The 224,960-nt window shown below is 65.2% G+C and carries 211 protein-coding genes and 2 pseudogenes (2 of these 213 cut by a window edge); 104 read left to right on the top strand and 109 right to left on the bottom strand.

Translation table 11 applies throughout. The annotated features are described in order from the left end of the window. The 7 genes from U8330_RS08480 to U8330_RS08450 all read left to right on the top strand — a co-directional run. Positions 1-671, top strand: partial view of a hypothetical protein gene (locus U8330_RS08480; protein ID WP_323104765.1) — the final stretch only. The gene continues 1,078 nt to the left of window position 1, outside the view; 671 of the gene's 1,749 nt are visible here — the last part of the coding sequence; the start codon falls outside the window, past its left edge; the stop codon is at positions 669-671. Positions 672-831: 160 nt separating this feature from the next. Next, a complete protein-coding gene (locus U8330_RS08475; protein ID WP_323107234.1) occupies positions 832-2,727 on the top strand; it encodes a SurA N-terminal domain-containing protein in 1,896 nt (631 codons plus the stop codon). An 8-nt stretch (positions 2,728-2,735) separates the two neighbouring features. Then, positions 2,736-3,764, top strand: a complete 1,029-nt coding sequence (trpD, locus tag U8330_RS08470) for an anthranilate phosphoribosyltransferase (protein WP_323104764.1) — start codon at positions 2,736-2,738, stop codon at positions 3,762-3,764. Then, the gene (gene trpC, locus U8330_RS08465; protein WP_323104762.1) at positions 3,761-4,579 is read left to right on the top strand and encodes an indole-3-glycerol phosphate synthase TrpC; all 819 of its coding nucleotides are present in this window, start codon (positions 3,761-3,763) and stop codon (positions 4,577-4,579) included. The genes trpD and trpC overlap by 4 nt, the downstream gene beginning before the upstream one ends. Continuing rightward, complete coding sequence (gene moaC / locus U8330_RS08460; RefSeq protein ID WP_323104761.1) at positions 4,576-5,076, top strand: cyclic pyranopterin monophosphate synthase MoaC; 501 nt, start codon at positions 4,576-4,578, stop codon at positions 5,074-5,076. The genes trpC and moaC overlap by 4 nt, the downstream gene beginning before the upstream one ends. Next, complete coding sequence (glp, locus tag U8330_RS08455; protein ID WP_323104760.1) at positions 5,073-6,293, top strand: gephyrin-like molybdotransferase Glp; 1,221 nt, start codon at positions 5,073-5,075, stop codon at positions 6,291-6,293. The genes moaC and glp overlap by 4 nt, the downstream gene beginning before the upstream one ends. Positions 6,294-6,374: 81 nt before the next feature. Continuing rightward, positions 6,375-6,521, top strand: coding sequence for a hypothetical protein (locus tag U8330_RS08450; RefSeq protein ID WP_323104758.1), 147 nt, complete (start codon positions 6,375-6,377; stop codon positions 6,519-6,521). 153 nt (positions 6,522-6,674) lie between these two features. Here the strand turns inward: U8330_RS08450 and lpxB are convergent, their stop codons facing one another. From lpxB to U8330_RS08380, 14 genes are all read right to left on the bottom strand, one after another. Then, complete coding sequence (gene lpxB / locus U8330_RS08445) at positions 6,675-7,853, bottom strand: lipid-A-disaccharide synthase (RefSeq protein WP_323104757.1); 1,179 nt, start codon at positions 7,851-7,853, stop codon at positions 6,675-6,677. Then, positions 7,850-8,737: an LpxI family protein gene (locus U8330_RS08440; protein WP_323104756.1), complete on the bottom strand. Its 888-nt coding sequence runs from the start codon at positions 8,735-8,737 to the stop codon at positions 7,850-7,852. The genes lpxB and U8330_RS08440 overlap by 4 nt, the downstream gene beginning before the upstream one ends. A gap of 5 nt (positions 8,738-8,742) precedes the next feature. Then, positions 8,743-9,555 carry an acyl-ACP--UDP-N-acetylglucosamine O-acyltransferase gene (gene lpxA, locus U8330_RS08435; RefSeq protein ID WP_323104755.1) on the bottom strand — a complete coding sequence of 271 codons (813 nt, stop codon included), beginning with the start codon at positions 9,553-9,555 and terminating at the stop codon, positions 8,743-8,745. A 2-nt stretch (positions 9,556-9,557) separates the two neighbouring features. Then, positions 9,558-10,028 (bottom strand): 3-hydroxyacyl-ACP dehydratase FabZ, encoded by a 471-nt coding sequence (gene fabZ / locus U8330_RS08430; RefSeq protein WP_323104754.1) that lies wholly within the window; start codon positions 10,026-10,028, stop codon positions 9,558-9,560. Then, the gene (gene lpxD, locus U8330_RS08425; RefSeq protein WP_323104753.1) at positions 10,021-11,088 is read right to left on the bottom strand and encodes a UDP-3-O-(3-hydroxymyristoyl)glucosamine N-acyltransferase; all 1,068 of its coding nucleotides are present in this window, start codon (positions 11,086-11,088) and stop codon (positions 10,021-10,023) included. The genes fabZ and lpxD overlap by 8 nt, the downstream gene beginning before the upstream one ends. Before the next feature lie 47 nt (positions 11,089-11,135). Next, positions 11,136-13,478: an outer membrane protein assembly factor BamA gene (gene bamA / locus U8330_RS08420; RefSeq protein ID WP_323104752.1), complete on the bottom strand. Its 2,343-nt coding sequence runs from the start codon at positions 13,476-13,478 to the stop codon at positions 11,136-11,138. A gap of 220 nt (positions 13,479-13,698) precedes the next feature. Further along, positions 13,699-14,832: an RIP metalloprotease RseP gene (rseP, locus tag U8330_RS08415; protein WP_323104751.1), complete on the bottom strand. Its 1,134-nt coding sequence runs from the start codon at positions 14,830-14,832 to the stop codon at positions 13,699-13,701. A gap of 142 nt (positions 14,833-14,974) precedes the next feature. Continuing rightward, positions 14,975-15,805 (bottom strand): phosphatidate cytidylyltransferase, encoded by an 831-nt coding sequence (locus U8330_RS08410; RefSeq protein ID WP_323104749.1) that lies wholly within the window; start codon positions 15,803-15,805, stop codon positions 14,975-14,977. Positions 15,806-15,812: 7 nt separating this feature from the next. Beyond that, complete coding sequence (locus tag U8330_RS08405) at positions 15,813-16,562, bottom strand: isoprenyl transferase (RefSeq protein ID WP_323104748.1); 750 nt, start codon at positions 16,560-16,562, stop codon at positions 15,813-15,815. 37 nt (positions 16,563-16,599) lie between these two features. Beyond that, the gene (gene frr / locus U8330_RS08400) at positions 16,600-17,160 is read right to left on the bottom strand and encodes a ribosome recycling factor (protein WP_323104747.1); all 561 of its coding nucleotides are present in this window, start codon (positions 17,158-17,160) and stop codon (positions 16,600-16,602) included. Between the two features lie 55 nt (positions 17,161-17,215). Next, positions 17,216-17,938 carry a UMP kinase gene (gene pyrH, locus U8330_RS08395; RefSeq protein ID WP_323104746.1) on the bottom strand — a complete coding sequence of 241 codons (723 nt, stop codon included), beginning with the start codon at positions 17,936-17,938 and terminating at the stop codon, positions 17,216-17,218. Between the two features lie 257 nt (positions 17,939-18,195). Further along, positions 18,196-19,122, bottom strand: a complete 927-nt coding sequence (tsf, locus tag U8330_RS08390) for a translation elongation factor Ts (RefSeq protein ID WP_323104744.1) — start codon at positions 19,120-19,122, stop codon at positions 18,196-18,198. Positions 19,123-19,390: 268 nt separating this feature from the next. After that, positions 19,391-20,161 (bottom strand): 30S ribosomal protein S2, encoded by a 771-nt coding sequence (rpsB, locus tag U8330_RS08385; protein WP_323104743.1) that lies wholly within the window; start codon positions 20,159-20,161, stop codon positions 19,391-19,393. 196 nt (positions 20,162-20,357) lie between these two features. Further along, the gene (locus tag U8330_RS08380; protein ID WP_416236833.1) at positions 20,358-21,215 is read right to left on the bottom strand and encodes a cell envelope integrity EipB family protein; all 858 of its coding nucleotides are present in this window, start codon (positions 21,213-21,215) and stop codon (positions 20,358-20,360) included. Between the two features lie 128 nt (positions 21,216-21,343). Here U8330_RS08380 and U8330_RS08375 point away from each other — a divergent pair, with 128 nt between their 5' ends. The 4 genes and pseudogenes from U8330_RS08375 (at position 21,344) to U8330_RS08360 (ending at position 24,294) form a co-directional block, all read left to right on the top strand. Continuing rightward, positions 21,344-21,811 (top strand): RidA family protein, encoded by a 468-nt coding sequence (locus U8330_RS08375; protein ID WP_323104742.1) that lies wholly within the window; start codon positions 21,344-21,346, stop codon positions 21,809-21,811. Between the two features lie 13 nt (positions 21,812-21,824). Further along, positions 21,825-22,550 (top strand): glycerophosphodiester phosphodiesterase, encoded by a 726-nt coding sequence (locus U8330_RS08370; protein WP_323104741.1) that lies wholly within the window; start codon positions 21,825-21,827, stop codon positions 22,548-22,550. Positions 22,551-22,582: 32 nt separating this feature from the next. After that, positions 22,583-23,791 (top strand): annotated as a pseudogene (locus U8330_RS08365) (GNAT family N-acetyltransferase); the annotation flags it as partial. A gap of 65 nt (positions 23,792-23,856) precedes the next feature. Then, the gene (locus U8330_RS08360) at positions 23,857-24,294 is read left to right on the top strand and encodes an HIT family protein (protein WP_323104740.1); all 438 of its coding nucleotides are present in this window, start codon (positions 23,857-23,859) and stop codon (positions 24,292-24,294) included. On the opposite strand, the gene U8330_RS08355 is transcribed toward U8330_RS08360, so the two are convergent. The 9 genes from U8330_RS08355 to U8330_RS08315 form a co-directional block, all read right to left on the bottom strand. After that, positions 24,295-25,221: a hypothetical protein gene (locus U8330_RS08355; protein WP_323104739.1), complete on the bottom strand. Its 927-nt coding sequence runs from the start codon at positions 25,219-25,221 to the stop codon at positions 24,295-24,297. 121 nt (positions 25,222-25,342) lie between these two features. Then, positions 25,343-25,687, bottom strand: coding sequence for an AzlD domain-containing protein (locus U8330_RS08350; RefSeq protein ID WP_323104738.1), 345 nt, complete (start codon positions 25,685-25,687; stop codon positions 25,343-25,345). Beyond that, a complete protein-coding gene (locus U8330_RS08345; protein WP_323107232.1) occupies positions 25,684-26,406 on the bottom strand; it encodes an AzlC family ABC transporter permease in 723 nt (240 codons plus the stop codon). Before U8330_RS08345 ends, U8330_RS08350 begins: the two co-directional genes overlap by 4 nt. Before the next feature lie 290 nt (positions 26,407-26,696). Then, positions 26,697-29,192: an ATP-dependent Clp protease ATP-binding subunit ClpA gene (gene clpA, locus U8330_RS08340; protein ID WP_323104737.1), complete on the bottom strand. Its 2,496-nt coding sequence runs from the start codon at positions 29,190-29,192 to the stop codon at positions 26,697-26,699. A gap of 9 nt (positions 29,193-29,201) precedes the next feature. Next, the gene (gene clpS / locus U8330_RS08335) at positions 29,202-29,552 is read right to left on the bottom strand and encodes an ATP-dependent Clp protease adapter ClpS (RefSeq protein ID WP_323104736.1); all 351 of its coding nucleotides are present in this window, start codon (positions 29,550-29,552) and stop codon (positions 29,202-29,204) included. A 336-nt stretch (positions 29,553-29,888) separates the two neighbouring features. Next, the gene (locus U8330_RS08330; RefSeq protein ID WP_323104735.1) at positions 29,889-30,248 is read right to left on the bottom strand and encodes a phasin family protein; all 360 of its coding nucleotides are present in this window, start codon (positions 30,246-30,248) and stop codon (positions 29,889-29,891) included. Positions 30,249-30,424: 176 nt separating this feature from the next. Further along, positions 30,425-30,628, bottom strand: a complete 204-nt coding sequence (locus tag U8330_RS08325; protein ID WP_323104734.1) for a DUF3126 family protein — start codon at positions 30,626-30,628, stop codon at positions 30,425-30,427. A 143-nt stretch (positions 30,629-30,771) separates the two neighbouring features. Further along, positions 30,772-31,611, bottom strand: coding sequence for a serine O-acetyltransferase (cysE, locus tag U8330_RS08320; protein WP_323104733.1), 840 nt, complete (start codon positions 31,609-31,611; stop codon positions 30,772-30,774). A gap of 107 nt (positions 31,612-31,718) precedes the next feature. Next, entirely contained in the window at positions 31,719-32,504 is a 786-nt protein-coding gene (locus U8330_RS08315) for an alpha/beta hydrolase (RefSeq protein ID WP_323104732.1), read from the bottom strand. 188 nt (positions 32,505-32,692) lie between these two features. Between U8330_RS08315 and U8330_RS08310 the strand changes: the two genes are divergently transcribed. Beyond that, positions 32,693-32,938 carry a zinc-finger domain-containing protein gene (locus tag U8330_RS08310; RefSeq protein WP_323104731.1) on the top strand — a complete coding sequence of 82 codons (246 nt, stop codon included), beginning with the start codon at positions 32,693-32,695 and terminating at the stop codon, positions 32,936-32,938. A gap of 7 nt (positions 32,939-32,945) precedes the next feature. After that, positions 32,946-34,061 carry an FAD-dependent monooxygenase gene (locus U8330_RS08305; protein ID WP_323104730.1) on the top strand — a complete coding sequence of 372 codons (1,116 nt, stop codon included), beginning with the start codon at positions 32,946-32,948 and terminating at the stop codon, positions 34,059-34,061. 19 nt (positions 34,062-34,080) lie between these two features. Here the strand turns inward: U8330_RS08305 and U8330_RS08300 are convergent, their stop codons facing one another. Next, positions 34,081-35,292 (bottom strand): cystathionine beta-lyase, encoded by a 1,212-nt coding sequence (locus tag U8330_RS08300; protein WP_323104729.1) that lies wholly within the window; start codon positions 35,290-35,292, stop codon positions 34,081-34,083. A gap of 331 nt (positions 35,293-35,623) precedes the next feature. Between U8330_RS08300 and U8330_RS08295 the strand changes: the two genes are divergently transcribed. From U8330_RS08295 to U8330_RS08275, 5 genes are all read left to right on the top strand, one after another. After that, on the top strand, positions 35,624-36,649 hold the full coding sequence (locus U8330_RS08295; protein WP_323104728.1) for an amino acid ABC transporter substrate-binding protein: 1,026 nt from the start codon (positions 35,624-35,626) through the stop codon (positions 36,647-36,649). A gap of 97 nt (positions 36,650-36,746) precedes the next feature. Continuing rightward, positions 36,747-37,958 carry an amino acid ABC transporter permease gene (locus U8330_RS08290; RefSeq protein WP_323104726.1) on the top strand — a complete coding sequence of 404 codons (1,212 nt, stop codon included), beginning with the start codon at positions 36,747-36,749 and terminating at the stop codon, positions 37,956-37,958. Between the two features lies 1 nt (position 37,959). Further along, positions 37,960-39,123, top strand: a complete 1,164-nt coding sequence (locus U8330_RS08285) for an amino acid ABC transporter permease (RefSeq protein ID WP_323104725.1) — start codon at positions 37,960-37,962, stop codon at positions 39,121-39,123. 30 nt (positions 39,124-39,153) lie between these two features. Continuing rightward, complete coding sequence (locus tag U8330_RS08280; protein ID WP_323104724.1) at positions 39,154-39,924, top strand: amino acid ABC transporter ATP-binding protein; 771 nt, start codon at positions 39,154-39,156, stop codon at positions 39,922-39,924. Positions 39,925-40,107: 183 nt separating this feature from the next. Continuing rightward, complete coding sequence (locus U8330_RS08275; protein WP_323104722.1) at positions 40,108-41,826, top strand: M10 family metallopeptidase; 1,719 nt, start codon at positions 40,108-40,110, stop codon at positions 41,824-41,826. A gap of 135 nt (positions 41,827-41,961) precedes the next feature. Here the strand turns inward: U8330_RS08275 and U8330_RS08270 are convergent, their stop codons facing one another. The 5 genes from U8330_RS08270 to cysG all read right to left on the bottom strand — a co-directional run bounded on the left by U8330_RS08270 (position 41,962) and on the right by cysG (position 46,900). After that, entirely contained in the window at positions 41,962-42,774 is an 813-nt protein-coding gene (locus tag U8330_RS08270; protein ID WP_323104720.1) for a ferredoxin--NADP reductase, read from the bottom strand. Positions 42,775-42,941: 167 nt separating this feature from the next. After that, the gene (locus tag U8330_RS08265; RefSeq protein ID WP_323104719.1) at positions 42,942-43,442 is read right to left on the bottom strand and encodes a DUF934 domain-containing protein; all 501 of its coding nucleotides are present in this window, start codon (positions 43,440-43,442) and stop codon (positions 42,942-42,944) included. A 1-nt stretch (position 43,443) separates the two neighbouring features. Further along, positions 43,444-45,117 carry a nitrite/sulfite reductase gene (locus U8330_RS08260; RefSeq protein ID WP_323104718.1) on the bottom strand — a complete coding sequence of 558 codons (1,674 nt, stop codon included), beginning with the start codon at positions 45,115-45,117 and terminating at the stop codon, positions 43,444-43,446. Positions 45,118-45,132: 15 nt separating this feature from the next. Further along, positions 45,133-45,447, bottom strand: coding sequence for a DUF2849 domain-containing protein (locus tag U8330_RS08255; protein WP_323104717.1), 315 nt, complete (start codon positions 45,445-45,447; stop codon positions 45,133-45,135). A 13-nt stretch (positions 45,448-45,460) separates the two neighbouring features. Beyond that, positions 45,461-46,900 (bottom strand): siroheme synthase CysG, encoded by a 1,440-nt coding sequence (gene cysG / locus U8330_RS08250; RefSeq protein WP_323104716.1) that lies wholly within the window; start codon positions 46,898-46,900, stop codon positions 45,461-45,463. A gap of 209 nt (positions 46,901-47,109) precedes the next feature. Between cysG and U8330_RS08245 the strand changes: the two genes are divergently transcribed. The 3 genes from U8330_RS08245 (at position 47,110) to U8330_RS08235 (ending at position 49,178) form a co-directional block, all read left to right on the top strand. Continuing rightward, positions 47,110-47,697: a nucleoside deaminase gene (locus U8330_RS08245; protein ID WP_323104714.1), complete on the top strand. Its 588-nt coding sequence runs from the start codon at positions 47,110-47,112 to the stop codon at positions 47,695-47,697. 25 nt (positions 47,698-47,722) lie between these two features. Beyond that, complete coding sequence (mazG, locus tag U8330_RS08240; RefSeq protein ID WP_323104712.1) at positions 47,723-48,556, top strand: nucleoside triphosphate pyrophosphohydrolase; 834 nt, start codon at positions 47,723-47,725, stop codon at positions 48,554-48,556. A 226-nt stretch (positions 48,557-48,782) separates the two neighbouring features. After that, positions 48,783-49,178, top strand: a complete 396-nt coding sequence (locus U8330_RS08235; RefSeq protein WP_323104711.1) for a DUF1236 domain-containing protein — start codon at positions 48,783-48,785, stop codon at positions 49,176-49,178. Positions 49,179-49,266: 88 nt separating this feature from the next. Here U8330_RS08235 and U8330_RS08230 read toward each other — a convergent pair whose 3' ends face one another. After that, entirely contained in the window at positions 49,267-51,168 is a 1,902-nt protein-coding gene (locus U8330_RS08230; RefSeq protein WP_323104709.1) for a methyl-accepting chemotaxis protein, read from the bottom strand. 319 nt (positions 51,169-51,487) lie between these two features. Here U8330_RS08230 and U8330_RS08225 point away from each other — a divergent pair, with 319 nt between their 5' ends. Then, positions 51,488-52,030 carry a DUF1003 domain-containing protein gene (locus tag U8330_RS08225; RefSeq protein ID WP_323104708.1) on the top strand — a complete coding sequence of 181 codons (543 nt, stop codon included), beginning with the start codon at positions 51,488-51,490 and terminating at the stop codon, positions 52,028-52,030. A 4-nt stretch (positions 52,031-52,034) separates the two neighbouring features. Here the strand turns inward: U8330_RS08225 and U8330_RS08220 are convergent, their stop codons facing one another. After that, positions 52,035-52,709 (bottom strand): HAD family hydrolase, encoded by a 675-nt coding sequence (locus tag U8330_RS08220; RefSeq protein WP_323107231.1) that lies wholly within the window; start codon positions 52,707-52,709, stop codon positions 52,035-52,037. 263 nt (positions 52,710-52,972) lie between these two features. Between U8330_RS08220 and rpiA the strand changes: the two genes are divergently transcribed. The 6 genes from rpiA (at position 52,973) to U8330_RS08190 (ending at position 58,842) form a co-directional block, all read left to right on the top strand. After that, positions 52,973-53,674, top strand: a complete 702-nt coding sequence (gene rpiA / locus U8330_RS08215; RefSeq protein ID WP_323107230.1) for a ribose-5-phosphate isomerase RpiA — start codon at positions 52,973-52,975, stop codon at positions 53,672-53,674. A gap of 88 nt (positions 53,675-53,762) precedes the next feature. Beyond that, on the top strand, positions 53,763-54,308 hold the full coding sequence (locus U8330_RS08210) for a DUF2059 domain-containing protein (RefSeq protein WP_323104707.1): 546 nt from the start codon (positions 53,763-53,765) through the stop codon (positions 54,306-54,308). A gap of 163 nt (positions 54,309-54,471) precedes the next feature. Beyond that, complete coding sequence (gor, locus tag U8330_RS08205) at positions 54,472-55,860, top strand: glutathione-disulfide reductase (RefSeq protein WP_323104706.1); 1,389 nt, start codon at positions 54,472-54,474, stop codon at positions 55,858-55,860. 185 nt (positions 55,861-56,045) lie between these two features. Further along, positions 56,046-57,419: a class II 3-deoxy-7-phosphoheptulonate synthase gene (locus U8330_RS08200; protein WP_323104705.1), complete on the top strand. Its 1,374-nt coding sequence runs from the start codon at positions 56,046-56,048 to the stop codon at positions 57,417-57,419. A gap of 96 nt (positions 57,420-57,515) precedes the next feature. Further along, the gene (locus U8330_RS08195) at positions 57,516-57,914 is read left to right on the top strand and encodes a GFA family protein (protein ID WP_323104704.1); all 399 of its coding nucleotides are present in this window, start codon (positions 57,516-57,518) and stop codon (positions 57,912-57,914) included. Positions 57,915-58,020: 106 nt separating this feature from the next. Then, the gene (locus U8330_RS08190; protein ID WP_323104703.1) at positions 58,021-58,842 is read left to right on the top strand and encodes an NYN domain-containing protein; all 822 of its coding nucleotides are present in this window, start codon (positions 58,021-58,023) and stop codon (positions 58,840-58,842) included. A gap of 84 nt (positions 58,843-58,926) precedes the next feature. On the opposite strand, the gene U8330_RS08185 is transcribed toward U8330_RS08190, so the two are convergent. Next, complete coding sequence (locus U8330_RS08185; protein ID WP_323104702.1) at positions 58,927-60,810, bottom strand: L,D-transpeptidase family protein; 1,884 nt, start codon at positions 60,808-60,810, stop codon at positions 58,927-58,929. 465 nt (positions 60,811-61,275) lie between these two features. Between U8330_RS08185 and fumC the strand changes: the two genes are divergently transcribed. Then, positions 61,276-62,667 carry a class II fumarate hydratase gene (gene fumC, locus U8330_RS08180; protein WP_323104700.1) on the top strand — a complete coding sequence of 464 codons (1,392 nt, stop codon included), beginning with the start codon at positions 61,276-61,278 and terminating at the stop codon, positions 62,665-62,667. Between the two features lie 181 nt (positions 62,668-62,848). Beyond that, the gene (locus U8330_RS08175; RefSeq protein ID WP_416236832.1) at positions 62,849-63,919 is read left to right on the top strand and encodes a GGDEF domain-containing protein; all 1,071 of its coding nucleotides are present in this window, start codon (positions 62,849-62,851) and stop codon (positions 63,917-63,919) included. A gap of 36 nt (positions 63,920-63,955) precedes the next feature. Here the strand turns inward: U8330_RS08175 and U8330_RS08170 are convergent, their stop codons facing one another. Further along, positions 63,956-65,218, bottom strand: a complete 1,263-nt coding sequence (locus tag U8330_RS08170) for a low temperature requirement protein A (RefSeq protein ID WP_323104698.1) — start codon at positions 65,216-65,218, stop codon at positions 63,956-63,958. Beyond that, positions 65,215-65,589 (bottom strand): DUF971 domain-containing protein, encoded by a 375-nt coding sequence (locus tag U8330_RS08165; protein ID WP_323104697.1) that lies wholly within the window; start codon positions 65,587-65,589, stop codon positions 65,215-65,217. Before U8330_RS08165 ends, U8330_RS08170 begins: the two co-directional genes overlap by 4 nt. A 304-nt stretch (positions 65,590-65,893) precedes the next feature. Between U8330_RS08165 and moaA the strand changes: the two genes are divergently transcribed. From moaA to mobB, 3 genes are read left to right on the top strand one after another with little or no spacing between them, the layout of a single operon-like run. Beyond that, positions 65,894-66,880, top strand: a complete 987-nt coding sequence (moaA, locus tag U8330_RS08160; protein WP_323107228.1) for a GTP 3',8-cyclase MoaA — start codon at positions 65,894-65,896, stop codon at positions 66,878-66,880. A 58-nt stretch (positions 66,881-66,938) separates the two neighbouring features. After that, on the top strand, positions 66,939-67,541 hold the full coding sequence (mobA, locus tag U8330_RS08155; RefSeq protein WP_323104696.1) for a molybdenum cofactor guanylyltransferase MobA: 603 nt from the start codon (positions 66,939-66,941) through the stop codon (positions 67,539-67,541). Further along, complete coding sequence (gene mobB / locus U8330_RS08150) at positions 67,538-68,059, top strand: molybdopterin-guanine dinucleotide biosynthesis protein B (protein WP_323104695.1); 522 nt, start codon at positions 67,538-67,540, stop codon at positions 68,057-68,059. The genes mobA and mobB overlap by 4 nt, the downstream gene beginning before the upstream one ends. Before the next feature lie 104 nt (positions 68,060-68,163). Here the strand turns inward: mobB and U8330_RS08145 are convergent, their stop codons facing one another. Beyond that, positions 68,164-70,350: an OmpA family protein gene (locus U8330_RS08145; RefSeq protein ID WP_323104694.1), complete on the bottom strand. Its 2,187-nt coding sequence runs from the start codon at positions 70,348-70,350 to the stop codon at positions 68,164-68,166. A gap of 355 nt (positions 70,351-70,705) precedes the next feature. On the opposite strand from U8330_RS08145, the gene U8330_RS08140 reads away from it, so the two are divergent. From U8330_RS08140 to U8330_RS08125, 4 genes are all read left to right on the top strand, one after another. Then, entirely contained in the window at positions 70,706-71,488 is a 783-nt protein-coding gene (locus tag U8330_RS08140) for an ABC transporter substrate-binding protein (RefSeq protein ID WP_323104692.1), read from the top strand. 240 nt (positions 71,489-71,728) lie between these two features. Continuing rightward, on the top strand, positions 71,729-72,532 hold the full coding sequence (locus U8330_RS08135) for an ABC transporter permease (protein WP_323104691.1): 804 nt from the start codon (positions 71,729-71,731) through the stop codon (positions 72,530-72,532). Then, on the top strand, positions 72,529-73,389 hold the full coding sequence (locus U8330_RS08130) for an ABC transporter permease (protein ID WP_323104689.1): 861 nt from the start codon (positions 72,529-72,531) through the stop codon (positions 73,387-73,389). Before U8330_RS08135 ends, U8330_RS08130 begins: the two co-directional genes overlap by 4 nt. Before the next feature lie 157 nt (positions 73,390-73,546). Beyond that, complete coding sequence (locus U8330_RS08125) at positions 73,547-73,813, top strand: aspartate-semialdehyde dehydrogenase (protein ID WP_323104687.1); 267 nt, start codon at positions 73,547-73,549, stop codon at positions 73,811-73,813. Positions 73,814-73,834: 21 nt separating this feature from the next. Here the strand turns inward: U8330_RS08125 and U8330_RS08120 are convergent, their stop codons facing one another. Further along, a complete protein-coding gene (locus U8330_RS08120) occupies positions 73,835-74,548 on the bottom strand; it encodes an SDR family oxidoreductase (RefSeq protein ID WP_323104686.1) in 714 nt (237 codons plus the stop codon). Positions 74,549-74,689: 141 nt separating this feature from the next. Here U8330_RS08120 and U8330_RS08115 point away from each other — a divergent pair, with 141 nt between their 5' ends. Both U8330_RS08115 and U8330_RS08110 read left to right on the top strand, forming a co-directional pair. Then, positions 74,690-75,508 (top strand): methyltransferase, encoded by an 819-nt coding sequence (locus U8330_RS08115; RefSeq protein WP_323104684.1) that lies wholly within the window; start codon positions 74,690-74,692, stop codon positions 75,506-75,508. A gap of 99 nt (positions 75,509-75,607) precedes the next feature. Further along, on the top strand, positions 75,608-76,495 hold the full coding sequence (locus tag U8330_RS08110; protein ID WP_323104683.1) for an NAD(P)-dependent oxidoreductase: 888 nt from the start codon (positions 75,608-75,610) through the stop codon (positions 76,493-76,495). Between the two features lie 43 nt (positions 76,496-76,538). On the opposite strand, the gene U8330_RS08105 is transcribed toward U8330_RS08110, so the two are convergent. The 3 genes from U8330_RS08105 to U8330_RS08095 form a co-directional block, all read right to left on the bottom strand. Continuing rightward, positions 76,539-77,027 (bottom strand): Lrp/AsnC family transcriptional regulator, encoded by a 489-nt coding sequence (locus U8330_RS08105; protein ID WP_323104682.1) that lies wholly within the window; start codon positions 77,025-77,027, stop codon positions 76,539-76,541. 77 nt (positions 77,028-77,104) lie between these two features. Further along, positions 77,105-77,791 (bottom strand): uracil-DNA glycosylase family protein, encoded by a 687-nt coding sequence (locus U8330_RS08100; RefSeq protein ID WP_323104681.1) that lies wholly within the window; start codon positions 77,789-77,791, stop codon positions 77,105-77,107. 59 nt (positions 77,792-77,850) lie between these two features. After that, positions 77,851-78,441, bottom strand: a complete 591-nt coding sequence (locus U8330_RS08095; protein ID WP_323104679.1) for a thermonuclease family protein — start codon at positions 78,439-78,441, stop codon at positions 77,851-77,853. Positions 78,442-78,541: 100 nt separating this feature from the next. Between U8330_RS08095 and U8330_RS08090 the strand changes: the two genes are divergently transcribed. Then, positions 78,542-80,077, top strand: coding sequence for a HAMP domain-containing sensor histidine kinase (locus U8330_RS08090; RefSeq protein WP_323104678.1), 1,536 nt, complete (start codon positions 78,542-78,544; stop codon positions 80,075-80,077). Between the two features lie 95 nt (positions 80,078-80,172). On the opposite strand, the gene U8330_RS08085 is transcribed toward U8330_RS08090, so the two are convergent. From U8330_RS08085 to cobT, 6 genes are all read right to left on the bottom strand, one after another. Further along, positions 80,173-81,219 carry an ABC transporter ATP-binding protein gene (locus U8330_RS08085; protein WP_323104677.1) on the bottom strand — a complete coding sequence of 349 codons (1,047 nt, stop codon included), beginning with the start codon at positions 81,217-81,219 and terminating at the stop codon, positions 80,173-80,175. Then, positions 81,216-82,745 carry an iron ABC transporter permease gene (locus U8330_RS08080; protein WP_323107227.1) on the bottom strand — a complete coding sequence of 510 codons (1,530 nt, stop codon included), beginning with the start codon at positions 82,743-82,745 and terminating at the stop codon, positions 81,216-81,218. Before U8330_RS08080 ends, U8330_RS08085 begins: the two co-directional genes overlap by 4 nt. 223 nt (positions 82,746-82,968) lie before the next feature. Continuing rightward, positions 82,969-83,979, bottom strand: coding sequence for an iron ABC transporter substrate-binding protein (locus U8330_RS08075; RefSeq protein WP_323104676.1), 1,011 nt, complete (start codon positions 83,977-83,979; stop codon positions 82,969-82,971). 97 nt (positions 83,980-84,076) lie between these two features. Continuing rightward, positions 84,077-84,517: a diacylglycerol kinase gene (locus U8330_RS08070; RefSeq protein ID WP_323107226.1), complete on the bottom strand. Its 441-nt coding sequence runs from the start codon at positions 84,515-84,517 to the stop codon at positions 84,077-84,079. A gap of 47 nt (positions 84,518-84,564) precedes the next feature. Next, a complete protein-coding gene (locus tag U8330_RS08065) occupies positions 84,565-86,190 on the bottom strand; it encodes a phosphoethanolamine transferase (RefSeq protein ID WP_416236912.1) in 1,626 nt (541 codons plus the stop codon). 122 nt (positions 86,191-86,312) lie between these two features. After that, a complete protein-coding gene (cobT, locus tag U8330_RS08060) occupies positions 86,313-87,332 on the bottom strand; it encodes a nicotinate-nucleotide--dimethylbenzimidazole phosphoribosyltransferase (protein WP_323104674.1) in 1,020 nt (339 codons plus the stop codon). A 194-nt stretch (positions 87,333-87,526) separates the two neighbouring features. On the opposite strand from cobT, the gene cobS reads away from it, so the two are divergent. The 4 genes from cobS to U8330_RS08040 all read left to right on the top strand — a co-directional run bounded on the left by cobS (position 87,527) and on the right by U8330_RS08040 (position 90,579). After that, positions 87,527-88,312 (top strand): adenosylcobinamide-GDP ribazoletransferase, encoded by a 786-nt coding sequence (gene cobS / locus U8330_RS08055; protein WP_323104673.1) that lies wholly within the window; start codon positions 87,527-87,529, stop codon positions 88,310-88,312. Positions 88,313-88,351: 39 nt separating this feature from the next. Then, positions 88,352-88,573 carry a DUF1289 domain-containing protein gene (locus tag U8330_RS08050; RefSeq protein ID WP_323104672.1) on the top strand — a complete coding sequence of 74 codons (222 nt, stop codon included), beginning with the start codon at positions 88,352-88,354 and terminating at the stop codon, positions 88,571-88,573. Continuing rightward, positions 88,570-89,271 (top strand): TIGR02281 family clan AA aspartic protease, encoded by a 702-nt coding sequence (locus tag U8330_RS08045; RefSeq protein ID WP_323104671.1) that lies wholly within the window; start codon positions 88,570-88,572, stop codon positions 89,269-89,271. Before U8330_RS08050 ends, U8330_RS08045 begins: the two co-directional genes overlap by 4 nt. Before the next feature lie 174 nt (positions 89,272-89,445). Continuing rightward, positions 89,446-90,579, top strand: coding sequence for a glycosyltransferase (locus U8330_RS08040; RefSeq protein ID WP_323104669.1), 1,134 nt, complete (start codon positions 89,446-89,448; stop codon positions 90,577-90,579). Positions 90,580-90,778: 199 nt separating this feature from the next. Here the strand turns inward: U8330_RS08040 and U8330_RS08035 are convergent, their stop codons facing one another. The 3 genes from U8330_RS08035 to U8330_RS08025 form a co-directional block, all read right to left on the bottom strand. Further along, positions 90,779-91,540, bottom strand: a complete 762-nt coding sequence (locus U8330_RS08035) for an ABC transporter permease (protein WP_323104667.1) — start codon at positions 91,538-91,540, stop codon at positions 90,779-90,781. Next, positions 91,537-92,463, bottom strand: coding sequence for an ABC transporter ATP-binding protein (locus U8330_RS08030; RefSeq protein WP_323104666.1), 927 nt, complete (start codon positions 92,461-92,463; stop codon positions 91,537-91,539). The genes U8330_RS08035 and U8330_RS08030 overlap by 4 nt, the downstream gene beginning before the upstream one ends. Positions 92,464-92,740: 277 nt before the next feature. Beyond that, on the bottom strand, positions 92,741-93,910 hold the full coding sequence (locus U8330_RS08025; protein ID WP_323104665.1) for an extensin family protein: 1,170 nt from the start codon (positions 93,908-93,910) through the stop codon (positions 92,741-92,743). Positions 93,911-94,208: 298 nt separating this feature from the next. Between U8330_RS08025 and U8330_RS08020 the strand changes: the two genes are divergently transcribed. Together U8330_RS08020 and U8330_RS08015 are read left to right on the top strand one after the other, a co-directional pair. Further along, complete coding sequence (locus tag U8330_RS08020; protein WP_323104664.1) at positions 94,209-94,412, top strand: hypothetical protein; 204 nt, start codon at positions 94,209-94,211, stop codon at positions 94,410-94,412. Between the two features lie 157 nt (positions 94,413-94,569). After that, positions 94,570-94,953 carry an acyl-CoA thioesterase gene (locus U8330_RS08015; RefSeq protein ID WP_323104663.1) on the top strand — a complete coding sequence of 128 codons (384 nt, stop codon included), beginning with the start codon at positions 94,570-94,572 and terminating at the stop codon, positions 94,951-94,953. A gap of 61 nt (positions 94,954-95,014) precedes the next feature. Here the strand turns inward: U8330_RS08015 and U8330_RS08010 are convergent, their stop codons facing one another. From U8330_RS08010 to U8330_RS08000, 3 genes are all read right to left on the bottom strand, one after another. Further along, positions 95,015-96,820: a methyl-accepting chemotaxis protein gene (locus U8330_RS08010; protein ID WP_323104661.1), complete on the bottom strand. Its 1,806-nt coding sequence runs from the start codon at positions 96,818-96,820 to the stop codon at positions 95,015-95,017. A 163-nt stretch (positions 96,821-96,983) separates the two neighbouring features. Further along, positions 96,984-98,153, bottom strand: a complete 1,170-nt coding sequence (locus U8330_RS08005; protein WP_323104659.1) for a DUF1501 domain-containing protein — start codon at positions 98,151-98,153, stop codon at positions 96,984-96,986. A gap of 82 nt (positions 98,154-98,235) precedes the next feature. Beyond that, positions 98,236-99,870: a DUF1800 domain-containing protein gene (locus tag U8330_RS08000; protein WP_323104658.1), complete on the bottom strand. Its 1,635-nt coding sequence runs from the start codon at positions 99,868-99,870 to the stop codon at positions 98,236-98,238. 152 nt (positions 99,871-100,022) lie between these two features. Here U8330_RS08000 and uvrB point away from each other — a divergent pair, with 152 nt between their 5' ends. Continuing rightward, positions 100,023-102,989: an excinuclease ABC subunit UvrB gene (uvrB, locus tag U8330_RS07995; protein ID WP_323104656.1), complete on the top strand. Its 2,967-nt coding sequence runs from the start codon at positions 100,023-100,025 to the stop codon at positions 102,987-102,989. Positions 102,990-103,346: 357 nt separating this feature from the next. After that, positions 103,347-103,760: a hypothetical protein gene (locus U8330_RS07990; protein WP_323104654.1), complete on the top strand. Its 414-nt coding sequence runs from the start codon at positions 103,347-103,349 to the stop codon at positions 103,758-103,760. 78 nt (positions 103,761-103,838) lie between these two features. On the opposite strand, the gene U8330_RS07985 is transcribed toward U8330_RS07990, so the two are convergent. After that, entirely contained in the window at positions 103,839-104,684 is an 846-nt protein-coding gene (locus tag U8330_RS07985) for a calcium-binding protein (RefSeq protein ID WP_323104652.1), read from the bottom strand. 208 nt (positions 104,685-104,892) lie between these two features. On the opposite strand from U8330_RS07985, the gene U8330_RS07980 reads away from it, so the two are divergent. Continuing rightward, on the top strand, positions 104,893-105,441 hold the full coding sequence (locus U8330_RS07980) for a nuclear transport factor 2 family protein (protein ID WP_323104650.1): 549 nt from the start codon (positions 104,893-104,895) through the stop codon (positions 105,439-105,441). A gap of 171 nt (positions 105,442-105,612) precedes the next feature. Here U8330_RS07980 and U8330_RS07975 read toward each other — a convergent pair whose 3' ends face one another. Continuing rightward, entirely contained in the window at positions 105,613-106,299 is a 687-nt protein-coding gene (locus U8330_RS07975) for a J domain-containing protein (protein WP_416236911.1), read from the bottom strand. Between the two features lie 607 nt (positions 106,300-106,906). Here U8330_RS07975 and U8330_RS07970 point away from each other — a divergent pair. Next, on the top strand, positions 106,907-107,119 hold the full coding sequence (locus tag U8330_RS07970; protein WP_323104649.1) for a cold-shock protein: 213 nt from the start codon (positions 106,907-106,909) through the stop codon (positions 107,117-107,119). A gap of 169 nt (positions 107,120-107,288) precedes the next feature. Here the strand turns inward: U8330_RS07970 and dusA are convergent, their stop codons facing one another. Then, the gene (dusA, locus tag U8330_RS07965; RefSeq protein ID WP_416236910.1) at positions 107,289-108,389 is read right to left on the bottom strand and encodes a tRNA dihydrouridine(20/20a) synthase DusA; all 1,101 of its coding nucleotides are present in this window, start codon (positions 108,387-108,389) and stop codon (positions 107,289-107,291) included. 378 nt (positions 108,390-108,767) lie between these two features. Here dusA and U8330_RS07960 point away from each other — a divergent pair, with 378 nt between their 5' ends. Continuing rightward, positions 108,768-109,733: an acyltransferase gene (locus U8330_RS07960; protein ID WP_323104646.1), complete on the top strand. Its 966-nt coding sequence runs from the start codon at positions 108,768-108,770 to the stop codon at positions 109,731-109,733. A 217-nt stretch (positions 109,734-109,950) separates the two neighbouring features. Next, a complete protein-coding gene (locus tag U8330_RS07955; protein WP_323104645.1) occupies positions 109,951-110,784 on the top strand; it encodes a hypothetical protein in 834 nt (277 codons plus the stop codon). Positions 110,785-110,889: 105 nt separating this feature from the next. Here the strand turns inward: U8330_RS07955 and U8330_RS07950 are convergent, their stop codons facing one another. Further along, positions 110,890-111,843, bottom strand: a complete 954-nt coding sequence (locus U8330_RS07950) for a dienelactone hydrolase (RefSeq protein WP_323104643.1) — start codon at positions 111,841-111,843, stop codon at positions 110,890-110,892. Positions 111,844-111,935: 92 nt separating this feature from the next. Between U8330_RS07950 and U8330_RS07945 the strand changes: the two genes are divergently transcribed. Next, the gene (locus U8330_RS07945; protein ID WP_323104642.1) at positions 111,936-112,829 is read left to right on the top strand and encodes an AraC family transcriptional regulator; all 894 of its coding nucleotides are present in this window, start codon (positions 111,936-111,938) and stop codon (positions 112,827-112,829) included. Between the two features lie 60 nt (positions 112,830-112,889). Here the strand turns inward: U8330_RS07945 and U8330_RS07940 are convergent, their stop codons facing one another. Then, positions 112,890-113,132 (bottom strand): DUF982 domain-containing protein, encoded by a 243-nt coding sequence (locus U8330_RS07940; protein ID WP_323104641.1) that lies wholly within the window; start codon positions 113,130-113,132, stop codon positions 112,890-112,892. Positions 113,133-114,013: 881 nt separating this feature from the next. On the opposite strand from U8330_RS07940, the gene U8330_RS07935 reads away from it, so the two are divergent. From U8330_RS07935 to U8330_RS07925, 3 genes are all read left to right on the top strand, one after another. Next, positions 114,014-114,217: a hypothetical protein gene (locus U8330_RS07935; RefSeq protein ID WP_323104640.1), complete on the top strand. Its 204-nt coding sequence runs from the start codon at positions 114,014-114,016 to the stop codon at positions 114,215-114,217. A gap of 215 nt (positions 114,218-114,432) precedes the next feature. Beyond that, positions 114,433-115,119 carry a fumarylacetoacetate hydrolase family protein gene (locus tag U8330_RS07930; protein WP_323104639.1) on the top strand — a complete coding sequence of 229 codons (687 nt, stop codon included), beginning with the start codon at positions 114,433-114,435 and terminating at the stop codon, positions 115,117-115,119. 14 nt (positions 115,120-115,133) lie between these two features. Beyond that, on the top strand, positions 115,134-115,664 hold the full coding sequence (locus tag U8330_RS07925) for a gamma carbonic anhydrase family protein (RefSeq protein WP_323104637.1): 531 nt from the start codon (positions 115,134-115,136) through the stop codon (positions 115,662-115,664). A gap of 23 nt (positions 115,665-115,687) precedes the next feature. Here U8330_RS07925 and U8330_RS07920 read toward each other — a convergent pair whose 3' ends face one another. From U8330_RS07920 to U8330_RS07910, 3 genes are read right to left on the bottom strand one after another with little or no spacing between them, the layout of a single operon-like run. Further along, the gene (locus U8330_RS07920) at positions 115,688-116,086 is read right to left on the bottom strand and encodes a Fur family transcriptional regulator (RefSeq protein ID WP_323104636.1); all 399 of its coding nucleotides are present in this window, start codon (positions 116,084-116,086) and stop codon (positions 115,688-115,690) included. Continuing rightward, complete coding sequence (znuB, locus tag U8330_RS07915; protein WP_323104635.1) at positions 116,086-116,916, bottom strand: zinc ABC transporter permease subunit ZnuB; 831 nt, start codon at positions 116,914-116,916, stop codon at positions 116,086-116,088. The genes U8330_RS07920 and znuB overlap by 1 nt, the downstream gene beginning before the upstream one ends. Beyond that, positions 116,909-117,826 (bottom strand): ATP-binding cassette domain-containing protein, encoded by a 918-nt coding sequence (locus U8330_RS07910; RefSeq protein WP_323104634.1) that lies wholly within the window; start codon positions 117,824-117,826, stop codon positions 116,909-116,911. The genes znuB and U8330_RS07910 overlap by 8 nt, the downstream gene beginning before the upstream one ends. Positions 117,827-117,953: 127 nt before the next feature. Between U8330_RS07910 and znuA the strand changes: the two genes are divergently transcribed. Further along, positions 117,954-118,919: a zinc ABC transporter substrate-binding protein ZnuA gene (znuA, locus tag U8330_RS07905; RefSeq protein WP_416236831.1), complete on the top strand. Its 966-nt coding sequence runs from the start codon at positions 117,954-117,956 to the stop codon at positions 118,917-118,919. Between the two features lie 70 nt (positions 118,920-118,989). Beyond that, the gene (locus tag U8330_RS07900) at positions 118,990-120,897 is read left to right on the top strand and encodes a hypothetical protein (RefSeq protein WP_323104631.1); all 1,908 of its coding nucleotides are present in this window, start codon (positions 118,990-118,992) and stop codon (positions 120,895-120,897) included. A gap of 61 nt (positions 120,898-120,958) precedes the next feature. Here the strand turns inward: U8330_RS07900 and U8330_RS07895 are convergent, their stop codons facing one another. Continuing rightward, a complete protein-coding gene (locus U8330_RS07895) occupies positions 120,959-122,056 on the bottom strand; it encodes a TRAP transporter substrate-binding protein (RefSeq protein ID WP_323104630.1) in 1,098 nt (365 codons plus the stop codon). 321 nt (positions 122,057-122,377) lie between these two features. Between U8330_RS07895 and U8330_RS07890 the strand changes: the two genes are divergently transcribed. The 4 genes from U8330_RS07890 (at position 122,378) to U8330_RS07875 (ending at position 126,180) form a co-directional block, all read left to right on the top strand. Then, positions 122,378-123,361, top strand: coding sequence for a sulfate ABC transporter substrate-binding protein (locus U8330_RS07890; protein WP_323104629.1), 984 nt, complete (start codon positions 122,378-122,380; stop codon positions 123,359-123,361). An 88-nt stretch (positions 123,362-123,449) separates the two neighbouring features. Next, positions 123,450-124,271 (top strand): sulfate ABC transporter permease subunit CysT, encoded by an 822-nt coding sequence (gene cysT, locus U8330_RS07885; protein ID WP_323104628.1) that lies wholly within the window; start codon positions 123,450-123,452, stop codon positions 124,269-124,271. Positions 124,272-124,273: 2 nt separating this feature from the next. Further along, a complete protein-coding gene (gene cysW / locus U8330_RS07880; RefSeq protein WP_323104627.1) occupies positions 124,274-125,161 on the top strand; it encodes a sulfate ABC transporter permease subunit CysW in 888 nt (295 codons plus the stop codon). Next, positions 125,158-126,180, top strand: coding sequence for a sulfate/molybdate ABC transporter ATP-binding protein (locus U8330_RS07875; protein WP_323104626.1), 1,023 nt, complete (start codon positions 125,158-125,160; stop codon positions 126,178-126,180). Before cysW (U8330_RS07880) ends, U8330_RS07875 begins: the two co-directional genes overlap by 4 nt. Positions 126,181-126,192: 12 nt before the next feature. Here U8330_RS07875 and mgrA read toward each other — a convergent pair whose 3' ends face one another. The 8 genes from mgrA to U8330_RS07835 form a co-directional block, all read right to left on the bottom strand. Beyond that, positions 126,193-127,224, bottom strand: a complete 1,032-nt coding sequence (gene mgrA, locus U8330_RS07870) for an L-glyceraldehyde 3-phosphate reductase (RefSeq protein ID WP_323104625.1) — start codon at positions 127,222-127,224, stop codon at positions 126,193-126,195. Positions 127,225-127,412: 188 nt separating this feature from the next. Further along, on the bottom strand, positions 127,413-128,546 hold the full coding sequence (locus U8330_RS07865) for a Gfo/Idh/MocA family oxidoreductase (RefSeq protein WP_323104624.1): 1,134 nt from the start codon (positions 128,544-128,546) through the stop codon (positions 127,413-127,415). A 14-nt stretch (positions 128,547-128,560) separates the two neighbouring features. Then, on the bottom strand, positions 128,561-129,322 hold the full coding sequence (locus U8330_RS07860; protein ID WP_323104623.1) for a sugar phosphate isomerase/epimerase: 762 nt from the start codon (positions 129,320-129,322) through the stop codon (positions 128,561-128,563). Positions 129,323-129,386: 64 nt separating this feature from the next. After that, positions 129,387-131,849 (bottom strand): glycoside hydrolase family 2 protein, encoded by a 2,463-nt coding sequence (locus U8330_RS07855; RefSeq protein ID WP_323104622.1) that lies wholly within the window; start codon positions 131,847-131,849, stop codon positions 129,387-129,389. A gap of 104 nt (positions 131,850-131,953) precedes the next feature. Next, complete coding sequence (locus tag U8330_RS07850) at positions 131,954-133,036, bottom strand: ABC transporter ATP-binding protein (RefSeq protein WP_323104620.1); 1,083 nt, start codon at positions 133,034-133,036, stop codon at positions 131,954-131,956. Between the two features lie 6 nt (positions 133,037-133,042). Continuing rightward, the gene (locus U8330_RS07845) at positions 133,043-133,963 is read right to left on the bottom strand and encodes a carbohydrate ABC transporter permease (protein ID WP_416236909.1); all 921 of its coding nucleotides are present in this window, start codon (positions 133,961-133,963) and stop codon (positions 133,043-133,045) included. 16 nt (positions 133,964-133,979) lie between these two features. Continuing rightward, positions 133,980-134,927 (bottom strand): sugar ABC transporter permease, encoded by a 948-nt coding sequence (locus U8330_RS07840; protein WP_323104618.1) that lies wholly within the window; start codon positions 134,925-134,927, stop codon positions 133,980-133,982. Between the two features lie 139 nt (positions 134,928-135,066). Further along, a complete protein-coding gene (locus U8330_RS07835) occupies positions 135,067-136,299 on the bottom strand; it encodes an ABC transporter substrate-binding protein (RefSeq protein ID WP_323104617.1) in 1,233 nt (410 codons plus the stop codon). A 440-nt stretch (positions 136,300-136,739) separates the two neighbouring features. Here U8330_RS07835 and U8330_RS07830 point away from each other — a divergent pair, with 440 nt between their 5' ends. Further along, the gene (locus U8330_RS07830; protein WP_323104616.1) at positions 136,740-137,774 is read left to right on the top strand and encodes a LacI family transcriptional regulator; all 1,035 of its coding nucleotides are present in this window, start codon (positions 136,740-136,742) and stop codon (positions 137,772-137,774) included. Between the two features lie 83 nt (positions 137,775-137,857). Here the strand turns inward: U8330_RS07830 and gndA are convergent, their stop codons facing one another. Further along, positions 137,858-139,297 (bottom strand): NADP-dependent phosphogluconate dehydrogenase, encoded by a 1,440-nt coding sequence (gene gndA, locus U8330_RS07825; protein WP_323104614.1) that lies wholly within the window; start codon positions 139,295-139,297, stop codon positions 137,858-137,860. Positions 139,298-139,571: 274 nt separating this feature from the next. On the opposite strand from gndA, the gene U8330_RS07820 reads away from it, so the two are divergent. Then, complete coding sequence (locus U8330_RS07820) at positions 139,572-139,976, top strand: SRPBCC family protein (protein WP_323104613.1); 405 nt, start codon at positions 139,572-139,574, stop codon at positions 139,974-139,976. 133 nt (positions 139,977-140,109) lie between these two features. Here U8330_RS07820 and U8330_RS07815 read toward each other — a convergent pair whose 3' ends face one another. The 13 genes and pseudogenes from U8330_RS07815 to U8330_RS07755 form a co-directional block, all read right to left on the bottom strand. Next, the gene (locus U8330_RS07815; RefSeq protein ID WP_323104612.1) at positions 140,110-140,820 is read right to left on the bottom strand and encodes a PAS domain-containing protein; all 711 of its coding nucleotides are present in this window, start codon (positions 140,818-140,820) and stop codon (positions 140,110-140,112) included. Between the two features lie 254 nt (positions 140,821-141,074). Next, positions 141,075-142,022 carry a lipid A biosynthesis lauroyl acyltransferase gene (locus U8330_RS07810; RefSeq protein WP_323104611.1) on the bottom strand — a complete coding sequence of 316 codons (948 nt, stop codon included), beginning with the start codon at positions 142,020-142,022 and terminating at the stop codon, positions 141,075-141,077. A gap of 4 nt (positions 142,023-142,026) precedes the next feature. After that, positions 142,027-143,055: a zinc-binding dehydrogenase gene (locus U8330_RS07805; protein WP_323104610.1), complete on the bottom strand. Its 1,029-nt coding sequence runs from the start codon at positions 143,053-143,055 to the stop codon at positions 142,027-142,029. Positions 143,056-143,146: 91 nt separating this feature from the next. Next, entirely contained in the window at positions 143,147-144,430 is a 1,284-nt protein-coding gene (locus U8330_RS07800; RefSeq protein ID WP_323104609.1) for a beta-ketoacyl-ACP synthase, read from the bottom strand. Then, entirely contained in the window at positions 144,427-145,632 is a 1,206-nt protein-coding gene (locus U8330_RS07795; protein ID WP_323104608.1) for a beta-ketoacyl-ACP synthase, read from the bottom strand. The genes U8330_RS07800 and U8330_RS07795 overlap by 4 nt, the downstream gene beginning before the upstream one ends. Beyond that, positions 145,629-146,120 (bottom strand): 3-hydroxyacyl-ACP dehydratase FabZ family protein, encoded by a 492-nt coding sequence (locus U8330_RS07790; RefSeq protein WP_323104607.1) that lies wholly within the window; start codon positions 146,118-146,120, stop codon positions 145,629-145,631. Before U8330_RS07790 ends, U8330_RS07795 begins: the two co-directional genes overlap by 4 nt. A gap of 196 nt (positions 146,121-146,316) precedes the next feature. After that, positions 146,317-146,595, bottom strand: a complete 279-nt coding sequence (locus U8330_RS07785) for an acyl carrier protein (RefSeq protein WP_323104606.1) — start codon at positions 146,593-146,595, stop codon at positions 146,317-146,319. Positions 146,596-146,703: 108 nt separating this feature from the next. Continuing rightward, on the bottom strand, positions 146,704-147,132 hold the full coding sequence (locus U8330_RS07780) for a L,D-transpeptidase (RefSeq protein WP_323104605.1): 429 nt from the start codon (positions 147,130-147,132) through the stop codon (positions 146,704-146,706). Positions 147,133-147,246: 114 nt separating this feature from the next. Next, positions 147,247-148,218, bottom strand: a complete 972-nt coding sequence (cbiB, locus tag U8330_RS07775; RefSeq protein WP_323104604.1) for an adenosylcobinamide-phosphate synthase CbiB — start codon at positions 148,216-148,218, stop codon at positions 147,247-147,249. Between the two features lie 2 nt (positions 148,219-148,220). After that, positions 148,221-149,234 carry a threonine-phosphate decarboxylase CobD gene (gene cobD, locus U8330_RS07770; RefSeq protein ID WP_323104603.1) on the bottom strand — a complete coding sequence of 338 codons (1,014 nt, stop codon included), beginning with the start codon at positions 149,232-149,234 and terminating at the stop codon, positions 148,221-148,223. Positions 149,235-149,236: 2 nt separating this feature from the next. Further along, positions 149,237-150,541, bottom strand: coding sequence for a cobyrinate a,c-diamide synthase (locus U8330_RS07765; protein ID WP_323104602.1), 1,305 nt, complete (start codon positions 150,539-150,541; stop codon positions 149,237-149,239). Beyond that, complete coding sequence (cobA, locus tag U8330_RS07760) at positions 150,538-151,377, bottom strand: uroporphyrinogen-III C-methyltransferase (RefSeq protein ID WP_323104601.1); 840 nt, start codon at positions 151,375-151,377, stop codon at positions 150,538-150,540. Before cobA ends, U8330_RS07765 begins: the two co-directional genes overlap by 4 nt. Before the next feature lie 347 nt (positions 151,378-151,724). Next, positions 151,725-152,105: pseudogene (locus U8330_RS07755) on the bottom strand (cobalamin biosynthesis protein); the annotation flags it as partial. 311 nt (positions 152,106-152,416) lie between these two features. Between U8330_RS07755 and U8330_RS07750 the strand changes: the two are divergent. Further along, positions 152,417-153,202 (top strand): TSUP family transporter, encoded by a 786-nt coding sequence (locus tag U8330_RS07750; protein ID WP_323104600.1) that lies wholly within the window; start codon positions 152,417-152,419, stop codon positions 153,200-153,202. 106 nt (positions 153,203-153,308) lie between these two features. On the opposite strand, the gene cobO is transcribed toward U8330_RS07750, so the two are convergent. The 4 genes from cobO to cobU form a co-directional block, all read right to left on the bottom strand. Continuing rightward, the gene (gene cobO, locus U8330_RS07745) at positions 153,309-153,992 is read right to left on the bottom strand and encodes a cob(I)yrinic acid a,c-diamide adenosyltransferase (protein ID WP_323104599.1); all 684 of its coding nucleotides are present in this window, start codon (positions 153,990-153,992) and stop codon (positions 153,309-153,311) included. Positions 153,993-154,026: 34 nt separating this feature from the next. Next, positions 154,027-157,785 (bottom strand): cobaltochelatase subunit CobN, encoded by a 3,759-nt coding sequence (cobN, locus tag U8330_RS07740; RefSeq protein ID WP_323104598.1) that lies wholly within the window; start codon positions 157,783-157,785, stop codon positions 154,027-154,029. 353 nt (positions 157,786-158,138) lie between these two features. Beyond that, positions 158,139-159,218, bottom strand: coding sequence for a cobalamin biosynthesis protein CobW (gene cobW / locus U8330_RS07735; protein WP_323104597.1), 1,080 nt, complete (start codon positions 159,216-159,218; stop codon positions 158,139-158,141). A 3-nt stretch (positions 159,219-159,221) separates the two neighbouring features. Next, on the bottom strand, positions 159,222-159,746 hold the full coding sequence (gene cobU / locus U8330_RS07730) for a bifunctional adenosylcobinamide kinase/adenosylcobinamide-phosphate guanylyltransferase (protein ID WP_323104596.1): 525 nt from the start codon (positions 159,744-159,746) through the stop codon (positions 159,222-159,224). Positions 159,747-160,420: 674 nt separating this feature from the next. Between cobU and U8330_RS07725 the strand changes: the two genes are divergently transcribed. After that, positions 160,421-162,241: a chloride channel protein gene (locus U8330_RS07725; protein ID WP_323104595.1), complete on the top strand. Its 1,821-nt coding sequence runs from the start codon at positions 160,421-160,423 to the stop codon at positions 162,239-162,241. Positions 162,242-162,257: 16 nt separating this feature from the next. Here the strand turns inward: U8330_RS07725 and U8330_RS07720 are convergent, their stop codons facing one another. Continuing rightward, positions 162,258-163,712 carry a cobyric acid synthase gene (locus U8330_RS07720; RefSeq protein WP_323104594.1) on the bottom strand — a complete coding sequence of 485 codons (1,455 nt, stop codon included), beginning with the start codon at positions 163,710-163,712 and terminating at the stop codon, positions 162,258-162,260. A 378-nt stretch (positions 163,713-164,090) separates the two neighbouring features. On the opposite strand from U8330_RS07720, the gene U8330_RS07715 reads away from it, so the two are divergent. The 4 genes from U8330_RS07715 (at position 164,091) to U8330_RS07700 (ending at position 168,127) form a co-directional block, all read left to right on the top strand. Beyond that, entirely contained in the window at positions 164,091-165,092 is a 1,002-nt protein-coding gene (locus U8330_RS07715) for a glycine betaine ABC transporter substrate-binding protein (protein WP_323107225.1), read from the top strand. Positions 165,093-165,183: 91 nt separating this feature from the next. After that, positions 165,184-166,530: an O-antigen ligase gene (locus U8330_RS07710; protein ID WP_323104593.1), complete on the top strand. Its 1,347-nt coding sequence runs from the start codon at positions 165,184-165,186 to the stop codon at positions 166,528-166,530. Between the two features lie 81 nt (positions 166,531-166,611). After that, complete coding sequence (gene bmt, locus U8330_RS07705) at positions 166,612-167,628, top strand: betaine--homocysteine S-methyltransferase (RefSeq protein ID WP_323104592.1); 1,017 nt, start codon at positions 166,612-166,614, stop codon at positions 167,626-167,628. Positions 167,629-167,779: 151 nt separating this feature from the next. Further along, on the top strand, positions 167,780-168,127 hold the full coding sequence (locus U8330_RS07700; RefSeq protein ID WP_323104591.1) for a hypothetical protein: 348 nt from the start codon (positions 167,780-167,782) through the stop codon (positions 168,125-168,127). A 12-nt stretch (positions 168,128-168,139) separates the two neighbouring features. Here U8330_RS07700 and U8330_RS07695 read toward each other — a convergent pair whose 3' ends face one another. The 5 genes from U8330_RS07695 to U8330_RS07675 form a co-directional block, all read right to left on the bottom strand. Then, the gene (locus tag U8330_RS07695; protein WP_416236830.1) at positions 168,140-168,937 is read right to left on the bottom strand and encodes a phosphodiester glycosidase family protein; all 798 of its coding nucleotides are present in this window, start codon (positions 168,935-168,937) and stop codon (positions 168,140-168,142) included. Between the two features lie 26 nt (positions 168,938-168,963). After that, positions 168,964-169,293 (bottom strand): type II toxin-antitoxin system HicB family antitoxin, encoded by a 330-nt coding sequence (locus tag U8330_RS07690; RefSeq protein ID WP_323104590.1) that lies wholly within the window; start codon positions 169,291-169,293, stop codon positions 168,964-168,966. Next, positions 169,290-169,541 (bottom strand): type II toxin-antitoxin system HicA family toxin, encoded by a 252-nt coding sequence (locus U8330_RS07685; protein ID WP_323104589.1) that lies wholly within the window; start codon positions 169,539-169,541, stop codon positions 169,290-169,292. Before U8330_RS07685 ends, U8330_RS07690 begins: the two co-directional genes overlap by 4 nt. Before the next feature lie 75 nt (positions 169,542-169,616). Continuing rightward, a complete protein-coding gene (locus tag U8330_RS07680; RefSeq protein ID WP_323104588.1) occupies positions 169,617-170,294 on the bottom strand; it encodes a ferredoxin in 678 nt (225 codons plus the stop codon). A 107-nt stretch (positions 170,295-170,401) separates the two neighbouring features. Beyond that, positions 170,402-171,973 carry a trimethylamine methyltransferase family protein gene (locus tag U8330_RS07675; protein ID WP_323104587.1) on the bottom strand — a complete coding sequence of 524 codons (1,572 nt, stop codon included), beginning with the start codon at positions 171,971-171,973 and terminating at the stop codon, positions 170,402-170,404. A gap of 291 nt (positions 171,974-172,264) precedes the next feature. Between U8330_RS07675 and U8330_RS07670 the strand changes: the two genes are divergently transcribed. Beyond that, a complete protein-coding gene (locus tag U8330_RS07670; RefSeq protein ID WP_323104586.1) occupies positions 172,265-172,960 on the top strand; it encodes a B12-binding domain-containing protein in 696 nt (231 codons plus the stop codon). Positions 172,961-173,060: 100 nt separating this feature from the next. Here the strand turns inward: U8330_RS07670 and U8330_RS07665 are convergent, their stop codons facing one another. Next, complete coding sequence (locus U8330_RS07665; protein WP_323104585.1) at positions 173,061-173,219, bottom strand: entericidin; 159 nt, start codon at positions 173,217-173,219, stop codon at positions 173,061-173,063. A 49-nt stretch (positions 173,220-173,268) separates the two neighbouring features. On the opposite strand from U8330_RS07665, the gene U8330_RS07660 reads away from it, so the two are divergent. From U8330_RS07660 to U8330_RS07615, 10 genes are all read left to right on the top strand, one after another. Next, a complete protein-coding gene (locus U8330_RS07660; protein ID WP_323104584.1) occupies positions 173,269-173,895 on the top strand; it encodes a DUF1638 domain-containing protein in 627 nt (208 codons plus the stop codon). 53 nt (positions 173,896-173,948) lie between these two features. Continuing rightward, positions 173,949-174,725 carry a formyl transferase gene (locus tag U8330_RS07655; protein WP_323104583.1) on the top strand — a complete coding sequence of 259 codons (777 nt, stop codon included), beginning with the start codon at positions 173,949-173,951 and terminating at the stop codon, positions 174,723-174,725. Positions 174,726-174,829: 104 nt separating this feature from the next. Then, positions 174,830-175,132, top strand: a complete 303-nt coding sequence (locus U8330_RS07650) for a virulence factor (RefSeq protein WP_323104582.1) — start codon at positions 174,830-174,832, stop codon at positions 175,130-175,132. Beyond that, positions 175,125-175,766: a methylenetetrahydrofolate reductase C-terminal domain-containing protein gene (locus U8330_RS07645; RefSeq protein WP_323104581.1), complete on the top strand. Its 642-nt coding sequence runs from the start codon at positions 175,125-175,127 to the stop codon at positions 175,764-175,766. The genes U8330_RS07650 and U8330_RS07645 overlap by 8 nt, the downstream gene beginning before the upstream one ends. Beyond that, positions 175,759-176,871, top strand: a complete 1,113-nt coding sequence (locus tag U8330_RS07640; RefSeq protein ID WP_323104580.1) for a methylenetetrahydrofolate reductase — start codon at positions 175,759-175,761, stop codon at positions 176,869-176,871. Before U8330_RS07645 ends, U8330_RS07640 begins: the two co-directional genes overlap by 8 nt. Before the next feature lie 90 nt (positions 176,872-176,961). Then, entirely contained in the window at positions 176,962-177,927 is a 966-nt protein-coding gene (locus U8330_RS07635; protein WP_323104579.1) for a methyltetrahydrofolate cobalamin methyltransferase, read from the top strand. Positions 177,928-178,024: 97 nt separating this feature from the next. Next, the gene (locus tag U8330_RS07630) at positions 178,025-178,318 is read left to right on the top strand and encodes a type II toxin-antitoxin system ParD family antitoxin (protein WP_323104578.1); all 294 of its coding nucleotides are present in this window, start codon (positions 178,025-178,027) and stop codon (positions 178,316-178,318) included. 4 nt (positions 178,319-178,322) lie between these two features. Beyond that, complete coding sequence (locus U8330_RS07625; RefSeq protein WP_323104577.1) at positions 178,323-178,715, top strand: type II toxin-antitoxin system RelE/ParE family toxin; 393 nt, start codon at positions 178,323-178,325, stop codon at positions 178,713-178,715. After that, positions 178,712-180,736: an ASKHA domain-containing protein gene (locus U8330_RS07620; RefSeq protein WP_323104575.1), complete on the top strand. Its 2,025-nt coding sequence runs from the start codon at positions 178,712-178,714 to the stop codon at positions 180,734-180,736. Before U8330_RS07625 ends, U8330_RS07620 begins: the two co-directional genes overlap by 4 nt. Before the next feature lie 125 nt (positions 180,737-180,861). Then, complete coding sequence (locus tag U8330_RS07615) at positions 180,862-181,893, top strand: DNA topoisomerase IB (protein ID WP_323104574.1); 1,032 nt, start codon at positions 180,862-180,864, stop codon at positions 181,891-181,893. Between the two features lie 9 nt (positions 181,894-181,902). On the opposite strand, the gene U8330_RS07610 is transcribed toward U8330_RS07615, so the two are convergent. Beyond that, complete coding sequence (locus U8330_RS07610) at positions 181,903-182,787, bottom strand: LysR family transcriptional regulator (RefSeq protein WP_323104573.1); 885 nt, start codon at positions 182,785-182,787, stop codon at positions 181,903-181,905. Between the two features lie 397 nt (positions 182,788-183,184). Between U8330_RS07610 and U8330_RS07605 the strand changes: the two genes are divergently transcribed. The 3 genes from U8330_RS07605 to U8330_RS07595 all read left to right on the top strand — a co-directional run bounded on the left by U8330_RS07605 (position 183,185) and on the right by U8330_RS07595 (position 186,758). After that, positions 183,185-183,364: a hypothetical protein gene (locus U8330_RS07605; RefSeq protein WP_323104571.1), complete on the top strand. Its 180-nt coding sequence runs from the start codon at positions 183,185-183,187 to the stop codon at positions 183,362-183,364. Positions 183,365-183,467: 103 nt separating this feature from the next. After that, the gene (locus U8330_RS07600; protein ID WP_323104570.1) at positions 183,468-185,369 is read left to right on the top strand and encodes a methyl-accepting chemotaxis protein; all 1,902 of its coding nucleotides are present in this window, start codon (positions 183,468-183,470) and stop codon (positions 185,367-185,369) included. Between the two features lie 384 nt (positions 185,370-185,753). Then, positions 185,754-186,758, top strand: coding sequence for a GlxA family transcriptional regulator (locus tag U8330_RS07595; RefSeq protein WP_323104568.1), 1,005 nt, complete (start codon positions 185,754-185,756; stop codon positions 186,756-186,758). A gap of 6 nt (positions 186,759-186,764) precedes the next feature. On the opposite strand, the gene U8330_RS07590 is transcribed toward U8330_RS07595, so the two are convergent. The 5 genes from U8330_RS07590 to U8330_RS07570 form a co-directional block, all read right to left on the bottom strand. Beyond that, positions 186,765-188,090 (bottom strand): diguanylate cyclase, encoded by a 1,326-nt coding sequence (locus tag U8330_RS07590; RefSeq protein WP_323104567.1) that lies wholly within the window; start codon positions 188,088-188,090, stop codon positions 186,765-186,767. A 144-nt stretch (positions 188,091-188,234) separates the two neighbouring features. Further along, positions 188,235-189,068, bottom strand: a complete 834-nt coding sequence (locus U8330_RS07585; protein ID WP_323104565.1) for a response regulator — start codon at positions 189,066-189,068, stop codon at positions 188,235-188,237. Between the two features lie 145 nt (positions 189,069-189,213). Continuing rightward, positions 189,214-191,727, bottom strand: coding sequence for an FAD-dependent oxidoreductase (locus tag U8330_RS07580; RefSeq protein ID WP_323104564.1), 2,514 nt, complete (start codon positions 191,725-191,727; stop codon positions 189,214-189,216). 165 nt (positions 191,728-191,892) lie between these two features. Further along, positions 191,893-194,589: a mechanosensitive ion channel family protein gene (locus U8330_RS07575; RefSeq protein ID WP_323104563.1), complete on the bottom strand. Its 2,697-nt coding sequence runs from the start codon at positions 194,587-194,589 to the stop codon at positions 191,893-191,895. Between the two features lie 115 nt (positions 194,590-194,704). Beyond that, positions 194,705-195,262, bottom strand: coding sequence for a DUF924 family protein (locus U8330_RS07570; RefSeq protein WP_323104562.1), 558 nt, complete (start codon positions 195,260-195,262; stop codon positions 194,705-194,707). 157 nt (positions 195,263-195,419) lie between these two features. Between U8330_RS07570 and U8330_RS07565 the strand changes: the two genes are divergently transcribed. From U8330_RS07565 to U8330_RS07545, 5 genes are all read left to right on the top strand, one after another. Then, positions 195,420-196,445 carry a sulfate ABC transporter substrate-binding protein gene (locus U8330_RS07565; RefSeq protein WP_323104561.1) on the top strand — a complete coding sequence of 342 codons (1,026 nt, stop codon included), beginning with the start codon at positions 195,420-195,422 and terminating at the stop codon, positions 196,443-196,445. Positions 196,446-196,451: 6 nt separating this feature from the next. Continuing rightward, positions 196,452-197,309, top strand: coding sequence for a sulfate ABC transporter permease subunit CysT (cysT, locus tag U8330_RS07560; RefSeq protein WP_323104560.1), 858 nt, complete (start codon positions 196,452-196,454; stop codon positions 197,307-197,309). Further along, positions 197,299-198,204, top strand: coding sequence for a sulfate ABC transporter permease subunit CysW (cysW, locus tag U8330_RS07555; RefSeq protein WP_416236829.1), 906 nt, complete (start codon positions 197,299-197,301; stop codon positions 198,202-198,204). The genes cysT (U8330_RS07560) and cysW (U8330_RS07555) overlap by 11 nt, the downstream gene beginning before the upstream one ends. Before the next feature lie 14 nt (positions 198,205-198,218). After that, entirely contained in the window at positions 198,219-199,256 is a 1,038-nt protein-coding gene (locus U8330_RS07550; protein WP_323104559.1) for a sulfate/molybdate ABC transporter ATP-binding protein, read from the top strand. 132 nt (positions 199,257-199,388) lie between these two features. Next, complete coding sequence (locus tag U8330_RS07545) at positions 199,389-201,446, top strand: acyltransferase family protein (protein WP_323104558.1); 2,058 nt, start codon at positions 199,389-199,391, stop codon at positions 201,444-201,446. Here U8330_RS07545 and U8330_RS07540 read toward each other — a convergent pair. Next, positions 201,424-201,660 carry a DUF6894 family protein gene (locus U8330_RS07540; protein WP_323104557.1) on the bottom strand — a complete coding sequence of 79 codons (237 nt, stop codon included), beginning with the start codon at positions 201,658-201,660 and terminating at the stop codon, positions 201,424-201,426. The genes U8330_RS07545 and U8330_RS07540 overlap by 23 nt on opposite strands. 138 nt (positions 201,661-201,798) lie before the next feature. Next, a complete protein-coding gene (locus tag U8330_RS07535) occupies positions 201,799-201,963 on the bottom strand; it encodes a hypothetical protein (protein ID WP_323104556.1) in 165 nt (54 codons plus the stop codon). A gap of 750 nt (positions 201,964-202,713) precedes the next feature. Here U8330_RS07535 and U8330_RS07530 point away from each other — a divergent pair. From U8330_RS07530 to U8330_RS07520, 3 genes are all read left to right on the top strand, one after another. Further along, positions 202,714-202,878, top strand: a complete 165-nt coding sequence (locus tag U8330_RS07530; protein ID WP_323104555.1) for a hypothetical protein — start codon at positions 202,714-202,716, stop codon at positions 202,876-202,878. Positions 202,879-202,960: 82 nt separating this feature from the next. Further along, a complete protein-coding gene (locus tag U8330_RS07525; RefSeq protein WP_323104554.1) occupies positions 202,961-203,143 on the top strand; it encodes a hypothetical protein in 183 nt (60 codons plus the stop codon). A gap of 340 nt (positions 203,144-203,483) precedes the next feature. Then, positions 203,484-204,131, top strand: a complete 648-nt coding sequence (locus U8330_RS07520; RefSeq protein WP_323104553.1) for a TerC family protein — start codon at positions 203,484-203,486, stop codon at positions 204,129-204,131. A 328-nt stretch (positions 204,132-204,459) separates the two neighbouring features. Here U8330_RS07520 and U8330_RS07515 read toward each other — a convergent pair whose 3' ends face one another. Then, on the bottom strand, positions 204,460-205,500 hold the full coding sequence (locus U8330_RS07515) for a glutamine synthetase beta-grasp domain-containing protein (RefSeq protein WP_323104552.1): 1,041 nt from the start codon (positions 205,498-205,500) through the stop codon (positions 204,460-204,462). 396 nt (positions 205,501-205,896) lie between these two features. Here U8330_RS07515 and U8330_RS07510 point away from each other — a divergent pair, with 396 nt between their 5' ends. Further along, complete coding sequence (locus U8330_RS07510) at positions 205,897-206,082, top strand: DUF2735 domain-containing protein (protein ID WP_323104551.1); 186 nt, start codon at positions 205,897-205,899, stop codon at positions 206,080-206,082. Between the two features lie 55 nt (positions 206,083-206,137). On the opposite strand, the gene U8330_RS07505 is transcribed toward U8330_RS07510, so the two are convergent. The 3 genes from U8330_RS07505 to U8330_RS07495 form a co-directional block, all read right to left on the bottom strand. Beyond that, the gene (locus U8330_RS07505; RefSeq protein WP_323104550.1) at positions 206,138-206,494 is read right to left on the bottom strand and encodes a nuclear transport factor 2 family protein; all 357 of its coding nucleotides are present in this window, start codon (positions 206,492-206,494) and stop codon (positions 206,138-206,140) included. A gap of 42 nt (positions 206,495-206,536) precedes the next feature. Then, entirely contained in the window at positions 206,537-207,532 is a 996-nt protein-coding gene (locus tag U8330_RS07500; RefSeq protein WP_323104548.1) for a YihY/virulence factor BrkB family protein, read from the bottom strand. Positions 207,533-207,594: 62 nt separating this feature from the next. Continuing rightward, positions 207,595-207,930 carry a hypothetical protein gene (locus tag U8330_RS07495; protein WP_323104547.1) on the bottom strand — a complete coding sequence of 112 codons (336 nt, stop codon included), beginning with the start codon at positions 207,928-207,930 and terminating at the stop codon, positions 207,595-207,597. Positions 207,931-208,025: 95 nt separating this feature from the next. Here U8330_RS07495 and U8330_RS07490 point away from each other — a divergent pair, with 95 nt between their 5' ends. Together U8330_RS07490 and U8330_RS07485 are read left to right on the top strand one after the other, a co-directional pair. Continuing rightward, positions 208,026-208,619 carry a DNA-3-methyladenine glycosylase gene (locus U8330_RS07490; protein WP_323107222.1) on the top strand — a complete coding sequence of 198 codons (594 nt, stop codon included), beginning with the start codon at positions 208,026-208,028 and terminating at the stop codon, positions 208,617-208,619. 69 nt (positions 208,620-208,688) lie between these two features. Next, a complete protein-coding gene (locus tag U8330_RS07485; protein WP_323104545.1) occupies positions 208,689-208,847 on the top strand; it encodes an entericidin in 159 nt (52 codons plus the stop codon). A 42-nt stretch (positions 208,848-208,889) separates the two neighbouring features. On the opposite strand, the gene U8330_RS07480 is transcribed toward U8330_RS07485, so the two are convergent. From U8330_RS07480 to U8330_RS07465, 4 genes are all read right to left on the bottom strand, one after another. Then, the gene (locus tag U8330_RS07480; RefSeq protein ID WP_323104544.1) at positions 208,890-209,825 is read right to left on the bottom strand and encodes a sugar-binding transcriptional regulator; all 936 of its coding nucleotides are present in this window, start codon (positions 209,823-209,825) and stop codon (positions 208,890-208,892) included. Between the two features lie 459 nt (positions 209,826-210,284). Continuing rightward, entirely contained in the window at positions 210,285-211,217 is a 933-nt protein-coding gene (locus U8330_RS07475) for a sugar phosphate isomerase/epimerase family protein (protein ID WP_323104543.1), read from the bottom strand. A gap of 27 nt (positions 211,218-211,244) precedes the next feature. Continuing rightward, positions 211,245-212,756, bottom strand: coding sequence for a glycerol-3-phosphate dehydrogenase (locus U8330_RS07470; protein ID WP_323104542.1), 1,512 nt, complete (start codon positions 212,754-212,756; stop codon positions 211,245-211,247). Then, positions 212,753-214,378: an FGGY-family carbohydrate kinase gene (locus U8330_RS07465; RefSeq protein ID WP_323104541.1), complete on the bottom strand. Its 1,626-nt coding sequence runs from the start codon at positions 214,376-214,378 to the stop codon at positions 212,753-212,755. Before U8330_RS07465 ends, U8330_RS07470 begins: the two co-directional genes overlap by 4 nt. A 773-nt stretch (positions 214,379-215,151) precedes the next feature. Between U8330_RS07465 and U8330_RS07460 the strand changes: the two genes are divergently transcribed. The 9 genes from U8330_RS07460 to U8330_RS07420 form a co-directional block, all read left to right on the top strand. Beyond that, positions 215,152-215,808, top strand: a complete 657-nt coding sequence (locus U8330_RS07460; protein WP_323104540.1) for a DUF2291 family protein — start codon at positions 215,152-215,154, stop codon at positions 215,806-215,808. Further along, on the top strand, positions 215,805-217,343 hold the full coding sequence (locus U8330_RS07455) for a sugar ABC transporter ATP-binding protein (protein ID WP_323104539.1): 1,539 nt from the start codon (positions 215,805-215,807) through the stop codon (positions 217,341-217,343). Before U8330_RS07460 ends, U8330_RS07455 begins: the two co-directional genes overlap by 4 nt. Before the next feature lie 24 nt (positions 217,344-217,367). After that, the gene (locus U8330_RS07450; RefSeq protein ID WP_323104538.1) at positions 217,368-218,432 is read left to right on the top strand and encodes an ABC transporter permease; all 1,065 of its coding nucleotides are present in this window, start codon (positions 217,368-217,370) and stop codon (positions 218,430-218,432) included. Between the two features lie 96 nt (positions 218,433-218,528). Continuing rightward, the gene (locus tag U8330_RS07445; protein WP_323104537.1) at positions 218,529-219,476 is read left to right on the top strand and encodes a D-ribose ABC transporter substrate-binding protein; all 948 of its coding nucleotides are present in this window, start codon (positions 218,529-218,531) and stop codon (positions 219,474-219,476) included. 258 nt (positions 219,477-219,734) lie between these two features. Next, positions 219,735-220,553: a DeoR/GlpR family DNA-binding transcription regulator gene (locus tag U8330_RS07440; RefSeq protein ID WP_323107221.1), complete on the top strand. Its 819-nt coding sequence runs from the start codon at positions 219,735-219,737 to the stop codon at positions 220,551-220,553. A gap of 74 nt (positions 220,554-220,627) precedes the next feature. Then, positions 220,628-222,154 carry an FGGY-family carbohydrate kinase gene (locus U8330_RS07435; protein WP_323104536.1) on the top strand — a complete coding sequence of 509 codons (1,527 nt, stop codon included), beginning with the start codon at positions 220,628-220,630 and terminating at the stop codon, positions 222,152-222,154. After that, the gene (locus tag U8330_RS07430) at positions 222,151-222,921 is read left to right on the top strand and encodes a DeoR/GlpR family DNA-binding transcription regulator (protein WP_323104535.1); all 771 of its coding nucleotides are present in this window, start codon (positions 222,151-222,153) and stop codon (positions 222,919-222,921) included. The genes U8330_RS07435 and U8330_RS07430 overlap by 4 nt, the downstream gene beginning before the upstream one ends. Further along, positions 222,918-224,654, top strand: a complete 1,737-nt coding sequence (locus U8330_RS07425; RefSeq protein WP_323104534.1) for a glycerol-3-phosphate dehydrogenase/oxidase — start codon at positions 222,918-222,920, stop codon at positions 224,652-224,654. Before U8330_RS07430 ends, U8330_RS07425 begins: the two co-directional genes overlap by 4 nt. A gap of 132 nt (positions 224,655-224,786) precedes the next feature. Further along, positions 224,787-224,960: the 5' portion of a sensor histidine kinase gene (locus U8330_RS07420; RefSeq protein WP_323107220.1), read on the top strand. Its footprint extends 1,590 nt past the window's final position; 174 of the gene's 1,764 nt are visible here — the first part of the coding sequence; it begins with the start codon at positions 224,787-224,789; the stop codon falls past the right edge of the window.

Raw genomic sequence — 224,960 nt, 5'->3', positions numbered from 1 at the left:
AGGGGCCGTCGCCAAGTAGGGGTCAGGCCACCGTTGCGGTTCTGGCACTGGCGCTCGTTCTGCCGCAGGTCTCAACCCTCGTGCAGAAGGCCGGGCGCGCCTGGATCGGTACGGTCGGCAATGTCCGGCTGGAGAGCGCGCATTTGAAAACCATGGGCGCCGTCAACCTTCGCCCCTTCATGGCGCTGCGCGCCGAGCGGATGGACCGGATCTATGTCGACCAGCGCGCCGCCTATCGGGAGATCGCCGCTGCCGGCGAACATGGCTCCTTCCTGCTCTTCAGCGACTATGACTTCCAGGCCGGCTGGCTAAGGCAGGTGGACCGGACGGTCGGGGCGCTCAAGGCGTACGAGGCCGACCATGGCGTGCACTTCGAAACGCTGTTCAACATCGACTTCACCAACCCCTACCCCTATCTGATGGATCGCCATGCCCCGAAGGCCGTGGCGATCGGGGCGGATCCGTTCCGTGCCGTGCCCCCGGTCGACCAGGCCGTGACGGCGGCGCTGTCTGCGGTCGATGTAGCGATCCTGCCCACCTGCCCCGTCACGACGACGCGCGAAGCGCTGCGCGCGCTCTACGAGCCGAGCCTGGCCGGTACCCATCAGCGCATCGCGCTGACCCCCTGCAGCGAAGCCTTCATCCGCAACGATCTCGTGAAGGCGCGCTGAGAGTTCGGCCCCTTCTCATCATCGGGAGTTTGTTCTAAGGAACGACACCGGCCCACCGTTCGGGGGGCCGGTGCATGCGCTTGCGCATGTATCGGAGATCGAGGCAGCAGGCTTGAAAAAAGCCCTGCCTTCGGATGGCATGGCGAGGACGATAGAGACGATGCTCGAAGCTTTGAGGCGCGGTGCGCAGACCTGGGTGGTCAAGGGACTTTTGTTGGTTCTGGTCGCCTCCTTCGCCGTCTGGGGTGTGCAGAGCTCGATCCATGCCGGCGCATCCAATTCGGTCGTCACCGTCGGCGACGTCACCGTCGGCCCGGCCGATTTCCGGCTGGCCTATGAGCGCCAGCTCGCCCAGCTTTCCCGTCAGTTCGGCACGAGGCTGACGCGCGACCAGGCCCGCGCCTTCGGCGTCGAGCAGCAGGTCTATTCCCAGCTCGTCGCCGGTGCGACGCTGGATCAGCTGTCGCGCGATCTGAAGCTCGGCCTGTCGCAGGATCGGCTGGCGACGCTGATCAGCCAGGACCCGGCTTTCCGCGGCGTCAACGGCCAGTTCAACCGCGAAATCTTCTCAAGCGTGCTGCGCAATGCCGGCCTGCGCGAGGCGGATTACATCACCAACCGCAGCCAGGTCGCCGTGCGCTCGCAGGTCGTCGAGGCCGTGTCCGACGGGTTCACGCCGCCAGCGGTTCTCGTGGACGCGCTGAAGACCTATCGCAACGAGACGCGCACCATCGATTATCTCCTCCTGTCGAACGCCAATGTCGACCCGATCAAGGCCCCTTCCGACGAGGTGCTGCAGCCTTGGTTCGAGGAACACAAGGCCGATTACCGTGCGCCGGAATTCCGCAAGTTCAGCTATGTGAAGCTCGAGCCGGCCGATATCGCCAATCCCTCGGCCGTGACCGAGGAGGAGCTGCGCGCCGACTATGAGAAGCGCAAGGCCAGCTATTCGACGCCGGAGACCCGCACGATCGAGCAGCTCGCCTTTCCGACCAAGGCTGACGCCGATGCGGCCGCCGCCAAGCTCGCCGCAGGCACCAGCTTCGACGCGCTGGTGACCGAACAGGGCAAGACCGCCGGCGACGTGCTGCTCGGCGACCTGACCCGCGGCCGCATCCCCGATGCCAAGATCGCCGAAGCCGCCTTCGCGATCCCCGCCGCTGGCGGCACCTCGCCCGTGGTCGAGGGCCCCTTCGGCCCGGTCATCCTGCGGGCCACCAATATCCGCCCCGCCGCAACCCGCCCCTTCGAGGAGGTTCGGGACGAGCTGCGCCAGGAACTGGCGCTCGCCAACGCCGCCTCCGAGATCATGGCGATCCATGACAAGTTCGAAGACAGCCGCAACACCGGTGCGACGCTGAAGGAAGCGGCCGACCAGGCCAATCTGAAGCTTGTCGAGATCGCGGCCATCGACCAGCGCGGCAATGACGAGCAGGGCGAAAAGGTGCAAGGCCTGCCGCAGGAGCAGGAGCTGCTGACGGAAGTGTTCCGCACGACGCCGGGCGACCAGACGCTGCCGGTCAATCTCGGCCGCGAAGGCTATGTCTGGTTCGACGTCGAGGACATTACCGCCGCGCGCGACCGGACGCTGGACGAAGCGCGCGAGCGCGCCGTCGCCGACTGGACGGCCGAGCAGCAGCGTGCCGAACTGGCCAAGAAGGCCGAGGAACTGAAGGCCCGCGTCGCCAAGGGCGAGACGCTGCAGACCATTGCCGGCGAGCTCGGACTTGCCGTCGAGACCAAGACAGGCCTGCGCCGCAACACGCAGCAGGACCCCGCGCTCTCCGCGGCCGCCATCGCAGCCGCCTTTGCCGGGCCGAACGGCCTTGTCACCAACGCCGCCGGCCAGGATGGCGAAGGCCAGATCCTGATCAAGGTCACCGCGGTCGAAACCGGCGGCGGCGATGCGCTCGACCAGGACGACCGGCAGATCACGGCGATTGCCCAGGCGAGCGGCGACGACATCCTCGACCAGATGGTGAGCGAGCTGCAGACCCGCTACGGCGTGACGATCAACCAGCAGGTGGCCGACGCGGCGCTTGCCCAGGCACGCTGAGGCCGGCGATGGCGGATCTCAAACCCTTCATCGCCGCCGCCGCCCTGGGCCGACCGCTGGACCGCGAGGAAGCGCGCGCCGCCTTCGAGATCATCATGTCGGGGGCGGCGACGCCCTCCCAGATCGGCGGCTTCCTGATGGCGCTGCGCGTGCGCGGCGAAACGGTGGACGAGATCGTCGGCGCCGTCGGCGCCATGCGGGCGCGGATGCTGACGGTCGACGCACCGGCCGAGGCGATCGACATCGTCGGCACGGGCGGCGATGGCGCAGGGACATACAACATCTCGACCCTCGCCGCCCTCATCGTGGCCGGCGCCGGCGTTCCCGTCGCCAAGCACGGCAACCGGGCGCTCAGTTCGAAGTCCGGCACGGCGGATGCGCTGTCGCAACTCGGCGTGAAGCTCGATATCGGGCCGGACCAGATCAGCCGCTGCATCCGCGAGGCGGGCGTCGGCTTCATGTTCGCCCAGCAGCATCATTCGGCCATGCGCCATGTCGGCCCGACGCGGGTGGAGCTCGGCACCCGCACGATCTTCAACCTGCTCGGCCCCCTGTCCAACCCGGCGGGCGTCCGCCGCCAGCTGGTCGGCGTCTACGCGCCGCAATGGGTGCTGCCGGTGGCCGAAGTGCTGCGCGATCTCGGCTCCGAAAGCGTCTGGGTCGTTCACGGCGAAGGGCTCGACGAGATCACCACGACCGGCACGACCGAGGTTGCTGCCGTCGAGAACGGCGCGATCCGCCAGTTCACTCTCACCCCGCGCGATTTCGGGTTGCCGACCGTTTCCCTTAAGGCCTTGCGCGGTGGCGACGGTGCGCAGAATGCCCTGGCGCTGACCGGCGTGCTGAACGGCGACGAGAACGCCTATCGCGACATCGCGCTCGCCAATGCCAGTGCCTCGCTCCTTATCGCCGGCCGCGCCGCAAGCCTGACCGAGGGCATGCAGCTCGCGCGCCAATCGCTTACGAGCGGCGCGACGGCCAAGGCGCTCGAACGGCTCGTCGCCGTGTCCAACCAGCCGGCCGAGGTGTCCGCATGAGCACGATTCTCGATCGTATCGAAGCTTACAAGCGCGAGGAGATTGCGGCCGCGAAAGCGCGGGTGCCGCTTGCCGATCTCAAGGCGATGGCCGCCGAGCAGGAGCCGCCCCGTGGTTTTGCCAAGGCGCTGTCGGCACGCAAGTCTGCCGGCCAGTTCGGCCTGATCGCGGAAATCAAGAAGGCAAGCCCGTCCAAGGGCCTGATCCGCGCCGACTTCGACCCGCCTGCCCTGGCAAGGGCCTATGAAGCGGGCGGTGCGGCCTGCCTTTCCGTGCTCACCGATCGCCCGAGCTTTGAGGGCGCGCCGGAGTTTCTGACGGCGGCCCGCAAGGCCTGCGGCCTGCCGGCTTTGCGCAAGGACTTCATGTTCGACACCTATCAGGTGGACGAAGCCCGTGCCTGGGGTGCCGATTGCATTCTGCTGATCATGGCCTCGCTCGACATCGACGCGGCGAAGCGCCTGCAGGACGCGGCTTTCGCGCATGGCATGGACGTGCTCGTCGAAGTGCATGACGAGGCGGAGATGGAGCAGGCCCTTCGGCTCTCGTCCCCCTTGATCGGCATCAACAACCGCAATCTCAAGACCTTCGAGGTCGACATCGCGCTTTCGGAGAAATTGGCGCCGATGGTGCCGGAGGACCGGCTGCTGGTGGGCGAAAGCGGCATCTTCACCCATGCCGATTGCCTGCGCCTGCGCGACAACGCCTCGATCAGCACCTTCCTCGTCGGCGAAAGCCTGATGCGCCAGAGCGACGTCGCTGCCGCCACCCGCCAGCTGCTGACCGGCTCCGCCGCCGCGCAGGCCGCGGAATGAGCGGGCCGCGTCTGACCCATCTCGATGCAGCCGGCGAGGCTGCAATGGTCGATGTGGGCGACAAGACCGAGACGGTTCGGATCGCCGAAGCGGAAGGTCATGTCCGCATGGCGGCCGAAACGCTGCAGCTGATTCTCGACGGCAATGCCAAGAAGGGCGATGTGATCGGCGTGGCGCGGCTTGCCGGCATCATGGCCGCCAAGCAGACCGCATCGTTGATTCCGCTCTGCCATCCGCTGATGCTCACCAAGGTGGCCGTCGACATTACGCCCGATCCCGACCTGCCCGGCCTGCGCGTTGCCGCCATGGCCAAGCTCACGGGGCGCACGGGTGTGGAGATGGAGGCGCTGACGGCCGTCAGCGTTGCCTGCCTGACGATCTACGACATGGCAAAGGCGGCCGACCGCGAGATGGAGATCGGCGGCATCCGGCTGCTGGCGAAATCCGGCGGACGCTCCGGCGATTATCGCCGCGACCCATCGGCAGATCCGGCATGAGCCTGCTGCCGGTCGAAGAGGCGCTCGAACGCCTGCTTTCAAGCGCCGTCCCGATGACGGACAAGGAAGAGGTTGCGTTGGACGACGCGCTCGGCCGGGTGCTTGCCGCGGATGTCGCCGCGCGGCTCACCCATCCGCCCTTCGACAATTCCGCCATGGACGGCTATGCGGTGCGCGACGCAGACGTTCGCGTGTTGGGCGCCGAGCTTTCCGTCATCGGCCAGGCGGCGGCGGGCCATGGGTTTGCGGGCGTCGTCGGCGTCGGCGAAGCGGTCCGCATCTTCACCGGCGCGCCGGTGCCTGAGGGTGCCGATTGCATCCTCATCCAGGAAGATGCGGAGGTGATGGGCGACGGGCGCATCCGCAGCCGCTTTCATCCCGGACCCGGCCGCCACATCCGCCCGCGCGGCCAGGATTTTCAAGACGGTCAGCGCGTGCTTGAGGCCGGGCAGAGCCTCGACATGGCGCGGCTGACCGTTGCCGCGGCCATGAGCCATGCGCGGCTTCCGGTCTATCGCCGTGTTCGCGTGGCGGTTCTTTCGACCGGCGACGAACTGGTCGCGCCCGGAACCCTGCCCGGCCCTCACCAGATCGTCGCCTCGAATGGAACCGGCATCGGCGCGCTGGCGCGGGAAAACGGTGCTTCGGTGATCGACCTCGGCCTCGTGCCGGATGATCGCGACGCGCTGGCGGATGCCGTGGCTCGGGCGCAGGAGGCCGGCGCCGATGTGCTGGTGACGCTGGGCGGCGCCTCTGTGGGCGATCATGATCTCGTCCGCTCGACTCTGCTTTCGCTCGGCATGGCGCTCGACTTCTGGAAGATCGCCATGCGCCCGGGCAAACCGTTGATGGTCGGCCGGCTGGCAGGCATGCATGTGCTGGGCCTTCCCGGGAACCCGGCCTCGAGCCTCGTCTGTGGCCTCCTCTTCCTGGAGCCGCTTCTGCGCCGGCTCGGCCACCTGCCGACCGCCGAACGCGCGCGAGAGGCGATCAGCGGTCGCGCACTGCCGGCCAATGACAGGCGCCAGGACTATGTGCGGGCGCGCTTGATCCGCAGGGCGGACGGCACGCTGGAAGCGACCGCCTTCGACAGGCAGGATTCCTCGATGATGTCGGTATTTTCCGCAGCCGGCGCCCTGATCGTGCGTCGGCCCCAGGCGCCTGCGCTGAACGCCGGGGATCCCTGCCGGATCCTCATGCTCCGCGCGCCGGAATAGAGCGGCTTTCCCCCTTTCCCGTCCGTGTCTGCGCCCTATCTTCAACAGCCTCTCCGCATTGAAGACAAAGGGGCGTTTTGCGTGAACAGGAATATGATCTATGCCGTCTTGGGCGGCCTTGTCGTTCTCGTCGTGGTGATGGGGGTCTATATTTACGACAAGGAATCCAAGCCCGATGGCGTCGAGCTGCGGATCGGCGAGAACGGGGTGTCGGTTCAGGAAAACTGACATTTGCGGCCGCGCGTCACACCGCTGACACGTTAAGGCTTTAGCAAGGATGCAGCGAGATAATCCAGACAGTCGAGCCGACCACGGATGAACTGGCGGCTTCTCACTGGATTGACGAAAGGTCGGGTTTTCACCCGGCCTTTTTGTTTGTCCCTATGCCGGCTGCCCGCCTTTGCGGGCGCAGCAGCCGAGAACGATCTCGGCGGCTTTCTCTCCCGGCGCGATGTCGGTCGACATGATCTCCCAGACGCGCTGATAGCCCTCAAGCATGGTGCGGCGCTCGGCTGTGTCGGCGGACAGGCGCTCCAGCCAGCGCGCCAGGGCGCCGGGCCGCACCGATTCGTTGAAATATTCGGGCACGACCGGGTAATCGGCGATCAGGCTCGGCAGGTTTGCACTCCAGATGCGGATGCGCTTGTGCATCATGCGGATCAGGAAATCGGCCTTGTAGGTGGAGACCACGGGAATGCCGCAGAGCGCCAGCTCGAGAATGACCGTGCCGGAAGCCGCGATGGCCGCATCCGCCTCGGCGAAGGCTGCCCATTTGGCTGTCGCGCCTACTGTCACTTCCGGTTTGACCCGCCAGTCCGCGATTGCGGCTTTGACGCGCTCTGCCTGGCGCGGAACGGTGGGCAGCAGAAACCGCGTTCCCGGCTGCCGCTGCGCCAGCTCCTCGACCGCTTCGCGAAAGGGCGGCAGAAGACGCGAGGTCTCGCTGCTGCGCGAACCGGGAAGGACCAGACAGGTGGCAGGCCGGCCGAGACCCGAGGCCGCGCGGGCGGCTTGTGCGGCGCGGACAGCGCGCACATTCGGATCCACCACGAGGCGATGGCCGACATAGGTCGTGGACGGCCCGCCAAGGCGCGCCATCACCTCCGGCTCGAAGGGCAGGACGGCCAGCACGTGATCCACATAGGGCCGCATGCGCTGCGCGCGCTCCGGCTTCCAGGCCCAGACGCTGGGGCAGACATAATCGACGATCGGTAGATCCGGCAGGCCGGCGCGCACCTTGCGCGCGACACGATGGGTGAAATCCGGACTGTCGATGATGACCAGCACGTCGGGCCTCGCCGCGATGATCGCATTGGCGGTCTGGCTGATACGGCGAACGAGATTCGGTAGCCGGGCAAGGACCTGGGACAGGCCCATGATCGACAGTTCGGAATAATCGAAGAGCGATACGAGACCCTGCGCCTCCATCTCCTCGCCGCCGACGCCCACGAGCTCGACCGCGCCATGCCGCTGCCTGAGCGCGCGAACGAGATCGGCGCCTAAGAGATCGCCGGACACCTCGCCGGCCACCAGCGCAAGCTTCAAGGGACGATCGGTCATGGCTTCACCTCTTCCTTGCCGGCAGGGGACCCGCGATCGAGCCCGGTGATGAAAATGCCGGCCTGCTCAGCCGCCGCCATGGTTTCTCCCCGCTCCAGCACCAGCGCCCGGCCGGCTTCGACGGCAATGCCTGCGAGCCCGGCAGCGACAGCCCCTTTGACCGTCGACGGCCCGATCGACGGCAGATCGGCCCGCAGATCCTGCTGCGGCTTGCAGAGCTTGACGAGGACGCCGCGCCGGCGCGGCGAGATTCGGCCCTGGCGGCGCAGCTCCGCCACCCGCGCCAGCATGGAATCCGTGCCCTCCGGCCCTTCGAGGGCCACCACGCGCCCGCCGACCGCAACCGCGCCCTGCCCCACATCGAGCGCACCCAGAGCGTTAGCAGCTGCCGTGGCGGCACGCATATCGGCCTCATCCGCCGCCCCCGGCAAAACTGAACCCAGCGGACCGACTTCGGCTAGAAGATCGGGGAGGATCTCCTGGACGCCGATTACCCGTGCCCCGCTCGCCTCGATGAGCTCGATCGCCATTTTGAGAACCGCATCGTCGCCACCGGAGAGAAGCGTGCGGAGAACGGCGGGAACGCGCGACAGCGTGCGCAGCGTGGGGCGAATGTCCCGCCATTCCGGCCGGCGTCGAACGCCCCCGGACAGAACGACGCGATCAATCCTCTTTTCGCGGAATGTCGCGCTGATCTCGCGAAAATTGCCGATCCCGAGCGTCCTGCGCTCATAGTCCGACCAAGCGTCGCCCGCCTCGCCGGCGAGCGCGATGATGAAAGGGTCCTCGCCGTGCTGCCGCGCGGCTTCGGCCACGTGATGGGGAAGCGCGCCGCCGCCGGCGATGATGGCAAGCCTGCCCTTCGGACGCGGCGCGCCATCCATCGGCCTCAGCCTTTCTTGCCCCGCGAGGGCGAAGACAGGGCGCGGTCGCTGTCGGACGCGATGAAATCGAGAATCTCGATCACCGGTGCGCAGTCGGCATAGTCCGCGCGAATGGCGGCGGCATTGACGCGGATCGCGTCCGGCCCCTCGAAGATCTGCTTGTAGGCACGACGGACCTGATGGATCGTCGCCTTTTCGAATCCCGCGCGGCTCATGCCGACGACGTTCAGGCCCGACAGAACGCCCGGATTGCCGTTCAGCATGCCATAGGGAATGACGTCGTAGCTGACGGCCGACAGGCCGCCGATGAAGGCTTGGCGCCCGATGCGGGTAAACTGGTGAACGGCCGAACCGCCGCCGAGAATGGCGCGATCTTCCACCACCACATGGCCGGCCAGCATCACATTGTTGGACAGGATGATGTTGTTGCCGAGCATGCAGTCATGCGCGACATGGGCGTAGGCGAGAAAAAGATTGTTGTTGCCGACCGAGGTGACGCCGCCATGCTCCACCGTGCCGGTGTTCATGGTCACGCCCTCACGGATCGTGCACATCTCGCCGATGATGAGCCGGGTATCGACCGCGCTGTGGTGGACACTCTGGGAATCGCCGCCGATCACCGCGCCGGGGAAAATCTTCGTTCCGCGGCCGACACTGGTGCGCCCGGTGACCACCACATGGCTGAGCAGAGACACCTCGTCCGCCAGCACCACCTTGGCACCGACATGGCAGAACGGGCCGATGACGACATTCTCGCCCACGACCGCGCCCTCTTCGACGACGGCCATGGGGTGAATGCGGGCGGTGGTGGCGATCATGATTACACGTCTTTCCGGCTGGCGATCATCGCGCCGATATCAGCTTCCGCGACGAGCTGCCCGTCAACTTTTGCGTCGCAGTGAAATTTCCAGATGTTCCCGCGCTGCTTCTGCTTGACGACATGGAACTCGACCCGGTCGCCGGGAACGACAGGCTTGCGAAACCGGGCGGCATCAATGGTCATGAAGTAGACCAGATTGTCGCTGGACGCGGTCTTGCGGGCGCAGATGGCGCCGGCGGTCTGTGCCATGCCTTCGATCAACAAAACGCCGGGCATGATCGGATGTTCGGGAAAATGGCCCGTAAAATGCGGCTCGTTGGCCGTGACGTTCTTGATGCCGATCGCCGAATTGTCGCCGTCGATCTCGATGATGCGATCGACCAGGAGAAACGGATAGCGATGCGGCAGCAGCTTCAGGATTTCACGGATATCGGCCGTTCCGAGCACCGTGCTCGGCGCAGTCTCAGTCATGGGTCTCTCCCGTCTTGCGCTTTCTGCCTTCGACGCGGGCGGCGATCTGGGCGGCCTCGCGCAGGAAATCATGGATCGGCCGCGCCGGAATGCCGGCATAGCGCTCGCCGGCCGGCACATCCTGCGCCACGCCGCTCATGGCCGCGATCTGCGCCCGGTCGCCGATTGCGATATGGCCGTTGATGCCGCTGGCACCGCCGATCAGCACGCCATCGCCGATCCGCGTGCTGCCGGCAATCCCTGCCAGTGCCGCAATGCCGCAGAAGCGGCCGATCTGCACGTTGTGGCCGATCTGGACCAGATTGTCGATCTTGGTGCCTTCGCCGATCACCGTATCGTCCATCGCGCCACGGTCGATCGTCGCATTGGCGCCGATTTCCACATGATCCTGCAGGATCACGCGGCCGATCTGCACGATCTTGATCATGCCGCCCCTCGGGCCCGGCGCATTGCCAAAGCCATCCTGGCCGATGCGCGCACCGGGATGGACGATCACCGAATTGCCGACATGCGCGTAGAGCACCGTCGCACCCTGCGCGATCGTGCAGTCCCTGCCGATCGTGACACCGGCGCCGATGATGGCGCCCGCCAGGATCCGCGTGCCGCTTCCGATCTCGACATTGGCGCCGATGACCGCTCCGGGCTCGACCATCACGCCTGGCTCCAGCCGAGCCGTCGGATCGACGACCGCGCCGGGCGCGACGCCATCCATGCCACCCAGCGTCGGTGCCGGACGCAGCGCCTGCGGATGCAGAAGCGCGCCGGCCAAGGCGAAGGCCGTGTGCGGCGCACGTGTCAGGAGCACAGGGATATGGGGTGGAACGAAGCCGACCAGTGCCTTGTCGCAAATGACGGCGGCGGCCTTCGATGTTTCGAATTCGGCACGATTGCGCCGATGCAGCATATAGCAGACCTGATCCGGCTCCGCCCGATAGGTCGGCGCAACGCCGCGGACGATCCGGTCGGCGACCGAAGCATCCTGCAGCTCCGCGCCGATCCGCTCCGCCAGATCGCTCAGGCGGAGCCCGTCATGCGGCGGGAAAAAATGGGTACGATCCATGGCCAAGCTCCAGACCGGTTTGGCGAACGGTTCTGGACGCTCTGCGATCAGAACTGCGACGAGATGCCGAACTTGATGTTCTGCGTGCGGTCGTAGTCTTCCTTGGCGATCGGAACCGCATAGTCAACCCGCAGCGGCCCGAAGGGCGAAGCCCAGAGCAGACCGACGCCGACCGACGCGCGCAGCGAGGCATCCGTTCCACGCACCCGATCGTCGGCACGCACCGTCACGTCGTTGCCATAGAGCGTTCCGGCATCGACGAAGACTGCACCACGGAAACCGGAGTCGCGCGGCAGACCCGGAAGCGGGAAGGTCGCTTCGGCGGAGGCGGTGAAATAGGTCGTGCCGCCGATGGCGTCGTCATACTTGCCGCTGCGCGGGCCGACGCCCATGCGCTCGAAGCCGCGAATTTCGTTGCTGCCCAGCTGGAACTGGTCGAACACTTCCATCTCGCCGCCCGTCTTAAAGACATGGCCGGCCCCAGCCGAGAGCGAAGCGATGATGTCGGCATCGTCGTTGACCGTGTAGAACCACTTGGCCTTGCCGGTCAGCTTGTAATAGTCGGACGTACCGCCGAGGCCGGCGAATTCCTGCGTGGCCGAGGCGAGAATGCCTTCGCGCGGCAGCTGTGCATCGTCCAGCGTGTTGAGCGTCAGGGTCTGCGAAATCGCAGAGCGCGTCCACGGCGAGAAGTTCACGACGCGGCGATAGGGCGACGCCAGATCGGCGAGCTCCGAGTCGCTCGCATGGTAGTCGAGCTTCGTGTAGCTGTACTTGAAGGTCGTCGACAGGCGTTCGGTGATCGGCGCGGTCACGCGCAGCGCGAAGCCCTGATCCTCGTAGCTGTAGTCGTCGTCGCTGAAGTCGTTCTCGTTCTTGAACACGTCGAAGCCGGCGGCCAGACGGTAACCGAGGAAATAGGGCTCGGTGAAGGAGAAGTTGTAGGTGCGCGAGTCCTCGCCGCGACCGGCGGCAAGGCGGATATACTGGCCACGGCCGAGGAAGTTCTTCTCCTCGATCGAGGCTTCGAGCAGGAAGCCGCCGCCGCTGCCGGCTGCATAGCCGGCGCCGATCCCGAAGGAGCCGGTTGACTGATCCTGTACATCGACGACCACAACGACGCGGTCGGAGGCCGTGCCCGGCTGCGTGGTGATGTTGACGCTCGAGAAATAGCCGAGCGCCTCGAGACGGCGCTTGGCGGTCGCCAGCATTTCCTGGTTGAAGGCATCGCCTTCGCTCATGTCGAATTCGCGGCGGATCACATAGTCGCGCGTGCGGGTGTTGCCGCGGATTTCGATACGCTCGATATAGGCGCGCTCGCCCTGGTCGACGAGGTAATCGACAGCGATGGTGCGGCCGCCGAAGTCGCGGTTGCCGCGCGGGGTAACGCGGGCGAAGGGATAGCCCTGGGCAGCGACGCGACGCGAGATCGCCGCCATCGTGTCCTGCACATCCTTGGCCTTGTAGACCGAGCCCTGCTGGCTGACGACCAGACCACGCAGCTCATCGGCATCCACGCCATCGACCGTCGATTCGACGTTGACCGGACCGAAGTCGTAGCGCTGGCCTTCATCGACCGTGATGGTGATCGTGTATTCATTGGTGCTCTCGTCGAGCACGGCGTCGGAAGAGACGACGCGGAAGTCCGCATAGCCGCGATTGTAGTAGAACTGGCGCAGCTGCTCTTCGTCCGCCCGCAGCTTGTCGGGGTTGTAGACGTCCTTGCGGTTCAGGAAGGACAGGATGCCGGACTTCTTGGTGGCCAGAACGGCAGACAGGCGGCCGTCGCTATAGGCATTGTTGCCGACGAAGTTGATCGAACGGATCTTCGTGCGCTCGCCTTCGTTGATGACGAAGGCCACGTTGACGCGCCCTTCGGCGATCGGCGCCGTCTGGACTGTGACGGACACGTCGTTGCGGCCGATGCCAGCATAGGCGTCGCGGATGGCCTGGATATCGATCTGAGCCGTCGCTTCGCTGTAGGCACCGAGCGAACGCGTCTTGACGAGTGTCGCCAGCTTGTCATCGGTGATCTTGCGGTTGCCGTTGAACACCACCTGGTTGATCAGGTTGTTCTCGCTGACCGTGATGACCAGCGTGTTGCCGGAAACGTTCATGCTGACGTTGGAGAAGTAGCCGGTCGCATAGAGCCGCTTCACCGAGGCGTCGATATCGGCATTGGTGAAGCTGCGGCCCGGCACGATGGTGACATTGGAGCGAACCGTGTCGCCGCTGACGCGGGTTGCGCCGCGCACCACGATCTGGCTGACCGTTGCGGCCTGCGCCACCGAAACGCTTGCAAGCGTCAGAACACCGGTTCCCGTCGCAACCATTCCCGCAGACAGCGCGAACGCCGAAACCGCGTTCAAAAACCTTGAGCCAGCCTTCATGTTACGATCTTACCTTCTTCCAATGTCCAGCGGCATACTCGTGCCGACTCCGGTCACAATTGCCGTTTTACCCGCTTTTGCCCTACAAGCAAGGTCGCGCGTTAATTTCCGTTTACTTCGATTAGAACCGTGTCCGAATGGCCACTACGAGGTGAAAATAGGGTAAACAAATCCTTTCAAATCAACCCGTTGCAGCCTAGCGACGCGCGCCCTTCCCCTATCAGCCCACAAGGCTCGAAATGTCGTTCCACGTCGCGAAGACCATCAGCATCAGGACCATGGCGAAGCCGATCCGGAAGGCGATGTCCTGCGCTGTCGGACCGACCGGCCGGCCGCGGATCGCCTCGACCGCATAGAACATCAGATGCCCGCCATCAAGCACGGGAACGGGCATGAGGTTAAGCAATCCAATAGAAACAGACAGCACGGCGGCGAGCTGCAGCAGCGCGACGAAGCCGAGCGTCGCCATCTGGCCCGAAGCCTGCGCCACACGGATCGGCCCGCCTAGCTGATCGGCCTTCATGCGGCCGGTGACGAGATTGGAGAGATAGTCGAAGGTGCCGGTGACGATGTGCCAGCTCTCGACGGCGCCCTGCCCCACTGCCTGGATCGGCGAGAAGGTCTGCAGGCGGAAATTGCCCCGCTCCTGATTGGTGACGATGCCGATGATTCCGAGTTCCATCTTGTTGCCGAACTGGTCGGTGATCTCGGTGCGCTTCGGCACCATCGGCAGCTCCAGCGTCTCGCCATTGCGCTTGATGCCGACCGTGATCGGCATGTCCGGGCGGACGCCGACATAGCGGCGGACATCGTCGAAGGTGACGACCGGCGAGCCATCGATGCTGACGAGCAGGTCGCCCGGCTGGATGCCGGCCTCGGCGGCCGCGCTGTCCGGCCGCACTTCGGCCACGACCGGGTCGGCTACCGGCTTGCCATAGAGCGAGAAGATGACGGCGTAGATGACGATGGCGAGGATGAAGTTGGCGATCGGCCCGGCCGCGACGGTGGCTGCGCGTTTCCAGAGTTTTGCGCCAAGGAAGGTCCGGCCGCGCTCGGATTCGGGAATCGTCTGCAGTCGCTCGTAGTCGGGAACGCTGGCGGCATCCTCGTCGCCGAAAAACTTCACATAGCCGCCGAGCGGAATGGCCGAGAGCTTCCAGCGGGTGCCGTGCCGGTCGGTAAAGCCGGCAATCTCCGGCCCGAAGCCGACCGAGAATGCCACGACGCGAATCCCGCACCAGCGCCCGACGAGGTAGTGGCCCATCTCATGCACGAAGACGAGCAGGCCGAGGACGACCAGGAAGGGCAGGATGTAACCGACGATGAAATTCGCGAATTCGGCCAGATAAGCCATGAGCGTCCTCTGTGATGGACCTGCCGTAAGGACACCCGACGGCATCCGGCAGATCCGGAGCAAACCTCGAGATCCCGGCCAGTCTTAGCGCCGGGCGGAGCGGATGACAAATCGCATTGGCGTTGCGTCCGACTGCAACCGACTAGAGGCCGAGCAGCACAGCGCCGATCTCGCCGCCATTGGCCCCCGCCAGCGCCTCGCCAAGCGCGATGAAGAGGGCAACGAAGCTCGCCGCCACCAGCCCGTCGACCCGGTCCCAGACGCCGCCGTGGCCGGGAATGATCCGGCCCGAATCCTTGACGCCCGAACGCCGCTTCACATAGGATTCAAAGAGATCGCCTGCCTGGCTTGCAACCGACAGGACGAGGGCGATCAGGGGAATACGCAGGTCGTCGACGGAGAAGAAGGCGGCGAAGACCAGTGTTCCCGCCGCAACGCCGGACACGGCGCCGCCGATGGCGCCCGACCAGGTCTTGCCCGGCGAGATCGCCGGCGCCAGCTTCGGCCCGCCGATGGCGCGGCCGATGAAATAGGCGAGAATGTCCGTCGCCCAGACGACGGCGAAGACATAGAGCATGGCGACGAAGCCGACATCGCTGTCGCCGCGAATCGCCGCGAGCGAAATCGTCGTGGCGCCTGCGTAGAGAACGCCGCCCGGCAGCCACCAGCCTCGACCATGGAAGCGCGACCAGAAGGCCGCCACCAGTGTCGCGATGACGAGCAACGGCAGCGCATAGGCATCGCCCCCGAGGATGATCAGTGCGGCGACGCCAAGCTGCACGGCCCAGCCGAGCAGATACACAGCCCGGTCGGCCACGGCGACACGGGTCATCGTCGCCCATTCGTACCAGACGGCAAGGCCGATGACGGCGGAAAGCACGGCGAAGGCCGGCCCGCCGATCCAGGTATCGGCCAAGGCTACGGCGCCCAGCACGAGGCCGGACACGATACGCAATTTCAATTCGCGGGTCATTCGCGGCTCATGCGCCTCCAACGGCGCGGCTGGCCGGTGCGGCAACGCCGCCGAACCGACGCTCGCGGCGCGCATAGATGTCCAGCGCCCGCTGAAAGACGGCGCTATCGAAATCGGGCCAGAACTCCGGCACGAAGATGAGCTCTGCATAGGCGGCCTGCCACAGCAGGAAATTGGAGAGCCGCTCCTCGCCCGAGGTGCGCAGCACCAGGTCGGGATCGGGGATATCGGCGGTGTCGAGCCGGCGGGAGATCGCGGCGGGCGTGATGTCGTCCGGCGTCACCCGTCCGTCGGCCACATCCTGTGCGAGCGCCCGAACCGCGCGGGTGATTTCGTCGCGTGCCCCGTAATTGAAGGCGATGCACAGCGTCGTGCCGGTGTTGGCCGCCGTCGTTTCCTCCGCTTCGAGCAGCAGCGGGAGGATGTCGCCGCGCAGATTGACGCGGTCGCCGATGACCCGGATCCGCACATTCGACCGGTGCAGCTCGGCAAGATCGCGGCGGATGAAGACCTTGAGAAGGCCCATCAGGTCGGAGACCTCGTCCTGCGGCCGGCTCCAGTTTTCCGAGGAGAAGGCGTAGAGCGTCAGATAGGGGATGCCGAGATCGCCCGCCGTGCGCACCGCCTCGCGCACGGCTTCCACGCCCTTGCGGTGCCCCATGGTCCGGGGAAGCCCACGCATGGCCGCCCAACGGCCGTTGCCATCCATGATGATGGCAACATGCGTCGGGACGGTGCTGACGAGCGGCTTGGACATCGGCGGCCTGGTCTTGGAGGGATCGGATCAGCGCAGGTTAGACCTGCATGATTTCCTTTTCCTTATCGGCGAGCAAGCGGTCGATATCGGAAATCATCTCGTCGGTCATCTTCTGCACGCGCTCGGACTGCGTGCGGCTGATATCCTGGCCGATATCGCCGTCCTTCTCCGCCTTCTTGAGCGCGTCCATGCCGTCGCGGCGCACATGGCGGATCGCCACGCGGCTCTTCTCGGCATAGTCATGCGCGACCTTGACGAGCGACTTGCGGCGTTCCTCGTTCAGTTCCGGCAGCGGAATGCGCAGCGTCTGCCCGTCCATGATCGGGTTGAGGCCGAGGTTCGATTCGCGGATCGCGCGATCGACGGCGCCGACCATCTGCTTGTCCCAGATCGACACGCCGATCATGCGCGGCTCGGGCACGGTGATGTTGGCCACCTGGTTCAGCGGCACGCGCGACCCATAGGCCTCGACCATGACCGGGTCGAGCACATTGGCCGAGGCGCGGCCCGTGCGCAGCGAGGCGATATCGCTCTTGAAGGCGTTGATCGCGCCATCCATCCGGCGCTTGAGATCCTTGAGGTCGATCCCTTCACTCATGGGTCAGTCTCCCTGTCAGCTGCGAGGCGGTACGGCCAAGGCCGCACCAGCCCTTTCAATGGTCCTTGACGATCGTCGAACGGCCGCCACCGGTCAGAATGTCGGTGAAGCCGCCCTTCTCGTGAATGGAAAACACGATGATCGGAATATGGTTCTCCCGCGCCAGCGCAACAGCGGCGACATCCATGACCGCGAGGCCGCGTTCGAGAACTTCCGAATGGGTCAGCGTTTCGAAGCGGGTGGCGGTCGGATCCTTCTTCGGGTCGGCGGAATAGATGCCGTCCACCTGGGTGCCCTTGAAAAGCGCCTCGGCCCCCATTTCGGCGGCGCGCAGCGCGGCGGCGCTGTCGGTGGTGAAGAACGGGTTGCCGGTGCCGCCGGCGAAGATCACGACGCGGCCTATGGAAAGATGCTGCAGCGTGGCACGCTGGGAGAAGCTTTCGCAAAGCTCGGGCATGGCGATGGCGGAGAGGACGACGGTATCGATATCGAGCTTGCGCAGCGAGGTCGCCAGCGCCAGGGCGTTGATGACGGTCGCCAGCATGCCCATATGGTCGCCGGTCACCCGGTCGCCGCCCTTCGAGGCCACGGCCACGCCTCGGAAAATATTGCCGCCGCCGACCACGACGCCCACTTCCACGCCCATGGCGCGCGCAGCGGCGATATCGGAGGCAATGCGGTCGGCGACCGCCACATCAATCCCGAAGCCCTGATTGCCCATCAGAGCTTCGCCGGAGCACTTCAACAACACACGTTTGTAGAGCGGTTCGGCCGGCATCGTCTCTCCTGTCAAAAGAAGGCACAGCGCGGACGCTGCGCACGAAGGGGGTGGGACACTGTCCGGCGGGGTCCGGACAGTCGGTGCGCCAGCGGCAGAAGCCGGCCGTCGCAACCTTGCTGTTTGCGAGAGGGCAGGCCTGATCATGCCGCCTGCGCAGATGCCCGATACACGAAGGGCGCCGCGTTGTCCACGCGGCGCCCCTCTCCATTCAGGACTTTGCACCGGGCCGATCGGACCGGAGCGCTCCAAGTCGATCAGCCCTTGGCGACAGCCGCAACTTCGGCAGCGAAATCGCTCTCTTCCTTCTCGACACCTTCGCCGAGCAGGAGGCGGGCCATGCCGGTGACTTCGATCGGCGCGCCAACGGTCTTTTCCGCTTCCTTGATGGCAGCCTCGACCGTCAGGTCGGGGTTCATGACGAAGGACTGCGAGAGAAGGGCGACTTCCTCGAAGAACTTGCGCATGCGGCCATCGACCATCTTCTCGATGATGTTGTCCGGCTTGCCGGAGGCGCGCGACTGCTCGATGAACACGTTGCGCTCGCGCTCGGCAACCGCCGGGTCGACTTCGCTCGAACGGATGGCAAGCGGGTTGGTGGCGGCGATGTGCATGGCGACCTGACGGCCGATGGCGTTCAGCGCATCCTTGTCGCCGGTGGACTTCAGGGCGACGAGAACGCCAAGCTTGCCGAGACCGTCGGCCACGCCATTGTGGATGTAGGTCGAGACGACGCCGTCTTCGACGGAGAGCAGAGCGGCGCGGCGCAGCGTCATGTTCTCGCCGATCGTGGCGATCGCGTCCTTGATGCTCTCGGTGACCGACTTGCCGGTGGCTGGATAGGTGGCGGCGCCGATCGCGTCGACCGAGCCATCGGTCTCGACGGCAACGGCGGCGATGCCGCGAACGAGATCCTGGAACGCGTCGTTGCGGGCGACGAAGTCGGTTTCCGAGTTCACTTCGATGACGACGGCCTTGGTGCCGGCGGCATTGATGCCGATCAGACCTTCAGCGGCGGTGCGGCCGGACTTCTTGTCGGCCTTGGCGATGCCCTTGGCGCGCAGCCAGTCGATCGCGGCTTCCAGATCGCCATTGGTCTCGGCCAAAGCCTTCTTGCAATCCATCATGCCTGCGCCGGACTTCTCGCGCAGTTCCTTCACCATCTGTGCTGTTACGGTCGTCATGGTTCTTGCCTCTTCCTTGTTCGATCGCCGGCGCATCCCGAGAGTGTCAAAATACGGCCGGAAAAACTCTAGCGAGGGATGCCCCTCGGATGTAACGCCGTGATGAACCCGTCATCCGGCGGCGGCGCGGCGCCATTTCGGACCCGTTGAGACGGGGCGGCGCGCACTGGATAAGGAAACGGGGCCGTCCACTTCGCTCGAGCGTGGAAGCCGGCCCCGTTCCGGTTCTGGCAGGTCAGGCACGGCGGAGTCCGCCGCGCCAGACGCCTCAGGCTTCTGCGGTCTCTTCGAGAGCAGGCTCGGCCATCTGCAGCTCGGAAGCCGCACCGAGGTCGCGGCCGGACGAGCTCTGCTGACGCGCGATGCCGTCCAGTGCCGCGCGGGCAACCAGGTCGCAGTAGAGCGCGATGGCGCGCGAGGCGTCGTCATTGCCGGGGATCGCATAGTCGATCTGGTCGGGATCGCAGTTCGAATCGATGATGGCGACGACCGGAATGCCGAGACGCTTGGCTTCCTCGATCGCGATCGATTCCTTGTTGGTGTCGATGATGAACATCAGGTCCGGAACGCCGCCCATGTCGCGGATACCGCCGAGAGCGCGGTTGAGCTTTTCACGCTCGCGCTCGAGGTTCAGGCGTTCCTTCTTGGTGAAGCCGGAGGCGTCGGAAGCGAGGATCTCGTCGAGCTTGCGCAGGCGCTGGATCGAGTTCGAGATCGTCTTCCAGTTGGTCATCATGCCGCCGAGCCAGCGGGCATTGACGTAGTACTGGGCCGAACGCTTGGCGGAATCGGCGATGATTTCCGAAGCCTGGCGCTTGGTGCCGACGAAGAGAACGCGGCCGCCGCGGGCAACCGTGTCACTGACGGCCTGAAGGGCGCGCGACAGCATCGGAACGGTCTGGGCGAGGTCGATGATGTGAACGTTGGACCGTTCGCCAAAGATGTAGGGCTTCATCTTCGGGTTCCAGCGGTGGGTCTGGTGGCCGAAGTGGACGCCTGCTTCGAGAAGCTGGCGCATGCTGAAATCGGGCAATGCCATGCCTGTTTATCCTTTCCGGTTGAACCTCCGTGGCGCAAACAGCGCGATCGGATGATCGCGCCACCGGCGGAACGGGCCGGATTTCTCCCGGACCATCCCAAACCCCACGTGTGGAATGCGGCCGGCCATACAGGCTCGACCGTCACAAATCAAGCAAAAAGCGCGGGTTTCGACCCTGCCCGCACTGCTTCGCCGATCACTTGCCCTTGCAGTCGGCCGGCTCCGCCTCGGGCTTCTGCTTGAAGAGTTCGAGTTCGGCCAGGCGCCCGGCGAGAACGAAGTCGCCGTAATCCATGGTGAGATCGCGCGTGACGCCGTTTTCGTAGAGCTTGAACGCCATGCGATAGATCGGCAGCGCGTCGGCCGTGTTGTCATCGTCAAAATAGGAAATGGTAACCGGCCAATAGGGCTCCTTGGCAACCGCGCCCGCCTTGGCGACATCGCCATCCCCGTCGCCCGGCTTCGGAACCTTCGATGCGCCGAGCAGCGTCGAGGTGATCAGGGTCTTGTCGCCGGAATCCGAGCCGTCGAAGATGCGCGATTCGAAAATGCGCTCTCCCTTCTTCGCCCGGTCGATCACCTCCATCATGTGTTCGGTTGGAAAGAGGCTGCTGGCCAGCTCCACTTCCCGCTTCTGCGGCTGGGTGAGGTCGACCTTCACGCCCTTCGCCTTCTCCTCGGCCGCGCCGCGCACCTCCTTGTCCAGCTTTTCATCGGTGAAGGAGCGGGTGAGAAAGCGGAACTTGCCCGTCTTCACGTCCTCGAAGGTGGTCGTCTGCTGGTCCGTCAGCCGCGACTCCTCGCCGCTGTCGACCTTGGTGACAAACCGGAAGGAGACCGTGTAGCCTTCGCAGGCCGTGCCGTTGAATTCGTAGACCATGCGCCCGACCATGCCGGAAATGCCGGAGCGCTCGTTGGCGTCCTTCAGTTCCAGATCGTAGACGGCGCGGTGGGGCACCAGCGGCGCAGCCAAGGCATGAACGCTGCCCGCAGCCACCATCGCAACAACACAGGCGGAGGCGCGCAAGACGCGGGCCGGGCCGGAACGAAACATCCAGAAGCTCCTGTTGGATCACAATTGCGATGCTATATGAAGAGTTGCGTCGAAAGCGAGGCATTCCTGTCGGGTGGCCGGCTGAATGCCGGATTTCGGCGGGAAAGACAACCTGCCTGGGAGGCACCATGTCCGACACGATCGAAGCCCGTCTCACTGCCCGCGGCATCACTTTGCCCGTTGCCGCGGCGCCCGCCGCAAACTATGTGCCCTATGTCATCAGCGGCGCGCTTCTGACCATTTCCGGCCAGTTGCCGATGGAAAACGGCGCAGTGGCCGTGACAGGCCATCTGGGCGATACGGTCGATGTGGCGAGCGGCCAGCGCGCGGCGGAACTCTGCGCGATCAACATTCTCGCCCAGGCCAAGGCCGCGCTCGGCGGCGATCTGTCGCGCATCCGCCGGGTCATCAAGCTGAACGGCTTCGTCGCGAGCAAGCCGAGCTTTACCGAACAACATCTGGTCATCAACGGCGCCTCCAACCTGATTGCCGAAATCCTTGGCGATGCCGGCAAGCATGCGCGCGCCGCGGTCGGCATGGCCGCCCTTCCCTTCAACGCCGCGGTCGAGATCGACGCGGTGATCGAGATCGCCTGAGGCCCTCGCGCAGATGACCGACCTGTCCTGGCTCACAGCCCAGCCGATCGCCCATCGCGGCTATCACGACATGAACAAGACGGTCTGGGAGAACACCCTCTCGGCCTTCGAGCGCGCCATCTCCGCAGGCTACGCCATCGAATGCGACCTGCAATACACGGCCGACAGCGTGCCGGTTGTCTTCCATGACGGCGACATGCACCGGCTCTGCGGGGTCGAGGGCGACGTGCGGGCGAAGACGGCCGGCGAACTCGGCCTCTTCTCGATCGGCGGCACCAGCGACCGCGTGCCGACGCTGTCGCAGCTTCTGCGCCTGGTCAAGGGACGCGTGCCGCTGGTAATCGAACTGAAGGGCCGGCAGGGCGACGACGAGGGCTTTGCCGAAGCGGTCCTGGACGGTCTCGAAGGCTATGCCGGTCCTGTGGCGCTGATGAGCTTCGATCATTGGCTCTTGAAAGACCTGAAGGCGCTGGAGACGACGTTGCCCATCGGGCTGACCGCCGAAGGCGCACGTCCGGAGGATCTCGCTCTTCATGCTGACGCCATGTCGCTGGGTCTCGATTTCATCTCCTATTACTACGGCCATTTGCCGAACCCCTTCATCACGGCCCAGCGGGCGAAGGGGTGCGCGATCCTCACCTGGACGGTCCGGGATGCGGAGGCGGAGGCCCATAGCTATGCGGAGGCCGACCAGATCACCTTCGAGGGGTTCGTGCCGGCGGGCCGGGCCATTGCCTGACAGGGTCCGGCGGAACAGATGAGGGCACGAGCATGACGCGCAGCGACAGGGACCGAGCCGCCGATAGGGTGGAGATCCGCATCGAGACCTCGTTCAGCGCCATCGACAAGGCGGCCTGGAGCCGGCTGACCGGCGCCGCGCGCGACCAGGCGGAGGGGACCTACAACCCGTTCGTTTCGCATGCCTATCTTTCCTCGCTCGAGGAGTCCGGTTCGGCGACGGCCAAAACCGGCTGGCTCGGCCAGCATCTTCTTCTGCATGGCAGCGACGGCCAGCTTGCCGGCGCGCTGATCTGCTATCTGAAGAACCACAGCCAGGGCGAATATGTCTTCGACCACGGTTGGGCCAATGCGCTGGAGCGGGCCGGCGGCCATTATTACCCGAAATTGCAATGCTCCGTCCCCTTTACACCCGCCACCGGCCCCCGCCTAATGACCGCCGATGGCTCGCTGTCGCGCGACGCTGTGCAGGCTGCGCTCGCCGAAGGGCTGCGAACGCTGGCCGAGCGGCACGGCGTTTCCTCCGCCCACGTCACCTTCGTGCCGGAAGACGAAGTGACGGTCTTCACGGCAGCCGATTATCTGCACCGCACCGACCAGCAGTTCCACTTCACCAATGACGGCTATGGGTCGCATGACGATTTCCTGGCGACCCTCGCCTCCCGCAAGCGCAAGGCGCTGAAGAAGGAGCGGCGGGCAGCCACGGAAAACGGCATCACCATCGACTGGCTGACCGGCAGCGATCTGACGGAAGAGATCTGGGACCAGTTCTTCCGCTTCTACATGGACACCGGCAGCCGCAAATGGGGCCGCCCCTACCTCACCCGCACATTCTATTCGCTGATCGGCGAGCGGATGGCCGGGGACATCCTCCTGGTCATGGCCAAGCGTGACGGGCGCTACATTGCCGGCGCGATCAATTTCATCGGTGGCGATACGCTCTACGGCCGGCACTGGGGCGCGATCGAAGACCACCCCTTCCTGCATTTCGAGGTCTGCTACCACCAGGCGATCGATTTCGCGATCGCCAAGGGCTTGCGTCGGGTCGAGGCGGGCGCACAGGGCGAACACAAGCTCGCCCGCGGCTATCTGCCGAGCACTACCCACTCCGTTCATGCCTTCACCCATCCGGGCCTGAAGCGGGCGGTGGCCGATTATCTGGAGCAGGAACGGCGCGAGGTGGAGGCCATGGGCGACCTGCTCACCGAAATGAGCCCCTTCCGCAAGGGCGAGCGCACCGATGCAGAGGCGCTCGACAGCGACCATCAGAGCCGGCCGCGCCGGCCGCAGACCGAGGACGACGACGCATGACCGACGCCTATGACGACAGCAATATTCTCGCCAAGATCCTGCGTGGCGAGATCCCCTGCCACAAGGTCTACGAGGACGAGGCCGTGATCGCCTTCATGGACATCATGCCCCAGGCCGACGGGCATACGCTGGTGGTGCCGAAGGCGGCCTCGCGCAATCTGCTCGATGCCGATCCGGCCACCCTGCCCGCCCTCTTTTCCGCCGTGCAGACGATCGCCATTGCCGCCAAGCAGGCCTTCGAGGCCGATGGCGTGGTCGTCACCCAGTTCAACGAGGCGCCGGCCGGTCAGTCGATCTTCCACCTGCATGTCCATGTCATTCCCCGCAAGGAGGGGGCGGGCCTGCGTCCTCACGCAGGCGGCATGGCCGATGCTGAGGTTCTGGCGGCGCATGCGGCCAAGCTCCGGGCGGCATTGGGCAGCACCGCCGCATGATCAGCGCAGCGCCGCGCGAAGGAGAATGAGCGCGGCGGCCAGGATCATGACCGGCAGGACCAGGATCCGGATCAGATAGGACACGGCGATGGCGATGGAGGCGGAGAAGAGCTCTCCGGAGATCGCCACGCCATCCGAGACGATTCGCGCCCGCGAGATCATTCCTTCCGCCAGCATGTCGACCACGTCGGAGGCCGCGGTGACCGTGCCGGTCAGCGCCTGCCCCGAACTGGTCAGGGCCGAGCCGATCCGCCCGAAGACGCTCTGTTCCTCGTCCACTGGTGCGGGCTCGGCGGGTGCCGCCGGCATCGCCGACCTCCCCGGTGCGATCTCGGCGGCCCAGGCGGCGTCGTCATAGGTGCCGCGGAGGCGGTCGAAGACGGCGGTCGCGCTGCTCCAGGCCTGATCCGTCATCCGGTCGCCGGCCGCAAAGGCGAGCGCATAGGCGCCCGGCAGCAGCACCGCGCCGAACAGGCAGAGGATCATCGCCGCCCGCCCCAGTTGCTGCGCGCGCGGCGGAAGGCTGCGTCCGGCGAGCGCCAGCCCGGTTCCAACGACCGCGCCGACGACCAACCCCGCCGAGGCCACCTGCGCCACCGGCAGGAACAGGGCCGCCAGCACGCCGGAGAGGATCGCCAGCCAGAACAGAAGCTCGGCCATGCGGTCGATCGTGTTGGTGACCGGCTGGAGAAGCTGGCCGGGGCTGGCCGTGACCGAGGCAACGCCCACCCCGCCGGTCACATCGGCATCCTTGGCAACGCTCATCACCGAATTCATCACCCGCAGGGTCCCATAGAGAGCCGTGCTGCCGACGGTCACCTCGCGGTTGAAACCGGCCGCCGATTCCGCGAGCGGGTTCGACCAGACGAGCAAGAGCGCGGCGAAGAGCAGGAGGACCCAGCCGAAGCTGCGGCGGAGGATCGGCATGGTCGGTCTCCAGGTGAATGGACAGTCGGCCCGGACTATAGCTGCTTCGTGTCCATTGTCCGACACACAACCGGCGGACGACGCGAGCCATGCGGGAAGACCGCGCGAAACGAAAACGCCGTCAGAAACCGAGCCACCAGAGACCGCTCGCGAGGAAGGCAATCGCGGCGGCGATGCCGGCGGCCGGTGTCTGGCGGGTTGCAAAGAACACCAGTGCCCCGAACAGGATCGACCCGACCCGCAGCCAGAGAGGCGAATGTTCGAGGACGCCGGTCGGAAAGACGATGAGCTTGGACACGACCGCCGCGACCAGCGCCGTTGCCACGCCGCGCACCCATTGCAGCATCTCCGAATCGTCGCGCAGACGCCGGCCGGCGAGCACGCCGAGCCAGCGCCAGAGGTCCGTGGCGAGGAAGCCGGCAAGCGCGATGAAGAGATAGCCCCAGAGATCCGGCGTCCAGGTCATGGTCCCTCCTCGCCTGCGACCGCCGCTTCCGTCTCCGACACCGATCCCCGGTGTCGGCGGTAGGCATAGTCCAGCGCCCAGGCCAGCGTGCCGCCGCCGATCCCGGCAATCAGCAGGTCGAACTCCGGCGCCAGCAGCGTGCAGAGTGGCCCCAGGAGCAGGCCGGTGACGAGCGCGACGTGAATGACGCGCTGCTTGCCGGAGCTCCAGATCGAGGCCAGGAAATAGACAGGCGTCAGGAAAAACAGGCTGCCCGCGACGAGCGGGGGGAACTCGGCCACCGAATCATAGAGCAGGCCGACGATGAGCATGCAGCTGCCGGTCAGCGCCACGCCGAGCCCGGCGAAATAGATCACGCGGCGTTCGCGCGGCACATGCGGCACCCGTTCCATCGCCATGACCCAGGCGGTCACCGCAACCAGATGGGAGACGAGGAGCAGCGGCAGGGTACGGGTTCGCGGACCCTTCAGTTCCGGCACCAGAGCCGCAACCATCGGCATCATGCGGATCGAGGACAGCGTCACCGCCAGGAAGGCGGTGAGCAGGCTGGCACCGGTCGAGATGGAATTGACGAGGATGAGCTTGGCCGGCAGCGCCCAGACGATACCCGTCATGAACACCGCCTGATCGACCGGGATGCCCGATTGCTGCGCGAAGGCTGTGAAGCCGACGAAGGAAATGCAGAGGATCAGCGCCGGCAGACTGGCCAGACCGGCCATGCCCTTGAGGAACCAGCGCCTCTTCGAGCCCGGATCCGCTGCTTGCCCGCTTGTATCCTGCACCTTTGCCTGCCCCGACCGTTCCGCCTGCACCGGCCCTTGTCGAGGCCCATCTTCCGGCACATGCCGCGCGCGCCTGTCGGGGTCAAGTCGGGCAATCGTGCTTTCTCGGCATCACTCCATGCAATCGCGCGCCGCCGCACCCGCGCACGCTCTCGCCGCTCTTGACCAAAACGCAGAATGCCGGGCTTTCGCCCGGCATTCTCATCCGTCTTCGGAGCACAGGCCCGTTACTTGCGCGGCACCTTCGGCACCGTGCGGCCCTTGCGCGGCGCAGTCTCGTCGGCGGCCGGCTCTTCGGCCTTTGCCTTCTTGCCGCGACCACGGCCGCCCTCGTCCGCACCGACCACTTCCATGTCCTCGGCCTTGGCCTTGGCGGACTTGCGCGGCGGGCGGACAACCTCGGCCTTGGGCTTGATCCGCTCGGTTTCCGGAACCGAGTCGAGGATCAGGCCCTTCTTGCCATCGGCCTTCACGCCGACGGTGACCTTGACCACGCCACCCTTCTTCAGCTTGCCGAACAGGATCTCTTCGGCGAGCGGCTTCTTGATGTGCTCCTGAATGACCCTGCCCAGCGGACGGGCGCCCATCTTTTCATCATAGCCCTTCTCGGACAGCCAGGCGATCGCGTCCGGATGCAGGTCGAAGGTGACGTTGCGCTCCGAAAGCTGGGTTTCCAGCTGCATGACGAACTTCTGCACGACCTGATGGATGACCGGCGTCGGCAGCGAGCCGAAGGGGATCACCGCATCGAGGCGGTTGCGGAATTCCGGCGTGAACAGGCGGTTCAGCGCCTCCACATCCTCGCCCTCGCGCTTGGACGAGCCGAAGCCGATGGCAGCCTTGGCCATGTCGGACGCACCCGCATTGGTCGTCATGATCAGGATGACGTTGCGGAAGTCGATCTTCTTGCCGTTGTGGTCGGTCAGCTGGCCATGATCCATGACCTGCAGCAGGATGTTGAACAGGTCCGGATGCGCCTTCTCGATCTCGTCGAGCAGCAGCACGCAATGCGGATGCTGATCGACGCCATCGGTCAAGAGGCCGCCCTGGTCGAAGCCGACATAGCCGGGAGGAGCGCCGAGCAGCCGCGACACGGTATGCCGCTCCATGTATTCCGACATGTCGAACCGCAGAAGCTCCACGCCGAGCGAGGCTGCCAGCTGCTTGGCCACTTCCGTCTTGCCGACGCCGGTCGGGCCGGAGAAGACATAGGAGCCGATCGGCTTGTTCGGCTCGCGCAGGCCGGCACGGGCCAGCTTGATGGCCGAGGACAGGGCCTCGATGGCGAGATCCTGGCCGTAGACGACCGAGCGAAGCTCACGCTCGAGATTGGCCAGCACGGTCTCGTCGTCCTTCGACACGGTCTTCGGCGGAATCCGGGCCATGGTGGCGATCGTCGCTTCGATCTCCTTCTCGGTGATCAGCTTGCGGCGCTTGGCCAGCGGCAGCAGCATCTGGGCCGCACCGGTCTCGTCGATCACATCGATCGCCTTGTCCGGCAGCTTGCGGTCATTGATGTAGCGGGCCGAGAGCTCCACGGCGGACTTGATCGCCTCGTTGGAGTATTTCAGCTTGTGGTAGTCCTCGAAGTAAGGCTTGAGCCCCTTCATGATCTCGATCGCATCGTCGATGGTCGGCTCGTTGACGTCGATCTTCTGGAAGCGGCGGACCAGCGCCCGATCCTTCTCGAAGAACTGGCGATATTCCTTGTAGGTGGTCGAACCGATGCAGCGGATCGCGCCGGAGGAAAGCGCCGGCTTCAACAGGTTCGAGGCGTCCATGGCCCCACCCGAGGTGGCCCCGGCGCCGATCACCGTGTGGATCTCGTCGATGAACAAGACGGCGCCCGGATACTCTTCCAGCTCCTTGACGACCTGCTTCAGCCGCTCTTCGAAGTCACCGCGATAGCGCGTGCCGGCGAGCAGCGTCCCCATGTCGAGCGAGAAGATCGTCGCGTCCTGCAGAGCTTCCGGCACCTTCTTCTCGACGATGCGCTTGGCGAGACCTTCGGCGATCGCCGTCTTGCCGACGCCCGGATCCCCCACATAGAGCGGGTTGTTCTTGGACCGGCGGCACAGGACCTGGATCGTGCGGTTGACCTCGGAATGGCGGCCGATCAGCGGATCGATCTTGCCGACCTTGGCCTTCTCGTTGAGGTTGACGCAATAGGCGGTCAGGGCGTCCTGCGCCTTCTTGGCGCCGTCGTCCTGGTCGCCGCGCGCGGCCTTCGGCTCGGCATCGGTTTCCTCGACGCCGCGCGGCGTGCGGGTTTCGGACGAGCCGGGGCGCTTGCCGATGCCGTGCGAGATGAAGTTGACCGCATCGTAGCGCGTCATTTCCTGTTCCTGCAGGAAATAGGCGGCATGGCTTTCGCGTTCGGCGAAAATGGCAACGAGCACATTGGCGCCGGTGACCTCTTCACGGCCGGACGACTGGACATGGATGACCGCGCGCTGGATGACGCGCTGGAAGCCGGCGGTCGGCTTGGAATCCTCGTCATAGCCGGTGACCAGATTGCCGAGCTCGTTGTCGACATAATCGGACACGGTCTTGCGCAGGCTGTCGAGATTGACGTTGCAGGCGCCCATGACCGCGGCTGCATCCTGATCGTCGATCAGCGCGAGCAGCAGATGCTCCAGCGTCGCATATTCGTGGTGGCGCTCATTGGCGAGAGTGAGAGCCTGGTGCAGTGCCTTTTCGAGGCTCGTTGAGAATGTTGGCACGTCAGTTCCTCATTTCTTTTCCATGACGCATTGCAGCGGGTGCTGGTGCTGGCGGGCGAAGTCCATCACCTGCGTCACTTTGGTTTCGGCGACTTCGAAGGTGAAGACACCGCATTCCCCGACGCCATGATTGTGCACATGCAGCATGATCATGGTCGCCGCCTCGATATCCTTCTGGAAGAACCGCTCCAGGATATGGATGACGAACTCCATCGGTGTGTAGTCGTCGTTCAGCAGCAAAACGCGATAGAGGCTGGGTTTTTTCGTTTGAGCTTTTGTGCGGGTAATCACGGAGGTGCCGCGGCCGGTTCCCCCGTTCCCGTCGCCCGTCTTTTGCATCCGGATCGGCAGAGCGATCATTCGTCTTCATTCCTTTATCGGATCGCAAACGATGCGAGCCGTTTGCGACCATTCCGTGACGAATATCTAGTGTCCTGTTTGCCCGATTTTAAGCCCGTTCGTCGTCACTGCAATCATATTCGCAGGGCTGGATGAAAGTTTGATCCTTCAAGCTTATGCCAGACAGGTGGCCAGCCCCGCTGAAAAACGAAGCAATTCTCGTGCCGCATCGCGCCGAGCCGCGGGCCTACCCGCGGCGTGCCGGTCCCGCCGCCTTCCCGGTCGCCCGACACGAAAAAGCCGGCCGCGTGGACACGCGACCGGCTCGAAAGGCTGGCGAAAAGGCCGGAAGGTCGATCAGGCGGCCTGGGCAGCCACGGTCGGAACGGCGGTTGTCGCGCGCAGGATCGGCGCCTCGAACGGCTTGTAGCTATCCTTGGCGAGCTCGACATACATTTCCGACAGCTTGGTCGCCTCGGCGACATAGCCCTCATAGGAGCTCTTCAGGAATGCCGTCTGCGCTTCGACCACCTGCTCGACGCTGCGCAGACCGACGAGAGACTGCATATGGGCGATGCTCTCTTCGAAGGATTTCTTCGAATAGTCTGCAGCCTCGACGGCGATGGCCTGGAAGCCCTTGGTGATGGTGGCGTAGTTCTTCATCATCAGGTCGAGCGCTTCCTTGTTCTTGGCGCTCACATCAGCAAAATTAAACATGACATCCCTCCATGTTTGCACTGCGATGATGATTATATGCACTGCACAAAATGTCAAGCACCGGTTGCGTATCGGAGGCATCGACTCCGGCTGATTCCGACGACCTGCGTCAATTTGACACAAAAAACCCGGCGGGAATGCCGCCGGGCCACGCCTTTTGCGAAGGAGTCGCTTGCTTAGAGGTCGATGTCGAGGATGGCCATCGAGAAGTTGTAGGAGAGTTCGCCGTCTTCCTCGTCGCGGAACACGACGCCCAGGAATTCGTCGCCCAGATAGACCTCGGCGGACTCGTCCTTCTTCGGACGCGCCTTCACGACGATCTGCTGGTTGAAGGTGCGCTTGAAGTAGGCTTCGAGCTTCTTGATTTCGTCAGGCTTCAAGACGTGTCTCCCTGAGATCTGTTCTTGTTGTCATCACCTCAGCTCTGCGTCGGTGCGACGCAGACGGGCGGGGGGATGGCGGCTTCTCTCACAGCGTCGGAGCGCTTGTAAAGACGGGAAACGCCGGCATGGCCGGGCAAGCCTTACATTTCGAAAGACTTCAACACCTGATCCATCGAGCGCGAGGGCTCCGAGCAGCCGGCTTCGCCGACCACCTTGGCCGGCACGCCGGCGACGGTCACCTTGGGCGGAACCGGCTTGAGCACCACCGAGCCGGCCGCCACGCGCGAGCAATGGCCGACATGGATATTGCCGAGAATCTTGGCACCGGCGCCGATCAGCACGCCATTGCCGATCTTGGGATGCCGATCGCTGCCTTCCTTGCCGGTGCCGCCGAGCGTGACGCCGTGCAAAATCGAGACATTGTCGCCGATCGTCGCCGTCTCGCCGACGACAAGGCCGGTCGCATGGTCGAGGAAGATCCCCTTCCCGATGCGCGCCGAGGGATTGATGTCGGTCTGGAAGACGGAGGAGGACCGGCTCTGCAGGTAGAGCGCAAGATCGCGCCGGCCGCGCTCGATCAGCCAATGGGCCAGGCGATGCGTCTGGATCGCGTGGAAGCCCTTGAAATAAAGCACGACATCGAGAAAGCGGTGGCAGGCGGGGTCGCGGTCATAGACGGCCTGAATATCGACGCGCAGGATCGCGCTCCACTCCGGCCAGTCCGCCACCATCTCCTGAAAGCTCTGGCGCAGCAGCGCGGCGTTGAGGTCGGCATGGTCGAGCCGTTCGCAGATCCGGTGGATCACCGCATCTTCCAGCGAGCGCTGGTTTATGACGGTGGCATGCAGGAAGGCGGTCAGGACCGGTTCCTGCACGGCGGCATAGCGCGCCTCCTCCTGGAGGCTGTTCCAGATCGGATCCATCGGCTGCACCGTCTCGTCGAGACGGGCCTCGCTGCGGATTTCGGTTCTTGCGACCATGGGGCGCTCCTCGAAGACAGTCTCGTCCCGCGGCAGCGATCCCGCCGCGCCGCGCTCGTCATGGCTGACGATATAGGGCAATCCCTGACAAATAGAAATGGCAGGCCCTAGGCTTCGTCCGCCGCCGACAGAAATTCGAGCGCCGCCTTCTTGAACACCCGGTCGCCGACCGCGAGCATATGGTCGCGATTGGGGATGTCGAGCGCCGTGGCATGCGGCATCAGCGCCGCCAGCGCCTGGGGCGATCCGGCAATGTCGTCGCGCGTGCCGACGGCGATCAGGGTCGGCGCCTCAATTCGTCCCATCTCGGCCGGCGTCAAAAGGGCGCGGGAGGTGGCGATGCAGGCGGCGAGCGCCACACGATCGCTCTTCGTCTGGTCCGCGAAGGCCCGGAACATGCGGCCGCGCTCATGGGTGACGAGGTCGAGCGAGGGCGCCAGCAGCGCCTCGGCGATCGGGTCCCAGTCCCCTACCCCTTCGACCATGCCGATCCCGAGCCCGCCGAGGATCAGCGACCGGACCCTGTCCGGCTGGCGCAGCGCCAGGAAGGCGGAGACCCGGGCGCCCATGGAATAGCCCATCACATGAGCGGACGGAATGCCGAGATGGGCAAGCAGGGCCGCCGCATCGCCCGCCATCGCATCCGGCGTGTAGAGCGCCGGGTCGCCCGGCTTGGCGCTCGCGCCATGTCCGCGGTTGTCGAGCGCGATCACCCGGTAGCCCGCCTCGCCGAGCGTCTTCAGCCAGCCCGGAAAGACCCAGTTGACATTGGCCGACGACGCGAAGCCGTGAATGAGCAGGATCGGCTCGCCCGCGGCATCTCCGGCATCGAAAAAGGCGAGCTCGAGCCCCTCATGGGAAAAGCGGTCGAAGGGCGGGGGCGTCAGGTCCATCGGAGCGGTCCTCTCGGTCGGCATCGTGCCCCCCGCTCTACCCGCCATCCGCTCCGGCGAAAAGATCGGCAGTCGCAAAAATTGGCTGCTGATCCCTTGTCCCCCTCCCCATCCCGCCGGAAACATCATAGAAGGAGCCTTCTTCGGATGCGCGCATCCCTCCTCTCTTTGATCCAACGGAGCAGCACATGGCCGGGCACGGTATTCCCCATTTCCAGAACGACGGTGGCCACCGGGTAATCGAAGTCGGCGTCAAGGAATTCATGTGCACCGGCGCCTCGGTTCCTTTCGATCATCCGCACATCTATCTCGACATGGGCGACGACAACGAGAAGGTCTGCTCCTACTGCTCGACGCTCTATCGCTACAATCCGTCGCTGAAGAGCGATGAGACCGTGCCTGCCGGCTGTCTCTACCAGACCCGCGCGGCCTGAGGCCGGGATGACGCCCGCGCCGGTCGCGATCATCGGGGCCGGCATTGCAGGGCTGACCGCAGCGCTCGGCCTGGCACGGCACGGTATCGCCAGCGTCATCCTCGAGCGGGCGGCGGCACTGGAGGAGGTCGGGGCCGGCCTGCAGCTTTCCCCCAACGCCACCCGACGCCTAGAGACACTAGGCCTGACGCCGGCGCTTCGGCCGCACTGGCTGGAACCCGAGGCGATCCGGCTTGTCGATGGACGCAGCGGCCGACGGCTCGCGGAGGTGCCGGCCGGCGCTTTCGCCGCCCGCCGCTGGGGCGCACCCTATGCCGTCCTCCATCGCGCCGCGCTGCAATCGGTTCTGATCGATGCCGTGCGAAGCAGCCCGCTCTGCCGCCTGCGCCTGGACACGCCTGTCGAAACCCTCTCGTCGCTCACCACCCTGCTTGATGAAGAGCCGCAACTGATCATCGGCGCGGATGGCGTGCATTCCGTGGCAAGGGCGCAGGTTTCCGGGGCCGGTGCAAAACGCTTCTCCGGCAGCCTCGCCTGGCGCTGGACCCTTCACGATGATCGCGCGTCCGCCTTTGATCCGACAGCGGTCACCGCTTACCTTTCGCCCGGCGCCCATCTCGTCGCCTATCCGCTCGGACAGGGACGCGGCGTCAATCTCGTCGCCATCGCGCAAGGCTCGGCCCGCACGGCACCGGACAGCACGCCACCCGAAGCAAGGTTCAAAGACTGGCAGCCGGCGCTCCGTGCCGCCCTGCCGAGACCGGGCGAAGCGCGGCTCTGGCCGCTTCATGAGGTAGAGGATGGCGCCTGGCTCGATGGACGCGTGCTTCTGATCGGCGATGCCGCCCATGCCATGACGCCCTTCGCCGCCCAGGGGGCCGCCATGGCGATCGAGGATGGCGTGGACCTGGCAGACGCGTTTGCATCCGGCGGGCTTGCCGGCCTGCCCGCCGTCCTCGCCGCACGGCGGGAGCGGGTGGCCCGGGTCAAGGCGCGCGGCGCCTTCAACCGGTTTGCCTATCATGCGGGCGGCCCGTTCCGGCTCGGGCGCGACATCGTCCTGTCCCTGCGGCCGCCGGAGCGCCTGGCGGCCGATCTCGACTGGCTCTACGGCGAAGGCTAAATGCCGTCGCCCCTTTGCCTCAGGCGGCGGCTGCCGCCTGGAAGGCCTGCTCCAGGTCGGCGCGCAGGTCGGCCACATCTTCCAGCCCGATCTGCAGGCGGATCACCGGACCTTCGGTCGGGCCGCGGGCGACGGTGCGATCGCCGAGATGCACATGCACGGCAAGGCTTTCATAGCCGCCCCAGGACCAGCCGAGACCGAAGAGACGCAAGGCATCGAGGAAGGCATGCGCCTTGCGTCGGTGGGCTTCCGCACCGCCTTCGGCGGGCAGGACGATCGAGAAGATGCCGCTCGCGCCCTTGAAATCGCGCCGCCAGATCGCGTGACCGGGGAAGCTTTCGAGCGCGGGGTGCAGCACGCGGGCGACATCGGGTCGCTGCTCCAGCCAGCGGGCGAGGTTCAAGGCGCTTTCCTGGTGATGGGCGAGCCGCACGCCCATGGTGCGCAGGCCCCTAAGAACCTGGTAGCTGTCATCCGGCGCGCCGCAGATGCCCATGGTGATCTGCCCCTCCCGCACCCGCTCCCAGAGCGCCGCATTGGCGGACACGGTGCCGAGCAGGATGTCCGAATGACCAGCCGGATATTTGGTGGCGGCGTGGATCGAGATATCGACGCCATGGTCGAGCGGCTTGAAATAGAGCGGCGTCGCCCAGGTATTGTCCATCGAGACGACCGCCCCGCCGGCATGGGCCGCCGCGGAAATCGCCGAGATATCCTGCATCTCGAACGTGTTCGAGCCGGGCGACTCCGTATGCACCAGCTTTGTGTTCGGCTTCATCAGCCTCGCGATGTCGCCGCCGATGGCGGGGTCGTAGTAATCGACGCTGATGCCGAGGCGCTTCAGCATGTCGTTACAGAAATGCCGGGTCGGTCCATAGACGGAATCGACGATCAGCGCATGGTCGCCGGCCGACAGCACGCTGAGGAAGGGAACCGACACGGCGGCCAATCCGCTCGGCACGATGATGGTGCCGGCAGACCCTTCCAGCGCGTCGATCGCCTCGCACAGCGCATCCGTCGTCGGCGTTCCGCGCGTTCCATAGGTGTATTTCTGCGCCCGCGTTTCCATGGCGCGCGCATTGGGGAAGAGCACGGTGGAGGCATGGACGACAGGGGGATTGACGAAGCCGTGGTAATCGGACGGCGAATAGCCGAGATGGGCGAGCTTGGTGTTGTCCCCAGCGCCTGCCAGGCGGGTCTTCGGTTCGCTCTCTTTGTCAGTCTCGTGCATCGCACCACTCCTGTTGCCGACGCTGTCTTCTGAAACACATGGCGGGAGGTCAAGCGAAAAGCACTGTGGGTCAGACTTGGCGGGAGAACTGCATCCACCTGGCGCGGATGAAGGCAAAACCTGCCTCATACAGAGCCTTCTTGCTCCTCAGCGGGCAAAAACAGAGAGTTTACTGGGTAAGCTTCAAAAATCGGCATCGCGACTTGACCGGCCGCCGATTTACGAATGAGATAGACGACACTCGCGCCAAAAGGAGGCGGGCTCGCTCGACCGGTACCGCCGAACGGGTGCCGGGGGACCAGGCGAAAGACAACAGAAAAAGGGTCTAAAAATGGCAAAAATTCTTCCTGCAGTGATTGGTGCCGCCGTGGTGGGGCTGGCGGCCCATGCTGCATCCGCCGGCACGCTGGACGACGTGAAGGCCAAGGGGTTCGTGCAGTGCGGGGTCAATGGTGCAAACCTGGCCGGCTTCGGCGCGCAGGATTCCTCCGGCAACTGGACCGGTCTCGATGCCGACCTCTGCAAGGGCATTGCAGCTGCCGTTTTCGGCGATGCGACCAAGGTGAAGTTCACCCCCCTCTCGGCCAAGGACCGTTTCCCGGCCCTGCAGTCCGGCGAGATCGACGTTCTGGCGCGCAACACGACCTGGTCGGCCAGCCGCGACAGCCAGCTCGGCTTCGATTTTCGCGCCATCAACTATTATGATGGCCAGGGCTTCATGGTGAAGAAGGAACTCGGCGTGAAGTCGGCGCTCGAGCTGAACGGCGCGTCCGTCTGCGTCCAGTCCGGCACCACCACCGAACTCAACCTTGCCGACTACTTCCGCTCCAACAACATGGAAGCCAAGCCGGTCGTCTTCGAAAAGCAGGAAGAAGCCGATGCGGCCTATGCCGCGGGTCGCTGCGACGTCTACACGACCGATGCTTCGGGCCTCTATTCGATCCGCCTGAAGATGAGCAATCCGGACGACCATATGGTTCTGCCGGAAATCATCTCCAAGGAGCCGCTCGGCCCGGCCGTTCGCCAGAACGACTCCAAGTGGTTCGACGTGGTCTCCTTCACGCACTACGCCATGGTGACCGCTGAAGAATTCGGCATCACCCAGGCCAATGTCGAGGAAATGAAGAAGTCGGCCAACCCGGACATCAAGCGCTTCCTCGGCGAAGAAGCCGATTCCACCATCGGTGCCGACCTCGGCCTGCCGAAGGATTGGGCCGTGCAGGTCATCAAGGCCGTCGGCAACTATGGCGAAGCCTTCGACCGCAATGTCGGCGCCGGCTCGCCGCTGAAGATCGAGCGCGGCCTGAACGCACTGTGGAACAAGGGCGGCCTGCAATACGCCCCGCCGATCCGCTAAGCTGCGATTTCGACATCGAAGGGCGGCTCAAGCCGCCCTTCCCCGTACGACCCGGAAAAACAAGAACACCCTGAAGGGTGAAGACAGGGGACATGGCATGGCAGTGACCGACGCCCGAAGCGGCGGCGGCGAGGACCGTTCGACGGTCTCGCTCCTCTATAATCCAGCGTTGCGCAATCTCGTCTACCAGGTGGTCACGCTGGTGGTCATCCTCGGCCTGATCTATTTCGCCTGGACCAATGTCGTGCAGAACCTTGCACGCGCCAACATGACCTCCGGCTTCGGCTTTCTCAACAGCCGTGCCGGCTTCGACATCGCCCAGTCCCTGATCGCCTATTCGAGCGACTCGACCTATTTCGAGGCGCTGAAAGTCGGGCTGATCAACACGCTGGTCGTCGCGCTCTGCGGCATCGTCACCGCCACCATCGTCGGCCTGCTGGTCGGCATCGGGCGGCTGTCGAACAACTGGCTGATCGCCCGGCTCTGCACCGCCTATGTGGAGATCTTCCGCAACCTGCCGCCGCTGCTCGTCATCTTCTTCTGGTATCTCGGCGTCCTCGCCCTGCTGCCCTCGATCCGCAGCATCTTCCAGAAGGTCAAGGACAATCCCGACGCCTTCTTCTTCATCAGCAACCGCGGCATCTATTTCCCCGCGCCTGTTCCGGGCGAAGGCTTCTCCGCGACGCTGATCGCCTTTGCCGTCGGCGTGGTCGCCGCGGTCGTGTTCTCGCGCTACGCCAAGGCACGGCAGTTGAAGACCGGCCAGCGGCCGCCTGTCCTCCTCGTCAATCTCGCCCTTCTCATCGGCCTGCCGCTCGTCGTCTTCGTGCTGACCGGCATGCCGCTGTCCTTCGACTATCCCAAGCCCGGCTCGTTCAACATGAGCGGCGGCATGGTGGTGGGGCCTGAGTTCCTGGCACTTTACCTCGCCCTGTCGCTCTACACGGCCTCCTTCATCGCCGAGATCGTGCGCGGCGGCATTCGCGGCGTGGCGAAGGGCCAGACGGAGGCGGCCTATGCGCTCGGACTGCGCAGCGGCCTGGCAACCCGCCTCGTCGTGCTGCCGCAGGCGATGCGGATCATCATTCCGCCGCTGACTTCGCAATATCTCAACCTGATCAAGAACTCCTCGCTCGCGGTCGCCGTCGGCTATGCCGATCTCGTCGCCGTCGGCGGCACGATCCTCAACCAGTCCGGCCGCTCGGTCGAAATCATCGCCATCTGGATGCTGATCTATGTCTCGATCAGCCTGGTGACCTCGCTGTTCATGAACTGGTTCAACGCCAAGATGGCATTGGTGGAGCGCTAAGATGGCCGAGAACCCGACCTCGATCGCCTATGTCCGCAACAGCTTCGTTGCGCCCGAGCCGCCACCCGAGAGCCAGTCGAACGCGCTCGGCTGGGTACGTGCCAATCTCTTTGCGACGCCGAAGGACGCGGTGCTGACGATCATCGCCGTGCTGGCGCTTGTCTATTACTTGCCCCAGGCGATCGACTTCCTGTTCCTCTCGGCCGTGTGGACCGGCGCGGACCGGTCGGTCTGCACCACGGCCGTCCAGGGCGGTATCCAGCCGGATGGATGGAGCGGGGCCTGCTGGGCCTATGTCGGCGACCGGTTCGTGCAGTTCATGTTCGGCTCCTATCCGCGCGACCAGCTGTGGCGGCCGCTGGCGGTCCTCGTGGTAGCGGTTGCCCTGCTCATCCCGTTCATGATGCCGAAGGCGCCGCGCAAGGGGCTGAACGCCCTCCTGCTGCTCGTTGCCATGCCGATCCTCGCCTATATCCTGCTGCTCGGCGGCTGGTTCGGCCTGCCCTATGTGGAGACCGCGCGCTGGGGCGGGTTGATGGTCACCCTCATCTTGTCCTTTATCGGCATCACCGTCTCGCTGCCGCTCGGCATCCTGCTGGCGCTCGGCCGCCGCTCGGAGCTGCCGGTGGTCAAGACCGCCTGCATCGTCTTCATCGAGCTGATCCGCGGCGTGCCGCTGATCACGGTTCTGTTCATGGCCAGCGTGCTGCTGCCGCTCTTCCTGCCGCCGGGCACGAATTTCGACAAGTTCCTGCGCGCGCTGGTCGGCGTCTCCATCTTCGCCTCCGCCTATATGGCGGAAGTCATTCGCGGCGGTCTTCAGGCCATTCCGAAGGGCCAGTACGAGGCGGCGGATGCGCTGGGCCTGAGCTATGGACACAAGATCACCTTCATCATCCTGCCGCAGGCGATCCGTCTCGTCATTCCGGGCATCGTCAACACCTTCATCGGTCTGTTCAAGGACACCTCGCTCGTCACCATCATCTCGATGTATGATCTGCTCGGCATCGTGAAGGCGAGTTTCGGGGACAGCAGCTGGAGCACGCCGGTCACGCCCTTGACCGGCCTGATCTTCGCTGGCTTCGTGTTCTGGATCTTCTGCTTCGGCATGTCGCGCTACTCGTTCTTCATCGAACGCCACCTCGACACCGGCTACAAACGATAGACAGTCATCGCACTGACAAGGGGAACAACCATGGCTGAGGCCGCCCAGAAACTCGCCGTTTCGACGACGGATGTCGCGATCGAAATCACCAACATGAACAAGTGGTACGGCGACTTCCACGTGCTGCGCGACATCAATCTCAAGGTGATGCGCGGCGAGCGCATCGTCGTCGCAGGCCCGTCCGGGTCCGGCAAGTCGACGATGATCCGCTGCATCAACCGGCTGGAGGAACACCAGAAGGGCACGATCGTCGTGGACGGCATCGAGCTGACCAACGATCTGAAGAAGATCGACGAAGTGCGCCGCGAGGTCGGCATGGTGTTCCAGCACTTCAACCTGTTCCCGCACCTGACCATCCTCGAAAACTGCACGCTCGCCCCGATCTGGGTGCGCAAGATGCCGAAGAAGGAAGCCGAAGAGATCGCGATGCACTTCCTCAAGCGCGTCAAGATCCCCGAGCAGGCCCATAAATATCCGGGCCAGCTTTCCGGCGGCCAGCAGCAGCGCGTTGCCATTGCCCGCTCGCTCTGCATGAAGCCGAAGATCCTGCTCTTCGACGAGCCGACCTCGGCACTCGACCCGGAAATGGTCAAGGAGGTGCTCGACACCATGGTGAGCCTAGCCCAGGAAGGCATGACCATGATCTGCGTGACCCACGAAATGGGCTTTGCCCGCCAGGTGGCCAACCGCGTCATCTTCATGGACCAGGGCCAGATCGTCGAGCAGAACGCGCCGAACGAGTTCTTCGACAACCCGCAGCATGAGCGGACCAAGCTGTTCCTGAGCCAGATCCTGCACTGACGGCTCCAAAAGGGGCGCCTGCATCGAGACGCGGCGACCCCGCAGATCGGCGGGGCGGAGCTTGCGTCAGGCAGGCGCGTCGGGCGATTCCGTCCGTGATCGGCGGGCAAGATCGGTCCTGCCGATTGATTCTGTCCGGCTCAGCCGACACTCTCGAGGCCTGATTCGCAGACAGGTGACACAATGAGCGGCACGACATCCACCACCATCCGGATTACCAAGACGGGCAATCCGCTCATCGATGGCGTGCTGGGTGCGGAAGCCTGGGCAGGGCCGAGCATTACCTATGCGATCCCCACCTCCGGCTCCGCCTATGGCTATGCGGGCGAGCCGCAGACATTCCGCGCCATTTCGGCCAGCCAGAAAGCGGAAGTGCGTTTCGTGCTGACGACCGCCAACGGCAATAGCGTTGACGACGGCTTCTCCGTCGAAGGCTTCACGACGCTTTCCATCCGGCAGGGGGCCGCGTCAACGGCAACGATCCGGTACGGCGCGAGCGACGCGCCGGAAACAGCCTATGCCTACTACCCCGGCGCCTATGACAGTGCCGGCGATGTCTGGTTCGGCAAGGATTATGATGGCTCGGTCTACGATCTGCGGCGCGCGATCCCCGGCAACTATGCCTGGCACACGCTGATCCACGAAACAGGCCATGCGCTCGGTCTGCCGCACGGACACGAGACCGAGTTCTTCGGCGCCCTGCCCCGCGCCTATGATTCCATCGAATTTTCGGTGATGACCTATACCGGCTATGTCGGGGACGCCGGAAAAGGCTATGCCTATGAAGCCTTCGGCGGGCCGCAAACCTTCATGATGGCCGATATCGCCGCCCTGCAGCGCATGTATGGCGCGGACTTCACCACCATGGACGGCGACACCACCTATCGCTGGACGCCCGGCAGCGGCAAGACGGTGATGGACGGCAAGGTCGCGATCGATCCCGGCGCCAACCGGATCTTTGCGACGATCTGGGATGGCGGCGGCCGGGACCGTTTCGACCTCTCTGCCTACAAGACCAAGCTGTCGATCGATCTCCGGCCGGGCGAATTCTCCCTGTTCAGCCACGCGCAGACGGCCGATCTCGGCGGCGGACCGAATGGCGGTCACGCCCGCGGCAATATCTTCAACGCCCTCCTCTATCAGGGCGATCTTCGCTCGCTGATCGAGGACGCGATCGGCGGGTCGGCCGGCGATCGGATGGTCGGCAATCAGGTCGGCAATGTTCTGTCCGGGCGCGGCGGCGCCGATACGCTGTTGGGCCTGAGCGGCAATGACGTGCTGATCGGCGGGGCCGGCGGCGACCGCTTGGATGGCGGCCTCGGCCTCGACACCGCCTCCTATCTCGGCAGCGGCGCGGTGACCGCCAGCCTCGCCCGCCCCGGTCTCAACACCGGCGATGCCAAGGGCGACAGCTATAGCTCGATCGAGTACCTGACGGGCAGTGCCTATGCGGACCACCTGATCGGCAACGGCGGCTCCAATCTCATCAAGGGCGGCAAGGGCGACGACCGGATCGAGGGCGGCGGCGGGGCGGACAAGCTGGTGGGCGGCGCAGGCGCGGACACGCTGACGGGCGGCGCGGGGGCGGACTGGTTCATCTACGAAAGCTGGACGGAGAGCCGCGTCAGCCCCTCGACCCGCGACCTGATCCTCGACTTCAGCGGCAGCCAAGGCGACCGCATCAACCTCTCCGCCATCGACGCCGACCTGAGCACCAAGGGCGTCCAGCATTTCGACTTCATCGGCACCAGGTCCTTTACCGGCAGCGCCGGCGAACTGATGGTCGTGAAGGAAAGCCGGGAAACGCTGGTCTATGCCGACCTGAACGGCGATGGAAAGGCCGAGTTCTCCATCGCCTTCGAAAGCGCGATCAGCTTCAAGTCCGGCTTCTTCATCGTCTGAGCCTGTTCAGCCGGAGCCTGATCGCTTCGGCGCAGGACGTCACAGCAGAACCACAGCGTTGAGCGCGCAAACGAGAAAGGGCCGGAGCGTGCTGCGCTCCGGCCCTTTCTCCGTGTCTTGACGACTGCCGATCGATCAGCCGACGAAGGCGCGCTCGATCACGAACTCGCCCGGCTTGTTGTTGGCGCCCTCGTTCAGCCCCGCCTCTTCCAGCAGCGTTTTGGTGTCCTTCAGCATCTCGGTCGAGCCGCAGATCATGCCGCGGTCGATGGCGGGATCGAAGGCCGGCACACCAAGATCGGCAAAGAGCTTGCCGTTGCGGATGAGATCGGTGATGCGACCGCGGAAGGGGAAGTCCTCACGCGTGACCGTCGCATAGTGACGCAGCTTGTCCCCGACGATCTCCGGCAGGAATTCATGCGCCTTGATCTCCTCGACGAGATCGAAACCATATTTCAGCTCCGCGACGTCGCGGGTCGTATGGGTCAGGATGACCTCGTCGAACTTCTCGTAGGTCTCGGGATCGCGGATGAGAGACGCGAAGGGCGCGATGCCGGTGCCGGTCGAGAACATATAGAGCCGCTTGCCGGGGGTCAGCGCATCCAGCACCAGCGTGCCGGTCGGCTTCTTGCGCATCAGCACCTGGTCGCCCGGCTTGATGCGCTGCAGATGCGAGGTCAGCGGGCCGTCCGGCACCTTGATCGAGAAGAATTCGAGCTCTTCGTCCCAGGCGGGACTGGCGATCGAATAGGCGCGGTAGATCGGCTTGCCTTCGACCATCAGGCCGATCATGGCGAACTCACCCGAGCGGAAGCGAAAGCCATCCGGCCGGCTCATGCGGAAGCGGAACAGCCGATCGGTATAATGGGTGACACTCGTCACGGTCTCGACGAACACGCCCGCGGGTGCGGTGGTGGCAAAATCCTCGGTCTTGGCCGGAGCATTCATCAGAAGTCTGGTCCTTCAGCTCACATCTTCGGGCGGCGCAGCGGCAGCGCCGCTTGCGGGTCATCCATGCGGTTATTCCAAACCGGCGCGGCTTGGAAGCAATGGGCTTCCAAATAAGCGATCGGGCGCGAAAAGTCGCCCCCGGGACGCCTGCTCATGAACGGGTCTCAGGAGACCCGGCGCCAGCTATAGGTTGCGCCTTGCGCGGCGGGGCGTACGGTCGGCTGATAATGATTGGCAATGCCGGGAAGCCGGCCCTCTTCCAACCGTGCAAGCGCGGTGGCGTTGGTTACGGCAAAACTCGTGATGCCACAGCGCAGCATATGCGGCACCTGGTCGATCAGCACATCGCCCACCGCCCGCACCTCGCCACCGAAGCCGAGCCGCGCGCGCAGCAGCGAGGCATGGCTGAAGGCCCGGCCGTCATTGAAGGCAGGGAAGGACAAGGCGACGAGCGCAATCCGGTCGAGATAGGGCTGCAGGGCCAGCACGTCATCCGCCGGCGCGATCAGCACGCCGAGCGACTGTTCGCCCGCCTCGGCCTTTTCAAGAAAGGCGGAGAGGCCGAGGATCGGCTTCTCGTTCTGTCCGGCCTGACGCTCCTCCGTCTCGATCACCCAGGGGTCGTCGCCGACGAAACCGGCTTCGGTCCAAATCCGTGCAGTCATCTCAGGCGGCTTCCTGTTCCTTGGCGCCATACAGCGCGTCCTTGAAGGGCTGCGGGCCAACCCGGCGATAGGCGTCCAGGAAGGTCTCTTCCCGGGACAGGCGCAGGCCGAGATAGGTGTCGACGATGGTCTCGACGGCGTCTGTCACCTTCTCCGGCTCAAAGCCCCGGCCGATGATCTCGCCGATCGACGTGTTCTCGTCGCCCGAACCGCCGAGCGTGATCTGGTAGAGCTCGGCGCCCTTCTTCTCGACACCCAGAAGACCGATGTGACCCACATGGTGGTGCCCGCAGGCGTTGATGCAGCCGGAAATCTTGATCTTCAGCTCGCCGATGTCCGCCTGGCGCTCCGCATTGCCGAAGCGCGTCGAGATCTCCTGCGCCAGCGGAATGGAGCGGGCATTGGCGAGCGCGCAATAGTCCAGCCCCGGACAGGCGATAATGTCGGTGATCAGCCCGGCATTGGCCGTTGCGAGCCCGCAGGCGACAAGACCGCGATAGACAGCCTCCAGATCGGCCAGCGCCACATGCGGCAGGATCAGGTTCTGCTCATGGCTGACGCGGATCTCGTCGAAGGCGTACTCCTTGGCGATATCGGCGACGGCGTCCATCTGCGCATCCGTGGCATCGCCCGGAATTCCGCCGATCGGCTTTAGCGAGATCGTCACCATGCCGTAATCGGGGTGCTTGTGGGGGGCGACGTTCTGCTGAACCCAGCGGGCAAACTCGGCATCGGCCTTCTTCCAGGAGGCAAGGTTCGCCCAGCCTTCCGGACGCGCGTCCAGCGCCGGCGGCGCGAAATAGCGCTCGATGGCGCGGATATCGGCGTCGGGCAGCTTCAGTTCGGTGTTCTTCAGCTGCAGGAACTCCTGCTCCACCTGACCGGCCAGCACGTCGGCGCCCGTTTCGTGGACCAGGATCTTGATGCGCGCCTTGTACTTGTTGTCGCGCCGGCCATGCAGATTGTACACGCGCATGATCGCGGTCGTGTAGGAGAGCAGGTCTTCTTCCGGCAGGAAATCGCGGATCTTCTTGGCGATCATCGGCGTCCGCCCCTGCCCGCCGCCCACATAGACGGCAAAGCCTAGGCGACCGGTCTCGTCCTTCTTCAGATGCAGGCCGATGTCGTGGACCTGGATTGCCGCGCGGTCACGCTCGGCGCCCGTCACTGCAATCTTGAACTTGCGCGGCAGGAAGGAGAATTCCGGATGGACCGAGGACCATTGCCGGAGGATTTCCGCATAGGGCCGCGGATCGGCCACCTCGTCGGCGGCGGCACCGGCGAAGTGGTCGGCCGTCACGTTGCGGATGCAGTTGCCCGACGTCTGGATGGCGTGCATTTCCACCGAAGCGAGATCGGAGAGAATATCCGGCGTATCGGCCAGCGCCGGCCAATTGTACTGGATGTTCTGCCGGGTGGTGAAATGCCCGTAGCCGCGGTCGTATTTGCGGGCGATCTCCGCCAGCATGCGCAGCTGCCGGCTATTCAGCGTGCCGTAGGGGATGGCGACGCGCAGCATATAGGCGTGAAGCTGCAGATAGACGCCGTTCATCAACCGCAGCGGCTTGAAGGCGTCTTCGGCCAGCGCGCCGGACAAACGCCGCTCGACCTGATCGCGAAACTGCGCAACCCGGTCGGCAACGAAGGCATGATCGAATTCATCGTAACGGTACATCGTCTCGTCTTTTCCTTAAGCCGCCTGGACCGGGCCGCGCAGGCCCTTGTAGCCGGGTGCATAATCGATCGTCGGACCTTCGGCACGGATTTTCTCGCGCAGACGAAGCGGACGGAGAATGCCGTCCTCCTCGACGATGTCGATCACATTCACATCGACGACCTTGTTGTCCGCAAAGGCCGTCTTGCCGGCCGCTTCCAGCGCTGTCACCGCTTCGGCATGGCGCGCCACGAAGGCATCCTGCAGCGATTCGACCCACTGGCCGCTGGCATCGAGCCAGACCGAGATGCCATCGGACAGGCGGTTGGCGGTCAGCACCTTCTCACTCATCGTCGTCCTCCTTTCAGATTTGCACCGCGGCAGCCATGTGTCGGGGCGTCGCAGCCCGCACCCGCGACAGCGGTTCCGAGCGCTCGAAATTGGCACCGGCGACGGCATCGCCGATGATCACCATGACCGGACCGCCGAGATCCTCGCGCATCTCGAGCCCAGGGAGTTCCTCGAGCGTCCCATGCAGAAGCCGGCGGTCGCCGCGCGAGGCATTCTCGATGACGGCCACGGTCGTGTCCCGGCCAAGGCCGGCCTGCATCAGCCGCATGGCGACGGAGGCGGCCACCGTGCGGCCCATATAGACGGCGATCGTCGCACCCGACACGGCCAGGCGCGCCCAGTCCGGCAGAACGTCGCCGGCAAGATCATGGCCGGTGGTAAAGATCAGCGAGCTCGCCACCCCGCGCAGCGTCAGCGGCAGCTCGAAATCGGCGGCAGCCGCGAAGGCGGAGGTGATGCCGGGCACGATCTCGTAGCCGACGCCCGCCTCCCGCAGCGCCGCCATCTCCTCGCCCGCCCGGCCATAGACGAGCGGATCGCCCGACTTCAGCCGCACGACGCGCTTGCCGGCGCGCCCGAGCGCGACGAGCAGCGCGTTGATCTCGCTCTGCGATTTCGAATGGCAGCCCTTGCGCTTGCCGACCGACAGGCGCTCGGCGTCCCGACGCCCCATATCGACAATCGCCTGCGGTACCAGCGCATCGAAGACGATGACGTCGGCTTCCATCAGCACGCGCTGGGCCCGCAGCGTCAGCAGATCTTCCGCGCCCGGACCGGCACCGACCAGATAGACCCGTCCTTCGACGTCGCTGCCGGCCTTCAACATGCGCGTCGCGGTCCGCCGCGCCTCGGAAATCTCGCCGGCCGCGACCTTGGCCGCGACGTCACCGGTAAAGAAGCGCTTCCAGTAGAGCCGCCGCGATGCGCCTTTGGGCAGGAGGTGCTCGACCGCCACCCGGTAGGACTGGGCAAGGCTGGCCAGGGCGCCGAGCGAAGGCGCCAGAAGCTGGTCGATCTGCGCACGGATCTGCTGGGCAAGAACCGGCCCCGCGCCTTCCGTGCCGATCGCCACGGCGACCGGTGCGCGGTTGACAAGCGCCGGCGTCAGGAAATCGCACCAGTCGGGCTGGTCCACCGCATTGGCCGGCACGCGTGCCGCGCGCGCGGCCGCAACAATCTGCCGGTCGAGCGCGACATCGCCGGTTGCGGCAAAAACCAACGTCGCGCCGGTCACCTGCTCGGGCGAAAAGCCGGCTGCAACATGGCGGATGCCGCGCGCCGTCAAAAAGGCGGCATAGTCCGGCTCCGGCGCATCGGAATAGGCGACGATCGCGGCCTGCGTGTTCAGCAGCAGCCGAACCTTGGCATAGGCCTCATCCCCATTGCCGAACACCGCCACGCATTTCTGCGCAACGCGGAAGAAGGCCGGGAAGACGGTCAGCTGGTCGGTCATGGGCGACGTGGGATTGTCCTGTTCAAGGTTGCGGGAGAATGCGCCAGGCGGCCACGGAATTGAAGAAACAGAAATCCGCAAGTGCCTTGCCGGATAAGTTCTTTTCCTCATCCTGCCCCCAATCGGAGCAAATGTCACCGCCTGCGCATTGCACCGCGGGGCAAAAGACCGGTAGAACGGGGCTTCCCCCGCGTCGGAGACCGCCCGAGATGTCCAACAGCGACCTTGCCGCCCGCCTGCTGTCCGTGATCGAGGACGACATTCTACCCCTGACGGAACGCGGGGTGGCGGACGGCAACAAGGTGTTCGGCGCCGCCATTCTGCGCAAGTCGGATCTCTCGCTCGTGCTGGCTGAAACGAACAATGAAACGGAAAACCCGCTCTGGCACGGCGAGGTGCATACGCTGAAGCGCTTTTACGAGCGCTTCGCCGAAACCAACACGAAGGAACTCGTTTTCCTGTCGACGCACGAACCCTGCTCCATGTGCCTTTCGGCCATTACCTGGGCCGGGTTCGACAATTTCTACTATTTCTTTACCCATGAAGACTCGCGCGATGCTTTCGCGATTCCGCACGACTTGAAGATCTTGAAGGACGTCTTCCGGCTCGAGCCAGGCGGCTACGCGCGGCAAAATGCCTTCTGGAAGAGCGCCTCCATCCGAGACCTGATCGACAGCGGCGATCCAGCCGCAGCGGCGGCGCTGAACGAGCAGGATGGGCGCATCCGCCTGCGCTACCAGTCATTGTCCGACGACTACCAGTCCGGCAAGTCCGGCAATGCGATCCCGCTCGCCTGAGCGCCTTACCAGAAGACGAGATGCCATGCAGCCTTCCCGCGAGATCGACCAGCTCCTTACCATCATGGCGGCCTTGCGGGATCCGGTAACGGGCTGCCCCTGGGACGTCGTCCAGACCTTCGAGACGATCAAGCCCTATACGCTGGAGGAGGCCTATGAGGTGGCCGACGCCATCGAGCGCGACGACATGGACGATCTGTGCGAGGAGCTTGGCGACCTTCTGTTGCAGGTGGTGTTTCATGCGCGCATGGCCGAGGAGGCCGGTGCCTTTGCCTTCGGCGATGTCGTCCACGCCGTCACCGCCAAGATGATCCGCCGCCACCCGCATGTCTTCGCCCGCTCCGAAGCCGATACGCCGGACGCCGTCAAGGCGCAGTGGGACAGGATCAAGGCCGAGGAAAAGGCGGACCGGCGGGAACGGCGCGCGCGGCGCGGCCTGCCGGACACTGCAAAGGGGTTCCTGGACGGCGTGACGAGGGCCCAGCCCGCCTTGATGGAGGCCCTGAAGCTGCAGCAGCAGGCGGCCAAGGTCGGTTTCGACTGGTCGGAGCCTGCTCCAATCCTCGACAAGATCGAGGAGGAAGTGGCGGAACTGCGTGCCGCGCTCGCCGAAGGGCGCCAGGAGGCCGTCGCCGAGGAACTCGGCGATCTCATCTTCGCCCTCGTCAATATCGGGCGGCATGTCGGCGCCGAGCCGGAAATGGCGCTCCGGGGTACGAATGCCAAGTTCCGGCGTCGTTTCCGGCATATCGAGACAGAACTGTCGGCTGCGGGCGAAACATTGGAGCAGGCAACGCTGGAACGGATGGAAGCGCTCTGGCAGGACGCCAAGGCGATCGAGCGCAGCCTGATCTCTTGATCGCCCACAGTGGCGGCTCAGCGCGCGGATCATTCTGACGAAGGTCCACGAAGTCACTAGCGAGAGTTGCATTTCATCTCCGAGCGCCAAAAGTTGCACGCTGCGTGTGCAGCGGCCGGCCTTTAGCAAAAAAATTGACGCCCTTTTAGGCATCCTCCTCTGTACGTTTGGAACATTCCGGCGGGACCGCGCATTGGTTGGCCATTACTAACCAAGGACCCGAACCATGAAAAAGCTTATCCCTGCCCTTACCATTGCCACCCTCGCCTTCGCACCGGCCGCCTTCGCTGACGGCGGTACGACCACCGGACTCGTTGGTGGCGCAGCCACGGGTGCCGTCGTTGGCGGACCGGTCGGCGCCGTCGTGGGTGGTGCCATCGGCGCCGTTGCCGGCACCGCCATCGATCCGCCGTCGCAGCGCGTCGTCACCTATGTCCAGCAGGCCCCGGCCCCGGCCCAGACCGTCGTCGTGGACCGCAGCATTGCCGTCGGCGAGCCGCTGCCGGAAACCGTCGTCCTGCAGCCGATCCCGGAAGAGCCGAACTACGCCTACACCGTCGTCGGCAACCAGCGCGTGATCGTCGAGCCGTCCTCGCGCAAGGTCGTGCAGATCATCCAGTAAGCTGTTCCCCCTCGGAACGTGGAAAGGCCTCCCTCGCGGGAGGCCTTTTCGTTTGTCGGTGGTCACGCGGCTTAGCGGCGGACGAACGTCACGCGGCGCGACGGTGCTGCCGGTCGATCCGCTCGTCCAGGCGGAAGCGGGCGAGAAGATCCTGAAGCTGCCGGCTCTGATCGGCAAGCGTCTCGCTGGCCGCCGTCGTTTCCTCCACCATCGCCGCATTCTTCTGTGTCATCTGGTCCATGTGGTTGACGGAGGTGTTGATCTCACCGAGTGCCATCGCCTGCTCCCGCGCTGCCTCGGCAATGCTTTCGACATGGGCGTTCACCCGGTTGACCAGATCCTCGATCTCGACCAGCGCATCCCCCGTGGAGCGCACCAGCGAGACGCCGCCTTCGACTTCCGCGGCCGAGGCCGAGATCAGCGTCTTGATTTCCTTGGCGGCATTGGCCGAGCGCTGGGCGAGCTCGCGCACCTCCTGCGCCACCACCGCAAACCCCCGACCCGCCTCGCCGGCTCTGGCTGCCTCGACGCCGGCATTGAGCGCCAGAAGGTTGGTCTGGAAAGCGATCTCGTCGATGACCCCGATGATCTGGCCGATGCGGCTGGAGGAGGTCTCGATGCGGCCCATGGCATCGACCGCGCTGCGCACGATCTGGCCGGACCGGGCGGCGCTGTCCTTGGTTTCCCGCACCATGCTGCGCGCCTCGTTGGCGCGGGTGGAGGAGGTGCGCACGGTCGCGGTGATTTCGTCGAGTGCGGCAGCCGTCTCCTCCAGCGCCGCCGCCTGCTGTTCGGTGCGCTTCGACAGATCGTTGGCAGCGGCGCTCAATTCGGACGAACTGTCCGAAATGGTGGTTCCAGCGCCGCGCACGCTGTCCATGGTCGAACGCAGCGTGACCATGGTGGCGTTCATATTGGACTGCAGTTCGGCGAAGGCGCCCTGGAAATGACCGTTCATGCTCTGCGTCAGATCAGCGTCCGAGAGGGCGCCAATGACGCGGCGGAGCTCCGTCGTCGCATTCTCGACACTGGACACCAGCTCGTTGACGCTGGCAGCGAAACGATTGAGGTCGGCGGAGCCGTAGTCGCGGGTGATGCGACCGGAAAAATCGCCGGCCACGGCGGCGGCGACGACGTCGGCGATGCTCGACTGCAGCGCGCCGCTTGCGGCCTGCAGCGCCGCCTCCTGCGCCTTCATATCCCGCATCGCCCTTGCATTGCGGCGGAAGACATCGAGGGCGCGGGCCATTTCGCCGATCTCGTCCTTCCGCGCCGTATCGGTCGTGCCATCCTCGTCGAGACGGCCTTCGGCGAGCGCGCTCATCACCCCGGTCAGATCGCGGACCGGCCCGACGATCCCCCGCCGTGCCACGACCAGGCTGACGGCGGCCCCCAGCAGCAAGGCTCCGCCCGCGGCCAGAAGCTGGACCAGCATCGCCAGGCGCGATTTGTCCAGCGCGCTGGTGCGCGCCTCTGCGAGCGCCTCGCCGGAATAGGTGGAATACTCCTTCACAGCGGCGGTGACCGCCTTCTGCCCGTCAAGCGCGGTGCCGAGCGCGGCGCCGACCGCCGCCGCGTCGTTCCCCTTTGCGGCCGCGACATCGACGAGCGCCCGGATCGCGCCAAAGTAGCTTTCGAGCTTCGAGCGAATGGTCGCCAGCATGGCCTGCTCCTGCGCATCGGCCACCGCTTCGATTTTCGGCAGGCGGGCCAGCATCTCGCCGCTGCGCTTCTCCGCCTCCGCGCGGAAGTCTTCGGCCTTGGCCGGCGCGGCGGCGAGCTGGTAGGTCATGCGGCTGATGGCGATGATGTCGACCCGCAGATCCATCGCTTCGCGCGCCACCTCTTCGCGGGCGCCAACATCCACCATGCTCTGTTCGAGCGACGCCATGCCGCGCGCGCCGACGGCAGCGATCGTCGCCGAGGAGGCGCCCATAACCAGGACCACGAGGCCGATCTTCTTCAGGATGGAGAGATTGCGAAAGGACATGGCGGAGCTCCGGCGATGAGCACGGTCATCGCAACGCGTGAACGGAAGAGAGCGGAGAGGACCTGATGTCCCGTCATGGCACAGTTGCCGACCGGTTCGGCACATCGTGCAATTTCCTTCTAGGCGGCACGCACTGAATAAGTCGTAAATTACGCAACGCCGACGTGTGAATGCCGGCCAGAACGGCCGGTCCCGCCCGGAGGAAGCGGCTTGGCGGCAATCCTGCAAGGGACTAAGGAACAGCGGCCGCAGGACCGGCAGAGCGCACCCCGATCCGCAGCGACCTTGCCACCGAACCGGGCGCTCCGGACCTGCCGCCATGACCCAGATCGACGAGATTTCCCGCCGCCTGTTCAACAAGCCGCTCGCCGCGCTTGGCGCCGTGGAGCGCCGGGTTCTGAGCAATGCGCATCTCAAGCAAACCGTTTCGGAGGATACGAACGCCACCTTCGTCGCCACGCAGGGCTTCGGCGACCGGCTGGCCGATCAGATTGCCAGAGTGGGCGGCTCGTGGAGCTTCATCCTCTCATTCCTCGCCTTTCTCGTCGTCTGGGCGGTGCTCAACACGCTGATGCTCGGGCGAGAGGCCTTCGACCCCTACCCCTTCATCTTCCTCAATCTCGTGCTGTCGATGATCGCCGCCATCCAGGCCCCGATCATCATGATGTCGCAGAACCGGCAGGCCGAGAAGGATCGACTGGATGCCGCAAAGGATTACGAGGTCAACCTGAAGTCCGAGGTGGAGCTGATCTCGCTTCACCACAAGATCGACACCGTGCTCTTGCGCGAGATCGCCAGCCTGCAGGAGGAAATCGCCCGCCTGCACAGCCGTCTGGACGCCGCAGAGGCGAGACGAGACTGAGCGACTAGCGCGCCAGCAGCTCGTCGATTAGCGCAACCGTCAGCTCGGAGAAATGGGTGATGACGACATCGGGGTTGAGCGTCTCGACGCCGACATTCGAATAGCCGAAGGGAACGGCGATCACCGGCACATGCGCATTGCGCGCGGCCAGCACGTCGTTGAGGCTGTCGCCCACCATGATTGCCCGCTCCGGCACGCCGCCGGCGAGACGAATGGTGGCCAGCAGATGCTCGGCATGCGGCTTGCGAACATCGAACGTATCGCCACCGGTGATCGCTGCAAAACGGCCGTCGAGGTCGAGGCGCTCCAGCAAGGTGCGCGCCAGACCCTCCAGCTTGTTGGTGCAGACCGCGAGCCGGAAACCGGCCGCCTGCAGCCGGTCCATGGCATCGAGAATGCCCGGATAGGGATGCGAATTGCCTGGCATCGTCTCATGGTAATGCGCGATGAAGGTCTTGAGCTGCCAGTCGAGGCTGTCCTCGTCGAGCGGCTTGCCGCGCAGCTTGAAGGTGCGCTCGATCATGGCGCGGGCGCCATGGCCGACAATATGGGTCAGGTCATCGTAATCGACCGGCTCGAGGCCGGCCTGGGTCACGGCATGGTTGAGGCTCGCCACGAGATCGGGCGCCGTATCGACGAGTGTTCCATCGAGATCGAAGACCACGGTGACCGGGGAGATGCCGCCCGTCGTTTCAATATGGGAAGTGGGGATCAAGCGGGGCGCTCCTTGCTCGGGCACGGACCGCTGCGGATCCGCGTCACTGATTGCTGCGGGTTACGGGATGACCTTCGAAAAAGCAATCATCTCCTGCACCCCGTGCTAGAGCCTCAGCGGACGGAAGGCGGCCTGCGGGGGCTTTCGCTCCTGCACCGTGCCGTGTAAACGTCGTCGCCACCGGGCCATGACCCGAGAGACAGGATATCGTGGGAGCACGCGGCGCGATGGATGCCCGCCAGATGAAGATCAAGGCCGCCGAGGCGGCGCTTTCGCATGTGGAGGACGGCATGCGCCTCGGCATCGGCACCGGCTCGACGGCGGAGGAGTTCATTCGCCTGCTCGCCGAACGCGTCGAGGGCGGCCTGCGCGTCGAAGGCGTGCCCACTTCGGAGCGGACCGCCCGGCTCTGCCTCGACCTCGGCATCACGCTCCGCTCGCTCGACGAGCTGCCGGAACTGGACCTCACGATCGATGGCGCCGACGAGGTCGATCCCGACCTTAACCTGATCAAGGGTGGCGGCGGCGCGCTGCTGCGCGAAAAGATCGTGGCGACCGCCTCCTCGCGGATGATCGTCATTGCGGACGAGAGCAAGGTCGTCGATACGCTCGGCGCCTTCAAGCTGCCGATCGAGGTCAACGCCTTCGGGCTGAATGCGACCCGTATCGCCATCGAGAAGACCGCCAGCCGGCTCGGCCTCAGCGGTGCGATCGCGCTGCGCGGCGGGGCGGAGGAACCCTTTCAAACCGATGGCGGCCATCTGATTCTCGATGCATCTTTTGGCCGTATTCCTGATGCAGATGCGCTCGCGCGGGCGCTCAACGCCATCCCAGGCGTGGTCGAGCACGGGCTATTCATCGGCGTCGCGACGCTTGCCATCATCGCCGGACCGACGGGTGCGAGGAGCATGTCGGCACGCGAGCGGTAGGCGCGCACCACGCAGAGTGATTTTGGATCGAGGAGGAGAGGCGCCGAACCGCGCCATCCGTCCGGACAACGAACAGGAGCTTCTTTTAATGATCAAGTTTGCAGGCCGCACCTTTGCCGCCGCCGTTCTCCTCGCCGCTGCGCTGGCCCCTGCCGCAAAGGCCCAGGAGGTGACCGAGGACCAGCTGAAGGCTGCCCGCGCCGCCATCACCGCGATCGGCGCGACGAACAATTTCGACAACATCCTGCCGAACCTTGCCGAACGGCTGAAGGGCAGCCTGATCCAGTCCTCGCCCAACTATCAGGACCTGATCAGCACCACGGTCGATTCCAAGGCGCTCGAACTCGCCGCCCGCCGCGCCGATCTGGAGCGCGAAGCGGCGACCATCTACGCCAAGACCTTTACCGTCGAGCAGCTGAACGCGATCACCGCCTTCTACTCCTCCGACGCCGGCAAGAAGCTCCTGAACGACGGGCCGATCGCCTCGCGCGAAATGCTCAAGGCCGCCGACATCTGGGCCGCCGGTGTCTCGCGCGACCTGACCTCGGCCACCACCAAGGCTCTCGAAACGACCCTGGCGCCCCCGGCCGGCGAAGCCGGTCAGGCCCCGGCCACCACGCCGCCGGCGCAGTAAGAGCCGAGCCGGTCATCGACGACATGCAAGCCCTCCGCGACAGCCGTTGCGGGGGGCTTTCCATTTGCGGGCAAGGAACCCTATATCTCTGGCCGGACCCGCACGTCCGCACCCCCGCAGGTCTGCGGGGTCTTCCTCCCTCATCCTGCCTCCGGAGCCCGCCATGCCCAGCTTTGACTATGATCTCTTCGTCATTGGCGGCGGCTCCGGCGGGGTGCGCAGCGCCCGCGTGGCGGCGTCGCTCGGCAAGAAGGTCGCGATCGCCGAGGAATTTCGCTACGGCGGCACCTGCGTCATCCGCGGCTGCGTGCCGAAGAAGCTCTATGTCTATGCCTCGGAATTCTCGACCGACTTCAGGGACGCGGCCGGCTTTGGCTGGAGCGTGGGCGAGACCCGATTCGACTGGCACAAGCTGGTTGCGGCCAAGGAAGCCGAAATCACGCGCCTCGAAGGCCTCTATCAGAAGGGCCTTTCCAATGCCGGTGCGGACATTCTCAACACCCGGGCCGAACTCGTGGGCGCCAACCAGATCAAACTGGTTTCGACCGGGCAGATCGTCACGGCCGAGCGAATCGTCATCGCGGTCGGCGGCCGGCCAGCCCCGCATGATGCCCTGCCCGGCCATGCGCTGACGATCACCTCCAACGAGGTCTTTGACCTGCCCGAGCTGCCGGCTTCGATCCTGATCGCCGGCGGCGGCTATATCGCCGTCGAGTTCGCCAATATTCTGCACGGCCTCGGCGTCGAGGTGACGCTGATCTATCGCGGCAAGGAGATTCTCTCCCGCTTCGACCGCGATCTCCGCGAAGGCCTGCACAAGGCCATGGTCGAGAAGGGTATCCGCATTCTCTGCGAGGACATCATCCATGCGGTCTCGGAGCTGCCGGACGGCCGCCGCCGCGTCGAGACGCTGAAGGGCGAGACGCTGGAGGTGGATCAGGTGATGCTGGCGCTCGGCCGGACGCCAAACACCGAGAATCTCGGCTTGGAGGCCGCCGGAATCCGCACCGACCACCAGGGCGCGATCATCGTCGACGCCTTCTCCCGCACCAGCGCGCCCGGCATCTACGCGATCGGCGACGTGACCAACCGCGTGCAGCTGACGCCGGTCGCCATCCACGAAGCCATGTGCTTCATCGAGACCGAATACAAGAACAACCCGACCTCCCCCGACCACGACCTGATCCCGACCGCCGTCTTCTCCCAGCCCGAGATCGGCACCGTCGGCATGACGGAGGAGGAAGCTGCCGCGAAGATCGACGAGCTGGAGATCTATCGCGCCGAGTTCCGTCCGATGCGGGCGACACTCTCCGGCCGCACGGAAAAGACGATCATGAAGCTCGTCGTCAATGCCGCCGACCGCAAGGTTCTGGGCGCGCATGTGTTCGGTCCGAGCGCGGGCGAGATGGCGCAGCTCCTGGGCGTCGCGCTCAAGGCCGGGGCCACCAAGGACAGTTTCGACCGCACCATGGCCGTCCATCCGACCGCGGCGGAAGAACTCGTCACCATGTACACGCCCTCCTACCGGATCAAGAACGGCGAGCGGGTCTAGGACGTCGACCCCGGCCCGGCGCGGCCCCGCCCGACTGCCGTGGGCCGGCGCGGCGAGGCCGAGACACCCGAAGGCTCGGGCTTTGCAAGCGGGCCGTGAAGGTTTATAAGCCCGCATCCTAAATGGCGCCCCGGACGGCGCCGTGTTGAGACCGGCGGGAGTAAGCCGGGCGAAAGGCGATTGACATGGCACAGAACTGGACACCAGCAAGCTGGCGGCAGAAGCCCATTCAACAGGTGCCGGACTATCCGGATCAGGCGGCACTCGAGGCGACCGAAGGCCAGCTGGCCACCTATCCGCCGCTGGTCTTTGCCGGCGAGGCACGCAACCTGAAAAAGGCGTTGGCCAACGTCTCCGAGGGCCGCGGCTTCCTGCTGCAGGGCGGCGATTGCGCCGAGAGCTTCGCCGAACATGGCGCGGACACGATCCGCGACTTCTTCCGCGCCTTCCTGCAGATGGCGGTCGTGCTGACCTTCGGCGCTCAGCAGCCGGTCGTCAAAGTCGGCCGCATCGCCGGCCAGTTCGCCAAGCCCCGCTCGTCGAACATCGAGCGTCAGGGCGAGATCGAGCTGCCGAGCTATCGCGGCGACATTATCAACGGCATCGAGTTCACCGAGAAGGCGCGGATCCCCGATCCGGAACGCCAGATCAACGCCTATCGCCAGTCGGCCGCGACGCTGAACCTGTTGCGTGCCTTCGCCATGGGCGGCTATGCCAATCTGGATAATGTGCACCAATGGATGCTGGGCTTCGTCAAGGACTCACCTCAGGCCGAGCGGTATCGCAAGCTTGCCGACCGGATCTCCGAGACGATGGACTTCATGAAGGCGATCGGTATCACGCCGGAGACGAACCCGTCGCTGCGCGAAACCGATTTCTTCACCAGCCACGAAGCGCTGCTGCTCGGCTACGAGCAGGCGCTGACGCGCATCGATTCGACCTCCGGCGACTGGTACGCCACCTCCGGCCACATGATCTGGATCGGCGACCGCACACGCCAGCCGGACCATGCCCATGTCGAATATTGCCGCGGCATCAAGAACCCGATCGGGCTGAAATGCGGCCCGTCCATGACCGCCGACGGCCTGATCGAGCTGATCGACATCCTGAACCCGGCCAACGAGGCGGGGCGCCTGACGCTGATCTGCCGCTTCGGCCATGACAAGGTGGCCGAGCACCTGCCGCGCCTGATCCGCGCCGTGCAGCGCGAAGGCAAGAAGGTCGTCTGGTCCTGCGACCCGATGCATGGCAACACGATCACGCTGAACAGCTACAAGACCCGCCCCTTCGAGCGGATCCTGTCGGAGGTCGAGAGCTTCTTCCAGATCCACCGCTCGGAAGGCAGCCACCCGGGCGGCATCCATATCGAGATGACCGGCAAGGACGTGACCGAGTGCACCGGCGGCGCCCGCGCGCTTTCCGGCGCCGATCTCGGGGATCGCTACCACACCCATTGCGATCCGCGGCTGAATGCCGACCAGGCACTGGAACTGGCCTTCCTGCTCGCCGAGCGGATGAAGGGCGGACGCGACGAGAAACGCCTGGCAGCCGCCGGCTGAGCCATCAGCCCGGCTGATCCTTGCGCTCAGCATCCTGCGTTTGACAGACACGGGCCGGGGATCGATCCTCGGCCCGTTATCATGTCGGGAGGACGCATGCCGGACCATCACCATCAGGGCCAGTGCCTGTGCGGCGCTGTGCGCATCGTCGTCAAAGGGCCTTTGCGGGACGTGACCGCCTGCCATTGCTCGCAATGCCGACGCCAGACGGGTCTCTACTACGCGGCGACCAATGCAGCGCAGGCGGATCTCGTCATCGACGGCGACGCAGCGATCCGCTGGTACCGCTCGAGCCCGACGGCCCGGCGCGCCTTCTGCCAGACCTGCGGCTCGGCCCTCTTCTGGCAGGCCGATGGCCGAAGCGACATCTCGATCATGGCCGGCCTCTTCGACACCCCCTCAGGCCTCACCATCGCCAAACACATCTTTTGCGCCGACAAGGGCGATTTCTACCTCATCCCGCCAGACGCGCCACAGTTCCCTGCAGACGGTTAAGCAAGAAGCCAAGCAAGTCGGAAAGGCGAAAGGTTTCCCTCGCCAAAGCCGAGGTCGATGATACTCTGCGTGAACGAGAGAAATAGCTCGCGCGGAGAAAGATCGGATGATGCAGCCGGAGAGGTTGGCTCTGTTAATTGACGGTGACAATACATCACCCAGATACATTGCCGATCTTCTTGACGCGGTGCGCCGCTACGGCACGCCGACGGTCAAGCGCATTTATGGGGACTGGACGAAGCCGGATCTCGGAGGCTGGAAAGACTGTCTGCTTGAACATTCGATCCAACCGATCCAGCAATTCGCCTACACGACGGGCAAGAACGCCACCGATGGCGCCATGATCATCGATGCGATGGATCTGCTCAGCAGCAACCGCTTCTCCGGCTTCTGTCTTGTCTCCAGCGACAGCGATTTCGTACGGCTCGCTGTGCGGATTCGTGAACAAGGTCTTCCCGTTTACGGGTTCGGCGGCTGCAAGACCCCGCGCCCCTTCGTGACCGCCTGCGACCGGTTCATCTACCTCGAGACACTGCGCGTCGACACCCTCGCCGGCTCTGCTCCTCTCTCGTTGGGAGCCAACCTCGTTGGCGACATGCAGGCGAAGTCCACGTCTGCCACGAAGCCCGGCCAAACAAAAAAAGCCGGATCAGGCACGCTCGCAAAGCGAAAGCTGACCAAAGCCGCCCTCGCTACGCTCCGCCGCGTCGTGCAGGCATCGGCCGACGAACATGGGTGTGCACCATTGTCCCAAGTCGGCATGCTGCTCGCCAAGCAGCATCCGGAATTCGACTGCCGCACCTTCGGCCACTCGCAGCTGAGCGAGTTGGCCGAGGCCTGTGGTATTCTGGATGTCGAGCGGTCCGAAGCCAATCCGATGATCGTCATCGTCAGGCTGAAGGGACCGACCGCAACGACCGCAGCCTGAAACAGGACAGAAGGGCAAGCCAAGCAATAGGCCGCGCTCTTCTCAAGAGCGCGGCCTGTGCGTGGAGTACCGTGTCGATCGGGGTTAGCCCTCGGTGCGGCGGGCCTTGTCGGTGGCGGCCATGGCCTTCAGCATGTAGCTGTCGCGGTCATAGACGTCGTCGAAATAGCGCACGGTGCCGGTCTTGTCCGGCCAGGCGGTGAAGTAGGAGACGTAGATCGGGATGCGCTGCGGAACGGTGACACCCTTGTTGCGGCCGCCGGCGATCTGCTTGGCGACATCCTCGACCGACGTGCCGAGCACGGCAGCCGCCATGCGGCGCGGATCGGAAAGACGCACGCAACCATGGCTGAGCGCGCGCATGTCACGCTTGAAGAAGCTCTTCGACGGCGTGTCATGCATGTAGATCGCATGCGCGTTCGGGAAGAGGATTTTCAGCTCGCCGAGCGCATTGTCATCCGACGGCGGCTGGCGGACGGAGACGCCCTTGGTGGAGCCGTACCAGTCGACATCATAGGACGAGACGGCTCTGCCGCCGACCTCGACCTGATAGCCGAGACGGTCGAGATAGCCAGGGTCGCTGCGCAGCTTCGGCAGCATCTCGTTGATGATGATCGACTGCGGCACGCCCCAATAGGGGTTGAACTCCACGGTCTGGATTTCGTCCTCGAAGAAATAGGTCTGGTTCGACTTGGAGCCGACCACGACGCCCATCTGAAACTGCTCGATGCCCTTGTCGTGATAGGACACGGTGTAGGCCGGCTGGTTGATGAAGACGTAGCGCTGGCCGAGATCGGCCGGCAGCCAGCGGGCCTGCTCCATGGCGATCCGCAACTTCTCGATCTTGGCGTCCGCGCTGTCGCCACCCGTCAGGATACGGATCGACGCCTTGCCGACGACGCCGTCCGGCTTGAGACCATTTTCCTTCTGGAACCCTTCGACGAGGGCGACGAGATCCGGCGTATAAACCGGCGTGCCCTGATAGGTCGCCAGAGTTGCCGCATGCGCGGCCTTGAGTTCATCCGACCCCTTCTGGCGAATGCCGGCAACGACATTGGCGAGCTCCGGATCGGACATGCCGGGCTTCAGGAGCGTGCCGGGGGCAATCGTGATCCTGGTGCTTTCGCCTTCGCGTTCGGACAGGCGCTTCAGCTCGGCGCGCAGCGCGGTAAACTCCGGCCCGGACGGGGTCTGGGTGGAGAGATAGGCGGCGATGTCGTTGCTGGCCGCGATGACGCGGAGCTTGCCGGCCAGATTGACCGGCTTGCGCGCGAAATCGTGATAGCCGGAGATCCGGTTCGGATCGATCCGGCCGCGCACGGTGTCCTGGACATAGGACAGGACGGCCGCCGTCAGCCGGATCTCGAAGGAGACGAGGGCGGTCTCGCGCGTCGCGGCATCCGCTGTCGGATCGATGGCCGGCAGGTCGACGCGGTAATCCGCCGAATTCAGCCCGATCTCATCCGCCTTCGACAGAAGGTCGAGGGCGGCGCGTGCCTTGGCGTTCGGCCCCTGCCCGTCCACCCAGATCAGCGTATCGACACGGCCATAATAGTCTTCGATGACCTTGGCGATCTCGGCCGGCGCATAGGCATTGACGGCGCCCATCAGCGGCCGCGCGGTGGCATCGGAGCCAGTGGAAACGGTCGTCACCCCGCCTGCCTGCAAGGAACCGGTGACCAAGGGGTCGACCAGCTTGTCGGTCTCGATGCGACGGAGCGCTTCGGCTTTGTAGGTATAGTATTGCGGACCGGTGACCCGCGGTGCCGGCGCTGCGGCAGCGCGCTCGCGGGGGGCGGCAGCCGGTGCCTGCGGCTCGAGCCCCGGCAGAACCTGCATCTCTTCGACCGGCTTCTTGCGGCGGAAGAGATCCATCAAGGTCATTGCGTCGGCGGTGCCGACCCCCAGTGTCGGGAGTGTGCATCCGGTCATCAGGGCGACGAGCGCCGCCTTTGTCTTGAAGGTCATTGGTCGAAACTTCCCGTGTCGCAGTGCCGCCTCATGGCAGATCGCGCCCGATGCCCCATCATGTCATCAAGCTCCCTGCTTATAGAAAAGGTTGGTGAATGAAAAGGAAACGCCAGCCGCTACTCCTGGCCGCAGGGCTCCGGTCTGCCAAGGCTCCTTGGAGAAGAACCCTAGAAAAATCAGAAGGGTAGGTGGCTCTGTTGACTCGGTGTTTCAGCGGATCTTTGTCGTCTCCGCCATGGCAGCGTGCAACTCCGGTCACGTCTGTGGTGCAAAAGGCACAAGCGCTGTCGAGCCCCACAAAAGTCTGATCGATTCGCGCGGGAGCCACAGGCCCGCCCCTCTTTACAAGCGGCGCGCAACCGGGGCACAGAGGAGCCCTGTCGGGGCGTCGGCTTCTGTCGCCCCAGCCGCCCGCCGGCAGGCGCCGCGGGCGATCATCTGGACGAGCCAGGGGGAAAGACGATGACGGCAACGCGCACGGAAACAGATACATTCGGCGGGATCGAGGTCGAAAGCGACCGCTACTGGGGCGCACAGGCCCAGCGCTCGCTCGGCAATTTCAAGATCGGCTGGGAAAAGCAGCCGGTGGCCATCGTTCGTGCGCTCGGCATCGTCAAGCAGGCGGCGGCACGCACCAATGTCGCGCTCGGCCGCCTAGACCCTGCGATCGGCGACGCGATCGAAAAGGCTGCGCAGGAGGTGATCGACGGCAAGCTCAACGACCACTTCCCGCTGGTCGTCTGGCAGACCGGCTCCGGCACGCAATCGAACATGAATGCCAACGAGGTCATCTCCAACCGCGCGATCGAGCTGCTGGGCGGCACCATGGGCTCCAAGAAGCCGGTTCATCCGAACGACCACGTCAATATGAGCCAGTCGTCCAACGACACCTATCCGACCGCCATGCACATCGCCTGCGCCGAGCGGGTCGTGCACGATCTGCTGCCGGCGCTCAAGCACCTGCATGCGGCGCTCGAGGTTAAGGTGAAGGCCTTCGATCACATCATCAAGATCGGCCGCACCCACACGCAGGATGCGACGCCGCTGACGCTCGGACAGGAGTTCTCCGGCTATGCCGCGCAGGTGGCCTCCTCGATTAAGCGGATCGAGATGACGCTGCCCGGCCTGCAGGAACTCGCCCAAGGCGGCACGGCGGTCGGCACCGGCCTCAATGCCCCGGTCGGCTTTGCGGAGAAGGTGGCCGAAGAGATCGCCGCGATCACCGGCATCGCCTTCACCACGGCGCCGAACAAGTTCGAGGCGCTGGCTGCGCATGATTCCATGGTTTTCAGCCATGGCGCCATCAATTCCACCGCCGCCGCTCTGTTCAAAATCGCCAACGATATCCGCCTGCTCGGCTCCGGTCCGCGCTCGGGCCTCGGCGAGCTGTCGCTGCCGGAAAACGAGCCGGGCTCGTCGATCATGCCGGGCAAGGTCAACCCGACACAGTGCGAAGCGCTGACCCAGGTCTGCGTGCAGGTGTTCGGCAACCATGCGGCGCTGACCTTCGCCGGCAGCCAGGGCCATTTCGAGCTCAACGTCTACAACCCGCTGATGGCCTACAACTTCCTGCAGTCGGTCCAGCTGCTTGCCGACGCAGCCGTCTCGTTCACCGACCATTGCGTCGTCGGCATCGAAGCGCGCGAAGACAATATCAAGGCGGCGCTCGACCGCTCGCTGATGCTGGTCACGGCGCTCGCGCCGAAGATCGGCTATGACAACGCAGCCAAGATTGCCAAGACCGCGCACAAGAACGGCACGACGCTGCGCGAGGAGGCCGTGGGCGGCGGCTATGTGACGGATGAGGAATTCGACGCCGTCGTCCGCCCGGAAACCATGATCAGCCCAGCCTGATCTGTTCGAGCCTTACGTCACGCTGGCACGGCCTCCGTCATCACCGCATGACGGAGGCCGTGGCGTTTCAGCGCGTGCGAAGATGTTTGCAATGCGATCGATAATATTCGCGTCACGTTAAGCATTGGAAAAGCATTCACAATGTAGGCTCCCGGGCACATTCAGAACGCGGGAACCTCCAGTGCAGCCGCCGATTGTCAACAAGCCTCAGGCCCCCGACATTGCCACGCAGGTGACATTCGCCATGCGCATCATGGGCATTTCGCCCATCCCGCGGAATTACGAGCTCTATTACGAGGCCTATATCGGCTCCAACCCGAAGCTGACCAAGGAGCTGGCGGCGCTGGGCAGCAAGGCGACGCAGGACGAGCTGGACGAGATCGCATCGCGCTATTTCGCCCATATCCACCATGCGGCCGGCGTCGAACGGGCGCACAACAAGCTCGTCAAGCAGCTGACCGATCTCTTGACGATGATGCGCGAAGAGCAGTTCGCGCTCGAGAACTACAACAAGGTACTGGGCGAAGCCTACCAGAACATCACCAGCAAGAGCGCCTCCGGCGTCGAGATCCTGCGCAATGCCGTGGCGCTGATCAGCGAGGCGACCGCCGACACGATGAAGGAAGGGCGCGAGCGCGCCGAGACGGTGGAGATGAAATCGGTCGAGATGGAGGTCATCCGCCAGGAGCTCGACGAGTACAAGCGCATCGCCAACACTGATTCCCTGACCCGGCTCGCAAACCGCCGCGCCTTCGACGAAAGGCTGGCCAGCCTTTACAATGCCGAGCACGCCCGCCCCTTCACCACGCTGCTGGTTGCCGATATCGACCACTTCAAGAAGGTCAACGACACCTACGGTCATCCGGTCGGCGACAAGATCCTGGCGACCGTCGCCACGGTCATCCGCTCCAACCTCCGCCGCGACGCCTTCGTTGCGCGCACGGGCGGCGAGGAATTCGCGATCATCCTCACCGACAGCACGGTGGAAGAGAGCATGGCGATCGCCGAGCGCGTTCGCCTGGCGCTCGCCAACACACCGTTCAAAAATTCCAAGACCGGCGTCAACTACGGCCCGATCACGCTCTCGTTGGGGGTCTGCCAGGCGTCCGTCGCCGACGACCCGGTCGATCTCTACCAGAAGGCCGATATCGCGCTCTACTGCGCCAAGAATTCCGGCCGCAACCGCTGGACGGTTTATGAGGACGGGATGAAGAAGGACACCGGCAAGAGCTGGCTGCTCTACCGCCGTTAGTCGCAGGCGTCCCCGCCGGAGCTTCGATCCGCCTGCCTATTCCGAATGGTTCTCGCCCTCGCCGGTCGCTGCCAGGGCCTTCAATGAGATATATTCCCAGACGGCGACGATCACGAGCACGCCGAGGCTCGCTAGAAACAGCTGGTAAGGCTCGGCGAAGAAAGCGAACGGCGCGATGACCGCAAGCAGCGCCAGACCGCCCAGGTGGGACGGCGGCAGGCGCGGCGCGACGGCGCCCTTGATCCAGAGATTGCCGAGAAGAAAGACCGCCGGTCCGCCGAGCACCGCACTTGCCGTCTTGAAATCGGTTTCCCCGGTCGGATGTTTGAGCACGAGCTCATCGCCCACCGCGCAGAGAATGATGCCGGCAACGATCGGGATGTGGGCATAGGTGAAGATGGTGCGGGCGACATCGCCGGGCGTCGCGTCCTTCTCGATCCGCTCCGCCGCCCTCTCCTGCCCGAAGCGGAAGTAGATCCACCACATCGACACGGTGATGGCGAAGGACGCGGCAAACAGGGCGAAGATCGCCGGCGTCAGTTCCAGGCTGACCAACGTTCGGCCGGACGCCAGAACCGTCTCGCCGAGGCAGATGATGACGAACAGCGCGCAGCGTTCGGCCATATGGGCGCCGAGGATATCCCAATCCTCGATACCCGAGCGACCGAGGCCCGGAACCCGGAAATTGAGGACCGGCGCCAGATATTCGATCGTCAGCGCCGCGATCCAGAGGAAAAGCTGCGCCTCGCCGCCTATGAGCGCACCGGCAATCCAGAACGGCGCCGACAGGAGAAGCCAGCAGGTGGTGCGCAGCAGGTTGTCGAATTCGTCCGGACTGTGCCCGTAGAGCGCATAGAGCGCAAACAGCGACCGCCCGACCTGCATCGCCACATAGGCGCCGGCAAAGATGAGCGCCTTTTCTTCGAAGGCTTCGCCGATCGAGGTGGACAGAAGCAGCCCGGCAAACATCAGCACGAAGAGCATCGCCCGAACCGGCGGCTTGTCCGGATCCAGCCAGTTCGTCACCCAGGTGGTGAAGATCCAGACCCACCAGACGGCGAGGATGAGCACGATCGCCTGCACGAAGCCGGTCAGCGAATAGTGACCGGCGAGGCGATGGCTGAGCTCGATGGCGGTAAAGACGAAGACCAGGTCGAAGAACAGTTCGGGGAAGGCGACCTTGTCCTCCTCGTCCTCCCGCCGCTCGCGCTTCCAGCCGGCGCGGTCGAAAAGGCCGGCTGCGCGGCGCGGAGGTGCCGGTGATGGGATGGTCTCCTGGGATCTGTCCGCGCCGGTCATCGAGCGTAACCCGGACGGTCGCGGCTCAAACCCTTTTCCGCCAGTTCCGCTTCGTAAGCGGCAAACAGGCTATCGCCCTCTTCCACCAGCTGCCGCAGGTAGGCCCAGGTGAAGATGCCCGTATCGTGTCCATCGTCGAAAGCGATGCGCACCGCGTAATTGCCGGTGGGCTGCACGGCGCGAATTGTCACCTCCCGCTTGCCGGGCACCGTCACCTTCTGCCCGGGCCCGTGGCCCTGCACCTCGGCGGAGGGCGAAAGGACGCGCATGGCCTCGGCAGGGACTGCGCCGCGCAGCCCGTCGGTGAAGACAATCGTCAGCGTGCGCCGGTCCTTCGACACGGTCAGTTCGCTCGGCCAGATCTCGCTCATCCGTTCACCCTCTCGTCACTGCCACTTGATTTGCCGGGTCCGAGGGGCACATTCGCCACAATGGACATTGTCATCCCGCCGCCCCCTTCCCTCTCTTAACCCGATTCCGGCCAGAGACGCAGCCGACGGCGGGTTGAAGCGTTGCCGGCCATTGCGCGGAGCCGGCAATGCCATGATATAGTCCTTGCGAACGACGGAGACAGGCGTGACCAGCATCATCATCGACCGGCGCAAGACCTTTGCAGAGCCTGCCGCCGCACCGGCGCTCACGCAGCCCGCGCCCGGCAGCACCAGCGCGTCGCAGATGATCGATCCCTTCGGCCGCGCCGTCAGCTATCTCCGCGTGTCCGTGACCGATCGCTGCGACTTCCGCTGCACGTATTGCATGGCGGAGGACATGACCTTCCTGCCGAAGAAGGACCTGCTGACGCTCGAGGAGCTGGACCGGATCTGTTCGGCCTTCATCGCCAAGGGCGTGCGCAAGCTGCGGCTGACAGGTGGCGAACCGCTGGTGCGCCGGAACCTGATGAGCCTGGTTCGCAGTCTCGGCCGTCACCTGGAAAGCGGCGCACTCGAGGAGCTGACGCTGACCACCAATGGCTCGCAACTGGCCCGCTATGCCGGCGAGCTCGCCGCGGCCGGCGTGCGGCGCATCAATGTGTCGCTCGACACGCTCGATGCCGACCGCTTCCGCGCGCTGACCCGGCGCGGCGATCTGGCCGTGGTGCTCAACGGCATCGATGCGGCGCAGAAGGCGGGCATCGAGGTCAAGATCAACGCGGTGGCGCTGAAGGGCGTCAACGAGACCGAGATCCCGGCGATGATCCGCTGGGCGCATGGCCGCGGCATGGACATGACGCTGATCGAAACCATGCCGATGGGCGAGATCGACGAAGACCGCACCGATTTCTATCTGCCGCTTTCCAAGCTGCGCCAGTCGCTCGGCAGTGCCTTCACGCTGCGCGACAACGCCTATGCCACTGGCGGACCGGCCCGCTATGTGACGGTGGAGGAGACGGGCGGACGGCTCGGCTTCATCACGCCCATGACGCACAATTTCTGCGAAAGCTGCAACCGCGTGCGCCTGACCTGTACCGGCACGCTCTATATGTGCCTCGGCCAGGACGATGCGGCCGATCTGCGGGCCGCCGTTCGCGAGAGCGAAGGCGACGCGCTGCTGGAAGCCCGCATCGACGCGGCGATCGCCCGCAAGCCGAAGGGCCATGATTTCATCATCGATCGCAACAACCGCCCGGCCGTCTCGCGCCATATGAGCGTGACCGGCGGATGAGGTCACCTCGGCAACCGGACCGCGTTGCCGCGCCGGGATCGTGCGAGGTCGGCGCTCGATGACGCTCGGCCTTGTCCTGGCGGGAGGCGAATCGCGGCGCATGGGTCGTGACAAGGCCGAAGCTCTGCTCGGCGGTCGCCCTCTGGCCGTTCACGCGCTGGCGCGCCTCCGCCCGCAGGTCTCTTGGCTGGCGCTCAACAGCCGCAGCGCACCGCAGGACATGGCTGCCGACGTGACCCTCGTTCCCGACAGCGACGCGGTCCGTCTCGGCCCGCTCGCCGGTGTCCTCGCCGGACTGCGGCATGCGCAGGCGATCGGCCAGGACTTCGTCGCCACCGTGCCGGTCGACGCACCCTTCTTTCCGCAGATGCTCGTCACGCGGCTGAGGGAGGCCATCAGCGACGCTTATCCGATCGCCGTCGCCGCATCAGGCGAAACGCTGCATCCGGTCTTCGCGCTCTGGCCGGCGAGGCTTGCCGATGATCTCGAGACGTTCCTGCGCACCGACCCAAAACGCCGGGTCCGAAGCTTCCAGGAACGCCATAGGGCCGCCACCGTCATTTTTCCGGCGTCGGACCCCAGCCCTTTCCTCAACCTCAACACGCCCGAAGACCTGGCCGAGGCCGAACGACTACTCGCCATGCGGAGAGACGACGAATGACGCAGCCCAAGGTTTTCGGCATTGCCGGCTGGAAGAATTCCGGCAAGACCGGCCTCGCCGTCCGCCTGGTGACGGAACTGACGGCGCGCGGCTACCGGGTCTCGACCATCAAGCACGCGCATCATGATTTCGACATCGACAAGGAGGGCGCCGACAGCTTTCGCCACCGCGAAGCCGGGGCGCAGGAGGTGACGATCGTCTCCGGCACGCGATTTGCGATCATGCATGAGCTGCGCGGCGCAGCCGAGCCGAGCTTCGAAGAGATTTTGGCGCGCCTGGCGCCCTGCGATCTCGTGCTCGTGGAAGGCTACAAGCGCGAGCCGATCCCGAAGATCGAGGCGAGACGGCTGGAGGCGAAGAACACGACGCCGCTCGCCCCCACCGACCCGCATATCCGCGCCATCGCCGCCGACCACCCGGTCGAGGCCCCCGGCCTCGCCGTCTTCGACCTCAACGACACAGCCGCCCTTGCCGACTTTGTCGAAGCTCTCTGCGCGCTGACGCGGCCTGCAACCTGAAACGGCGAACTGCCGTCTTTCATCGGCAGCGCATGCTGCCAGCAACGACAAAACGGCCCGGCAGGGGGACTGCCGGGCCGCTTTCTTTGTTGAACGCCTGATGCTTACTTTTCGGCCACCGGGCGCACCAGCGGGGTGACGCGGCGGATGGTGACGCGGCGGTTTTCCTGCTCGGGACCGTCCGTGCGCACCTTGAGGAAGCGCTCGCCATAGCCCTGGGTGACCAGGTTTTCCGGCGGGATCTCGTAGATATCGGTCAGCAGCGAGGCCACCGATTCCGCGCGCTCATCCGACAGGATCAGGTTGGACTGATCGGAGCCGACGGCGTCCGTATGCCCTTCGATCAGGAACGTCTCGCCCGGATCCTTGTCGATCACCTCGAGCATCGCGTCGGCAACACGGCGCAACGTTTCCGTCTGGGACTGCGGCACCTCGGCGCTGCCGGTGGCGAAGGTCAGCGTATCGAGGTCGACACGGCGCACCTTGTCACGCAGGCGGGCGGAGTTGCGGACTTCGTCGATCGAGTAGGTCCGCTCGACGCGCTCGACCGGCGGCTCGGAAAGGAAGGCGTAATAGTCGCGATCCGGCTCCGTGGAGGTGTCGATGATGTAGTCTTCGACCGGCACCGTCAGGCGCATGGGCGGCAGGTCCTCGCCGACGTCGTAGACCGGCGGGCGATCGCCCCCGTCCACGTCGGGCGCGTAGACCATCAGCACTTCGCGGCCATCGGGGTTGATGCGCGAGCGCTGGACGATGTCGCCATAGCGGTTGTAGATCGTGACGACGCGGACGCCATTGGCCCGTTCGATGACTTCGCGCGTGCGGCCACCGCCCAGCTCTTCATAATAGCTGTCGCGGGCGTCGCGGCGCAGGCGCGGACGGTCGTCGCCACGCACCACCACTTCGTCGCCGAAATCGAGAACGATTCGGTTGTTGCGCCCTTCCTCGATGCGCGGACGACGGCGGTCGCCAAAGCCTTCGATGAAGTCCTGCGCATCATATTCCGGCACGCGGTCGATACGCGTTCCGCGTTCCTCGATGGCGGCGCGCAGTTCGTCACGCGACGGACGGCGCTCTCGCAGCTCGGACTGGGCTTCGGCGTCGCTCGTCGGTGCAGCCTGGCGGCGCTCTTCGCGGGCCTTGATGCGTTCCGCACGACGACGTTCGCGCGCGTCCTGGCCACCGCGATTGTCGGCATCCTTGTCGCTGTCGAGAACGGCGGCGCCATTTTCCACCGGAAGGACGACCGTGTCGTCGCTCTTCGACGGATCACGGGCGAGCTGTTCCTTTTCTTCCCGCGTGCGCTTGTCGGCGATCGGCTTGCGGTCGCGCCGACGGTCCTGCGCGCTGTCGTCGGCCGGCGCGGAATCGAAGCCGACGCCGTCCTGCTGCTGCTGGCGACGACGCTCTTCGCGCGCCTTGATGCGCTCTTCGCGGGCCTTCAGGCGTTCTTCGCGGCTCTGGCCTTCGGCCGGTGCCGCTGCGTCTGCCGGCGCCGCCTTATCGGCAGTCCCTGCACCAACGCCGCCCTGACCAGACTGCTCCTGCTGACGACGCCGCTCTTCGCGGGCCTTGATCCGCTCTTCGCGGCTCTTGGCCGCATCGTCAGCGCCTTCGCCGACGCCGTCCTGGCCGGCGTTCTGCTGCTGCTGGCGGCGGCGCTCTTCGCGCGCCTTGATCCGCTCTTCGCGGCTCTGTTGTGCGGCGCCGTCATCGGCGGCGGCCGGTTTCTGGTCATTGCCGCCCTGGTCGGCATTCTGCTCCTGCTGGCGGCGGCGCTCTTCGCGCGCCTTGATCCGCTCTTCGCGGCTCGGCTTGGCAGCGCCGTCATCGGCAGCGGCCGGCTTCTGGTCGTTGCCGCCCTGGTCGGCATTCTGCTCCTGCTGGCGGCGGCGCTCTTCACGCGCCTTGATCCGCTCTTCGCGGCTCGGCTTGGCGGCATCGTCGCCGGCAGGCTTCTGGTCGTTGCCGCCCTGGTCGGCATTCTGCTCCTGCTGACGACGGCGCTCTTCGCGCGCCTTGATCCGCTCTTCGCGGCTCGGCTTGGCGGCATCGTCGCCCGACTGCTCCTGCTCACCCTGCTGTTCGCGCTGGGCGCGGCGTTCGGCGCGGCGCTTCTTCAAGAGCTCTTCTTCGCTGGCGCCACCGCCATCGGCGGCACCTGGATCAACTTCGGCCTGGGCAATCTGAAATGGCTGGTACTGGACTTCCGCCAGCGCCGGCTGCAGGCCGATCGTGGCCGAAAGCACGGGCAGCGCGACTGTCGCGAAAAGTTTTGAACGAATGGTCATGGGTCATCTCCTCCTGGAGAGGCTTATTTCGTTATCGTCCCCGGCCGAGACCGGATCCTTTGAGAACGTCGCAGTCGGCACCGTCGCGATCGGTGCCTTAAGCCTTACTGAGCTAGCAGCGCCGACCTGAATCGGCGATGAATGCCGCGTTCATGCGCGACAGATAGGCGCAGCGGGCGGTTCGGAAAGGTGAGCATCGTCTTTTGGTAAAGCAGCGCTTTTCCTGTTGCATTTGCGACGGACAGTCGGATTAATCCTGGCAAGCCGGCACTGGCCGCCGGCCCAAGGACGGAGCGATTGATCGAAACTGCCGAAGCAATGGCAGGCCGCCCGTCCGCCAACAGAGAGGATCTCCATGTTCACCCGGAAACATTTCATGACCGCCGCGGCCGCCGCCGTCTTCTCGCTGGCCGCCGGTGCGGCGCTGGCAGATGGTGAAAAGGTCGTCATCGGTACGGAAGGCGCCTACCCGCCCTTCAACGTGCTGGAACAGGACGGCTCGCTGACCGGCTTCGACATCGACATCGCCAAGGCGCTCTGCGTCGAGATGAAGGCGGAGTGCAGCTTCGTCACCCAGGATTGGGACGGCATCATCCCGGCGCTCGAGGCCAAGAAGTTCGACGCAATCATCGCCTCCATGTCGATCACGGCCGAGCGCAAGGAGAAGGTCGACTTCACCAACAAATACTACAACACCCCGCCGGCCATCGCCGTGCCGAAGGACAGCGACATCACGGCCGCAACGCCGGAAGCGCTGGAGGGCAAGACGCTCGGCGCGCAGGGCTCCACCACCCATTCCAACTATGCCGAGGCCCATATGAAGGGCGCCGAGGTCAAGCTCTATCCGACCGCCGACGAATACAAGCTCGACATCGTCAACGGCCGCATCGACGCGGTGATCGACGATGTCGTCGTTCTCTCGGAATGGCTGAAGACCGCCGACGGCGCCTGCTGCAAGCTGCTCGGCACGCTGCCGATCGACCCGAAGATCAACGGCGAAGGCGCCGGCATCGCGCTGCGCAAGGGCGACGACGCGCTGCGCGAGAAGTTCAACGCCGCGATCAAGGCGATCCGCGACAACGGCGAATACAAGAAGATCCAGGACAAGTACTTCACCTTCGACGTCTACGGCGGCTAAGGCGTAAATTGCCAGGCGGCTCACCGGTCGCCTGGCATTTTCCTGCGGCCTGACGTCAGCTCAACGCCGGAGACTTAGGGCAACGAAGGGCCTCTCGCTGGCATGCTGCTCAGGGTGCAGATGCCTCATCTGTGTGCAGTGTAAACAGAGCCTTGCCCTCGGCCGGCTTTTGTCCCAAAACTTGAAGCCATCGAGAAGGGGCGTCCGTTTGAGAAACGCCTCGAGGGGACCGTGCATCTCATGAGCGGATTATTCGCCGCGCTTTCCTCCGCCGTTTCCACGGTGGGGGCCATCATCGATCCATGGTGCGGACCTGTCGGTCTGTTCCGGCTGTTTGCGGGGCAAAGCCTGCTGGCCTGCGGCGACGCGGGCTGGGGCGACGAAGTGGGCTACGGCTTTCTGGTCACCGCCTCGCTGGCGATCGCCACCCTGCCGGTCGGCCTGTTCTTCGGCTTCATGCTGGCGCTGGCCCGTCAGTCGGAGGAACCCTCGCTGAGGCTGGCAGCCAATATCTACTCGACCATCTTCCGCGGCCTGCCGGAACTCCTGACGCTGTTCATCGTCTATTACGGCCTGCAGATCCTGGCACAAAGGGTGCTGGCGCTGGTCGGCTATGGCGGCCCGGTGGAAATCAATGCCTTCTTTGCCGGCATGATCGCGCTCGGCGTCGTCTTTTCGGCCTATTGCGCCGAAGTGCTCGAATCCGCCTTCAAGGCGATTCCGCGCGGCCAGTATGAGGCCGGCGATGCGCTGGGTCTGCGACGCCGCAAGACCATGCGGCTCGTCATCCTGCCCCAGTTGATCCGCATCGCCCTGCCCGGCCTCGGCAATCTGTGGATGGCGCTGTTGAAGGATACCGCGCTCGTCTCGGTCATCGGCCTGCCAGACATTCTGCGCCAGACCGGCATCGCCGCCCGCGTCAGCAAACAGGCCTTCGAATTCTTCGGGCTCGCCTGCCTGCTGTTCCTCGTTCTGGCGCTTGCCTCCTCCTTCGTGATCAAGCTGGTCGAGCGCTGGGCGCGCCGTTCGGAGGTGGCCCGATGAGCCTCGAAACCACCGCTCCGCCACCGGCGATCGGCGCCGATGGACTGATCCCGCCGCAGGCCCCGCCGCCGGCTGCCGCCAAGCCCTATACGCTGGCGCGGCTTGCAGGGCGCATTGTGCTCGGCATCTGGCTTGCCGCCGGCATCGGCATGGTTCTCATGGTGGTCGAGGGCTGGGACCCGGCCAAATTCGCCACCTATGGCCCACGCCTCCTCTCCGGCCTCGGCGTGACACTCGGCCTCGTCGCCGCCTCGATCTCGATCGGCGCCCTCCTCTCGCTGCCGATCGCCGCCGGCCGGATGGCGAAGAACAGGCTCGCCGCAGGGGCGGCCTATCTCTATGTCTACGCCTTCCGCGGCACGCCGCTGATCATGCAGCTGTTCCTGATCTATTACGGCCTCGGCAGCTTCCGCCCGCAGCTGCAGGATCTGGGGCTCTGGTGGTTCTTCCGCGATGCCTGGAATTGCGCGCTGTTCGCCTTTACGCTCAACACGGCCGCCTACCAGGCCGAGATCCTGCGCGGCGCGATCGAAAGCGTGCCGCGCGGCCAGCGAGAAGGGGCCGCCGCCCTCGGCCTGCCGCAGCGAATCGCCTTCTTCAAGGTCATCCTGCCGCAGGCGATGATCGTGGCGCTGCGCCCCTATGGCAACGAGATCATCCTGATGATCAAGGGGTCTGCCATCGTCGCGATCGTCACGGTCTTCGATCTGATGGGCGAAACCCGCCGTGCCTTCTCCCGCACCTTCGACTACCAGATGTATCTCTGGGCCGCGGTGCTCTATCTGATGATGGTGGAACTGCTGCGCAATGTCTGGGCCTGGCTGGAACTGCGGCTGACGCGGCATCTGAAGCGGTAGCGCCGATCCGGCGCCGCTTGGCAGCACTCCCATGAAGCTGCTGCCAAGCATCTGTTATCGCACAATATTTTTCGTCATACCCCTGTCATTAACGCTTGATTCACCAGATCGGCGCTTCAATCATACGGACCATCATTCAGCAACGATGAGGTCTCGCATGGCACAGGACATGGAACTGCAGCTGAAGGGTTACGGGCTGACGACGGCGGAAATCCTCTACCGCCTGCCCGACCGGCCGACGATCCTCCAGACCTACATCTGGCAGCATTACGATCTCGCTCCCCACTTCCCCGAGATGAAGAGCTTCCTCAAATTCTGGCAGGAGACGCTCGACGGTCCGCTGCATTCGGTTCGCTATGTCCACCGGAAGCTGATCTCGGCGAGCGACTGGCAGGCGCTGCGGGGCGAGTTCATCATCAACTGACCCCGCTGCTCAAGCGAGGCATCAGACCGAGCGGGTGATGCCGCCGTCCACGCGGATGTTCTGCCCGGTGATATAGCCGCCGCGCGGACCGGCGAGCAGCACAATCAGCTCGGCCACCTCCTTCGCCGTGCCGTAGCGCTGCATGGGAATGCGGGCACGGCGCTCCTCGGTTTCCGGCAGACTGTCGATGAAGCCCGGCAGAACATTGTTCATGCGCACATTGTCGGCGGCGTATCGGTCGGCGAAGAGCTTGGTGAAGGCCGCAAGGCCGGAGCGGAAGACGCCGGAGGTGGGGAAGAGCGGATCGGGCTCGAAGGTGGCATAGGTCGAGATATTGACGATGCTGCCGCCGCCCTGTGCGACCATCAGCGGCGTGACCAGCCGGGTCGGGCGGACGACGTTGAGGAAATAGACCTCCATGCCCTTGTGCCAGTCCTCGTCGGAGAGCTCCAGCACCGGCGCGCGCGGCCCGTGGCCGGCGGAGTTGATGAGCGCATCCACGCGTCCCCAGGCTTCATGCGCCGCGTCGACGAGACGCTTCAGATCGTCGTTCGACTGGTTGGACCCCGTCACGCCGAGGCCGCCCAGTTCCTTTGCCAGCGCCTCGCCCTTGCCGCTCGAGGAAAGGATGGCGACCTTGTAGCCTTCTCCCGCCAACCTGCGCGCGGCCGCCGCGCCCATGCCGGATCCGCCGGCCGTGATGATGGCGACCTTGTCGCCCGTCGTCTGCGTCATGATGCTCTCCCGCTTCGTCTGACGATCCCTCATAGTCAGGCCGCGACCCGCCGCGCAAATGCGTTTTTCTGATTGGTCCATGCCGTGTGCTGAGGCTGCCGCAGCCGTTGCCAAGCGCGGCCGAGGGTCCTACAAGGCGGCATGACCCAGAAGATCGATGAAGAGGCCCTCGCGGAGGCCTATAACCGCGCTCTCGCGCTCGAAAAAGCCGGCAAGGTGGACGAGGCCGTCAAGGCCTATGAAGAGGTGCTGGCCCTCGACCCGGACGATCATGGCGGCGCCGCCGTCCGCATTGCCTCGATGGGCCGCGGCGAGACGCCCGACCGCGCGCCGGAGGCCTATGTCACCACCCTTTTCGACCAGCAGGCCGATGCCTTCGAAGAGATCCTCGTCGAGCAGCTCGAATATTCGGTGCCGATGCTGGTGCGCCAGCGCCTGCAGGCGCTCTCGCTCGGCCCCTTCGGCAACTTCCTCGACCTCGGCTGCGGCACGGGGCTGACCGGCGGCGCGCTCAGCGACATGACCGAGACCCGGACCGGGGTCGATCTTTCGGAAAACATGGTCGAGATCGCCCATGAGAAGGAGATCTACGACAGCCTCTACGTGGCGGAGGCGGTCGATTATCTCGAGGACAATGACGACGGCCCGTTCGATCTGGTGACCGCGACCGATGTGCTGCCCTATCTGGGCGCGCTCGAGCCTTTGTTCTTCGCGGCGGCCGAGACGATGAGCCCGGGCGGCCTGTTCGTCTTCTCCAGCGAGACCCTGACCGACGCCGCCTTTGCCGGCCGACCCTTCATGGTCGGCCCGCATCAGCGCTTCGCCCATTCGGAGGCCTATGTGCGGGCTCGTCTGGATGCGACGGGCTTCGACCTCGTCGACCTCACCGAGATCACCGTCCGCCTCGAAGAAGGCCAGCCCATTCCCGGCCATCTGGTCATCGCGAAGCTGCGCGGCTGAGTTTGCCTATCCTGGCTCCGCACATCTGCGGGGCAGAACCCGGTTTTCCAGCGCGCGCGGTCGCGCCAGTGAGCAGCGACGGAAGAAGAGGAGCCAAGCATGGCACGTGTCGCATTCATCGGTCTCGGTGTCATGGGCTATCCCATGGCGCGCCATCTGAAGGTCAAGGGCGGCCATGAACTGACCGTCTTCAACCGCACCGCCGCCAAGGCCGAGGCCTGGGTGGCCGAGCATGGCGGCCGAAGGGCGGCAACCCCGGCCGAGGCCGCGCGCGATGCCGATTTCGTCTTCGCCTGCGTCGGCAATGACGACGACCTGCGCTCGGTGACGACCGGTCTCGACGGCGCCTTCGAGACGCTCTCCGCCGATGCGATCTTCATCGACAACACCACCGCCTCGGCCGAAGTGGCGCGCGAGCTCGACGCGGCCGCCCGGGCCCGCGGCGCGCATTTCATCGATGCGCCGGTTTCCGGTGGCCAGGCGGGCGCGGAAAACGGCGTGCTGACCGTGATGTGCGGCGGCGAGGAGGCGGCCTATGAGCGGGCCAAGCCGGTCATCGAGGCCTATGCGCGCATGGTCGGGCTGATGGGCCCGGCCGGCAGCGGCCAGCTGACCAAGATGGTCAACCAGATCTGCATTGCCGGTCTCGTCCAGGGCCTGTCCGAAGCCATGCATTTCGGCAAGCGCGCCGGGCTCGACATGGAAGCGGTGGTGGGCGTCATCTCCAAGGGGGCAGCCGGCTCCTGGCAGATGGAAAACCGGCACAAGACGATGATCGAGGGGCGCTACGACTTCGGCTTCGCGGTCGACTGGATGCGCAAGGACCTCGACATCGTGCTTTCGGAAGCGCGGCGCAACGGCGCCCGCCTGCCGGTTACCGCGCTGGTCGACCAGTTTTATGGAGAGGTGCAGGCCCTGGGCGGCCAGCGCTGGGACACGTCCTCGCTCCTCGCCCGGCTGGAAGCCGCTGACAAGGCCAAGAGCTGAGCGTTCGGAACCGGCGCTGCCCCGCTGCAGCGCCGCCCTGCCCTCAGTCTTCCTGCGACTTTGCCTGTTCGAGCAGCATGTAGTCGAGCGGCATCTGCGTCGTGTACTTGATCTGCTCCATTGCAAAGGCCGAGGAGACGTCGCGGATCTCGATCTTGGCGATCAGCCGCTTGTAGAAGGCGTCATAGGCCGCGATGTCCGGCACGACGACGCGCAGCAGATAATCGACATCGCCGCTCATGCGGTAGAACTCGACCACTTCCGGAAACTCGGCCACCACCTCGGAGAAGCGGCGCAGCCATTCGATCGAATGCGCATTGGTGCGGATCGAGACGAACACCGTGACCTTGGTGTTGATCTTCGCCGGATCGAGCAGCGCCACCCGGCCGCGGATCACGCCGTCTTCCTCCATCTTCTGGATGCGCCGCCAGCAGGGCGTGGTCGACAGACCGACCTTCTTGGCGAGGTCGGCCACGGCCAGCGTGCTGTCTTCCTGCAGAAGACGCAGGATCTTGCGGTCGAGACGGTCCATGGAGGTGAAATCCCTTGAGAGAGCGGAGAACGAATTTTTATTTCTTCTACAGCGCGCTTCGACCTCAAGGAAAGAATTTATTTGCGTGAAATACGGCTATCAACCGCCTTTCGCAGCACCGGCAACAGGTCCTCCTCGAACCAGGGGTTCTTTTTCAGCCAGGAGGTGTTGCGCCAGCTCGGGTGGGGAAGCGGCAGCAGGATGCGTTCGGCGCGCGGGTTGAAAATCTCCCGCCAGTTGGCGACGGTTTCCGTCATCGAGCGTCGCGCAGGACGTGCGTCCTGCGCGTCATGGGCGGCGTGCCAGGCCTGCGCGTGGCTACCGATTAGCAGCGTCAGCGTGACGGCGGGAAGCGCCGCCAGGGCCTCCTGCCGCCAGGCGGGCGCGCATTCGCGGCGCGGCGGCAGGTCGCCGCCATGCCGGTCATAGCCCGGAAAACAGAAGCCCATTGGCACGATGGCAAAATTGTCCGGGTCATAGAAGGTCGGCCGGTCTACCCCCAGCCAGTCGCGCAGGCGGTTACCAGACGGGTCGTTGAAGGGAACGCCGCTTTCATGCGCGCGGAGCCCCGGTGCCTGGCTGGCGATGACGATCCGGGCCCGCGGCGACAGGACGAAGATCGGCCGTGGCTCGTGCGGCAACGCCGGCAGGCGGGCGGGTGCATCCCGGCAGATACGGCAGGACGCCATACGACCCGACAGGTCGCGAACAGCCACGTCCTCCAAAGGCAGCCCGCCGGGAACCCGGTCGGCCGCGGCGCCCACGCCGCCCGCCTCTTCATCCGCCTTCGCCCTGGCATCCGCGTTCGCTCTGGCTGTAGTGCCTATTGCTCTTCTCCTGCCCACCACCGTCGGATCCGATCGAGGAGGTCGTCGATCGACGTGAGAGACATATGGGATGGCTCCGCCATTTCGCCATGTCGGGCGCGCCAGTCGCGCGGGCGTTCGAAAGGCCCGGACCAGAGGCCGCGCTTCTCCGTTCGCGCCGCGCGCTCCTCCTCCAGATAAGCGCCGGAGGTGACGGCCAAGCCCTCGCGCACCATGGCGGCATTCAGGTTCCGGCCCTCGACCCTGCATTCGGCGAGCCATCGACGGTAGCGGTCCCGCCCTTCGGCACGGCAGACGACGGCGTTTCTCCCGATCAGCGTGGTCAGCCGCGCCCGCGCCTGCATGCCGCACGGCCAGCCGGGCGAATCACCGCAGGTCTGCGCCCGCTCCGGCGCATCGATGCCGAGGAGACGGAGGCGCGCCTTGCCGATCGCCAGCGTGTCGCCGTCGATGATGCGGGCGTGACCGGTGAGGGTCTCCGCTCCCTCATCCTGCCGCAGCTTGGCAACGACAGATGCGAGAAGCGCAAGGAAAACAAGGGTGACGCACAGGTCCAGCGTCAGGCGGCGGAAGGATCGTCGGGACATGGACATCGGCGGATGGGCAGCGGCAAGGCGCGTGCGCAGCAACTTCTTAACAATTCGTGCCTAGACTCACCCAGGTCTTTCGAAGGTCCTTCTGCAGCATATGATGAACGGTGTCAGCACTTCTCCCGACAAGAACATTGTCGACAAATCGCGGGGCTATCGCAACAAGCCCGTGTCGAAGACGGTGCGCGCCAATCGCGAACGGCTGCAGCTCGGCCCCACCAACGCGGCCGGCTTCGACAAGGAGATGCTGGCGCTGCACATTGCGCAGGTGCTGCAGGGCGCGGCCGCCATGCCGGTGCTTCTCATCCTGATTGCCGGCGGCGGCATCTATCTTACGGGAAATCTTCAGTTTATCGGCTGGCTGCTCGGCTCGCTGCTCATCCATGCGGCGATCCTGCTCGTGACCCGCCGCGCGCGGCTGCGCGACATGACGAGCGAGCGCGTCGGCTATTGGCGCTTTCGTTTCCTCGTGCTTCAGGGCCTCTTCGGCCTCAGCTGGGCCGGCCTTCTGCTGCAGGAATGCGTCACCTGCAGCCCGGGCGATCTCGGTTTCTATCGCGGCGCGGCGCTGCTCGTGGCGCTGGCGGCAACCGCCATGGGCACATTCCTGTTGCGCCATGCCTTGCTGATCACCTTCGTCCCCGCCGTGCTGGTGCTGGCCGCACAGGCCGCCCTTTCGAAGAGTCCAGATGCGATGGCGCTGGCAGCCGTCATCCTCACGGCCCTTGTCTTCCTCGTCTTCATGACGAGCCGCATGCACCGCGCCAACCTGCACATCCTTTCCGTGCAATCGGAAAAGGACGATCTGATCGCCGAACTCGAGGTGGCCAAGTCCATGTCGGACGAGGCGCGACGGCGCGCGGAAGAGGCGAACCTGGCGAAGTCGCGCTTCCTTGCCTCCATGTCGCACGAGCTGCGCACGCCCCTCAACGCCATCCTCGGCTTCTCGGAGGTCATGTCGACCGAAGTGCTCGGCCCGCTCGATAACCCGACCTACAAGGAATATACCGGCGATATCCATCGCTCGGGCCAGCATCTTCTCGATCTCATCAATGAAATTCTTGACCTCTCGCGCATCGAGGCCGGCAAATACGATCTGAACGAAGAGGTCGTGCATCTGGTGGAGATCACCGAGGATTGCATCGGCATGGTGCAGCTGCGCGCCCGCACCAAGAGCATCACCATCTCCCAGCAGTTCGAAACGACGATGCCGGCGGTCTGGGTCGATGAGAAGGCCATGCGGCAGGTGACGCTGAACCTGCTCTCCAACGCCGTGAAATTCACCCCTCAAGGCGGCGAGATCTCGGTCAAGGTCGGCTGGACGGCAGGGGGCGGGCAGTACATCTCGATCAAGGACAATGGACCCGGTATCCCCGAGGACGAAATCCCGATCGTCCTTTCCGCCTTCGGCCAGGGTTCAATCGCCATCAAGAGCGCCGAACAGGGCACAGGTCTGGGCCTGCCGATCGTCCAGGCGATCCTCGCCAAGCACGATGGCGAGTTCATCCTGCGCTCGCGCATGCGGGAAGGCACCGAGGCCATCGCGATCCTGCCGGCCAAGCGCGTGCTGCAGAGCGTGCCGGCGGTGGAAGACACCGCACCGGTGAAGCGCCGCCGCAAGAGCTTCGCCTGACGCCGCGACTGGTCTCGCGACTTAACTTAGTCCGTCCGTGAGGCTCGGAGCGGCTTTACCCGAAGAGACATCCGCAAGTGCGCGGCGGCTGATGGTCAGGCCTCCAGGAGATGGCCCCGGCCGATCACCTCGATGGCCACCGTCTCGCCGATCGCCGCAACCTCGAAGCCAGAGACGCGGAGGTCGAGCACGGGACCTTCGTCGCCGACGGCAACACTCAGCCGGCACAGGCCGCCGCCGAATTCGGTGTCGAGCACGCGCGCGCGCGTGCCGCTCACCTCCGCCTCCCCGAGGCCCAGCCAGCGCACGCGCAGCTGCTCCGGCCGCAGCATCAGCGTCGTGCGGCCCTGCGCCGTGGCTTCGACCGGGATGGGCCCGAGCGGCGTGGTGGCGATCTCGCCGATCGTCTCCGCCTCCAGAAGCACGGCATCGCCCAGAAACAGCGCTGTCTGCCGATCGACGGGATGACGGTAGAGATCCTGCGGACGACCGGCCTGGACCAGCCGACCTTCCCTGAACACCGCGACAGTATCCGCAAAGGACAGTGCCTCGCTCTGGTCATGCGTGACGAGGATCGAGGTCGTGCCGGAGGCCGCCAGGATACGGGCGACAGTCCGGCGCATGGTTTCGCGAAGGCCAGTGTCGAGCGCCGAGAACGGCTCGTCGAGCAGCATCAGTCGGGGCTTCAGCGCCAAGGCGCGGGCCAGCGCCACGCGCTGCTGCTGGCCGCCCGAAAGCTGGTGCGGGCGGCGATCGGCCATCTGCGGCCCGAGTTCGACCATCTCCATCAGCTCGGCGATCTGCTGGTCCCGCCCGTCCGCGCGCTTGGCGAGGCCGAAGCCGATATTCTCGGCAACCGTCAGATGCGGGAACAGCGCCCCATCCTGCGAGACGATGCCGATGCCGCGGCGATGGGCCGGCAGGTGGGTAGCGGCATCGCAGAGCAGCGTGTCTTCCAGGGTGATCCGCCCCTCATCCGGCCGCTCGAAGCCGGCAATCAGCTTCAGGAGCGTCGTCTTGCCGGAGCCGGAGGGGCCAACGACTGCAACGCGCGCGCCGCGCGCAACGCCGAGCGACACATCGCGCAGCGCCTGCGTGCGGCCATAGGTCTTGCCGATGGACTCGATGGAAAGAAAACTCATGCGCCGCTCGCCCGGCCCGACTGGCGATGGAGGACGAGGGTCAGCGGCAGGGACAGAAGCACCATCATCAGCGCATAGGGCGCGGCCGCCACATAGTCGATCTCGCTGGTCAACGACCAGAACTTCGTCGCGAGCGTTTCGACGCCGTTCGGCGAAAGCATCAGCGTTGCCGTGAGTTCATTGGTGATGCCAAGGGCGACGAGCGCCGTGGCGGCGGCCGCACCGGGTGCGGCGAGGCGCATGGTCGTCTGCCGCACGGCAACCACCGGCCGGCGGCCGAGCGCCATGGCCGCGCGCTCGAGCTCGACCGGCGCCTGGGCGATGCTGGCGCGAAGCGCCACCAGCGCCCGCGGCAGGAACAACAGCGCATAGGCGACGAGCAGCGTGACGAAGGTCTGGTAGAGCGGCAGGAACAGCCGCACCGTGATGGTGACCAGCGCCAGCGCGACGACGACGCCCGGCAGCGAGCCGACATAGGAGTGGCAGGCCTCCAGCACGCGTTGCAGCCGGCTCGGTGCCCGCACAGACAGCCAGGCCATCGGAATCGCGACCAGCGTCGTCAAGAGACCGCCGCCGACGGCAAGCAGCATCGTCTGGCCGAAGGCGAAGCCCACCTCGTCCGCCGGCCAGATGGCGAGCCCGCCAAGCCAGAGCCAGCGCGACAGGGTGACGAAGGGCACGCCGATCGACAAAGCGGCGACGGCGAGATTGAGAAGAAGAGCCGGGATCATCCACCGCCCGAGCCGCCGCCGGACGGCAACCCGCGGGGCGCCGCTGCCGACGCGGGCATAGCGCTCGCCGCCACGCAGCGCCGCTTCCAGCGCCAGCAGGCCGAGGCAGCACAGCACCAGCACGCCGGCCAGCATATTGGCCGCCGGCCCGTTGAAGGCCGACTGGAACTGGTCGACGATCGCGGTCGAGAACGTGTCGAAGCGGATCATGACGTAGAGGCCGTATTCCGCCAGAAGATGCAGCCCGACCAGGAGCGATCCGCCGCAGATCGCCAGCCGAAGCTGCGGCAGGACCGCGCGCAGGAAGACCCGGACCGGCGAGAGACCGAGCGAGGCCGCGGCCTCCTCGATCGACGGATCGAGCCGGCGCAGCTGCGCGGCAACGGGGAGGTAGAGAAAGGGGAAATAGGCCAGCACGGAGATGAGCACGCCCCCGCCGAGACCCTTGAGCCCCGGCACCAGGCTGATCCAGGCATAGCTGTGGACGAAGGCCGGAACCGCCAGGGGCGCGACCGCGAGCCAGGCCCAGACCCGCGCGGCGAAGAGATCCGTCCGCTCGGTCAGCCAAGCCAGCGTTACGGCAAGGACGATGGTGATGGGAACGGTTACGAGCTCGAGCAGCGCCGTGTTGACGAGAAGCTCGGCCACCCGCCCGCGGAAGACGAGGGCAGAGGCCGTTTCCCACCCCGTCTGCAGCGTGACGACGACGACGAAGCCGAGCGGCACCAGGCTGACGAGCGCGACGACCAGCGCAATCGTGGTGACGAGAGGGTGACGCAGGCGAAAAGCCGACAGGCGCGTGGTCGACCCGCCCTTCCCTCCGCCATCATCCCAAGTCGCCTGTGCCACGGTGCAGACCCTGCCGAAAACAATGCGAGAGGACCGCTGCCGGTCCTCCCTTCTTCAAACCCTATCATGACATGTCCGGATCGATGTCATCCAGAATGTCCTTATAGATCTTCCAATTCCGCATAGCGCTTATGCTGATCGGACGTGCCTGCAGCAGAAGCGCGGTTGCTCAGAGCAGGCCGGCTTCGGTCATCATGTCGGTGACCGCCTTGCTGTTCAGCGACTGCGGATCGACCTTCGGATAGCCGAGCTCGGCCAGCGGCACCAGTGCCTTGTTGGAGGCGTCGTCCTTGCCCACGGCATATTCGAAGCTGGTGCCGTCGCGCAGGATCGCCTGACCGCCCTTGCCGGTCAGCCACTTCACGAAGGCCTGCGCGTCCGCCTTGTGCGGGCTGGAGGCCAGAACGCCGGCGCCGGAGATCGAAACGAAGGCGCCCGGATCCTCGTTCTTGAAATAGTGCAGCGCGATGTTCTTGGAGTTCTCGCCCGTCTTCGCCTGATCACCGAAATAATAGTAGTGATAGATCAGAGCGCCCTCGATCTCGCCGGCATTGACCGCCTTCATCGCTGTCGAATTGCCCTTGTAGGGCGTGACGTTCTGCTTCATGGCGGCTAGGAAGTCTTTGGTCGCGGCATCGCCCTTCAGGGCCAGAAGCGCGCTGACGATCGCCTGGAAGTCGGCACCGGCCGGCGAAGCGGCCCAGCGGCCCTTCCAGCTCGGATCGGCGAGATCGAGCATCGATTTCGGAAGAGCGTCTTCCGCAAGCTTGGTCTTGTCGTACACGAAGACGGTCGAACGCGCCGCGACGCCGACCCAATGGCCGTTGGACGGGCGGAAGTTATCCGGCACCTGGTCCAGCGTCTCCTTGGCGAGAGGCTCGAAGAGACCGGCTGCATCGACGAGCGCCATGGCCGGCGAATTCTCGGTCAGGAAGACATCCGCCGGCGAAGCGGCGCCTTCCTGAACGATCTGGTTTGCAAACTCCATGTCGCTGCCCTTGCGCAGCGTCACCGGAATGCCCGTTTCCTTGGTAAAGGCGGCGGCCCATTCCTTGCCCAGGCTTTCGTGCTGGGCATTGTAGACGACGATCCCGGCGGATTCGGCACTGGCCGGACCGGCAGCGGCCCATGCGAGAACAACCAGACCGACCGTGCCGGCCCTGCGAAGCGATGCGCTCATCGGATACCTCTTGATTTCGTCCGGCCTCGCCGGCCGGCGAGCCCTCTATAGAAAAGAGGATTAGAAAGGTCAACTTAAACCGGTCGAAGAAACCGGGTCAGATCGCCGCGCCGTAGAGCATGTGCGAGAGGAAGACGACATAGAAGGCATAGCCGGCATTGGCGAGGATGAGGCAGAGGCAGGCAAGCGACCCCAGATCCTTGGCGTTGCGACCCATTTCCGAGATTTCGGGCGAGACGCGGTCGACGATCTCCTCGATGGCCGTATTCAACGCCTCGAAGGCGATCATCAGCAGGAAGAGGAGCGCCATGGCGACATATTGAAACAGCGTCGCACCGGCGATGACGAAGGCGACCATCGCCACCCCGAAGGCAATGAGCTCATGACGGAACGCTGCCTCGCCGAGCAGCCGGCGCGCGCCGCCCAGCGAATAGCTGCCGGCTGCCAGCAGATGCGCGATGCCCGTCAGCTTCTTGCCGCTGCGGCGCACGGGCGGGGTGTCGTTCGGTTCATCCAGGCGGGGGCCGCTCGCGCTCATCTCGGTCCTCGTCATGCCGGCCACGGAACGCGGCGTCCTGCTCGTGATCATTGGCTTACACTCTTCGCCATGCAGGGCGCAAAGGCGTCGAGATCCCTGTTGTAGACATCCGTCTGGACATTCATCATGCCGAGCACCGTGTGGAACAGGTTGTCATGCGACATCTCGGCATTCGCATAGGGGAGAAGGCATGCCTGATCAAGTCCCATGACCTTCTGGTAGGATGGCGAGAACCAGGCGATGAAGGGGACATGGGTCTGCTCGCGCGGAGCAATGGCGTAAGGCGCGCCATGCAGATAGACGCCGTTCTCGCCGAGCGACTCGCCATGGTCCGACATGTAGATCATCGCACCCGAAACCTGGCCTTCATGCTTGGCGAGCAGCTTGGCAACGCTTGCCAGCACATGGTCGGTGTAGAGGATCGTGTTGTCATAGGCGTTGACGATCTCCTCCTTCGGGCAGTTCATCAGCTCGTCGGTGCGGCAATCGGGCGTGAAGCGGCGGAACGCGTCCGGATAGCGCTGGTAATAGCCGGGACCATGGCTTCCAAGCTGGTGGAGTACGATCACCGTATCGGTCTTGATTGTCGCGAGCTTACGGTCGAGACCGTCGAGGAAGATGCCGTCGAGGCATTCGCCGTCCTTGCAGAGCGGGCTGTTCTGCCTGTCGTTCAGGCGGGCGTAATCGATGAGGTTGGCAATGCCCTTGCTGCCCGTGTTGTTGTCCCACCAGGACACGGAAACGCCGGCATGGGTCAGCACGTCGGTCAGGTTCTGGCGCGAGCGCGCCTTTCGCTCGCTGTAATCCTCGCGCCGGAACCCGGAGAACATGCAGGGCAAGGACACGGCCGTGGCCGTGCCGCAGCTCGTCGTGTTGGTAAAGTTGACGACGCCGAGCGCCTCGAGCTCCGGGTTGGTGTCCCTCCCATAGCCGTTCAGCGAAAAATTCATCGCGCGCGCGGTCTCACCAGCCACGACCACCACGACCACCGGCTTGTCGGCCGTCTTCAGCCTGTCGCCGGCGCGGGCATCGGTCCCGAACGGCGCAACGACGAGATTGCTGTCCGCCACCGTCGACAGGCCGTAACGAACCGCCGCCGAGATCGGGGCGGTCGGATTGAGAAGCTTCATGACGTCCTTATGCTGGCGCACGACATAGGCGATGCTTGCGAAATTGGCCGCAGCGAGACCCGCCGTCAGCAGGAGCGCGGGAAGGATAACCGCGACATTGCGCAGCGCCCGATGCAGGAACCGCTCGGGCTTCAGCCGCACGAGGAGGATGGCGAGGGCCGGCAGCACCGCGAAGAGAAGCACATGGGTGACGAAGGACGGCGTGATGAGATGGCCGGCTTCCGGACCCGTCGTCGTCACCGCGCTCTCGATCATCGCGCGGTCGATCACCGTTCCGAAGGTGTCGTTGAAATAGGACGAGATGCCGCTGATCAGCACGAGCAGGGTGGCGACCGATTTCAGGATCCAATCGACCGAGGCGAAGACGAGAACGGCCAGCAGCAGCAGGCCGATGCCGAGCGCGAAGCTGACGAACGCCGGCGTCGTGCCGCCGAAGGCAGCGTGGGCATGCGCCCAGAAGGTGGCGTTGCAGGCCAGCAGCAGATAGAGCGTAGTCGCCAGCGCCAGGGTGCGGCCGCCGATGGTAGGCCGCCATAGGGTCATGCGTTTCAAGGATCAAACTCCGGGCCGAAGGCGCGCGGGACCGTTCGCCCCCGCGCGCTGCCTGCCTGATAGGCGGAGAATCCTGTCGGTAACCCGTCACCGATCCGTCACGAAGACAGAGCTCAGTGTTGGGACTGACTAACGCCGGCCTGGGAGAATGTGGCCATGCCCGAATGGCAAGCCGCCGCCGCCTTCACGATGCCGGCCGCAAGCGCCGCGCCCGTGCCCTCCCCGAGCCGCATGCCGAGCGCCAGAAGCGGCGTCTTGCCGAGCTTCTCGATCGCGGCAAGATGAGCGGGCTCGGCCGAGACATGGCCGATCAGGCAATGGTCGAGGGCAGCCGGGTTGGCGGCGTGCAGGATGGCGGCCGCGGCGGTGGCCACATAGCCGTCGATGATGACCGGGATCTTCTGCATGCGCGCGGCGAGAATCGCGCCGGCCATGGCGGCGACTTCGCGTCCGCCGAGACGGCGCAGCACTTCCAGTGGATCGCGGCGATGATCGCCGTGCAGGGCCACCGCCGCTTCGACGGCTGCCACCTTCCGTTCATAGAGCTCCCCGTGCGAGCCTGTGCCGGGGCCAACCCAGTCGCGGGCCGAACCGCCGTAGAGCGCGAGGTTGATCGCGGCTGCGATCGTGGTGTTGCCGATGCCCATTTCCCCGATGCACAGGAGGTCGGTGCCGCCGGCAACCGCCTCCATGCCGAAGGCCATCGTCGCCGCACAATCGCGTTCCGACAGTGCGGCTTCACGGGTAATGTCGCCAGTCGGATAATCGAGTGCCAGATCGAAGACTTTCAGGCCGAGGTCGTGGGTGACGCAGATCTGGTTGATCGCCGCGCCGCCGGCTGCGAAGTTTTCCACCATCTGGGCCGTCACGCTGGGCGGAAACGGCGTGATGCCCTGAGCGGCAACGCCATGGTTGCCGGCGAAGATCGCGACGAGCGGGCGGGTGACGGCCGGGGGACGGCCGGTCCAGGCCGCCAGCCAGAAGGCAATCTCTTCCAGCCGGCCGAGCGCGCCCGGCGGCTTGGTCAATTCCGAATCGCGCGCCCGCGCGGCCGCGACGGCGCCCGAATCGGGGCCGGGCAGATCGCGAAGCAGGGTGCGAAAATCGTCGAATGGCAGGCCACTGGCGCTCATTGCGAAGGTCCTTCTAGCGTCGTGAGGGGAGAAGCGCGATCTGCGGCGCAAACCGCTGGACCGTCTTCGTCTGCGCCCTCATAGAGGGCGGGACCGTTCTCGGCAATGTCGGGAACGGCAAGCGCCTGCCCGGTCGGCTCCCCGCCCCGCCATGTGGACGCCCGTCTCGAACCCCGTGGAGGATGCGCCTCGCGATGCCGATACAGTCCTTTGTCACCGATGTGGCGCGCGCCGTCGCCTTTCTGAGCCGCCTGCCGGTTCCCGCCCGGTTCTTCGAAGGCGACGACGGCCGGCTGTCCCGCACTGTGCGTGCGTTTCCCGCAGCAGGCGCCGTGATCGCCCTGCCCGCAGCACTGCTGCTCGCCCTCCTCCTGCTGCTTGGCGGCGCGCCGCTGCTTGCCGCCCTCATGGCCCTCCTGCTGTCCACGCTGATCGCCGGTGGCCTGCATGAGGACGGGCTGGCGGATGCGGCGGACGGGCTCGGCGGCGGGCGGGACCGCGAGCGGGCGCTGGCGATCATGAAGGACAGCCGCACCGGGAGCTATGGCGTGCTGGCGCTGATCTTCAGCCTCGGACTGCGTGCGGCGGCCCTTTCGAGCCTTGCCGTCGCGCTCGGCCCATTTGGCACCGGGCTCGCTCTCATCGCGGCGGCCTCGCTCAGCCGCGCGACAATGCTTCTGCACTGGCGGGCGCTGCCGCCCGCGCGCACGGACGGCGTCGCGGCCGGCGTCGGGCTGCCGGAGCGCTTCGCCGTCCGTCTCGCCCTCGGTTCTGCCGTTTTGCTTGCGATCCTGCCCATGCTGATTGCCGGTGTGAGCCCTGCGGCGCTTTTTATGGCGCTCGCCCTGGGCTTTCTGGTGGAAAAACCGTTCACGCGGCTCTGCCGACGCCGGATCGGCGGCCATACAGGCGACACAATCGGAGCGACACAACAACTCTCGGAGATCGCTTTTCTCGCCACTCTTGCACTGGCCGTCTGATACACCGATATCAGGCGAAGACCCCCGCTTGGACTGTTCATGGACTCACCCTGCATTCTCGTCTGCTCGATCGATCCGGCCACCGGCTTCTGCTTCGGCTGCGGGCGGACGATGGCCGAGATTGCCGGCTGGACCGGTTACAGCGACGCGGAGCGCCGCACGGTCATGCAGGGTCTGCCGGCCAGGCTGGCGACGATCGAGCGTCGCCCGCGTCGCGAAACGCGGCGGGCGCGGATGGCGCGGGAGCGCGCAGGGTCATGAGCCGATTGACCATCGCCCTTTCGGTTCTCGGTCTCGGGCTGCTCCTGCTCATTTTCAATCATGACTCCGGCGAGACCCTGGGGCTTCCGAACGGAAGCTTTGCAAGCCTGGTCACGCTGAGCGCTCTGCTCGTCGTCTTTGCCGCGGGCATCTGGCGTAGCCGCCGAGGCTTGAGCGAAAGCGCGCGGATGTTCGGTCTGTGGATGCTGATCTTCCTCGCGGTCATCACCGGCTATCTCTATCGCGGCGAGCTCGGCGGCTACTGGGCCAGGCTTTCCGGCGGCCTGCTGCCCGGCCGCGCCGCCGTCTTCACCGACAATGAAGGCTATCAGGAGGTAGTGCTGCACAAGGTCATGAACGGCCACTTCGAGGCGAATGTGTCGATCAATGGCGGCCCGGTGCAGATGCTGGTCGATACCGGCGCCTCGACGGTGGCCCTTTCCTATGAAGACGCCGAACGACTGGGCCTCGAGCCTGCCAAGCTCGCCTTCAACCGTCGCATCATGACCGCCAATGGCGAGGCGCGGGGCGCGGCCGTGACGCTCGCCGATGTGTCGATCGGCCCGATCCACCGCAGCGACGTGCGCGCCACCATCGCCGAAGCGGGCAAGCTCGACCAGAGCCTGCTCGGCATGAGCTTCCTTTCGACGCTCGATTTCCTGCAGATGCAGACCGACGAGCTGCGCCTGCGCGATTGACGCGCCGACGCGCGGCATGGCCCACCGTTCCGCCTTTCCCAACGGCCTCTCTCCACGGGCCTGCCCTGTCACAATCGCGTCATGTCATCCGGCTGTCATGTGACAATGCTGTTGCTGTGCCTGTCATAAACGAGGCCGGCTTCGCATGTCGCGCCTTCCAGGGATCGGTCGCGCATGGTTCTGGCACTCAGCCTCGCAACGGGCATTCTGCTGCTTGTTCATCTCATCAGTCTCCTCATCGCCTCGCTGCGGCTTGCCCGCGGCGGCACGCCGGCCCCGGCGGTTGGCGAGGCGCCGCCGGTGTCGATCGTCATTCCCGAAAACGGGATCGAACCCTATAGCGAAGAGACGATCGCCCGCGCCTTCCGGCTCGACTGGCCGCACTACGAGCTGATCTTCTGCCTCGCCGACCCCAAGGACCCGCTGATCCCCACCATCCGCGCGGCGATGGCGGCGCAACCCGATCGGCCTGCGCAGATCCTGACCGGCGACGACCGCATCAGCGCCAATCCCAAGCTCAACAATTGCGTCAAGGGCTGGCTGGCGGCGCGGCACGACTGGGTGATCCTCGCCGATTCCAATGTCCTGATGCCGCAAGACTACATTCGTCACCTGATGGCGGCCTGGCGGCCGAACACCGGGCTCGTCTGCTCCACGCCGATCGGTGCGCGCCCGCACGGCTTCTGGGCCGAGGTGGAATGCATGTTCCTCAACAGCCACCAGGCCCGCTGGCAATATGCAGGCGAGGCGCTCGGCTGGGGCTTCGCACAGGGCAAGAGCATGCTCTGGCACAAGCCGATGCTGGACGCCAATGGCGGCATCCATGCGCTGGGCGCCGAGATTGCCGAAGACGCGGCCTCGACCAAGCTCGTCAGCCGGCTGGGATTGAAGGTCCACCTCGTTTCCGCGCCCTTCTCGCAGCCGCTTGGCGCCAGAACGCTCAATGAAGTCTGGTCGCGGCAGCGACGCTGGGCGCGGTTGCGTCGCGTCACTTTTCCGGCTTTCTTCGTGCCCGAAATCATCCTTGGCGCCGTTCCGCCGCTCGCCCTCACCCTTGCCGCCTGCTGGCTTTCCGGCACCGCGCCGCTTCTGCCCGTTCTGGCCATCCTCCTCGCGATCTACCTTCCGGAGCTGGCGCTGGCGCGCGCCAAATGCTGGCGTCTCTCGGCCCTCTCCCTGCCGGCCATGATCACGCGCGACCTTCTGCTGCCGCTCGTCTGGCTCAAAAGCTGGCAAACCACCGCCTTCGCCTGGCGCGGCAACTCGATGACGATCGGAACGAAGGGGACGGAGCTGCGGGAGGCGTGAGTAGTGAGTAGTGAGTAGTGAGTAGTGAGTAGTGAGTAGTGAGTAGTGATCAGGTAGTACATAGGGCCGTAGTCAAGCCTATTCTTCGCCAATCGCCCCCCTCTCTGCTCCCTACTGCCTATTGCCTATCGCCTACTCGCCACTCCCTACTGCCTACTGCCCACTGATCACTGCTCACTGCTCACTAATCACTTCTCACCTAGCTCCTCAACCGATACCCCGTCCGGAACACCCAGACGAGGATCGCGAGGAGGATGGTGAGGAAGAGGAGGATCATGGCGAGGCTGATCAGGGGGTTGACCTCGGAGACTTCGAAGAAGGACCAGCGGAAGCCGGAGATCAGGTAGAGGACCGGATTGACGTGGCTGACGGCCTGCCAGAAGGGCGGCAGCATGGAGATCGAGTAGAAGCTGCCGCCGAGAAAGACGAGCGGCGGAATGACCAGCATGGGGATGAGGTTCAGCTGCTCGAAATCCTTGGCCCAGATGCCGATGAGGAAGCCGAACAGCGAGAAGGTCACGGCCGTCAGCACGAAGAAGACCAGCATGGCGATGGGATGGGCGATCGACAGATCGACGAAGAACGACGCCGTGGCAAGGATGATCAGGCCGATCATCATGCCCTTGGTCGCCGCCGCCCCGACATAGCCGAGCACGATCTCGATCATCGACACCGGCGAGGACAGGACCTCGTAGATCGTGCCGGTGAATTTCGGGAAATAGATGCCGAACGAGCCGTTCGAGACGCATTGCGTGAGCAGCGTCAGCATGATCAGCCCGGGCGTAATGAAGGCGCCGTAGGAGACGCCCTCGATCTGCCGGATCTGCGACCCCACCGCCGCACCGAAGACGATGAAATAGAGCGAGGTGGTGATGACCGGCGAGACGACGCTCTGCAGCAAGGTGCGGCGCGTGCGGGCCATTTCGAACAGGTAAATCGCCTTGACCGCTTCGAAGTTCATGCCCGCCGCTCCACCAGTTCCACGAAGATATCCTCAAGCGAGCTCTGCCGCGTCGAGAGGTCCTTGATCCGCAAGCCGGCCTCGGCCAACGCCGCCAGAAGCGTGGTGATGCCGGTGCGCCCGCCGGAGGCGTCGTAATCATAGACGAGCCGCCGGCCGCCATCCTCCAGCGTCAGATTGTAGGCGGCAAGCGCCGGCGGGATCGCCCCGATCGGCTCGGAGAGGTCCACGGACAGTTGCTTGCGGCCGAGCTTCGACATCAAGCGGGCTTTCTCCTCGATCAGCAGGATCTCGCCGCCATTGATGACGCCGACGCGATCGGCAATCTCCTCAGCTTCCTCGATATAATGGGTGGTGAGGATGATGGTGACGCCGCTGGCGCGCAGCCCTTCCACCACCCGCCACATATCCTTGCGCAGGTTGACATCCACGCCGGCGGTCGGCTCGTCGAGGAAGAGGATGCGCGGCTCGTGGCTCAGCGCTTTGGCGATCAGCACGCGCCGCTTCATGCCGCCGGAAAGCTCGCGCAGCATGTTGTCCTTCTTGTCGTAGAGCGAGAGATCGCGCAGCACCTTCTCGATATGGGCCGGATCGGCCTTGCGCCCATGCAGTCCGCGCGAGAAGGACACCGTATTCCACACCGTCTCGAACTGGTCGGTGGTCAGTTCCTGCGGCACGAGACCGATCATGGCGCGGGTCTTGCGGAATTCCTTGACGACATCGTGCCCGCCCACCGTCACCTGTCCGCCGGACGGGTTGACGATGCCGCAGATGATCGAGATGAGCGTGGTCTTGCCGGCGCCGTTCGGGCCGAGCAGCGCGAGAATCTCGCCCTGCTCGATCTCGAGCGAAACGCCCTTGAGCGCCTGAAAGCCGGATCCGTAGGTCTTGGTGAGATTGGTGACGGAGACGATGGGCGCCATGAAGTTCCCGCGAGAGAGCGTGACGAAGAGATGCCCTTATATGGCATGTTCGCGACGGTTTTCACCTCCCCCCGCTCCACCTTCTGGCAGAGAAAGGCTCGCCGGCGCTGTCATCAAACCGTTGCGGGAATCGCGGCATGGTCTGCCCGCACGCGCTGGTGGTTGCACCCGACCCCGCCTGTGATTTGCACCCGGCTGGACCCTAGTCCCCTTCCGCCCGGGTTTTCTTCAAGGCCGGCCCTGCGCCGGCCTATTTTTTTGCGCGACCTGTCTGCGCTCAATCGCAATGGCGGTAGCCGGACTTCCTGTTGCGCAGGTCGAAGTGGAAATGGTCCTTGTGGCTCGGATCGCTGCCCGGGCCGAGAACGGTGTTGAAATATTTGCAGCTGTCGGAGCGCACGGCCTTCAGCAAGCCCTTCTCGCGGAAAGCGAAGAAGCCGGGCTTGCGGACGTCGATTTCCCGTCCGCTTTTCAGCACGAACGTGCCGACATCGATCGCATTGCCGCGCGCATGCTCCGACATCGGATTGCCGCGACGCGAATTCATCGTCCGGCAGGAATATCCGCCGAGTGGCTTGATGGTGCGGATACCGGTCAAGTAGCGATAGCGGGCGGCGGGCGCGAGCTCGTTCTTGACCCAAAGCGCGAAGGCCTCCGTCACCTCGCAGTTCAGCTTGACCGCCGGCTTGACGCCGATGCCGCCGGACAGGCCGCTGAGTTCGATCGGATAGTCGATGCCGCAGGACGGGCCATTGGCAATGCGCGGCACGTCGCGGAACTCCACGCCGAGGCGCCTCAGGCGCGACCGGCAGGCCACTTCGTCCGCCGGCATGGCCTGCGGCGACCGCGGTGCCGCCGGGACGGACATCGGCGACCCCGCGCGCGGCAGAAAGGCAACCTGCTGCTCCTCCTCGACCTTGCGGCGCTTGATCATCTGCTCCTGCTGATCGGCAAGGAAGGTGCGACGACGACGTTCCTCCTGCGCCTGGCGCTCCGGAGTCATGGTTGGCAGGTCGGGATCGGCGAGGACGGACTGCGTCATCGCGGGCGGCGCGACGGAAGCGACCTCGCGCAGTGCGCCGGTGCCGACACCGTCCACCACCGGCGGCGCGGCATCGGGATGGATCTGCCGGGCCTGTTCCTCGGCAAGACCGGTGACGCGCGGCTCCTCCCCCAGCATGCCGTCAATATCGACAGCCGGACCGGCGGCCGCGTCGGGCGGCAGCGTGCGGCCGGAGCCGTGAAGGCTCGCAACCGGCGCGCGCGCCGGATAGGGCGAAACGTTTCCCTCCGGCACCGGCCCCGGCGCGATGCTGCCGACCGGACCGATGCTCGGGCTGTCGGTGAAGCGCTCCGGCGGGGAGAGATCGTCGGTGGTGCAGGCGGCCAATGTCAGCGCAAGCGCCAGGGCGGCCGTGCCGCGTCTCATCATGGCTGTCTTCCGCATGTCGTTCCGCCTTCCGCCGTTGCCGCACTGCCGGGAGCTGCCGCGACGGCGCCCCCGCGCCTGCCCCGATCCGGAGGCTCGACCGTGATGGGTGCTCGTGTCGGAAAGCGGGCCTGATGCGGACGAGCGCCGAGCATCGCCGAACATGGTAAACGAAGGCTTTACCAAGCCGCTGTTTACGAAAGTGGCGATTGAGTGTAGAGTCTTTTTCATCGGCGGCACGTTTGATGGGCGTCGCCGACTGCGTTTCCGAACATATGGAAAAGCGGCCCCCGAACTCATCGAAAGGGGCATGAGCATGATCGATCTAGCACAGACCGGACAGGACCGAACCTACCTCAACCCGCGGATTGCCAGCGTCTCCGTGGTCGAAGCCATGGGCGAATGGCATGTCCTCGTCGTCGAAAACGGCGTCGAGCGCAGCCAGTCCTTCATCCAGCGCGGCTGGGCGGAATCCTATGCCAGCGGCCAGCGGCGCCGGCTCGACAGCCGCCACGTCTGAGCGCGCCCGGAGCACCGGGCTCCTTCATGAAGATCGAGGCCAAGGGCCCGGCAGCGACCCCTGCCGAGCCCTTTTCCGTTTCTTGCGCCCGCCTCCACCGACTGGAAGAATCACCGTGGATCGCCGAAGCTGCGGCTCTTCGAGGCGGAGAGAGACGATGGACAACCGACCGAGCGGCGAACTGACCCTGCGTACCCTGGCAATGCCGGGAGACGCGAATGCGGCGGGCGATATATTCGGCGGCTGGGTCATGGCGCAGATGGACCTGTCCTGCGGCATCCGCGCCGCCGAGCGCGCCCGCGGCCGCGTCGTCACCGCCGCTGTCCGCGAGATGGCGTTCGCGCTTCCGGTGAAGATCGGCGATACGCTCTGCATCTACACCGACATTACCCGGGTCGGCCGCACGTCGATCACGCTCAAGGTGGAAGCCTGGGCGCAGCGATACCTGTCGCCGCTGATGGAGAAGGTCACCGACGCCACCTTCGTGATGGTGGCGCTGGACAGCGCCGGCAAGCCCACCCCCGTCCCGCCGGAGGCATGAGTATCCGCTCGAGCCGCAGCGGGATCCTGCATTGGTGCAGGCATCCCCCGCGGCCCGTTTCTCAGGCGGCACGCGCGTGACCGCCGTTCCGTTCGAGGCGGAATGTGCGGAGAAGCCGACGCAGCTCTTCGCTCTCCCTTGCCAGCGTCTGGCTCGCAGCACTCGTCTCTTCCACCATGGCAGCATTCTGCTGGGTCATCTGGTCCATGGAATTGACGGCCTGGTTGACCTCCTGCAGGCTGGTCGCCTGTTCCTGCGCAGCCTGGGCGATGGAGGCGACGTGGTCGTTGACGGCGTTAACCAGATTCTCGATCTCCGACAGCGCGTCCCCGGTCGACCGGACGAGGGCGACGCCCGCCTCCACCTCGCTGCTTGAGCCGCGGATGAGATCCTTGATCTCCTTGGCCGCTTGTGCCGATCTCTGCGCCAGCTCACGCACCTCCTGCGCGACGACGGCGAAACCGCGCCCGGCCTCGCCGGCCCGCGCCGCCTCGACACCGGCATTCAGTGCCAAGAGATTGGTCTGGAACGCGATCTCGTCGATCACGCCGATGATCCGGCCGATCTGGGACGACGAATTTTCGATCCGGCCCATTGCCGCCACGGCGTTGCGGACGATGTCGCCCGAACGGGCAGCGCTGGCCTTGGTGGCCGCCACCATGTCGCGCGCCTCGCGGGCCCGCTCGGAGGCCGTCAACACCGTTGTCGTGATCTCGTTCAGGGCTGCAGCCGTTTCCTCCAGCGCCGCTGCCTGCTGCTCGGTGCGCCGCGAAAGATTGGAGGCCGCTTCCGAAATGCCGCCGGCACTGTCGAAGACGATGTCGGTCGAGCCGTTAATGGCGCCGATCACGTGGCGCAAGGCGGCAAGTGCCGTGTTGAAGTCGGTCCGCAACTTGGCATAGTCGCTGGCGATCGTGCCGATCTCCGGTGTCAGATCGCCAGACGAGAGCGCCTCCAGGGCCGTGCCAAGGGTGGCGATCGACCGTGCCTGCCGATCGGCCTGCTCCCGCAGCTGCGCGGCTGCTGCATCCCGCTGATTGTCGATCTCGGCCTGGCGCTCCTGCTCGCGCTGGCGCAGCGTCACACGATCCTCGACGCTGTCACGCAACAGGCTGAGCGCCTCCGCCATCTGGCCGATTTCGTCCCCCCGGCCGGTTTCGGGCACCGGCTCGGAAAGATCTTCTCGGGCGATGGCCCGCATCGCGCCCTTGAGCCGAACGAGCGGGCGCACGACGCTGCGGACCACCAGCAGCGCGGCCGAGAGGGTGAGCGCGGAGGCCGCTGCGCAGACGATCCCGAGCTGGATCAGCCCTGCGCGAAACAACGCGTCCAGGTCATCCGCATAGACCCCGGTCCCGACGATCCAGTCCCAGGGCTTGAACCCGATGACGTGCGACAGTTTCAGCACCGGTTCTTCGACGCCGGGCTTCGGCCAGTAATAATCGACGAAGCCCTGCCCCTGCGCCTTCACCGTCGCGGTAAATTCCTTGAAGATGGCCTTGCCGGTCTTGTCTTGCAGGCCGGAAAGATCCTTGCCGACCAGTTCGGGTTTCAGCGGATGCATCAGCATCCGCGCCTGCATGTCGCTGATGAAGAAATAGCCCGCATCCTGGTAGCGCATGGCACGGACCGCCTCCATAGCTCCCGCCTGCGCGGCTTCCCGGGTAAGGACACCCTTCTGCTCAAGGTCGAAGTATTTCTGGAAAATCCCGACAGCGGCCTCGTCCATCGCCGACAGCATCGCCTTGCGTTCCTGCACCAGTCGAGCATGGGATTGCAGAAGCGAGAGGGTCATGGCTGCGACCAGTGCCAGGATTACAAAGGTAACGAGCGCGTAGAGCCGCGCAGAGATCGAGAGTCTTCTCATATCCTGTCCTCCAGTAAAATCAGAGGATAGGAATGGAAAGATTTAGAATATCCTAATTCAACGCCCGATCGTCTGTGTGGAACCAAGATGAAAGGATCGGCGCCGACGTCGATGGCACAGATGATCGGCCTTGGTTGCTTTGTGAACGCACTCTTCGCCTATCTTACAGGTAAGCGGAGGCCATGCTGTAGTCGAGGCCGGGGAAGATGGCGTTGGTCAGCGTCGAGGGCGCGACGTCGAACTGGCGGTGCAGCATGGCGGCGGCAAGCGCCCGCACGTCGCCGGTCGGCATCAGGTCCCGGCCGTCGAGCAGCGCATCCTCGCTCAGGCCAGGCCAGCGACCGAGAATGCGGCCGCCGCGCAGGGCGCCGCCTGCCAGCAGCGCCAGGCCGCCCGTTCCATGGTCGGTACCGCCCGAACCGTTTTCGCGCACCGTGCGTCCGAACTCGGTCATCGCCACCACCACGGTCTTCGACCAGGCGGCAGGGCCCATGGTCTGTTTTAGCATGATTAGCGCCTCGGCCAGATCCCGGGCCGGCTTGGCGAAAGCGGTCGCCTGGCGCAGATGCGTGTCCCAGCCGACGATCGAGAAACTGGCGATGCGATAGTCGCGCGCCAGCAGCCCGCCCGCAAGCCGCGCCGTTTCCACGACGCTGCGCTCGCCCGGCCCCTGACCCCGAATTTCGTCGGCCGAACTGTCGGTCGTTTCCGCCTCCTTCAAGGCCGCGGCAAACAGCGGATCGCCGGCATAGAGCGCCGTGAAGAAGGCAAGTTCGTCCGCCCCGACGGCGAGATCGGTTTTCGGCGCCCAGACATCGACCGGCTGTGCGCCGGAGAGGATCAGGTCGGAGGTGGTGTTGACGTCGATGGCGCGAATCGCGGCCGAGCGCGGAAGGACCGAAAGCACCCGGTTCAGCCAGCCATCCTTGAGCGCGCCCACACCGTTTTCGCCCGTCTCCAGCACGTCCTGCCCATCGAAATGGCTGCGGCTGTTGCGATAGGGGGTGGAGACGGCGTGGACGAAGGACAGCTCACCCGCCTGCCAGAGCGGCAGCAGCGCCTTAGCATCCGGATGCAGGCCGAAATGGCCGTCGAGATCGATCAGCCCTGTCTCGGGCGTCAGCGCGATCGTCGGGCGGTAGGCCGCAAAGCCCTTGTCGCCATAAGGCTGCACCATGCCGAGCCCGTCCATCGCCCCGCGCAGGACGATCGTCACCAGGCGGTTTTCGCCCGGCATGGCCGCGAAACTGACGGGCGTGACGAGCGGCACCGCCGCGGCACAGCAGGCCGTGGCGAGGAAGGCGCGCCGGGTTGGCATGAAGGGACCTGTCATTGTGCTCTCCGTGTTCGGCCTTGCCGCGGCTGCTTCCAGCCTTTGCCCTGATCGGGCCCTGCCCTGCCTGTCGACCGGGCCGTCATCGGCGGTTGAATTCGGGGGATGCAAGCGCCAGCGTCAGACCCACCTGGCGACGCGGCGCGCGCGAGACGGTGCGGATCGTGTCATCGCGGGCCGCCTCCCCCAGCGCATCCTTGAGCAAGGCCGTGGGATCCTCGTCGCCGCCGAAGCTGGCGCCGAGCCGCCGCGCCCAGGCGATCCGGCCGGTCAAGGCGCCGCCGCCAATCCAGGCGCTTTCGGTGTCCGGCCAGCCGGCCGGGCTCGGCGGCTGCCAGATCGGCTGGCCCAGCGCGGCAATGGTCTGCACCGCATCGCGCGAGAGGCTCTTGCGCCGAGCGGCCAGCGTCTCGAGCCGTTCGTCGAGCAGCGCGTCCAGCCGGTCGCCGGGTTTTCCGAGCGTGCGGATAAGGGCGGCCGCCCCGTTCGTCATCATGGCCTCGCCGCCCGGCTCCTTGGCGTCTGCTCCGTCCTGCATCGCGCTCATCGTCTGGCGGCCGGCAGCGCCGGACTGTTTGGCTGCCTCCTCGGTCTCGGCCGCCAGCATGGCTGCCCGCTCGGGCGCGGCCTTACGGGCCGAGGGGCGCGGTGCATCGAGAGTCGCCTGGTCGATATCGAGCGCCCGCAGGCTGGAGGCGACATAGTCGAAGGGCGGCTTGATCTTGCCGAGCGTCACGTCCTGCCCGTCCTTGTGGGTTACGAGCACGCGGTAGACGGCCATGAGATCGCCATCGCTCCTTCGCCAGGCCTGCGTCATCGCGCTGACCAGGGCGGCCGGCGGCTGGTCGGCGATGAAATGCGCGGCGAGCTTGCGGCAGAGATGCGCGGCGGTCTGCGGCCGTGCCGCGAGGTCTGCAAGCAGATGCTCGACATCACGCTCGCTGCGCAGGCTGCCGCCATAGGTCGTGCCGAGGACAGGATGGGCGCCGGGCTCCGCCCGCTGGCGGAGAAAGGCCCAGTCGGTGCGCTGCGCATTCGGCACGAGGCCGGTCAGAACCCGGGCGGCACTCGTCACGTCCGTCTGGCTGTAGCCCGAGCCGGCGCCCATGGTGTGGAGCTCAATCAGCTCGCGGGCGAGGTTCTCGTTCAGGCCCCGCTTCTGCTTCTTCCCCACCGGCGAATTCGGGCCGAAGGAGGCTTGCTGGTCGAGATAGAGCAGCATGGCCGGATGGCGGACGGCAGCGGAGAGCAGATCGGCGAAACGGCCGGTGAGATGGGGCCGGATCGCGTCGCGCTCCTGCATCGGCACCAATTGCCGCAGATCGCCGGACTTGCCGATATTGGTGGAGAAATGGTCGACCCAGAAGGCGGCGAGCCGCTCGTGGAAGCCGTGCGGCGAGAGAACGGCATTGGACAGCCGGTCCTGGCGCTCGGCAAGCAGCATCAGCTGCACATCCCTGCCCTGGGCCTTGATGAGCGGAACGCGCTCTTCCGGCGGCAGAGGCTTGGCATGCGCGGCGACCGCCCGGTTGCGGGCGCGCATGGCCAGGAAGAGCTGCCGCCGGCGGGCGAGCGGCAGAGCGGTGAAGGGCAGATCGGCGCGTTTCGGCGCGGCCGCCTGGGCCAGCAGAGCCTCCGCATCGGCCGGCGGCGCTTCGCCGGGCCGCAGGCCGTAGCCGAAGCGGATGGCGGCGAGTGTGGGAAAGGAAAGGCTCATGCGGGGCTCCATCCTCGGATGATGCCGACCTAGGCCCGGAAGCAGGCGAGATTCGGGCAGATCAGGATCCGCTCACATGGGAGGCGAAGAAAGTGGGCGGCCTTCCGCCGACGACCCTTTTCTTCCCGCGCATCCGGCGCCATATTGCGAACATGGCCAGAACATCGAAAAGCAAAACGCCCTCGACCGGCTTCGAGGAAGCTCCGCAATCCGACTTCGAGGGGGCGCCATTGAGCGGATCCGTCGCCGACTGGGTGAAGCAGCTGGAAGCGGAGGCGGAATCGGGCGCGATGGAAAGCCGCCGCGAGGTCGCCTCCAAGGCAGGCCGCCACCGCAAGCAGGTAGAGATCGCCGCGCAGAAGCAGAGAGCGAGGGCGGAGGACACGATCAGCGCCTCCAAATCGGCGCGCGGCACCTCGATGGGCGGCTCGACCGACCCGAAGACCCGCGCGGCCGCCGGGCTGAACCCGGTGGCCGGCATGACGGTGGATCTGGAGAACGCCTCGGCGCTCGCCCCCGGCGCGGTGACCGCGACGGTGGATGCGCTGGCCAAGCTAATCGAATCCGGCAATCCGCTGTTCAAGGACGGCAAGCTCTGGACGCCGCACCGCCCGCCCCGCCCCGACAAGTCGGAGGGCGGCATTCCGCTGAAGATGGTGACCGAATACAAGCCCTCCGGCGACCAGCCGACGGCGATCAAGGATCTCGTCGAGGGTTTGAGCTCCGGCGAGCGGAACCAGGTGCTACTCGGCGTCACCGGCTCGGGCAAGACCTTCACCATGGCGCAGGTCATCAACGAGACGCAGCGCCCCGCCGTCATCCTCGCGCCCAACAAGACGCTGGCGGCGCAGCTCTATGCGGAGTTCAAGAACTTCTTCCCCGACAATGCGGTGGAATATTTCGTTTCCTACTACGACTACTACCAGCCGGAAGCCTATGTGCCGCGCTCCGACACCTATATCGAGAAGGAAAGCTCGATCAACGAGCAGATCGACCGCATGCGCCATTCGGCGACGCGCTCGCTGCTCGAACGCGACGACGTGGTGATCGTCGCCTCGGTCTCCTGCATCTATGGTATCGGTTCGGTCGAAACCTATACGGCCATGGCTTTCCAGATGACGGTCGGCGACCGGCTGGACCAGCGCCAGCTTCTGGCCGACCTGGTTGCCCAGCAATACAAGCGCCGCGAGATGGACTTCCAGCGCGGCTCCTTCCGCGTGCGCGGCGATACGATCGAGCTTTTCCCCGCCCACTTGGAAGATGCCGCCTGGCGCATCACCATGTTCGGCGACGAGATCGAATCGATCACCGAATTCGACCCGCTGACCGGGCACAAGACCGGCGACCTGAAATCGGTGAAGATCTATGCCAACAGCCACTATGTCACCCCGCGCCCGACGCTGAACGCCGCGATCAAATCGATCAAGGACGAGCTGAAGCTGCGCCTCGCCGAGCTGGAAAAGGCTGGGCGGCTCCTGGAGGCGCAGCGGCTGGAGCAGCGCACGCGCTACGACATCGAGATGCTGGAGGCGACCGGCTCCTGCCAGGGCATCGAGAACTATTCCCGCTATCTGACCGGCCGCCGCCCCGGCGAGCCGCCGCCGACGCTCTTCGAATATATTCCCGACAATGCGCTGATCTTCATCGACGAGAGCCATGTGACGATCCCGCAGATCGGCGGCATGTATCGTGGCGACTTCCGCCGCAAGGCGACGCTGGCCGAATATGGCTTCCGCCTGCCCTCCTGCATGGACAACCGCCCGCTTCGCTTCGAGGAATGGGACGCCATGCGCCCGGATACGATCGCCGTTTCGGCGACGCCCGGCGCCTGGGAGCTCGAACAATCGGGCGGCGTCTTCGCCGAACAGGTGATCCGCCCGACCGGGCTGATCGACCCGCCGGTCGAAGTCCGCTCGGCCAAGACGCAGGTGGACGACGTGCTCGGCGAGATCCGCGAGACGAGCGCCAAGGGATACCGCACGCTCTGCACCGTGCTGACCAAGCGCATGGCCGAGGATCTGACCGAATATCTGCACGAACAGAACATCCGCGTGCGCTACATGCATTCCGACATCGACACGCTGGAGCGCATCGAGATCATCCGCGATCTGCGCCTCGGCGCCTTCGACGTGCTGGTCGGCATCAACCTGCTGCGCGAGGGCCTCGACATTCCCGAATGCGGTTTCGTCGCCATTCTCGACGCCGACAAGGAAGGCTTTCTGCGCTCGGAAACGTCCCTTGTTCAGACCATCGGGCGTGCGGCGCGAAACGTGGACGGCAAGGTCATCCTCTATGCCGACCAGATCACCGGCTCCATGCAGCGCGCCATGGACGAGACGGCGCGCCGGCGGGAGAAGCAGATGGCCTACAATGCCGAGCACGGCATCACGCCGGAATCGGTGAAGGCGAAGATCTCCGACATTCTCGACTCCGTCTACGAGCGCGACCATGTTCGCGCCGATATTGCCGGCGCTTCCGGCAAGGGTTTTGCCACCGGCGGCCATATGGTCGGCAACAATCTCGCCGCCCATCTGGAAGCGCTGGAAAAGCAGATGCGCAACGCCGCCGCCGACCTCGACTTCGAAACCGCCGCGCGCCTGCGCGACGAGATCAAGCGCCTCAAGGCCGCCGAACTCGCGGTCATGGACGACCCGATGGCCAAGCAAGAGGCGCGGAGTGCCGAAGGCACGACGGGGAAGCAGGGAAGTGCGGCGAGAAGTACCGAAGGCGCGACGGGCAAGCCCGCCGGCAACGGCAAGGGCGGCAAGCCCGCCAGCCTGCAGGCGCCGAACGAGGCCAACAGCCTCTTTGCCAAACCGGACCTCGACAATATGGGCCCCGGCACGGACACCGAACGGCCGCTGTTCCGCAAGAATACGCTGGACGAAATGACCGTCGGCCGCACGGAGAAGCCCAAGCCCGGCGCCCTGCCCGACAAGCCCGACGCCGCCAAGGCCACCAAGCGCTTCTCCCCGCTGATGGAAGGCCAACCCGAACGCACCGACGACCCGCGGCCGCTGGTGCGCGGCAAAGTGGGCGCCGGCAGCTATGAGGATGCGGGTGACGTCAAGCGGCAGAAGGGCCGGACGAAGGGCAAGACGGGGCGGCCGGGGCGGTAGAGAAGGGCTCGGACGTCCCACCTGCTTTGCCCTCCAGCGCGGCCATCCTCACCCCGAATTTTCAGTCAGAGCCCGCACGCGTGCCGGCTGCCGAACCTTGCCGAATTCCCTTCGCGCCAAGGCCCGGCTTTTGCGCGCGAGCAAATGCTCGCAGAGGACAGCGACGCAGCGCGCCAGGCGAATTTTTCCGCAGATACAATGGCAATCTTGTCAATCATGCATTCCTAAAATATATTTTTAACCACCCTCTGGCATTGTAGTCTCGTTCCCGTACACCCGCCCTGCATGAAGCAGGCGCGCCCCCGCGCCCAGCCACGATGAAGCGTGGGGCAAGCGCCTGACCCTATGGAGTGTATCGTGATTGCATCGGTTCAATCTCAAGGGCTGATCGCCCTGACGCTGCTACAGAATACCGGCAACAGCGGCAGTGCCGCCCCAGTGGCATCCGTCGCGCCTATGCAGAGTGTCTCGGCAGTGCCATCGAACAGTTCGACCCAGGCACAGGCGGCTGCAGGCAAGCTTGCCTTGGACAAGGCCGGACAGAATGAACCATCGCCGTTTCCTTACTGCCAGCCCCTCGGCTTCGACTTCTCCTTTGACGATGTTTGGGCGCCGCCTCCAATCGGAGAGGGAGGCCGCGTGCTGAGTGAGGCTGAAGCAAAGGAGGAAATCGCAAGGTATAATGCACTATCAAAGAGAACCGGCTTCCCCGAACTCAATGAGGAATTCGCCGCAAGCCTCATGAAAAGTTATATGACGGTAGGAATCTGATTGCCAAGAGCGCTAGAGAGCAGCAATTGATGTAAACACACAAAGAGAGTGCCTCCCTCACTGGGAGGCACTCCATTCTCACGCCCAGAGAAAATCACTCGAATCAATTGAGTTCGCACTCACACCGCTAACAATGACATAAGTTGTACCACCGTTGATTTCAAGCAAAGCAGACCCGTTGTGATTATAGAGGTTCACCGAAGATACATTTGCACCCATTACGAATTTATCGGATCCATCGACATAGTCCGTTACAGTGTCTACGCCGTTTCCAGATCCAAATATAAATTGGTCTGCACCTGCTCCTCCAGTCAACGTATCATTAGCAACCCCACCGGTTAGTTGATCAGCACCCAGTCCGCCTATAAGCGTATCGTTTCCACCCCTGCCGAAGAGCTGATCCGTGCCATCTCCCCCATCAATTGTGTCCCCGTAGCTAGATCCGGTCATTTGATCGTTTCCAGCATACCCCCACATCTTTATTCCAGACCAGGTTGATGTCAGGCTATTGTAAACTGCCTCTCCTGTCATGTAGTCATTCGTCGCCGTTCCCTTAAAACCGGCGATGTTTATTAGTGTCACGCCTGTCAAATCCAGCGAGCCAGCGGTAGCGATATAAACCGGCTTGTAATCGTTGTTGACGATACCTTCAATTGACGACATCGACCCTATACCGATGTCGACATAGCTGAACGCTGCAGAGACATTTGACACCGCTATAATGTCCGTTCCACTGCCGCCATCGTAGTAATCCACACCGGCTGATGAGTTCAAAACGAATACGTCGTCCCCGTTGCCACCGTACATGCTGTCGTTGCCAAAACCACCGATAATGGTATCATTCCCGTCATACCCATAAATGAGGTCGGGACCTGTGGTGCCCTGCAGCACGTCATTTCCGGAAGTACCGTTAAACACAGCCATTTCGAACCCCTTTTTGATGAGAGAACCTTGCCGAGCAACCAGGACGGCTCGGCAATTCAAGGTTTCACACCAAAAGAGCGAATGTTTCAAGATCTTCTTTATTACTAAAACTAGTGATTGACGGCAGTCTGCCGGCTCAACTTTCACTTTCGGAACCATCCCCACCCCCACCCGTTTGCCCCTGACTCAAACACTCAGGAGCACCCCCATGCCCGCCCTTGCCGATCCTTTCATCGCCGCCCTCGCCCGCCTCGAGTCCGACCGTGATCTCGATGGTCTCGTCGCCCTCTTTGCCGAAAACGCCACGGTGGAAAATCCGATGGTGGCGCATGGGGAGGGGGCGGAAGGGGCTCGGGTGTTCTGGGGGAATTATCGGGAGGCGTTCGACGAGATTCGCTCCGATTTCCTGGCCGTGACCGAGAGCGACGGCGTCGCCTTTCTCGAATGGCGCAGCGAAGGCAGCCGGGCGGGAGAAAAGGTGCGCTATGGCGGCGTCAGCGTGCTGGAGGGCAAGGATGGCAAGATCACCGCCTTCCGCACCTATTTCGATCCCCGCCGCATCCCCTCCGCCACCGCCTCGGGCGGCGAAGGCACCGGGCGCACCGGCGACGCGGGGGCAGCATCCTCGGCGGGCAGCGCGAGCGGCCTGCAACCGAGCGGCGTGCCGTCCGGCGGCCAGAGCGATGCCTCGCCGGACGCGATGGAGGATGCGCAGCGCGACGCCGCCGAGCAGCGCGCCGCCGGCGGCTGTAACTAAGCCGCCTTTCGCCCCTCCCCGCCCCGGCGCGACACGCTGCCCTCTCGCAGTGAAACGTGGAGCCTGTGCGCGGGAGCGGATCGGGCGCGAGGGTTTGGCGGGCCGCATTGCCCGCCTCTTCTTATAGCGAGATCAAGCGGCCCTTCGGGGCCGTTTTCCTGTTCAGCGGGGTTATTCGGCCGCTTCGTCGCGCGGGTCGTCCTGCGGGCCCTCGCCGGCAAAGCGGCGGTCATCGGCGTCAAGGGCCACGGGCGGCGCCTCTTCGGGCAGCGCGGGGGCGCGGTCCGGCGGGGCGGCCTGCGGCTCCAGGTCGTAGCGATAGCCGTCGAGCATGGCATAGGCCTGCTCGATCGCCTCGACCTGCGCATCGGCCGCGCGGATCGCCTCGGCGATCGACTGGCTGCGGGCGCGCAGCATGGAGCCGAGAACATCGGCCCCATGGCGGCGCGCCAGCCGGTCCATATGCTGGCGGATGCGCGTGCGGTGGCGCTCCAGCTCCAGAATATGGAAGCGGCTCTTCACCAGATCGTCGGACAGGCGCCGGCGCATGGCGGCGACGGGATCGAAGCTGCCGGGCTCACGCTCGTCCAGCAGCACCTCGTTGACCAGCGTCTCGATCATCAACAGACCCTTTAGGTCGCGCGGATCGGCGAGCTGCGGGTCATAGCCGGTGTCGTCATAGAGCTTGCGGCGAACGGGGTCGCGCAGGAGATCATGGGCGGCCTGCAGGCGGCCGAAGGCCTCCACATCGCCGCCCTGGTCGGGATGCGCGGTCTTGGCGGCCTGCCGCCAGGCGGATTTGATCGCCTGGTCGTCGGCTTCGGGCGTCAGTCCGAGCAGTTCGTAAGGGTCGATCACGCGGCCTTCATCCTCTGCATGGTGGTTCGGCGCTCCGGCGAGCGAGGTGACGCGGCAGGGGTCCGGCTCGCGCATCGCCTCTCCGCCGCTTCGTACCTGCCCCGCCCTCCGGCTTCAACCCTTCTCCGCATTGGCTCGTTGCGGCACAGGCGCGGCGCGTCGACCAGCCTGCGGCCTTTCCGCGTCGAAAATGTGAACGGAGCCCAAACCATGGCGGTGCGTCGGGGCTTTTCCCCCATCTCCGTCCCCTTGCAAAGCGATGTCTTTCCTGTCAGAAAGCTGACGTCCGGGCGGTTTCCCGGAGATTGGACTGACGGTTTCAAAGCCGGTCCGGACACGCCCGGCGCGCCCGCCCGGCAGTGCCCTGCCCGGCGCCAATGCGCCCGCCCGTTTCGGCTTGCCGAATGTGCGGCGCGGACATTCCGACCCAAGGCGCTGCGGAAGCGCCCGCCCCGGATGTCCATGGCCTTCCATGGTCTTCCTCCCTACGCGACACCCAGACTGGCGGCGTATCGGCGTGAGGGCCGGTGTTCCGCCCCTCGCCATCAGCATCCCCGTCGCCGGGGTTGCCGTCAGACTATCAGGGACAAGTAAAGGACAGATCCCAATGGCCACCAAGGGCACCGTTAAGTTCTTCAACCAGGAAAAGGGCTTTGGCTTCATCACGCCGGATGGCGGCGCCAAGGACGTTTTCGTTCACATCTCCGCCCTTCAGGCAGCCGGGATCGCCACGCTCAAGGATGGCCAGCAGGTCACCTTCGACACCGAGCCGGACCGCATGGGCAAGGGCCCGAAGGCCGTCAACGTCTCGCTCGCCTAAGAGCTTCGCCTTTCGCCCTGGCTCGTTCGCGAGCCGGGGCCCCCGCCGGCCTCCCCGGCAAGAGCCGCCGCGAGAGAGTCCGGCCGTTGTTCCGGGCCACGCGCTCGCCCGGCCCCTCCCCCATCGAATCCTGATCCGGCCCGGCTGCGCCCGGCTTGCGCCATAATCGCTAGACGGCTTCCGGCAGCCGCGCGGCCTCGCTCTGCAGCACCTCGGCAAAGGCACGGTGGATGATGTCCGGCCCGGCGTCCCTGGCTGTCGCCTCGGCCGAGAGGATCTGGCGAAACCGCCGCGCCCCGGCCCAGCCCTGAAACAGCCCGACCATATGGCGCGTCACATGCACCAGCCGGCCGCCTTCGGCGATATGCCGGGCGGAATGGGCGGCCATCGCATCGCGCACCTCTTCCCAGAAGGCGGGATCGCGGCGGTGGCCGGCCTCGGTGAAGCCACCGGCCGGCGCCGTCTCCGGCGGAGCACCCGTCAACGGATGCGGCAGGCGGGCATCGACACCGCTGAGCAGCGAACTGTCATGGTAGGCGGCACGCCCCACCATCGCGCCATCCACCCGCTCCAGCGCGGCCTGCGCCGCATCGAGCGTGGTCAGGCCGCCGTTGAGGCCGATGAACAGGTCCGGGTTCTCCGCCTTCAGCCGCGTGACGAGATCGTAATCGAGCGGCGGGATCTCGCGGTTTTCCTTGGGCGAAAGCCCCTGCAGCCAGGCCTTGCGGGCATGGACCCAGAGCGCATCGACACCGGCCGCGCGGACCTTCTCGGTCAGAGCGCGCAGCGCCAGCTCCGGATGCTGGTCGTCGACACCGATCCGGCATTTGACCGTGACGGGAATCGACACCGCCGCCTTCATCGCCGCCACGCAGTCCGCCACCAGATCGGGCGTCTTCATCAGGCAGGCGCCGAAGGTGCCGGACTGGACCCGGTCGGACGGGCAGCCGACATTGAGGTTGATCTCGCCATAGCCGAACCCCTCGCCGATCCGCGCCGCCTCGGCAAGCTTGGCCGGATCATTGCCGCCGAGCTGCAGCACCACCGGCGTCTCGCAGGCCTCGCGCCGCAACAGCCGCTCCCGCTGCCCCCGCAACACCGCCTCCGCCACGATCATCTCGGTATAAAGCACCGCATGCCGCGAAAGCTGCCGCGCCAGGAAGCGATAATGCCGATCCGTCCAGTCGATCATCGGTGCGATGGCGAAGACCGGGGGTCGGAGACTGCCGGAAACTGGCACTGACGATTGCTCGCATTCGCTTGGGATCATGGTCATTCGATCTGTCTGCCGTTTGATAAGGGGCGCGCGGCCTTCTGCGGCTGACAGCCGAAGGACGGGCCGGCTGCGCCAGGAGGCAATTGCGCGCGGTGCTTCACCGCGCCGACGCTGTCGCGCTCTCCTTAGCGGAGTTCGGCGGGAAGCGAAACAGGGGGATGATCGACCCCTGCGTCACCAAAGGACCGCCGCTCGGACCACAGCCCTGGCGCGGGCCCTTTTCGATCTGGCTTCGCCGCTGCTGCCGGAAAGGCTTGCGCCCTTTCAGTCGAACACTCTAATAGTCACCGGCTGAGGAGGGGGTGCGCATCGACGCTCCCGCTGGTCAGCCGATCAGCCGGAAGCCGGCATGTCGGACGAAGGAGATGCAGGATGTCGGAGGAAAGACTGGCGGGGATCGATGCGCTGCGGGTCGTTGCCTTCGTCTTCGTCGTGGCGCTTCATGCGGACCGGACCGCCCTGCCGGAGGCGGTCGTCATCGCGCTCGAAACCATCCCGCGCTTCGGCGTCCCCTACTTCTTTCTCGTTGCCGGATACTTCCTCAAGGTCGAGGAGACGACGCTGCCGGCGCTGCTCTCCCGCCTCGTCACGCGGCTGGTGCCAATCTATCTGTTCTGGGTCCTCGTCTATCTTGGCGTTCACAAGTTGCTCATCGGTGACTTCGGCATCAGCAAATTGGGTGCGCTGCTGATTGATGGCGGGCCGGGCTATCATCTGTGGTTCCTCCCGGCGTTCGGAATTTCCATTCTCACCGTCTTCCTCCTCGCCCGCCGGTTCGGTGACCAGGTGATGCTCGCCTCCTGCCTGCTGCTCTTCATCGTCGGCCTTTATTTCATCGAACTTCTTGCCCCCTTCGGCCCCGCGCTCCCTTGGAAGCTGTTTCGCAACGGCCCTTTCTTCGGTGCGATCTTTGTTGCTCTCGGTTTTTTGATCAGGAAACGCCGGTGGCGACCGCGGCCTCCGGCGGCGCTGCTTCTTCTGCTGGCCGAGCTCGGCGTCTCGCTCGGCGAGCGGTTCGTGCTGTCCTCCGCCGGGCTGATCGCACCGACCGAATCGATCAATGACACCCTCGGTACGCTTGCCTATGGCGCAGGTGCCTTCTCCCTCGCCGTGTCGCTCCCAAGCGGCGGGGCGTCTTTGCGCGCGCTGGCGGAGATCGGCCGCTACACGCTCGGCTTCTACTGCATCCATCTCGTCTTCCTCTGGCTGGTGCAGGCCATGCTCGGCCCGCCCTCGGGAACAACCCTCCTCATCGCGATCTCGACGACCTCGGCCCTGTCCATCGCGGCCACGCTCGTCCTTTCGCATGTGCCGGGCCTCGCGCGCTTCATCCGCTGATCTGCCGATGCGCGTTCCTGTGGCACCACAAGGCGTGCCGCTCCCGAGGCATGTGTTTCGGTTCGGCACAGAACCGACGACGATCCCGTGATTGATAACCATTCCTTTCCGCTGTTTGTGCAAAGGCGACGAACGCAGAGTTGAAACGGCGAACCAAAAACAGGGCCTCTGATTGATTTCGCAGCAGAAATTCTCTGCTGACGAAGACATGGAGGACATGATGAACACGCGTATCGCTACTTACACACTGGCAGCTCTGATCTCGTCGGTGCTTCTGTTGCCGGCAGCAGCGGATGCCCGGGACCGCGGGCAGTCTCGCGGCCTGGGCGTGTCGCTCGGCGGCAGCAACGGCATCAGCGTCGGCGTCGGCCGTTCGAGCCGCGGCTCGGGCCTTGGAGTCGGCGCCTCGGTCGGCGGCAGCAAGGGTGTCAATGTCGGAGCCGATGTTTCGAGCAAGCCTTCGTCCGGGCTGAGTGCCGGCGTAGGCGCCAGCATCGGCGGCAGCAAGGGCGTGAACACCCGTGCCGGCACGAGCCTCGGCGGCAAGAGCGGCGTGCGCGCCGGCCTCTCCGCCGATGTCGGCGGGAAGGATGGCGTTTCGACCAGGGTCGGCGCCGCGGTTGGCGGGACGTCCGGACTCACGACGGGCGTCGGCGCTTCGGTCGGCGGCAGCAAGGGCGTGACCGGCGGCCTCTCCGCCAGCATCGGCGGCTCGAAGGGCATCGATGCCGGCGTCGGGCTGGGGATCGGCGGCGGCGGGACCGGTGTCAGTGTGGATGTCGGCATCGGCGGCTCCGACACGGGCGGCACCTCTACCCGACCGGACAAGCCCGGCAGGCCGGACAAGCCCGGCACGCCGAGCGTCGGCGATACCGGCGGCAATTTCAAGCCGCCGCGCGCGATCCGGGAGGTCGCGGCACTCGATGCCTTCGACAGCATGTCGCAGTCGGAGCGCCAGCAGCTTCTCAAGACCTGCCGAAACGTCTCGTCCGGCGGCTACGATGCTTCACTCGTCAAGCTCTGCCGGCTGCTGCAAATGGCCAGCCGTTGAGTCGACACCGCAAGCCTCCTACCCCGTTTCCGACGGGGTAGGTCCCGAGCCCGCATGGGCTCTTCGCATGGTCGATCGGCTAGGCCGTGCGCGGATGGCCTCCCGTCACGCGGCGGACCTTTCCTCCACCGTGCCGAGAGCGGGAGCCTTCGCCCGCAAAGCGTCACGGGCGGCGGACCAGGCGGATGGATCGAGGCGGAGCTCGGTCTGCAGCCAGGCCAGCGTCATCCGCTTCGTCGCCTCCAGCATGTCCGGCGATTCGGTTTCGGTCTCCTTGGCATCGAGGCCGGCAATCCCACCCAGTCCGTGGCCCGCCCCCGTGAGCATGAGCAGCGCCGAGGAGCCCGCCGCATCGCGATAGGGATCGACATGCCAGTCCGGCCCCCGGGTGGTGAAGTGCGAGGCATCCTCCGACCCGCAGACGACCAGGCTGGGCGCGGCGATTCCACCGAAATCGAGATCGAAGAAGGGGAAACGCGCCGCGCTCTCCGGCAGAAGATCCGCCCCGCCACGCCCGGGCGCGGCCAGCAGGACACCGGCCGTAATCCGCGGATCGCGAAATGTTTCGCCGTCGAGGGTGGCACCGAGCAGGAGGCTGACGGTGTGGCCACCGAAGGAGTGACCGGCCGCGGCAATGCGGGCGGGATCGAGCCGCCCTTCAAGGCCCGGCGCCTGATGCGCGACATCCTGCAACCGATCCAGGATCAACCGAAGCTCCGCCACGCGCTCGCGCCAGAAGAATGGCGCACCCGGCTTGTCCAACGGCAATCCGCCGACGCGGGAGCTGGCATGGGTTGGCTGGATGACGGCAAAGCCGCGCTCGGCCCAGAACTGGGCCAGCGGCGCATAGCCATCCTTGGAGGGAAGGTAGAAGGACGGACCATAGCCATGCGACAGCAGGATGATGGGCAGGCGCTCCCCTTCCGCCGGCGCGGTCAGCCGCAGTTCGAGCGGCGGCAGCCCGTCCCGGTCAAGCCGCAGGGGGGAATAGGAAAGGGTCAGGCGTGGCGCGGGGCTTGGAAGGGCGGCGGCGGCTTCGATCAATCGGTTGGTGGTCATGGTGTTTCTCCTGTTCGACAGGCAGAAGAATGGACGACGCACGCCGGATGATCTATGAGGAGAAATCCCGATCTCTTTCGCGAGAGTCCAGAATGCGCGATCCGCTTGCCGATATCATCGCCCTGTTGAAGCCGCAGCCCAGCATTGCCAAGCTGGTCACGGCCGGAGGGCGCTGGCTGGTGGAGCGGCGGGATCTCGGCAGTCCCTTCTACTGCGCGATGGTCGAGGGACGCTGCCGCATCATCATCGACGGACAGGCACCCCGCCTGCTCTCGGCCGGCGATTTTCTGCTGGTGCCGGACATCCACAGCTTCACCATGACGAGCCTCGACCCACCTCCTCCGGGCACCCTGCCGCAACGGCTGGAGACCAGCCCTGGCGTTTTTCGCCTGGGCGCGCCGCAGGCGGAGCCGGATGTGACCGCGATGGTCGGCCACTGCATCTTCGCGGCGGATGACCGCGCATTGCTGGTCTCATTGCTGCCGGGCATCATCCATCTTGGCGGCGACGAGCGCCTCATGGCCGTCGTGCGGCTGATCCATGACGAGACGGTCCGCGACGAACCGGCGCGCGACATGATCCTCGGCCGGCTGCTCGACGTGCTGCTCCTGGGCGCGTTGCGGAATGGGAGTGACCCTTCGGCGGCGCCGGGCTTGATCCGGGGCCTGTCCGATCCTCGTCTGGCGCCGGCACTTCGGCTCATCCATGCCGATCCGGCAGCATCCCTTGGCATCGATAAGCTTGCCGACGCGGCTTCCCTGTCACGCTCCGCCTTCTTCGAGCGTTTTCGCCGACAGCTGGGGCTCGCGCCGATGGATTATGTGATGCAGTGGCGCATGGCGCTTGCCAAGGACATGCTGCGTCGACGCGCTGCGCCCGTGGCCGAGATTGCCGCGCGAACGGGCTATGGATCGGCGAGCGCCTTCTCGGTCGCTTTCGCTCGTCATGTCGGCACCAGCCCCGGCGCCTTCGCGCAACGAGGCTGAACGGACCGGCAGGGATCGACTTGCGTGTCGAGCCTCACCCGCTCCGCGATCGTCGGATCATCAATGCGCGTGGAGCTTGGCCTCGTGGGCGGCGAGGAGGAAGAGGTTGCGCGCATCCTCGACCGGCTTGCGACCATCGATCGCCGCGCGGCAGATGCTGCGCGCTGCCACATAGCGCGGACCCCGCGCGTCCGGCCAGGCCTCGGACAGGCAGGCCAGAGCTTCCGAAGGTCCGCTGACGACGCGGATCTCCTGCGCTCCGGCTGCAACCGACACGGGCTCAACCCATTTGATCGATGTCATGACAAACCTCCCAAAAAACACGTCACACACGCCCGTCGAAACGGCGATTGATAACGCGGGAGCATCCGCTCCGGTTCCTCGCAACTGTGGCTGCAGTGAAGCAAGAGATGCGAGGAAAGGCAAGGGTAGCAATGGCTAACAAAGAGAAAAAGCCTGCCGCGGGGAGGAGGCGCGGCAGGCTCTGAATGACCAAAGGCAGGGAGGAGAGTGCCTTCGATCCAGGATCGCCTGGGAGGAGGAAAGCGATCCGATGCGAAAACACTAATATTGCATTGCAAAACTTACAAGTGGTTTTTTTGCGGATGCGAGATCGTTACCAAAGGCGTCGCTGACGGCGCTTTGGCTGAAGTGCATAGCCGGCCAGGAATGCCAGCGCAGCGCAAGACAGAAGAAGCACGCCCGTGCCGGCGGGACGATCGACGGCACTGGCTGCTACGGCCCCTGCTTCACGGCGAATCGCCTGTCCCGCAGAACGGGCGCGGACCGTCAGGCTATCAGGATCCTCGAGTGCTCCAGTAAATCCGGTCTTGAGTTCTGCCATATCACTGTCTCCCTTGGCTCTCGACATAACGTTGACAAGCCCTCTTCGTTCCGCAGCGCAGTAGAACGTGCCATGAAGGAACAGATTTCCTTTCGCACTGCGAAATCATCCCGCGAATTTTCGCCTCTACTGGCCGAAAAGCCGGTCCTTGCGAATATTCTGCTAGGAGCGACGCAGACCGTATGGCATCCTGATGATGAGGTGCCTCACAAAAACCGCCATCGCAGATCCTACTGCGATCTCGCGAATCGGCGGTCACCGTCCGCAGCACTTCGCTCAAGCATGGCATACGGATGAGGAAATCTTGCAAAGGCCCGTTTAGAGGCCGAGGGAGAGAGAGATGGTCGAAGAGAATCTGTATCGCATCGTGGAAGTGAGCGTAAAGCGTGGCGCCGATCGGCGCGATGTCGGCATCATGACGGTGCGCCAGGCCCTGGCGCTTCCGGAAGTTCCGAGCCTCGAATACAGCCATCCGGACGGCAACTCCCGCAAGGGAACACCGCTCCTGACCCGCGACCAGCTCCAGGCTTACGCCTGCGGTTGAAGCACTTTCCCGCGCGCGGCCGCTCAGTCACCGCCGCGCGCCTGAAGCTTCCGACCGAACTTTGCCGCCGCTCACCGCCTTTCGCGCCGTCATTGCCCGCTGATGTCTTCCTCGCGGCTTGGGCGTGCACGCTCTGCATTTTTCTCAACACCGGCGTTCCAGCGTCGTGCCGCGGCTGATAGGGTCGGTGCTTTCGATCCGACAGCGAGCCATCCATGCCAAGCCTTTTTCCCCCTGCCCCCATCGTCATGCTGCCAGTGTCGGGGAGCGACGACATGTTTCCGGTTCGCCGGGTCTATTGCGTCGGGCGCAACTATGCGGCGCATGCCATCGAGATGGGCGGCGATCCGGACCGCGAGGCGCCCTTCTTCTTCCAGAAGAATCCGGACAATCTGACACTGACGGATGGCATCTTTCCCTATCCCTCTCAGTCGTCCGACGTGCATCACGAGGTCGAGCTGGTCGTTGCGCTGCATCGGGGCGGCCGGGACATTGCGGTCGATACCGCGCTCGATCATGTGTTCGGCTATGCGGTCGGCATCGATTTCACCCGCCGGGACCGGCAGGCCGAAGCCAAAGCTGCCGGTCGCCCCTGGGAGGTGGCCAAGGCCTTCGAACAGTCCGGCCCGCTCTCCCCGCTCGTTCCCGCCAGCAGGATCGGTCATCCGACGGAAGGACGCATCTGGCTGTCGGTCAATGACACGCCGCGCCAGGACGGCAATGTGAACCAGATGAGCTGGAAGGTGCCGGAAATCATCGCCGAGCTGTCGCGCCTGTTCACACTCGCGCCGGGCGATGTCATCTTCACCGGCACGCCGTCCGGCGTCGGGCCCGTGGAGCGCGGAGATCGCGTGACCTGCGGCGTCGAGGGCGTTGCGGCACTTGCCGTGAGCGTTCGCTAGAGGATCGTTTTCCGATGCCGCTTTATGCTCTTGGCGCCTTGGCGCCGACCCTCCCCCAAGCCGAGCGGTTCTGGATCGCGCCGGACGCGCATGTGATCGGCGATGTCATGCTCGGCGAGGATGTCGGCATCTGGTTCGGCGCGGTTCTTCGCGGCGACCAGGAGCCGATCCGCGTCGGCGCGCGCAGCAACATCCAGGAGGGCGCGGTGGTGCATGTCGATGCCGGGTTCCCCGCCACGATCGGAGAGGGCTGCACCATCGGACACCGCGCCATCGTCCATGGTGCCACGATCGGCGACAACAGCTTGATCGGCATGGGCGCCACCGTGCTCAATGGCGCGGTGATCGGGCAGAATAGTCTGGTCGGCGCCAATGCGCTGGTGACCGAAGGCAAGGTGTTTCCCGACAACGCGCTGATCGTCGGCAGCCCGGCGCGCATGGTGCGCCTGCTCGACGAAACGGCGATCGCCGGCCTGCGGCGCTCGGCGGAAAGCTATGTGCGCAACTGGCAGCGCTTCGCGACCGAGCTTCGATTGCTCGGTTGATCCGGCCCGGCCGACGCCGGCGCTCAGACCGTGCAGTTCTCGCAGTGGCCGCGCATTTCGATCGTCGTCTTCTCGGTCTTGAAATGGCGGATGGCGGCCAGCGTTGCCAGGCGTTCCTCCACCGCATGGTCATGGATTTCGGCAACCTGCCCGCAATCCTCGCAGATGGTGAAGGCGATGACGCTGGCCGCATGGGCGCCATGGTCGTGCCCATGTTCGTGGCGGCAGGCCACGAAGGCGTTGAGGCTTTCCAGGCGATGCACCTGGCCGCGCTCCACCAGCTTGTCCAGCGCACGATAGACCTGCAGCGGCGCCCGGAAGCCGTGGTCGCGCAGCTTGTCGAGAATGGTATAGGCGCTGAGTGGAGCCTCGGCTGCGGTCAGTGTTTCCAGCACCAGAGCCTGGTTCTTGGTCATGGCCATCAGTGGTCTCCTCCCTGCACGGCATGAAACTCGCCCGCCCCGCGCCGCCGCCCGAGAGGCAAGAGGCTGAGGACGAAGATCAGAACAGCGGCCACGACGATGGACGGGCCAGACGGGGTGTCATAGCGCATCGAGCCGAACAGGCCGCCGACAACGGCGATCGCGCCGATCAGCGAAGCGAGGACCGCCATGATTTCCGGCGAAGCGGAAAAGCGCCGCGCGGTTGCGGCAGGGATGATCAGCAGCGAGGTGATGAGCAGGATGCCGACGATCTTCATGGCAATGGCGATGACGAGCGCCATCAGCAGCATGAAGAACAGTCGCGCCCGCTCCGGACGCAAGCCTTCGGCCTCCGCCAGCTCGGCGTTGACCGTGGAGGCGAGCAGCGGTCGCCAGAGATAGATGATCGCCATGACGACCAGAATGCCGCCGCCCCAGATCAGGTCGATATCGGCCTCGCTGACCGCCAGGATATCGCCGAACAGGAAGCCGATGAGGTCGATGCGCACCCAGGTCATGAAGGCGACGATGACCAGCCCGACCGACAGCGCCGAGTGGGACAGAATGCCGAGCAGCGCATCGGTCGACAGCGTGCCGCGCCGCTGCAGGATCAGGAGAAGCAGGGAGACGACGCTTGCAACGATGAAGACGCTCAAGGTCAGATTGACCTGCAGCAGCAGCGACAGGGCGACGCCCAAGAGCGCCGAATGGGCCATCGTGTCGCCGAAATAGGCCATGCGACGCCAGACGACGAAGCAGCCGAGCGGACCGACCGTGAGCGCCAGGCCGATGCCGGCGATAAGCGCGCGGGTGAAGAAGTCGTCAAGCACGGTCGTGCTCCCTGCGGTCCAGCCTGTTCAGCCGGGGATGGTGATGGCCGCAGCCGCAGCCCGCATCATGGACGTGCGCATCGGTCTCGTGGGGATCGTGGTGGTGGCCGTCGTCCGGGTGGCAATGGTCGGTCACGCTTCCATCGGCATGGCGCACCCGTCCATCCGGCAGATGGGTATGGTCGTGCTGGTGGTGGTAGAGCGCCAGCGTATCGGCCGCGCGCGCGCCGAACAGACGGCGATATTCCGGGCTCTGGCTGACATCCTGCGGCGTGCCGCGGCAGCAGACATGGCCGTTCAGGCAGATCACCGTATCGGTCTCTGCCATGACCACGTGCAGATCATGGGAGATCAGCAAGATGCCGCAGCCCGTGCGGTCTCGCAGTGTCTTGATCAGGTCGTACAGTGCGATCTCGCCCGAGAAGTCGACGCCCTGGACCGGCTCGTCCAGCACGAGCAGATCGGGCCGCCGTGCGATCGCCCGGGCAAGCAGCGCACGCTGGAACTCGCCGCCGGACAGATGCCGCACTTCGGCCTTCAGCAAGTGCGCAATTCCGGTGGCCTCCACGGCCTCGCGCAGTGCCGGGCGGCTCAAGGGGGCGGTCAGCGTCATCAGGCGCTCGACCGTCAGCGGCAGGGTCCAGTCGATCGCAAGCTTCTGCGGCACGTAACCGACCGTCAGGCCCGCCCGCCGCTCGACACGGCCTTCGTCCGGCGCCAGAACGCCGATGGCGGTCTTGGCCGTGGTCGACTTGCCGGAGCCGTTCGGGCCGATCAGGGTGACGATCTCGCCGGGGCGAACGGAAAAATCGACGCCGCGCACGAGCCAGCGCCCGCCGCGGCGCACGCCTGCTTCCCGCAGGCTGACGAGCGGCGCGGAAACGGTGGAACGGCTTGGGTCGTGCAGCATGGCAATTCTTTCTGCGCTCTGTTGCCAAGGGCTATGGCACACGTTATAGCATTACGCAATTAATGTAATAACATAACCATGACATTGCCAGGTCTTGTCCCGCGCTTTGTCGTGAAAGGACATGGCCATGCGCACTTCGCTTCTCCGCTTCGTCCCCGCCACTCTTCTTTGCGGATGCGCTTTCAGCGCCCATGCGGAGGTGCCCAAGGTCGTCGTGTCGATCAAGCCGATCCATTCGATCGTCGCTTCGATCATGGACGGCGTAGGCGAGCCGGCATTGATCGTTGATGGCAGCGCCTCGCCCCATACCTATGCCATGAAGCCCTCAAACGCCGCTGCGCTCGAGCAGGCGGGGATCGTGTTCTGGATGGGCCATGGCATGGAGCACTTTCTGGAGAAGCCGCTCGAATCGCTCGGCACCGGTGCCACCATCGTCGCCCTGGAAGAGGCCCCCGGCATCGAAAAGCTCGCCGCCCGGGAAGGCGGTCCCTTCGAACCGCATGAGGATGGCGACGAGCACGAAGCCGAGGCCGACCACGCACATGCAGACGAAGCAGCGCATGAGCATGGCGAGTTCGACATGCATGCCTGGCTCGACCCGACCAATGCCAAGGCCATGGCGGCGGAGATTTCGAAGACGCTGTCGAAGGCGGATCCCGACCATGCCGCCGCCTACAGCGCCAATCTCGCATCCTTCGAGGCCAAGCTGGACGCCATGGACAAGGCCATTGTGGCCACACTCGCACCGGTGAAGGACCGGCCCTTCATCGTCTTCCACGACGCCTACCAGTATTTCGAGCATCATTACGGGGTGCGCGTGGCCGGCTCGATCACCGTCAATCCGGAAAGCATGCCGGGCGCCAAGCGCTTGAGCGACATCCAGGCCAAGATCAAGACGCTCGGCGCCACCTGCGTCTTCGCCGAACCGCAATTCGAGCCGAAGCTGATCCGCGTGGTGACGGAGGGAACCGAGGCGAAATCCGGCACGCTGGATCCGGAAGCCGGAACGCTGCAAGCTGGCCCCAGCCTCTATTTCCAGATGATGCAGGACATCGCCGACTCGCTGCGAACCTGCCTCGCCGCGGAGGGCTGATCACGCTGCCCGCCTCGCGCAAGGCCGCGCTGCTAGGGCTCGGGCAAAGCGTGAGCGGAGAGCGACATCCATGGCGGCATTGGCAGCGGCCCGTACGGCCTATGAGGCTGGCGATTTCATCGCCGCCCTCACCCACTTGAGCGGGCTGATCGACGGCAGCGAGGACCAGGACACGCTGCTGCTGCTGGCCGAGACGTTCGACAAACTGGGCCTGACAGCCGATGCCGCCGAGATCGCCAGCCGCGCGGCCGAGAGCGACGATCCCTCGCCACAGGTACTCAAACGCGCCGTCGAACTGCATGACAAGATCGGCGACGAAGCGCGGATCCAGCTCTATGGCATGCGGCTCTTCGAGAAGGCGCCGGACGATGCCGACAATGCCGCGCTGCTCGCTGCCTCCTTCCTGCGGGGTGGGGAGGATGCGTTCGCGCGGTTGCTGCGCGCGCCTCTGGCGGAAAGCGAGCGGCCCGACCATGTGATGATCGCCGGCACGCTCTACAATGACGAGGAGCGCGACCCGGCGGCCCTGACCGTCTTCCGCAAGATCGCCGCTCTCCACCCGGACGACCCCTTCGCGCAGTTGAAGCTGCTGGCAGTGGCGCGCAACTTCTGCGATTACGCCCTCATCGAGACGGTGGAGGAGAAGCTGAAACCCGCTTTGCGCGCGCGGGAGGCCGCCGTGTTCGAAGGCGAGACGGGCTATTCCAACCTGCTCTGGTGCGCGGACGAAGCGGTCAATCGGCTCGCCACCAACAATCCCTGCTCGCGCCCGATGCCGAGCCCGGCTTCCATCGCCGCGCGCCGCACCCGCCCGCATGCCTGGACCGCGCGGCTGCGCGTCGGCTATCTGTCGAGCGATCTCTGGGACGACCACGCCACCATGCGCCTCCTCCAGTCCGTTCTGGAACAGCATGATTTAGGCCGCGTCGAGCCGGTGCTCTACTGCTACACGCCGGAGCGCTTCGTCGGCTTCGACGCCGGCGGGCGCGACCGCTGGGGAAAGATCGTGCCGATCGGCACGATGAGCGATGCGGAAGCCGCGGAAACGATCCGGCGCGACGGCATCGACATCCTGGTCGACCTCAAGGGCTTCACAGGCGGCTCGCGCAGCGGCATTTTGAATTACGGCCCCGCACCGGTGCAGGTCGCCTGGCTCGGCTTTCCAGGCTCCACCGTCGGCGTCGATCTCGACTATGTCATCGGCGATCCGATCGTGCTGCCGCCCTCCTCGCAGCCGCACTATCACGAGCAGATCTGCCGCCTGCCGGAAAGCTACCAGCCGAACGATCCGGTGCATCGCGTCCTTCCCCCCGCTACGCCGCGTGACGATCTGGGGCTGCCCGCTGATCGCTTCGTCTTCGCGAGCTTCAACACCCAGCGCAAGATTTCCCTGCAAACCCTTGAGACCTGGGCAGAGATCCTGCGCGGCGCGCCCCGCTCCGTGCTCTGGGTCATGATCGACGGTGCGCTCGCGCGCGAGAACGTCCTCGCCGCGCTGGAGCGGCGCGGGGTTGCGGCAGAGCGCATCCATTTCGCGCCGAAATGCGATTATGCGACTCACATCGCCCGCCTCCAGGCAGCCGATCTCGGCCTCGACACCGCCCCCTATAACGGCCACACCACGACCTCCGACAAGCTCTGGGCCGGCCTGCCGGTCATCACCCAGAAGGGGAGCAACTTTGCCTCCCGCGTTTCGGAAAGTCTGCTCACCGCCATCGGCCTGCCGGACCTCGTCCTGCCCAACCGGCAAGCGCTGGTGGCGCGCGCAATAGCCCTTGCCGAAGATCCAGCGGCCATCGCGCGCACCAAGACCCGCCTTGCCGAAAACCGGTTCCGCGCGCCGCTCTTCGACGCCGAACGCTTCTGCCGCCACCTCGAACAGGCCTTCGAAACCATGGCCGCCCGCGCCAAGGCCAAGAAGCCCCCCACCCCCTTCACCGTCCAAGCCTTGCCTGCACGAGACCGGGCGTTCAGGTAAAGAGAAAGCCCCGCTCGGCATCCTGTCTGCGAGGCTTCGCTGGTGTCGTCGCACGCTCGTGTCAGAGCTTGCCGTTGCGCTGCTGGATCATCATGAAGGTGTCGTAATTGTATTCGGCGATCTGGGCGTTCAGATAGAACTCCGAGCGGAAGGCCTTGATGGAGCCCCAGATTTTCTTGAAGGTCGGGTTGGTGGCCTCCATTTCGGCATAGACCGTGTTCGACGCGTCGAAGCAGGCGGACAGGACTTCGCCGGTGAAGGGGCTGAGCTTGGCGCCGGCCACAACCAGGCGCTTGATCGCTGCCGGGTTCAGATAGTCGTATTTCTGCAGCATGTTGGCATCTGCCGCATGGCAGGCCGTGCGCAGCAGCGCCTGGTAGGACTTCGGCAGGGCATCGAAGGCCGCCTTGTTGAACATGGCGTGCACCGTCGGCCCGCCTTCCCACCAGCCAGGATAGTAGTAATAGGGGGCGACCTTGAAGAAGCCGAGCTTCTCGTCGTCATAGGGACCGACCCATTCGGCCGCGTCGATCGTGCCCTTTTCGAGGGCGGGATAAATGTCGCCACCGGCGATCTGCTGCGGCACGACGCCGAGCGTCTGCATGACCTTGCCGGCAAAGCCGCCGACGCGCATCTTCAGGCCTTGCAGGTCGGCAACCGTCTTGATCTCCTTGCGGAACCAGCCGCCCATCTGCACGCCGGTGTTGCCGCCCGGAAAGCCGATCAGGCCCTGGGTCGCCAGGAACTCGTTGAAGAGATCGATACCGCCGCCGTGATATTGCCAGGCATTATGGCCGCGGGCGTTCAGCGCAAAGGGCACGGCAGCGGCGAGCGCCCAGACCGGGTCCTTACCCCAGTAGTAATAGGACACGGTATGGCAGGCCTCGACCGTGCCCGTGCTGGCTGCATCCGCAGCCTGAAGGCCCGGCACGATTTCGCCGGCCGCAAAGACCTGGATCTGGAAATTGCCGTCGGTGGCCTCGGACACGTATTTGGCAATGGTCTCTCCGCCGCCATAGATCGTGTCGAGCGATTTCGGGAAGGAGGAGGTCATGCGCCAGTTGATCTTCGGCATGGTCTGGGCGAGCGCCGGCGCGGCGAGCGTCGATGCGGCCACGGCACCGAGACCGGCGCGCGTCATGAATGATCTGCGATCCATAAAGTCCTCCTCCTGATGCGGGTGCCGGCGTTTTGCCGTTCCCTCCCCCGCGCGTGCCGCAGCACCTTGCTCCACCCGCAACCCTCGTCCGGTTGCGTCCTCAAGGGGCAGATTACACGCTGCGGAAGGCCTGTCCAGCCGGAGGCTCGGGGCCGTTCTGCGACTTTTGTCCAAGGCCTGGGTCCGTATGAGACTTTTCTTACTTTCAGCCGCGAGCGGAATTCTATTCCGCATCCGCCGGTCGATCGGTGGGCGATTGCCCTCGGATGAGCAGAGCCGGGCAGATAGAGTGCGTCCACAAACTCAACCGGAGCCTGTTCTATGAAACGTCTTCTGACGATCGGGGCGGCGCTGGCCGTTCTGGCCGCGCCGCTGCCCGCCCTTGCCGCCGATACGCTGCTGAACGCCTCCTACGACATCTCCCGCGAGCTGTTCGAGAAGGTGAATGAAGGCTTTGTCGCGACGCATCCCGGGGTCACGATCGACCAGTCGCATGGCGGGTCGTCCAAGCAGGCCCGTGCGATCCTCGAAGGTCTCGAAGCCGACGTCGTCACCTTCAACCAGATCACGGACGTGCAGGCGCTGGTCAAGGGCGGCTTCGTTTCGGAAGACTGGCAGAAGGATTTTCCCAACAACGCCTCGCCCTATTATTCCTTCCCCTCCTTCCTGGTGCGCGAAGGCAATCCGAAGGGGATCAAGGACTGGAGCGACCTGACGCGCGACGACGTGAAGGTCATCTTCCCCAATCCGAAGACGTCGGGCAATGCGCGCTACACCTATCTGGCGGCGCTGGCCTATGCCAAGGAAACCTTCAAGGACGACCCGGCCAAGGTCGAAGCCTTCATCACCAAGCTCTTCGGCAACGTGCCCGTGTTCGACACCGGTGGGCGCGCAGCGACCACAACCTTCGTCGAGCGCGAGATCGGCGATGTGCTCATTACCTTCGAAGCGGAGACCAAGGGTATCGCGCGCGAATTCGGTGAGGACAAGTTCGATATCGTCACTCCGCCGGTCAGCCTGCTCGCCGAATTCCCGGTGGCGATCGTCGACAAGGTGGCGGACGCCCATGGTTCGCGCGACCTTGCAAAGTCCTATCTCGACTATCTCTATTCGCCGGAAGGCCAGACGATCATTGCCGAGAACGGCAACCGGGTTCACGATCCGGCCGTGGCTGAAAAGTTCAAGGCGGATTTCCCGGAGCTGCGCCTCCTCACCGTCGACGATGTGTTCGGCGGCTGGGCGAAGGTGACGAAGGAGCAGTTCGGCGAGGGCGGTCAGCTCGACAAACTTTATGGCAGCCGTTGATCGAGCGGCCGCTTTATGAAACAGGGGGCTGGGGCGGCTGAACACCGCCCCGGCCCTTCCCGTCATTTCCACCACGAGAGGCAGAGACTTGGCCAGACGCACCCTCCCCGGTCTGCCGCTCGCGCTCGGGCTGACGCTGCTTTATGTCGCCGTCATCGTCGTGCTGCCGCTGGGCGCGCTGATCTTCAAGGCGGCAAGCCTCGGCCCGGTCGATTACTGGCGAATCGTCTCCTCCGATCGGGCGCTCGCCAGCTACCGTGTCACCCTGCTCTGTGCGGCCGCCGCCACCGCCTTCAACCTCGTCTTCGGTCTGGCGCTCGCCTGGGTCATCGTGCGCTACCGCTTTCCCGGCCGGCGGCTTGTCGATGCGCTGGTCGACCTGCCCTTCGCCCTGCCGACCGCGGTCGCCGGCATCGCGCTGACGACATTGTTCGCCTCCAATGGCTGGTTCGGCGGGCCGCTCTCCGCGCTTGGCATCAAGGTGGCCTATACGCCGCTCGGCATCATCGTGGCCATGGCCTTCACCAGCCTGCCCTTCATCGTGCGCACGGTGCAACCGGTGCTGGAAGAGCTGGACGGGGCCCTGGAGGAGGCGGCCCAGACGCTTGGCGCCAGCGACGGCGCGATCTTCCTGCGCGTGCTGCTGCCGCAGCTTCTGCCGTCGCTGCTGGCCGGCCTGTCGCTCTCCTTCGCCCGCTCGCTCGGCGAATTCGGCGCCATCATCTTCATCGCCGGCAACCAGCCCTTCGAAACCGAGATCACCGCGCTTCTGACCTTCATCCGGCTGGAGGAATATGATTATCCGGCCTCGGCCGCCATCGCCTCCGTCATGCTGTTCGCCGCCTTCCTGATGCTGGCCGTCACCAACGCCCTGCAGGCCCGCGCCCTGCGCTACACCGTGAAAGGCTGAGCATGGCTTCGTCCCGCCGCCCCCAGCGCATCGGCGAAGCGCCGGCCATCCGCCGCAGCCTGATCGGGCTGGTTCTCGTCTTCGTCGTGCTGGTCATCGTCGCGCCTCTTGTCGTCATCGCCGTTCAGGCTTTCACCAAGGGTTTTGCCTTTTATGCGAAGTCGATCGGCGACAAGGACACGCTCCATGCCATCGGCATGACGGCGGCGACGGCGCTGATTGCCGTGCCGATCAACACCGTCTTCGGCATCGCCGCCGCCTGGGCCATCACCAAGTTCGACTTCCGGGGCCGACGGCTGCTGCTGGTGGTGATCGAGATCCCCTTCTCCGTTTCGCCGATCGTTGCCGGCGTCGCCTATCTCTTCGTCTACGGTCTTCAGGGCCTGTTCGGCGAAATGCTGCAATCGGCAGAGCTGAAGATCCTGTTCGCCCTGCCCGGCATCGTGCTTGCGAGCCTCTTCGTCACCGCCCCCTTCGTGGCGCGCGAGCTGATCCCGCTGATGCAGGCGCAGGGCCGCGATCTGGAAGAGGCCGCGACCTCGCTCGGCGCCAGCGGCTGGCGCACCTTCTTCTCCGTCACCCTGCCCAACATCAAATGGGCCCTGCTCTATGGCGTCATTCTGTGCAATTCGCGGGTGATGGGCGAGTTCGGGGCCGTATCGGTGGTCTCCGGCAATATTCGCGGCCAGACCAACACGCTGCCGCTCCACATCGAGCTGCTCTATCACGACTACAATGCGGTCGGCGCCTTTGCCGCTGCCTCGATCCTCGCCAGCCTTGCCATCGTGACGCTGATCGCCAAGGTGCTGCTCGAGCGGCGCGGCGCCGGCCGCGTCCGCCGCCCCCAGCTGGCCGGCCCGTCGCTTTCCCCGGAGACATCCGCCCCGTGAACATCCGTCTCGACACCGTCGTCAAAACCTTCGACACCTTCCGCGCCGTGCATGGCGTGTCGCTGGAGATCAAGAGCGGCGAGCTCGTGGCCCTGCTCGGCCCCTCCGGCTCGGGCAAGACCACCATTCTGCGCATGGTCGCCGGCCTCGAACATCCCGATGGCGGCGCCATCTATCTCGGCGCGGAAAACGCCACCGACATCGCGGTGCGCCATCGCGGCGTCGGCTTCGTCTTCCAGCACTACGCCCTGTTTCCGCATATGACGATCGCCGACAACATCGCCTTCGGCCTCAAGGTCTCGAAGACCAGGCGCTCGGCCGCGGACATCCGCGCCCGCGTCGCCGAGCTGTTGCGCCTCGTGCAGCTCGAAGGGCTCGACGCGCGATTCCCGGCGCAGATTTCCGGCGGTCAGCGGCAGCGCGTGGCGCTGGCGCGCGCGCTCGCCGTCGATCCCAAGGTGCTGCTGCTCGACGAACCCTTCGGCGCGCTCGATGCCAATGTCCGGCGCGATCTACGCCGCTGGCTGCGCCAGATCCATGACGAACTCGGCATCACCACCCTCTTCGTCACGCATGACCAGGCGGAGGCCCTCGATCTCGCCGATCGCGTCGTCATTCTCGACAAGGGCAAGATCGTGCAGAGCGGCACACCGGAGGAGGTGTGCCGGGCGCCGGCCAACGCCTTCGTGATGAAGTTCCTGGGCGATGCCAATCGCCTTCCGGCCCAGGTCTCGGCCGGCGAAGCCCGCGTCCACGGCGCAATCTTCCCCGCACCGGACCTGCCCGATGGCCCGGCCGAGCTGTTCTTCCGCCCGGCGGATGTCGTGTGGCGAGAGGATGGACCGGGCGTTCCCGCAACGGTCGCCCGCGTGATCGATCGACCGGACAGCCGGCGGATCCTTGCCGAGACGGCGGATGGAACAACGGTCGAGTTCGACGCCCCGCCGGAGTTTCCCTACAAGGCCGGGACGGCGGGGCGGCTGGAGATCAGCCGGCCGCGCCTTTACGCGGCCGGCTGAGGCATTTGCCGGTCAGGCGAGCTCGGCCGACTTGGCCCAGAGGTTGATGTCGGCCTCGCGGGCATAGGTGTCGATCTCGGCCAGTTCCTCGGCGGTGAAGTCGAGCTTGTCGAGCGCCTTGACGCAGTCGATGATCTGCTCGGTCCGGCTGGCGCCGATCAGCGCCGAGGTCACATGGCCGCCGCGCAGCACCCAGGCGATCGCCATCTGCGCCAGCGACTGGCCGCGACGCGCGGCGATGTCGTTCAGCTTGCGGACATTGTCGATGATCTCGGGACGGATCAGCCCCTTCTTGAAATAATGGTTCTGCGCGGCGCGGCTGTCCTGCGGAATGCCGTTCAGATATTTCGTCGTCAGCATGCCCTGGGCGAGCGGCGAGAAGACGATCGAACCGACGCCGAGATCCTCGAGCGTATCGAGCAGCCCGTCCTCCTCGACCCAGCGGTTGAGCATGGAATAGCTCGGCTGGTGGATGAGCAGCGGCGTGCCCATGCTCTTGAGGATGGCGGCCGCCTCGCGCGTGCGCTGCGAGTTGTAGGACGAGATCCCCACATAGAGCGCGCGTCCAGAACGGACGATATGGTCAAGCGCGCCGCAGGTCTCCTCGAGCGGGGTCTCCGGGTCGAAGCGGTGCGAATAGAAGATATCGACATAGTCGAGACCCATGCGCTTCAGGCTCTGGTCGCAGGAGGCGATCAGATATTTGCGGCTGCCCCACTCGCCATAGGGACCCGGCCACATGTCGTAGCCTGCCTTGGAGGAGATGATCAGCTCGTCGCGGTATGGCTTGAAGTCCTGGCGGAACAGCTCGCCGAAGGCGGTTTCGGCGGCGCCGTAGGGCGGGCCGTAATTGTTGGCGAGGTCGAAATGGGTGATGCCGAGATCGAAGGCGGTCTGGCACATCTCGCGCTTGAGTGCGTGCGGCGTCGTCTCACCGAACGTATGCCAGAGGCCAAAGGAGATCGCGGGCAGCTTGAGGCCAGAGCGGCCACAGCGGGTGTATGTCATCGTGTCGTAGCGGGTCTCAGCCGGATGCCAGGCCATCGTCAGTCCTTCCTTCGCGCGCGCCTTGTCCGCCCCGTCCGGGCGGCCATCAGGGCTGCGCCATGTTCGTGATGCAGAAACCGCCGAAGGTACGCCACGACGCACGCAGCGGATCTGCCCGCCCGGTCTAACGCGAAAGCCCGGTCACCGAAACCGGTTTCCGGGCTTCATCCTCAAAGAGGTGCTCCTCAGCGCAGAAGCGCATGGGCCTCCTCGACACCCAAGGGCGCCGGCTGGGTGCAGGTTGTGGTCAGGTCGATGAACTGTCGCTCCTCGCCGGAGCGCAGGATCGAGGTCATCACGTCGACGCCATGCAGCGTGCGGTCGAGCGAGCAGCGGGGATCGCGGCCCTCGGTGATCGCTTGCGCCATGTCGGCAAGGCCGGCCGTGCGGTAGTTTGCCATCGGCCCCTGCGGATGGTCCTGGTTGGCGACGCCGAAGGGATGGTCCCAGCCATCGAGCGGCGAAATTTCCTTGCCGCGGCCGCTCGCTTCCACCTTGCCGCCGAAGAAGTTCGGGTCCGGCACATAGAGCGAGCCGTCGGTGCCGTAGAGCTCCATATTGCCATGGCGATGCGACCAGACATCCCAGCTGGCCGACAGCGTCACCGTCGTGCCCGAATGGAATTCGAGCAGGGCATGGATGTTGGTCGGCGTCTTGACCGAAATCGTCTGGCCCTTGCGCGGCTCGCTGGTGATCGTGCGGGTCTTGTTGGCCTTGGAGGCGAGCGCCGCCACCCGCTTGACCGGCCCGATGAGGTTGACGAGGTTGGCGACGTAATAGGGGCCGAGGTCGAGAACCGGGCCGGCGCCAGGCAGGAAGAAGAAGTCCGGATTGGGATGCCACATCTCCATGCCCGGGCTCATTACATGGCAGGTGCCGGAGGTGATCCGCCCGATCCGCCCCTCATCCACAGCCTTGCGGGCGAGCTGGTGGGCGCCGCCGAGAAAGGTGTCGGGCGCGCAGCAGACGGTGAGGTTTTTCGAGGCCGCGAGAGCGCGCAGCTCCTCGCCCTGGGCCAGCGTCAGCACCAGTGGCTTTTCGGAATAGACATGCTTGCCGGCTTCGAGGATCCGCTTGGAAACCGGGAAATGCGCATCGGGGATGGTCAGGTTGACGACGATGTCGATCTCCGGATTGGACAGAAGTTCGTCGATCGTCTGGGCGCGCACGCCATATTCCTGCGCGCGCAGCGCCGAGGCCTCCGGGTTGATATCCGCGCAGGCGCGGATCTCGATGCCCCTGAAGAGAGGGGCGAGCTTAAAATAGGTCATGGAGATATGGCCGCATCCGATGATGCCGACGCCGAGATCCTGGGTCATGGCGGGTCGTCCTGTCAGAAGGTCTTGATGGAAGCGATGGAGCGGGTGGCAAGCCGGGACAGATCGCTCGGATTGTCATGTTCGACGACGTAGAATTTTGCCGGCGTCGCGGCCAGACGGCCGAAGAGGCTCTTCCAGTCGACCGTGCCGTGCCCGACATCCGACCAGCCGTCCTCGTCCGTGTTTTCCCCGGCCGGCGCGATATCCTTCACATGCACGGCGGTGATGCGGTCGCCATAGGTCTCGATCCAGGCGAAGGGATCGGCACCACCCCGGATGACCCAGGCAATGTCGGCCTCCCAGGTCAGGTCGGGGCCGCCTTTGAGGATCAGATCCATCGGCACGGACCCGTCCCCGAGCGCCTTGAACTCGAAGTCGTGGTTGTGCCAGCCATAGGTGAGCCCCGCAGCCCGGATTTTTTCGCCAGCGGCCTGCAGGCGTTGACCGAAGGCTTCCCAGCCGGCGGCGTCCGTCGGGCGGGCATCGGGCATGATGTGAGGGCAGTAGACGGCCTCGATCCCGAGCGCCTTCGCCACCTCGACCACGCGCTCCGGCCGGTTTTCCAGCATGTCGAGCGAGAAATGACCGCTGGTCATCGACAGTCCGTTGCGGTCGAGATCGGCCTTCAAGGCTGCGAGCGCCGTGTCGTCGAGATCGGCATAGATGCCGCCATAGCCCTCGACCTGCTGGTAACCGGCGGACGCGACCGCATGGAGCGAATCCGACAGCGGCGGGAAGTTGCGGGCGGAGTAAAGCTGGAAACTCAAGGGGCGCATGGGATGTCCTTTCATGTCGTGCTGCCGCAAGGCAGCGTTTGGCAGGGCGGCGGCGGAGCGGTCGTCAGCCTATGCCCTGGCAGCTCTCAAGATCGTGCAGCGTGAAGCGCGGCGCGCGGCCCGAAGACGCGTCGTCCGGCGTGAAGCGGACGGTGCGCCGCTCGCCGGCCAGGAGGTCGAAGGCATTGTCGCTGAAACGGCCGGAGAGGTCGGCTTCGACCATGACAAAGAGGGCGAGCCCGCGTGCGGAGATCGTGAGGTCGTAGGCGCCGGCATCGGCCGCGACGGCGTGGAGGTCCACACCCGACGGCTGAAGCGCGAGGGCCTTGTACGTGCCGGTCACATGATGGCCCTCGCCCTCCATGCCGTTCGAGGCCTCGAAACGCCAGAAGAGCAGCGTATCGTCCGGAATATCCGAGGCCGGAAGGGTGACGAGCGTCGCGGCGCGGTCCGGCGAACAGGTGCCCGCCGCCGCTGTCAGCGGCTGCTTCGTGCCATCGAGCGCGACGAGGAAGGTTTCCAGCCGGACGGTGACGGCCTCATTGGTGTCGTTGACCATCGACATGGCGATGGAGCGGCCATCCTCGGACGGGATGGCGGCAACGGCCACCGGCTGGAAGAAGCGTCGCACCATGTAATGCATCGCCTTCCAGTGTCCGCCATAATCGAGGCTCGACCAGGAGGCGACGGGCCAGGTGTCGTTCAGCTGCCAGTAGAGCGTGCCCATGCAGTGCGGCTTCAGCGACCGCCAATAATCGACCGCCGTGCGGATCGCGAGGCCCTGCTGGATCTGGCTCAGATAGACGAAGCTCGCGAAATCCTTGGGAAAGCGGAAATAGCGGAACATGGTGCCGGCGATCCGCTCGTTGCCGCCGGCATTCTTCTGATGCGATTCCATCACCGGCGCGGCGATGTTGAGATCCTTTGCCTCGGCGAATTCGGCGATGACCGGCATGGAGGTGTAGGACTGGAAGCCGAATTCGGAGCAGAAGCGCGGGCGCACGGAGCGGTAATTATGAAAGGACTTGTTCTCGTGCCAGACCGACCAGTAATGCATGTCGCCGGCGCCATCGGCGTGCCAGGCATCGCCGAAATCGAGCGGGCCGACGGCCGGGCTCGAGGGCCACCAGATCAGGTCCGGCCCGGCCTTGCGCAGGGCGACCTCGATCGTGCGGTTCAAGCGGTCGTAGGAGACCAGATAGCGGTCGCGGTTGTTGCGGCTCTCCTCGAACCAGGTCAGCGCGCCGACCAGCTCGTTGTCGCCGCACCAGAGCACGATCGAGGGATGCGAGGAGAGACGGCGGACCTGGTAGCCCACTTCCTCGGCGACGTTTTCCAGAAAGTCCTCGGTCGAGGGATAGAGGTTGCAGGCGAACATGAAGTCCTGCCAGACCAACAGCCCCAACCGGTCGCAGAGATCGTAGAACCAGTCCGGTTCGTAGAAGCCGCCGCCCCAGATGCGGATCATGTTCATATGGGCGTCGACGGCCGAGGTCAGCAGATCCTCCACGCCCTGCGGGCTGACGCGCGAAAAGAGGGCATCGGCCGGAATCCAGTTCGCGCCGCGGCAGAAGATTTCCTGGCCGTTGATGCGAAAGGCGAAGCGGCTGCCGGCCTCGTCCGGGTCGGTGATCAGCTCCACCGTCCGGAAGCCGATCTGGCGCGTCACCTGGTCGCCGCCGGCAGAAACGGTCAGCTGCGAGAGCGCCTGGGCACCGTGGCCGGCGGGCCACCAGAGCTCCGGTTCGTCGACGGAGATCTTATGCTCGATCGTGGTCTCGCCCGGCGCCAGCTGGCGCTCGAGCGCGTGCGGTTCGCCGTCGAGATCGAACTCCAGCGCCACCGGACCGGCGGCCTCGGCAAACAGGGTGACGGACACGACGAGGTCGACCCCGCCCTCCTCCCGCCAGATCTGCCGGGTCGTCAGATGCTCGATCCGGGCGGCAACAAGCCGGCGCAGGGCCGGCGGCTCGTAGATGCCGAGCGGGGCGATGGCGATGTTCCAGTCCCAGCCGAAATGGCACTGCACCTTGCGCAGCATGTTCCCGTTCGGGATCGGCGAGTTGGCCGTGGAATAGGGAATGGGGAAGGGCTGGCGCGCCTGGCGCGCGGCCCCTTCCCGCACGGACGAGCGGATGACGATGCGCAGCCGGTTCTCGCCCGCCTGGAGGAGCGGCCCGACCAAGGGTCGGTAGCGGCGGAAGCTGTTGTCGGTGTGGATCACCGGGTCATCGTTGAGCGTGACCTCGGCCACCGTGTCGATCCCGGCCAGGTCGAGATACCAGGACCCGGACAGGTCCTCGGGCGAGAGCGTGAAGCTGCGCTCCAGCACCCAGTCGCGCTCGGCCACCCATTGCACATCGCGCTCGTTGCGGCCGGCATAGGGGTCGGGAATGAGTGCGGCTGCCTGAAGCGCCGAATGGACATCGCCCGGCACGGTCATGGTCAGGCTGTGGCTGGCATCGGCATCGGCAAGCTCCCAGCTGCCGGAAAGATCGATGCTGACGAATTCGCTGGGCTTGGTCATGGCTGTCTGTCTCTTGCGCGGCCTCATCGGCCTTCTGCTCCCGGCGCCTGCGCCGGCATTGGCGGGACGACGGGCGCCTGCCCGTCGTCCCTCTTCGAAACGGTTCAAAGACGCCGCTCGGTCTCGGCGTCGAAGATCGAGGCGAGCGCCATGTCCATGCCGAGCGCGACGGACGAGCCCGGCGCATAGCGGCGGTTGCCCGCAACCCGCACCGAGAGCACCTGACCGGCAAGCTTCAGCCAGAGAAGATTGTCCGCCCCCATTGGCTCCTCGATATCGACGATGGCACGGTGCTGCTCGCCGCCAGCCTCATCGACGCGGATATGCTCCGGCCGGATACCGAGCACGACCTTGGCTCCGGCCGCGATGGGCGCACGCGCCGGATAGGCATCGATCGCCAGATCGACGCCGCCGACATGCACCACCTTGCGCCCGCCGCGCTCCTCCACCGTGCCACGGAAGAAGTTCATCGAGGGCGAGCCGATGAAGCCGGCGACGAAGAGGTTCTCCGGCTTGGAGTAGATCGTCATCGGATCGGCAAGCTGCTGGATGACGCCGCTCTTCATGACGGCGATCCGGTCGGCGAGCGTCAGCGCCTCGATCTGGTCGTGGGTCACGTAGATCATCGTGTTCTTCAGGGACTGGTGCAGCCGCTTGATCTCGACGCGCAGCTCCGAGCGCAGCTTGGCGTCGAGGTTCGAGAGCGGCTCGTCGAAGAGGAAGACATCGACATCGCGCACCAGTGCCCGGCCGATGGCGACGCGCTGGCGCTGGCCGCCGGAAAGCGCTGCCGGCTTTCGCTTGAGAAGCGGCTGGATCTGCAGGATCTCGGCGGCGCGGGCCACCCGCTTGTCGATCTCGGCCTGCGGCATCTTGGCCACCTGCAGGCCGAAGGAGAGGTTCTTCTCCACCGTCATCTGCGGATAGAGCGCATAGGACTGGAACACCATGCCGATGCCGCGGTCCTTGGGCTCTTCCCAGGTGACGTTCTTGCCCTTGATGAAGATCTGCCCGTCGCTGATCTCCAGCAGCCCGGCGATGCAGTTCAAGAGCGTCGACTTGCCGCAGCCGGACGCGCCGAGCAGCACGAGGAACTCGCCGTCCTCGATTTCGAGGTTGAGATGTTCGAGCACCGTCACGGCGCCGAAATTGAGGGAGAGATCCTGGATGGATACGCTGGACGTCATGGAGGATCAGCCTTTCACGGCGCCGGCGGCGATGCCGCGGACAAAGAGACGTCCGGAGACGAAGTAGACGAAGAGGGGCACCGCCCCGGTCAACAGCGTTGCCGCCATGTTGACGTTGTACTCCTTCACCCCCTGGACGGAGTTGACGATGTTGTTGAGCTGGACGGTCATCGGGTAATATTCGGGCCGCGTGAACACGACGCCGAACAGGAAGTCGTTCCAGATGCCGGTGATCTGCAGGATCATGGCGACGACGAAGATCGGCAGCGACATGGGCAGCATGATCTTGAGATAGATCGTCCAGAACCCTGCCCCGTCGATGCGTGCCGCCTTGAACAGCTCTTCGGGAAGCGAGACGAAATAGTTGCGGAAGAGCAGCGTCAGGATCGGCATGCCGAAGATCGTGTGGACGATGATCAGGCCGGTCAGCGTGCCATAGATGCCGAGTTCGCGCAGCACGATGACGATCGGATAGATCATCACCTGATAGGGGATGAAGGCGCCGACGATCAGGATCGTGAAGAAGATCTCCGCACCCTTGAAGCGCCAGTTGGCCAGCGCATAGCCATTGATCGAGGCGATGGCGATCGAGACGATCGTCGACGGGATGGTGATGCGCACCGAGTTCCAGAAGCCGCGCGAAAGCCCGTCGCAGTTGAGCCCCGTGCAGGCGCTCGCCCAGGCCTTCGCCCAGGGTTCGAAGGTGATCTCGACCGGCGGCGAGAAGATGTTGCCGAGCCGGATCTCCGGCATGCCCTTCAGCGAGGTGACGACCATCACGTAGAGCGGCAGCAGATAGTAGCAGGCCGCCACGAAGAGCGTGCCGTAGATCATGATGTTGCGGCCGGAGAGGCGCTTGCGGGGCCGGGCCCCGCGCGGGCCGGCGGCGAGCTGGCCGCGGGCGGCATCGAGACCGACTGCGGTCATGGTCAGGGAGGCGGTCTCAGCCACGCTTGCGTCCTCCGAATTCGAGATAGGCCCAGGGGATGATGATGATGGCGACGGTGACGAGCATCATGGTCGAGGCGGCGAAGCCCTGGCCGAGATTCTGGGCCTGGAACATGTAGTCGTAGACATATTTCGCAGGCACTTCGGACGAGATGCCCGGGCCACCACTCGTCTGCGCGACCACGAGGTCGTAGACACGCACGATGCCGCTCGCGATGATGACGAGCGTGGTGATGAAGACGGCGCGCATCATCGGGATGACGATGAAGATGTAAGTGCGCCAGGTCGGGATGCCGTCGACGCGGGCGGCCTTCCAGATCTCGCCGTCAATGCCGCGCAGGCCCGCCAGCATCAGGCACATGACAAGCCCCGTCCCCTGCCAGAGCCCGGCGATCAGGATGCCGTAGATGACGATCGACGGATTGTAGAGCGGATCGAAGGTGAAGCTGGTCCAGCCGAGCGAGCGCACGATCGACTGCACGCCGAATTCCGGATTGAGGATCCACTGCCAGACGAGGCCGGTGACGATGAAGGAGAGCGCGAAGGGATAGAGGAAGATCGTGCGAAAGGCGTTTTCGAAACGGATCTTCTGGTCCATCAGCGCGGCGAGCACGAAGCCGATCACCAGACTGAAGACCAGCGTGAAGACGCCGTAGATCGCCAGATTGGTGATCGACACGCCCCAGCGCGGCGCGGCCCAGAGACGCTCATACTGGTCGAGCCCGACGAAGGAGAGGCGCGGCAGCAGGCGGGAATTGGTGAAGGAATAGAGCACCGTCCACAGCGTGCCGCCGAGGAAGATGACGACCGCCGTCAGGATCATCGGGATCGAGGCGATCTTGGAGTTCAGGTTTTTCAGGAGCTGGTTCGGCCGGCCGGCCGCCTTTCGGGCGGGGGCGGCAGCCGGAAAGGCAGCAGCGGGGGCCTTGGCAGGTTGGAGCATGAGGGACCTTTCCTGTCACGAGCAAGACGGCACAGAGGCCCGCCCGGCCAAAAGGCCGGCGCCAAGAGGAGCGGATGCGGGCGTGAGGCGATCGGTCCGGCGCCGACCAGAAGGCCGGCGCCGGACCGGGGTCAGACCGTCATTCGGCCGAGGCGATGATGTCCGCGAAGCGCGCACGCGCATCTTCGACCGGCATGGAGCCGGCGAAGAATTCCGAGAACAGGTCTTCCTTCTGCTTCTGGATATCGGCCGAGAGCAGCTCGTCGGTGCTCTTGGTGACATTGCCCTTGGCGAGGATGGCGAGACCCTTCTTCATGCAGTCGTTCGCCGCATCGAGATTGACGTCGCCGCGCACCGGCAGCGAGCCCTTCTTCAGGTTGAAGGCAACCTGCGTGTCGGGGTTCAGCAGCGTGGACGCGAGAACCTCCTGGGCCTTCGCCTTCTCCTCGTCCTTCAGGAGCGGGAAGTAGAAGGCGTCACCTCCGGTCGAGATAAACTCGTTGACGCCGAGACCGGGAAGGCAGGAATAGTCGGTGCCGGCCTTCTGGTTGGCGAGCTGGAATTCGCCCTGCGCCCAGTCGCCCATGATCTGGCCGCCGGCCTTGCCGGTGATGACGAGGTTGGTCGCCTGGTTCCAGTCCTGGACATTGGAACCCTTGGCCATCTTGCGGGCATCATCCGCGGCCTTCCAGATCTTGGCCATGCCCTCGCCGCCGATCGTGTCGGCATCCTTGTCGCCATAGACCTTCAGATAGAGATCCTTGCCGCCGAGCGCGATGACGAGCACGTCGAAGAGACCGGCGGATTGCCAGGCCTGGCCGCCAAGCGCCAGCGGAATGATGCCGGCTTTCTCCAGCGCCGGGGCAGCGGCAACGAACTCGTCCCAGTTCTTCGGCACGGCGACGCCGGCCTTCTCGAACGCGCCGTTCGACAGCCACAGCCACTGCCAGGAGTGGATGTTGACCGGGGCACAGTAGATCTTGCCCTCGATCGTGCAGGACTCGAGCAGGCTTGCCGGACGGATCTTGTCCTTCCATCCCTCCTTGGTCGCGACATCGGTCAGATCCCGCATCAGCCCGGCCTGCACAAGCTCCTCCGCCTGGCGGCCATGGTTGAACTGGGTGGCACCCATCGGGTCGCCGCCGGTGATACGGCTGATCATGATCGGGCGGGCGGTGCCGCCCGAGCCGGCGATCGCGCCATCGACCCATTTGTTGCCGGTGGCATCGAAGGCCTTGGCTAATTCCGCAACCGCGGCCGCCTCGCCGCCGGACGTCCACCAATGCGTTACTTCCAGATCGGTCGCCTTGGCGGCCGCAAACGGCAGAGCCACGCTTGCCGCCATGACGGCAGCCAAAAGATGCAGTTTCATTGAGTTCCTCCCTCACTGTAACGTTGCCGGAGAAGCGTAGCGGATGTGGTTTTCCGTGGCAACGCCCTCCCTCTCAAATTTTGCTGAAAAGCCACTACGCACCTCATGCGTGCATTCTCGGTGGGCAGCGTGAGAGGTTCTCTCTGAGCGTTTGCGCTGCGAAACGTCGCTGAAAGCCCAATACCGGCCGCAATTTGGCCCAACGGTCCGCTTCCTGCTCAAGAAGGCCTTTGCTGCGGTCGCGAAGACACGATCCGTGCGTGCAAACTGTCGCATTGGTTGCGGTAGGAGGAAAACTGACAAATGCCAACACCGATTTTCCTGTATCGTTACAGTTTTTTTGGATTACACTCCTTTCGTTGGTCAGGGTGCGCTTTTGCCTCGAACATGCGAAGGTGCCGGTCCGAAAACGAGCGGTCGAGAATAGGGAGCAGTTGGGAATGGACGAGAAGGCTCGCAGCGGGGATGGTGCGGCGCTGGTCACGCGCGAGCGCCCAACGCTCAAGACGATCGCCTTCATGACGGGCCTTGGAATCACCACCGTGTCTCGGGCGCTGAAGGATGCACCGGATATCGGTGCCGAAACGAAGGAGCGGGTGCGGCTCGTCGCGCGGCAGATCGGCTACCAGCCGAACCGCGCCGGCGTGCGCCTGCGCACCGGCAAGACCAACGTGATCAGCCTTGTCCTGTCGCTGGAAGAGGAGGTGATGGGTCTCACGAGCCCGATCGTGATCGGCATTTCCGAGGTTTTGGCGTCAACGCCGTACCACCTCGTGGTTACCCCCTACAGCCCGTCGCGCGACGCGCTGGCGCCGGTGCGCTATGTGCTGGACACCGGTGCCGCCGACGGCGTGATCATTTCGCGCACGGAGCCGCGCGATGCGCGGGTGCAGATGATGATGGAGCGCAATTTTCCCTTCGCCACCCACGGGCGCACCGACATGGGACTGGTCCACCCCTTTCATGATTTCGACAATGAAGGTTTCGCCTATCAAGCCGTCCAAAAGCTCGTCGCCAAGGGGCGGCGGCGGCTGACCTTTCTCAGGCCGCCGGAGCATCTCACCTTCCACCGCCACATGCGTCGCGGTTTCGAACGGGCGGTCGACGACTTGAATGTCGAGGTCGTGCCCTTCGAAGGCGTCGATATCGACAATCGTCTGGTCGACATTCGCGGCGCCTTCGAGAGCCTGCTGGACCGCCCCTCGCCACCGGACGGCATCGTCTGCGGCAGCGGCGCCGGCGCCATCGCGCTGGTAGCCGCACTGGAAGCCAAGGGCCGCCGTCTTGGTCAGGACATCGACATGGTCTCGAAAGTGCCGAGCGATTTCCTCGGCTGGCTGCGGCCCGAGGTCATGACGCTGCGGGAGGACATTCGCTTGGCCGGCCACGAACTCGCCAAAGCCGTTCTGGCCCGCATCGCCGGCCGGCCAGCGGAGGAGCTGCAGAGCATCAGCGAGCCCATCCCCATGGCCTGACGCCCCTTTCGATCGCAGCCTCGATCATGGAAAAGGCCGCGCAGCCTGATCGCTGCGCGGCCTTCAGCAGTCAGGCGATCGTCTCAGGACCGTTCGGACACGAGGCCGCTGCCCCAGGGGCCGTGGTGGGAATCGGCGCCGTCGGTGCGGTCATAGCCGTGCGCCCCGAAATAGTCGCGCTGGGCCTGGATCATGTTCGCCGTGCCGCGGCCGCGGCGATAGCTGTCGAAATAGCCGAGCGCGGACGCGAGTGCCGGAACCGGCAGGCCGGCCAGCACGGCCGCGGAAACGACACGGCGCAACGCGCCATCCGTTTCCTTCACGGTCTTGGCGAAAGCCGGCGTAACGATCAGGTTTGCCGCATCCGGCGTTTCGGTGAAGGCCTGGGTGATCTCGTCGAGGAACTCGGATCGGATGATGCAGCCGGCGCGCCAGATTCGCGCGATGGTCGGCATGGGCAGGTTCCAGCTGAATTCCTTGGAGGCTGCCGAGAGAACCGCGAACCCTTGCGCATAGGCGCCGATCTTGGCGGCGAGCAGCGCGTTTTCGAGGTCGGCAATGAAGGCGGCCTTGTCGGACACGGCAAGCGCCGGCACGTCCGGCAGGCCGAGCGTGGTTTCGGCGGCCTCGCGCTCCGCCTTCATGGAGGAGAGGCTGCGCGCGGCGACGGCGGCCTCGATGCCCGTCGCAGGCACGCCCATATTCTGCGCTTCGATGACCGACCACTTGCCGGTGCCCTTCTGGCCGGCCTTGTCGAGGATCACGTCAACCAGCGGACCGCCGCCAATATCGTCCTTGGCCCGCAGAACGATTTCGGAGATCTCGATCAGGAAGGAATTCAGACGGCCCTTGTTCCAGCCGCCGAAGACATCGGCGATCTCGCTCGCCTGCATCTTCAGCCCGTCGCGCAGGATGCCGTAGATCTCGGCGATCATCTGCATGTCGGCATATTCGATGCCGTTGTGAATGGTCTTGACGAAGTGGCCGGCACCGTTTTCGCCGAGCCAGGCCACGCAAGGATCACCCTCATAGCGCGCGGCGATCGAGGTCAGCACCTTCTCGACGCGCTTCCAGCTCTCTTCCGTGCCGCCCACCATGATCGAGGGGCCGTGACGCGCGCCCTCCTCGCCGCCGGAGACGCCCATGCCGATGAAGGTCAGGCCGCTATCCTTCAGCGCCTCGAATCGGCGCATCGTATCGCGGAAATTGGCGTTGCCGGCGTCGATCATGATGTCATGCGCCTGCAGATAGGGCTTGAGCGTCTCCATCTGCTGATCGACCGCATCGCCGGCCTTGATCATGATGATGATCGGCCGCGGCGGCTTGATGGCGGCAACGAACTCCTCGATCGTCTTGCAAGGGATGACGCGGTCCTGCAAGTCGCCCGCTTCCTGGAAAAACTCGTCGGTGCGCTCGGTCGTCCGGTTGAAGACCGCGATCGTGTTGCCCTTCTCGGCAATGTTGAGCGCAAGATTCGATCCCATGACGCCAAGCCCGATAAGGCCGATTTCCGCCTGTGCCACCTGTAAAGCCTCCATTCGACGTGGTTGTCGGCGCGCCGCCCTCTCCTGGGTCGGGGCGCCATCGTTCTGACGGCACCCCCGGTAAGGGAGGGCTGCCGTTTCGCGAGAAGTTCTCGCACCGTCGCCTGGCAAGCACAAGCGCTTGTTGGCCGGCTCCGGATGGAATCCGGCGTGGCTGCAAGCCGCGCTCCACCCTGAAACGGAAAAGAACATTTGCAAAACAAACGCGCGGGCGGCAAGAAGCGCGGGAGAAGCCCATCCCGCGGAGCATGTCATGTCCACCCAGCAGGCCACGATCGTCCATGTCAGCATCGAGCGACCGGTTGCCCGGGTCTACGAGATCGCCCGCAATCCGAAGATCATGCCGCAATGGGCAACGGGGTTGGCGAGCGGGCTGATCGACAAGGGCGATCATTTCCTGGTCAAGGCGCCCTTCGGGACCGCCACGCTGCGCTTTGCGCCGCCAAACAGTTTCGGCATCCTCGACCATTGGGTCACCGTCGATGGCGGCGCCACCACCTACAATTCGATGCGTGTGGTCGCAAACGGCACCGGCACGGAGGTGATGTTCACTCTCCTGCGGACGCCGGACATGACGGATGAGGACTATGCCCGCGACGTCGCCTGGGTGCACGACGATCTGACCCGGCTGAAGACGCTGATCGAATCGTCCGTCTGACCGAGACAGCGGCGACGGTCCGCACGGGCTGCCGGGCTGACGGGCTGTTGGACTGTCGGACTGAAAAGGGCGCCACGCAGTCCCATCGCCGGGGGGCCTCCGGTGCCGGGTGCACTGGCACCACCGGCCGGCCTCAGGCCGCGATGGCGCGCCTGCGGTCGGCCATTTCCTGCACCACGACGATCGCGCCCAGGATCTTGCCGTTCGCGGAGCGGCAGGGCGTCATGCGGCAGCGAACGACGACGGTTCTGCCATCTGCCTGCTTGGAGAAGGTGTAATCCACATCCCGCCCGGAATAGCAGGCATCGAGATATGGCCTTACCCGCTCTTCAAACCGGGCAAATCCCATGAATTCGGCAACGTGCCGGCCGACCAGCCCCATCGGCGTCTGCCCCATGCGGTGGCAATGCAGGGCGTTGGCATAGAGATAGCGGTAATCGGGCGTGATCACGGTCACCCGGTCCGGCAGCGAGTTCAAAATCGCCTCGTTCAGCAACCCGTCATCGGCGTGAGCCGCAAGACGCCGCAGCGGAACAACACGCCGCTCCCCGCCTGCGCCAAGCGCGATCGACTCGTCGATCAGGTAGCGACGCGCGAGCAGACGCAGCGTCGAGCAATAGCGCAGCACGGTCGAGGAATCGTCCGCATCCTGCTGGAGAAGATCGAGCACCAGGCCGAACTGCAGCCGCGCCTCGGCCGTGCTCGCTGCCTGACGCTCGACGATCGTTTTCAGCAATGGATCGATCTCACGATCGAGATAATCGATCAGAAGATCGTCTCCAACAGAGACTGCATGCTGAAGTTGTGCATGCTTGGCCCAAAAGGAATCGATCAAAGCTTGCATCGTGTCGCTCCATCGCTACTCGGCGCAGTGCCTGGACTGTTAAATGTATAAATTAAAAAAGATACACGTCTTCATCGCATTGAAGAAAGAAAGAGACGGAAATTCATCCTCTCACGCTATTCTAAATCAGACCTTTCTTCAATGCAAAATATCGGATAGAGGCAGAAGAGCCCGAGGTTCCCGGCCGGACGCTTTGAACAGATTCGCGCTCCGAAGGCCAGCGCAACTACCTCAGGTCGCATGGAGAGGACGCATCAGGCCTCGCGGGCAAGCTTTCTCTTGATCGCCCAGCGATCGTGATACCAGAGCCACTGACCGGGATGCTCGCGCACCCAGCTCTCCACCTTGTCGTTCAGCATCTGCGCTGTCGCGTCGACATCCACCGCCCCGTCCGGCTTGCGCGGAATGGTCACCGCCGGTTCGAGCTCGAGACGGTAGCGGTTCCCGGGAAGGCGCACGCAGCGCGCCGGATAGACGGCGCAGCCGAACTGGCGCGTCAGCTTGGCAACCAGCGGATTGGTCTTGACCTTCTGGCCGAAGAACAGGGTGGAAAGGCCGCGGTTGAACTTCTGGTCCACCAGCACACCGACCCCGCCGCCACGCTCCAGCTGGCGCGCAAGCGCGAAGGACGAGCCGGCGTGGGACGGCACGAGAGTGCCCATGCGCTTGCGCCGAAACTCGAAGACCTTTTCAGCCATGTAGCGGTTGTTCGGCGGGCGGAAGAGAACGGTGACATCGAGCCCGAAGGCAGAGCCGGCAACGGGCAGCATTTCGAAATTGCCGCTATGGGCGGTAAAGACGATGAAGGGCTGGGGATTGTCGCGCAGCTCGGCGAAGACCGGAATGCCGGTAACCTCGACGCGGCCCGGGGTTTCGCGCGCGGGGTCGAAATCGAACAGCGTGTCGAGGAAGACATATTCGGCGGCCAGCCGGCCAATCGAACCCCAGCTTTCCATGGCGATCGCCGTGATCTCGCGCTCGTCCTTCTCGGGAAAGGCGTTGCGCAGATTGGTCAGCGTCAGGCGATGGCGACGCTTCAGAAATCGCGGGCCGATGAAGCGGGCGGCGCGGTCCATCAGGTTCAGCGCGGTATCGGCCGGCAGCAGCTTCAAAAGCGCCAGCGGCACGAAGGCAAGCTGCGCCACCAGCCATTCGCGCAGGCGCATGAAGAACAGGACAATCCGTGTCAGAAGCTGGCGCATCCGCTCACTCGATCATGAGCATGATCTTGCCGAAGACCTGCCGGCCTTCCATGCGCTCCAGCGCCTTGTCGATGTCGGAGAAACCGACCTGCGTGTCGATGACCGGATGAACCAGACCGCGCGCCATCTTCTGCATGGCATTCGCCATGTTTTCCATGCGGCAGCCGAAGGAGCCGATCAGACGCAGCTGCTGCTGGAACAGCATCATCAGGTTGATGTCGGTCGAGACGCCCGAGGTCGAGCCGCAGGTGACGAGCCGGCCGCCGCGCTTGAGGACGAACATCGAGCCCGCCCAGGTATCCTTGCCGACATGCTCGAAGACGACGTCGACGCCCTTCTTCTTGGTCAGCTTGCGCACAACCCCCTCGAAGCGGTCGGAGCGGTAGTTGATCACATGGTCGGCGCCGAGCGCCCTGGCCTTCTCGGTCTTGTCGTCGGAGCCAACGGTGGTGATGACCGTGCAGCCGATCTTCTTGGCGAGCTGGATCGCCGCCGTGCCGATACCGGAGCCGCCGGCATGGACGAGGATCGTCTCGCCGGGCTCGAGCCTGGCATTGTCGAAGAGCATGTGCTCCACCGTGCCGAAGGTGACCGGCGCCAGCGCCGCACCCACCGCATCGACGCCGGGCGGGGCCGGCACCAGCAGGCGGGCCGGGAGATTGACCTTCTCCTGCGCAAATCCATCGAGATGGAAGCCGTGCACGCCGGAGACGTTCTCGCACAGATTGTCGCGCTTCTCGCGGCAGGGCCGGCAAAGCCCGCAGGTTCGGGCACCGTAGATCGAGACCAACTGGCCGGGCAGGACAGTGGCGACGCCGGGGCCGATCGCCTCGACCACGCCGGAGGCCTCCGCGCCGATGACCAGGGGCATCTTGCGCTTGGCGAAAGCCATGCCGCGCCAGCCCCAAACATCGATATGGTTCAGCGCCACCGCCTTGACGCGCAGCGTCACCTCGCCGGCTGCGGGTGCCTCCGGCTCCGGCACATCGACGATCTCGAGCTTGCGATCCTCGATCAGTTGCAGAGAGCGCATGGCACGTCCTTTCCCATCACCGTCCCGTGCGATCGGCGATAGCCACGCACATTTTTAATACGTCTTGTCCCGGCCGCGCGGCGTCGCGCGGTCAGGCCGGCTCCGCCGTCATGACGAGGCTCGCATTCTGGCCGCCGAAGCCGAAGGAGTTGGACAGCACGGCCTTCACCGCAGCATCCCGCTTCACATTCGGCACCACGTCCAGCACGATCGCCGGATCCGGGTTCTGGTAGTTGATGGTCGGGGGCAGCGTGCCGGTCAGCATGGTCTGCAGCGAGAAGACCGCTTCGACCGCGCCGGCCGCCGTCAGCGTATGGCCGATCATCGACTTGTTGGAGGAGACCGGAATGCGCGCCAGCCGCTCGCCGAAGACGGCGGACATGGCCCCATATTCCATCTTGTCGTTCTCCGGCGTCGAGGTCCCGTGGGCATTGATATAGCCGATCCCGTCCTCGTCGATGCCGGCATCGGAAAGGGCTGCGCGAATGGTGGCAATGGCCGGGCCGCCATCCGGCGAGGAGCGGGTGCGGTGAAAGAGATCGGCCTTCTCGCCGCAGCCCTTCAAGATGCCGAGCACGGTCGCGCCGCGCGCCAGCGCCGCTTCGAGCGATTCCAGCACGAGGGTCGCCGCACCCTCGGCGATCACGAAGCCGTCGCGATCCTTGGTAAAGGGCTTGGATGCCTTTTCCGGCGGGTCGTTCTGCGTCGACAGGGCGGAAAGCAGCGAGAAGCGGATCAAGGCTTCGGCGCTGACCGACCCGTCGGTCGCCACCGTCAGCGCCCGGTCGGTGCGCCCCTGGCGAATCGCTTCGACGCCGAGCTGGATCGCCGTTGCGCCGGAGGCACAGGCGGTCGAGAGCGTGACCGGCAGGCCGCGCGTCCCGAACCGATCGGCCAGCCGTTCGGAAATGGCGCCGAACAGGCTTGCCTCGTGGAAGACAGGATCCGGGCGGACGCGCATGGCGGCCAGGAACCGATCATAGGCGTCGCCCGGGCGAACGGAGGGTCCTGCGCGATCGGCAAGCGCGAAGCGGGCGCTCCATTCCGGCTCGATCGGCGGGGCAGCAAGAAACAGCGGTCCGCCGAAATCGCCGCCGAGACCGGCCATCGACAGCGCCTCGAGCACGGTTTCGCGCGCCATCGCATAGGAGCGCTCGACCGCATTGTTGACGGGGACATCGAGAAAATCGACCGTGCCGGAAATGCGCGTCGAAAGCCCGTCGGTCGGGAAGCGGGTGATCTTGTGGATGCCGGACACGCCGCCGGTCAGCGCCGCCCAGTTGTCGGCAAGACCCTGGCCGAGCGAGGTCATGATGCCCATGCCTGTGACCGCGATCAGCGGACGGCCGAGATGATCCGTGGTCGCGCGGCTCATGCCCGCCCCTCCCCTGTCTCCTTGACGAGAACCGCAATGCCCTCGCCGCGCTGATGGCCGATGGTGGTGACGATCGCGCGTGTGGCGGGTTCACCCTGCGCGTCCTCCGTCGGATCGAAAGCCGGCACGCGGGCACTGGATTCGAGCGAAAGGGCGGCAAGGGCCAAGCCCAGCGGAAACTGCGCTTCGATGCCGTGGCCGGCAAAGCCCGCATAGCCGCGCACCGGCGCGCCGGGAAGCCTGCGGTCGAGATAGGCCTTTTCCCGCGCCGAGAGGGCGGAGAGCCCGCTGGCGCCGGAAAAGACGATCGTCCCTTCGCCAGTCAACCCTTCGGTCATGCGGTCGAGACGCGCTTCGAGCCGGCCCTCGTCACGGCTGCCGCGATCGCCCTCGATGGCGTCGATCGTGGCATAGATTCGCGCCTGGCGCGCCTCGGCATGGGCGCGCGATTCCAGCACCAGGAAGGCGCCGATCGAGCCGAGGATCACCCCGCCTCCCTCGCCATCGACGCGGGACCAGAGTGGCGACCATCGGCCGATGGCGTGACCGCCGATCGCTTCGATCAGCAGCACGATGTCCAGCCGCTCGGCCGACAGCGCGCCGCCGACAAGCGTATGAGTGGATTGGCCCGCCTTGATCCGGGCAAAGGCGGTTTCGACGGCGGAGATGCCGGCCGCTTCCTCGCCCATGAAGGTGCGGGAGGAGCCGGTGACCTTGTGAACGATCGAAATATTGCCGGCCAGCAGATTGGAGAGCTGGGCGAGGAAGAGGGTCGGCCGCAATTCCGTCGTCAATTTCTCATTCAGCAGCTGCTCGCGGTCGTTGCGCTTCAGCGCCTCGTCGACAATCAGGCTATCGACGGCGATGTCGCGTTCGCCGCCGCCAGCGGCAACGATCATGTCCATCGTGCCGCAAGCCTCGATATCGTCCTTCAGCCCGGCATCATCGAGGGCAAGCCCGGCCGAGAAAACGCCGAGCCGCTGCCAGTTTTCCATCTGCCGCTGGTCGCCGCGCTTGGGGATCTGGGCCGACCAGTCGATCGCCGGCAGCGGATGGATCGGATAGGGGGCGAAACGCTCGGTCTCGACCACCACCTCCGGCGCGGACGAGGCGGTCAGCAAGGAGCGATGCGGGGCAATGCCCACGCCCTGGGAGGTGACGATGCCGATGCCCGTGATGACGACGTCGTTTGCGGCTGTCATGCGCCTTCCCCTGCTCTGCCCGACGCGGCCATGGCCGCCATCAGCCCTACCTCTTCCGCCCGGCCCCGCACGATGGCGGCCAGCGGAACCTGGTCGAAGGGCATGGTCCTCAGCTTCAACTGTGCATCGGCGACGCGCTTGCCGGCCGAGGAAATCTTTGCCCTGGTCACGGCAAAGCCGGAGCCGTCATGTTCGAGATGCGCCTCGATGTCGAGCACGGCATTGGGCTCCACGAAGGAGCGCATCTTTGCGCCATCGACCGACATCAGGAAGGGCATGGCGGCGAAATTGGTGGCGGCCAGCACGAGGAAGCCGGAGGCCTGCGCCATGGTTTCGATCAGCAGCACGCCGGGCACCAGCGGATAGCCGGGAAAATGGCCTTCGAAGACCGGGCTTGCGGCCGGCACGACCGAGCGCGCCGACAAATGGCCGGCAGAAAGATCGACGGCGTCGACGCGATCGATCATCTGGAAATATTCAAGCAGCATGGCACAGACTTTCCCGGCAGCGATCCGGCTGGGCTGATCGCCGCATTGCCCCGGCGCCAAGCGCGGGCTTTCGCAAACGACCGAGGCGGCCAGGAAGCGCTGCCGCACGGGCCGCGCCGGTGCGGCGCCCCGTCAGTAGAAATGACGATGCCGCCTGTCAAGCGACGGCGGCATCGAAGGCATGGGTCGGTCCGGCTCAGGCCTTGGCGGCGCGCAGCGCGTCGATCTTGGCGCAGAGGTTCTTGAGAACGAAATATTCCTCGGTCGAAACCTTGCCCTCGTTCACATCCTGGGTCCACTGCTCCAGCGGAATCTTGATGCCGAATTCCTTGTCGATCGCGAAGACGATGTCGAGGAAGTCGAGGCTGTCGATGCCGAGGTCATCGATCGTGTGGCTTTCCGGCGTGATCGCCGCGCGGTCGATTTCGCTGGTTTCTGCGATGATGTCGGCGACCTTGTCGAATGTAGCTGTCACGCTGGACCTCGTCTTATCGGTGTTTTGCCAGAGCTATAGGTAAATGCTCGGCAAAAGCCAATGGTCCTTGAGGGCCCACAGCGATTTTCTCGGTAAGTCGATCCGCTCCTACTGCCCGATGACGATCCGCGTATTGGCCAGCCCGCTGCTCGCGGTCATGGCGAAGAACTCCGCGGCGTTGTCGGGGTGAAGCCGCACGCAGCCATGCGAGGCCGGGCTGCCGAGCCGCTTGAGATCGAAGGTGGCGTGGACCGCATAGCCGCCGTTGAAGAAGACGGCATAGGGCATCGGCGCATTGTCGTATTTTTTCGAATGATGATCGCGCGACAGCCACTTCGCGCTCCAGCTTCCCTGCGGCGTCACATAGCCGCGCCGTGCGGTTGACACCTTCCAGCGATAGCGCAGGACCCCGTCCTGCGTCACCGTCATTGTCTGGCTCGAAAGGCTGACCGTGGCGACGAGCATCGCCGCCTCTGCCTGTCTCGACCCGGCGAAAAGAGCCAGAAACCCGAGCGTGACCAAGATACCCCACCGCATAGCATCCCCCATCGCTGCAGCACCCGCCCCCGGGCGCATCCCGGCTGCAAGACTATCGGCAATCTATGAGGAAACCCTAAATTCGATCCCCCGCACGCAAGGTTTCGAGCGGCATCAGGCAAGCGCGAGGAAGGAAAGCGCGAGGACCGCGACAAGCGCCGAACTGCAGCTCGCATGGAAGATGGCGACGGCCTTCTTGATGTCCTCGACCCGCGCCTCGCCCCGACCGGCGGCATTCATCATCGGCTCGTCGACGACCTCGCCATTGTAGACACGCGGACCGGCGAGCTGGAGTCCGAGCGCGCCGGCCATGGCGGCCTCCGGCCAGCCGGAATTGGGCGATCGATGCAGGCCATGGTCGCTGAACGCCACCTTGAGCGCGCGCCATCCGGCCTTGCGGCCGCGCACCGGCAGCGCGCCGAGCGCGATCAGGCCGGCGGAGAGACGGGCGGCCGGCAGGTTGGCCACATCGTCCAGGCGCGCCGCTGCCCAGCCGAAAGCCAGGTACCGGGGTGTCTTGTGACCGATCATCGAATCGGCCGTGTTCAGCATCTTGTAGGCGAAGAGGCCGGGCAGCCCGCCCAGCGCATACCAGAAGGCCGGCGCGATGACGCCGTCCGAGAAGTTCTCGGCCAGGCTCTCGATCGCCGCCCGGCAAATGGCCGGTTGGTCGAGCGTTGCGGGATCGCGCCCGACGATCATCGACACCGCGCGCCGCCCCTCTTCCAGCCCGCCGTTCCAGAGAGCCTTGGACACGGCCAGCACGTGATCGGACAGGCTCTTCTGTGCAAGAAGCACCGCCACCACCACGATCTCCGCCAGTGCGCCGACAAAACCGAACGAGCGCAGCAGGACCTGGAGAAGGAGGCCGATCAGGATCGCGAGCAGCAAGGCGATGAGCAGCGCCACGACGCCGCGACTGCGGCGCGCGGCATCGCTCGCCGTCTCCTTGTTCAGCCGCCGATCCAAAAAGCCGATGACGGCGCCGAACAGCACGACCGGGTGCGGGAGGCGTCGCCAGAGCCAGTCCGGATCGCCGAGCAGCCGATCGAGGATCAGCGCGGCGGCAAGCAAGGCAAGTTGCATGGTCACGCTCCCGGTTTCGGCTGCCAGGCAGCCAGGGCCACTGCCAGCCGCGCGTCGCCGGCCTCATCCGGGCTCAGACCCAGGCGCAGCCAGCGGGGCGCATAGTCGAACCGGCGCGTGAGAATATGGCGCCGGCACAGGTGCTCGTGCAGCGCTGCCGCGCCGTCGAGCTCGATCAGGGCAAATAGGGCCGTTCCGCCTGCGATCGTCAAGCCTGCCGTCGTCAGCACGTGATGGAGACTCTCGTGCCGCTCCAGGATGCGGCTGCGGATCAGCTGGCTGGGTTGAGTGAACACCGCCTGCGCCACGGCAAGCGCAGGGCCGGAGACTGCCCAGGGCCCGAGCGCATCGCTGATTGCATGAAGGATTCGCTCCGGGCCAAGAACGAAGCCGAGCCGGATGCCCGCCAGCCCAAAGAATTTGCCGAAAGAGCGGAAGACGAGCAGGCCGGGATGACGCCCCGCGACGTCGGACAGGCTCTCCTGCGGCGCGACATCGGCAAAGGCCTCATCCACCACGAGCAGGCCGCCCCCCTCCGCGAGCCTCGCAGCCAGCGCCAGCAATGCCGCGCGGGGCAGCTGCCGCCCGGTCGGATTGTTCGGGTTGACGACGACGACCAGACCGGCCGTCTCCGGGATCGCCTCCAGCCCGCTGCAGGCAACGACCGGCAGGCCCGCCTCCGTCAGCACGCGGCGGTATTCGCCATAGGTCGGCTCGAGGATCGCCGCCGTGCCGCCAGCGGGCACCAGCCGTGGCAGATGCTGGATGGCCGCCTGGGTGCCCGGAACAGCCAGCGGCAGGCAAGCCTGCGCACCATAGAAGGCGGCCGCCGCCTGGCGCGTGGCCATGAGCAGATCGGCATCGGGCAGCCGGTGCCAGATCCGGGGCGCGAGGTCGGGAAGCTCCGGCGGCAGCGGGTTGAGCCCGGTCGACAGATCCAGCCAGTCTACGGGGTCGCCGCCGTAAAGGGCGGCTGCCGCAGCGACGCCGCCGCCATGGAGGATCGCAGACGCCATGGTCAGGCCTCGGCCCGGTCGATCAGATGCATGAAGGACCCGGCCACGGCACCCCGGCGCAAGCCCGCCGGCGGCAGGTCCGTGCCGGCGGCATCGGTCACCGCGAAAAGGCGGTCTGCCGCGCCTTCGCTGACGATGGTGGCGTAATGGAACTCGTGCCCCATCAACGGTGCATCGAAAGGGGCACCGCCGAGCGGCGTCAATCGGCGGTAGCCCAGGTGGCGCCGCCGTTCGGCAAAGCTGGTGGTGAGCGGCAGCAAGCCGAGCATGGCGTGGCGCGTGCCGTCCGCGCCAATCAGCCCTTCGCCGAGCGTCATGTAGCCCCCGCATTCGCCAAAGATCGCCGCACCGCGTGTGGCGGCCGCCTGCATGCCGGCGCGGAAGCGATCCGCAGCGGAGAGCCGGCCGGCATGAAGCTCCGGATAGCCGCCCGGCAGATAGACGGCATCGGCCCGCTCGTCCGGCGCCTCGTCGGCGAGCGGCGAGAAGGGCAGGATTTCCGCGCCCGCGCGGCGCCAGCCGGCCAGCACATGCTCGTAGGTAAAGGCAAAGGCGACATCGGCGGCGATCGCGATCCGCTGGCCGAGCGGCGGAAGCGGCAGATAATCGCCGAAATCGGCCAACGGCATGCGGGCCGCCGCGCCGAGCGCCAGCAGCGCCTCAAGATCGCAGCCGGCCGCAACCGCATCCGCGGCGCCATCGATGAAGCTCTCCAGCCCCGCATGTTCCCCCGCCTGCACGAGGCCCAGATGCCGCTCCGGCAGCGCCAGCGCCGCATTTCGGCCGATGATGCCGAGCACCGGAATGGCGATGGTGTCCAACGCAGCCCGCAGCATGGCCTCGTGACGGTCGCCACCGACCTTGTTGAGGATGACGCCCGCGACACGGATATCGGCGCGGAAGCTGCGATAGCCGCCGACGAGCGCGGCGACCGACTGCGCCATGCGGCCGCAATCGACGACGAGCACGACCGGCAGGCCAAGCGTGGCGGCGAGATCGGCGGCAGAACCGCTGCCGTCGCGGGCGCCGTCGAAGAGGCCCATCATCGCCTCGATCACCAGGATCTCTGCCGCAGCGCTCGCCCGCCGCGCCTGGGCGATCAGATGCGGCGGCGCCATGGCCCAGGGGTCGTAGTTCAGGCAGGCGCGGCCCGAGGCGGCACTGTGGAAGGCGGGATCGATGTAATCCGGCCCGGCCTTGCCGGGCGCCACAGTGACGCCGCGCCGGCGGAGCGCGCGCAGCAGCCCGAGCGTGATCGTCGTTTTCCCCGAGCCGGAAGACGGAGCTGCAATCAGGAGGCCGCTCATGCCGGATCCTTGAGTGCCGGGTGGAACGGTGTTTCGGCAGACAGGATGCGTCCTTCGAGCGCGCCCAGCCAATCGAGCGAGGCGCGCAGGCGAACGACCTCGCCCAGAACCACGATCGCCGGCGGCTCCAGCCCGGCTGCCCGCGCCGCCTCCGGCGCTTCGCCAAGCGTCGTTTCCAGAACCCGCTGGCTGCCGGTCGAGGCACCGCAAACGAAGGCGAGCGGCTCGTCCGCCCCCCGTCCTGCGGCCAGCAGATTGGCGGTGATCGTGCCGAGATGCTTCATGGCCATATACATGACGATTACCGGGGAGCCCTTGGCCACCGATGCCCAATCCACCCGGTCCGGCACGAGGCCGGAGGAATCATGGCCGGTGAGAAAGGTCACGACATGGGTCACGTCGCGATGCGTGACCGGGATGCCCGCATAGGCGAGGCCGCCGATACCGGCGGTAATGCCGGGGACGATGCGGAAGGGAATGCCGTGCTCGACGAGCGTCAGCGCCTCTTCCCCGCCCCGGCCGAACACCAGCGGATCGCCGCCCTTCAGCCGCAGCACCCGCTTGCCGGCCCGCGCCAGCTCCACCAGGCGGCGCGAGATATCGCGCTGCTTCGGCGAGGGCTTGCCACCCCGCTTCCCCGCAAATTCGAGCACCGCGCCGGGCCGCGCGAAGGACAGGCAGGCCGCATCGACCAGCGCGTCATGGACGATCACATCCGCCTGCTGCAGCCCGTGCACGGCATGCAGCGTCAACAGCCCCGGATCGCCCGGCCCTGCCCCCACCAGCCACACACTGCCCGGCTGAAGAACCGGCAACCCCGCAAAGAGCCCCGCCATCACGAGACGAGCCCCGCGCTGTCTATCGTCTCGGCAAGAGCCGCAACACCCCCTCTGCCTGCCGGCATCTCCCCCACAAGGGGGGAGAGCGCTGGGGGCGCCGGTGTCGGCTGAACGTCGACATCGACACGGTCATGCGCCTCCGACCTGCCGAGCGCCTGCCCCGCGGTCTCTCCGCCCTTGTGGGGGAAATGGCCGGCAGGCCGAATGGGGTTTCTGCGGTGCGTTGGAGGGTCGACTGCTGGCAGATCAGGCGTTTGGCCAAAGGGAAGTGATTCGATGTCTGAACCTGCGGATTTGTTTTGGGAGGAGAACAGGCCAAGTTTTTGAACTTGCGCGTGATCGACCTGGGCGACCGCCGCGGTCGCATGACGGGAGCGCTGCTTCGGGACCACCAGCTGCGCGGTTGCGCCTCCGGCGGCAAGGGCGGCGGCTTCGGCGACGCCGTGGCAGCCGACATGGCGGAAGACGAGTTCCGAGGGGGTTGCGAGGCGCGGCGTTTCAGCCTCCAGCCTTGCCGCGGGAAAGGAGAGGAACAGGCACTGGAAATGGCGGGCGAGCGCCAGCAAGGCGGGTTCGCGTGCGCGCCCGTCGATCGAGACGATCGCCCGCAGGGGACCGGACGGGGCGGCGGACAGCGCCTCCTCGGCCAGAGCCAGGAGTTCGGCAAAGCCGGTTCCGCTTTCGCAGCCGAGGCCGAGCACGAGCCCGTCGTTCAGCATGGTCATGGCGTTTGTCCTCCCCCTCCGGCCCCATGGCTATGCGCCATGCCCTGTCGCTGCCGCGCCTGCGGACCGACCGGGGACGACACCCCGGGGGATCGAGACAGTTCCGGCCTGGCCCCGGATTCGGTCGGCCGCACCGGACGCACTGACAGCGCCGTCTTGCCTCCCTTGTAGGCCAGCCGCCTCGGCGGGGTCAAACCCGGGGCCGTCATCCGCCGTCGCAATTCGGGGTTCGTGCGGCGATGGTTCGGCAAGGCTTCCCTTTCCGGACGCGCTCTGCCACAAGCGGGCACCCCGCCGCATGAGCGCAGCCCGTGACCGATCTCGCCCTTCATCTCCTCGTCTTCCTGTTCGCTGCCGCCTTCCTCGCCGGCTTTATTGATTCGATTGCCGGCGGCGGCGGGATGATTACCATCCCCGCCATGCTGATCGCCGGCATTCCGCCGCTGGAAACGCTCGGCACCAACAAGCTGCAATCGCTGTTCGGCTCCGGCTCGGCGAGCATCGCCTATGCGCGCCACGGCCATGTCCGGCTGAGAGAGCAGCTGCCGATGGCGCTGCTCGCCTGCCTCGGCGCCATTCTCGGCGCGCTGGTGGCCACCATCGTTCCCGGCGCGGTGCTGCGCGCCGTCCTGCCGCTCCTCCTGATCGGCATCGCGCTCTACTTCGCGCTCAAGCCCAATGTCGCCGATGTCGACCGCCTGCAGCGCATCTCGCCCTTCGTCTTCGGCCTCACCGTGGTCCCGCTCATCGGCTTCTATGACGGCATCTTCGGTCCGGGCACCGGATCCTTCTTCATGCTGTCCTTCATCGCACTGGCCGGCTTCGGCGTGCTGAAGGCGACCGCGCATACCAAGTTCCTGAACTTCGGCTCCAATGTCGGCGGGTTCGCGGTATTCCTGGCCTATGGAGTGGTACTCTGGAAGGTGGGGCTGACGATGGGCGTCGGCCAGTTCCTCGGCGCACAGCTCGGCTCCGGCTTCGCGATGAAGCGCGGCGCCAAGGTCATCAAGCCGCTCTTGGTCGTCACCTGCATCGCGCTCGCCATCCGGCTGCTCGCCGACCCCAGCCACCCCATCCGCCTGTGGATGGGGTTCTAGAGCATGTCCGCCTCAGCGCGGCCCTTTCGGCGCCGCACGATGCGGGACGAACAAGACGCTTGGCTCCTCCTCGACGATCCCGTGATCATCGAAGACGCGCCAGGGATCAATATTCCACGCCCTTCTGAGCCTTGATGCCGGAGCGGAACGGATGCTTGATCAGCTCCATCTCGGTCACCAGATCGGCGATCTCGATCAGTTCCTCGCGGGCATTGCGGCCGGTCAGCACCACATGCGTCATCGGCGGCTTCTCCTCCTGAAGGAAGCGCACGACCTCGCCCATGTCGAGATAGTCATATCGCAGGGCGATGTTGATTTCATCCAGGAGCACCATGGAGTTGCGCGGATCGCGGATCAGGGTCTTGGAAACCTCCCAGGCCTTCTGCGCCATGGCAACATCGCGGGCCCGGTCCTGCGTGTCCCAGGTAAATCCCTCGCCCAGAGTGTAGAACTGGCAGAGATCGGGAAAATTCCGTTCAATTAGGGTGCGCTCCCCGGTCTCCCACGCGCCCTTGATGAACTGTACCACGGCCGAAGGCATGCCATAGGCGATGTGGCGGAAGATCATGCCGAAGCCGGCGGTGGACTTGCCCTTGCCCTTGCCGGTGTGGACGATGATCAGGCCCTTCTCGCCCGTCTTGGTCGCCATGATCTTTTCGCGCGCCGTCTTCTTCTTCGCCATCTTCATGGCGTGGCGGGCGTCGTCCGGCGCAAGGCCCTCCGCGGCCTGCTGCTGTGCCCCTTCCGGCTGCGCGCCGGATGTCGGCTCCCTGTCGGTGATGTCGCTCATCGTCCCTCTTCCCATCGTCCTTCGTCGCCTGCCGTCAGGAGGCCAGTTTCTGCTGTCCCGCCTCGCTCAGATCGAAGCGTGCGGAGTTGGAGCGCGGCCGCCAGAGCCCCCGATCAATGGCGCGGATCAGCGTCTGCGTCATCTCGCGGAATGCGGCCGGATTGTGCTGCTCCATGAAGCGGCGCACCGTCTCGTCGGCCACATAGGCATTGTAGACCGCCTCGAAGTGGGCATCGCGGACCGCGCCGGTGGTGGCGGCGAAGGCGTAGAGATAATCGACCGTTGCGGCGATCTCGAAGGCGCCCTTGTAGCCATGCCGCATCATGCCGGCGATCCATTTCGGATTGACGGCGCGTGCGCGCACCACCCGCGCCAGCTCCTCCTCCAGCGAGCGGATCACCGGCCGCTCGGGACGGGAGTGGTCGTTGTGGTAGGCGGCGGGCCGGGCGCCTGTCAGGGCCAGCACCGCCGTGCTCATGCCGCCCTCGAACTGGTAGTAGTCGTCGCTGTCGAGCAGGTCGTGTTCGCGGTTGTCCTGGTTCTGCACCACGGCCTGAACGGTGGACAGGCGCGCTTCGAACAGGTCGCGCTCGCGCTTGCCGTCCTCGCCCGCCCCATAGGCATAGCCGCCCCATGTGAGATAGGCATCGGCCAGCTCGCCGGTCTCTTCCCAGGCATCGCTGTCGATCAGCGCCTGCAGCCCCGCGCCATAGGCGCCCGGCTTGGCCCCGAACACGCGGTAGGAGGCTCGGCGTTCCGCCAGCGTTGCCGGCACGCCCTTCTCCGTCATCGCTGCCACCTCGCGGCGGATGCGGGCGGCGATCGCATTGTCCGCATCCTCCTCGTCCAGCGCGCCGATGGCCCTTACCGCACTGTCGAAAAGCGCGATCTGGTCGGGGAAGGCATCGCGGAAAAAGCCGGAGACACGCAAGGTCACATCGACGCGCGGACGGTCCAGAACCGCCAGCGGCACGATCTCGTAGCCGGTGACGCGGCGCGACATCGGATCCCAGAGCGGCTTGGCCCCGATCAGGGCCAGAGCCTGAGCCAGATCGTCGCCGCCGGTGCGCATATTGGCCGTTCCCCAGGCCGTCAGCCCGATCGAGGTCGGCCACTCGCCATGGTCCTGCAGATAGCGGCGGATCAGAAGCTCGGCCGACTTGCAGCCGAGCTCGAAGGCGGCCGGCGTCGGAACCGCGCGGCTGTCGACCGAGTAGAAGTTTCGGCCGGTCGGCAGCACATCCGGCCGTCCGCGGGTCGGCGCGCCGGAAGGGCCGGGCGGCACGAAGCGCCCGTCGAGCCCGTCCATCAGCGCCCGGATCTCGGCCGCGCCGCAAGCGACGATGGCCGGCTTCAGCCGCGTTTCGACCATGTCCAGCACGGCACGCGTCGCGCTCCAGCCATCGGGACAGGCAATCGCGCCCGCAACGAGCCCTGACGCCAGACGCTCGATCCGCTCCACCGTGTCGCCGGCACTGCGCCAGGGCGCGTCGTCCACGCTCTCCAACGCGGGCGGTCGAGCACCCGACCAGAGGTCGGACGGGTCGCAGTCGAGCGGGTCGAAGGGATTCCCATTCAAGTCCGCGAGGCCGGCATCGCGGGCGATGGCGCGCTGCAGGCTGGCGTCACCGCCCTCGCCCGCACCACGCGGCACACGGGCAAGCGAGACGGTCAGATCGGTCAGCAGCCGGCCGGTCGGCGATATGCCGAAGATGTGCAGACCGTCGCGAATCTGCATCTCCTTCAGGTCGCAGAGGTAGGCATCGAGCTTTTTCAGCGCCTCCGTTTCGCCGTCGCCTGCGGCGATCCCGGCATCGGCATCGAGCCCGATGTCGCGCACCAAGTCGAGGATTTGGCGGGAAAGCAGCCGCAGGCGGCGCGGATCGCCGCCGGCCGCGTCGTAATATTCATCGACCAGCGCCTCCAGGTCCTTCAAGGCACCGTAGCTTTCGGCCCTTGTCAGCGGCGGCGTCAGATGGTCGACGATGACGGCGCTGGTGCGGCGCTTGGCCTGGGTGCCCTCGCCGGGATCGTTGACGATAAACGGATAGAGATGCGGCACAGGACCGAGGATCGCCTCCGGATAGCAGAGTTCGGAAAGCGCCAGCGCCTTGCCCGGCAGCCATTCGAGATTGCCGTGCTTGCCCATGTGGACGATGGCGGACGCCCGGAACACGCGGCGCAGGAAGGCGTAGACCGCCAGATAGCCATGCGGCGGCACGAGATCCGGCGAATGATAGGTCTCCTTCGGGTCGATCTCATAGCCGCGCGCGGGTTGGATTCCGACCATGACGGCGCCGAAGCGGGCAAGCGGCAGGGCGAAGGCGCCATCGTGGAAGAAGGGATCGGCCTCCGGCGCGCCCCAGCGGGCCGCGATCTCATCTTGAATCTGAAGGGGAAGGCTGGCGAGGAAGTCCCTGTAGTCGTTGAGGGAAAGCTTTTCCCGCACCACGCGGCCGTCGCGCGCGGCATTGGTCGGCCCTTCCATCAGGTGCGTGATCAGGGCATCGCCGCTTTCCGGCAGGTCGGCGACGGGGTAGCCGGCGGCCTCAAGGGCGCGCAGCACTTCAAGCGTGCCGGCCGGCGTGTCGAGCCCGACGCCGTTGCCGAGCCGGCCATCGCGGTTGGGATAGTTTGCCAGCACCAGCGCGATCCGCCGATCCTTGGCCTTCATGCGCCGCAGCTGCGCCCAGTTGGCGGCAAGCGCGGCGACGAAGGCGATGCGGTCGGCCCGCGGCTGATGGCCGACCAGCGTCGCATCGACGTTCGGATCATGCCGGGCCGGCGCCTTGAAGGAGATGGCGCGGGCGAGGATGCGGCCGTCCACCTCCGGCAGGGCGACGTTCATGGCCAGGTCGCGGGCCATCAGCCCCTGGCTGGAAGCCTGCCACTGCGTCTCCGTCGAGGCGGAAAGCACCAGCTGAAGCACCGGCGCTCCGGTCATCTCCAGCACCGTGCCGCTCTTGCCCGAGCCCGGGGCCGAAACGGCAAAGCCGGTGGCATTCAGCACGATATCGGGTGGCGACTGGCTGAACAGCGCCTCCACCGTTCCGATCGCCGGCGGGTCCTTGAGGCTCGACACGAAGATCGGCAGGACCCGCAGCCCTTCGGCCTCGAGCCCTTCGATCAGCGCGTCGATCGCCTTCGTCTCGCCGCTCTGGACGAGCGCACGATAGAAGCAGACGGCGGAAAGCGGCCGCTCCGACCCGCCGGAAAGGGCCTGCCAACGCGCGGCGTCGATCACGCCCTCGCCCGGCCACCAGATGCCGGCCTTGAGCAACGGCACCGCCGCCCCCGGCCGCTCCGCGCCCGTCACGAGCGCCCCGGCGAAGGCGAGCAGCCGCGCCATGTTCTCCGCCCCGCCCTCGCTGAAATAGGCGAGCATCGCCGCCCGGTCCTCGGCAGAAACCGTCGAGACGGCGTCGAGCCCCGGATCGGGCTTGTCGTAGCCGGGCAGAACCGCAATCGGGATGCGATGGGCAACAGCGGTGGCATGAAGGGCTTCCAGCAGATAGGGGAAATAGCTGGCGCCGCCGAGCGCCCGCACGAGGATCAACCGCGCATGACGCGCCGTCCGCTCCACATAGGCATCGACCGACATCGGGTGCTTCAGCGACAGAAGGCTCGCCACCCGCAGGGTGAGGCCGGTCGTCACGCCGGCTTGCGCGGCGGTGAGTGCCGAAAGCTCCGTATCCGCGGCAGAGAGGAAGAGAATGTCGCCCGGCGACTGGCCGAGATCCACCGCCTCCTCCCCATCCGCAATCGTCCCCTTCTGGGCAAGCAAGAGATGCATGGATCAGGCTTTCAGGCTGCAGGAATGGCGGACGGGACGAGGCAGGGCAAAGTGGCAGAGTCCCCCTCTGGCCTGCCGGCCATCTCCCCCACAAGGGAGGAGAGACCGGGGGGTGGGACCGTCGCTTCCTTTCGGGCGGAGGGGGTTCTGGCCGCCTGCGCGCGTCTGGGTCAAAATCTCGATCGCGCGCGCGCGCCGACCTCGACGCTTCAGGCCTGGCCCTGCCGGCGCCCCCAGCGCTCTCCCCCCTCGTGGGGGAGATGCCGGCAGGCAGAGGGGGTGTTGCGAGGCGGAAGCCTTGCTCCCGCTCTCAAGCACCCTTGCGCTGACGCCCCTCGCCCCCATGCGGATCGTCACGCCTTCGCCGATGCCGCTTCGGCGGCGACGCCGATGGCGGTGCGGACGGCCGCCTCATCCATTTCGGCGAGACCGATGACCACCAGCCGGGTGCCGCGCGGCTCGACGGGCGTCCAGGCGCGGTCGTAATGGGTGTCCACCCGGCTGCCGACGGCCTGGATCTGCAGCCGCATCGGCTTGGCCGGCACCTCGACGAACCCCTTCAGCCGCAGCACATCATGCTCGGCGATGACGTTCTTCAGCCGGGACACGAAGGCGGCGGGATCGGCGATGGCACCGAGGCTGACCACGAAGCTCGAAAACTCGTCATGGTCGTGCTCCTCGCCGGCCTCATGCTCCAGCTCGTGATGGGACTTGCGGTTGGCGATATCGGCTTCGGTGCCGACCCCGAGGCCAAGCAGGACCGAGGCCGGGACCGCGCCGTTGCGCGCCTCGATCATTGACGGCCGGCGGTTGCCGTGGGCGGTCACGGCCGCGCGCACGGCGGCAAGCCCGTCGGCATCGATCAGGTCGGTCTTGTTGAGGACGATCAGGTCGGCGGCGGTCAGCTGATCCTCGAAGAGCTCCTCGAGCGGGCTTTCATGGTCGAGCGCATCGTCCTCGGCCCGCAGCGCATCGACCTTGTCGTGATCATCGGCGAACCGGCCGGCCGCCACCGCCGCGCTGTCGACAACCGTGACCACGCCATCCACCGTCACCTGCGTGCGGATTTCCGGCCAGTTGAAGGCGTTGATCAGCGGCTGCGGCAAGGCAAGCCCGGATGTCTCGATGACGATATGGTCCGGCCTCCCCTCGCGCTCCAGGAGCTTCGTCATGGTGGGGATGAAGTCGTCGGCCACCGTGCAGCAGATGCAGCCATTGGTAAGCTCGATGATGTCGTCCTCGCTGCAGGCTTCAGCGCCGCAGCCTTTGAGAACCTCGCCATCGACGCCGAGATCACCGAACTCGTTGATGATCAGCGCAATACGGCGGCCACCGGCGTTTTCGAGAATGTTGCGGATCATCGTCGTCTTGCCGGCGCCGAGAAAGCCGGTGATGACGGTCGCCGGAATCTTGCCGTGCGAGGGGTGGGACATGGATCAACCTTTCATCTTGAGCGGCAGACCGGCCGCCACGAAATAGACGGTGCGGGCCCGAGCCGCGATCATCTGGTGAAGTCGCCCGGCATGGTCGCGGAACGCCCGGGCCATGGCGTTGTCCGGCACGATGCCGAGACCAACCTCATTGGACACGAAGACGAGCATGCTGCGAAAACCCGGTAGGGCAGCGGCAAGGCGCGCGCTCTCGGCGTCGACATCGCGCTCCTCCAGCATGAGATTGGTGACCCACAGCGTCAGGCAATCGACGAGCACGACCGTGGCCGGATCATCGATCGCAGCAAGACGGCCGAGGAGATCGAGGGGTTCCTCATGCGTCGTCCAGCCTTCGCCGCGGCTTGAGCGGTGGCTGGCAATACGGGCCTGCATTTCGTCATCGAAGGCCCGGCCCGTCGCCAGATAGTGGCGCGCATGACCGCTGTCGCGCGCCAGGGTCTCGGCAAAGGCCGACTTGCCCGAGCGCGCGCCGCCCAGCACCAGGACAGTGCCGCCGGAAAGCCCGCTCACGGCATCGCCTGCCGGGCCATGATCGCCCCGTGCCCGAAAGAAGGGAGTTGCAGAAAGAAATGGAAGCCGGCGGCGCGCTCGCGCGTCCCGGAAAGATCACTGTTCGCCACGACAACCTCCGGTCAGGCACCTCTGTCCGGCATCGCCCTAAGGACAATGCGCTGTGGCTGGCAGGTCTCCTGGCTCACGGGTGGAGGCGGGGAACAGGAGACCGAGCTCCCATTCCCCGCCAGCAGGTTCACCTCGCCTTCCCGGCGCCTGATGGTTCTGCGAAGAGGTGGACGATTCGTAGAAGAAGAGGCGTCCGACCCCGGTTGATCGCAAAACCGCGGCTCCAGTGGCTTTTCCGGCTCTGCCGCCTGCCGCACCGCCCGCGCCCCATGCGCCGGCATCTGCCGCTCGACGGCTGTCGAACCGGATGGCGAACCCTGACCGTTCTACAGTCGCGGGGTCGGCTGCGATAAGGATGCCCTGGCTGGGTCCATCCCGTCACATTCCCATGTCCGCCTTCTCCCTGCCGCCCGCATGCGGGACGATGAGGAGAAAACGTCCTCCCGACGCGTGCTCGGCGGCGGGAACCATCCATAAGAGATGGTTATGCTTTTGCCTGGATCAAGTCAATCGATGCCCTATCTCGACAGCGTGAGAGCGGCGACCGCCGGACCGCCGCGCAGATGAGGCCCGCACGCCGCATGCAGATCCGCCTGAAGCCCCTCCTTGCCCGTCTAGCGGCCGTGCCGCGCCGGGTGACGCGCCTGAGCGAACTGCGCCTCTTCGCGCGGCGCAGCGAGCTCGGCCTCGTCTTCGCCGGCATTGTTGTCGGGCTGACCTCCGGGCTGGCGGTCATTGCCATGAGCTTCGTGTCGCTGCAGCTGCACCGCACGATCTTCGGCATCGGCGAATATGAGCGGCTGAGCTCGTCCGATCTGAAGGGCGAGATCGCCACCTTCATCGCACCCATCGTCGGCGGCATCCTGCTCGGCCTGATCATGCTGATGCTGGCCTCCTGGCGAAAGAAGCCGATGCTCGATCCGATCGAGGCCAACGCCCTGCATGGCGGCCGGCTGTCTCTGACCGACAGCATTATCGTCGCGGTGCAGAACCTCGTCTCGAACGGCTTCGGTGCCTCCGTCGGTCTGGAAGCCGGCTATACGCAGCTTGCCTCCGGCATCGCCTCCAAGCTTGGGATCAAGCTGGAGCTTCGGCGTGGCGATCTTCGGATCCTGCTCGGCTGCGGCGCGGCGGGTGCCATCGCCGCCGCCTTCAACGCCCCCCTGACCGGCGCCTTCTACGCCTTCGAGCTGATCATCGGCACCTATACGATCGTGTCGCTGACACCTGTCGTCGTCTCCGCCCTCGTCGCGAACCTCGTGACCCGTCTCCTCTGGGGCGATTCTTTCACGATCGACATCGGCAGTTTCGGCGAGGTCGTGCCGGCCGATTACCTGCCGGCCATCGTCCTCGGCGCCCTTGCCGCCGGCGTCGGCATCCTGGTCATGAAAGGCGTCTCGCTGACCGAGGAGCTGGCGCGGCGCAGCGCGATCGCCGCCCCGCTGCGTCCGCCGATCGGCGGGCTGGTGGTCGGCGCGCTGGCCACGCTCTCGCCGCAGGTGCTTTCCGGCGGACACGGGGCGCTGCACCTCAACCTCAGCCACGACACGCCGGTCATGATGCTGGTGGCGCTCTTCGTCATGAAAGTCGTTGCGACGGCGGTGTCGATCGGCTCCGGCTTCCGCGGCGGGTTGTTCTTCGCCTCGCTGTTCATGGGCGCCCTGCTCGGGAAGCTCTACGCAAGCCTGATCGTTCTGATCGTCGGGCACGAGACGCTGACCCCGGTGATCTACGCGGTCGTCGGCATGAGCGCGCTTGCCGTGGCCATCATCGGCGGCCCCTTGACCATGACCTTCCTGGCGCTGGAGATCACCGGCGATTTTCCGATCACCGCCCTGGTGCTGGCGGCGGTGCTCACCTCCTCGCTCGTCGTGCGCACCACCTTCGGCTATTCCTTCGCCACCTGGCGCTTCCATCTGCGCGGGGAAAGCATCCGCAGCGCCCATGATGTCGGCTGGATCCGAAACCTGACCGTCGGAAGGATGATGCGGCCGGACGTGCGCACCATTTCCTCCAAGGCGACGCTGGCGGAGCTGAAGGCGGAGTTTCCGCTCGGATCGGCCCAACGGGCGATCGTGGTGGACGAGACCAACCGCTATGGCGGCGTCATCCTCGTTCCGGAAGTCTATGCCAGTCCGGTCGAGACGGGGCAGGACGACGCCGGCATCGGCCGGTTCATACGCAATGCGAACGACTTCCTGCAGCCGGCCATGAATGCCCGCCAGGCCGCCGCGCTCTTCGACAAGAGCGGCAGCGATGCGCTGGCGGTGGTGAACAATCTGATCGAGCGCCGCGTGGTCGGACTGTTAACCGAGAGCCATACGCTGCGTCGTTACAGCGAAGAACTCGACCGCCGCCGCCGCGAGGCCTCCGGCGAGATCTGAGCGAAGGGTGGGGACGTCAGGCGAGGAGCGCGTCGAGCCAGCGCGGATCGAGCAGGCGTGCGAGCTCGTCCGCGACCCCATCGAGCGCCGCATCGACCGAGCGGCGATAGTCGGTCGCTCCCCCTTCGATGCCGAAACCCGCGAGCAGGCTGCGGCGATAGGCATCGCTCGCAAACAGGCCATGCAGATAGGTGCCCATCACCGCCCCATCAGCGGAGACCGCGCCATCCGGCCGTCCGTCAATCTCGACCATGGGACGCAGGCAGTCGGTGCCCGATGTGCGGCCGAGATGGATCTCGTAGCCCTCCAGCGCCACATCGTGCTCAAGCGAGCGGGCGCGGCTGTTGCGCAAGACTTTCTCGGGCGCCATCACGGTGTCGATCTCAAGGAGGCCGAGCCCTTCGACCCGCCGCGGCGCACCTTCGATGCCGTCGGGATCATCGATGCTGCGACCGAGCATCTGGTAGCCGCCGCACAGGCCGATGATGCGGCCGCCGCGTCGGATATGCTGGGCGAGATCGCGATCCCAGCCTTCTGTACGCAAGGCCTCGAGATCGGTAATCGTCGATTTCGAGCCGGGAAGGATGACAAGCGAGGCATCGGCCGGCAGCCGCTCGCCGGACCGAACATAGACGAGCGAGACCATCGGCTCGGCTGCGAGCGGGTCGAGATCATCGAAATTGGCGATGCGCGGCAGAAGCGGGACGGCAATGGTGAGCGGCGCGTCCTGCCCGGAGGCAAGCTTTTCGAGCGCGACCGAATCTTCGGCCGGCAGGCGACCGGCCTGCTTCAGCCAGGGCACGACACCGAAGCAGGGCCAGCCGGTGAACCGGCCGATGGCGGCAATGCCGTCGTCGAACAGCGAGACATCGCCGCGGAACTTGTTGATGAGGTAACCGCTGACCATGGCCCGATCGTCGGGGTCGAGCACGGCATGGGTGCCGACCAGCGAGGCAATGACCCCGCCGCGGTCGATATCGCCGACGAGCACGACCGGCACCTGCGCCGCCCGGGCAAAACCCATATTGGCAATGTCGCCCGCCCGCAGATTGATCTCCGCCGGCGAGCCGGCGCCCTCGACGATCACGAGATCGCGCCCGGCCGAGACCTGTTCGAAACTTTGAAGAACCGCACCGAGCAGCTGCGGCTTCAGGGCCTGGTAATCGCGTCCGCGCGCGGCGCCGACCACGCGCCCCTGGACGACGACCTGGCTGCCGGTTTCCGACTGAGGCTTCAGGAGCACGGGATTCATGTGGACGGAGGGCGGCACGCGGGCTGCCAGCGATTGCAGCCACTGCGCCCGGCCGATCTCGCCGCCATCCGCTGTGACGGCAGCATTGTTCGACATGTTCTGCGGCTTGAACGGCGAAACGGCGAGGCCCCGGTTTGCGGCGAGTCGGCAAAGGCCTGCGACCAGCACGGTCTTGCCGACATCCGAACCCGTCCCCTGGAGCATGATCGCCTTGGTCATCGCCGCTCGTTAGCATTCGTGCCGCAGGGCGCCTAGGCCGATCTGCGACGCGGCGCGCGGAATGGCGACGTCCGGAAGCGGGTTCGATGGAAGAGGGAGGGCGCGGCAGGAGGTTGGGACGCAAAACAGGATCCAACCTCCGGGTCGGGTTCCCCCTGCCGCGGCACCTTCCTACTGCCCGTCAGGTTACCGGAGTGTTAGCACGAGCCGCACCAATCACGATTTCGGCATCTTTTTCGCGCCATCGATCAACCGCGCTTGCGCGTTCCGGATCGGCGGTTGCATTTGCGTGGCAAGCGTCTAGCTTGGCGGCAAGAGGATATGGTCGAGCTCGGGCTCCGCCGGCGTCCGGAGCGAAATGGGAGGCTGAGGGTGAAGATGAGGACGCTGCTGGCCGCCCTGTCACTCGCCTCCGGCCTGGCCGCCCTACCCTGCGTTGCGTCCGCCGCCTGCGGCGAGATCAGCATTGCCGAGATGAACTGGGCATCTGCGGGCATTGCCGCGCATCTGGACGCCTTCATCCTCGAAAAAGGCTATGGCTGCCGCGTGACGCTGGTGCCGGGCGATACCATCCCGACCTTCACCTCCATGACCGAGCTCGGCCAGCCCGACCTCGCGCCCGAACTCTGGGTCAATTCGGTGCGCAAGCCCCTGGCTGCAGCGCTCAAGGACGGCCGGTTGATCGAGGGCGCCAAGATCCTCAAGGACGGGGGCGTCGAGGGCTGGTGGATCCCGAAATATATCGCCGATGCCCATCCCGAGATCCGCACCGTCCAGGATGCGCTTGCCCATCCCGATCTCTTTCCGGACCCCGCCGATCAGAGCCACGGCGCTATCAACAATTGCCCGACCGGCTGGACCTGCCAGATCTCCACCGCCAACCTGTTCAAGGCGGTAAAGGCACAGGAGCACGGTTTCCATCTGGTCGAGGCCGCCTCCTCCGCCGGCCTGGAGGAAGGGATCGCCGCGGCCTTCGAGAATAAGGTCGGCTGGCTCGGCTATTACTGGGCACCGGCACCGAGCCTCGGCCGCTTCGACATGGTCAAGCTCAGCTTCGGCACCGGGCATGACCGCCTCGAATGGGAGCGCTGCACCAGCGTGCCGGATTGCCCGGACCCGCAGGTCAACGGCTATCCGGTGTCCGACGTCTATACCCTCGCCACATCCGATTTCGCCGATAAGGCCGCAGAAACGCTCGGCTATATCAAGGCGCGCTCCTGGGACAACACGACCGTCAACGGCTTGCTCGCCTGGATGGACGAGAGCAAGGCGACCACGGCAGACGCCGCCCGCCATGTGCTGACCACGCAGCCGGACCTGTGGACCCCCTGGGTCTCGCCCGAGGCCGCAGAGAAGATCAAGGCCGCGCTGGCCGAATAGGCCGGCGCACGCGCCTTTCACCTCGCCTTAACGCCGACTTGCCATTCTGCCGCCGGTCTCCCGCGCTCTGCGGCGGGGGCAGCAACCGGGCGTGCGCAGCACCATGTCGATCATCCCCTTCGCAAGCCTCCTCGACGAGGCTCCCGGGCAGGCCGGCGCCGCTTTCGTCGCCCGTGCCAAGCGGCCGCTCGCAGCCTTCCTGTCCGGCTTCGGCCTGTTCGTCATCCTGCTGACGCTGCAGCCCTTCCCGATCCTCGACACGGAGAGCGACATCTCGCTCGACACCGCCAACATCATCAACCAGGTCGGCTATCTCGGCCTCGGCGGCCTCTATCTCGGCGCCATGCTCGCGCTGTGCGACCGGCAGGTCCTGAAAACCCTGCTCTCGCCGAGCTGGGCCATCATTTTCGCCATCGCCTTCCTGTCCTGCCTGCAATCCTGGAACCCGGCTTCCGCGACGCGCGGCCTTATGCTCAGCCTCGTGGTGCTGATCCTGGTCGCCGCAGTTCTTGTCCTGCCACGCAGCGAACGCGACTTTGCGAATGCCAGCGCCAACGCCGTCCTTCTCCTGCTCGTCATCGACTATATCGCCCTCGTCGTTGCCCCCTCCCGCTCCATCCACCTCAATGTCGGTCTCGAGGCCACGCATGCCGGCTACTGGAAGGGGCATCTGATGCACAAGAACATCAGTGCACCGGTCTTTTCCGTCCTGTCGATGTTCGGGATTTATGCCTATCGCGTCGGTCTGCGCTGGCGTGGCGCGGCCATTGCGGCGCTTGCCATCATTTTCGTGCTCAACACGGGATCAAAGACCACCATCGGTTTTCTGCCCGTCGCCGTGCTTCTTGTGGCCATCGGATCGGCAACGCGCCGGCCCTCGCTGATGATCCTCTGCCACGCTCTCTTCACGCTGATCATCTTCAGCCTCACGATCGGCACCACCTGGTTCGAAAGCTTCGACCGCTTCACCCAGGAGATCCTACCGGACCCCACCTTCACCGGCCGGTCGGACATCTGGCGCTTTGCCAGCGCCTCGATCCCGCAGCATTTCTGGGTGGGGCATGGCTATGCGAGCTTCTGGCTTTCGCCGGTCATTCAGGGGCTCGAGAAGGACTTCGAGGCCAATTGGGACGTGCGCGGCATCGTGTCGGGCCACAACTCCTATCTCGACGTCGTCCTCACCTTCGGCGTGCCCGGTGGGCTGATGATCATCACCCTCCTCTTCGTCAAGCCCTTTGCCGATTACCTGCGTGCCCTGAAGCAGGAGGTGAACCGGCCCTTCGCCGATTTCTGCATCATGGTCATCGTGTTCATGACCTATAACGGCATGATGGAGAGCTTCATCCTCAACCGCGCGGAACCCATGTGGCTGCAGACCGCCCTGGCGGTAACGGGCCTGATGTTGATGGCGAAGCTGCCCTTGCGCAGCCTGCCCTGAACGGCGTGCCACCGCGGGCCGCTCGGTTGCATTCAGCGGAAGCGTCTTTATATCTCAGCCAGCTTTCAAGGAGATGCCCCGATGACCGACCGCACCGATCCCCTGTCCCGCCTCCTGTCGGAAAAGGGCGTGCTGCTCGCCGATGGGGCAACCGGCACCTCGCTGTTTGCCATGGGCCTGGAAGCCGGTGAAGCGCCGGAACTGTGGAACGAGGCGCAGCCGGACAAGATCGTCAAGCTGCATCAGGACTTCGTCGATGCCGGCGCCGACATCATTCTTACCAATTCCTTCGGCGGCACGCGCCACCGGCTGAAACTGCATCAGGCCGAAGGCCGCGTGCAGGAGTTGAACCGCCTGGCCGCCGAGATCGCGCGTTCCGTTGCCGACAAGGCCGGGCGTCCGGTCATCGTCGCCGGCTCGGTCGGGCCGACCGGTGAGCTGCTGGTGCCGCTCGGCGCTCTGACCTATGAGGATGCGGTGGCGGCCTTTGCCGAGCAGATCGAGGGCTTGATGGCGGGCGGCGCCGACCTTGCCTGGATCGAAACCATGTCTTCGCCCGAGGAAATCCGTGCGGCGGCCGAAGCGGCAACCAAGGTCGGCCTCCCCTTTGTCTATACGGGCTCCTTCGACACGGCCGGCAAGACCATGATGGGCCTGCATCCGAAAGACATCCATGGTGTCGCGCGCGATATCGGCGCCGGGCCGGTTGCGGTCGGGGCCAATTGCGGCGTCGGCGCGTCCGACATCCTGTCCTCGCTGCTCGACATGACGGAGGCCGATCCGCAGGCGACCATCGTCGTCAAGGGCAATTGCGGCATCCCGGAATTCCGTGGCTCGGAGATCCATTATTCTGGCACCCCGCCGCTGATGGCCGACTATGCGCGGCTGGCGCGCGATGCTGGGGCGAAGATCATCGGCGGCTGCTGCGGCACGTCCTGCGATCATCTGGCCGCCATGCGCCAGGCGCTGGACAGCCACCAGCCGGGCCCGCGCCCGACGCTCGACACCATCGTGGAGCGGATCGGCCCGCTGCGCAACAAGACGGCCGGCGAAACCCCGACCGGCGCCCCGCGCGAACGCCGACGCCGCTCCACGTAAGACCCGCGGCAGACAATCCAGTTCGGCTTCAGCCTCGCATGGCATGAGAAGGGCGATCGGAAGATCGCCCGAGCCGGCGCGCCCCGCGCGCCGCCAGCGGCGCCCCTCTTCCCCCCTGATGCCGTCTGATGAGCCCTGAGGACCCGCCTTCATGACCAGCCATGCCACAGCCCGCACCACACGAGACACGATCGCCGAGAAGCTCACCGCACTGACCGAGGCCGACCGGGCGGAACTGCTCCGCCTCATGGACTTCGCCGAGGGCGACGATCTGCTGATCGATGGCGTCCAGCGCTATCTCGATCTCGCAACGGCGGCCAAGTTTCTCAACTCGATGAAGCTCGAGGAGCGCGGCTCCTGGATCGGCAGCCATGCGCCCGCCCGGCTGCAGATGCGGCTGACGGAAGCCGCACGCTCCAGCCAGCATCCCGCCTATCTCGCCTTTCGCGCCGGCCTGCAGAAATCCGGCGGCCTCGCCCGCGCCTTCCCCAAAGCCTGAGAACCGGGACGGCTACGGCGACGCCCCTTCCTCTGCCGCCGGGACGGCCGTGGCACTGCGCCACATCGGCTCGACCACGCCGATGATGGGGCCCATCGGGTACCGCGTGTCGAGGCGGCCGAGCGACGGCGCGTAGAGGCTGGAAATATGCCCGTCGAGGAACAGAGCGTTCGGGCAGTCGAGCTCGTCGCGAAACAGCGTCGCGAAATCATAAAACCGCACGGGCGCAAGCGAGATCGCCAGATAAACCTTTCCCTTCGTGTCGACGCCGATGCCGTTGCGAAGCTGCAGGCTGGTGCCCTCCGGCAGGAAGGCCGGATGCACTGCGCCGTCGATCACCAGCATCGGGCCCGACTGTGTCGCCTCGTCTGGCGCCACACCTGAAGCGACAAAGCGCCCCGTCTCCATCACCATCGCCCGCCCGTCCGCCAGCGCGAAGACGCCATTTGGCTTCAGGTAGAAGTTCCCCCAGCCCTCGCCCGTCGCCAGCGGGTGCTTCTCGATGCCGCCGGTGACAAGAAGCCCCACGGCCGAAAGATCCTCCTCATACATGCCGCCGTTCATCGCCATGACCAGCCGCATCTGATCGCGCCGAAGCGCATCGCGCAGCGCCACGAACCCCCCAAACGCCCGCCCGCCCTCATCCCCATGAAACACCCGCACCGCCGCCGGCTCCGCCAGGCAGACAATAAAGCCGATGCCTTGGTGGGACATCGTGGTGCAGGGCTGATCGGTGGCGTGCAAAGGGTGCGAGGCTGAGGTCATGAGGACGATGAGAACCAGAGCAAGAAGCCGGAGAAGATCGGCCAAGCGCGGCATCCGGACCGTGTCGCGCTTCACCGGATCGCCCGCTCAAGCGCCGCGGTGATCCACTTGTTGAGGCTGAGGCCGGAGCGACGGGCAGCGAGCGAAATCTCCTTGTGCAGCTTCGGCTCGGTGCGGACGAGGAATTGTCCCGAATAGGGCTTTTCGGGCTCCTCTCCCCTTTCTCGGCAGAATGCGAGATAGTCCTCGACCGAGTCTCGGAAGGCCGCCTTCAGTTCTGCTGCCGAATGCCCTTGGAACGTGATGACATCGCGAAGGTTGATGACCTCGCCGTGAAACAGATCAGATTCATCATCGAACTCGACGACCGCCTCGTAGCCCTTGTAGTACATCATCGTCATGGCTCGATCTCTGCTTCGAGAAGCAGCCGTCGCAACGACCGGACGGCGCCCTTGTCAAGTTCCTTTTGGGGATGCGGCCGATGGAAGACGGCACGCACCTCGTGCAGCACAATGCGCACGCGCGATCCATTGCCTTCCGTAAGCTCCGCTCCGCATGCCAGGAGCAGCGACTCGACGTCCCGCCAGGCGATGGTCGACGCGACAGGATCGCGAAAGATCGCCAGTCGATGTTTCCCGCTGAGCCTCACTGGTATCACCCTGCGATATCATAAACAAGGGCATCGGTTCGCGGGCTGGAGAGTGGAGGCTTCAGCCTCACCCCGTCAAGCGCTCATCGCCGCCATATGAAAGCGGAGCTGTTCCAGCGGATAGCGATGGTTGCGGCCGGTGGGGCAGGCGTTGCGGGCGTGGCATCCGTGGGATTGGCAGCCGGTTCGGCCCTGCGGGCTTGCCAGATGGGTGCGGCAGCGCGGGACGTCGAAGTGGCCGAGCGCGACGGCATGGGCCGGGCACTGGGTGAGACAGGGTTTATCGGCGCAGGTGGAGCAAGGATGCGGCGGTGGCGGCGGCGCCGGCTCGGGCCAGGGCGTCGAAAAGCCGAGGGCGGCGCGGTAGCTGTGCCAGAGGCCGAAGGTCGGATGGGCAAGAATGCCGAGCGGGGAGGCCTCAAGTCCCTCCGCGGCCCTCGCCCAGCGCTGGAACGGCTGGTAGGGCGGATCGGACGGATACCACGCCGTCGCGCTGAACTGTGCGGCGATCGGCCCGACGACCGCTTTCGACCAGCTATCCAGCGGATGATCGAGGAGGGGATGGTCCGCATGCCAGGCCGAGAACGCCGGCCAGAGAGAGCCCCCGGCCGGACCGACGAGCACCAGACCCACAGCCGGCGCGCCACTCGACAGCAGCGGCGCATCCTCGACAGCGGAGAAGGTCAAGCCACCCCTGAGCTGCAGCCCATGGCCACTCAGCGCTTCGGAAAGGGCCGCCACATCGATCGTCACTGCGGCAGCCGCCGTGCGGCAGTGTAGTGCGGGCGCCAGACCTCCTTCTGGATGAGATCGGCGATCCGCGCCGCGCCGCCTTGCTCCCTGGCGGCCTCGGGCTCGCTTCAGGTGAAGGCGTCGGGCATCGAATTCTTGCGGCTGTCGACAAAGGCCTTCAGCGCCTCGTCGATCGCCGGATCGAGCGGCGGCGCCTCGTAATGGTCGAGCCAGGAGCGCGCCAGCGCATTCGCCCGCTCCTCGATTCGCTTGGCGCCTTCGACCTCCCACTGTTCGAAGGAGTTGTTGTCGGCAAGCGCCGAGCGGTAGAAGGCGGTCTGGAAATTGGCCTGGGTGTGGGCGCAGCCGAGATAGTGGCTGCCGGGACCGACCTCGCGGATCGCCTCCAGCGCCTGGCCGTTCTCGGTCAGGTCCACGCCTTCCGCCATGCGCTGCATCATGCCGAGCTGGTCCTGGTCGATCATGAACTTCTCGTAGGACGAGACCAGCCCGCCCTCCAGCCAGCCTGCCGCGTGCAGCACGAAGTTTGTGCCGGCAAGCAGCGTCATGTTCAGTGTGTTGGCCGATTCATGCGCGGCCTGCGCATCCGGCACCTTGGAGGCACAGAGCGAGCCGCCGGTGCGGAACGGGAGACCGAGCCTGCGGGCGAGCTGCGCCGCACCATAGGAGACCAGTGAAGGCTCGGGCGTGCCGAAGGTCGGCGCGCCGGACTGCATGGAGATTGAAGCCGCGAAGGTGCCGAACAGCACCGGCGCGCCCTTGCGGATCAGCTGCGTCAGCGCCGCGCCGGCCAGCACCTCGGCGAGGATCTGCGTCAGCGTGCCGGCGACCGTCACCGGGCTCATGGCACCGGAGAGGATGAAGGGCGAGACGACGCAGGCCTGGTTGTGCCGTGCATAGACCTTCAGCGCGCCGAGCATGGTGCCGTCGAACACCATCGGCGAATTGGCGTTGATAAGATTGAGCGTCACGCAATTGTTTTCAACGAATTCGTCGCCAAAGACGATCTTCGCCATCGCGATCGTATCTTCGGCGCGTTCCGGCGCCGTGACCGAGCCCATGAAGGGTTTGTCGGAATAGCGCAGATGGCTGTAGACCATGTCGAGATGGCGCTTGTTCACCGGCACGTCGACCGGCTCGCAGACCGTGCCGCCGGAGGAATGCATCGAGGGCGCCATATAGGCGAGCTTCACGAAATTGCGGAAATCCTCGATCGTCGCATAGCGGCGCTCGCCGTTGAGGTCGCGCACGAAGGGCGGGCCGTAGACCGGCGCGAAGATGGTCGCCTTGCCGCCGACATGGCAGTTGCGCTCCGGATTGCGGGCATGCCAGGTGAATTCGCGCGGCGCGGTCTTCAAAAGCGCGCGGCAGAGCCCCTTCGGAAAATGCACGCGCTCGCCCCGCACATCCGCCCCTGCCGCCTTCCAGAGCGCCAGCGCTTCCTCGTCTTCCCGGAACTCGATGCCGATTTCCTCGAGAATCCGGTCGGCGTTCGCCTCGATCAGCGCCAGGCCTTCGTCGTCCAGCACTTCATATTCGCGAATGCGCCGGGTGATGTAGGGAAGGGACGGCCCTGCCCCGCCGCCGCTGCGCGAGGCGCGCCGGGCAGCGGCCCCGCGGCCCTCGCCACGCGAACGCCGGCCGCCACGGTCCTCCACCTGTCCGTCGAGTTCGCTCATCGCAGTGCCTCCTCCAGCCTTTTCCCGCCCGCGCCGCAGCGCATCGCTTCTGGCGCGCATGCTATCAAGGTCGGCGGTCGAAACCCGTCTCGCTGCGCCGGGAAATGGCGCAAGCCAGACAGGGCCTAGCCTCTTGCGGCGGCACTGTCCATGGCGAAGCGCGGCCTGTGCAGCGGGTCCTCCCCCGTCGCTTCCGCCGTTGCCCTTGTCGTTTTCCGACGCTGTTTTTGCGCGACAGGGGCGCTAGCCTTGGGGCATAGTCTCGGAGGATTCTCGAGCGAGGAGACGGGCATGGCAGACGACGACATCATTCTTTCCGAACTCTCCGACGAAGAGCTCGTGCAGCAGATGCACGACGACCTCTATGACGGGCTGAAGGAGGAGATCGAGGAAGGAACGCGCATCCTTCTCGAACGCGGCTGGGCGCCCTATGACGTCCTGACCCAGGCGCTGGTCGAAGGCATGCGGATCGTCGGCATCGACTTCCGCGACGGCATTCTCTTCGTGCCGGAAGTGCTGCTGTCCGCCAACGCGATGAAGGCCGGCATGTCGATCCTGCGGCCGCTTCTCGCCGCCACCGGCGCGCCCAAGCAGGGCAAGGTGGTGATCGGAACCGTCAAGGGCGACATTCACGACATCGGCAAGAACCTGGTCGGCATGATGCTGGAAGGGGCCGGTTTCGACGTCGTCGATCTCGGCATCAACAATCCGGTCGAGAATTATCTCGATGCCATCGAGCGCGAGAAGCCGGACATCCTCGGCATGTCGGCGCTGCTGACGACGACCATGCCCTATATGAAGGTCGTCATCGACACGATGAAGGAAAAGGGCATCCGCGACGACACGGTCGTTCTCGTCGGCGGCGCGCCGCTGAACGAGGAATTCGGCAAGGCCGTGGGCGCCGATGCCTATTGCCGCGATGCGGCGGTCGCGGTCGAAACCGCCAAGGACTTCATGAAGCGCCGCCACAACCAGCTGGCCGGCTGATCCCGTCCGCCCTCCGACACCAGGAGGGGTGACCAACAAAAAAGCCGGCTGCCGCTCTTTCAAGCGCAGCCGGCTTTTCTCACTTAAGGTCTGGCCGCGATCAGTTGGCAGCGCGCTGGACGCTCCGGCCGGCATCCTGCGTCGCGTCGACGGCGTTGGCGGTGTCCCGGCCTGCGCCGCGGATCGTGTTGCCGCAAGCGGTGAGCGAGGCAAGCGAAACGAGAACGATGCCGACGGTGGCGAGGGTCTTGACGGTCATGAGCGTGGGTTCCTTGGAAAACCGTGTTGCGACGAAGCTCGAGGATGCCATGGGCCCCCTCGTGAGCCATGAACGCACCAAACGTCATAAAGTTCACGTGATCGGCTGCGGCGCGATCGCCCGGGAGATTCTCGCTGTCTGCACGCAGCAGGGCTTGGCCCACATAAGCCTCTCCTGCCTGCCTGCCATCTTCCACAACACGCCGGAGAAGATCGTCCCCGGCTTGCGCGAAGAGCTTGCGAAACTGCGCGCGGAGGGGGGTGAGCGGTTCTTCATCGCCTATGCGGATTGCGGCACGGGCGGGATGCTGGACCGGTTTTGCGAGGAGGAAGGCGTGGCGCGGATCGCCGGCCCGCACTGCTATTCCTTCTTCGCCGGCAATGATGCCTTCGCCGCGCGGTGGGACGACGATCTGACCGCCTTCTTCCTCACCGATTTCCTGGCCCGCCAGTTCGAAGCCTTTGTCATCGAGCCGCTCGGCCTCGACCGTCATCCGGAACTGCGCGACGCCTATTTCGGCCACTACAGAAAGCTCGTCTATCTCTCCCAGGAAGAGGATGACGCGCTTCAGCAGAAGGCGGAAGCGGCCGCCGCCCGGCTCGGGCTCGCCTATGAATACCGCTTCACCGGCTATGGCGATCTCGGGCCCGCCCTTGCGCAAACCGGGTGCGATTAAGCGGAACGCAAAGCTTTTCTGGCAGAGACGCTTCGGCCGAAGGGAGATCTGCGATGAGCGAGGAACGACAGGGCAAGCTGGTGATCATCACGGCCGGCGGACGCAATCCGCAGGTGCTGATCAACGCGCTGGCCCGCCGCTTCCCGGATCTGACGGTCCTTGTCGAGCCGCCGGAATCGAAATCGCTCTTCGTGCGCCGGCGGGCCCGCAAGCTCGGCTGGATCACGGCGCTCGGACAATTGGCGACGATGATGAGCTCGCGCTTCGGAAAACGCTTCACCGAGGCCCGCGCCGCCGAGATCCTGCGCGACTATGGCCTCTCCGATGCGCCCGACCCCGCGATCCGCACCATTGCCATTCCCTCGATCAACAGCACCGAGGCGATCGATGTTCTGAGGGCCGAACGCCCGGATGCCATACTCCTCGTCAGCTGCCGCATGCTGAGCGCCGCAACGCTCTCGATGATGCCCTGCCCGGTCATGAACCTCCATGCCGGCATCAACCCGCACTATCGCGGCCTGATGGGCGGCTACTGGTCGCGCATCTGCAGCGACGAAGGCAATTTCGGAACGACGATCCACCTCGTCGACGCCGGTGTCGATACGGGCGGCGTTCTCTACCAGGCGCGGGTAAAGCCGCTGCGGTCCGATACGATGCACACCTATCCGCTGCTCCTGACGGCGGCAGGCACGGACATCGCCAGTCGCGCCGTCGAGGATGCGCTGGCCGGCCGCCTGACACCGATTTCGGTCTCCGGCACCTCCCGGCAATGGTACCATCCGCCGATCTGGACCTATCTCTGGAACGGGATGCGGCGCGGGATCTGGTAGCGCCGGGTGCGAAGTCGCTTTTGAACAGGCCGCGCGTCGTGCCAAGATGCGCGGCGCGCCCCGACTTCAGCGAGCATCCGGGCCAAGAGGAGACCTGAACGCCGATGGCAGACCGCATCATCGTCTACTGGCGCGACATTCCCGCACAGATCATCATCAAGCAGGGCCGCAAGAGCGCCAAGCGCGAACTCTCGCTGCGCTTCACCGAGGCGATCGACATGGCCGCCATGCGCACGGCGGCTGCCGAAAGCGGCGCCTATCTCGAAGAGTGGCGCAAGGGAGAGCCCGTCCCGGTCTCCGACGATCTGGAAGCGGAAGCCGATCTCGCGGCTGCTGCCTTGGAAGAGGCCTATGACCGCGAACGGCTCGTTGCCCTGGTCAAGGCAGGGGGGCGCGCGAATGGCTGAGACCAACCGGCCGCTCGCAGAGCTTGCGGCGCCGAAGCTCGATCCCGCGGTCAAACCTGCCAAGGGCAATGCCGCGCCGCATGCCAAGGCCGCAACCGGCGCCTACACGCCCTCCTCCGTCTCGCCCAATCGCCGCGGCCAGCACAGCTATACGATCCGGCTCTGGTCGGTGCGCCATGCGCGGCTGCTCGAGGGCGTCTACCACCGCTTCGCCGCCGTGTTCCTGAAGCTGCATCCGGTCTGGAAGCGGCTCGGCTATGCGCGGGTCGAAAAGCCGGTGACGGTGGTCGAGCGCGGCGTGAAAGGTCTGCTCTTCGATTGCCGCATGTGCGGCCAGTGCATTCTCTCCTCCACCGGCATGTCCTGCCCGATGAACTGTCCGAAACAGCTGCGCAACGGCCCCTGCGGCGGCGTGCGCGCCAACGGCAATTGCGAGGTCGAGCCCGACATGCCCTGCGTCTGGGTCAAGGCCTGGGAAGGCTCGCGACAGATGGCCGGCGGCGATGCGATTCTCTCCGTCCAGAAGCCGGTCAACCAGTCGCTGCGCGAAACCTCCTCCTGGCTGCGCGTCACGGCCGCCGCCGCCGAGGCGCGCGAAACCGCTGAAGCCGCGGAGGCGAAGATCCATGGCTGAGCCGCCGCTTTTCCCCCATTACGATGAAAACCCGCTTGGCCGACACCTGCCGCTCGATCCCCTGCCCGGCCACTCCTCGCGCGGGCGCTTGGAGCGGGTGCTCCGGCGCGGCGAGTTCGCCGTCACCGCCGAGCTCAATCCGCCCGACAGCGCCGACCCGGAAGAGGTCTATGCCCGCGCTGCGATCTTCGAGGGCTGGGTGGACGGCATCAATGCGGTCGATGCCTCGGGGGCCAACTGCCACATGTCGTCGGTCGGCATCTGCGCGCTGCTGACCCGCATGGGCTATGCGCCGATCATGCAGATCGCCTGCCGCGACAAGAACCGCATCGCCATCCAGGGCGACGTGCTGGGTGCGGCGGCAATGGGCGTGGCCAATATCCTCTGCCTCACCGGCGACGGCGTGCAGGCCGGCGACCAGCCGGGCGCCAAGCCGGTCTTCGATCTCGACTGCATGTCGCTGCTCGAGACCGTGCGGATCATGCGCGACCAGTCGAAGTTCCTCTCCGGCCGCAAGCTCACCTCGCCGCCCCAGGTCTTCCTGGGCGGCGCGATCAACCCCTTCGCGCCCCCTTACGATTTCCGCCCCCACCGGCTGGGCAAGAAGATCGAGGCCGGGGCGCAGTTCGTCCAGAGCCAGTATTGCTTCGACGTGCCGATGTTCCGCCGCTATATGGAGCGCGTTCGCGATCTGGGCTTCGACGAGAAGTGCTTCATCCTGGTCGGCGTCGGGCCGCTCGCCTCGGCCCGCACGGCGCGCTGGATGCGGGCGAGCGTCCCCGGCGTCCATATTCCCGACGCCATCATCGCCCGGCTCGAAGGCGCGGCCGACCAGAAGAAGGAAGGCAAGCAGCTCTGCATCGACATCATCAACGAGGTGAAGGAAATTGCCGGTGTCTCGGGCGTTCACGTCATGGCCTACCGCCAGGAAGAATATGTAGCGGAGATCGTGCATGAATCCGGCGTGCTGAAGGGGCGGACGCCCTGGCGGCGCGAGCGCAATCCGGGCGAGGAGACCGTGGCGCACCGCATGGAAGAGCTGCGCGACGGCCAGACCCAGGACCAGCAGGAAATGGCCGGCACGGCCGCCAGGCAGCCGCATTGACAGGTTCGCCGCGACCGGTTCCGGTCGCGCTCAAGACAGACACAGGCCGGCTGAAGCGGCTGCACGACATCATCGAGGAGACTTCCAGGCATGACCCGCACCATCGTCGCGTCCGCCACGCGTGAAATCATCATCGGCTTCGATCAGCCCTTCTGCGTGATCGGCGAGCGCATCAACCCGACCGGGCGCAAGAAGCTGGCGGCGGAAATGGTGGCCGGCAATTTCGAGACGGTCATCAAGGATGCGCTGGAACAGGTCGCCGCCGGCGCCACCATGCTCGACATCAATGCCGGCGTGACGGCCGTCGATCCGAATGCCACCGAGCCGGCCCTCCTCGTCCAGACGCTGGAGATCGTTCAGGGCCTCGTCGATGTGCCGTTGTCGATCGACAGTTCGGTCACCGCCGCCATCGAGGCCGGCCTCAAGGTCGCCAAGGGCCGACCGCTCGTCAATTCCGTCACCGGCGAGGAGGAGAAGCTCGAGGCAATCCTGCCGCTGATCAAGAAATACGACGTGCCGGTCGTCGCCATCTCCAACGACGAAACCGGCATTTCCATGGATCCGGACGTGCGCTTCGCCGTGGCCAAGAAGATCGTCGAGCGCGCCATGGACCACGGCATCAAGCCGGAGGATGTGGTGGTCGACCCGCTGGTCATGCCGATCGGGGCTCTCGGCGATGCCGGCCGTCAGGTCTTCGCGCTGCTCCGCCGCTTGCGCGAGGAACTCAAGGTCAACACCACCTGCGGCCTCTCCAATATTTCCTTCGGCCTTCCGCATCGCCACGGCATCAATGCCGGCTTCATCCCCATGGTCATCGGCGCCGGCATGACGTCCGCGATCATGAACCCCTGCCGCCCGCAGGAAATGGAGGCCGTGCGCGCCGCCAACGTGCTGACTGGCACCGACCAGAACTGCGGCAACTGGATCATGACCTATCGCGACCATAAGCCGGCCGAGGCCGGCGCCGCCCCTGCCGCCACCTCCGCCCCCGGCGCCAGCTCCGGCCGCCGCGGCGGCCGCGCGGCGCGTGCCGGCGCGGGAGCGAAGACGGAGTGACGCGTGACCGGCGTCGTGACGGTCGTCAACGCCGAGCCTCCCCTCTTGGAGAGTCTCCTTATTGGCTATAGAAGGGATCGAGGAAACGGAGCTCGCGATGCCTAATCGACATGTATCTCTTACCGACGATAATGCAGAGATTGTTGACCGGCTCGTGGAGTCCGGGCGCTACCGCAACGCCAGTGAGGTCTTGAGCGAGGGAATCCGCCTCATCGAGGAAAGGGATTGTCTGGAGGCGGCCAAGCGCTTTGCCCTTGCCGAGGCCGCGAAGATAGGTTTCGATCAGCTAGACGGTGGCGATTTTCTTGAGGTGGATAGCGAGGGGCTCGAGGAACTGATGGAGACGCTCGGCCAGCAAGCCCAAGCGCGGGTCGCCAGGTCCGCCTCGTGAGCCGATGCCTCGCTATCGCCTTTCGCGTCAGGCTCGCGCCGATGTCGTCGATATTCTGGAATGGTCGGAGCGGCGGTTTGGGCGCGCAGCGCGGCAGCGCTACCAAGCACTGATTCTGATAGCTCTGGACGACGTCGCCGCAGATCCATTGCGCATCGGCAGCGTCGATCGGCCCGAGCTGGGGCCGGCAGTCCGCACGTACCACCTGCGCCACAGTCGCGACCGTGCGCGCATCGACAATAGGACCGTCGAAAGCCCACGCCATCTTCTTATCTATCGCGTCATCGAGCCCGGCTTGATCGGCGTGGGCCGCATAGTCCATGACGCGATGGAGATGGAGCGGCACCAGCCGCTCGATTACGGTGAGCCCAAGGCCCGACCAGAAAGACCATCATGACCGATCACCCCCTCGTCCTTTTCATGCCCTCCGGCCGGCGGGGTCGGTTTCCGGTGGGGACCAATGTGCTGGAAGCGGCGCGGTCGCTCGGTGTCTATGTCGAAAGTGTCTGCGGCGGGCGGGGCATTTGCGGGCGCTGCCAGGTCGAGGTGCAGGAGGGGCAGTTTGCCAAGCACGGCATCACATCGGCCAAGGACCATCTGTCCCCCTTCGGGCCGAAGGAAGAGCGCTATGCGGCCCTGCGCGATTTGAAGGACGGGCGCCGTCTCTCCTGTTCGGCCACCATTGCTGGCGATCTCGTTATCGACGTGCCGCAGGATGTGGCTGTCAATGCGCAGGTGGTGCGCAAGGAAAGCGACGGGCGGGTGATCGCCCGCGATCCGGCCGTCCATATGTGCTATGTCGAGGTGGAAGAGCCGGACATGCACAAGCCGCTCGGCGATCTCGACCGGCTGAAGGCGGCGCTTTCCGCCGACTGGGGCTACGAGGCGCTCGACGTCGATTTCCACCTGCTCCCCGGCCTGCAGAAGACGCTGCGCGCCGGCGAGTGGAAGGTGACCGCAGCGATCCACAAGGATAGCGAGGGCGAGCGGGCGCGGCTGATCGCGCTGTATCCGGGGCTGAAGAACGAGGCGTACGGGATTGCCTGCGATATCGGCTCGACGACGATCGCCATGCATCTGTCCTCGCTGCTCTCCGGCCGCACGCTCGCTTCCGCCGGCACCTCCAATCCGCAGATCCGCTTCGGCGAGGATCTGATGAGCCGTGTCTCCTATGTGATGATGAACCCGGACGGGCGCGAGGCAATGACGCTGGCCGTGCGCGAGGCGCTGAACGGGCTGATCGATCGCGTCTGCGCCGAAGGCGGCATCAGCCGTGCCGATATTCTCGATGCCGTCTTCGTCGGCAATCCGATCATGCACCACCTTTTCCTCGGCATCGACCCGACGGAGCTTGGCGGCGCCCCCTTCGCGCTCGCCGTCTCCGGTGCCGTCACGCTCAAGGCCTCAGAGATCGGGCTGCCGCTCAACGCCGGGTCGCGGGTCTATGTCTTGCCTTGTATTGCCGGCCATGTCGGCGCCGATGCCGCGGCGGCAACGCTGACGGAAGGGCCGCACCGGCAGGACGAGATGATGCTGCTGGTCGATATCGGCACGAATGCCGAGATCGTGCTTGGCAATGCGGCGCGTACCGTCGCCGCCTCCTCGCCAACCGGCCCGGCCTTCGAAGGCGCGGAAATCTCGTCCGGCCAGCGGGCTGCGCCGGGCGCGATCGAGCGGGTGCGCATCGATCCTGCCACGCTGGAGCCGCGCTTCCGCGTTATCGGCATCGAGCCCTGGTCGGACGAGCCGGGCTTTGCCGAGGCTGCAGCCGGCGTCGGCATCACCGGCATCTGCGGGTCGGCGATCATCGAGGTGGTGGCGGAGCTCTTTCTTGCCGGCGTGCTTTCCGAAGACGGCGTGATCGACGGAACGCTCGCCGCGCGCTCGCCGCGGATCCTCAGCAATGGCCGAACCTTTTCCTATCTGCTGCACGAGGGCGCCCAGCGCATCACGGTGACGCAGAACGACATCCGCGCCATCCAGCTCGCCAAGGCGGCGCTTTATGCCGGCGTCAAGCTGCTGATGGACAAGCAGGGCGTCGACCATGTCGACCGCATCGGGCTTGCCGGCGCTTTCGGCACCTTCATCGACCCCAAATATGCGATGGTGCTGGGGCTGATCCCCGATTGCGATCTCGACCGCGTCAAAGCGGTCGGCAATGCGGCGGGAACGGGGGCGCGCATGTGCCTGCTCAACCGCGGCTACCGTCGCGAGATCGAGGACACCGTGCGCAGGATCGAGAAGATCGAGACGGCGCTGGAGCCGAAATTCCAGGATCATTTCGTCGCCGCCATGGCGCTGCCCAACAAGGTGGATGCCTTCCCGCATCTGGCCCACGTCGTCACGCTGCCCGAACGCCGGACCTCGTCCGACACAGGCGAGACGGGGGGACGACGGCGCCGACGCAGCCGCGACTGAGCGGTTTACAAAGAGGCTGCGGACAGCGTGGAACTTCGCAGCGGCGGCCGAGTTTTCACCGCACTGTGGACCAGATCACCGCCTCCATCTCCGCTTCCATCCGGAAGAAAGCCAGCGCCGGAACCGTGCAGGACACGCCGGCCCCCGAACTCGTCTATCTCGACAAGCTCGAGGCAGGCATCACGCGCAAACAGGGCAAGAACGGCTTCCTCTATTACGACGCCGACGGCAAGCGCATCAGCGAAGAGAGCGAGATATCGCGGATCGCGGCGCTCGCCATTCCCCCGGCCTACACCGAAGTGCTGATCTCGCCCGTGCCGAACAGCCATCTCCAGGCAATCGGCGTGGACGCGCGCGGCCGCAAGCAATATCGCTACCATCCCGACTGGCATGCCGAGCGCGGCAAGGCGAAATTCGCCCTGCTGCCGAGCTTCGCCGCCCGCCTGCCCCGCATCCGCGAGCGCGTGGACCATGACCTGAAGCTACGAAGCCCCGGCATGGACAAGGCGCTCGCTACCGTCGTCTGGCTGCTCGACCACCTGTTCATCCGCGTCGGCAACAGCGTCTATGCGGAAGAGAACGGCTCCTTCGGGCTGACGACCCTGCGCAACCGCCATGTCAAGATCGACGGGTCCAGCGTGCATTTTCGCTTCAAGGGCAAGTCGGGCAAGGAATGGCGGCTCAGCCATTCCGACCGGCGGATCACCCGCATCATCCGCACACTTCAGGAACTGCCAGGCCAGAACCTCTTCCAGTACCTGGACGATGACGGACACAGCCATCCGATCCGATCGCAGGACGTCAACGCCTATATCCGGGAAGCCTCGGGCGGCGAGTTTTCCTCGCGCCAGTTCCGCACCTGGGGCGCCACGCAGATGGCCGCGACGGCCCTTTCGAGCGTCGATCCGGCCCCGAGCGAAAGGCTGCGCAAGAAGCAGATGAACGAGGCGGTGGATGCGATCGCCGCGTCGCTCGTCAACACCCGCGCCGTCTGCCGCAGCTCCTACATTCATCCCCGCGTCTTCGAGGATTTCGAGTCCGGTGCGCTGATGGAGCTGCGCCGCATGCGCCGCAGCACGAGCAACACGCTGACCCGGTGGATGAACGACGACGAGATCAAGGTCATGCGCTGGCTGAAACAGACGGACAGCGCGTAAGCCCTTTCGTCAGAGCAGGGACCGGAAGGCCGTGCGGACATGGTCGGCGACGGCGAGCACGGGGGCGGCGGCGTTCTCCTCGACGCACATGCCGATCAGATAGCTGCCCAGTTCCGGCAGGCCCTCCGCCGGGCCGAGCTCGGTCAATTCCCCCTGAACCAGATAGCGCGGGAGCGGAGCGACCGCGAGGTCGGCAATGATGGCGGCCTTCTGGCCCGTCGTATGGGCGCTCAGGAATGCGATGCGGAAGTCCCGCCCGATCGTGGCCAGGCGTTCAGTGGCGTCCTGACGCCAGACGCAGCCCTCCTCCCACATCGAAACCGGCAGCGGATTGCGCAAATGGGCGGAGCCGTTGCGCGTCCCGACCCAGACGAGCTTCTCCTCCATCAGGATCTCGTTCTCGCGCGTCGCTTCCTTGTGAAAGCAATTGTAGATGGCGATGTCGAGCCGATGCTCCTCGACCCGCTTGCGCATGACGGATGAGGTGCCGATCATCACATCGACGGTGACATTCGGATAGCATTCGGCGAATTTGCGCAGCACTTCCGGCAGAATGCGCTCGCCGAGATCCTCCGGCGCCCCGACCCGCACCACGCCGTTCATGTCCGGCAGCAGGAAGCGTGTGACGGTCTCGTTGTTCAGCGCGATCATCCGCCGCGCATAGACGAGCAGAATTTCCCCCTTTGGCGTCAGCGAGACCGAGCGCGCATCCCGCAGAAACAGCGTCGCGCCCAGCGTTTCCTCGAGCTTCTTGATCTGCATCGAAACAGCCGAGGGCGTGCGGTAGACCGCCTCGGCGGCCGTGGTGAAATTCCCGGTTTCGGCAATGGCCACGAAGGTGCGCAGCACGTCGAGTTCGAGCATCGGCAACACGTGCCGCAGCATCATATTCATGCCTGCCTCCATCAAAAATTCTGAATGCTAAGCCCATTTGATTTCGTTTGATTGAACCTGATTTCGGCATCAAGGTCAAGGCATCGGATCAGCGCCCCGTTCGGCTGTGACTTAAAAGGAGAACAGCGATGAGTGCACAGCCAGCACGGCGACCAACAACACGATGGGACTTGCTTGCCCGGTTGGTAGACCGCCTCCAGCGGTATCGGCACCACCACACGAGAGATGGGTTGCGTCGGACTCTGCCACCCGTCCTTCACAAGGACCTTGGCCTGGATGATCAAAATCCGTGATCCCAGCCATAAGACCTATTCGTTTGAATGATCGATCAGGCCGCGCTACCTTCCTCTTATGGTCGCGACCTTTCTGCTCCCCGAGAACCGAAAGGACCCATGCAATGACATTGTTTCAGACGTCTCACCCCGCCATGGACAAGCAGACCGGTTTTCCCGCTCGGCTGTTCCGCTTCTGCGCTATGATCCGGGACGGGCTCGCCGCCCGCTGGGCGGCCCATTTCACCGTGCGCCTCGATTACGAGACACAGAAGGACATCGGTTTCCGGTCGCTGCGGGAATAGTCCGAAATCGACGAAGGCGCGGGAAGGCCGGAGCCTTAAACCATACTTAAGTGAAACACCATATTCATGCCGTCTCTAACCGATTCAGATCCTGGAGACGACGATGAAAAGGCCAAGCATCAGACTGCTTTTGGGCGCCGTTTTCGCGGCGATCCTGCTGACCTCCGGCGCGATCTCTTATGCGAGCCTGTCGGGGCTCAGCACCACCAATGACGCCACCCGCCAGTTTTCGGAAAACTGGATGCCGTCGATCAATCTGGTCAATGCGCTGAACACAGCAACCTCGGACCAGCGGATTGCGGAAGCGGCCCATATCCTTTCGAAAACGAAAGACGAGATGGCAGCGGCCGAGCGTGACACCGCCGCCGTCAGTTCATCGATTGCTTCGCTGCGCCACCGCTATGAACCCCTCATCTCATCGTCCGAGGAGCGCGCCACTTATGACAAGTTCGCCACCCAATGGGCCGCCTACACGCAGCTCATCAGCCAGGTGATCGCCCTTTCACGGCAGAACATGAACGAACAGGCCACCCTTCTCTTCAGAGGGAAGGGAAAGACGCTGTTCGACGAGGCATCCGATACGCTGTCGGCGTTGGTCGACATCAATCAAAAGGGCGCCGATGCAGCCTACCAGGAAAGCCAGGCGGCCTATTCAAAGACGCAGCTCATCTCGATCCTGCTGACGGCCCTGACCTTCGTCATCGTGGCGGGATCCACGATCTTCGCCTTCCTCGGCATCTCGAAGCCGCTGCGCAGGATCACCCAGGCCATCGGCGCCTTGGCTGCGGGCGACACCCAGTCGCCTATCCCTTTCCGCGAGCGCACCGATGAAATCGGCTTGATCGCGGGAGGGATCGAAGTCTTCCGACAGGCGGCGGTAACGAAAGCGGAACTGGAAAAGCAGGCGGAGGAGGCTCGAGACGCGACGGGAAGAATGGCCGCCGCACGGGCGCAGGCCGACGCAGAAGCGGCGGAACGACTGAGAGTGGTGACCGAGGCTCTGGCGGCCGGCTTGCAGCGCCTGGCCTCCAGCGACATCTCCGTCCAGATCGAACAGGAATTCGCGCCGGAATTCGAAGGCCTCCGGCATGACTTCAACGGCTCGATCCGAAAGCTCAGTTCGGTCCTCAGCGGCATCACACAGTCGATCATCGTGCTGAACGACGGCACGCAGGAGATCGCCAGCGGCGCAAACGACCTCTCCCGACGCACCGAACAGCAGGCGGCAGCGCTTGAAGAGACGGCTGCCGCCCTGGAGCAGATTACCGGCAATGTCGCCGGCTCCGCCGAGCGGACGAACGATGCACGCCGTGTGGCCCTCAACGCAAACCAGGCAGCGGCCGACTCCGCTGAGGTCGTTTCGCAGGCCGTCGACGCCATGCAGATGATCGAGAAGAGTTCGACGCAGATCTTCGATATCATCGGCGTCATCGACGAAATCGCATTCCAGACCAATCTTCTGGCGCTCAATGCAGGCGTCGAGGCGGCGCGGGCGGGCGAAGCCGGCAAGGGCTTCGCGGTCGTCGCCCAGGAGGTCCGCGAACTGGCCCAGCGTTCCGCCCAGGCCGCCAAGGAGATCAAGGTTCTGATCCAGAACTCCTCCCAGCATGTCCAGTCCGGTGTTCGCCTCGTCTGCAGCGCAGGAGAGGCCCTTCAGACAATCGGAGGCTTTATCCGCAACATCAACGACGAGATGGACGCGATCGCGCTGGCGGCCAACGAGCAAAAGACCGGCCTTGCGGAAATCAACGTGGCCGTAAACCAGATGGACGAGACGACGCAGAAGAATGCGGCCATGGTCGAACAAACGACCCATGCCGCCGGAACGTTGGCGGAGCAGGCGGAGACGCTGCGCAGCCTGGTGGCAACGTTCCGCATCATGGAGCAGGCATCTGGGCACAGTGGCGCCCTGCACAGCGTCGCGCGGCACATGGGAACGACCGAGCGCACGACGGCGCCCTCAAGAGCACCCGCCCGCCCGCGTGCAGCCAGCGCGGCACGGTAGACGACGACCGGGAGGGGGGCCGCCCCCTCCTCTTCCCCCACTGCCGAGCCGACCCGGACACGGGCCGCTCCCCGCTTCGGGCGCAAACCGATCCTTGTCTATGTCCGACATCAAGCCATCGGTCCAAAAGGGTCGCAATCGGAAAAGTGCATGTCCGCTTTCTAAAGCCCGTTCGAACCCTCTTCGCACCTGCACACTCAAATGCACGCATCTGCAGCGAATTTGGGCAGGCTAACAGGCAATTGCACAAGAACTTACCTTTGCAACGCATGTCGCAAAAGAAACTGACTTGGCAGTCGCGGCCATCCCTGTCAATGTCGCGATCAGAGCAGCCCGTCGGCGCGAGGAGCGCAAGCTAGGCTCGCCGCGCCAAGGAGTTACGCGATGACCAAGCCCCTGTCCAAAAAGCGTTCCCTCGTCTTCTTCCTCGTCCCGAACTTCTCCATGCTGCCTTTCTCCGCGGCCATCGAAACGCTGCGCATCGCCAACCGCATGCTGGGCTACGAGGCCTATAGCTGGCGGCTTGCCTCCAGCGATGGCGGCAAGGTCACCTGTTCGGCCGGCATCGAGATCGAGGTGAACGGCTCGCTGGCCGACGAGCGCAAGCTGCTCGGCGGCGAAGGCCGGCCCTCCATGGTGCTCGTCTGTTCGGGCGTGCAGGTCGAGGCGTTCAACAACAAGTCGGTCAATGCCTGGCTGCGCGAGGTCTATAATCGCGGCGTCGCGGTCGGCAGCCTCTGCACCGGCGCCCATGTGCTGGCGACCGCCGGCCTGCTCAACGGCAAGCGCTGCGCCATTCACTGGGAAAACCTGCCGGGCTTCGCGGAAGCTTTCCCCCAGGCGGATGTCTATGCCGATCTCTACGAGATCGACAGCAACATCTACACCTGCGCCGGCGGCACCGCCTCGCTCGACATGATGCTGAACCTGATCGACCAGGACTTCGGGGAAACGCTGGTGAACAGCGTCTGCGAACAGGCTTTGACCGACCGGGTGCGCGGGCCGCATGACCGCCAGCGGCTGCCGCTGCGCGCACGCCTCGGGGTGCAGAATGCCAAGGTCCTGTCGATCATCGAGCTGATGGAGGCCAACCTCGCCGAGCCGCTGTCGCTGATCGAGGTCGCCGACAGCGCCGGCCTTTCCCGCCGCCAGATCGAGCGGCTGTTCCGCCAGGAAATGGGTCGTTCACCGGCCCGCTACTACCTCGAGATCCGGCTCGATCGCGCACGCCACCTGCTCGTCCAGTCGGCCATGCCGATCGTCGAGGTCGCGGTCGCCTGCGGCTTCGTTTCCGCCTCGCACTTCTCCAAGTGTTATCGCGAACTCTATAGCCGCTCGCCACAGCAGGAGCGCTCCGACCGCAAGCTGACGCTGCAGCCGGCGCGCTGAACCGCCTCAGGAGGCCATGGACTGCAGCAGGCTGAGGTCGGAGACGATCCGGTTTCGGCCGCCATGCTTTGCCATATAGAGAAACTGGTCGGCGGCGTTCAGATAATTGTCGAAGGTCTCGCGCCCCTCGATCGAGGCGATGCCCATCGAGACCGTGACGGACAGCTCCTCGTCATCCGCAACCACCTTGGCCATGGCGATCGAGGCGCGCAGCGTCTCGCAGAAGGCGGAGGCTGCCGCCACGTCGAGATTGCCGAACAGGATGCCGAACTCCTCGCCGCCAAGGCGCGCCAGCAGATGCGCCTCGCCCACATGGTGGCGCAGGTTGCGGGCGACCGCCTTCAGCACGAGATCGCCCACCTCATGGCCGTAGGTGTCGTTCAGCCGCTTGAAATGGTCGATGTCGAGAACGGCGATCGCCGCCCCTGTTCCGGATCGAAGCGACTGCTCGACAATGCGCGGCCCATGCTGGAAGAAGTAGCGGCGGTTGAAGAGGTCGGTCAGATAATCGCGCGCGGCCAGGCGATGGAGCGACTGGATACGCTTCTGCATGGCGACGATGAAATCGACCCGCAGCAGGAAGGCTTCCGGCTGCAGCGGCAGGCGGATGACATCCGCGCTGCCCGCCTGGCGGTAGCGCAGCTCGTCGCGCGGATTGTCCGTGTCCGAAAGAACGAGCAGCGGCGGCGGATCCTCCGAGAACTGCATCTGAACCAGGCCGAGCAGATCCATGACCCTGTCATTGCCCTCATCCTCGGCCCGGCAGAGCACGAGTTCGAAGAGATCTGTCGTCAGCGCCCTTTGCGCAGCGGACAGATCGGCACATTCGACCACGCGAAAGCTGTGGCGATGGAGGAGACGGGCAAGCTCGCCGCGGCCTTCGCTGTTCGGATCGACGATCAGGATGCTCGATTGCCGGTTGCCGAGCGTCCGGTCGATCAGCGACAGGAGGTTCGGGATCGCAGCGGCGGTCTTGACGATGCAGTCCACCACATCGCGCGAGAGAATATCGGCCCGGGTCTGATCGTTGAAGGTGCCGGTGAAGACGATGGCCGGAATGCCGGCCGCGATCACATGGTCGAGCGCCTCGCAGTTCGGCGCATCCGGCAGGTTCAGGTCGAGAACGGCAACGGCGAAGTCGCCCGTGGACGTCGCGCGGCGCACTTCGGCCAGCGAGGCGCAATGGGTCACCACCGCGCCCAGTTCGCCCTCGACCCTCTGGCGGATCAAAGTGGAGAAAACACGCGAATCCTCCACCAGCAGCAAGGATTTGCCGCTGTGCTTCCCCCTGCCGCCTTCCGGCGACGCTGCCCTGCTCGACCCCACGGTCATCCACCATTCGACTGGGCGAGCGTTCCAGGCTGGCCCTTCCTTACCCGACGGCGCGCGCGGCTCCCGACCGCGCGTACCCTTGGCTTTCTGCGTCTCGTGCCCCCGGAGGCGGCCGGACGGACAGCCCTTTCGCGAGGACGCCGATCAGGCGCTGAGGGCCACCTTGGATCCGAGCGTGCGGATCTTGGTCAGCGTGTCCAGATTCTGGTTCACGCGGCAGTAAAACTCTTCGTTGACGAACGGCCGAACGACGAAATCGTTGCCGCCCGCTTTCAGAAACCGCGCGGACAGCAGCCGGTTGGTTGAGGAGGACACGCCGATGATACGCAGCTGATGCGGGCCATAGGCGCCGCGGATACGCCGCGTCAGCTCGAACCCGTCAATATCAGGCATGTTGTAATCGGTGATGACCAGACCGATGTCATCGTGGCGCTTCAGCAGGTCAAGCGCCGTGGCCCCGCTGTCGGCAGCCGAGACGCGGAAATTGTAGCGCTTGAGCTGGGTGGTCAACAGAGCACGGGCCGTGACGCTGTCATCGACGATCATCACATGATGGCGGTGATTGGTGAGGAAGCGGCAGACCGATTCTACCAGCATATCCACCGCAAAGACGCTGTCCTTGATGACATAGTCGACGATCTCGCGCGCCAGGATCGACTCGCGGGTCTGCTCCTGGAAGGTGCCGGTGAAAACGATGGTCGGCACGCTCATCTCGACCAGATAATTGAGCGCCTCGCCGTTTTCGGCACCGGGAAGATTGATGTTTGAAATGGCAAGCGCCGCCGGAAAGGCAGCGTTCTCGACGGCGAACTGCAGCTCGTCATAGTCGCGGCAGACGATGACATCGATGTCCAGGAGCTCCTTGAGCCGCTTGGAGACCATGGCTGAAAACAGATTGGAGTCCTCGGCGAGGACGATGCGATGCTGCGATAATGACTCGCCGGAATAATACATGCCGGACACACCGAAAAAGGACATCGCGCGCTCTTGAGTTAAGTGTTCCCCTTATTGAGCAGGTTAGAGAGGAATGTTTGCCCAGTGGTTAAGAGCGCACGGGCTGTCCCAGAAATAGACAGGCGATCGGAAGGCCGGCGGACCGGCCTTCCCGGGAGCGCACCGCCGCTCAGGCGCGCAGCGCGGCGTTCTCCGGATCGAACGGGCTTTCCGCGATCACGGTGGCGTCATAGAGTTCGCCGAGGATCTTGATCTTGAGCTTCGTGCCGATCTCCGCATGGCCCGGCTTCAGCATGGCGAGTGCGAGCGACTGCCCGACGCGCCAGCCATAAGCGCCATTGGTCGCGCGGCCGACCAGAGCGCCGCTTTCATCGTAGATCGCTTCCGAGCCGCGGGCGTCGACATCCGTGGTGCCGTGCACGGCGAGCGTCGCGAAGTTCCAGGCGAGCCCCTTCTCCTTGTAGGCGAGCAGCGCGTCCCGGCCGATGAAATCCTTCTCCGGCTTGATGAAGCGGTCGAGCGCCGATTCATAGGCATTGTATTCGATCGACATTTCCCGCGGGATCAGGCGATAGGACTTCTCGACCGCCATGGCGGTCATGGCGCGGATGCCGAACGGCTTGATGCCGTGGGCGGCGCCCGCTTCCATCAGCTTGTCGAAAATATAGGCCTGCATCTCGATCGGGTGATGCAGTTCCCAGCCGAGTTCCCCGACGAAATTGACGCGCAGCGCGTGCGCGGTCGCAACGCCGACGGAGATTTCCTTGCCGGTGAGCCAGGGGAAGTCCTTGTTCTCGAGGCTCGTGCGGGTCAGCGTCTTCAACACCTCTCGCGATTTCGGGCCGGCCAGAACCAGAACGCCGAGCCGCTGGGTGATCTGCTGCAGACGGACGGAGCCGTCGCTCGGCGCGAGCTTGCGCAGGTAGTCGTGGTCGTGCGCCTCATAGGCGCCGGCCGAGACGAGATAGAAGCGACCCGGCGCCCATTCATAGACGGTGAATTCGGCGCGCACGCCGCCATGCTTCGTCAGCATGTGGCAGAGCGCGATGCGGCCGCGCTTCTTCGGGATCGCATTGGCGAAGATCGATTCCAGCCAGGCGCGGGCGCCGGGGCCGGAGACTTCCATCTTGGCGAAGGCCGACATGTCGAGCAGGCCGACGCCGGACGTGACGGCCTTCACCTCGTTGCCCACATGCTCGAAATAGTTGGACCGACGGAAGGACCATTTCTCGACGATCCGGCCATCGTCGAGCGGCGGCGCATGGTTGTGGTTGGTGAGGACGTCGACGCCGACGCCGAGCTGATCCTTCGGCACCTCGTAGCCGGCCGGCGCGAACCAGTTGGCGCGCTCCCAGCCATAGACGGAGCCGAAGACACCGCCGAGCGCCTTCAACCGGTCATAGATCGGCGTCGTCTTGAGCGGCCGGGCGGCCGAGCGCTCTTCGTCTGGATAGTGCATGGTGAAGACATTGGCATAGGCTTCCTCGTTCTTGGCGATGAGGTAGCCTTCCGTCGCATAGGGGCCGAAGCGGCGCGGATCGACGCCCATCATGTCGAGCGTCGATTCGCCATCGACGATCCATTCTGCCAGCTGCCAGCCGGCACCGCCGGCGGCGGTGATGCCGAAGGAATGGCCTTCGTTCAGCCAGAAGTTCTTCAGCCCCGGCGCCGGGCCGATGATCGGGTTGCCGTCCGGCGTGTAGGCGATGGCGCCGTTATAGACCTTCTTGATGCCGACTTCGCCGAAGGCCGGGACGCGCACCATGGCGGTCTCGATATGCGGCATCAGCCGCTCCAGCTCTTCGTTGAACAGCTCGTATTCGCTCTCGTCCGAGGGCCCGTCGACATAGCAGACCGGCGCACCGACTTCATAAGGCCCGAGCAGCAGGCCGCCATTCTCTTCGCGCATGTACCAGGCGCTGTCGGATTCGCGCAGAACCCCCATTTCCGGCAGGCCCTGCTTCTTGCGCTCCAGGATCGCCGGGTGCGGCTCGGTGACGATGTACTGGTGCTCGACCGGGATGACCGGGATATTGATGCCGACCATCTCGCCCGTCTTGCGGGCGAAGTTGCCGGTGCAGGAGATCACGTGTTCGGCGATGATCTCGCCCTTGTCGGTCGTCACCTTCCACATCCCGTCCGGCTGCTGCTCGATCGCGGTGACGGTGGTGTTGCGGTAGATCGTGGCGCCGCGATCGCGCGCGCCCTTGGCGAGCGCCTGGGTCAGATCGGCCGGCTGGATATAGCCGTCGTCGGGATGCTGGATCGCACCGAGCAGTCCATCGGTCTCGCAGAGCGGCCAGATCTCCTTGACTTCCTCCGGCGTCAGCAGCTTGACGTTGATGCCGATCGTTTCGGCAATGCCGGCATAATACATATACTCGTCCCAGCGATCCTTGGTGCGCGCGAGACGGATGTTGGACACCTTGGAGAAGCCGACATTCATGCCGGTTTCTTCCTGCAGCTCCTGGTAGAAGCGAACGGAATATTTGTGGATCTGGCCGACCGAGTAGCTCATGTTGAACAGGGGCAACAGGCCGGCCGCGTGCCAGGTCGAGCCGGAGGTCAGCTCCTTGCGCTCGATGAGCACAGAGTCGCTCCAGCCCTTTTTGGCCAGGTGGTACAGCGTTGAAACGCCGACAACACCGCCGCCGATGACCACCGCCCGCGCCTGTGTTTTCATGAGACCGATCCCCTTGATCTGAACGTCCGGCCGAACCCCGTCAGCCGGCATTTTCTGTTGTGCCGCGGACTATGCAATCGCGTCCCGCGCGGCCACCGCCTGTTTGCGACATCGGCATGTGCGCAGCGACCTTTTCGCTCAGCAGCGTCCGAGGGACCCGGCGCGTTATTTGCCGCCCTGCCGCGCGCGCCGGCGGGCCCGCGCGCTCAAGGCATGGCCGGGCCCCTGCGGTGCCGGGCGTTGGGCAGCGGATGGTTCGGGCTCGGCCACATCGGGCTCCGGAGTGGGCTGATCGGGCAGCGCCTCTCCCTCCTCCTCCTCCGGCGCCTCCTCGGGCAGGCGACCCGGGCGCAGGCCGCGGAAGAGATCAGAGAGCAGCGCGGCATCGTCCGGGCTGATCTTGACCGGCACTTCCGGTGCCGCCGGCCCACCCAGCGCCACGCCATCCGTCTTGAAGCGTTCAAAGGCCAGAAGGCGCAGTTCGGTGCGCACCGAGACGCCGGAGAGGATATCGGCCACGAAGGCCCGAACCTCGAAATCCAGCTTGTCCGCGGTGAACCCCATGAACACCACCTGCGGCTCGGGATTGCGCAGGATCGTCTGGCAATCCTGCGCCACGGCCTTGAGCACCTGCACGACCTTGCGTGGATCGTTGCTGGCATGGACGGTGAAAGGCACATCGACCCGGCCAAGCTTGTTGCGGTGCGTCCAGTTGCCGACGGAGGCGTTGATGAACAGCGAGTTCGGCACCATGATCGTCTGGCGCTGGAAGGTCTCGACCTCGGTGGCGCGCACCGAGATGCGCTTCACATAGCCCTCCGTCGTTCCGGAGATGACCCAGTCGCCGACCTTGAACGGCCGCTCTACGAGGAGAATGAGGCCCGAGACGAAGTTCGAGACGATGTTCTGCAGGCCGAAACCGACACCGAGCGAAAGGGCACCGGCAACAAGCGCGAGGCTTGAGAGATTGAGCCCCGCGGCGGAAATGCCGATCAGCCCCGCAAGCCCCATGCCGAGATAGCCGACGCCGGTCTTGACGGAATTGCGCACCCCGGCATCGGCCCGGCTGCGGGCCATGACGCTGCGGTCCAGCCAGCGCTGGAACCAGCGCGTGATGAGAAAACCGAGAACGAACAGCAGGATGCCGGCGAAGATGCTGATGATCGAGATGCTGATCGTGCCGACCTGGATATTGGTCAGCAGCTGGTAGGCACCCGACTCGATGTCGGCGATCTTGAAGCCCCATTGCAGCAGGAAGAGCGGAATGAAGAAGCAGGCGACCAGAACATAGATGAGAAGCCCGGTCAGGAGCCCGATCTGGTCGAGCGCCACCTGCTCCAGCCGGAAGCGGCGCGCGAGATAGCGGCCGACCACGGTCTTGGCGAGCGCGTCCTGCTTGGCGATCGCCTTGCCGGAGAGGATGCCGATATACATGGTGACGAAGATCGCCGTCGTCACCACGATCTGCGTGGCGATGAAGCGCGCCAGCCCGACATAGCCGGAGAGCGCGGCGAAGATCAGCCCCAGGCCGGCGAAGAACAGCAGGAAGGAGAGCCAGCGCGGCCAGGGACGGCCCTGCGCATCCAGCGGCTCGCCCTGCGGAATGACCGGTTTGAGGAGCGACAGGCTCATGAGGATCAGGCCGATGATGATCGAGGCGATCAGGCTCTTCACCACGGTGAGAACCAGCGGCGAGGCCAGCGTGACGCTGATCGTTTCGAGCAGATAATCGGCCGAATTGACGACGGCCATCGCGAGAATGGCCGCAACCAGCAGAACGGCGCCGCGATCCGAGACGCGCACCAGCCGCCAGGTGCTCTGGCCGGGCGCCAGAACGGCGGTCGAAATCGTCCAGATGAACTGCAGGCCGGCGCTGATGCCGAGCAGGATGCGCACGACGGGCGAGATATCGGGCCGCAGCACGTTGAAGGTCATCAGCAGGAAATAGCAGGTCGCCGCAAAGGTGCCGGCCGCGATCGTCGGGATCATCGTCGACCAGAAGGCGACCGAGAGCCGGGCGAGATAGCTCGGATGCACATCCCTCGTCGTCCGCTTGATGACGGGAGAGAACAGCCGGCGCGTGCCGAGCAGCAGAACCAGCGCCGCCAGAAGCGACAAGGAGACCGCGCTGAACAGCGGCAGGCGCTTGTAGGACAGAACGAAGGACAGCCAGCTGGTCAGGTTGCGCGTGAAGGCCTCGCGTTCGGCAAGGAAGGCGGTGCCGGCATCGGCAAAGGTATCGAGCGAGATGTCGGTGTGGCGCAGCAGCGTGTTGGCAAACAGCGCCCGGCGAATTTCGGTGATCGAGGCGGAAAGGCTGTTGGCCTGCTCCTGCACGCTTTCGGCACTGCCTGTGACGGCATTGAGGTCGGTGCGCTCCTGCAGGAGGCGATTGCGCTCCTCGGTAACAATGGCCGCTTCCGGCGGCGCGCCGTCGGCCGGCGGATCGCCGAGTTCGGTCAGGCGTCCCTTGATCTGGTCGAGCCGGGTGCGCGACGAATCGAGCAGGCCGGCGACCTGGCCGGAGAGATCATCGGTCTGCGCCTTCAGTTCCGCCAAGCGGTTGTCGTCCGCCCGCCCCTCTTCCACCCGGTCCGTCAGCCGGCTGAGCACCTGCTGCGCGGCCTGCAGGGTCTTGGCCGCATCGCTCTGCTGGGCTGGCGCCTGTTGGGCGGGGGCTTGCTGGGTGGGGGCTTGCTGGGCCGGTGGCTGCTGGGCCGGTGCTTGCGCATTGGATGGCTGTTGAGCCGGGGGAGCCGGTTGGGTTGCCTGCGGCTGCGCGGCGGGTTGCTGGGCCAAGGCAGCCTGCAGCGGCAGGGCAGCGAGAAGGGCGATGAGAAGGACGGATAGGAAACGGGTCATCAGGATCGCTTGAATGGCGGCGGGCGGCGTGCGGGCCCGCAGAATTGTCAACAGTCCGGTCGGACACGGCCGGACAGCCGTTCCATGAGCGGTATGGCGATTATGGGGCCGTGCGTCAAAAACTCGAGCCCGGCTCCTGCAGGAAGACCCGTTCCTCGGCCGTCGTCTCGCGTCCGAGGATTGCGTTGCGGTGCGGGAAACGGCCGAACCGGCGAACGATGACGGCATGACGCTCTGCGTAGTCGAGCAGTTTCGCATCGCCGAGCGCGGCAAACAGCCGGACCGACAGGGCCTGGTCCTCGACCGTCTCCGCATGTTCGAAGGGAAGATAGAAGAAGGCGCGCTCGGTCCTGCCCACCGCCTGATCGGCTGCGACATCGAGCGCCAGCCGCGCTTCCCGCCGGGCAAGACCATCGGTCGCAAAGGCCAGCGGCGAGCCGCGATAGATGTTGCGGGGCAGTTGATCGAAGAGAAGCACGGCCGCCAGGCGAGACTGCGGATCGGCCTGCCAGCGCGGATCGAGCCGGCGCGACTGCGCCAGATGGGTGGCTGCAAACCGCCGGGCGCATTCCGCATCGAGCTCCGGCGAGGAATTGAACCAGTCCTCTTCGTCAAGCTCCTCGAACCAGAAGCGCAGCACGTCGTCCGGCGTCGTCATGGGATCGCTCATCATCGCTCTCTTCCTGTTCAGCGTTTGACGGCATCAATCTTGCGCAGCAGCCGATGTCAACGAAATGGCTTTTCTTCGAGCGCACCGAGAACGGAAAGTTTGTTGTTCTGAAACTCCATCAATTCGCTAGAGTAAGCATCACCAAAAACGGAGGTCGAGCATGCAGACGAAGACGATCACGCGGTTTCTTGCCATGGCGCTTCTCGCCACAAGCGTCCAATTCGGCACCACGGGCTTTGCCTTCGCCGACCAGACGATCCTCAACGTGTCCTATGACCCGACGCGCGAACTCTACAAGGACTTCAACGCTGCCTTCGCTGAAAAATGGAAGGCCGACACCGGCGAAACGGTGACGATCCAGACCTCGCATGGCGGCTCCGGCAAGCAGGCTCGCTCGGTGATCGACGGGCTGGATGCCGACGTGGTGACGCTGGCGCTAGAAGCCGATATCGATGCCATTGCCAAGGAAAGCGGCAAGATCCCGGCCGACTGGAAGGGTCGTTTCGAAAACAACAGCGCCCCCTACACCTCGACCATCGTTTTCCTCGTCCGCAAGGGCAATCCGAAGGGCATCAAGGACTGGAACGACCTGATCAAGGACGGCGTCCAGGTCATCACGCCCAACCCGAAGACCTCCGGCGGCGCGCGCTGGAACTTCCTCGCCGCCTGGGCCTGGGCCCGCTCCGCCAATGGCGGCGACGATGCCAAGGCACAGGACTATGTGACGAAGCTCTTCCAGCATGTGCCCGTTCTCGATACCGGCGCGCGCGGCGCCACCACGACCTTCGTCCAGCGCGGGCTCGGCGACGTGCTGATCGCCTGGGAGAACGAGGCCTATCTCTCGCTCGAGGAACTGGGGCCGGACAAGTTCGACATCGTCACCCCCTCCGTCTCCATCAAGGCCGAGCCTCCGGTGGCGCTCGTTGATGGCAATGTCGACGCCAAGGGCACGCGCAAGCTGGCGGAAGCCTATCTCGGCTATCTCTACAGCGATGTCGGGCAGAAGATCGCCGCCAAGCATTATTACCGCCCCTTCAAGCCGGAAGCGGCGGACCCGGCCGACATCAAGCGCTTTGCCGAGGTGAAGCTGTCGACCATTGACGAATTCGGCGGATGGAAGGAAGCTCAGCCGAAATATTTCGGAGACGGGGGCGTCTTCGACACGATCTACAAGCCGGGACAATAAGCCTCCATGCCATTCAGCCTCGCGAAGCGATGGCACCTGAGACAGCCGAGCGTCATTCCGGGTTTCGGATTGGCGCTCGGCGTCACTGTGTCATGGCTCACCCTCATCATTCTCATTCCTCTGTCCGGGCTCGCCTGGCGCTCGAGCGCGCTCGGCTGGTCGACCTTCTGGTCGCTGGCGCTTGATCCGCGCACCTTGAACGCGCTCAAGATCTCGTTCGGAACGGCCTTCCTGGCGGCGCTCGCCAATGTCGTCTTCGGCGTTCTGCTCGCCTGGGTGCTGGTGCGCTACCGCTTTTCCGGGCGGCGCGTCATCGATGCGATGGTCGACCTGCCCTTCGCGCTTCCGACCGCGGTCGCCGGCATCGCGCTGACGACGCTCTATGCGCCGAATGGCTGGATCGGCCAGTATCTGGAGCCGCTCGGCCTCAAGGTTGCCTATTCGCCGACCGGCATCGTCATAGCCCTGATCTTCGTCGGCCTGCCCTTCGTGGTCCGCACGGTGCAGCCGGTAATGGAGGAGATCGACCGCGAGGTCGAGGAAGCCGCGGCCACGCTCGGTGCCAGCCGGTTCCAGACGGTCAGCCGCGTGCTGCTGCCGGGGCTCGCGCCCGCGGTTCTGACCGGCTTCGCGCTCGCTTTCGCCCGCGGGGTCGGCGAATACGGCTCGGTGATCTTCATTGCCGGAAACCTGCCCTATGTTTCTGAGATCGCGCCGCTTCTGATCGTCATCCGGCTCGAGGAATTCAACTATCCGGCTGCGACCGCCATTGCCGCCGTCATGCTGATCCTGTCCTTCGCGATGCTCTTCCTCATCAATTCGATCCAGGCCTGGAGCCGGCGGAGATATGTCTATGGCTCTTGATGCCACCGTACCCTCCGCCCCGCCCGCGCGCGGCACCGACCGCACGTCGGAAATGGTGCGCAGCGCCACCTCCGAAAGCCGGTTGGCCCGCTACAGCCTGATTGCGCTGTCGCTGCTCTTCGTGGCGCTCTTCCTCGTCATGCCGCTCGCCGTCGTCTTCACCGAGGCCTTTGCCAATGGCCCGGGCGAGTTCTGGACCGTGCTCAACGATCCGGAAACCTTCTCGGCGATCCAGCTGACCCTGCTGGTGGCGGCCATTGCCGTGCCGCTGAACCTCGTGTTCGGCATTGCGGCGGCCTGGGCGATCGCCAAGTTCGAGTTCAAGGGCAAAGCCTTCCTGACGACCCTGATCGACCTGCCCTTTTCCGTCTCGCCGGTCATCTCGGGTCTCGTCTTCGTGCTGCTCTTCGGCTCGCACAGCGTGCTTGGACCCTGGCTGCAGAGCTATGGGATCAAGATCCTGTTCGCCGTGCCGGGAATCGTGCTGGCGACCGTCTTCATCACCTTCCCCTTCGTCGCCCGCGAGCTGATCCCGCTCATGCAGGAACAGGGGACGGCGGACGAGGAGGCGGCGCTTTCGCTTGGAGCGAGCGGCTGGCAGACCTTCTGGCATGTGACCCTGCCCAACATCAAATGGGGACTGCTCTATGGCGTGCTTCTCTGCAATGCACGCGCGATGGGCGAGTTCGGTGCCGTGTCGGTGGTCTCCGGCCACATTCGCGGCATGACCAACACCATGCCTTTGCAGGTCGAAATCCTCTACAACGAGTACAGCTTCGTCGCCGCCTTCGCTGTCGCCGCCCTTCTGGCGCTGCTGGCACTGCTGACGCTCGTCATCAAATCCCTTCTCGAATACAGGTTCAGCGCCGAAATTGCGGCCAGCCGCAGGCACTGAAGAGGTCACCTTTCATGGAAGTACGCGTACAAGACATCCGCAAGGACTTCGGCCGCTTTCCGGCGCTGGAGACGGTGTCGCTCGATATTCGCTCCGGCGAGCTGATCGCCCTGCTCGGTCCTTCCGGCTCCGGCAAGACCACCCTGCTCCGCCTGATCGCCGGCCTGGAGACGCCGACCGACGGCACGGTCTTCTTCGGGACTGAAGATGCCTCGAAGAAGACGGTCCAGGAGCGCAATATCGGCTTCGTCTTCCAGCATTATGCGCTGTTCCGCCATATGACGGTGCTCGACAATGTCGCCTTCGGCCTGAAGATCCGCCCGGCCCGCACGCGGCCGCCGGCCGCCGAGATCCGCAAGCGGGCGAGCGAGCTGATCGACCTCGTGCAGTTGCAGGGCATGGAGAAGCGCTACCCGGCCCAGCTTTCCGGTGGGCAGCGGCAGCGCGTGGCGCTGGCCCGCGCCATGGCAGTGGAACCGAACGTGCTGCTCCTCGACGAACCGTTCGGCGCGCTCGATGCGCAGGTGCGCAAGGAGCTGCGGCGCTGGCTGCGCGAGATCCACGACCAGACGGGCCATACCACCGTCTTCGTGACGCACGACCAGGACGAGGCGCTGGAGCTCGCCGACCGGGTGGTGGTGATGAGCAAGGGTCGGATCGAGCAGGTGGGCACGCCGGACGAGATCTACGATCATCCGAACTCGGCCTTCGTCTTCGGCTTCATCGGCGAATCGAATGCGCTTCCGGTGCGTGTTGAAAACGGCCAGGTCTGGATCGCCGACCGGTCGATCGGCCTGCCGGCCAAGGGCGAGCCGGACGGACCGGCCGAGCTCTACTTCCGTCCGCATGATATCGAGCTGCTCGATGGCTGTGGCGGCTGCATCGCCGGGCTCGTCAGCCTCGGCCGCCGCGTGGCGGGAACGCGGCATGTGGAACTCGACGTGCCGGGCGCGACCAAGCGTGTGGAAATCGAAGTGCCGGCCGACAGCCAGGCTTCAGTCGGAACGCGCATCGCCTTCCGGCCCACGCGTTGGAAGCTGTTTCGCACCTGACCCTGACCCTGACCCTGACCGGATAAAGTGCGCCTCGGTTGACGGGAAGTCGAATCTGACGGTAAATGCGTAATTCCTGAATTGCCTCCGAAGGGGGGTAATCCGGCCATCCCGTCAGAGACCGCTCGTCCCATGCAGCACAGACCCGAAATTGATGGCCTGCGGGCCGTCGCCGTCGTCCCGGTCATCTTCTTCCATGCAGGGCTCTCGGCCTTTGCCGGCGGCTTCGTCGGCGTCGACGTGTTCTTCGTCATCAGCGGCTATCTGATCACGGGCATCATCGTCGCCGGCCAGGACAAGGGCCGCTTCACCATTCTCGGCTTCTACGAGCGTCGTGCGCGGCGCATCATCCCCGCCCTGTTCGTCGTCATGCTCTGCTGCCTGCCGTTCGCTTGGGCCTGGATGCTGCCGGCGCAGATGAAGAGCTTCGGCGAAAGCATCATCGCCGTCTGCCTTTTCTACTCGAACGTGCTCTTCTGGCAGCAGAGTGGCTACTTCGCGGCTGCTGCCGAACTGCAGCCGCTGCTGCACACCTGGAGCCTGGCGGTGGAGGAGCAGTTCTACCTCGTCTTTCCGCTGGTGCTGATGCTGATTCATCGGTTCGGCGATCGCGTTCGCATGGCCGTGGTGGCGGGTCTTGCGATCCTGAGCTTCCTCGCGGCCCAGTTCTTTCTCAATGGCGATCCGAGCGGCAATTTCTACCTGCCCTTCGGCCGCGCCTGGGAGCTCTTTGCCGGGGCGCTGGTGGCGCTCGTCCTGTTGCGCCATCCCCAGCCGCGCAGCAGCGCTCTGTCGCTCTTGGGCCTCGCCATGATCGCGCTCTCGGTGTTACTCTATGACGAGACGACGCCGTTTCCTTCCGTCTACACGCTGCTGCCGGTGATTGGCACGGTTCTGGTCGTGCTCTGCGGCGGACAGGGCACGGCAACGGCGCGGCTGCTCTCGACCCCGCTGCTTACCGGCATCGGCCTGATCAGCTACAGTCTCTATCTCTGGCACCAGCCGCTCTTCGCCTTCGCTCGCATCCGCAGCCTGACGGAACCTTCCGTCTGGCTGATGCTCGGGCTTGCGGCGCTTTCCGTTCCACTCGCCTATCTGTCCTGGCGGTTCATCGAGACACCGGTGCGGACAGGCCGAAGCGGGATCCTCGCCTCCGCACCCCGCATTCTCGGCGCGACCGCCCTGTCTGCCGCAGTCCTGATCGCGATCGGCAGTCTCGGCCGGCTGGATGGCGGGCTTGCCTTTCGCCTGCCGGAGGAAGCGCGCCTTGCGCTGGCTGTCGAGGAGAACCCGGATCCGGCCATGGAAGCCTGCCTGTTCGACAAGGGCCAGGCCAAGCTCGACCATCCGATCAAGGCCTGCCGGACACCGGAGAACGGGCCAATCGACACGATGCTGATCGGCGACTCGCATGCAGCCGGCATCACCGGCGAAGCCCTGCGCGCCTTTTCGCGGGAGGGCCTGAACCTCTATGCCCTCTCTCATTCCGCCTGCGTCGGCTTCTCCGGCTTCGTCGTCTCCGACAAGAAGTATCGCGAACGCTGCAATCGCTTCTTCACCGGCATCGAGGCCTATATCGCGGACGCGAAGATCAAGACGGTGATCATGCTCAGCCGCTGGTCGCTCTATGTCGATGGCAACGGTTTCGACAATGGAGAGGGTGGCAAGGAAGCGCTGAAGCCGACCTATGTCGATCTTTATGATCGCCGCGACGCCATGGGTGCACAGGACGATCCGGCCCGCAAGAAGCGGGTCATCGACACCTATCTTGCCGATATCCGCGCCTATCTCGACAAGGGCATCGATGTCGTCCTCGTCTATCCCGTGCCGGAGGCAGGGTGGACCGTGCCGAACCTCCTCGCTCGCGCGGCGATGACGGGTCAGACGGTCGAACCGCTTTCAACCTCGGCGGAGATCTATGCCGCGCGCAATGCCGCCGTCATCGCGGCCTTCGACAGGCTCGAGCATCCGCGTCTGCGCAAGGTGAAGCCCGGATCAGTGTTCTGCGACAGTCTGGTGAAGGGGCGATGCGTCAACAGCCTCTCGGGCGAGCAGATCTTCTATTTCGACGATGACCACCTCTCGAACGCTGGCGCAGGCCTGCTCATGCCAGGCATTATCGACGCTGTCCGGTCGCTGAAGGAGACAGCGCCGGCCGCCGATGCCGTCAGCGCAAATACTGGATTCTGAGCTCCAGCGTCATCCGCGCCACCGGCATGCGGGCCGAGTCCTGAACCTCGATTTCGATCATATTGGTCGGCGCGGAGGGCAGCCCATCCAGGGCCATCTCGCCCAGCACCGTCTTCGCCTGCTCGACGGCGGCCGTCAGGTCCGGAAATTCGAAGGCCTCGTCGGCGCCGATGACGCCGTCATTGTCGACCACGCTGAAATAGAAGGCTGGCATGACGCATCCGTTCTTTCTCTTCGACCGTTTCTACTCGCCTACGACGTCGGCAATTTGAAGGCTGAACGAGAGCCGACCGACGGCCGGTCGAGGTCCGCCGCTCGGCGCGACAGCGCTGAGAGAAAGCAGCATCGGCAGCTAGTTCGCCTCCCGCGCTTCCCGCTCCGGTGTCGTGACCAAGGGGTCTGGCGGTGTCAGCTTCGATGGGCTCGATTCCGTGTCAAACTGCTGCACGACCAGCACACTGAGGATCGCCGCGATGACGAGGCCGAAGATCGCGATCATCAGGATACGCACCGGCATGGACAGCTCCTTGTTTGCGGCTCCATGCCCCTCGTCAGGCACCGGACCCTCGCGCCGCTTGCACGACATTCCACGTGTTCGAAAACGCCGGCCAGGATGGCAATGTTCCGAGGACAACGCCTGATGCCAGTCTGGACAGTTGGGCGCTCAAGTCGTTGACGACCGAGACACCCCCTCCGGAAGCGGTGTGCGAGGCAGCACGGCTTCCTCGGTGCTTTGTCGAATAACCACGCGCAACAGCAGAGCGACCCATGTCGGCGGGTATTCGGACACAGGCGAGGACACGCTCGGTCGAGCGCCCTGTCCAGCGGACGTGAGCAGAAGATGCAGAGGGTCAAAACGAAAAGAGCCTGCTGCGGGAGGAGGTGCAGCAGGCTCTTGATTCCGGCCGGCAGCTGGGAGGAGGAGTGCTGCAGACCATCTGTCGGGGAACCTGGGAGGAGGAGGAGTTCCCTGACTGGTCGAAGCGGTGCGGGAGGAGGTGCAGCGCTTCGATGAGGAGGATCATACACCAGCCTCCCCGATTGGCGAGACGGTATATTGCATTGCAGCTATGTGTTTTTGCACGAGCGAAAAGGCATGATCGTGGGGCCTGGAGGCTTGACGGCTTGAACTGGCCATACAGCCTAACGAAAGGTTAAGTCCGGGGGTCGGCTGGCTGATTCCGTCATTCGAGCGACGCTTTCTCCTTGCCCCTTCCACCCGCCTCTGTCAGATGCGGGGATCACGGCTTCGTAGGGATTTTCGACCATGTCCGCCTCCTCCATCACGCTGGTGCCGCTTCGCAACGGACGATGGGCCTTCGTTCTTGTCTATCGCGGTGTCACCTATCCGGCGCAGGGCGCCTTCACCACCCAGCTCCAGGCTCATGCAGCCGGCGTCGCCGCCCTGAAAGGGCTCGAATCGAGACGCTGATTCGCTTGAAAATCAGGCCCTTCCGCCGGAACCTTGATCTTCACCTCGCGTTAACCCGCCGAGGGATGAAGGAGCAGTGATCATGACGGATCTCAAGGGTGTTCGGGGACGAACGGTGCGCGGCGAAGCCTGCACCTTGGAAGAGTTTCAGGCCCGATACGGCTTGGCGACGGAAGAGGCAAAACGGCTGTTCGAACGGTTCGGACCTTCGGCCACGGAACTGGATCTGCTGATGGCTGCCAAGCGGCGCACACCAGTCATGTGACGGCGACCGCAGGGCTTGGTCGGTGTCAACTGACGCGCGATGCGCGAGTTCCCGCGATTGGGGAAGGGTGAGCATTCTTTTATGCTTACGGCACGAAGCCGATATAGGACCATAGCGAGGCGCGGCGCCGTTTCCGCAAACGGGCGCCGGCAACGTTTTTCCCTTGCTTCCACGATCAAAATGTCTTTACCCACCAACAGATGGTCTCTCGGCCCTGGGGACAGGGGCCGGCAGGCAGAGGCGTGCAGGCGGCGAGCCCCGAGCTCCTGTTCTCGAAGCCCAGCCGTGACGGCTTGCCTTTGAGGAGTCTGTGCTCAAGACGTTTGGAGATGGGTGACTGATGGAAATTTTTACCGCTGCCGGCTTTGCCGCCTTCTTGCAGGTCATTGCGATTGATCTGGTTCTCGCCGGCGACAACGCGATCGTCATCGGTCTCGCAGCAGCGGGCCTTCCCGTTGACCAGCGCAAGAAAGCGATTCTCGTCGGCATTCTTGCAGCCACGGTGCTGCGCATCGCCTTCGCCGCCATCACCGTGCAGCTTCTCGCCATCGTCGGTCTGCAGCTCCTCGGCGGCGTCCTTCTTCTCTGGGTCTGCTGGAAGATGTGGTCGGAGCTTCGGTCGGCCGCGCATGAGGCCAACCAGTCGCTCGATCCGAATGCGCAAGAGGAAATGCGGGTTCGCAAGACCTTCCTGCAGGCAGCGACCCAGATCGTCATCGCCGACGTGTCCATGTCGCTCGACAACGTGCTGGCCGTTGCCGGTGCCGCGCAGGATCATCCCTCCGTGCTGGTCATCGGCCTGATCTTCTCGATCGCGCTGATGGGTCTCGCCGCCAACTTCATCGCCTCGCTGCTGCACAAGCACCGCTGGATCGCCTATGTCGGTTTGGCCGTGATCTTCTATGTGGCGCTGACCATGATGGTTCACGGCGGTCTGGAGGTCTGGCCTTACCTCACCGGCACGTCCACCCCTACCCCCGCCGGCTGATCAACCACACCGGAATTCTGACCCGCAGACCCGCACCGGCCTCTCTATGGAGGCCGGTTTTTTGGTCCCTGTCTTCGCGTTGCTTGCTCTGGCGCGATCGGACGATGCGGTGGCGTCTCCGCCCCTCGTTGCGAACTCGGCGAACTCTCCCGCGCCAATCGCGACCCAACAGCAGGCCCAGATCCGATCGGACAACGGGTTGCTTTAGCTCGAAACGCGTCCACGCCGTCGCTCGCTCGCCTCGACGTCCCCATTCCTGGCAAACCCGCCGCACGAAAAACGGCGCCGGATTGCTCCGGCGCCGTTCCAATGATGGTCGAAGGGAGGATCAGGCTGCGGCCGAGGCCTTGCCTTCGGTCGGGACTTCCGAGATCGTCTTCAGAACCTGGGAAGCGATCTGGTAGGGGTCGCCCTGAGAGTTCGGACGGCGATCTTCCAGATAGCCCTTGTAGTCGTTCTTCACGAAGGAGTGCGGCACGCGGATCGAGGCGCCGCGGTCGGCAACGCCGTAGGAGAACTTGTTCCACGGTGCGGTCTCGTGCTTACCGGTCAGACGCATGTGGTTGTCCGGACCGTAGACGTCGATATGCGCCATCAGGTTCTTCTCGAATGCGGCCATCAGCGCTTCGAAATAGGCCTTGCCGCCGACTTCGCGCATATAGGTGGTCGAGAAGTTGCAGTGCATGCCGGAGCCGTTCCAGTCGGTGTCGCCGAGCGGCTTGCAATGATATTCGACGTCGACCCCGTACTTTTCGGTCAGACGCTGCAGCAGGTAGCGGGCCATCCAGACTTCGTCGGCAGCCTTCTTGGAGCCCTTGCCGAACACCTGGAACTCCCACTGGCCCTTGGCCACTTCGGCATTGATGCCTTCGTGGTTGATGCCAGCGGCGAGGCAGAGGTCGAGATGCTCTTCGACGATTTCGCGTGCGACATCGCCGACATTCTTGAAGCCGACGCCCGTGTAATACGGGCCCTGCGGTGCCGGATACCCGGCCTCCGGGAAGCCGAGCGGACGGCCGTCCTTATAGAAGAAGTATTCCTGCTCGAAGCCGAACCAGGCACCTTCGTCGTCCAGGATCGTGGCGCGGGCGTTGGACGGATGCGGGGTAACGCCATCGGGCATCATCACTTCGCACATGACGAGCACGCCATTGGTGCGGGCCGGATCCGGATAGAGAGCGACCGGCTTCAGCACGCAGTCGGAGCTGCGGCCTTCGGCCTGCATGGTCGACGACCCGTCGAAGCCCCAGAACGGCAGCTGCTCGAGCGTCGGGAACGATTCGAATTCCTTGATCTGCGTTTTGCCGCGCAGGTTCGGTACCGGCTTATACCCGTCGAGCCAGATGTACTCGAGCTTATACTTAGTCATGACAAATCTCTCATAAATGGTGAGCCATCCAGGGGGCGATCGGCCGCAGCGACCAGTCCGTCCCTCCAACGATCAAGGAATGCATGCGCCGTGCCAGTTTCAGATCGTAAGAGAAAAGAAATCGAGCCGGACGATAATTCGCGCCAAGCCTACTCGTATGGGGACCTTGTCTGTTGAATCGATACCGCTTTTCGCACCGACTTCTCGGAGCGCTGGCGGAGTTCCGAGATACGAGAGACGAAAATCGAGGCAGACGCCTCGGAACTTGGCGGGCGGAGCGCCGTTGAGGCAGAGATTGAACGGAATTTTTGCGTCCGTTTGATTTATTTTTAGACTTTAAGACCAAAATATGTGCAATATGACGCCACGGTAACAGCTGAGAAGGGAGCCGATGCCATGCCCATCATCAACGAGCGCCACTCGGCGACGATCCTCCAATTTCCCCTGGGCGGCCTGAAGGGCGCCGGACATTGGAAGGCCCGCCGCGAGGCCGATCTGCAGGTCGACGACCGCATCATGATCATCGACACCTGCTGGTATCATGAAGAAGCCATGCGCGAGACCACGCCGCAGAAGAACTGACCGGGGCGACCGACAGTCGAGATGATCCCGGCTGCACGATGCCGGCCGGTTGTGCCTAGCTGCGCAGTTGGTAGTTGACGCTTGCGATCTGCCAAAGTCCGCCGAGACGGATCAGAGAAAGGTGCCCGACAAAGCTTCGCCCATCGAACTTGTCGATCAGCTTGACGACGGCAACGGACTCGGTGATGTCGTAGATGGTCAGGTCCGGCGATCCGGGCGGTGTTTCCGCCGCATCCGTTGAGGGCAAGGCCCCGGCATAGTCCGTCACGCTCATGCATTGAACCGCCGTGCCATCCGTGGCGATGATGACCGCTTGCGGATGGAAACACGCCACCAACGCCGGCGCATCCCCCGTCCCCAGTGCATGAACCAGGCGATGAACCACATCGCGGATTTGCGCCTCGTCACTCATTCTCGTGCCACCCGTCACTGCAAGGAGCCGGCGCCAGCGCGCTCAGCCCTGTTCCTCACCCAAGGTATCGGCGGCGAAGGCGCCGCGCTTGCCCATAGGTTGGGGCATTCCGGTGGTCGAGTCCACTGCCGTTTGACGCTCGAGCTCGGCATTGATCTCTGCGCCGATGATGAGAATGATGACCGACATCCAGATCCAGACCATGAAGCCGATCAGAGCACCGAGCGCGCCATAGGTGGCATTGTAGTTGGCGAAGTTGTCGAGGTAGTAGGAAAAGGCCAGCGAGGCGAGTAGCCAGGCAATGCTGGTGAAGAGCGCGCCCCACGAAAGCCAGCGCAATTGAGCGGCCTCCCGGCAAGGCCCATAGCGATAGAGCAGCATGGTCCCACCCGCCACCAAAGCCAGCATGACCGGCCAGCGCGCTGCGCGTGCCAGAAGCTCCACCCAGCGATCCAACCACAGATAGGACAGAACCGCCGGCAGGACGCCGATGGCCGAGATGATGACGCAGGCGACGATGATGGCGCCGAGCGTGAACAGGATCGCGAGCCCGGTCAATCGGAAGAACCCGCGTCGCTCGGTTTCGCCATAGGCGATGTTCATGGCATCGAACAGGGCGCGCGTGCCGTTGTGCGCGCTCCAGAGCGCGATTGCCAGGCCGCTGATGAAGCCGATCGACAGCGTCGATGCAGGCTGCGAGGTCAGGGCCTTCAGCTGGTTCAGGATGAGGTCGAGCGAGCCCGCCGGCAACACGTCGGCAAGCAGGCCGACCTGCACGCCGATCGCGCCGGGGTCGGCGACGAAGCCGTAGAGAGAGACGAGCGCGGTCAGCGTCGGGAAGAGCGCGAGCAGGAGATAATAGGTCACTCCGGCGGCGATCAGCGTCACCCGGTCATTGCTGACCTCCGCCACCACGCGCCAGAACACGTCCTTCAAACCGGGAAAGGGGATGTCCGTCGGGCTTTTCGCTGTTCGCCCATGTGCCTCGTCCCGAGCGGTGATCCGCGCGGGCGCTGCGGTTGCGCCATGTCCTGTCATCTGTCCCTCTCTCGTCATGGCGCGGGCTGTCCCTCCCGCGCCGCTCTCTCGCTGCGGCTCGCCTAGCCGGGGTTGTTGGATGGATTGCCCTGTGGCGGCAGGTCGCCCGGCGTGATGACCGGGGTCTTGCCCGCGTCCGGTGCCGGCTCGACCAGGTCGCCATCTCCCACGCGCGGCGGGGTCAGCACGCTGTTGCAGCTGTCGAGCGTCTCGGTCAGGCTCTGCCCCTCGCTTTTCGGCGCGCCCTCCCCTTGCGCTGCCGGGGGCGTCGTGCGGCAGGCGCTCCGGCCGTCCTGTGCCTCCGCCACCGAACCTGCAGCCAGCATGCCGGCGAGCGCGAGCGCGCGGACGCAGATGGGCAGCGAAAGGGTGAAGGATTGCATCGCGTGTCTGGACATGAACCGCTCCTTTTCGGCAGAACGAAAACAGGCGTGCTTGGTTCCGTGTTTGCGGCAGAGCGGAGACCGGATAGGAAGCGGAGGATAAGACCTTGATCGATCGTGCCTTCTTCGAACGGCCGGCTTCTGCAGTCGCGCCGCTGTTGATCGGCGCGCGGCTCCTGTTCGAAGGGGTCGGAGGAATGATCGTCGAGACCGAGGCCTATGAACCGCAGGATGCCGCGTCACACAGTTTCCGAGGGCCGACGCCGCGCAACCGCGCCATGTTCGGGCCGGCCGGCCATGCCTATGTCTACCGGTCCTACGGCATCCACTGGTGCCTGAACATCGTCTGCGAACCGGGCAGCGCCGTCCTGCTGCGCGCGCTCGCACCCGAAACGGGACTGGAGACGATGGCGGCCCGCCGGGGTGATGTCGCACCCGCCCTTTTTTGCGCCGGCCCCGGCCGGCTCTGCCAGGCGCTTGGCATCACGATCGCCGAGGATGGCGCCGACATGCTCTCCTCACCTTTCACGCTTGTGGCCTCCGACGCGGTTGCCGACGTGCAGACGGGGCCACGGATCGGCATCAGCCGCGACATGGATCGCCCGTGGCGCTTCGGCCTGCGCGGCAGCCGCCTCCTCAGCCGCCGCTTTCCGAACAGCCAGCCCATGGCTGCAGCGGCCGGACAAGACACCGGCGCGGATTGACTTCCCAGGTCTGCGCGACACATCCCCTGTCATGGGTCTGCATGCGACCCTTTTTGACAAGGAGCGACCATGACCTCTCACAAGACCCGCACCGCCCTGCTCGCCGTTGCGCTGGCAGCCTTGACCCTTTCGGCCTGCGGCAACACGGCCCAGGGCCTCAAGCGGGACGGACAGGACCAAAGCCGCGCCATGGACGATGCCAGCCGACGCGTGCTCGGCGGCGGCTGACCTCTCCCTCGATCAGACGTGGAGGCCTGTGGCGAGCATCGCTCAGGAACCAAGCAAGGCTGCGGCCGTCACTTCGTCGGTGACCAGCCCTGAAAGGCGGCGGCTGGCGAGGACCGCGCGGATCGCATCGAGCTTAGCGGGGCCGCCGGCCACCGCGATGATCCGATCGGCTCCCCTGTCGGAAAAGGGAACCGAAAGCGTGCGGGCCGTCAGCGGCGTTTCGAGCAAGCGTCCGGACGCGTCGAAGAAGTGACCCAGCAGCTCGCCCACCCCGCCATCCTCCGAGATTTCCCGGATCTCCCGCGCCTCGATCATTCCGGAGGAGACGAGCTGTGCCGCGGGCTCGACCGTGCCGATCCCGACGAACTTCAAATCCGCCTGCCGTGCCATGTCGAAGACCTCGCCCACACCTTTCTGGGACAGGAGAACCTCGCGGTCCTCCGCCGTGTTGGCGAAGAACGGCACCGGCATGACATAGGAGAGCGCGCCGGTCTTCTCGGCGATCTTGTGCATGACGTCGTGGGGATTGACCGAATAGTTGCGCGTCAGCCCGCCCAACAGCGAGACGAAGCGCGCGCCGGTTCCGCTGACCCGCGGCAATTGGTGGACCGCCGCCGCCAGCGTCCGTCCATGGCCAAGGCCGATCACTCGCGGCTCGCTGCCCTCGATCTCCCGTCGCAGAAAGGACGCACCAGCCTGGGCCAGGGCGCGGAGTGGAAGCCCCTCTTCGCCAAGGTCCGGCGCAACCTGACAGTGATCGAGCCCGTAGCGTTGGGCGAGCCGTGCCTCGAGCTCGACGCAGCCGACGATGTCGCCGTCGATCGTCACTTTGACAACGCCGTCGGCCACCGCACGCGCAATCAGCCGGTGCGCCTTGACCGATGGCAAGCCGAGCCGCTTTGCGACCGCCGATTGCGTCAGCCCCCCGACATAATGCAGCCAGGCGGCACGAATGGCGAGTGAGTCTTCCGTATCCATGGCATCCTATCCATCCACCGGTCCGCACCAGCCGGACACCATCCGTTGGCTCGTCCGTCTGCACACGAAGGCGTGTGCCCAGGTCTCTCCGATCGGATCGGATCGGCGCGATCGATCGAGAAACCTTGAAATTCGTTGGCGTCCATCATAGAGTTCTGAAGTGGCAGCCGGGGTTGCACCCCCGGCCGCCGTTTCACTTATGTCGAAAATTGACCCGCACGGCCATAGACCAGCCCGTGCGGGTTTTCCGTATCATAAGCGTGATGCTGATCGGGAACAGCCCCATCCGCGTCACTCCAGAACGAAGGCAAAGCCCTTGCCAAGGTCGAGGTGGCTCATCCCCCTCGACGCGCCGGCCGGCACGGCGCCCACTGCTTCTGCCATCGCGGCATTATATTAGCAGTGTCTTTCTCGACCTGTCACGCTGGATCGTTCAGTCTCTGTACCCATCCTGCGTTCCTAAACCTTGAGATCGGCCGCGCCGGTGTCGATGTGCGGCGCCCAGAAGGCGATGCTTTCGGCGATCTGTGGAATCACCTCGCGGTCGTTCGGATCACGCTCCTTGAAGGACAGTTCGAGGCAAACCTCGTTGTCTCGCGCGCCGCCGGCCGCGAAAGCTTGGAGCAGCGGCTGCGGCTGGATTCGGCCTTTGGCGTTGAAAGCGGCGGTGAACGGGCGGTGGCCGCCCTTGTCCATCAGGCTCTGCTTGATATGGATGATCGGCGAAACCTTCGGCACGGCGCGTGCCCAGGCATAGGGGTCGAAATCGTCGGGATTGGCGGAAGTAACATCGCCATGATCGATATCGGCCATCATCCACATCGGCACCGCCATGTTGGCGGCCGTCAGGCGGTCCTGCAGGGCTAGGCAGGCGTCGATCGTTTCGCCGAATTCGCGGCCGATGCTCATGGGTTCCCAGAAGACATAGGAAAGGCCAGCGGCCTTCGCATGCTCGGCCACTTCGGCCCAGCACTCGATGGCGATGTCGATCAGCGCCTCCCGACGGGTCGGATCGTCATAATCCTCATAGGTGAAGATCGCGAATTGCGTGCCGACCGAGCTCCCGCCGAGATCGCCGATGATATCGGCAAAGGTCTTGAACCAGTCGACATAATAGCGCCGCACGTCGCGGTCGGGATGACCAAAATGGTTGAGGCGCCCATAGGGGCCGGTCATGCCGGAGGTCACCCGCACGCCCGTGCGTGCAAGAGCCGCATCCATCTCGCGCGTGAGACGGCGGATCACGGGCGCCGGCCAGCTCGGATTGATGAATTCGTGGGTCAACTGCAGATCACGGATCTTCAAGTCGCGGGCGACCGTGTCGATCAGGTCGTCGGGCCGGGCGAAGCGGTTGACCAGCGGATTGGTGTTGAGGGACAGCGTCAGCGCCATGGTTCTCTCTCGATCTTTCAGGGGCGCTCAGGCGGCGCGGGCGAAACTGTCGTCGAACCAGGCGGAGAAGGCGGCCTTCTCGGCGGCCGTCATGCGCAGACCTTCCTTCGTCCGCCGCCAGAAGACATCCTCGGCCGTCTCCGCCCATTCATGCTCAACGAGATAGCGAACCTCGGCCTCGTAGAGGTTGCCGCCGAAATGACGGCCAAGCCCTTCCAGCGCGGTCGCGTCGCCGACGATGCGCGTCAGCCGCGCGCCATAGAGACGACCGTAATGGCTGAGCAGCGCACGCGGCATCCACGGATAGCGGACCCGCATCTCTTCCGCAAAGCGGACATAGTCCGCGTCCGGGATCTCGCCGCCCGGCAGGGTCGCGCCCCGCGTCCAGTCGCCCTTCATCTGCGGGAAGAAGCCGGCGATCTTCTGCAGCGCATGTTCGGAGAGCTTGCGGAAGGTGGTGATCTTGCCGCCGAAGACGTTGAGCAGCGGTGCGCCACCGGTTTCGTCGAGATCGAAGACATAGTCGCGGGTGACGGCGGAGGGGTTGCCCTGCCCGTCGTCGAAGAGCGGCCGCACGCCCGAGAAGCTCTCGATCACGTCGGAGCGGCGCAGCTTCTCCTTGAAGTAGCGGTTTACGGCCGCCATCAAATAGGCGATCTCGGCCTCGTCCGCGGTCACGTCTTCCGGCATGCCTTCATAAGGAATGTCGGTGGTGCCGATCAGCGCCTTGTCGCCTTCATAGGGGTTGATGAAGATGACGCGCTTGTCGTGGTTCTGGACGAGATAGGCCTGCTGGCCCTCCCAGAACTTCGGCACGATGATGTGGCTGCCCTTGACGAGGCGGACATTGCGGCGGCTGTTGGAGCCGGCGACGCGGTTGACGATGTCGTTGACCCACGGGCCGGCGGCATTGACGACCACCTTGGCGCGCACCGTGCGCACCGAGCCGTCGCGCATGTCGCGCAGGTCCACCCGCCAGCCGCCGTTTTCGCGGCGGGCCGAGGTGCAGGCGGTGCGGGTCAGAACGGTCGCGCCGCGCTCGGCGGCATCGACGGCATTGAGAACCACGAGGCGCGCATCATCCACCCAGCAGTCGGAATACTCGAACCCCTTGGTGTACTGGTCGAGAATCGGCGCACCTTCCGGCGCGCGGCGCAGGTCGAGCTGGCGCGTGCCCGGCAGGCGCTTGCGACCGCCGAGATGGTCATAGAGGAACAGGCCGAGCCGAACGAGCCAGGCCGGCCGATCGTCGGGGCTGTGCGGCAGAACGAAGCGCATCGGCCAGATGATGTGGCTCGCGGAATTGAGCAGCACCTCGCGCTCGATCAGCGCCTCGCGAACCAGGCGGAATTCATAATATTCAAGATAGCGCAAGCCGCCATGCACCAGCTTGCCGGAGCGCGAGGAGGTTCCCTCGGCCAGATCGCCCTTCTCGCACAGGATGACGGAGAGACCCCGGCCGGCTGCATCGCGGGCAATGCCCGCGCCATTGATGCCGCCGCCGATGACGACGAGATCGACCTCGGTGATATCGTTCATTGTGCCTCTCCTTGCGCGGATAGCGCCGCATCTTCATGAGTGGTGAGCACCGGTCCATCCTCGGCCGGGCCCGGAATTTCGGCCAGCTGATCCCAGACGGGCGACAGCGCATGGCGGGCGCCCGCATAGGCCGGGAACAGCGTGGTATAGTGGTAGGACAAAGCCCGATCGGGTGCCTCGGCCGCGCCCAAGAGAGGCGTTACCCAGGCATCGATGCAGCTGTCCATGTCGGGATAGGCGCCGATGGCGACCGCGGCCATCATGGCCGCGCCGGCGGCGCCGGCCTCCTCCCGGCTCGAAATGCGGACCGGCGCGCCGATGGCAGCCGAGATCACGCTGCGCAACGCCCCGGAACGAGCCGCGCCGCCGGTCAGCCGAAGCTCCTGCGGCAGGGCGCCCATGGCCGCGTAACAGTCGCGCGTCGCCATGCCGAGCCCTTCGACCACGGCACGGAGGAGATCGGCGAATCGGTGGCGCATCGACAGGCCGATGAAGCCCGCCCGCGCATCCGCATTGACGAAGGGCCCGCGTTCGCCCGCTTCGGAAATATAGGGATGATAGAGAAGAGCGCCGGGCTTTGAGGCCTTCAGCCAGCCTTCGATCCGGGCGACCAGCTCGCTGTGCGGGATCTCGCGGCCGGCATCGGCCATCAGGTCGCCGGCGAGCTGGAGGATCCAGTCGATATTGAGCGTGGCGGCCATATTCGTCTGCACCTGGGTGACGATTCCCGGGATCGGCAGGGCGATCACATAGCCGGTGCCTTCGGCATTGAGCTCCACCTCACCCGCCGCCTTGGCACGCATGTGAACGCCGGTCGAGCCGATGGTGGAACAGGCGGCATTGGTACGGCTCGTGCGAATGCCGGCGCCCAGCGCGGTCATCACCATGTCGACATAGCCGAGCGAGACCGGCGTGCCGGCCAGAAGCCCGGTTTCGGCCGCGGCGCGCGCGGAAAGGCCATGGGTGACCTCTGTGCCATCGACGATCTCGGGCAACAGCGAACGCCGATGGCCGAGCCCTAGCGCCTCGATCGCCGCGTCGCTGTAGGAGCGGCTGCGGAAGTCGCCGAAGGTGAAGCTCGCCTCCGACGGATCGGTGGCGCGCACGCCGGTCAGGTTCAGATAGAGCCAGTCCTTGCAGTGCAGCGCGACCTCGGCCTGATCCAGCAGGCCCGTGTGATGGCGGTCCATATGGGCGATCTGCGCGCCCTGCTGGCAGGTGTTGAGCCCGGTGCCCGTCGCCTCGAACCGCGCACGGTTCTGCGGCCCGGCAGCAAGTCGCCTGACGGTGGGCGCCGCGCGCGCGTCGAGCCAGAGCCAGGCCTCACCGACCGCCTCGTTGCCTTTGCCCACCAGCCAGGTCCCGTCGCCCTGCGCCGTGACGGAGAGCGCCGCAGTCCGTTCGGCAAGCCGGTCCACCTTTTCCGACAGGCCGCGCAAGGCAGAAACGCAATCGCGCCAGGTCTGGCCGAGCGATTGGGTGGCCGAACCGTCGAGGCCGGTCTTGTAGCTGTTGCGCACCGAAGCCGAGGCGATCTGCCCCCCGGCGAGATCGAAGGCCACCGCCTTGATCACCGAAGTGCCCGAATCGATCCCGATCAGCACGTCGCATCCGTTCTGCATACTCACGATCCTTGACTGAGAGGTCGCCCGCCGCGGCGGTTCCCCGCTCCGGCTTTCCTCCGCCGACGCCTCATCCTGCTCCTCCATCCCGACACCGCCACAGCCCTCCAGACCGCAACGCGCCGACGAACCACAGCTGTGACCCTGACCGCCAACTTATCACGGATTATTCACACAGCGACCGAAATTTTTTTCTGGCGCAGAATTTTTTTTCATATAAGCTTCCCCCTGTCAACGGAGCGAGCGCCCGAGGAGGATGCTGCGCCGCACTGGATGGCAGGAGGACTTTACACCACACGTCGTTTCGATCCGCCGGGACCGGATGCCCAAGTTGCCGAACAATGCTGGCAGCGCCAATTCCGTTCGCGATCAGGGACTTGCTTGATGGATTCGCATCCTTCACGGCTGCAGGATCATCGGTACGGACATCCGGGACGAGCGTCGCAGGCGGAGCGGCGTGCGACGGGACGCGGGCTGGTTCGGCATGATCGAAGAACGCTTGGACAAAGATGAACCCTCTGAAAAGGGTCATTGACAGGTTACTGAAACTGCATCAGGGTCGATGCAATATTTAACACAGACCTATCACAAGATAGGCCGCTCGCCCGGCGTTGGATGAGGAGATGCCGGGCGGCAAGGACGGGCGGAACACGACACTCACCACCCAATTTGCTTGCCCCGCCGCCTTGGCCGGCCTGAGGCGGAGGGCACCGGGATTGGGCACACCGGACGCTGGCGGTCTCGCCGGCGGGTCATCATCGAGGTTATTGAGCATGAGCACAGTCACGACACGCAAGATCCCGAGACAGGCGCCGGCAAGTCGCCGCGGCCTGATCGCCGGCGTCGCCGGGATCGTTCTGCTGGCTGCCATGGCCTACGACACACGGATCGTGCAGATCGGCTCCGAGCATGACGTGCGCCAGGCCGTGTTCTCGCCGGAAGCCTTCGGCGCGGAGAACTTCCCGAAGATCAAGGCCGATGTCGAGAAACGCGCCGTCGCCGCTCCCGAGCTTGCCGCCGCGATCGCCGCCGACAAGAAGGCCGCGGCCGAGAAATATGGTGTTGCGACCAGCACCGGCCCGGTCTTCCCCGTTTCCTTCACGGCCACGGCCGGCGAGCGCAAGGGCAATGCGCATGTGTTCAGCGGCGGCGAGCTGCCGGCCGACGTGGTGGTGCGTGTCCAGACCGGCCCCGCCGTCAACGGCACGGACCTGCGCGATGCGACGGGTGCGATCGAGTTCGGCCAGTTCACCAACCAGATCGAGTATCAGAACGCCGGCTCGGCCATCAACAACCAGATGAAGAAGGATGTGCTGGCCAATGCCGGCGCCGACAGTCTGACTGGCAAGACGGCCAAGGTCGTCGGTGTCTTCAAGCTGATCAATCCGAAGAGCTGGCTGATCACGCCGGTGAGGCTCGACGTCCAATGAGCACGCCCGTCCGTTCCGCCGCCGGCCAGGGCGACGTCGTTCTCGCCGCCCGCAACATTGCGAAATCCTATGGCAGCATCCATGCGCTGAAGGGTGTCAACTTCGAGATCCGCAAGGGTCAGGTCACGACTCTGTTCGGAGAGAACGGCGCCGGCAAATCGACGCTGATGAAGATCCTATCGGGTGTCGTTCAGCCGACCTCCGGCGAAATCGTACTCGATGGCCAGCCGGTGGTCTTCACCTCCTCGTCGCACGCCCGCGACCTCGGCGTCTCGATCATCCACCAGGAACTCAGCCTCGCGCCCAACTTGAACGTGCGCGACAACATCTTCATGGGCCGCGAGATCATGATGGCGACCGGCGTGGACTACGCCGAAGAGGAACGCCAGACGCGCCTGCTGCTCGAAGAGCTCGAAGAGGATATCGATCCGCTCGCGCTGGTGGAGGAGCTGCGGCTCGGCCAGCAGCAGATCGTCGAGATCGCCCGCGCGCTTTCGGTCGACAGCCGCATCCTGATCATGGATGAGCCGACATCGGCACTGTCCGCCTCGGAGGTCGAGGTGCTGTTCAAGGTCATCCGCGACCTGACAGCCCGCGGCGTGTCGATCGTCTATATCTCCCACCATCTCGAAGAAGCGCTGCAGATCACCCACCATGCGGTGGTGCTGCGCGACGGCACGATGACGGCCTATGCCGAGCGCAAGAGCATCGATCTCGAATGGATCGTGCGCAACATGGTCGGCGAGAACTTCGACCTCGGCTCGCCGCCGACCGGACACGTGATGGGCGATGTGGCGCTGAAGGTCGAAAATCTCAGCGTTCCGGATCCGGCCGGTGCCGGCTATTCCGTGGTCGACAATCTGTCGCTCTCGGTGCGCGCCGGCGAAGTCGTGTGCATCTATGGCCTGATGGGCGCCGGGCGGACCGAGCTCCTCGAATGCATCGCCGGCCGGCTGACGCCGTCCAGCGGCCGTGTGCTCCTTGAGGGAGAGGACATCTCCCGCTTCTCCATCGCCGACCGCATCGCCATGGGCCTGGCGCTCGTGCCGGAAGATCGCCAGCGCGACGGCCTGGTGCAGACGATGAGCGTCGGCGCCAACCTGTCGCTCGCCAGCATCCGCGCCTTCACCAAGGGCCTCTTCACCTCGCCCGGCGCCGAACAGTCGATCGTCGCCGATTCGATCCGCAAGGTTCACATCAAGACGGATGGCGGCGGCGCGGCGATCGGATCGCTCTCTGGCGGCAACCAGCAGAAGGTGGTGATCGGCAAGATGCTGGCCACCGACCCGACCGTCATCCTGCTCGACGAGCCGAGCCGGGGAATTGACATCGGCGCGAAGTCGGAAGTGTTCAAGCTTCTGGCCGAGCGCGCCAAGCAGGGCCTCGCGGTCCTCTATTCGACATCGGAAGTCGGCGAATGCCTGAGCATCGCCCACCGGATCATCGTGATGCGCCGCGGGAAGATTTCCGCCGAGTTCGACCAGCACGTCACCAAGGAAAAGATCATGGCCGCCTCCGGCGAGGCTGCGCACTAGAGCCGGAGCAGAAGGAACCTGACCATGTCCGCAACGAACACCTCCCTCCCCGCCGGCTCCACCAAGCCGGCAGCCGCCCCGGCAAAGCCGAAGCGCAAGCTTGACATCGCCCATCTGCTGCTCGAAGGCCGCGCCTTCTTCGCGCTGATCGCGATCATCGTCGTCTTCTCCTTCCTTTCGCCCTATTATTTCACCGTCAACAACTTCCTGATCATGGCCTCGCATGTGGCAATCTTCGGCCTGCTGGCGATCGGCATGCTCTTGGTGATCCTGAATGGCGGCATCGATCTGTCGGTCGGCTCCACGCTTGGGCTTGCGGGCGTCGTCGCCGGCTGGCTGATGCAGGGTGTCCACCTCGATGCGCTCGGCGTCATCCTCTATCCCCCGGTCTGGGTGGTGGTCGTGCTCACCTGCCTGCTCGGCGCCGTTGTCGGCGCGGTCAATGGCGTGCTGATCGCCTTCCTGCGGGTGCCGGCCTTCGTCGCCACGCTGGGCGTGCTCTATGTCGCCCGCGGCATCGCGCTGCTGATGACCAATGGTCTCACCTTCAACAATCTCGGCGGCCGTCCCGAGCTCGGCAATACCGGCTTCGACTGGCTCGGCTTCAATCGTCTGGGCGGCGTGCCGATCGGCGTCATCGTGCTTGCCGTGCTCGCCATCCTCTGCGGCGTCATGCTCAGCCGCTCCGCCTTCGGCCGCTGGCTCTATGCCTCCGGCGGCAACGAGCGCGCGGCGGATCTTTCCGGCGTGCCGGTCAAGTTCGTCAAGGTCACGGTCTACGTTCTGTCGGGCATCTGCGCCGCCATCGCCGGCCTCGTGCTCTCCTCGCAGCTGACCTCGGCCGGCCCCACCGCCGGCACCACCTATGAACTGACGGCGATTGCCGCCGTGGTGATCGGCGGCGCGGCGCTCACCGGCGGGCGCGGCACGATCCGCGGCACCATGCTCGGCGCCTTCGTCATCGGCTTCCTGTCGGACGGTCTCGTGATCATCGGCGTCTCGGCCTATTGGCAGACCGTCTTCACCGGCGCCGTCATCGTTCTCGCAGTGCTGCTCAACAGCCTGCAATACGGCAAGCGCGCCCGCTAGGCGCTGCGGCCCCACCCCTTCTCCGCCCGGCACGCCGGGCGCGGAAAACCGCCGGATGTCCGGCTCATCAAAACCTGTCGAATGGGAGAGAGAAGCATGTTCAAGAAAGGTACCCGGGTCCTGTTGGGCGCCGTTGCCGCCGCCACGATCTTCGCGAGCTCGGCCTGGGCCGAAGGCCTGATCACGGTCATCGTCAACGACCCGTCCAACCCCTACTGGCTGACCGAAGGCAATGTCGCCAAGGCGACTGCGGAAAAGCTCGGCTACACCGCCCAGGTCGGCGCGCACAAGGGTGACACCAACACCGAAAGCAACCTGGTCGACACCGCCATCACCAACAAGTCGGTCGCCATCATCCTCGATCCGGCGAATGCCGACGGTTCGGTCGGCGCGGTCAAGAAGGCCGTTGCCGCCAACATCCCGGTCTTCCTCGTCAATGCGGAGATCAACCAGGAGGGTCTCGCCAAGGCGCAGCTCGTCTCGAACAACGCCCAGGGTGCTGCCCTCGGCGCCACGCAGTGGGTCGAAAGCGTTGGCCAGAAGGGCAAGTATGTCGAGCTGTTCGGCGCCCCCTCGGACAACAATGCCGCCACCCGCTCGAACGGCTACGAAACCGTCCTGACGCAGTATCCGGACCTCGAAAAGGCTGCCTCGGAAGTCGCCAACTGGAACCGCACCCAGGGCCACGACAAGATGCAGTCCATGCTGCAGGCCAATCCGGACATCATCGGCGTGATCTCGGGCAATGACGAAATGGCGCTCGGCGCCATCGCCGCGCTCAAGGAAGCCGGCAAGCTCGAAGGCGTCAAGGTCGGCGGTTTCGATGGATCTCCGGATGCCGTCGACGCCATCAAGGCCGGTGAACTGCAGTACACCGTTCTCCAGCCGGTTGCCGTCTTCTCTGAAGAAGCCGTCAAGCAGGCCGACAGCTTCATCAAGACCGGCAACACGGGTGCCAAGTCCGAAAAGCAGCTGTTCGACTGCCTGCTGATCACCAAGGACAATGTGGACAAGTACACCGCACCCTTCGTGCTCGAGCAGTAAGAGAGCAAGGCCCTCCCAAGCCGATGGAGCGGGGGACCGAAAGGTCCCCCGTTCTGCCTGCCGCGACGGCAGAGCGCCCTGCCCCGCAGCGCAGCCTGCAACAACCACCGGTGCGTGCACGACCTAGGCGGTCGCGCCGATTTTCGATAGAGACACGAAAAACCGATCCTGGGGGTGATGGTGGCAGACAATCCCGCACGCACGACAGCCGAGCGACCCGAAAGCGCCAGCCTGCGCGCCGCATTCCCGTATGACGAAATTCCGAGCGACAGCCGCCACGCCCGGCAGATCGTGCGCCGGCAACTGATCGCGGAAGCGGTGATGGCCGAAGGCGCGCTGCGGATCGAGGATCTGACCGGGCGCTTCGGCATCAGCCTGATGACCGCACATCGCGATGTCGATGAACTCGTCGCGCGCGGCCTGTTCCGCAAGACACGCGGCATCGTCTCCGCCGCCCCCACCAGCCTGATCGAGGCCAGCGACGTCTACCGCTCCAGCCGCCAGGCCAGCGAGAAGACGGCGGTCGCCGAAGCCGCCATGCGCTTCGTCGAGCCGGGCCAGGCGATCTTCTTCGACGATTCGACCACTGTGCTGCAGATGGCGGCGCACCTGCCCGCCAAGGTGCCGCTGACCGCCATCACCAACTCGCTCGTGCTGATGAATGCCCTGAGGCAGATTTCCGATCTGACGCTGATCGGCCTCGGCGGCCAGTTCCACACCTGGTGCAACGCCTTCATGGGCCGCATGACCACGGCCGAGATCAGCCGCCTGCGCGCCGATGTCGTGTTCATGTCGATGTCGGCGATCGTCGACGATATCGCCTTCCACCAGTCGCCGGATATGGTGGAAACCAAGCGCGCCATGTTCGACTGCGCGGCCCGGCGCATCCTTCTCTGCGACCACACCAAGTTCGACCGGCGCGCCCTGCATGCCTTCGCGCCGCTCAAGGAGTTCGACACGGTGATCGTCGATGCCGGGACATCTCCGCACCATGTCGAGCGGATGCGTAGCAAGGGCGTTACCGTCCTCGTCGCCGCGTCGCCTCGCCCTGCAGCAACCAAGCCGGCACGTTCCTGAGAAAATAACACATCTTGCTGTGAACTTCCCACTTTGCTATGGGCATTTGGTGAGGATGGCAGGAGGAGTGCGGCATGCCGAGTGTTCTGGGGATCGATAGCGGACTGACCGTCACCAAGGCGGTGATCTTCGATGCCGACGGATCGACGCTTGCCGTCGCCCGGCGCCGCGTGGCCCAGATCATGACGACGCCGCACCATGTCGAGCGTGACATGGACGAGCTCTGGCAGGCGACGGCCGAGGCGATCCGCGAGGCGATCTCGGCAAGTGGCCGGCCGGCCTCCGATATCGTCGCCGTTGCCGCAACGGCGCATGGCGACGGCATCTACCTGCTGGACGCCGAGCGCCGTCCGCTCGGGCTCGGCATCGTCTCTCTCGACAGCCGAGCCGGCGACATCGTTGCCGAATGGGCTGCCAACGGCGTGGCCGACCGGTCGCTGGCCCTGACCGGCCAGATGCCGCATCCGGCGGCGCCGAGCGCGGTACTTGCCTGGATCAAGCGCAATGAGCCGGAGCGCTATGCCCGGATCGCCCATATGCTGCCCTGCAAGGATTACCTGCGCTTCTGCCTGAGCGGGACGATCGGGACGGACCGGACGGAAGCCAGCACCTCCTTCACCAATGTGACGACGCAGGATTACGACCCGGATATCCTGGCGCTCTTCGACCTGTCGGAACTCGCCCACGCCCTGCCGCCGATCGCCCATTCGGCCGAGATCGTCGGCCATGTCACGGCGGAGGCCGCAGCACGGACAGGGCTTATGGAAGGCACTCCGGTTGCAGCCGGGCTGCACGATGTCACCGCCTCCTCGCTCGGCGTCGGCGCCCATGTCGAAGGGGTGATCGCGGTGATCGCCGGCACCTATTCCATCAACGAGGTTCTCTCGCGCGAGCCGCGTACCGATCCGCGCTGGCTCTGCCGCAATGCCATCGAGCCGGGCCTCTGGCATTCGCAGGCGATATCGCCGGCCTCGTCCGCCAATTACGAATGGTTCCTCGAAACGCTCTGCCGCAGCGACCAGGCGACGGCCGCCGCGGACGGCGCCTCGATCCATGACCGGCTCGGGGCCGAGATCGATGCGGCGATGGCGCGGCGGTCGACCGCTCTGTTCCACCCCTTCCTGTTCGGCTCGCCCTTCGGGCCGCAGGCAAGTGCCGGCTTCTTCGGCTTGCGCGCCTGGCAGGGCCGCGGCGAGATGCTGCGTGCCGTGCTCGAGGGCATCGCCTTCAACCATCGTGTCCATGTCGACGCGCTGCGCGAAGGCTTCGAAGCCAAAACGATCCGCATCACCGGCGGCATCTCCCGCAGCCCGCGCTTCGTGCAGATGTTCTGCGACGTGCTGGGCCTGCCGGTCTCCGTCACTGAAACGGACGAGGCCGCGGCCTGGGGCACGGCGCTGTGCGCCGGCGCCGGCGCCGGGCTCTTTCCTTCGCCTTCTCACGACCCGCGGGATCTCAAACGTCTGACGCGCACCTACAGCCCCGATCCTGCCCGGCAGGCGGAGTATGAAACGCGGTATCGCCTCTTCACCGATCTCGCCGCCGCAATGGCCCCGCTCTGGCCGCGCATCGATGCGCTGGCCGCAGGGGACGCGCCATGAAAGCACCCGACCGCCATGAAGAGATCGCCAGCTACGTCATCGAGAAGGGCGAGGTGCGGATCGACACGCTGATCGCCGAATTCGGCGTCTCGCGCATGACGATCCATCGGGCGATCGACCGCCTGGCGCAGAAGGGCGTGCTGCGCAAGCTGCATGGCGCCGTCAGCGCCCAGCCTTCCGGGATCTATGAGAGCCTGTTCCGCTATCGCCAGACGGTCGCGACACGGCAGAAGGCGGCCTTGGCGCGCGCGGCGCTCGCCCATATCTCGCCGGGCCAGATCGTGATGCTCGATGATTCCACCACCGCCGCGGCGCTGGCGCCGCTTCTGGAAGAAGTGGCCCCGTTGACCGTCGTCACCAATTCGGTCGAAGCGGTGGCGGCGCTGAAGGACCGGGACGGGGTCGATGTGATCTGCGCCGGCGGGCAGTATCACCGCACCTACAATGCCTATCTCGGCCATCTCTGCCTCGCGGCGATCCACGCGCTGCGGGCCAATCTCTTCCTCTGCTCGGCCTCCGCCATCGATGGCACCACCGCCTTCATCCAGGATCAGCAGGTCGTGGGGATCAAGCAGGCGATGATGGCGTCGTCGAGCCGGCGCATCCTGATGGCCGACCACACGAAATTCGGCAAGGGGGCGCTGCATGTGTTCGAGTCGCTCTCCGCCTTCGACCTCGTGCTCGTCGACGACAAGGTCGAGCCCGACACGCTGCGCCGCCTGAAGGAAGCGCATATCCCCCTCCAGATCGTCCGGACGCCCGCATGACCACAGACACCGCCGCACTCATGGATCGCCGCCTGCTCGGACTGGAGCAGGAGGGCGTCGACGTCGTGATCATCGGCGCCGGCATCAACGGCGCCGGCCTGTTCCGCGACCTGTGCGAACAGGGCCTCTCCTGCCTGATCGTTGAGAAGAGCGATTATGGCGCCGGCACCAGCGCTGCGCCCTCCCGCCTTATCCATGGCGGGCTGAAATATCTCGAAACCGGCGAATTCGGGCTCGTCGCCCAATCGACCCGCGAGCGGAACCTGCTTTTGAAGAACGCGCCCCATTGCGTCGAGCCGCTGGAAACCTTCATCCCGATCTTCTCCTGGCTGCGCGGCATTCCCGCCGCGCTGCGCACGCTGGCCGGTTCGAAGAGCGCGCCGCGCAGCCGCGGCGCCGTGCTGATCAAGATCGGCCTGTCCATGTATGATTTCTACGGCGCCAAGTTCCGCGTCATGCCGCGCCACCGCATGATCTCGCGCCGGAAGGCGCTGGCCGACATGCCGCATCTGACGCCGAAGATCGCGGCGGGCGGCTTCTACCATGATGCCAAGATCAGCCGCCCGGAACGGCTCGTCTATGAACTGGTGCAGGACGGTCTCGCCGCCCAGCCGCTGTCGGCGGCGATCAACCGCGCCAGCCTCGTCCGGTCCGAGGACGGCAAGCTGACCTTCTCGCGGGAGGGCGGCGGGCCGGTGTCGGTCCGTCCGCGGCTGGTCGTCAATGCGGCCGGTCCCTGGATCGATCAGGTGAACGCCGCCCTCGGCGAGAACTCCCGGCTGATCGGCGGCACCAAGGGGTCGCACATCATCCTCGACCACCCCGAACTGGTCGCAAGCCTGAAGGGCCGGATGATCTATTTCGAGGCGGATGATGGCCGCATCCTGCTGGTCTACGACTATCTCGGCCGCGCCATGGTCGGCTCGACCGACATCAAGGCCGACGATCCCGACAATGTGCGCTGCGAGGAGGAGGAGATCGATTACTTCCTGGCAAGCCTCGACGCGCTGCTGCCCGGCCTCAAGGTCACGCGCGACCACATCGTCTACGCCTATAGCGGCATCCGGCCGCTGCCCGCCTCCGATGCCGCCAATGTCGGCCTGATCAGCCGCGATCACAGCGCGCCCTGGCTGGAGCCGCGCGCCGGTCGCAGCTTCCCCGTCGTTTCGCTGGTCGGCGGCAAATGGACCACCTTCCGCGGCTTTGCCGAAGAAGTGGCCGATGCTGTGCTCGCCCGGCTCGGCGCCACGCGTCGCCGCTCGACGGAGACGCTGCCGATCGGCGGCGGCAAGGACTTTCCGCAGGATGCTGCAGCGCGCCGCCGCTGGTGTGAGACGGCAGCGCGCGAGACCGGCGCATCGACGGAGCGGGCCGGGGAACTGCTCGCCCGCTACGGCACGACGGCGCGCGCCATTCTTGCGGCCGAAGGCCCCTCCGCGCCAAGGCTGCCGGACAGCCGGAGCTACAGCCTTCCCGAACTGGTCTGGGTCGCCTGTCAAGAACACGTGCTGCACCTCTCCGACATCGTCTTCCGCCGCACGACGCTTGCCGTTCGGGGCGACCTGACGGGTGCGGACCTGGCCGCACTGGCCGACGTCGTCGGCGACGCGCTCGGCTGGGATGACGACCGCCGCTCCCGCGAGGCAGTCGCCGTGCGGGACGACCTCGCGCGCAACCATCGCCGGACCGTGGTCCTGCCCGCCTCCTTGACGCCCGCCGACCGCACCGCTTGAGCGCCGGCGCGGCTGCGCTTGTCTTTGCAACCGCTTACCCTGTATCGTCGCGCCAGGAGCGAGACCGCGCGGCCAGCGCGTGGATCGGAGGAAGAGGAGGCGGCGCTGGGCAAGGCGCGTCACAGCATCATCATGCTGCTTGTCGCCGTGGCAGCCGCTGCGGCGGCGGTCGTCGGCTGGGGCGACAGCTATGCGACCCGCCGCTCCATGGATTCCGCCTCGCTGCAGGCCGGCAGCGCGCTGCGGCTCGCCGTCGCGGCCCTGTCCGGCCATCTCAAGCGCTATGAGGCCCTGCCCGCGCTTCTG

The sequence above is a fragment of the Rhizobium sp. CC-YZS058 genome (assembly GCF_034720595.1).
Taxonomy (GTDB): Bacteria; Pseudomonadota; Alphaproteobacteria; order Rhizobiales; family Rhizobiaceae; genus Ferranicluibacter.
This window is presented reverse-complemented; position numbering and strand designations above follow the sequence as displayed.

What these genes read in the sequence shown, in the direction of transcription:
- rpsB (WP_323104743.1), bottom strand. Translation starts at nt 20,161, where the DNA reads ATGGCATTGCCCGATTTCAGCATGCGCCAGCTTCTCGAAGCAGGCGTC.
- U8330_RS07540 (WP_323104557.1), bottom strand. Translation starts at nt 201,660, where the DNA reads ATGCCAGCCTTCTATTTCAGCGTGGTCGACAATGACGGCGTCATCGGC.
- U8330_RS08050 (WP_323104672.1), top strand. Translation starts at nt 88,352, where the DNA reads ATGGACTCACCCTGCATTCTCGTCTGCTCGATCGATCCGGCCACCGGC.
- U8330_RS07725 (WP_323104595.1), top strand. Translation starts at nt 160,421, where the DNA reads ATGAGGCCCGCACGCCGCATGCAGATCCGCCTGAAGCCCCTCCTTGCC.
- U8330_RS07640 (WP_323104580.1), top strand. Translation starts at nt 175,759, where the DNA reads ATGGCTGAGCCGCCGCTTTTCCCCCATTACGATGAAAACCCGCTTGGC.
- U8330_RS07840 (WP_323104618.1), bottom strand. Translation starts at nt 134,927, where the DNA reads ATGCTCCAACCTGCCAAGGCCCCCGCTGCTGCCTTTCCGGCTGCCGCC.
- U8330_RS07480 (WP_323104544.1), bottom strand. Translation starts at nt 209,825, where the DNA reads ATGGATACGGAAGACTCACTCGCCATTCGTGCCGCCTGGCTGCATTAT.
- U8330_RS07980 (WP_323104650.1), top strand. Translation starts at nt 104,893, where the DNA reads ATGCCCGCCCTTGCCGATCCTTTCATCGCCGCCCTCGCCCGCCTCGAG.
- U8330_RS07550 (WP_323104559.1), top strand. Translation starts at nt 198,219, where the DNA reads ATGGAAGTACGCGTACAAGACATCCGCAAGGACTTCGGCCGCTTTCCG.
- U8330_RS07890 (WP_323104629.1), top strand. Translation starts at nt 122,378, where the DNA reads ATGAAACGTCTTCTGACGATCGGGGCGGCGCTGGCCGTTCTGGCCGCG.
- U8330_RS08000 (WP_323104658.1), bottom strand. Translation starts at nt 99,870, where the DNA reads ATGAGCCTTTCCTTTCCCACACTCGCCGCCATCCGCTTCGGCTACGGC.
- U8330_RS07475 (WP_323104543.1), bottom strand. Translation starts at nt 211,217, where the DNA reads ATGGCGCTGACGCTGTCCCTCAACACCAATCCGCTGGTCAACCGCTTC.
- znuA (WP_416236831.1), top strand. Translation starts at nt 117,954, where the DNA reads ATGCGCACTTCGCTTCTCCGCTTCGTCCCCGCCACTCTTCTTTGCGGA.
- pyrH (WP_323104746.1), bottom strand. Translation starts at nt 17,938, where the DNA reads ATGCCGGCCGAACCGCTCTACAAACGTGTGTTGTTGAAGTGCTCCGGC.
- cysW (WP_416236829.1), top strand. Translation starts at nt 197,299, where the DNA reads ATGGCTCTTGATGCCACCGTACCCTCCGCCCCGCCCGCGCGCGGCACC.
- cbiB (WP_323104604.1), bottom strand. Translation starts at nt 148,218, where the DNA reads ATGCAACTTGCCTTGCTTGCCGCCGCGCTGATCCTCGATCGGCTGCTC.
- U8330_RS08265 (WP_323104719.1), bottom strand. Translation starts at nt 43,442, where the DNA reads ATGACTGCACGGATTTGGACCGAAGCCGGTTTCGTCGGCGACGACCCC.
- U8330_RS08370 (WP_323104741.1), top strand. Translation starts at nt 21,825, where the DNA reads ATGACCGACCTGTCCTGGCTCACAGCCCAGCCGATCGCCCATCGCGGC.
- U8330_RS08190 (WP_323104703.1), top strand. Translation starts at nt 58,021, where the DNA reads ATGATGCAGCCGGAGAGGTTGGCTCTGTTAATTGACGGTGACAATACA.
- U8330_RS07465 (WP_323104541.1), bottom strand. Translation starts at nt 214,378, where the DNA reads ATGCAGAACGGATGCGACGTGCTGATCGGGATCGATTCGGGCACTTCG.
- U8330_RS08085 (WP_323104677.1), bottom strand. Translation starts at nt 81,219, where the DNA reads ATGAGTTTTCTTTCCATCGAGTCCATCGGCAAGACCTATGGCCGCACG.
- cobN (WP_323104598.1), bottom strand. Translation starts at nt 157,785, where the DNA reads ATGCATCTCTTGCTTGCCCAGAAGGGGACGATTGCGGATGGGGAGGAG.
- U8330_RS08405 (WP_323104748.1), bottom strand. Translation starts at nt 16,562, where the DNA reads ATGTCCAAGCCGCTCGTCAGCACCGTCCCGACGCATGTTGCCATCATC.
- U8330_RS07590 (WP_323104567.1), bottom strand. Translation starts at nt 188,090, where the DNA reads ATGACCGTGGGGTCGAGCAGGGCAGCGTCGCCGGAAGGCGGCAGGGGG.
- U8330_RS08235 (WP_323104711.1), top strand. Translation starts at nt 48,783, where the DNA reads ATGAAAAAGCTTATCCCTGCCCTTACCATTGCCACCCTCGCCTTCGCA.
- U8330_RS08380 (WP_416236833.1), bottom strand. Translation starts at nt 21,215, where the DNA reads ATGTTTCGTTCCGGCCCGGCCCGCGTCTTGCGCGCCTCCGCCTGTGTT.
- U8330_RS07795 (WP_323104608.1), bottom strand. Translation starts at nt 145,632, where the DNA reads ATGACAGCCGCAAACGACGTCGTCATCACGGGCATCGGCATCGTCACC.
- U8330_RS07600 (WP_323104570.1), top strand. Translation starts at nt 183,468, where the DNA reads ATGAAAAGGCCAAGCATCAGACTGCTTTTGGGCGCCGTTTTCGCGGCG.
- lpxA (WP_323104755.1), bottom strand. Translation starts at nt 9,555, where the DNA reads ATGATCGCCACCACCGCCCGCATTCACCCCATGGCCGTCGTCGAAGAG.
- U8330_RS07925 (WP_323104637.1), top strand. Translation starts at nt 115,134, where the DNA reads ATGCCGCTTTATGCTCTTGGCGCCTTGGCGCCGACCCTCCCCCAAGCC.
- U8330_RS08200 (WP_323104705.1), top strand. Translation starts at nt 56,046, where the DNA reads ATGGCACAGAACTGGACACCAGCAAGCTGGCGGCAGAAGCCCATTCAA.
- U8330_RS08005 (WP_323104659.1), bottom strand. Translation starts at nt 98,153, where the DNA reads ATGACAGGTCCCTTCATGCCAACCCGGCGCGCCTTCCTCGCCACGGCC.
- U8330_RS08195 (WP_323104704.1), top strand. Translation starts at nt 57,516, where the DNA reads ATGCCGGACCATCACCATCAGGGCCAGTGCCTGTGCGGCGCTGTGCGC.
- U8330_RS07920 (WP_323104636.1), bottom strand. Translation starts at nt 116,086, where the DNA reads ATGGCCATGACCAAGAACCAGGCTCTGGTGCTGGAAACACTGACCGCA.
- U8330_RS07605 (WP_323104571.1), top strand. Translation starts at nt 183,185, where the DNA reads ATGACATTGTTTCAGACGTCTCACCCCGCCATGGACAAGCAGACCGGT.
- U8330_RS08305 (WP_323104730.1), top strand. Translation starts at nt 32,946, where the DNA reads ATGACGCCCGCGCCGGTCGCGATCATCGGGGCCGGCATTGCAGGGCTG.
- gor (WP_323104706.1), top strand. Translation starts at nt 54,472, where the DNA reads ATGCCCAGCTTTGACTATGATCTCTTCGTCATTGGCGGCGGCTCCGGC.
- cobD (WP_323104603.1), bottom strand. Translation starts at nt 149,234, where the DNA reads ATGGCGTCTGCGATCCTCCATGGCGGCGGCGTCGCTGCGGCAGCCGCC.
- fumC (WP_323104700.1), top strand. Translation starts at nt 61,276, where the DNA reads ATGACGGCAACGCGCACGGAAACAGATACATTCGGCGGGATCGAGGTC.
- U8330_RS08345 (WP_323107232.1), bottom strand. Translation starts at nt 26,406, where the DNA reads ATGGCCGGTCTGGCCAGTCTGCCGGCGCTGATCCTCTGCATTTCCTTC.
- U8330_RS07940 (WP_323104641.1), bottom strand. Translation starts at nt 113,132, where the DNA reads ATGACATCGATCAAATGGGTTGAGCCCGTGTCGGTTGCAGCCGGAGCG.
- cobT (WP_323104674.1), bottom strand. Translation starts at nt 87,332, where the DNA reads ATGAGCGCCAGTGGCCTGCCATTCGACGATTTTCGCACCCTGCTTCGC.
- U8330_RS07545 (WP_323104558.1), top strand. Translation starts at nt 199,389, where the DNA reads ATGCAGCACAGACCCGAAATTGATGGCCTGCGGGCCGTCGCCGTCGTC.
- U8330_RS08440 (WP_323104756.1), bottom strand. Translation starts at nt 8,737, where the DNA reads ATGGATGGCGCGCCGCGTCCGAAGGGCAGGCTTGCCATCATCGCCGGC.
- U8330_RS08030 (WP_323104666.1), bottom strand. Translation starts at nt 92,463, where the DNA reads ATGGCGCCCATCGTCTCCGTCACCAATCTCACCAAGACCTACGGATCC.
- U8330_RS08010 (WP_323104661.1), bottom strand. Translation starts at nt 96,820, where the DNA reads ATGAGAAGACTCTCGATCTCTGCGCGGCTCTACGCGCTCGTTACCTTT.
- U8330_RS08275 (WP_323104722.1), top strand. Translation starts at nt 40,108, where the DNA reads ATGAGCGGCACGACATCCACCACCATCCGGATTACCAAGACGGGCAAT.
- U8330_RS08130 (WP_323104689.1), top strand. Translation starts at nt 72,529, where the DNA reads ATGAGCCTCGAAACCACCGCTCCGCCACCGGCGATCGGCGCCGATGGA.
- U8330_RS07935 (WP_323104640.1), top strand. Translation starts at nt 114,014, where the DNA reads ATGGTCGAAGAGAATCTGTATCGCATCGTGGAAGTGAGCGTAAAGCGT.
- glp (WP_323104760.1), top strand. Translation starts at nt 5,073, where the DNA reads ATGAGCCTGCTGCCGGTCGAAGAGGCGCTCGAACGCCTGCTTTCAAGC.
- clpS (WP_323104736.1), bottom strand. Translation starts at nt 29,552, where the DNA reads ATGATCGCTCTGCCGATCCGGATGCAAAAGACGGGCGACGGGAACGGG.
- U8330_RS07625 (WP_323104577.1), top strand. Translation starts at nt 178,323, where the DNA reads ATGCCTCGCTATCGCCTTTCGCGTCAGGCTCGCGCCGATGTCGTCGAT.
- U8330_RS07845 (WP_416236909.1), bottom strand. Translation starts at nt 133,963, where the DNA reads ATGACCGCAGTCGGTCTCGATGCCGCCCGCGGCCAGCTCGCCGCCGGC.
- trpC (WP_323104762.1), top strand. Translation starts at nt 3,761, where the DNA reads ATGAGCACGATTCTCGATCGTATCGAAGCTTACAAGCGCGAGGAGATT.
- U8330_RS07850 (WP_323104620.1), bottom strand. Translation starts at nt 133,036, where the DNA reads ATGACGTCCAGCGTATCCATCCAGGATCTCTCCCTCAATTTCGGCGCC.
- U8330_RS08225 (WP_323104708.1), top strand. Translation starts at nt 51,488, where the DNA reads ATGACCCAGATCGACGAGATTTCCCGCCGCCTGTTCAACAAGCCGCTC.
- cysW (WP_323104627.1), top strand. Translation starts at nt 124,274, where the DNA reads ATGGCTTCGTCCCGCCGCCCCCAGCGCATCGGCGAAGCGCCGGCCATC.
- U8330_RS08040 (WP_323104669.1), top strand. Translation starts at nt 89,446, where the DNA reads ATGGTTCTGGCACTCAGCCTCGCAACGGGCATTCTGCTGCTTGTTCAT.
- cobW (WP_323104597.1), bottom strand. Translation starts at nt 159,218, where the DNA reads ATGTCCCACCCCTCGCACGGCAAGATTCCGGCGACCGTCATCACCGGC.
- mobA (WP_323104696.1), top strand. Translation starts at nt 66,939, where the DNA reads ATGACGCTCGGCCTTGTCCTGGCGGGAGGCGAATCGCGGCGCATGGGT.
- U8330_RS08330 (WP_323104735.1), bottom strand. Translation starts at nt 30,248, where the DNA reads ATGTTTAATTTTGCTGATGTGAGCGCCAAGAACAAGGAAGCGCTCGAC.
- dusA (WP_416236910.1), bottom strand. Translation starts at nt 108,389, where the DNA reads ATGATCCCAAGCGAATGCGAGCAATCGTCAGTGCCAGTTTCCGGCAGT.
- U8330_RS07960 (WP_323104646.1), top strand. Translation starts at nt 108,768, where the DNA reads ATGTCGGAGGAAAGACTGGCGGGGATCGATGCGCTGCGGGTCGTTGCC.
- U8330_RS07610 (WP_323104573.1), bottom strand. Translation starts at nt 182,787, where the DNA reads ATGAATATGATGCTGCGGCACGTGTTGCCGATGCTCGAACTCGACGTG.
- U8330_RS08295 (WP_323104728.1), top strand. Translation starts at nt 35,624, where the DNA reads ATGGCAAAAATTCTTCCTGCAGTGATTGGTGCCGCCGTGGTGGGGCTG.
- U8330_RS07895 (WP_323104630.1), bottom strand. Translation starts at nt 122,056, where the DNA reads ATGGATCGCAGATCATTCATGACGCGCGCCGGTCTCGGTGCCGTGGCC.
- U8330_RS08135 (WP_323104691.1), top strand. Translation starts at nt 71,729, where the DNA reads ATGAGCGGATTATTCGCCGCGCTTTCCTCCGCCGTTTCCACGGTGGGG.
- U8330_RS08015 (WP_323104663.1), top strand. Translation starts at nt 94,570, where the DNA reads ATGGACAACCGACCGAGCGGCGAACTGACCCTGCGTACCCTGGCAATG.
- U8330_RS08310 (WP_323104731.1), top strand. Translation starts at nt 32,693, where the DNA reads ATGGCCGGGCACGGTATTCCCCATTTCCAGAACGACGGTGGCCACCGG.
- U8330_RS07810 (WP_323104611.1), bottom strand. Translation starts at nt 142,022, where the DNA reads ATGCGCCAGCTTCTGACACGGATTGTCCTGTTCTTCATGCGCCTGCGC.
- U8330_RS07655 (WP_323104583.1), top strand. Translation starts at nt 173,949, where the DNA reads ATGAGCGAGGAACGACAGGGCAAGCTGGTGATCATCACGGCCGGCGGA.
- U8330_RS08070 (WP_323107226.1), bottom strand. Translation starts at nt 84,517, where the DNA reads ATGAGCGCGAGCGGCCCCCGCCTGGATGAACCGAACGACACCCCGCCC.
- frr (WP_323104747.1), bottom strand. Translation starts at nt 17,160, where the DNA reads ATGAGTGAAGGGATCGACCTCAAGGATCTCAAGCGCCGGATGGATGGC.
- U8330_RS08145 (WP_323104694.1), bottom strand. Translation starts at nt 70,350, where the DNA reads ATGACCATTCGTTCAAAACTTTTCGCGACAGTCGCGCTGCCCGTGCTT.
- U8330_RS07720 (WP_323104594.1), bottom strand. Translation starts at nt 163,712, where the DNA reads ATGACCAAGGCGATCATGCTCCAGGGGACGGGTTCGGATGTCGGCAAG.
- U8330_RS07595 (WP_323104568.1), top strand. Translation starts at nt 185,754, where the DNA reads ATGACCAAGCCCCTGTCCAAAAAGCGTTCCCTCGTCTTCTTCCTCGTC.
- U8330_RS07690 (WP_323104590.1), bottom strand. Translation starts at nt 169,293, where the DNA reads ATGACGATGATGTACTACAAGGGCTACGAGGCGGTCGTCGAGTTCGAT.
- U8330_RS07620 (WP_323104575.1), top strand. Translation starts at nt 178,712, where the DNA reads ATGACCGATCACCCCCTCGTCCTTTTCATGCCCTCCGGCCGGCGGGGT.
- U8330_RS07855 (WP_323104622.1), bottom strand. Translation starts at nt 131,849, where the DNA reads ATGACCAAGCCCAGCGAATTCGTCAGCATCGATCTTTCCGGCAGCTGG.
- U8330_RS07630 (WP_323104578.1), top strand. Translation starts at nt 178,025, where the DNA reads ATGCCTAATCGACATGTATCTCTTACCGACGATAATGCAGAGATTGTT.
- U8330_RS08020 (WP_323104664.1), top strand. Translation starts at nt 94,209, where the DNA reads ATGATCGATCTAGCACAGACCGGACAGGACCGAACCTACCTCAACCCG.
- U8330_RS07930 (WP_323104639.1), top strand. Translation starts at nt 114,433, where the DNA reads ATGCCAAGCCTTTTTCCCCCTGCCCCCATCGTCATGCTGCCAGTGTCG.
- U8330_RS08375 (WP_323104742.1), top strand. Translation starts at nt 21,344, where the DNA reads ATGTCCGACACGATCGAAGCCCGTCTCACTGCCCGCGGCATCACTTTG.
- cobS (WP_323104673.1), top strand. Translation starts at nt 87,527, where the DNA reads ATGCCGATACAGTCCTTTGTCACCGATGTGGCGCGCGCCGTCGCCTTT.
- U8330_RS07580 (WP_323104564.1), bottom strand. Translation starts at nt 191,727, where the DNA reads ATGAAAACACAGGCGCGGGCGGTGGTCATCGGCGGCGGTGTTGTCGGC.
- tsf (WP_323104744.1), bottom strand. Translation starts at nt 19,122, where the DNA reads ATGACGACCGTAACAGCACAGATGGTGAAGGAACTGCGCGAGAAGTCC.
- U8330_RS08260 (WP_323104718.1), bottom strand. Translation starts at nt 45,117, where the DNA reads ATGTACCGTTACGATGAATTCGATCATGCCTTCGTTGCCGACCGGGTT.
- rpiA (WP_323107230.1), top strand. Translation starts at nt 52,973, where the DNA reads ATGGATGCCCGCCAGATGAAGATCAAGGCCGCCGAGGCGGCGCTTTCG.
- U8330_RS07860 (WP_323104623.1), bottom strand. Translation starts at nt 129,322, where the DNA reads ATGCGCCCCTTGAGTTTCCAGCTTTACTCCGCCCGCAACTTCCCGCCG.
- cobO (WP_323104599.1), bottom strand. Translation starts at nt 153,992, where the DNA reads ATGAGCGACATCACCGACAGGGAGCCGACATCCGGCGCGCAGCCGGAA.
- U8330_RS07565 (WP_323104561.1), top strand. Translation starts at nt 195,420, where the DNA reads ATGCAGACGAAGACGATCACGCGGTTTCTTGCCATGGCGCTTCTCGCC.
- U8330_RS08165 (WP_323104697.1), bottom strand. Translation starts at nt 65,589, where the DNA reads ATGAGCGAGATCTGGCCGAGCGAACTGACCGTGTCGAAGGACCGGCGC.
- U8330_RS07450 (WP_323104538.1), top strand. Translation starts at nt 217,368, where the DNA reads ATGTCCGCAACGAACACCTCCCTCCCCGCCGGCTCCACCAAGCCGGCA.
- U8330_RS07700 (WP_323104591.1), top strand. Translation starts at nt 167,780, where the DNA reads ATGACCAGCCATGCCACAGCCCGCACCACACGAGACACGATCGCCGAG.
- U8330_RS07520 (WP_323104553.1), top strand. Translation starts at nt 203,484, where the DNA reads ATGGAAATTTTTACCGCTGCCGGCTTTGCCGCCTTCTTGCAGGTCATT.
- U8330_RS07500 (WP_323104548.1), bottom strand. Translation starts at nt 207,532, where the DNA reads ATGACAGGACATGGCGCAACCGCAGCGCCCGCGCGGATCACCGCTCGG.
- mgrA (WP_323104625.1), bottom strand. Translation starts at nt 127,224, where the DNA reads ATGGCCTGGCATCCGGCTGAGACCCGCTACGACACGATGACATACACC.
- U8330_RS08045 (WP_323104671.1), top strand. Translation starts at nt 88,570, where the DNA reads ATGAGCCGATTGACCATCGCCCTTTCGGTTCTCGGTCTCGGGCTGCTC.
- cysT (WP_323104560.1), top strand. Translation starts at nt 196,452, where the DNA reads ATGCCATTCAGCCTCGCGAAGCGATGGCACCTGAGACAGCCGAGCGTC.
- U8330_RS08075 (WP_323104676.1), bottom strand. Translation starts at nt 83,979, where the DNA reads ATGAGCGCATCGCTTCGCAGGGCCGGCACGGTCGGTCTGGTTGTTCTC.
- trpD (WP_323104764.1), top strand. Translation starts at nt 2,736, where the DNA reads ATGGCGGATCTCAAACCCTTCATCGCCGCCGCCGCCCTGGGCCGACCG.
- uvrB (WP_323104656.1), top strand. Translation starts at nt 100,023, where the DNA reads ATGGCCAGAACATCGAAAAGCAAAACGCCCTCGACCGGCTTCGAGGAA.
- U8330_RS08475 (WP_323107234.1), top strand. Translation starts at nt 832, where the DNA reads ATGCTCGAAGCTTTGAGGCGCGGTGCGCAGACCTGGGTGGTCAAGGGA.
- U8330_RS07910 (WP_323104634.1), bottom strand. Translation starts at nt 117,826, where the DNA reads ATGCTGCACGACCCAAGCCGTTCCACCGTTTCCGCGCCGCTCGTCAGC.
- U8330_RS08230 (WP_323104709.1), bottom strand. Translation starts at nt 51,168, where the DNA reads ATGTCCTTTCGCAATCTCTCCATCCTGAAGAAGATCGGCCTCGTGGTC.
- U8330_RS08245 (WP_323104714.1), top strand. Translation starts at nt 47,110, where the DNA reads ATGTCCAACAGCGACCTTGCCGCCCGCCTGCTGTCCGTGATCGAGGAC.
- U8330_RS08140 (WP_323104692.1), top strand. Translation starts at nt 70,706, where the DNA reads ATGTTCACCCGGAAACATTTCATGACCGCCGCGGCCGCCGCCGTCTTC.
- cysG (WP_323104716.1), bottom strand. Translation starts at nt 46,900, where the DNA reads ATGACCGACCAGCTGACCGTCTTCCCGGCCTTCTTCCGCGTTGCGCAG.
- U8330_RS08350 (WP_323104738.1), bottom strand. Translation starts at nt 25,687, where the DNA reads ATGACCTGGACGCCGGATCTCTGGGGCTATCTCTTCATCGCGCTTGCC.
- fabZ (WP_323104754.1), bottom strand. Translation starts at nt 10,028, where the DNA reads ATGACTGAGACTGCGCCGAGCACGGTGCTCGGAACGGCCGATATCCGT.
- U8330_RS07985 (WP_323104652.1), bottom strand. Translation starts at nt 104,684, where the DNA reads ATGGCTGTGTTTAACGGTACTTCCGGAAATGACGTGCTGCAGGGCACC.
- U8330_RS07955 (WP_323104645.1), top strand. Translation starts at nt 109,951, where the DNA reads ATGATGAACACGCGTATCGCTACTTACACACTGGCAGCTCTGATCTCG.
- U8330_RS07455 (WP_323104539.1), top strand. Translation starts at nt 215,805, where the DNA reads ATGAGCACGCCCGTCCGTTCCGCCGCCGGCCAGGGCGACGTCGTTCTC.
- U8330_RS07675 (WP_323104587.1), bottom strand. Translation starts at nt 171,973, where the DNA reads ATGAGCGAACTCGACGGACAGGTGGAGGACCGTGGCGGCCGGCGTTCG.
- U8330_RS07485 (WP_323104545.1), top strand. Translation starts at nt 208,689, where the DNA reads ATGACCTCTCACAAGACCCGCACCGCCCTGCTCGCCGTTGCGCTGGCA.
- U8330_RS07835 (WP_323104617.1), bottom strand. Translation starts at nt 136,299, where the DNA reads ATGAAACTGCATCTTTTGGCTGCCGTCATGGCGGCAAGCGTGGCTCTG.
- U8330_RS07445 (WP_323104537.1), top strand. Translation starts at nt 218,529, where the DNA reads ATGTTCAAGAAAGGTACCCGGGTCCTGTTGGGCGCCGTTGCCGCCGCC.
- U8330_RS08115 (WP_323104684.1), top strand. Translation starts at nt 74,690, where the DNA reads ATGACCCAGAAGATCGATGAAGAGGCCCTCGCGGAGGCCTATAACCGC.
- mazG (WP_323104712.1), top strand. Translation starts at nt 47,723, where the DNA reads ATGCAGCCTTCCCGCGAGATCGACCAGCTCCTTACCATCATGGCGGCC.
- U8330_RS08125 (WP_323104687.1), top strand. Translation starts at nt 73,547, where the DNA reads ATGGCACAGGACATGGAACTGCAGCTGAAGGGTTACGGGCTGACGACG.
- U8330_RS08065 (WP_416236912.1), bottom strand. Translation starts at nt 86,190, where the DNA reads ATGACCCTATGGCGGCCTACCATCGGCGGCCGCACCCTGGCGCTGGCG.
- U8330_RS07715 (WP_323107225.1), top strand. Translation starts at nt 164,091, where the DNA reads ATGAGGACGCTGCTGGCCGCCCTGTCACTCGCCTCCGGCCTGGCCGCC.
- U8330_RS07570 (WP_323104562.1), bottom strand. Translation starts at nt 195,262, where the DNA reads ATGATGAGCGATCCCATGACGACGCCGGACGACGTGCTGCGCTTCTGG.
- U8330_RS07790 (WP_323104607.1), bottom strand. Translation starts at nt 146,120, where the DNA reads ATGCTGCTTGAATATTTCCAGATGATCGATCGCGTCGACGCCGTCGAT.
- U8330_RS08025 (WP_323104665.1), bottom strand. Translation starts at nt 93,910, where the DNA reads ATGCGGAAGACAGCCATGATGAGACGCGGCACGGCCGCCCTGGCGCTT.
- U8330_RS07515 (WP_323104552.1), bottom strand. Translation starts at nt 205,500, where the DNA reads ATGACTAAGTATAAGCTCGAGTACATCTGGCTCGACGGGTATAAGCCG.
- U8330_RS07805 (WP_323104610.1), bottom strand. Translation starts at nt 143,055, where the DNA reads ATGCGCTCTCTGCAACTGATCGAGGATCGCAAGCTCGAGATCGTCGAT.
- lpxB (WP_323104757.1), bottom strand. Translation starts at nt 7,853, where the DNA reads ATGACCGATCGTCCCTTGAAGCTTGCGCTGGTGGCCGGCGAGGTGTCC.
- U8330_RS07780 (WP_323104605.1), bottom strand. Translation starts at nt 147,132, where the DNA reads ATGCGGTGGGGTATCTTGGTCACGCTCGGGTTTCTGGCTCTTTTCGCC.
- U8330_RS08185 (WP_323104702.1), bottom strand. Translation starts at nt 60,810, where the DNA reads ATGACCTTCAAGACAAAGGCGGCGCTCGTCGCCCTGATGACCGGATGC.
- rseP (WP_323104751.1), bottom strand. Translation starts at nt 14,832, where the DNA reads ATGGCTTATCTGGCCGAATTCGCGAATTTCATCGTCGGTTACATCCTG.
- U8330_RS07505 (WP_323104550.1), bottom strand. Translation starts at nt 206,494, where the DNA reads ATGAGTGACGAGGCGCAAATCCGCGATGTGGTTCATCGCCTGGTTCAT.
- U8330_RS08360 (WP_323104740.1), top strand. Translation starts at nt 23,857, where the DNA reads ATGACCGACGCCTATGACGACAGCAATATTCTCGCCAAGATCCTGCGT.
- U8330_RS08090 (WP_323104678.1), top strand. Translation starts at nt 78,542, where the DNA reads ATGATGAACGGTGTCAGCACTTCTCCCGACAAGAACATTGTCGACAAA.
- U8330_RS07425 (WP_323104534.1), top strand. Translation starts at nt 222,918, where the DNA reads ATGACCACAGACACCGCCGCACTCATGGATCGCCGCCTGCTCGGACTG.
- U8330_RS07510 (WP_323104551.1), top strand. Translation starts at nt 205,897, where the DNA reads ATGCCCATCATCAACGAGCGCCACTCGGCGACGATCCTCCAATTTCCC.
- U8330_RS08270 (WP_323104720.1), bottom strand. Translation starts at nt 42,774, where the DNA reads ATGAATGCTCCGGCCAAGACCGAGGATTTTGCCACCACCGCACCCGCG.
- U8330_RS08095 (WP_323104679.1), bottom strand. Translation starts at nt 78,441, where the DNA reads ATGTCCCGACGATCCTTCCGCCGCCTGACGCTGGACCTGTGCGTCACC.
- U8330_RS07435 (WP_323104536.1), top strand. Translation starts at nt 220,628, where the DNA reads ATGCCGAGTGTTCTGGGGATCGATAGCGGACTGACCGTCACCAAGGCG.
- U8330_RS07970 (WP_323104649.1), top strand. Translation starts at nt 106,907, where the DNA reads ATGGCCACCAAGGGCACCGTTAAGTTCTTCAACCAGGAAAAGGGCTTT.
- U8330_RS07670 (WP_323104586.1), top strand. Translation starts at nt 172,265, where the DNA reads ATGGCAGACGACGACATCATTCTTTCCGAACTCTCCGACGAAGAGCTC.
- U8330_RS08315 (WP_323104732.1), bottom strand. Translation starts at nt 32,504, where the DNA reads ATGGACCTGACGCCCCCGCCCTTCGACCGCTTTTCCCATGAGGGGCTC.
- U8330_RS08300 (WP_323104729.1), bottom strand. Translation starts at nt 35,292, where the DNA reads ATGCACGAGACTGACAAAGAGAGCGAACCGAAGACCCGCCTGGCAGGC.
- U8330_RS07530 (WP_323104555.1), top strand. Translation starts at nt 202,714, where the DNA reads ATGTCCGCCTCCTCCATCACGCTGGTGCCGCTTCGCAACGGACGATGG.
- mobB (WP_323104695.1), top strand. Translation starts at nt 67,538, where the DNA reads ATGACGCAGCCCAAGGTTTTCGGCATTGCCGGCTGGAAGAATTCCGGC.
- U8330_RS07945 (WP_323104642.1), top strand. Translation starts at nt 111,936, where the DNA reads ATGCGCGATCCGCTTGCCGATATCATCGCCCTGTTGAAGCCGCAGCCC.
- U8330_RS07645 (WP_323104581.1), top strand. Translation starts at nt 175,125, where the DNA reads ATGGCTGAGACCAACCGGCCGCTCGCAGAGCTTGCGGCGCCGAAGCTC.
- U8330_RS07660 (WP_323104584.1), top strand. Translation starts at nt 173,269, where the DNA reads ATGGGCCCCCTCGTGAGCCATGAACGCACCAAACGTCATAAAGTTCAC.
- U8330_RS07495 (WP_323104547.1), bottom strand. Translation starts at nt 207,930, where the DNA reads ATGTCCAGACACGCGATGCAATCCTTCACCCTTTCGCTGCCCATCTGC.
- moaA (WP_323107228.1), top strand. Translation starts at nt 65,894, where the DNA reads ATGATCGATCCCTTCGGCCGCGCCGTCAGCTATCTCCGCGTGTCCGTG.
- U8330_RS08355 (WP_323104739.1), bottom strand. Translation starts at nt 25,221, where the DNA reads ATGCCGATCCTCCGCCGCAGCTTCGGCTGGGTCCTCCTGCTCTTCGCC.
- U8330_RS07900 (WP_323104631.1), top strand. Translation starts at nt 118,990, where the DNA reads ATGGCGGCATTGGCAGCGGCCCGTACGGCCTATGAGGCTGGCGATTTC.
- U8330_RS07575 (WP_323104563.1), bottom strand. Translation starts at nt 194,589, where the DNA reads ATGACCCGTTTCCTATCCGTCCTTCTCATCGCCCTTCTCGCTGCCCTG.
- U8330_RS08290 (WP_323104726.1), top strand. Translation starts at nt 36,747, where the DNA reads ATGGCAGTGACCGACGCCCGAAGCGGCGGCGGCGAGGACCGTTCGACG.
- U8330_RS07820 (WP_323104613.1), top strand. Translation starts at nt 139,572, where the DNA reads ATGTCCACCCAGCAGGCCACGATCGTCCATGTCAGCATCGAGCGACCG.
- U8330_RS07800 (WP_323104609.1), bottom strand. Translation starts at nt 144,430, where the DNA reads ATGAGCCGCGCGACCACGGATCATCTCGGCCGTCCGCTGATCGCGGTC.
- U8330_RS07470 (WP_323104542.1), bottom strand. Translation starts at nt 212,756, where the DNA reads ATGAACGATATCACCGAGGTCGATCTCGTCGTCATCGGCGGCGGCATC.
- lpxD (WP_323104753.1), bottom strand. Translation starts at nt 11,088, where the DNA reads ATGGATCGTACCCATTTTTTCCCGCCGCATGACGGGCTCCGCCTGAGC.
- U8330_RS07635 (WP_323104579.1), top strand. Translation starts at nt 176,962, where the DNA reads ATGACCCGCACCATCGTCGCGTCCGCCACGCGTGAAATCATCATCGGC.
- U8330_RS07950 (WP_323104643.1), bottom strand. Translation starts at nt 111,843, where the DNA reads ATGACCACCAACCGATTGATCGAAGCCGCCGCCGCCCTTCCAAGCCCC.
- U8330_RS07830 (WP_323104616.1), top strand. Translation starts at nt 136,740, where the DNA reads ATGGACGAGAAGGCTCGCAGCGGGGATGGTGCGGCGCTGGTCACGCGC.
- U8330_RS08035 (WP_323104667.1), bottom strand. Translation starts at nt 91,540, where the DNA reads ATGAACTTCGAAGCGGTCAAGGCGATTTACCTGTTCGAAATGGCCCGC.
- U8330_RS08210 (WP_323104707.1), top strand. Translation starts at nt 53,763, where the DNA reads ATGATCAAGTTTGCAGGCCGCACCTTTGCCGCCGCCGTTCTCCTCGCC.
- U8330_RS07535 (WP_323104556.1), bottom strand. Translation starts at nt 201,963, where the DNA reads ATGCCGGTGCGTATCCTGATGATCGCGATCTTCGGCCTCGTCATCGCG.
- bmt (WP_323104592.1), top strand. Translation starts at nt 166,612, where the DNA reads ATGACCGACCGCACCGATCCCCTGTCCCGCCTCCTGTCGGAAAAGGGC.
- U8330_RS07460 (WP_323104540.1), top strand. Translation starts at nt 215,152, where the DNA reads ATGAGCACAGTCACGACACGCAAGATCCCGAGACAGGCGCCGGCAAGT.
- U8330_RS07815 (WP_323104612.1), bottom strand. Translation starts at nt 140,820, where the DNA reads ATGCAAGCTTTGATCGATTCCTTTTGGGCCAAGCATGCACAACTTCAG.
- U8330_RS08120 (WP_323104686.1), bottom strand. Translation starts at nt 74,548, where the DNA reads ATGACGCAGACGACGGGCGACAAGGTCGCCATCATCACGGCCGGCGGA.
- U8330_RS08410 (WP_323104749.1), bottom strand. Translation starts at nt 15,805, where the DNA reads ATGACCCGCGAATTGAAATTGCGTATCGTGTCCGGCCTCGTGCTGGGC.
- cysE (WP_323104733.1), bottom strand. Translation starts at nt 31,611, where the DNA reads ATGGTCGCAAGAACCGAAATCCGCAGCGAGGCCCGTCTCGACGAGACG.
- U8330_RS08255 (WP_323104717.1), bottom strand. Translation starts at nt 45,447, where the DNA reads ATGAGTGAGAAGGTGCTGACCGCCAACCGCCTGTCCGATGGCATCTCG.
- U8330_RS07665 (WP_323104585.1), bottom strand. Translation starts at nt 173,219, where the DNA reads ATGACCGTCAAGACCCTCGCCACCGTCGGCATCGTTCTCGTTTCGCTT.
- U8330_RS08105 (WP_323104682.1), bottom strand. Translation starts at nt 77,027, where the DNA reads ATGGACCGTCTCGACCGCAAGATCCTGCGTCTTCTGCAGGAAGACAGC.
- U8330_RS08110 (WP_323104683.1), top strand. Translation starts at nt 75,608, where the DNA reads ATGGCACGTGTCGCATTCATCGGTCTCGGTGTCATGGGCTATCCCATG.
- U8330_RS08285 (WP_323104725.1), top strand. Translation starts at nt 37,960, where the DNA reads ATGGCCGAGAACCCGACCTCGATCGCCTATGTCCGCAACAGCTTCGTT.
- cobA (WP_323104601.1), bottom strand. Translation starts at nt 151,377, where the DNA reads ATGGCGGGGCTCTTTGCGGGGTTGCCGGTTCTTCAGCCGGGCAGTGTG.
- U8330_RS07525 (WP_323104554.1), top strand. Translation starts at nt 202,961, where the DNA reads ATGACGGATCTCAAGGGTGTTCGGGGACGAACGGTGCGCGGCGAAGCC.
- U8330_RS07430 (WP_323104535.1), top strand. Translation starts at nt 222,151, where the DNA reads ATGAAAGCACCCGACCGCCATGAAGAGATCGCCAGCTACGTCATCGAG.
- U8330_RS08170 (WP_323104698.1), bottom strand. Translation starts at nt 65,218, where the DNA reads ATGACCGGCGCGGACAGATCCCAGGAGACCATCCCATCACCGGCACCT.
- bamA (WP_323104752.1), bottom strand. Translation starts at nt 13,478, where the DNA reads ATGAAGGCTGGCTCAAGGTTTTTGAACGCGGTTTCGGCGTTCGCGCTG.
- U8330_RS07865 (WP_323104624.1), bottom strand. Translation starts at nt 128,546, where the DNA reads ATGACCCAGGATCTCGGCGTCGGCATCATCGGATGCGGCCATATCTCC.
- U8330_RS07650 (WP_323104582.1), top strand. Translation starts at nt 174,830, where the DNA reads ATGGCAGACCGCATCATCGTCTACTGGCGCGACATTCCCGCACAGATC.
- U8330_RS07585 (WP_323104565.1), bottom strand. Translation starts at nt 189,068, where the DNA reads ATGTCCTTTTTCGGTGTGTCCGGCATGTATTATTCCGGCGAGTCATTA.
- moaC (WP_323104761.1), top strand. Translation starts at nt 4,576, where the DNA reads ATGAGCGGGCCGCGTCTGACCCATCTCGATGCAGCCGGCGAGGCTGCA.
- U8330_RS07765 (WP_323104602.1), bottom strand. Translation starts at nt 150,541, where the DNA reads ATGAGCGGCCTCCTGATTGCAGCTCCGTCTTCCGGCTCGGGGAAAACG.
- U8330_RS08280 (WP_323104724.1), top strand. Translation starts at nt 39,154, where the DNA reads ATGGCTGAGGCCGCCCAGAAACTCGCCGTTTCGACGACGGATGTCGCG.